This is a genomic window from Micromonospora sp. B006, assembly GCF_003408515.1.
GTDB classification, from domain to species: Bacteria; Actinomycetota; Actinomycetes; order Mycobacteriales; family Micromonosporaceae; genus Micromonospora; species Micromonospora echinospora_A.
Genome location: NZ_CP030865.1, coordinates 1,637,937 through 1,864,216 on the forward strand (window position 1 = coordinate 1,637,937; position 226,280 = coordinate 1,864,216).

General features: G+C 73.3%; 210 protein-coding genes, 5 tRNA genes, 5 pseudogenes and 2 riboswitches (1 of these 222 only partly in view). Of the genes and pseudogenes, 113 read left to right on the forward strand and 107 right to left on the reverse strand.

The window, feature by feature from the left end; translation table 11 throughout:
* Window positions 1-669 carry the 5' portion of a metal-dependent transcriptional regulator gene (locus MicB006_RS07900; RefSeq protein ID WP_116504919.1) on the reverse strand. Its footprint begins 18 nt before the window's first position, so only the first 669 of its 687 coding nucleotides appear in the window; it begins with the start codon at window positions 667-669; the stop codon falls past the left edge of the window.
* 98 nt (window positions 670-767) lie between these two features.
* On the opposite strand from MicB006_RS07900, the gene MicB006_RS07905 reads away from it, so the two are divergent.
* Genes MicB006_RS07905 through MicB006_RS07915 form a run of 3 tightly spaced genes read left to right on the forward strand, consistent with a single transcriptional unit; the run spans window position 768 to window position 5,435 of the window.
* Window positions 768-1,625, forward strand: coding sequence for a sulfurtransferase (locus MicB006_RS07905; protein ID WP_116504920.1), 858 nt, complete (start codon window positions 768-770; stop codon window positions 1,623-1,625).
* Window positions 1,626-1,672: 47 nt separating this feature from the next.
* Window positions 1,673-2,854 (forward strand): acetoin utilization protein AcuC, encoded by a 1,182-nt coding sequence (locus tag MicB006_RS07910; protein WP_116504922.1) that lies wholly within the window; start codon window positions 1,673-1,675, stop codon window positions 2,852-2,854.
* A gap of 25 nt (window positions 2,855-2,879) precedes the next feature.
* Window positions 2,880-5,435, forward strand: coding sequence for a bifunctional GNAT family N-acetyltransferase/acetate--CoA ligase family protein (locus MicB006_RS07915; RefSeq protein WP_116504924.1), 2,556 nt, complete (start codon window positions 2,880-2,882; stop codon window positions 5,433-5,435).
* Between the two features lie 81 nt (window positions 5,436-5,516).
* Here the strand turns inward: MicB006_RS07915 and MicB006_RS07920 are convergent, their stop codons facing one another.
* From MicB006_RS07920 to sigB, 4 genes are all read right to left on the reverse strand, one after another.
* Window positions 5,517-5,924: a VOC family protein gene (locus MicB006_RS07920; RefSeq protein WP_116504926.1), complete on the reverse strand. Its 408-nt coding sequence runs from the start codon at window positions 5,922-5,924 to the stop codon at window positions 5,517-5,519.
* Entirely contained in the window at window positions 5,921-6,412 is a 492-nt protein-coding gene (locus MicB006_RS07925; protein WP_116504928.1) for an SRPBCC family protein, read from the reverse strand. Before MicB006_RS07925 ends, MicB006_RS07920 begins: the two co-directional genes overlap by 4 nt.
* Window positions 6,409-6,744, reverse strand: coding sequence for a metalloregulator ArsR/SmtB family transcription factor (locus MicB006_RS07930; protein WP_030502962.1), 336 nt, complete (start codon window positions 6,742-6,744; stop codon window positions 6,409-6,411). Before MicB006_RS07930 ends, MicB006_RS07925 begins: the two co-directional genes overlap by 4 nt.
* Before the next feature lie 110 nt (window positions 6,745-6,854).
* Entirely contained in the window at window positions 6,855-7,841 is a 987-nt protein-coding gene (sigB, locus tag MicB006_RS07935) for an RNA polymerase sigma factor SigB (protein WP_116504930.1), read from the reverse strand.
* Between the two features lie 221 nt (window positions 7,842-8,062).
* On the opposite strand from sigB, the gene MicB006_RS07940 reads away from it, so the two are divergent.
* Complete coding sequence (locus tag MicB006_RS07940) at window positions 8,063-8,851, forward strand: sporulation protein (RefSeq protein WP_116511248.1); 789 nt, start codon at window positions 8,063-8,065, stop codon at window positions 8,849-8,851.
* A gap of 6 nt (window positions 8,852-8,857) precedes the next feature.
* Here MicB006_RS07940 and dtd read toward each other — a convergent pair whose 3' ends face one another.
* Both dtd and MicB006_RS07950 read right to left on the reverse strand, forming a co-directional pair.
* Window positions 8,858-9,280, reverse strand: a complete 423-nt coding sequence (gene dtd, locus MicB006_RS07945) for a D-aminoacyl-tRNA deacylase (protein ID WP_069089362.1) — start codon at window positions 9,278-9,280, stop codon at window positions 8,858-8,860.
* On the reverse strand, window positions 9,280-10,764 hold the full coding sequence (locus tag MicB006_RS07950) for a methyltransferase (RefSeq protein WP_192900202.1): 1,485 nt from the start codon (window positions 10,762-10,764) through the stop codon (window positions 9,280-9,282). Before MicB006_RS07950 ends, dtd begins: the two co-directional genes overlap by 1 nt.
* A gap of 181 nt (window positions 10,765-10,945) precedes the next feature.
* Here MicB006_RS07950 and MicB006_RS07955 point away from each other — a divergent pair, with 181 nt between their 5' ends.
* The 3 genes from MicB006_RS07955 to MicB006_RS07965 all read left to right on the forward strand — a co-directional run bounded on the left by MicB006_RS07955 (window position 10,946) and on the right by MicB006_RS07965 (window position 14,173).
* Window positions 10,946-12,166 carry a S8 family peptidase gene (locus MicB006_RS07955; protein ID WP_116504932.1) on the forward strand — a complete coding sequence of 407 codons (1,221 nt, stop codon included), beginning with the start codon at window positions 10,946-10,948 and terminating at the stop codon, window positions 12,164-12,166.
* Between the two features lie 118 nt (window positions 12,167-12,284).
* Entirely contained in the window at window positions 12,285-12,869 is a 585-nt protein-coding gene (locus MicB006_RS07960) for an HhH-GPD-type base excision DNA repair protein (RefSeq protein WP_116504934.1), read from the forward strand.
* A gap of 71 nt (window positions 12,870-12,940) precedes the next feature.
* Entirely contained in the window at window positions 12,941-14,173 is a 1,233-nt protein-coding gene (locus tag MicB006_RS07965) for a low temperature requirement protein A (RefSeq protein WP_116504935.1), read from the forward strand.
* A gap of 4 nt (window positions 14,174-14,177) precedes the next feature.
* Here MicB006_RS07965 and MicB006_RS07970 read toward each other — a convergent pair whose 3' ends face one another.
* Window positions 14,178-14,489: a hypothetical protein gene (locus MicB006_RS07970; protein ID WP_030502972.1), complete on the reverse strand. Its 312-nt coding sequence runs from the start codon at window positions 14,487-14,489 to the stop codon at window positions 14,178-14,180.
* Window positions 14,479-14,790, reverse strand: coding sequence for a hypothetical protein (locus MicB006_RS07975; protein WP_225980676.1), 312 nt, complete (start codon window positions 14,788-14,790; stop codon window positions 14,479-14,481). The genes MicB006_RS07970 and MicB006_RS07975 overlap by 11 nt, the downstream gene beginning before the upstream one ends.
* Before the next feature lie 106 nt (window positions 14,791-14,896).
* Here MicB006_RS07975 and MicB006_RS07980 point away from each other — a divergent pair, with 106 nt between their 5' ends.
* Window positions 14,897-15,253 carry a DUF3099 domain-containing protein gene (locus tag MicB006_RS07980; RefSeq protein ID WP_116504939.1) on the forward strand — a complete coding sequence of 119 codons (357 nt, stop codon included), beginning with the start codon at window positions 14,897-14,899 and terminating at the stop codon, window positions 15,251-15,253.
* 41 nt (window positions 15,254-15,294) lie between these two features.
* Here MicB006_RS07980 and MicB006_RS07985 read toward each other — a convergent pair whose 3' ends face one another.
* Window positions 15,295-16,191 (reverse strand): carbohydrate kinase family protein, encoded by an 897-nt coding sequence (locus MicB006_RS07985; protein WP_073830187.1) that lies wholly within the window; start codon window positions 16,189-16,191, stop codon window positions 15,295-15,297.
* A complete protein-coding gene (locus tag MicB006_RS07990; protein WP_116504941.1) occupies window positions 16,188-17,114 on the reverse strand; it encodes a pseudouridine-5'-phosphate glycosidase in 927 nt (308 codons plus the stop codon). Before MicB006_RS07990 ends, MicB006_RS07985 begins: the two co-directional genes overlap by 4 nt.
* Before the next feature lie 88 nt (window positions 17,115-17,202).
* On the opposite strand from MicB006_RS07990, the gene MicB006_RS07995 reads away from it, so the two are divergent.
* The 3 genes from MicB006_RS07995 (at window position 17,203) to MicB006_RS08005 (ending at window position 20,025) form a co-directional block, all read left to right on the forward strand.
* On the forward strand, window positions 17,203-17,421 hold the full coding sequence (locus MicB006_RS07995; protein WP_007456912.1) for a DUF3039 domain-containing protein: 219 nt from the start codon (window positions 17,203-17,205) through the stop codon (window positions 17,419-17,421).
* A 40-nt stretch (window positions 17,422-17,461) separates the two neighbouring features.
* Window positions 17,462-18,112: a trimeric intracellular cation channel family protein gene (locus tag MicB006_RS08000; protein WP_073830185.1), complete on the forward strand. Its 651-nt coding sequence runs from the start codon at window positions 17,462-17,464 to the stop codon at window positions 18,110-18,112.
* Window positions 18,113-18,291: 179 nt separating this feature from the next.
* Complete coding sequence (locus MicB006_RS08005; RefSeq protein WP_116511251.1) at window positions 18,292-20,025, forward strand: DEAD/DEAH box helicase; 1,734 nt, start codon at window positions 18,292-18,294, stop codon at window positions 20,023-20,025.
* A gap of 175 nt (window positions 20,026-20,200) precedes the next feature.
* On the opposite strand, the gene MicB006_RS08010 is transcribed toward MicB006_RS08005, so the two are convergent.
* On the reverse strand, window positions 20,201-20,434 hold the full coding sequence (locus MicB006_RS08010; protein WP_013284786.1) for a hypothetical protein: 234 nt from the start codon (window positions 20,432-20,434) through the stop codon (window positions 20,201-20,203).
* Between the two features lie 245 nt (window positions 20,435-20,679).
* Complete coding sequence (locus MicB006_RS08015) at window positions 20,680-22,269, reverse strand: RNA polymerase sigma factor (RefSeq protein WP_073830483.1); 1,590 nt, start codon at window positions 22,267-22,269, stop codon at window positions 20,680-20,682.
* Window positions 22,270-22,554: 285 nt separating this feature from the next.
* Between MicB006_RS08015 and MicB006_RS08020 the strand changes: the two genes are divergently transcribed.
* Window positions 22,555-23,376 carry an inositol monophosphatase family protein gene (locus tag MicB006_RS08020; RefSeq protein ID WP_116504943.1) on the forward strand — a complete coding sequence of 274 codons (822 nt, stop codon included), beginning with the start codon at window positions 22,555-22,557 and terminating at the stop codon, window positions 23,374-23,376.
* A gap of 71 nt (window positions 23,377-23,447) precedes the next feature.
* Here the strand turns inward: MicB006_RS08020 and MicB006_RS08025 are convergent, their stop codons facing one another.
* A complete protein-coding gene (locus MicB006_RS08025) occupies window positions 23,448-23,963 on the reverse strand; it encodes a LytR C-terminal domain-containing protein (RefSeq protein ID WP_192900273.1) in 516 nt (171 codons plus the stop codon).
* A gap of 440 nt (window positions 23,964-24,403) precedes the next feature.
* Here MicB006_RS08025 and MicB006_RS08030 point away from each other — a divergent pair, with 440 nt between their 5' ends.
* Window positions 24,404-24,700: a DUF4193 domain-containing protein gene (locus MicB006_RS08030; protein ID WP_013284790.1), complete on the forward strand. Its 297-nt coding sequence runs from the start codon at window positions 24,404-24,406 to the stop codon at window positions 24,698-24,700.
* A 135-nt stretch (window positions 24,701-24,835) separates the two neighbouring features.
* On the forward strand, window positions 24,836-25,705 hold the full coding sequence (locus tag MicB006_RS08035) for a hypothetical protein (protein WP_116504945.1): 870 nt from the start codon (window positions 24,836-24,838) through the stop codon (window positions 25,703-25,705).
* 54 nt (window positions 25,706-25,759) lie between these two features.
* Here MicB006_RS08035 and MicB006_RS08040 read toward each other — a convergent pair whose 3' ends face one another.
* Window positions 25,760-26,251: a DUF3093 domain-containing protein gene (locus MicB006_RS08040; protein WP_116504947.1), complete on the reverse strand. Its 492-nt coding sequence runs from the start codon at window positions 26,249-26,251 to the stop codon at window positions 25,760-25,762.
* 85 nt (window positions 26,252-26,336) lie between these two features.
* Between MicB006_RS08040 and dut the strand changes: the two genes are divergently transcribed.
* From dut to MicB006_RS08060, 4 genes are all read left to right on the forward strand, one after another.
* Window positions 26,337-26,834, forward strand: a complete 498-nt coding sequence (dut, locus tag MicB006_RS08045) for a dUTP diphosphatase (RefSeq protein ID WP_184689430.1) — start codon at window positions 26,337-26,339, stop codon at window positions 26,832-26,834.
* 25 nt (window positions 26,835-26,859) lie between these two features.
* The gene (locus MicB006_RS08050) at window positions 26,860-27,483 is read left to right on the forward strand and encodes a DUF3710 domain-containing protein (protein WP_116504949.1); all 624 of its coding nucleotides are present in this window, start codon (window positions 26,860-26,862) and stop codon (window positions 27,481-27,483) included.
* Window positions 27,484-27,656: 173 nt separating this feature from the next.
* Window positions 27,657-28,037: an OB-fold nucleic acid binding domain-containing protein gene (locus MicB006_RS08055; protein ID WP_030502986.1), complete on the forward strand. Its 381-nt coding sequence runs from the start codon at window positions 27,657-27,659 to the stop codon at window positions 28,035-28,037.
* Window positions 28,034-28,714 (forward strand): DUF3159 domain-containing protein, encoded by a 681-nt coding sequence (locus MicB006_RS08060; RefSeq protein ID WP_073830177.1) that lies wholly within the window; start codon window positions 28,034-28,036, stop codon window positions 28,712-28,714. The genes MicB006_RS08055 and MicB006_RS08060 overlap by 4 nt, the downstream gene beginning before the upstream one ends.
* Before the next feature lie 7 nt (window positions 28,715-28,721).
* Here MicB006_RS08060 and MicB006_RS08065 read toward each other — a convergent pair whose 3' ends face one another.
* Together MicB006_RS08065 and MicB006_RS08070 are read right to left on the reverse strand one after the other, a co-directional pair.
* Window positions 28,722-29,411, reverse strand: a complete 690-nt coding sequence (locus MicB006_RS08065) for a TrkA family potassium uptake protein (RefSeq protein ID WP_073830176.1) — start codon at window positions 29,409-29,411, stop codon at window positions 28,722-28,724.
* 3 nt (window positions 29,412-29,414) lie between these two features.
* Window positions 29,415-30,080, reverse strand: coding sequence for a TrkA family potassium uptake protein (locus tag MicB006_RS08070; RefSeq protein ID WP_073830175.1), 666 nt, complete (start codon window positions 30,078-30,080; stop codon window positions 29,415-29,417).
* A gap of 158 nt (window positions 30,081-30,238) precedes the next feature.
* On the opposite strand from MicB006_RS08070, the gene MicB006_RS08075 reads away from it, so the two are divergent.
* The 4 genes from MicB006_RS08075 (at window position 30,239) to dxs (ending at window position 36,839) form a co-directional block, all read left to right on the forward strand.
* Window positions 30,239-32,290: an APC family permease gene (locus MicB006_RS08075; protein WP_073830174.1), complete on the forward strand. Its 2,052-nt coding sequence runs from the start codon at window positions 30,239-30,241 to the stop codon at window positions 32,288-32,290.
* A 44-nt stretch (window positions 32,291-32,334) separates the two neighbouring features.
* On the forward strand, window positions 32,335-33,567 hold the full coding sequence (locus MicB006_RS08080) for a class I SAM-dependent RNA methyltransferase (protein ID WP_116504950.1): 1,233 nt from the start codon (window positions 32,335-32,337) through the stop codon (window positions 33,565-33,567).
* Window positions 33,568-33,643: 76 nt separating this feature from the next.
* Window positions 33,644-34,837, forward strand: a complete 1,194-nt coding sequence (locus tag MicB006_RS08085; RefSeq protein WP_116504952.1) for an anhydro-N-acetylmuramic acid kinase — start codon at window positions 33,644-33,646, stop codon at window positions 34,835-34,837.
* 58 nt (window positions 34,838-34,895) lie between these two features.
* Entirely contained in the window at window positions 34,896-36,839 is a 1,944-nt protein-coding gene (gene dxs, locus MicB006_RS08090; protein ID WP_116504954.1) for a 1-deoxy-D-xylulose-5-phosphate synthase, read from the forward strand.
* A 407-nt stretch (window positions 36,840-37,246) separates the two neighbouring features.
* Here dxs and MicB006_RS08095 read toward each other — a convergent pair whose 3' ends face one another.
* The gene (locus tag MicB006_RS08095) at window positions 37,247-38,437 is read right to left on the reverse strand and encodes a hypothetical protein (protein ID WP_116504966.1); all 1,191 of its coding nucleotides are present in this window, start codon (window positions 38,435-38,437) and stop codon (window positions 37,247-37,249) included.
* 156 nt (window positions 38,438-38,593) lie between these two features.
* On the opposite strand from MicB006_RS08095, the pseudogene MicB006_RS08100 reads away from it, so the two are divergent.
* Window positions 38,594-40,519, forward strand: a pseudogene (locus MicB006_RS08100) (hypothetical protein); the annotation flags it as partial.
* Complete coding sequence (locus MicB006_RS08105) at window positions 40,480-42,255, forward strand: hypothetical protein (protein ID WP_116511253.1); 1,776 nt, start codon at window positions 40,480-40,482, stop codon at window positions 42,253-42,255. The pseudogene MicB006_RS08100 and the gene MicB006_RS08105, both read left to right, overlap by 40 nt.
* A 13-nt stretch (window positions 42,256-42,268) precedes the next feature.
* On the opposite strand, the gene MicB006_RS08110 is transcribed toward MicB006_RS08105, so the two are convergent.
* The gene (locus MicB006_RS08110; protein WP_192900274.1) at window positions 42,269-44,137 is read right to left on the reverse strand and encodes a hypothetical protein; all 1,869 of its coding nucleotides are present in this window, start codon (window positions 44,135-44,137) and stop codon (window positions 42,269-42,271) included.
* 93 nt (window positions 44,138-44,230) lie between these two features.
* Between MicB006_RS08110 and MicB006_RS08115 the strand changes: the two genes are divergently transcribed.
* Both MicB006_RS08115 and MicB006_RS08120 read left to right on the forward strand, forming a co-directional pair.
* Complete coding sequence (locus MicB006_RS08115) at window positions 44,231-45,466, forward strand: PQQ-binding-like beta-propeller repeat protein (protein WP_116511255.1); 1,236 nt, start codon at window positions 44,231-44,233, stop codon at window positions 45,464-45,466.
* The gene (locus MicB006_RS08120; protein WP_116504971.1) at window positions 45,463-46,755 is read left to right on the forward strand and encodes a PQQ-binding-like beta-propeller repeat protein; all 1,293 of its coding nucleotides are present in this window, start codon (window positions 45,463-45,465) and stop codon (window positions 46,753-46,755) included. Before MicB006_RS08115 ends, MicB006_RS08120 begins: the two co-directional genes overlap by 4 nt.
* Here the strand turns inward: MicB006_RS08120 and MicB006_RS08125 are convergent, their stop codons facing one another.
* Window positions 46,756-48,021 carry a peptidase C39 family protein gene (locus MicB006_RS08125; RefSeq protein ID WP_225980677.1) on the reverse strand — a complete coding sequence of 422 codons (1,266 nt, stop codon included), beginning with the start codon at window positions 48,019-48,021 and terminating at the stop codon, window positions 46,756-46,758.
* Between the two features lie 254 nt (window positions 48,022-48,275).
* Between MicB006_RS08125 and MicB006_RS08130 the strand changes: the two genes are divergently transcribed.
* The 4 genes from MicB006_RS08130 to MicB006_RS08145 all read left to right on the forward strand — a co-directional run bounded on the left by MicB006_RS08130 (window position 48,276) and on the right by MicB006_RS08145 (window position 53,485).
* Window positions 48,276-48,941, forward strand: a complete 666-nt coding sequence (locus MicB006_RS08130; RefSeq protein ID WP_116504974.1) for a response regulator transcription factor — start codon at window positions 48,276-48,278, stop codon at window positions 48,939-48,941.
* Window positions 48,942-48,943: 2 nt separating this feature from the next.
* The gene (locus tag MicB006_RS08135) at window positions 48,944-50,101 is read left to right on the forward strand and encodes a cell wall metabolism sensor histidine kinase WalK (protein WP_192900203.1); all 1,158 of its coding nucleotides are present in this window, start codon (window positions 48,944-48,946) and stop codon (window positions 50,099-50,101) included.
* 204 nt (window positions 50,102-50,305) lie between these two features.
* Window positions 50,306-52,852, forward strand: coding sequence for a malectin domain-containing carbohydrate-binding protein (locus MicB006_RS08140; protein ID WP_116504976.1), 2,547 nt, complete (start codon window positions 50,306-50,308; stop codon window positions 52,850-52,852).
* 246 nt (window positions 52,853-53,098) lie between these two features.
* Window positions 53,099-53,485, forward strand: a complete 387-nt coding sequence (locus MicB006_RS08145) for a VOC family protein (protein ID WP_116504978.1) — start codon at window positions 53,099-53,101, stop codon at window positions 53,483-53,485.
* 56 nt (window positions 53,486-53,541) lie between these two features.
* Here MicB006_RS08145 and MicB006_RS08150 read toward each other — a convergent pair whose 3' ends face one another.
* The 4 genes from MicB006_RS08150 to MicB006_RS08165 form a co-directional block, all read right to left on the reverse strand.
* The gene (locus tag MicB006_RS08150; RefSeq protein ID WP_116504980.1) at window positions 53,542-54,324 is read right to left on the reverse strand and encodes a hypothetical protein; all 783 of its coding nucleotides are present in this window, start codon (window positions 54,322-54,324) and stop codon (window positions 53,542-53,544) included.
* 184 nt (window positions 54,325-54,508) lie between these two features.
* Complete coding sequence (locus MicB006_RS08155; protein ID WP_116504982.1) at window positions 54,509-56,575, reverse strand: 3-hydroxyacyl-CoA dehydrogenase NAD-binding domain-containing protein; 2,067 nt, start codon at window positions 56,573-56,575, stop codon at window positions 54,509-54,511.
* Window positions 56,572-57,765 (reverse strand): thiolase family protein, encoded by a 1,194-nt coding sequence (locus MicB006_RS08160; RefSeq protein ID WP_116504984.1) that lies wholly within the window; start codon window positions 57,763-57,765, stop codon window positions 56,572-56,574. The genes MicB006_RS08155 and MicB006_RS08160 overlap by 4 nt, the downstream gene beginning before the upstream one ends.
* Before the next feature lie 101 nt (window positions 57,766-57,866).
* Window positions 57,867-59,189, reverse strand: coding sequence for a ribonuclease D (locus MicB006_RS08165; RefSeq protein ID WP_116504986.1), 1,323 nt, complete (start codon window positions 59,187-59,189; stop codon window positions 57,867-57,869).
* 530 nt (window positions 59,190-59,719) lie between these two features.
* Between MicB006_RS08165 and MicB006_RS08170 the strand changes: the two genes are divergently transcribed.
* Window positions 59,720-61,030, forward strand: coding sequence for a S1C family serine protease (locus tag MicB006_RS08170; RefSeq protein WP_225980793.1), 1,311 nt, complete (start codon window positions 59,720-59,722; stop codon window positions 61,028-61,030).
* A gap of 92 nt (window positions 61,031-61,122) precedes the next feature.
* Window positions 61,123-61,926 carry a hypothetical protein gene (locus MicB006_RS08175; protein ID WP_116504990.1) on the forward strand — a complete coding sequence of 268 codons (804 nt, stop codon included), beginning with the start codon at window positions 61,123-61,125 and terminating at the stop codon, window positions 61,924-61,926.
* 160 nt (window positions 61,927-62,086) lie between these two features.
* On the opposite strand, the gene MicB006_RS08180 is transcribed toward MicB006_RS08175, so the two are convergent.
* A complete protein-coding gene (locus MicB006_RS08180) occupies window positions 62,087-62,656 on the reverse strand; it encodes a DUF3000 domain-containing protein (protein ID WP_116504992.1) in 570 nt (189 codons plus the stop codon).
* A 173-nt stretch (window positions 62,657-62,829) separates the two neighbouring features.
* Between MicB006_RS08180 and hemE the strand changes: the two genes are divergently transcribed.
* The 3 genes from hemE to hemQ are packed head-to-tail and all read left to right on the forward strand — an operon-like array spanning window position 62,830 to window position 66,038.
* A complete protein-coding gene (hemE, locus tag MicB006_RS08185) occupies window positions 62,830-63,921 on the forward strand; it encodes a uroporphyrinogen decarboxylase (protein ID WP_192900204.1) in 1,092 nt (363 codons plus the stop codon).
* A gap of 9 nt (window positions 63,922-63,930) precedes the next feature.
* Window positions 63,931-65,340 (forward strand): protoporphyrinogen oxidase, encoded by a 1,410-nt coding sequence (gene hemG / locus MicB006_RS08190; protein WP_116504996.1) that lies wholly within the window; start codon window positions 63,931-63,933, stop codon window positions 65,338-65,340.
* Complete coding sequence (gene hemQ, locus MicB006_RS08195) at window positions 65,337-66,038, forward strand: hydrogen peroxide-dependent heme synthase (RefSeq protein ID WP_116504998.1); 702 nt, start codon at window positions 65,337-65,339, stop codon at window positions 66,036-66,038. Before hemG ends, hemQ begins: the two co-directional genes overlap by 4 nt.
* A gap of 96 nt (window positions 66,039-66,134) precedes the next feature.
* Here hemQ and MicB006_RS08200 read toward each other — a convergent pair whose 3' ends face one another.
* The 4 genes from MicB006_RS08200 to MicB006_RS08215 form a co-directional block, all read right to left on the reverse strand.
* Window positions 66,135-67,250 (reverse strand): lytic polysaccharide monooxygenase, encoded by a 1,116-nt coding sequence (locus MicB006_RS08200; protein WP_116505000.1) that lies wholly within the window; start codon window positions 67,248-67,250, stop codon window positions 66,135-66,137.
* A gap of 106 nt (window positions 67,251-67,356) precedes the next feature.
* Complete coding sequence (locus tag MicB006_RS08205) at window positions 67,357-67,800, reverse strand: GNAT family N-acetyltransferase (protein WP_116505002.1); 444 nt, start codon at window positions 67,798-67,800, stop codon at window positions 67,357-67,359.
* Window positions 67,801-67,906: 106 nt separating this feature from the next.
* Window positions 67,907-68,584, reverse strand: a complete 678-nt coding sequence (locus tag MicB006_RS08210; RefSeq protein WP_116505004.1) for a hypothetical protein — start codon at window positions 68,582-68,584, stop codon at window positions 67,907-67,909.
* A gap of 54 nt (window positions 68,585-68,638) precedes the next feature.
* Window positions 68,639-68,899 carry a Prokaryotic metallothionein gene (locus MicB006_RS08215; RefSeq protein WP_116505006.1) on the reverse strand — a complete coding sequence of 87 codons (261 nt, stop codon included), beginning with the start codon at window positions 68,897-68,899 and terminating at the stop codon, window positions 68,639-68,641.
* 155 nt (window positions 68,900-69,054) lie between these two features.
* Here MicB006_RS08215 and MicB006_RS08220 point away from each other — a divergent pair, with 155 nt between their 5' ends.
* The gene (locus MicB006_RS08220; protein ID WP_030503018.1) at window positions 69,055-69,330 is read left to right on the forward strand and encodes an isoamylase early set domain-containing protein; all 276 of its coding nucleotides are present in this window, start codon (window positions 69,055-69,057) and stop codon (window positions 69,328-69,330) included.
* Between the two features lie 8 nt (window positions 69,331-69,338).
* Here MicB006_RS08220 and msrB read toward each other — a convergent pair whose 3' ends face one another.
* On the reverse strand, window positions 69,339-69,749 hold the full coding sequence (gene msrB, locus MicB006_RS08225; RefSeq protein ID WP_030503019.1) for a peptide-methionine (R)-S-oxide reductase MsrB: 411 nt from the start codon (window positions 69,747-69,749) through the stop codon (window positions 69,339-69,341).
* A gap of 47 nt (window positions 69,750-69,796) precedes the next feature.
* Between msrB and ligD the strand changes: the two genes are divergently transcribed.
* Window positions 69,797-70,822 carry a non-homologous end-joining DNA ligase gene (ligD, locus tag MicB006_RS08230; RefSeq protein WP_116505008.1) on the forward strand — a complete coding sequence of 342 codons (1,026 nt, stop codon included), beginning with the start codon at window positions 69,797-69,799 and terminating at the stop codon, window positions 70,820-70,822.
* 12 nt (window positions 70,823-70,834) lie between these two features.
* On the opposite strand, the gene MicB006_RS08235 is transcribed toward ligD, so the two are convergent.
* From MicB006_RS08235 to MicB006_RS08245, 3 genes are read right to left on the reverse strand one after another with little or no spacing between them, the layout of a single operon-like run.
* Window positions 70,835-71,086: a hypothetical protein gene (locus MicB006_RS08235; RefSeq protein WP_104114386.1), complete on the reverse strand. Its 252-nt coding sequence runs from the start codon at window positions 71,084-71,086 to the stop codon at window positions 70,835-70,837.
* Window positions 71,074-71,337, reverse strand: a complete 264-nt coding sequence (locus tag MicB006_RS08240) for a DivIVA domain-containing protein (RefSeq protein ID WP_116505009.1) — start codon at window positions 71,335-71,337, stop codon at window positions 71,074-71,076. Before MicB006_RS08240 ends, MicB006_RS08235 begins: the two co-directional genes overlap by 13 nt.
* Window positions 71,334-71,588 carry a hypothetical protein gene (locus tag MicB006_RS08245; RefSeq protein ID WP_116505011.1) on the reverse strand — a complete coding sequence of 85 codons (255 nt, stop codon included), beginning with the start codon at window positions 71,586-71,588 and terminating at the stop codon, window positions 71,334-71,336. Before MicB006_RS08245 ends, MicB006_RS08240 begins: the two co-directional genes overlap by 4 nt.
* A gap of 203 nt (window positions 71,589-71,791) precedes the next feature.
* On the opposite strand from MicB006_RS08245, the gene MicB006_RS08250 reads away from it, so the two are divergent.
* On the forward strand, window positions 71,792-72,673 hold the full coding sequence (locus MicB006_RS08250; RefSeq protein WP_116505013.1) for a helix-turn-helix transcriptional regulator: 882 nt from the start codon (window positions 71,792-71,794) through the stop codon (window positions 72,671-72,673).
* Window positions 72,663-72,860 carry a DUF397 domain-containing protein gene (locus tag MicB006_RS08255; protein ID WP_116505015.1) on the forward strand — a complete coding sequence of 66 codons (198 nt, stop codon included), beginning with the start codon at window positions 72,663-72,665 and terminating at the stop codon, window positions 72,858-72,860. Before MicB006_RS08250 ends, MicB006_RS08255 begins: the two co-directional genes overlap by 11 nt.
* Window positions 72,861-73,077: 217 nt before the next feature.
* On the opposite strand, the gene MicB006_RS08260 is transcribed toward MicB006_RS08255, so the two are convergent.
* The gene (locus tag MicB006_RS08260) at window positions 73,078-74,838 is read right to left on the reverse strand and encodes an AIPR family protein (protein ID WP_161565913.1); all 1,761 of its coding nucleotides are present in this window, start codon (window positions 74,836-74,838) and stop codon (window positions 73,078-73,080) included.
* Window positions 74,839-75,259: 421 nt separating this feature from the next.
* Between MicB006_RS08260 and MicB006_RS08265 the strand changes: the two genes are divergently transcribed.
* The 4 genes from MicB006_RS08265 to MicB006_RS08280 are packed head-to-tail and all read left to right on the forward strand — an operon-like array spanning window position 75,260 to window position 82,878.
* The gene (locus MicB006_RS08265) at window positions 75,260-78,445 is read left to right on the forward strand and encodes an FtsX-like permease family protein (RefSeq protein ID WP_116505019.1); all 3,186 of its coding nucleotides are present in this window, start codon (window positions 75,260-75,262) and stop codon (window positions 78,443-78,445) included.
* Window positions 78,442-81,171 carry an FtsX-like permease family protein gene (locus MicB006_RS08270; protein ID WP_116505021.1) on the forward strand — a complete coding sequence of 910 codons (2,730 nt, stop codon included), beginning with the start codon at window positions 78,442-78,444 and terminating at the stop codon, window positions 81,169-81,171. The genes MicB006_RS08265 and MicB006_RS08270 overlap by 4 nt, the downstream gene beginning before the upstream one ends.
* A gap of 1 nt (window position 81,172) precedes the next feature.
* Window positions 81,173-82,162: an ABC transporter ATP-binding protein gene (locus tag MicB006_RS08275; protein ID WP_073830145.1), complete on the forward strand. Its 990-nt coding sequence runs from the start codon at window positions 81,173-81,175 to the stop codon at window positions 82,160-82,162.
* Window positions 82,162-82,878 (forward strand): ABC transporter ATP-binding protein, encoded by a 717-nt coding sequence (locus MicB006_RS08280; RefSeq protein ID WP_116505023.1) that lies wholly within the window; start codon window positions 82,162-82,164, stop codon window positions 82,876-82,878. Before MicB006_RS08275 ends, MicB006_RS08280 begins: the two co-directional genes overlap by 1 nt.
* A gap of 76 nt (window positions 82,879-82,954) precedes the next feature.
* Here the strand turns inward: MicB006_RS08280 and MicB006_RS08285 are convergent, their stop codons facing one another.
* Both MicB006_RS08285 and MicB006_RS08290 read right to left on the reverse strand, forming a co-directional pair.
* Window positions 82,955-83,407, reverse strand: a complete 453-nt coding sequence (locus MicB006_RS08285; RefSeq protein ID WP_116505025.1) for a GNAT family N-acetyltransferase — start codon at window positions 83,405-83,407, stop codon at window positions 82,955-82,957.
* Between the two features lie 78 nt (window positions 83,408-83,485).
* Complete coding sequence (locus MicB006_RS08290) at window positions 83,486-84,634, reverse strand: helix-turn-helix domain-containing protein (protein WP_116505027.1); 1,149 nt, start codon at window positions 84,632-84,634, stop codon at window positions 83,486-83,488.
* A gap of 163 nt (window positions 84,635-84,797) precedes the next feature.
* On the opposite strand from MicB006_RS08290, the gene MicB006_RS08295 reads away from it, so the two are divergent.
* Entirely contained in the window at window positions 84,798-86,072 is a 1,275-nt protein-coding gene (locus MicB006_RS08295; protein WP_116505029.1) for a YncE family protein, read from the forward strand.
* Window positions 86,073-86,123: 51 nt separating this feature from the next.
* Here MicB006_RS08295 and MicB006_RS08300 read toward each other — a convergent pair whose 3' ends face one another.
* Together MicB006_RS08300 and MicB006_RS08305 are read right to left on the reverse strand one after the other, a co-directional pair.
* Window positions 86,124-87,713 (reverse strand): alpha/beta hydrolase, encoded by a 1,590-nt coding sequence (locus MicB006_RS08300; RefSeq protein ID WP_116511258.1) that lies wholly within the window; start codon window positions 87,711-87,713, stop codon window positions 86,124-86,126.
* A gap of 34 nt (window positions 87,714-87,747) precedes the next feature.
* The gene (locus MicB006_RS08305; RefSeq protein ID WP_116505031.1) at window positions 87,748-88,860 is read right to left on the reverse strand and encodes an ATP-dependent DNA ligase; all 1,113 of its coding nucleotides are present in this window, start codon (window positions 88,858-88,860) and stop codon (window positions 87,748-87,750) included.
* 136 nt (window positions 88,861-88,996) lie between these two features.
* Between MicB006_RS08305 and MicB006_RS08310 the strand changes: the two genes are divergently transcribed.
* Both MicB006_RS08310 and MicB006_RS08315 read left to right on the forward strand, forming a co-directional pair.
* Window positions 88,997-89,209, forward strand: coding sequence for a hypothetical protein (locus MicB006_RS08310; protein WP_116505033.1), 213 nt, complete (start codon window positions 88,997-88,999; stop codon window positions 89,207-89,209).
* Window positions 89,210-89,579: 370 nt separating this feature from the next.
* On the forward strand, window positions 89,580-90,002 hold the full coding sequence (locus tag MicB006_RS08315; protein ID WP_116505035.1) for an SRPBCC family protein: 423 nt from the start codon (window positions 89,580-89,582) through the stop codon (window positions 90,000-90,002).
* A gap of 19 nt (window positions 90,003-90,021) precedes the next feature.
* Here MicB006_RS08315 and MicB006_RS08320 read toward each other — a convergent pair whose 3' ends face one another.
* Window positions 90,022-90,528 (reverse strand): GNAT family N-acetyltransferase, encoded by a 507-nt coding sequence (locus MicB006_RS08320; protein ID WP_116505037.1) that lies wholly within the window; start codon window positions 90,526-90,528, stop codon window positions 90,022-90,024.
* A gap of 51 nt (window positions 90,529-90,579) precedes the next feature.
* Between MicB006_RS08320 and MicB006_RS08325 the strand changes: the two genes are divergently transcribed.
* A complete protein-coding gene (locus MicB006_RS08325) occupies window positions 90,580-91,101 on the forward strand; it encodes a DUF1990 family protein (RefSeq protein ID WP_116511259.1) in 522 nt (173 codons plus the stop codon).
* Between the two features lie 4 nt (window positions 91,102-91,105).
* On the opposite strand, the gene MicB006_RS08330 is transcribed toward MicB006_RS08325, so the two are convergent.
* From MicB006_RS08330 to MicB006_RS08375, 10 genes are all read right to left on the reverse strand, one after another.
* Entirely contained in the window at window positions 91,106-92,020 is a 915-nt protein-coding gene (locus tag MicB006_RS08330) for a DNA-3-methyladenine glycosylase (RefSeq protein ID WP_116505038.1), read from the reverse strand.
* Between the two features lie 147 nt (window positions 92,021-92,167).
* The gene (locus MicB006_RS08335) at window positions 92,168-92,827 is read right to left on the reverse strand and encodes a hypothetical protein (RefSeq protein WP_104114373.1); all 660 of its coding nucleotides are present in this window, start codon (window positions 92,825-92,827) and stop codon (window positions 92,168-92,170) included.
* 205 nt (window positions 92,828-93,032) lie between these two features.
* On the reverse strand, window positions 93,033-93,815 hold the full coding sequence (locus MicB006_RS08340) for an anti-sigma factor (RefSeq protein ID WP_073830135.1): 783 nt from the start codon (window positions 93,813-93,815) through the stop codon (window positions 93,033-93,035).
* The gene (locus tag MicB006_RS08345) at window positions 93,812-94,510 is read right to left on the reverse strand and encodes a sigma-70 family RNA polymerase sigma factor (protein WP_073830134.1); all 699 of its coding nucleotides are present in this window, start codon (window positions 94,508-94,510) and stop codon (window positions 93,812-93,814) included. The genes MicB006_RS08340 and MicB006_RS08345 overlap by 4 nt, the downstream gene beginning before the upstream one ends.
* 82 nt (window positions 94,511-94,592) lie before the next feature.
* On the reverse strand, window positions 94,593-95,450 hold the full coding sequence (locus tag MicB006_RS08350) for a spermidine synthase (protein WP_116505040.1): 858 nt from the start codon (window positions 95,448-95,450) through the stop codon (window positions 94,593-94,595).
* Window positions 95,450-96,421, reverse strand: a complete 972-nt coding sequence (locus tag MicB006_RS08355; protein ID WP_116511261.1) for a hypothetical protein — start codon at window positions 96,419-96,421, stop codon at window positions 95,450-95,452. The genes MicB006_RS08350 and MicB006_RS08355 overlap by 1 nt, the downstream gene beginning before the upstream one ends.
* A gap of 25 nt (window positions 96,422-96,446) precedes the next feature.
* Window positions 96,447-98,921, reverse strand: a complete 2,475-nt coding sequence (locus tag MicB006_RS08360) for an AAA family ATPase (RefSeq protein ID WP_116505042.1) — start codon at window positions 98,919-98,921, stop codon at window positions 96,447-96,449.
* Window positions 98,921-100,069, reverse strand: a complete 1,149-nt coding sequence (locus MicB006_RS08365; RefSeq protein ID WP_116505044.1) for an exonuclease SbcCD subunit D — start codon at window positions 100,067-100,069, stop codon at window positions 98,921-98,923. Before MicB006_RS08365 ends, MicB006_RS08360 begins: the two co-directional genes overlap by 1 nt.
* 11 nt (window positions 100,070-100,080) lie before the next feature.
* On the reverse strand, window positions 100,081-101,829 hold the full coding sequence (locus MicB006_RS08370; protein ID WP_116505046.1) for an ATP-binding protein: 1,749 nt from the start codon (window positions 101,827-101,829) through the stop codon (window positions 100,081-100,083).
* 483 nt (window positions 101,830-102,312) lie between these two features.
* A complete protein-coding gene (locus MicB006_RS08375) occupies window positions 102,313-103,098 on the reverse strand; it encodes a pyrimidine reductase family protein (protein ID WP_116505048.1) in 786 nt (261 codons plus the stop codon).
* Window positions 103,099-103,248: 150 nt separating this feature from the next.
* Between MicB006_RS08375 and MicB006_RS08380 the strand changes: the two genes are divergently transcribed.
* From MicB006_RS08380 to MicB006_RS08405, 6 genes are all read left to right on the forward strand, one after another.
* Complete coding sequence (locus tag MicB006_RS08380; RefSeq protein WP_192900206.1) at window positions 103,249-103,794, forward strand: plasmid pRiA4b ORF-3 family protein; 546 nt, start codon at window positions 103,249-103,251, stop codon at window positions 103,792-103,794.
* Between the two features lie 274 nt (window positions 103,795-104,068).
* Window positions 104,069-105,388, forward strand: coding sequence for an ABC transporter substrate-binding protein (locus tag MicB006_RS08385; protein ID WP_116505052.1), 1,320 nt, complete (start codon window positions 104,069-104,071; stop codon window positions 105,386-105,388).
* Between the two features lie 119 nt (window positions 105,389-105,507).
* Window positions 105,508-106,488, forward strand: coding sequence for a carbohydrate ABC transporter permease (locus MicB006_RS08390; protein ID WP_043325606.1), 981 nt, complete (start codon window positions 105,508-105,510; stop codon window positions 106,486-106,488).
* A 105-nt stretch (window positions 106,489-106,593) separates the two neighbouring features.
* Window positions 106,594-107,394 (forward strand): carbohydrate ABC transporter permease, encoded by an 801-nt coding sequence (locus MicB006_RS08395; protein ID WP_198937639.1) that lies wholly within the window; start codon window positions 106,594-106,596, stop codon window positions 107,392-107,394.
* Window positions 107,391-108,824, forward strand: a complete 1,434-nt coding sequence (locus MicB006_RS08400; RefSeq protein ID WP_073830125.1) for a GH1 family beta-glucosidase — start codon at window positions 107,391-107,393, stop codon at window positions 108,822-108,824. The genes MicB006_RS08395 and MicB006_RS08400 overlap by 4 nt, the downstream gene beginning before the upstream one ends.
* 84 nt (window positions 108,825-108,908) lie before the next feature.
* A complete protein-coding gene (locus tag MicB006_RS08405; RefSeq protein WP_116505054.1) occupies window positions 108,909-109,955 on the forward strand; it encodes a LacI family DNA-binding transcriptional regulator in 1,047 nt (348 codons plus the stop codon).
* A gap of 19 nt (window positions 109,956-109,974) precedes the next feature.
* On the opposite strand, the gene MicB006_RS08410 is transcribed toward MicB006_RS08405, so the two are convergent.
* Window positions 109,975-111,186, reverse strand: coding sequence for an acyl-CoA dehydrogenase family protein (locus tag MicB006_RS08410; protein ID WP_116505056.1), 1,212 nt, complete (start codon window positions 111,184-111,186; stop codon window positions 109,975-109,977).
* Window positions 111,187-112,257 (reverse strand): phosphotransferase family protein, encoded by a 1,071-nt coding sequence (locus tag MicB006_RS08415; RefSeq protein WP_116505058.1) that lies wholly within the window; start codon window positions 112,255-112,257, stop codon window positions 111,187-111,189. It abuts the gene before it with no gap.
* Window positions 112,258-112,407: 150 nt separating this feature from the next.
* Between MicB006_RS08415 and MicB006_RS08420 the strand changes: the two genes are divergently transcribed.
* Together MicB006_RS08420 and MicB006_RS08425 are read left to right on the forward strand one after the other, a co-directional pair.
* A complete protein-coding gene (locus MicB006_RS08420; RefSeq protein WP_116505060.1) occupies window positions 112,408-113,112 on the forward strand; it encodes an amino acid-binding protein in 705 nt (234 codons plus the stop codon).
* An 80-nt stretch (window positions 113,113-113,192) separates the two neighbouring features.
* Window positions 113,193-114,320: a GNAT family N-acetyltransferase gene (locus MicB006_RS08425; protein ID WP_225980678.1), complete on the forward strand. Its 1,128-nt coding sequence runs from the start codon at window positions 113,193-113,195 to the stop codon at window positions 114,318-114,320.
* A 176-nt stretch (window positions 114,321-114,496) separates the two neighbouring features.
* Here the strand turns inward: MicB006_RS08425 and MicB006_RS08430 are convergent, their stop codons facing one another.
* A complete protein-coding gene (locus MicB006_RS08430; RefSeq protein WP_116505061.1) occupies window positions 114,497-116,062 on the reverse strand; it encodes an aldehyde dehydrogenase family protein in 1,566 nt (521 codons plus the stop codon).
* A gap of 428 nt (window positions 116,063-116,490) precedes the next feature.
* Here MicB006_RS08430 and MicB006_RS08435 point away from each other — a divergent pair, with 428 nt between their 5' ends.
* The 3 genes from MicB006_RS08435 (at window position 116,491) to MicB006_RS08445 (ending at window position 122,673) form a co-directional block, all read left to right on the forward strand.
* Window positions 116,491-119,376: a glycoside hydrolase family 9 protein gene (locus MicB006_RS08435; protein ID WP_116505063.1), complete on the forward strand. Its 2,886-nt coding sequence runs from the start codon at window positions 116,491-116,493 to the stop codon at window positions 119,374-119,376.
* A 208-nt stretch (window positions 119,377-119,584) separates the two neighbouring features.
* Complete coding sequence (locus MicB006_RS08440; RefSeq protein ID WP_116505064.1) at window positions 119,585-122,026, forward strand: non-reducing end alpha-L-arabinofuranosidase family hydrolase; 2,442 nt, start codon at window positions 119,585-119,587, stop codon at window positions 122,024-122,026.
* Window positions 122,027-122,142: 116 nt separating this feature from the next.
* Complete coding sequence (locus MicB006_RS08445) at window positions 122,143-122,673, forward strand: DUF488 family protein (RefSeq protein WP_116505066.1); 531 nt, start codon at window positions 122,143-122,145, stop codon at window positions 122,671-122,673.
* A 1-nt stretch (window position 122,674) separates the two neighbouring features.
* On the opposite strand, the gene MicB006_RS08450 is transcribed toward MicB006_RS08445, so the two are convergent.
* The 3 genes from MicB006_RS08450 to bioB are packed head-to-tail and all read right to left on the reverse strand — an operon-like array spanning window position 122,675 to window position 124,409.
* On the reverse strand, window positions 122,675-123,181 hold the full coding sequence (locus MicB006_RS08450; protein ID WP_116505068.1) for a GNAT family N-acetyltransferase: 507 nt from the start codon (window positions 123,179-123,181) through the stop codon (window positions 122,675-122,677).
* A 3-nt stretch (window positions 123,182-123,184) separates the two neighbouring features.
* The gene (locus tag MicB006_RS08455; RefSeq protein ID WP_116505070.1) at window positions 123,185-123,406 is read right to left on the reverse strand and encodes a hypothetical protein; all 222 of its coding nucleotides are present in this window, start codon (window positions 123,404-123,406) and stop codon (window positions 123,185-123,187) included.
* Between the two features lie 7 nt (window positions 123,407-123,413).
* Window positions 123,414-124,409 carry a biotin synthase BioB gene (gene bioB / locus MicB006_RS08460; RefSeq protein ID WP_073830114.1) on the reverse strand — a complete coding sequence of 332 codons (996 nt, stop codon included), beginning with the start codon at window positions 124,407-124,409 and terminating at the stop codon, window positions 123,414-123,416.
* Between the two features lie 156 nt (window positions 124,410-124,565).
* Here bioB and MicB006_RS08465 point away from each other — a divergent pair, with 156 nt between their 5' ends.
* Both MicB006_RS08465 and bioD read left to right on the forward strand, forming a co-directional pair.
* Window positions 124,566-125,711 carry an 8-amino-7-oxononanoate synthase gene (locus MicB006_RS08465; RefSeq protein ID WP_116505072.1) on the forward strand — a complete coding sequence of 382 codons (1,146 nt, stop codon included), beginning with the start codon at window positions 124,566-124,568 and terminating at the stop codon, window positions 125,709-125,711.
* Window positions 125,708-126,430, forward strand: a complete 723-nt coding sequence (gene bioD / locus MicB006_RS08470; protein ID WP_073830112.1) for a dethiobiotin synthase — start codon at window positions 125,708-125,710, stop codon at window positions 126,428-126,430. The genes MicB006_RS08465 and bioD overlap by 4 nt, the downstream gene beginning before the upstream one ends.
* Before the next feature lie 61 nt (window positions 126,431-126,491).
* Here bioD and MicB006_RS08475 read toward each other — a convergent pair whose 3' ends face one another.
* Complete coding sequence (locus tag MicB006_RS08475) at window positions 126,492-127,655, reverse strand: cytochrome P450 (RefSeq protein ID WP_116505074.1); 1,164 nt, start codon at window positions 127,653-127,655, stop codon at window positions 126,492-126,494.
* A 9-nt stretch (window positions 127,656-127,664) separates the two neighbouring features.
* Window positions 127,665-128,333, reverse strand: coding sequence for a methyltransferase (locus MicB006_RS08480; RefSeq protein ID WP_116505076.1), 669 nt, complete (start codon window positions 128,331-128,333; stop codon window positions 127,665-127,667).
* 190 nt (window positions 128,334-128,523) lie between these two features.
* On the opposite strand from MicB006_RS08480, the gene MicB006_RS08485 reads away from it, so the two are divergent.
* Window positions 128,524-129,351 (forward strand): hypothetical protein, encoded by an 828-nt coding sequence (locus MicB006_RS08485; protein WP_116505078.1) that lies wholly within the window; start codon window positions 128,524-128,526, stop codon window positions 129,349-129,351.
* A gap of 15 nt (window positions 129,352-129,366) precedes the next feature.
* Here MicB006_RS08485 and MicB006_RS08490 read toward each other — a convergent pair whose 3' ends face one another.
* The gene (locus MicB006_RS08490) at window positions 129,367-129,969 is read right to left on the reverse strand and encodes a TetR/AcrR family transcriptional regulator (protein WP_073830474.1); all 603 of its coding nucleotides are present in this window, start codon (window positions 129,967-129,969) and stop codon (window positions 129,367-129,369) included.
* Window positions 129,970-130,244: 275 nt separating this feature from the next.
* Between MicB006_RS08490 and MicB006_RS08495 the strand changes: the two genes are divergently transcribed.
* From MicB006_RS08495 to MicB006_RS08525, 6 genes are all read left to right on the forward strand, one after another.
* A tRNA-Gly gene (locus tag MicB006_RS08495) sits at window positions 130,245-130,317 on the forward strand.
* A 34-nt stretch (window positions 130,318-130,351) separates the two neighbouring features.
* Window positions 130,352-130,422, forward strand: a tRNA-Cys gene (locus MicB006_RS08500).
* A gap of 12 nt (window positions 130,423-130,434) precedes the next feature.
* Window positions 130,435-130,509 (forward strand) — tRNA-Val (locus tag MicB006_RS08505).
* 113 nt (window positions 130,510-130,622) lie between these two features.
* Window positions 130,623-131,441 carry an isocitrate lyase/phosphoenolpyruvate mutase family protein gene (locus MicB006_RS08510; RefSeq protein WP_116511262.1) on the forward strand — a complete coding sequence of 273 codons (819 nt, stop codon included), beginning with the start codon at window positions 130,623-130,625 and terminating at the stop codon, window positions 131,439-131,441.
* A gap of 126 nt (window positions 131,442-131,567) precedes the next feature.
* Complete coding sequence (locus tag MicB006_RS32260) at window positions 131,568-133,094, forward strand: helix-turn-helix transcriptional regulator (RefSeq protein ID WP_225980679.1); 1,527 nt, start codon at window positions 131,568-131,570, stop codon at window positions 133,092-133,094.
* Between the two features lie 94 nt (window positions 133,095-133,188).
* A complete protein-coding gene (locus MicB006_RS08525) occupies window positions 133,189-133,857 on the forward strand; it encodes a hypothetical protein (protein ID WP_116505080.1) in 669 nt (222 codons plus the stop codon).
* Window positions 133,858-133,933: 76 nt separating this feature from the next.
* Here MicB006_RS08525 and MicB006_RS08530 read toward each other — a convergent pair whose 3' ends face one another.
* Window positions 133,934-134,179, reverse strand: coding sequence for a DUF6458 family protein (locus MicB006_RS08530; RefSeq protein WP_116505082.1), 246 nt, complete (start codon window positions 134,177-134,179; stop codon window positions 133,934-133,936).
* A gap of 160 nt (window positions 134,180-134,339) precedes the next feature.
* Here MicB006_RS08530 and MicB006_RS08535 point away from each other — a divergent pair.
* The 3 genes from MicB006_RS08535 to MicB006_RS08545 all read left to right on the forward strand — a co-directional run bounded on the left by MicB006_RS08535 (window position 134,340) and on the right by MicB006_RS08545 (window position 136,295).
* A tRNA-Gly gene (locus MicB006_RS08535) sits at window positions 134,340-134,412 on the forward strand.
* A gap of 11 nt (window positions 134,413-134,423) precedes the next feature.
* A tRNA-Val gene (locus MicB006_RS08540) sits at window positions 134,424-134,495 on the forward strand.
* 204 nt (window positions 134,496-134,699) lie between these two features.
* Window positions 134,700-136,295, forward strand: a complete 1,596-nt coding sequence (locus MicB006_RS08545; RefSeq protein ID WP_161565914.1) for a PKD domain-containing protein — start codon at window positions 134,700-134,702, stop codon at window positions 136,293-136,295.
* A 65-nt stretch (window positions 136,296-136,360) separates the two neighbouring features.
* On the opposite strand, the gene MicB006_RS08550 is transcribed toward MicB006_RS08545, so the two are convergent.
* From MicB006_RS08550 to MicB006_RS08560, 3 genes and pseudogenes are all read right to left on the reverse strand, one after another.
* A complete protein-coding gene (locus MicB006_RS08550) occupies window positions 136,361-136,939 on the reverse strand; it encodes a hypothetical protein (RefSeq protein WP_116504246.1) in 579 nt (192 codons plus the stop codon).
* A 1,043-nt stretch (window positions 136,940-137,982) separates the two neighbouring features.
* Window positions 137,983-138,666: a response regulator transcription factor gene (locus tag MicB006_RS08555; protein WP_116505086.1), complete on the reverse strand. Its 684-nt coding sequence runs from the start codon at window positions 138,664-138,666 to the stop codon at window positions 137,983-137,985.
* A 21-nt stretch (window positions 138,667-138,687) separates the two neighbouring features.
* A pseudogene (locus MicB006_RS08560) lies at window positions 138,688-139,967 on the reverse strand (sensor histidine kinase).
* Window positions 139,968-140,179: 212 nt separating this feature from the next.
* On the opposite strand from MicB006_RS08560, the gene phoU reads away from it, so the two are divergent.
* The gene (phoU, locus tag MicB006_RS08565; protein ID WP_073829070.1) at window positions 140,180-140,824 is read left to right on the forward strand and encodes a phosphate signaling complex protein PhoU; all 645 of its coding nucleotides are present in this window, start codon (window positions 140,180-140,182) and stop codon (window positions 140,822-140,824) included.
* Window positions 140,825-140,923: 99 nt separating this feature from the next.
* On the opposite strand, the gene MicB006_RS08570 is transcribed toward phoU, so the two are convergent.
* Window positions 140,924-141,691, reverse strand: coding sequence for a phosphoglyceromutase (locus MicB006_RS08570; RefSeq protein ID WP_116505088.1), 768 nt, complete (start codon window positions 141,689-141,691; stop codon window positions 140,924-140,926).
* 150 nt (window positions 141,692-141,841) lie between these two features.
* Here MicB006_RS08570 and MicB006_RS08575 point away from each other — a divergent pair, with 150 nt between their 5' ends.
* Window positions 141,842-143,167 (forward strand): MFS transporter, encoded by a 1,326-nt coding sequence (locus MicB006_RS08575; protein WP_116505090.1) that lies wholly within the window; start codon window positions 141,842-141,844, stop codon window positions 143,165-143,167.
* A gap of 80 nt (window positions 143,168-143,247) precedes the next feature.
* Window positions 143,248-144,498, forward strand: coding sequence for an MFS transporter (locus MicB006_RS08580; RefSeq protein ID WP_116505092.1), 1,251 nt, complete (start codon window positions 143,248-143,250; stop codon window positions 144,496-144,498).
* A gap of 374 nt (window positions 144,499-144,872) precedes the next feature.
* Here the strand turns inward: MicB006_RS08580 and MicB006_RS32725 are convergent.
* The 3 genes and pseudogenes from MicB006_RS32725 to mshA all read right to left on the reverse strand — a co-directional run.
* A pseudogene (locus MicB006_RS32725) lies at window positions 144,873-145,316 on the reverse strand (hypothetical protein); the annotation flags it as partial.
* Window positions 145,317-146,122: 806 nt separating this feature from the next.
* Window positions 146,123-146,656, reverse strand: a complete 534-nt coding sequence (locus MicB006_RS08590; RefSeq protein WP_116505096.1) for a YbjN domain-containing protein — start codon at window positions 146,654-146,656, stop codon at window positions 146,123-146,125.
* A 45-nt stretch (window positions 146,657-146,701) separates the two neighbouring features.
* Entirely contained in the window at window positions 146,702-148,063 is a 1,362-nt protein-coding gene (gene mshA / locus MicB006_RS08595) for a D-inositol-3-phosphate glycosyltransferase (RefSeq protein WP_116505098.1), read from the reverse strand.
* A gap of 171 nt (window positions 148,064-148,234) precedes the next feature.
* Here mshA and MicB006_RS08600 point away from each other — a divergent pair, with 171 nt between their 5' ends.
* Together MicB006_RS08600 and MicB006_RS08605 are read left to right on the forward strand one after the other, a co-directional pair.
* Entirely contained in the window at window positions 148,235-148,999 is a 765-nt protein-coding gene (locus tag MicB006_RS08600) for an SDR family NAD(P)-dependent oxidoreductase (RefSeq protein ID WP_116511267.1), read from the forward strand.
* 115 nt (window positions 149,000-149,114) lie between these two features.
* Window positions 149,115-149,897: a class I SAM-dependent methyltransferase gene (locus tag MicB006_RS08605; protein ID WP_116505099.1), complete on the forward strand. Its 783-nt coding sequence runs from the start codon at window positions 149,115-149,117 to the stop codon at window positions 149,895-149,897.
* Between the two features lie 352 nt (window positions 149,898-150,249).
* Here the strand turns inward: MicB006_RS08605 and MicB006_RS08610 are convergent, their stop codons facing one another.
* Entirely contained in the window at window positions 150,250-151,341 is a 1,092-nt protein-coding gene (locus MicB006_RS08610) for a UDP-N-acetylmuramate dehydrogenase (RefSeq protein ID WP_073829079.1), read from the reverse strand.
* 70 nt (window positions 151,342-151,411) lie between these two features.
* Here MicB006_RS08610 and MicB006_RS08615 point away from each other — a divergent pair, with 70 nt between their 5' ends.
* The 7 genes from MicB006_RS08615 to MicB006_RS08645 all read left to right on the forward strand — a co-directional run bounded on the left by MicB006_RS08615 (window position 151,412) and on the right by MicB006_RS08645 (window position 158,982).
* Window positions 151,412-152,167, forward strand: coding sequence for a maleylpyruvate isomerase family mycothiol-dependent enzyme (locus MicB006_RS08615; RefSeq protein WP_073829080.1), 756 nt, complete (start codon window positions 151,412-151,414; stop codon window positions 152,165-152,167).
* Between the two features lie 193 nt (window positions 152,168-152,360).
* Window positions 152,361-153,671, forward strand: coding sequence for an ABC transporter substrate-binding protein (locus MicB006_RS08620; RefSeq protein ID WP_116505101.1), 1,311 nt, complete (start codon window positions 152,361-152,363; stop codon window positions 153,669-153,671).
* Window positions 153,672-153,739: 68 nt separating this feature from the next.
* Window positions 153,740-154,729, forward strand: a complete 990-nt coding sequence (locus MicB006_RS08625) for a carbohydrate ABC transporter permease (RefSeq protein WP_116505102.1) — start codon at window positions 153,740-153,742, stop codon at window positions 154,727-154,729.
* The gene (locus MicB006_RS08630) at window positions 154,726-155,559 is read left to right on the forward strand and encodes a carbohydrate ABC transporter permease (protein WP_116505104.1); all 834 of its coding nucleotides are present in this window, start codon (window positions 154,726-154,728) and stop codon (window positions 155,557-155,559) included. The genes MicB006_RS08625 and MicB006_RS08630 overlap by 4 nt, the downstream gene beginning before the upstream one ends.
* Window positions 155,556-156,923 (forward strand): GH1 family beta-glucosidase, encoded by a 1,368-nt coding sequence (locus tag MicB006_RS08635; protein WP_116505106.1) that lies wholly within the window; start codon window positions 155,556-155,558, stop codon window positions 156,921-156,923. The genes MicB006_RS08630 and MicB006_RS08635 overlap by 4 nt, the downstream gene beginning before the upstream one ends.
* Before the next feature lie 19 nt (window positions 156,924-156,942).
* Window positions 156,943-157,950: a LacI family DNA-binding transcriptional regulator gene (locus MicB006_RS08640; RefSeq protein WP_116505108.1), complete on the forward strand. Its 1,008-nt coding sequence runs from the start codon at window positions 156,943-156,945 to the stop codon at window positions 157,948-157,950.
* Between the two features lie 126 nt (window positions 157,951-158,076).
* The gene (locus tag MicB006_RS08645) at window positions 158,077-158,982 is read left to right on the forward strand and encodes a GNAT family N-acetyltransferase (protein ID WP_116505110.1); all 906 of its coding nucleotides are present in this window, start codon (window positions 158,077-158,079) and stop codon (window positions 158,980-158,982) included.
* Here the strand turns inward: MicB006_RS08645 and MicB006_RS08650 are convergent.
* Window positions 158,975-159,493 (reverse strand): O-acetyl-ADP-ribose deacetylase, encoded by a 519-nt coding sequence (locus MicB006_RS08650; protein WP_116505112.1) that lies wholly within the window; start codon window positions 159,491-159,493, stop codon window positions 158,975-158,977. The two genes, MicB006_RS08645 and MicB006_RS08650, sit on opposite strands and share 8 nt — an antisense overlap.
* Window position 159,494: 1 nt before the next feature.
* The gene (locus MicB006_RS08655) at window positions 159,495-160,286 is read right to left on the reverse strand and encodes an EI24 domain-containing protein (protein WP_116505114.1); all 792 of its coding nucleotides are present in this window, start codon (window positions 160,284-160,286) and stop codon (window positions 159,495-159,497) included.
* Between the two features lie 40 nt (window positions 160,287-160,326).
* On the opposite strand from MicB006_RS08655, the gene MicB006_RS08660 reads away from it, so the two are divergent.
* Entirely contained in the window at window positions 160,327-161,322 is a 996-nt protein-coding gene (locus MicB006_RS08660; protein WP_116505116.1) for a YafY family protein, read from the forward strand.
* Here the strand turns inward: MicB006_RS08660 and MicB006_RS08665 are convergent.
* Window positions 161,313-162,227 (reverse strand): SDR family oxidoreductase, encoded by a 915-nt coding sequence (locus MicB006_RS08665; protein WP_116505118.1) that lies wholly within the window; start codon window positions 162,225-162,227, stop codon window positions 161,313-161,315. The genes MicB006_RS08660 and MicB006_RS08665 overlap by 10 nt on opposite strands.
* Window positions 162,228-162,304: 77 nt before the next feature.
* Between MicB006_RS08665 and MicB006_RS08670 the strand changes: the two genes are divergently transcribed.
* Window positions 162,305-162,976: a DNA polymerase beta superfamily protein gene (locus MicB006_RS08670; protein ID WP_116505120.1), complete on the forward strand. Its 672-nt coding sequence runs from the start codon at window positions 162,305-162,307 to the stop codon at window positions 162,974-162,976.
* 9 nt (window positions 162,977-162,985) lie between these two features.
* Here MicB006_RS08670 and MicB006_RS08675 read toward each other — a convergent pair whose 3' ends face one another.
* From MicB006_RS08675 to MicB006_RS08695, 5 genes are all read right to left on the reverse strand, one after another.
* The gene (locus tag MicB006_RS08675; protein ID WP_073829092.1) at window positions 162,986-163,723 is read right to left on the reverse strand and encodes an alanyl-tRNA editing protein; all 738 of its coding nucleotides are present in this window, start codon (window positions 163,721-163,723) and stop codon (window positions 162,986-162,988) included.
* 11 nt (window positions 163,724-163,734) lie between these two features.
* Window positions 163,735-164,622 carry an alpha/beta fold hydrolase gene (locus MicB006_RS08680; protein WP_073829093.1) on the reverse strand — a complete coding sequence of 296 codons (888 nt, stop codon included), beginning with the start codon at window positions 164,620-164,622 and terminating at the stop codon, window positions 163,735-163,737.
* Complete coding sequence (locus MicB006_RS08685) at window positions 164,619-164,933, reverse strand: DUF2516 family protein (protein WP_030504568.1); 315 nt, start codon at window positions 164,931-164,933, stop codon at window positions 164,619-164,621. The genes MicB006_RS08680 and MicB006_RS08685 overlap by 4 nt, the downstream gene beginning before the upstream one ends.
* A 72-nt stretch (window positions 164,934-165,005) precedes the next feature.
* A complete protein-coding gene (locus MicB006_RS08690; protein WP_116505122.1) occupies window positions 165,006-165,788 on the reverse strand; it encodes a hypothetical protein in 783 nt (260 codons plus the stop codon).
* Window positions 165,785-166,402: a helix-turn-helix domain-containing protein gene (locus MicB006_RS08695; RefSeq protein WP_116505123.1), complete on the reverse strand. Its 618-nt coding sequence runs from the start codon at window positions 166,400-166,402 to the stop codon at window positions 165,785-165,787. The genes MicB006_RS08690 and MicB006_RS08695 overlap by 4 nt, the downstream gene beginning before the upstream one ends.
* A 112-nt stretch (window positions 166,403-166,514) precedes the next feature.
* Here MicB006_RS08695 and MicB006_RS08700 point away from each other — a divergent pair, with 112 nt between their 5' ends.
* Complete coding sequence (locus MicB006_RS08700) at window positions 166,515-167,312, forward strand: alpha/beta fold hydrolase (protein WP_192900207.1); 798 nt, start codon at window positions 166,515-166,517, stop codon at window positions 167,310-167,312.
* A gap of 232 nt (window positions 167,313-167,544) precedes the next feature.
* On the opposite strand, the gene MicB006_RS08705 is transcribed toward MicB006_RS08700, so the two are convergent.
* The 4 genes from MicB006_RS08705 to MicB006_RS08720 all read right to left on the reverse strand — a co-directional run bounded on the left by MicB006_RS08705 (window position 167,545) and on the right by MicB006_RS08720 (window position 171,064).
* A complete protein-coding gene (locus MicB006_RS08705; RefSeq protein WP_116505128.1) occupies window positions 167,545-168,504 on the reverse strand; it encodes an asparaginase in 960 nt (319 codons plus the stop codon).
* A gap of 94 nt (window positions 168,505-168,598) precedes the next feature.
* Entirely contained in the window at window positions 168,599-169,438 is an 840-nt protein-coding gene (locus MicB006_RS08710) for a 3-keto-5-aminohexanoate cleavage protein (protein ID WP_116505130.1), read from the reverse strand.
* Between the two features lie 112 nt (window positions 169,439-169,550).
* Entirely contained in the window at window positions 169,551-170,660 is a 1,110-nt protein-coding gene (locus tag MicB006_RS08715) for a folate-binding protein YgfZ (protein WP_073829099.1), read from the reverse strand.
* Window positions 170,657-171,064, reverse strand: a complete 408-nt coding sequence (locus tag MicB006_RS08720; RefSeq protein WP_073829100.1) for a Fur family transcriptional regulator — start codon at window positions 171,062-171,064, stop codon at window positions 170,657-170,659. Before MicB006_RS08720 ends, MicB006_RS08715 begins: the two co-directional genes overlap by 4 nt.
* A gap of 91 nt (window positions 171,065-171,155) precedes the next feature.
* Here MicB006_RS08720 and MicB006_RS08725 point away from each other — a divergent pair, with 91 nt between their 5' ends.
* Window positions 171,156-172,007, forward strand: a complete 852-nt coding sequence (locus MicB006_RS08725; RefSeq protein ID WP_116505132.1) for an aminotransferase class IV — start codon at window positions 171,156-171,158, stop codon at window positions 172,005-172,007.
* A 74-nt stretch (window positions 172,008-172,081) separates the two neighbouring features.
* Here the strand turns inward: MicB006_RS08725 and MicB006_RS08730 are convergent, their stop codons facing one another.
* Window positions 172,082-172,669, reverse strand: a complete 588-nt coding sequence (locus tag MicB006_RS08730; RefSeq protein WP_116505133.1) for an FABP family protein — start codon at window positions 172,667-172,669, stop codon at window positions 172,082-172,084.
* A gap of 4 nt (window positions 172,670-172,673) precedes the next feature.
* On the reverse strand, window positions 172,674-172,778 hold the full coding sequence (gene mtfM / locus MicB006_RS32660) for a small membrane protein MtfM (protein WP_030504452.1): 105 nt from the start codon (window positions 172,776-172,778) through the stop codon (window positions 172,674-172,676).
* Window positions 172,779-172,790: 12 nt separating this feature from the next.
* Here mtfM and MicB006_RS08735 point away from each other — a divergent pair, with 12 nt between their 5' ends.
* The 3 genes from MicB006_RS08735 (at window position 172,791) to MicB006_RS08745 (ending at window position 175,699) form a co-directional block, all read left to right on the forward strand.
* A complete protein-coding gene (locus MicB006_RS08735) occupies window positions 172,791-173,165 on the forward strand; it encodes a DsrE family protein (RefSeq protein WP_116505135.1) in 375 nt (124 codons plus the stop codon).
* A 111-nt stretch (window positions 173,166-173,276) separates the two neighbouring features.
* Window positions 173,277-173,627, forward strand: a complete 351-nt coding sequence (locus MicB006_RS08740; protein WP_116511268.1) for an SCP2 sterol-binding domain-containing protein — start codon at window positions 173,277-173,279, stop codon at window positions 173,625-173,627.
* Complete coding sequence (locus tag MicB006_RS08745; RefSeq protein ID WP_116505137.1) at window positions 173,624-175,699, forward strand: glycogen debranching N-terminal domain-containing protein; 2,076 nt, start codon at window positions 173,624-173,626, stop codon at window positions 175,697-175,699. Before MicB006_RS08740 ends, MicB006_RS08745 begins: the two co-directional genes overlap by 4 nt.
* 1 nt (window position 175,700) lies before the next feature.
* On the opposite strand, the gene MicB006_RS08750 is transcribed toward MicB006_RS08745, so the two are convergent.
* From MicB006_RS08750 to MicB006_RS08775, 7 genes are all read right to left on the reverse strand, one after another.
* Window positions 175,701-176,549, reverse strand: a complete 849-nt coding sequence (locus tag MicB006_RS08750) for a hypothetical protein (RefSeq protein ID WP_116505139.1) — start codon at window positions 176,547-176,549, stop codon at window positions 175,701-175,703.
* Window positions 176,550-176,604: 55 nt separating this feature from the next.
* Window positions 176,605-177,657: a hypothetical protein gene (locus MicB006_RS08755; protein WP_116505141.1), complete on the reverse strand. Its 1,053-nt coding sequence runs from the start codon at window positions 177,655-177,657 to the stop codon at window positions 176,605-176,607.
* Between the two features lie 129 nt (window positions 177,658-177,786).
* Window positions 177,787-178,125 (reverse strand): DUF1416 domain-containing protein, encoded by a 339-nt coding sequence (locus MicB006_RS08760; protein WP_116505143.1) that lies wholly within the window; start codon window positions 178,123-178,125, stop codon window positions 177,787-177,789.
* Window positions 178,125-178,973: a sulfurtransferase gene (locus MicB006_RS08765; RefSeq protein WP_073829109.1), complete on the reverse strand. Its 849-nt coding sequence runs from the start codon at window positions 178,971-178,973 to the stop codon at window positions 178,125-178,127. The genes MicB006_RS08760 and MicB006_RS08765 overlap by 1 nt, the downstream gene beginning before the upstream one ends.
* A gap of 203 nt (window positions 178,974-179,176) precedes the next feature.
* Window positions 179,177-179,254: an Ms5788A family Cys-rich leader peptide gene (locus MicB006_RS32730; RefSeq protein ID WP_310503780.1), complete on the reverse strand. Its 78-nt coding sequence runs from the start codon at window positions 179,252-179,254 to the stop codon at window positions 179,177-179,179.
* Window positions 179,255-179,359: 105 nt separating this feature from the next.
* Window positions 179,360-180,142 carry a DUF2993 domain-containing protein gene (locus MicB006_RS08770; RefSeq protein ID WP_073829110.1) on the reverse strand — a complete coding sequence of 261 codons (783 nt, stop codon included), beginning with the start codon at window positions 180,140-180,142 and terminating at the stop codon, window positions 179,360-179,362.
* 79 nt (window positions 180,143-180,221) lie between these two features.
* Window positions 180,222-181,271 carry a hypothetical protein gene (locus MicB006_RS08775; protein ID WP_116505145.1) on the reverse strand — a complete coding sequence of 350 codons (1,050 nt, stop codon included), beginning with the start codon at window positions 181,269-181,271 and terminating at the stop codon, window positions 180,222-180,224.
* A 246-nt stretch (window positions 181,272-181,517) separates the two neighbouring features.
* Between MicB006_RS08775 and MicB006_RS08780 the strand changes: the two genes are divergently transcribed.
* From MicB006_RS08780 to pstB, 7 genes are all read left to right on the forward strand, one after another.
* Window positions 181,518-182,237, forward strand: a complete 720-nt coding sequence (locus MicB006_RS08780) for a response regulator transcription factor (RefSeq protein ID WP_176722767.1) — start codon at window positions 181,518-181,520, stop codon at window positions 182,235-182,237.
* Between the two features lie 151 nt (window positions 182,238-182,388).
* Window positions 182,389-183,243 (forward strand): polysaccharide deacetylase family protein, encoded by an 855-nt coding sequence (locus MicB006_RS08785; protein WP_116511270.1) that lies wholly within the window; start codon window positions 182,389-182,391, stop codon window positions 183,241-183,243.
* 67 nt (window positions 183,244-183,310) lie between these two features.
* On the forward strand, window positions 183,311-184,279 hold the full coding sequence (gene mshD / locus MicB006_RS08790) for a mycothiol synthase (protein WP_225980683.1): 969 nt from the start codon (window positions 183,311-183,313) through the stop codon (window positions 184,277-184,279).
* 233 nt (window positions 184,280-184,512) lie between these two features.
* On the forward strand, window positions 184,513-185,610 hold the full coding sequence (gene pstS, locus MicB006_RS08795; RefSeq protein ID WP_116505147.1) for a phosphate ABC transporter substrate-binding protein PstS: 1,098 nt from the start codon (window positions 184,513-184,515) through the stop codon (window positions 185,608-185,610).
* A gap of 42 nt (window positions 185,611-185,652) precedes the next feature.
* Window positions 185,653-186,738 (forward strand): phosphate ABC transporter permease subunit PstC, encoded by a 1,086-nt coding sequence (pstC, locus tag MicB006_RS08800; RefSeq protein WP_116505149.1) that lies wholly within the window; start codon window positions 185,653-185,655, stop codon window positions 186,736-186,738.
* Window positions 186,735-187,823, forward strand: coding sequence for a phosphate ABC transporter permease PstA (gene pstA, locus MicB006_RS08805; RefSeq protein ID WP_116505151.1), 1,089 nt, complete (start codon window positions 186,735-186,737; stop codon window positions 187,821-187,823). The genes pstC and pstA overlap by 4 nt, the downstream gene beginning before the upstream one ends.
* Before the next feature lie 20 nt (window positions 187,824-187,843).
* Window positions 187,844-188,620, forward strand: coding sequence for a phosphate ABC transporter ATP-binding protein PstB (pstB, locus tag MicB006_RS08810; RefSeq protein ID WP_013288829.1), 777 nt, complete (start codon window positions 187,844-187,846; stop codon window positions 188,618-188,620).
* 71 nt (window positions 188,621-188,691) lie between these two features.
* On the opposite strand, the gene MicB006_RS08815 is transcribed toward pstB, so the two are convergent.
* Window positions 188,692-189,507, reverse strand: coding sequence for an NUDIX domain-containing protein (locus tag MicB006_RS08815; protein WP_116505153.1), 816 nt, complete (start codon window positions 189,505-189,507; stop codon window positions 188,692-188,694).
* Between the two features lie 135 nt (window positions 189,508-189,642).
* Between MicB006_RS08815 and MicB006_RS08820 the strand changes: the two genes are divergently transcribed.
* Both MicB006_RS08820 and MicB006_RS08825 read left to right on the forward strand, forming a co-directional pair.
* Complete coding sequence (locus MicB006_RS08820) at window positions 189,643-190,230, forward strand: DinB family protein (RefSeq protein WP_073829116.1); 588 nt, start codon at window positions 189,643-189,645, stop codon at window positions 190,228-190,230.
* Window positions 190,231-190,290: 60 nt separating this feature from the next.
* Window positions 190,291-191,259 carry a Gfo/Idh/MocA family protein gene (locus tag MicB006_RS08825; protein ID WP_116505155.1) on the forward strand — a complete coding sequence of 323 codons (969 nt, stop codon included), beginning with the start codon at window positions 190,291-190,293 and terminating at the stop codon, window positions 191,257-191,259.
* 43 nt (window positions 191,260-191,302) lie between these two features.
* Here the strand turns inward: MicB006_RS08825 and MicB006_RS08830 are convergent, their stop codons facing one another.
* From MicB006_RS08830 to MicB006_RS08840, 3 genes are all read right to left on the reverse strand, one after another.
* Window positions 191,303-192,307 carry an inorganic phosphate transporter gene (locus tag MicB006_RS08830; protein WP_073829118.1) on the reverse strand — a complete coding sequence of 335 codons (1,005 nt, stop codon included), beginning with the start codon at window positions 192,305-192,307 and terminating at the stop codon, window positions 191,303-191,305.
* Window positions 192,308-192,311: 4 nt separating this feature from the next.
* On the reverse strand, window positions 192,312-192,938 hold the full coding sequence (locus MicB006_RS08835; RefSeq protein ID WP_030504473.1) for a DUF47 domain-containing protein: 627 nt from the start codon (window positions 192,936-192,938) through the stop codon (window positions 192,312-192,314).
* Between the two features lie 149 nt (window positions 192,939-193,087).
* Window positions 193,088-194,038, reverse strand: coding sequence for a PPK2 family polyphosphate kinase (locus tag MicB006_RS08840; protein WP_116505156.1), 951 nt, complete (start codon window positions 194,036-194,038; stop codon window positions 193,088-193,090).
* Window positions 194,039-194,196: 158 nt separating this feature from the next.
* Between MicB006_RS08840 and sigJ the strand changes: the two genes are divergently transcribed.
* Complete coding sequence (sigJ, locus tag MicB006_RS08845) at window positions 194,197-195,150, forward strand: RNA polymerase sigma factor SigJ (RefSeq protein WP_116505158.1); 954 nt, start codon at window positions 194,197-194,199, stop codon at window positions 195,148-195,150.
* A 6-nt stretch (window positions 195,151-195,156) separates the two neighbouring features.
* Here sigJ and MicB006_RS08850 read toward each other — a convergent pair whose 3' ends face one another.
* Window positions 195,157-195,663 carry a DUF402 domain-containing protein gene (locus tag MicB006_RS08850; protein WP_073829121.1) on the reverse strand — a complete coding sequence of 169 codons (507 nt, stop codon included), beginning with the start codon at window positions 195,661-195,663 and terminating at the stop codon, window positions 195,157-195,159.
* Window positions 195,664-195,787: 124 nt separating this feature from the next.
* Between MicB006_RS08850 and MicB006_RS32735 the strand changes: the two are divergent.
* Both MicB006_RS32735 and MicB006_RS32740 read left to right on the forward strand, forming a co-directional pair.
* Window positions 195,788-197,134, forward strand: a pseudogene (locus MicB006_RS32735) (ATP-dependent DNA helicase); the annotation flags it as partial.
* 111 nt (window positions 197,135-197,245) lie between these two features.
* Window positions 197,246-197,932, forward strand: a pseudogene (locus MicB006_RS32740) (ATP-dependent DNA helicase); the annotation flags it as partial.
* A 51-nt stretch (window positions 197,933-197,983) separates the two neighbouring features.
* Here the strand turns inward: MicB006_RS32740 and MicB006_RS08860 are convergent.
* Window positions 197,984-199,282 (reverse strand): AI-2E family transporter, encoded by a 1,299-nt coding sequence (locus MicB006_RS08860; protein ID WP_073829350.1) that lies wholly within the window; start codon window positions 199,280-199,282, stop codon window positions 197,984-197,986.
* Between the two features lie 153 nt (window positions 199,283-199,435).
* Here MicB006_RS08860 and MicB006_RS08865 point away from each other — a divergent pair, with 153 nt between their 5' ends.
* The 3 genes from MicB006_RS08865 (at window position 199,436) to MicB006_RS31965 (ending at window position 201,349) form a co-directional block, all read left to right on the forward strand.
* Window positions 199,436-199,783, forward strand: coding sequence for a co-chaperone GroES (locus tag MicB006_RS08865; RefSeq protein WP_073829123.1), 348 nt, complete (start codon window positions 199,436-199,438; stop codon window positions 199,781-199,783).
* Between the two features lie 254 nt (window positions 199,784-200,037).
* Complete coding sequence (locus MicB006_RS08870; protein WP_116505163.1) at window positions 200,038-201,093, forward strand: IS110 family transposase; 1,056 nt, start codon at window positions 200,038-200,040, stop codon at window positions 201,091-201,093.
* 88 nt (window positions 201,094-201,181) lie between these two features.
* Window positions 201,182-201,349, forward strand: coding sequence for a hypothetical protein (locus tag MicB006_RS31965; protein WP_167796936.1), 168 nt, complete (start codon window positions 201,182-201,184; stop codon window positions 201,347-201,349).
* Window positions 201,350-201,352: 3 nt separating this feature from the next.
* Here MicB006_RS31965 and MicB006_RS08875 read toward each other — a convergent pair whose 3' ends face one another.
* On the reverse strand, window positions 201,353-202,894 hold the full coding sequence (locus tag MicB006_RS08875) for a PrsW family intramembrane metalloprotease (protein ID WP_192900208.1): 1,542 nt from the start codon (window positions 202,892-202,894) through the stop codon (window positions 201,353-201,355).
* Between the two features lie 23 nt (window positions 202,895-202,917).
* A riboswitch (SAM riboswitch) is annotated at window positions 202,918-203,040 on the forward strand.
* Window positions 203,041-203,087: 47 nt separating this feature from the next.
* Here MicB006_RS08875 and MicB006_RS08880 point away from each other — a divergent pair.
* Entirely contained in the window at window positions 203,088-204,350 is a 1,263-nt protein-coding gene (locus tag MicB006_RS08880; RefSeq protein WP_116505165.1) for an aminotransferase class V-fold PLP-dependent enzyme, read from the forward strand.
* Between the two features lie 402 nt (window positions 204,351-204,752).
* Here MicB006_RS08880 and MicB006_RS08885 read toward each other — a convergent pair whose 3' ends face one another.
* Window positions 204,753-206,012 carry an aromatic acid exporter family protein gene (locus MicB006_RS08885; RefSeq protein ID WP_116505167.1) on the reverse strand — a complete coding sequence of 420 codons (1,260 nt, stop codon included), beginning with the start codon at window positions 206,010-206,012 and terminating at the stop codon, window positions 204,753-204,755.
* A 69-nt stretch (window positions 206,013-206,081) separates the two neighbouring features.
* Here MicB006_RS08885 and MicB006_RS08890 point away from each other — a divergent pair, with 69 nt between their 5' ends.
* On the forward strand, window positions 206,082-206,717 hold the full coding sequence (locus tag MicB006_RS08890; protein ID WP_116505169.1) for a metal-dependent phosphohydrolase: 636 nt from the start codon (window positions 206,082-206,084) through the stop codon (window positions 206,715-206,717).
* Here MicB006_RS08890 and MicB006_RS08895 read toward each other — a convergent pair.
* The gene (locus MicB006_RS08895) at window positions 206,643-206,975 is read right to left on the reverse strand and encodes a DUF4031 domain-containing protein (RefSeq protein WP_116505171.1); all 333 of its coding nucleotides are present in this window, start codon (window positions 206,973-206,975) and stop codon (window positions 206,643-206,645) included. The two genes, MicB006_RS08890 and MicB006_RS08895, sit on opposite strands and share 75 nt — an antisense overlap.
* Before the next feature lie 33 nt (window positions 206,976-207,008).
* On the opposite strand from MicB006_RS08895, the gene MicB006_RS08900 reads away from it, so the two are divergent.
* On the forward strand, window positions 207,009-208,409 hold the full coding sequence (locus MicB006_RS08900) for an FAD-binding oxidoreductase (protein WP_116505173.1): 1,401 nt from the start codon (window positions 207,009-207,011) through the stop codon (window positions 208,407-208,409).
* Window position 208,410: 1 nt separating this feature from the next.
* Here MicB006_RS08900 and MicB006_RS08905 read toward each other — a convergent pair whose 3' ends face one another.
* Complete coding sequence (locus MicB006_RS08905) at window positions 208,411-208,920, reverse strand: hypothetical protein (RefSeq protein WP_116505175.1); 510 nt, start codon at window positions 208,918-208,920, stop codon at window positions 208,411-208,413.
* A gap of 66 nt (window positions 208,921-208,986) precedes the next feature.
* Window positions 208,987-210,804 carry a glycerol-3-phosphate dehydrogenase/oxidase gene (locus MicB006_RS08910; RefSeq protein WP_073829130.1) on the reverse strand — a complete coding sequence of 606 codons (1,818 nt, stop codon included), beginning with the start codon at window positions 210,802-210,804 and terminating at the stop codon, window positions 208,987-208,989.
* Between the two features lie 68 nt (window positions 210,805-210,872).
* Here MicB006_RS08910 and MicB006_RS08915 point away from each other — a divergent pair, with 68 nt between their 5' ends.
* From MicB006_RS08915 to MicB006_RS08925, 3 genes are all read left to right on the forward strand, one after another.
* The gene (locus MicB006_RS08915) at window positions 210,873-213,287 is read left to right on the forward strand and encodes a S8 family serine peptidase (RefSeq protein ID WP_116505177.1); all 2,415 of its coding nucleotides are present in this window, start codon (window positions 210,873-210,875) and stop codon (window positions 213,285-213,287) included.
* A 43-nt stretch (window positions 213,288-213,330) separates the two neighbouring features.
* The gene (locus MicB006_RS08920) at window positions 213,331-214,257 is read left to right on the forward strand and encodes a GNAT family N-acetyltransferase (RefSeq protein WP_116505179.1); all 927 of its coding nucleotides are present in this window, start codon (window positions 213,331-213,333) and stop codon (window positions 214,255-214,257) included.
* Between the two features lie 70 nt (window positions 214,258-214,327).
* Window positions 214,328-214,549, forward strand: coding sequence for a hypothetical protein (locus tag MicB006_RS08925; RefSeq protein WP_116505181.1), 222 nt, complete (start codon window positions 214,328-214,330; stop codon window positions 214,547-214,549).
* A gap of 67 nt (window positions 214,550-214,616) precedes the next feature.
* On the opposite strand, the gene groL is transcribed toward MicB006_RS08925, so the two are convergent.
* The 3 genes from groL to MicB006_RS08940 form a co-directional block, all read right to left on the reverse strand.
* Window positions 214,617-216,239 carry a chaperonin GroEL gene (groL, locus tag MicB006_RS08930; protein WP_116505183.1) on the reverse strand — a complete coding sequence of 541 codons (1,623 nt, stop codon included), beginning with the start codon at window positions 216,237-216,239 and terminating at the stop codon, window positions 214,617-214,619.
* A 275-nt stretch (window positions 216,240-216,514) separates the two neighbouring features.
* On the reverse strand, window positions 216,515-218,002 hold the full coding sequence (locus tag MicB006_RS08935) for a hypothetical protein (protein WP_116505185.1): 1,488 nt from the start codon (window positions 218,000-218,002) through the stop codon (window positions 216,515-216,517).
* A gap of 114 nt (window positions 218,003-218,116) precedes the next feature.
* Window positions 218,117-218,320, reverse strand: a complete 204-nt coding sequence (locus tag MicB006_RS08940; RefSeq protein WP_067305333.1) for a cold-shock protein — start codon at window positions 218,318-218,320, stop codon at window positions 218,117-218,119.
* Between the two features lie 223 nt (window positions 218,321-218,543).
* Between MicB006_RS08940 and MicB006_RS08945 the strand changes: the two genes are divergently transcribed.
* On the forward strand, window positions 218,544-219,059 hold the full coding sequence (locus tag MicB006_RS08945; RefSeq protein ID WP_073829135.1) for a GNAT family N-acetyltransferase: 516 nt from the start codon (window positions 218,544-218,546) through the stop codon (window positions 219,057-219,059).
* Between the two features lie 72 nt (window positions 219,060-219,131).
* On the opposite strand, the gene paaN is transcribed toward MicB006_RS08945, so the two are convergent.
* The 4 genes from paaN to MicB006_RS08965 all read right to left on the reverse strand — a co-directional run bounded on the left by paaN (window position 219,132) and on the right by MicB006_RS08965 (window position 224,656).
* Window positions 219,132-220,805, reverse strand: a complete 1,674-nt coding sequence (gene paaN / locus MicB006_RS08950; RefSeq protein ID WP_192900209.1) for a phenylacetic acid degradation protein PaaN — start codon at window positions 220,803-220,805, stop codon at window positions 219,132-219,134.
* A gap of 52 nt (window positions 220,806-220,857) precedes the next feature.
* Entirely contained in the window at window positions 220,858-221,877 is a 1,020-nt protein-coding gene (locus tag MicB006_RS08955) for a GNAT family N-acetyltransferase (RefSeq protein WP_116505189.1), read from the reverse strand.
* 297 nt (window positions 221,878-222,174) lie between these two features.
* Window positions 222,175-223,464 carry a threonine synthase gene (gene thrC / locus MicB006_RS08960; protein ID WP_116505191.1) on the reverse strand — a complete coding sequence of 430 codons (1,290 nt, stop codon included), beginning with the start codon at window positions 223,462-223,464 and terminating at the stop codon, window positions 222,175-222,177.
* A 12-nt stretch (window positions 223,465-223,476) separates the two neighbouring features.
* Window positions 223,477-223,609: riboswitch (SAM riboswitch) on the reverse strand.
* 72 nt (window positions 223,610-223,681) lie between these two features.
* Window positions 223,682-224,656 (reverse strand): DMT family transporter, encoded by a 975-nt coding sequence (locus MicB006_RS08965; protein ID WP_116505194.1) that lies wholly within the window; start codon window positions 224,654-224,656, stop codon window positions 223,682-223,684.
* Between the two features lie 89 nt (window positions 224,657-224,745).
* Here MicB006_RS08965 and MicB006_RS08970 point away from each other — a divergent pair, with 89 nt between their 5' ends.
* Window positions 224,746-225,054 carry a helix-turn-helix transcriptional regulator gene (locus MicB006_RS08970; RefSeq protein WP_116505195.1) on the forward strand — a complete coding sequence of 103 codons (309 nt, stop codon included), beginning with the start codon at window positions 224,746-224,748 and terminating at the stop codon, window positions 225,052-225,054.
* 42 nt (window positions 225,055-225,096) lie between these two features.
* Window positions 225,097-225,738 carry a DUF4232 domain-containing protein gene (locus tag MicB006_RS08975; protein ID WP_116505197.1) on the forward strand — a complete coding sequence of 214 codons (642 nt, stop codon included), beginning with the start codon at window positions 225,097-225,099 and terminating at the stop codon, window positions 225,736-225,738.
* A gap of 55 nt (window positions 225,739-225,793) precedes the next feature.
* Here MicB006_RS08975 and MicB006_RS08980 read toward each other — a convergent pair whose 3' ends face one another.
* Window positions 225,794-226,243, reverse strand: coding sequence for a DoxX family protein (locus tag MicB006_RS08980; RefSeq protein WP_073829140.1), 450 nt, complete (start codon window positions 226,241-226,243; stop codon window positions 225,794-225,796).
* Between the last annotated feature and the right edge of the window lie 37 nt (window positions 226,244-226,280).

Below are 226,280 nucleotides of genomic sequence, written 5' to 3' on the forward strand. Positions count from 1 at the left end.
CACCCGGGACGCCACCTCGCGGGGCAGGCGTACCCGGTCGCCGGAGCGGTCGATGGAGACGCCGTCGCGTTCCTGCGCCACAGTCACCGTCGCGCCCGGGTCGACACCGGCGGCGTGCAACTGCCGGAGCACGTCCGAGTCGGTCTGCACGCTCTCGCAGATGCGGCGCACCACGACCTGGCCGGACAGGCCGGGGAAGGCCAGGTTGCGCTCGCTCTCGCCGGCCTCGACCGGCGGATGGCCGGGGTCGCCTAGCTCCTCCAGGCCCGGGATCGGGTTGCCGTACGGCGAGCGGGTGGGGCGGTTGAGCAGGTCGAAGACCCGCTTCTCCACCGCGTCGCTCATCACGTGCTCCCACCGGCAGGCCTCTTCGTGGGCCTCCTCGTAGGGCATCCCGATCACGTTCACCAGCAGCAGCTCGGCGAGCCGGTGCTTGCGCATCACCGACACGGCGGTGGTGCGGCCGGCCGCCGTGAGGCTCAGGTGCCGGTCGCCCTCGACCGTGAGCAGGCCGTCCCGCTCCATCCGCGCGACGGTCTGGCTGACGGTCGGGCCGCTCTGCTTGAGCCGCTCGGCGATGCGGGCACGCAGCGGCGGCACACCCTCCTCCTCGAGTTCGAGGATGGTGCGCAGGTACATCTCGGTCGTGTCAACAAGGTCGTGCTTCACGTCAGCGGCCTCCCGGGCTCCGATGGTACCCGTTACCACCGACCATCGACGGCAGGCGAAGCCGGAGGTCGCGGCCCGGATGGTGTTGACTGGACCGCATGTCCGCCTCCGCAGACCTGCTGGTCGAGCCCGACCGGCTCGCCGCCGAACTCGATCATGCCGATCCGCCGACCCTGCTCGACGTCCGCTGGCGGCTGACCGGCCCGCCCGGCCGCGCGGACTACGCGGCCGGCCACCTGCCCGGAGCGGTCTTCGTCGACCTGGACACCGAGCTGTGCGGGCGCCCCGGCGCCGCCGGCCGGCACCCGCTGCCGGACCCGGCGGCGTTGCAGGCCGCGCTGCGGGCGGCGGGCGTCCGCGCCGGTCACCCCGTTGTGGTGTACGACGGCGGCGACGGCATGTCCGCCGCCCGGGCCTGGTGGACGCTGCGCTGGGCGGGCCACCGGCAGGTGCGGGTGCTGCACGGCGGCTACCCGGCCTGGACGGCCGCCGGCCTGCCGGTCGACATCGGCGTACCCGCCCCGGCGCCGGGCGACGTGACGGTGGCGCCGGGCGCGCTGCCGGTGCTGGACGCCGCGCGGGCCGCCCGGCTCGCCGCCGCCGAGCCCGGGGTGCTGCTCGACGTACGGGCGACGCCGCGCTACCTCGGCGAGCACGAGCCGGTCGACCCGGTCGCCGGGCACGTGCCGGGCGCCGTGAACCTGCCCGCGCCGGAGTACGTCACGCAGGGGCGGTTCCCGGACGCGGACGCGCTGCGGGAACGGTTCGCCGCCGCCGGGGTGGACGCGGGCGCGCCGGTCGGGGCGTACTGCGGCTCCGGGGTGACCGCCGCGCAGGCGGTGCTGGCGCTGCACCTGGCCGGCCGTGCGGACGCCGCGCTGTACGTCGGCTCGTGGAGCGAGTGGGTGGCCGACCCGGACCGTCCGGTCGCCACCGGCGGCACGTCCGGCCGGTGAGCGTACGTCAGGTGGGCGCACCCCGGCCCACGTGCGACGATGGCCGCATGGCCGACGACACGGTGGTGGTGTGGGACGAGGCACTCCTCACCTACGACATGGGCGACCATCCGCTCGACCCGGTCCGGGTCGAGCTGACCATGGCGCTCGCCCGCGAGCTGGGCGTGCTGGACCGGCCCGGTGTGCGGCTGGTCAAGCCCGAGCCGGCCGACGACGCGTTGCTCACCCGCGTACACGATCCGGCCTATCTGGACGCGGTGCGGGCCGCGCCGCGCGACCCGCTGTTCGCCGGGTTCGGCCTGGGCACGTCGGACAATCCGGTCTTCGACGGCATGCACGAGGCGAGCGCGCTGATCGCCGGCGCCACTGTGACCGCCGCCGAGGCGGTCTGGCGCGGCGAGGCCCGCCGCGCGGTGAACGTGGCCGGCGGGCTGCACCACGCCATGCCCGCCCGCGCCGCCGGCTTCTGCGTCTACAACGACCCGGCGGTGGCCATCGCCCGCCTGCTCGACCTCGGCGCGCAGCGGATCGCGTACGTGGACGTGGACGTGCACCACGGCGACGGCGTGCAGGAGATCTTCTACCGCGACCCGCGGGTGCTCACCATCAGCCTGCACGAGACGCCGCTCGCGCTGTTCCCCGGCACCGGCTTCCCGGACGAGACCGGCGGGCCGGGCGCGGAGGGCACCGCGGTCAACGTGCCGCTGCCGCCCGGGGTCGGCGACGCCGGCTGGCAGCGCGCGTTCCACGCGGTCGTGCCGTCGGTGCTGCGCGCGTACCGGCCGCAGGTGCTCGTCACCCAGTGCGGTGCCGACGGGCACCGCAAGGATCCGCTGGCCGACCTGCACCTGTCGGTGGACGGGCAACGGGCCACGTACCGCACGCTGCGGGCGCTCGCCGACGAACTGTGCGACGGGCGCTGGATCGCCACCGGCGGCGGCGGGTACGCGCTCGTCGAGGTGGTGCCCCGGGCCTGGACGCACCTGCTCGCGACCGCCACCGGTGAGCCGATCGACCCCGCCACGCTCACCCCGCCGGGCTGGCGGGACCTGGCCGCGCGGCGGCGACCCGGGCACGAGGTGCCGCTGCGGATGACCGACGACGTCGACCCGTCGTACCTGCCGTGGCAGCCCAGCGGCGAGCCGAACGCGGTGGACCGGGCCGTCGCGGCCACCCGCAAGGCGGTCTTCCCGCTGCTCGGGCTCGACCCGCACGACCCACGCGACTGAGCCGGCGGCAGGGGAGGACCGACCGGTGACCACCGTCGAACAACCGGTGGACGTGCTGCTCAGCGACGGCACGACCGTCCAGCTGCGACAGATCCGTCCCGAGGACGCGCCCGAGATCGTGGCCATGCACGGCCGCTTCTCCGAGCGCACCCGCTACCTGCGCTACTTCTCGCCGTACCCGCGTATTCCGGAACGCGACCTGAAGCGCTTCGTCAACGTCGACCACCGCGACCGCGAGGCGTTCGTGGTGCTCGCCGGTGAGCGGATCGTCGCCGTCGGCCGGTACGAGCGCCTCGGCCCCGCCTCGCCGGAGGCCGAGGTGGCGTTCGTGGTCGAGGACGCCTACCAGGGCCGGGGCATCGGCTCGGTGCTGCTGGAGCACCTGGCCGACGCGGCCGGGCGCAACGGCATCGTGCACTTCGTCGCGGAGGTGCTGCCCGCGAACGGCACCATGCTGCGGGTCTTCGCCGACTTCGGCTACCAGGTCCAGCGCCAGTACGCCGACGGCGTGGTGCACCTGACCTTCCCGATCGCGCCGACCGAGGCGACCCTCGAGGTGCAGCGCGGCCGGGAGCACCGCACCGAGGCCCGCTCGATCGCCCGGCTGCTCGCGCCGCGCGGCATCGCCGTCTACGGCGCCAGCACCACCGGCCAGGGCGTCGGCGCGGCGCTGCTCGGGCACCTGCGCGACGGCGGGTTCACCGGCGCGATCGTGCCGGTGCACCCGAGCGCGGCGACGGTGGCGGGGCTGCCCGCGTACCCGTCGGCGGCCGACGCCGGCCAGGACGTCGACCTGGCCGTGGTGGCGGTCCCGCCGGACGCGGTGACCGACGTGGTCCGCGACGCCGCACGCGCGGGCGCGCACGGGCTGGTGGTGATCTCGGCCGGGTTCGCCGAGTCCGGGCCGGCCGGCGCGGCGGCGCAGCGCGCGCTGGTCCGCGCCGCGCACCTGGCCGGCATGCGGGTGGTCGGACCGAACTGCCTCGGCGTCGCCAACACCGACCCGGCGGTACGCCTCAACGCCACGCTCGCTCCGGTGCTGCCCGCGGCGGGGCGGGTCGGCGTGTTCAGCCAGTCCGGCGCGTTCGGGGTGGCGCTGCTCGCCGAGGCGTCCCGCCGTGGGCTCGGCCTGTCCAGCTTCGTGTCGGCCGGCAACCGGGCCGACGTGTCCGGCAACGACCTGCTCCAGTACTGGCAGGACGACCCGGCCACCGACGTCATCACGCTCTACCTGGAGACGTTCGGCAACCCGCGCAAGTTCGCCCGGCTGGCCCGGCGCATCGGCCGCAGCAAACCGGTGGTGGCGCTCGCCTCGCTGGCCCGGCCGCCGGGCGTGGGGGAGGCGCCCGCGCTGGACGCGGCGGCGGTGAGCGCGTTGTTCGCCCAGTCCGGCGTGATCCGTGTGGACACCGTGTCCGAGCTGCTCGACGTCGGTGTGCTGCTGGCCCACCAGCCGTTGCCGGCCGGGCGGCGGGTCGCGGTGGTGGGCAACTCCTCGGCGCTGACCGGGCTGGCCGCGACCGCCTGCGCGGCGCAGGGACTGACAGTTGCCGACGGGTACCCGCAGGACGTCGGGCCGAGCGCCGGTGCAGCCGCGTACGCCGCCGCGCTCGGAGACGCCGTGGCCGACGAGCGGGTGGACGCCGTGGTGGCGGTGTTCGCGCCGCCGCTGCCGGGGCAGCTCGCCGACCCGGTGGCCGACTTCGCGGCGGCGCTGCCCGACGCGCGGTTCACCGGCAAGCCGGTGGTGGCGACGTTCCTCGCCGGACTGGTGCCGGCCGGGGTGCCCGCGTACCCGAGCGTCGAGGAGGCGGTGCGCGCGCTGGGCCGGGTCACCGCGTACGCGGACTGGCTGCGGCGGCCACCGGGCGTGCTGCCGGAACTGGCCGACGTGGACCGGGCGGCCGGGCACGCCGCGCTGCGCCCCGACGGGGCCGACGCGGCGGCGCTGCTGCGGGCGTACGGGATCGACGTGGTGGAGTCGGTCCCGGCGACGACGACGGAGGAGGCGCTGGCCGCCGCCGAGCGGCTCGGCTGGCCGGTGGCGCTCAAGGCCGCCGAGCCCGGATTGCGGCACCGCCTCGACCTGGGCGCGGTACGCCTCGACCTGGCCGACGCCGCCGCGCTGCGCCGCGCGTACGCCGAGATGGCGCCGGTGTTCGGCGCGGAAGTGCTGGTCCAGCCGATGGTCGCGCCCGGCGTGGCGTGCGTGGTGGAGCTGGTGGAGGATCCGGCGTTCGGGCCGGTGGTCGGGTTCGGGCTCGGCGGCGTGGCCACCGAGCTGCTCGGCGACCGGGCCTGGCGGGCGGTGCCGCTGACCGACCGGGACGCCGCCGAGCTGGTCGACGAGCCCCGGGCCGCGCCGCTGCTGCACGGGCACCGGGGCGCCGCACCGGTGGACCGGGCGGCCCTGGTCGACCTGCTGGTGCGGGTCGGGCGGCTCGCCGACGAGCAGCCGCGGGTGCGGTCGCTCACGCTCAACCCGGTGCTGGCCCGGCCGGACGGCATCTCGGTGCTGCACGCCACTGTGCGCACCGGCGCGGAGGTCGCCCGCCCGGACACCGGCCCCCGCCGCTTGTAAGGAAGGGCCCCTTCTTAACGCCTCAGGTAGAGAAAGGGCCCCTTCTTAACAGCGCCCAGCCGGCCGCGCGCGCCGCAGCGCTCAGCCGCGGGCGGAGATCTGCTGCACCGCCCACTCGTTGCCGTCCGGGTCGCGGAGGAAGACGAAGCCGACGTTGTCCAGCGGATGCGGCACCGGACGCGGGTTCTCGCCGAGCACCTGGATCTCGCTCACGTCGACGCCCCGCTCGACCAGCTCGGCGTGCGCCCGTTCCAGGTCGGCCACGACGAGTTGCAGGCCCTTGAGTGAGCCCGGCGGCATCTCCGGTACGACGCCCCGGCCGAGCACTATCGAGCAGCCGGAGCCCGGGGGTGTGAGTTGGACGATCCGCCCCGCGCCGCCCAGATCCGTGTCGTGGTCGACGGCGAAGCCGAGCCGTTCGGCGTAGAACTCCTTGGCCCGGTCCACGTCGGAGACCGGTACGACCACCACTTCCAGCGTCCAGTTCACGATGTCGCTCCTGTCTTCGCAACGGTGTGCAGCACGGCGGTGAGCCGGTCGAACGCCTCGCTCACGCCGCGGGTCATCGGGTAGCGCAGGACCGTGTCGCGGCCCTGCGTGGTGGCGTACCGCAGGTGGGTGACGACTGTGGTCCGGCTCGCCGAGCCGGTGAAGTCGTGGCGCACGAGCGTCTCGCCCGGGTAGGACTGGTCGTCGAAGAGTTCGGTGCAGACCAGGCGCGCCGGCACGTCGATCTCCCGGTACGTGCCGCCCTGAGCCATCAGGTCGCCGTCCGGTCCGCGGGAGACGAACTGCCAGCGCCCGCCTACCCGCAGGTCCACCTCGCACTCGACGAGGTGCCAGCCGCGCGCGCCCCACCAGCGCATCAGCAGCTCGGGGCGGGTGAAGGCGGCGAACACGAGGTGCCGGGGTGCGGCGAAGTCGCGGCTGAGCCGGATCTCCCGGTCGCCGTGCAGGGTCACGGCCAGGCCGTTCACCGCTGCTCCTCGGCGGTCAGTTCGGCGAGCACCTCGTCCAGGCGCGCGTAGCTCTCGGCCCAGTAGTCCCGGTAGTCCGCCAGCCACGCGACGGCCTCCCGCAGCGGCCGGGCGTCGAGCCGGCAGGGGCGGCGCTGCGCGTCCCGGCCCCGGGTGACCAGGCCGGCGCGTTCGAGCACCTTGAGGTGCTTGGAGACGGCCGGCTGGCTCATCGCGAACGGCTCGGCCAGCTCGGTGACTGTGGCCTCGCCGGCGGCCAGCCGGGCGAGGATGGCCCGCCGGGTGGGGTCGGCGAGCGCGGCGAAGGTGGCGTCGAGCAGATCGGGGGGCACGTTCATAACCTCCTGGTTGTGTAACCAGTCGGTTCTATACGCTGGGAGCGCCCCGGGTCAAGCGCGACAGGCCCCGGCGAACCGCCGGGGCCTGTCGAGGCAGGGGTGGATCAGCAGGCGTACGCCTCCAGCCGGTTCGCCCGCTCCGGGTCGCGCAGCTTCAGCAGCGTCACCTTCTCGATCTGCCGGATCCGCTCCCGGGACAGCCCGAACTCGCGGCCCACCTCGTCCAGCGTGCGCTGCCGGCCGTCGTCCAGGCCGAAGCGCAGCCGGATCACCGCCTGCTCCCGCTGGGACAGCGTGGCCAGCACGATCCGGACCTCGTTGCGCAGCTCGCCGTTGGTGGCGGCGTCACCGGGCTCGGTACGCGGGTCGACGGCGGCGACGAAGTCGCCGAGCGCGCTCTCGCCGTCCTCGCCGACGGCCTGGTCCAGGCTGACCGGCTCCCGGTCGTAGGAGATCAGCTCGATCACCTGGAACTCGGGGATCTCCAGCGCCTTGGCCACCTCGCTCACTGTGGGCTCGCGACCCAGCGACACCGACAGCTCGCGGCGCACCCGGACCATCCGGTTGACCTGCTCGACCATGTGCACCGGGATGCGGATGGTGCGGGCCTGGTCGGCCATGGCGCGGGTGATGGCCTGGCGGATCCACCAGGTGGCGTAGGTGGAGAACTTGTAGCCCTTGGTGTAGTCGAACTTCTCGACGGCGCGGATGAGGCCGAGGTTGCCTTCCTGGATGAGGTCGAGGAAGGCCATGCCGCGTCCGGTGTAGCGCTTGGCGATGCTCACCACCAGCCGCAGGTTCGCCTCCAGCAGGTGGTCCTTGGCGGCGCGGCCCTCGGCCGCGATCAGCGCCAGGTCCGCGCGCAGCTCGGCGGAGACGGGGGTGCAGGTGGACAGCTTCTCCTCGGCGAAGAGGCCGGCCTCGATCCGCTTGCTCAGCTCGACCTCCTGCGCCGCGGTGAGCAGCTTGGTGCGGCCGATGCCGTTCAGGTACGCCCGGACCAGGTCGGTGGAGACGCCGCGCTCGTCGGTGGCGTCGAGGTCCGTGAGGGTGACGTCCATGTCCTGGTGCTCGATCATCTGCTGGGTCATCTCTGTTCTCCCCGTGTCCGACGTGCCTACCGGTCCCGTGCCGCCCAGGCGGTGCTGGCCGATGACAAACAGCTTGGCGGTCGGGGCGTGAGACGGGAGTGAGGCGATCGGGGAACCGACAGGAATCCGGTGTGGAATGCGGCCTCCGCTTGCCCGGCGCGGTTACCGTGCCAGCGACCGGCCGTCGGGGCCGGACCCGGAACTGACGATCGGAGAACGTGGTGGTCTTCAAGCGGCTCATGCAGGCGATGGGTGTGGGCGGACCGTCGGTGGAGACGGTGCTGGCCAACCCGAACTGTCGCCCGGGCGGCGTCCTGGAGGGCCGGATCCAGGTGGTCGGCGGCGACCACCCGGTGGACGTCAGCTACGTCGCGCTCGGTCTGGTCACCCGGGTCGAGGTGGAGAGCTCCGACTCCGAGTACGACGTCAACCAGGAGTTCGGCCGGGCCCAGATGACCGGCCCGTTCCGGCTGGAGCCGGGGCAGCGTCACGACGTGCCGTTCCGCTACCAGGTGCCCTGGGAGACGCCGCTCACCGACCTGTACGGCCAGCACCTGCACGGCATGACCATGGGCCTGCGTACCGAGCTGGAGGTGGCCCGGGCGGTGGACAAGGGCGACATGGACGCCGTGTCGGTGCACCCGCTGCCCGCCCACGAGCGGCTGCTGGAGGCGCTGCTGCGGCTGGGCTTCCGCTTCGCGCGCGCTGACGTCGAGCGCGGGCACATCTACGGCGTACGCCAGCAGCTGCCCTTCTACCAGGAGATCGAGTTCTACCCGGCGCCGCAGTACGCGGGCGCGATGAACCAGCTGGAGGTCACCTTCGTCACCGACCCGCAGCAGGTGCACGTGGTGCTGGAGCTGGACAAGCGGGGCGGCCTGTTCACCGAGGGCCGCGACGCGTTCGGCCGGTTCACCGTGGACCACGCCACGGCGGACCGTACCGACTGGGCCGCCCATCTCGACGGCTGGCTGCGGCAGTCGCTGTCCCGCCGCGGGCTGTTCTCCTAGTCCGCCTCAGAGGTCGAGCACGAGGGTCCGGGGACCGACGTTGACGCTCTCCACGAGCATGTGGGCGCGGAAGCGGCCGGTCTCCACCTTCGCGCCCCGGGCGCGCAACTGCTCGACCACGGCGTCCACCAGAGGTTCGGCCACCTCGGCGGGCGCCGCGGCGGTCCAGCTCGGCCGCCGGCCCTTGCGCGCGTCGCCGTAGAGCGTGAACTGGCTGACCACCAGCAGCGGCGCGCCGACGTCGGCGGCGCTGCGCTCGTCGTCGAGGATGCGCAGCTCGTGCAGCTTGCGGGCCATGGTGGCGGCCACCTGCGGGGTGTCGGTGTGGGTGACGCCGAGCAGCACCAGCAGGCCGTCGGTGATCTCACCGGTCACCTCGTCGTCGACTGTCACCCGGGCCCGGCCGACCGTCTGCACCACCGCCCGCATCAGCCGGTCACCGGCTCGACGATGCCGCGCTCGACCAGGTGCGCCACGATCGGCCCGGCCGCCTCGGCCAGTTCGTCCGGCGTCACGTCGTGCGCGGCGGCCAGCAGGGCGAGCTGGTCGCGCAGCGGCAGCCGGCCGTCGGCGCCGCCGACCAGGGCGAGTACCAGCGGGTCGATCTCCTCCGACCAGCGCAGCCCGCGCGGCATGGCCAGGACCTGCCGGTCCACCGCCCAGCCGTCGTCGCCCATGGTGGCCTCCTGCCGTAGCTGGAGCCCTTCGGCGGCGCGGTAGCGGGCGGCGAGCAGGCCCTCGGTGTCCCGGGCGCGCAGCCAGTCCTGGCGGGTGAACCACTCGCCGATCCGGTCGCCGAGCGGCGGCTCGACCCGCTGGCGCAGGTCCTCCACCCGGACGATCGGCTGCTCGTGGCCGGAGCGGCGCAGCGAGACGATGCCGAAGCCGATCGCCTCGACCTTGTGCGCGTCGAACCAGTCCAGCCAGGACGCCATCCGCTGCGGGTCGGCGCTCTCGCCGACGTCGGTCAGCCAGAGGTTCACGTACGCCATCGGGTCGGCCACCTCACGCTGGATGACCCACGCGTCCAGGCCGGTGCCGGCGAACCAGCCGGTGACCCGCTCGGCCCAGTCCTCGCCGGTGACGTGCACCCAGTTCGCCAGGTACTGCATGGTGCCGCCCTCGGTGAGCAGGTCCGGCGCGGCGGCGGCCAGCTCCGCGCCGATCGCGTCGCCGACCCGCCCGGAGTCGCGGTAGACGTGCGTGGTGGTGCCCGGCCCGACCACGAACGGCGGGTTGCTGACCACCAGGTCGAAGCGGCGTCCGGCCACCGGGGCGACCATGTCGCCGCGCAGCAGCTCCCAGTCCTGCCCGTTGAGGGCGGCGGTGGTGGCGGCGAAGCGCAGCGCCCGCTCGGAGACGTCGGTGGCGGTGACCCGGCGGGCGTGGGTGCCCAGGTGCAGCGCCTGCACGCCGGAGCCGGTGCCGAGGTCGAGCGCGGTGTCCACGGTCGGGCGTACCGCCGCCGAGATCAGCGTCTGGGTGGCGCCGCCGATGCCCAGCACGTGCTCGGCGTGCAGCGGCCGGCCGGGCCGGGCGCTGGCGGGCACGTCGGCGAGCACCCACCAGTCGTCGCCGTACGGTTCCAGGTCGACCCCGGCGCGCAGCCCGTCGCCGTGCCGCTCGACGATGCCCCCGGCGAGCGCCTCGTCCACCGTCAGCGGGGCCAGCGCGGCGGCCACCGCCGCCTCCGGCTCGGTCTGGTCGCAGATGAAGACGCGGATCAGCGTGGCCAGCCGGTCCCGGTCCTCGGTGGCGCGCAGCGCGGCCCGGTGGTCGTTGCGGGCCACCGCGCCGGTGGCCCGCGGGCCCAGCCGGTCGGCGATGCCGTTGGCGGTGAAGCGGGCAAGCGTGAGCGCGGTGCGCAGCGCGTCGACCCCGGCGGGGGAGAGCAGCATGTCGTGACGGTTCACGTGCTCATCCTGCCTCGGGCGTCGTCCGCCGTGACGCGCACCCGCCGATCCATAACGTGGACCGCATCTATCGGCAGCTATCTCTTTTATGTGTGTCGATCTATGGCTAGCATTCCTGCCAACATCCGTCGATGGGGTGATCCGGGCACAAACCGGGCCGCCCCGGTAGGGAGTCCAGACGATGCCCGACGTGTCCCTTCCCCGGCGGCGCGCGCTGCGTGCGCTCGCCGTCACGGCCGCCGCCGCGGCCTTCGCCGCCGCCGCCTCCACGCCCGCTCTCGCCGCGCCCACCGGGGAGGTCCGGTACGCCGGTGCCGCCGACGCCGTCAGCGGCAGCTACGTGGTCGTGCTCAAGGGCGACGCGGTCGGCACCGCGAACACCCTCGCCGCCCGTACCGCCGTGCCGGACCGGGCTGCCGGCCTGGCCAAGCGTTACGGCGGCAACGTCGGCACGGTGTGGAGCTCCGCTCTCACCGGGTACAGCGCGAAGATGACCCCCGCCCAGGCGCGCCGGCTCGCGGCCGACCCGGCCGTCGCGTACGTCGAGCAGGACCGCGTCATGACCACCCAGGGCACCCAGACCGGGGCCACCTGGGGCCTGGACCGGATCGACCAGCGCAACCTGCCGCTGAACAGCACCTTCACCTACCCGAACACCGCCAGCAACGTGCGCGCCTACATCATCGACACGGGCATCCGCACCACGCACAGCGACTTCGGCGGCCGGGCCACCTGGGGCACCAACACGGTCGACACCAACAACACCGACTGCAACGGCCACGGCACCCACGTCGCCGGCACGGTCGGCGGCACCAAGTACGGCGTGGCCAAGAGCGTGCGCCTGGTGGCCGTCAAGGTGCTCAACTGCTCCGGTAGCGGCACCACCGCCGGTGTGATCAGCGGCGTCAACTGGGTCACCTCGAACGCGGTGAAGCCGGCCGTGGCCAACATGAGCCTCGGCGGTGGCGCCAGCACCACGCTGGACAACGCGGTGGCCAACTCGATCAACTCCGGCATCACGTACGCGCTCGCGGCCGGCAACTCCAGCGCCAACGCGTGCAACTCGTCGCCGGCCCGGGTCGCCGCGGCGATCACGGTGGGCGCCACCACCAGCACCGACGCCCGTGCCTCCTACTCCAACTACGGCTCCTGCGTGGACATCTTCGCCCCGGGCTCGTCGATCACCTCGGCGTGGCGGACCAGCGACACCGCCACCAACTCGATCAGCGGCACCTCGATGGCGTCCCCGCACGTGGCCGGCGCGGCGGCGCTCGTGCTGTCCGCGAACACCTCCTACACCCCGGCTCAGGTGGCCAGCTACCTGACCAGCAACGCCACCACCGGCAAGGTGACCAGCCCGGGCTCGGGCTCGCCGAACCGGCTGCTCTTCGTCGTCAACTGACGACACGGGTGACCTGACCGAACAGTGGGCCGCGGCCCGGTGGACCTCCCAGGGGTCCGCCGGGCCGCGGCACGTCGTCGGGGAGTCGGCACCCCCGACCGCCGGGCGGGACGGCACTATGGTCCTCATGACGCTCTCCCTGCCCATCGACCCGCAGGCCAACGAGCTGCTGGCGCGCAGCCCGCTGGCCCTGCTCCTCGGCATGGTGCTCGACCAGCAGGTGCCGATGGAGAAGGCGTTCTCCTCCCCGTACGTGCTGGCGCAGCGGCTCGGTCACGAGCCGGACGCCGCCGAACTGGCCGGGTACGACCCGGAGGCGCTCGTGGAGCTCTTCGCCCGGCCGCCGGCGCTGCACCGCTTCCCGAAGGCGATGGCGGCCCGCGTGCAGGAGGTGTGCCGGACGCTCGTCGAGCGGTACGACGGCGACCCGGCCCGGCTCTGGTCGGACGTGGCCGACGGGCGGGAGCTGTTGCGCCGGGTCGGCGAGCTGCCCGGGTTCGGCCGGCAGAAGGCGCAGATCTTCGTCGCGCTGCTCGGGAAGCGGTTCGGGATCACGCCGGACGGCTGGCGCGAGGCGGCCGGCGACTACGGCGACGCGGACGCCCACCGGTCGGTAGCGGACGTGACCGATCCGGAGTCGCTGCGCCGGGTACGCGAGTTCAAGCAGCGGATGAAGGCGGAGGCGAAGGCCGCGAAGGGCTGATCCGCGGCCCGCCGCCGCAACCGGCCCGCCGCCCCTGTCGTTTGTTGCCAGGACGGGGGACGGGGGCGACGATGGCCGAGCAGCGGGGTGGGGCGCTGCTGCGTACCGCGTCCAGCCCTGGCCGGGCCACCTTCCTGGAGCTCTTCTTCGACCTGGTCTTCGTGTTCGCGCTGACCCGGGTCTCGCAGCGCCTGATCGACGGCATCAACGGCTCGGCCGGTGCGGTGGCCGCCGACGTGGGCAAGACCCTGCTGCTGTTCATGGTGCTGTGGCAGGTCTGGACGATCACCACCTGGGTCACCAGCCGCTACGAGCCGGAGCGCGTCGTCATCCAGGCGGTGGTGGTCGGCACCATGTTCGGCAGCCTGGTGCTGGGCGTGACGCTGCCCCGCGCGCTGGAGGAGCGGGCGTTGCCGTTCGCGCTGGCGTACGTGGTGGTGATGGTCGGCCGGCCGCTGGTGATCGCGGCGGCGTTGCGCGGGCACCCGCGCCGCCTGGTCCCGGTGCGGCTGGCCGCCTGGGCGGCGGCCAGCGCCCCGCTGTGGCTCGCCGGCGCGCTGATGCCCGGCCCGCGCCTGGCGCTCTGGGTGGTCGCGCTGGCGGTGGACCACCTCGGCACGCTCCTGGGCTGGCCGCTGCCGGGGCTCGGGGCGTCGCGCCTCCGGCAGTGGCGCGTGACCGGGGAGCACCTCGCCGAGCGCTACCAGCAGATCTTCCTCATCGCGCTTGGCGAGTCGATCCTGGTCATCGGCGTGACCTACAGCGGGAAGGAGTTCTCCGGCGAGGCGGCCGCGGCGTTCGCGATCTCGTTCCTGATCACCGCGTTGCTCTGGCGCATCTACTTCCACCGGGCCGGTCACCTGCTGGCCGAGGCGTTGCGGACGGCCGGCACGCCGGGACGGCTGGCCGAGTCCGCGGCGCAGACCCATCTGTTCATGGTGCTCGGCGTGCTCAGCGCGGCGGCCGGTTACGAGCTGGTCATCGCGCACCCGTTCGACCCGTCCCGGCCGAACTGGCTGGTCTTCGTGGTGGGCGGCCCGGCGCTCTTCCTGGCCGCCCGCTCCCGGTTCGAGTACGAGATCTTCGGCCGGGTGTCCCGCTCCCGGCTGGCCGGGCTGCTGGCCCTGGTGCTGCTCCTGCCCGCGTTCGCGACCATGCCGGCGATGCTGGCGCTCGGCGCGGTGGCCGTCGTGCTGGCGCTCGTCGCGTTCGCCGACGCCCGCCGGGCCTGGCACCGCCCACCGGAGCACTCCGCCTCGCCGCTCGGCCGGGAGACGCTCGGCGAGGCCGGCCCTGAGGCGTGAGCCGTCAGGCGGCGGTCGGGCGGGACAGCGACGCCAGCGCGCGGCGCACGTCGGCCAGTGAGACGGTGGCCGAGTCGTCCAGGTCGGCCAGGCCGGCCTCGATCCACTGCCGCATCAGCGTGGTCACTCCGATGCCGCGCGCGTCGGCGGCGGCGCGGACCCGCTCGTACGTCTCCAGCGGCAGCCGGACCGACCGGCTCACCATCGGCACGTCGGTGTCGGGGGTGGGCAGTTGCGCCGGTGACGTGTCGTCGATCAGGTCGGCGAACGTGTCGCCCCCGGCGTGGAACCGCTTGGTCGCCTCGTCACGGTGCATGGTGACCGCCTCCTCGTCGGTGTGAGTTCCGCACCGCCTCGTCGTAGCGCTTGGCCTCGACGTCGCTCAGTTCGCGGGCGGAGAGGATGTCCCAGTCGTTGTCGGTGCCCTCGGCCTCGGCCAGCAGCACGGCGAGCCGCCGGCCCCGATGGTCGGTCGCGTAGACCACCATCACGTCGTCACCGAGGTGCCGGATGACCCGGTGCCTGCTGTGCAGGGCCTCCCAGACTTCCCCGGGTGTGACGTCGTAGACCCGCAGGTTCGCCAGCGCCTCGTCGGTGAAGCTGAACCGGTTGGCCACCGCCGAAGCGTACCACGAACGTAACACGCGACCGGTCGTCACGAATTTCGCCGATCATCCGTCCGGAGTGACAGGATGAGGCGTATCCCCTCGTAGGAGGTCCGTGGTGAAGCGTCAGGCGTACCAGCCGATCCTGATCACCGACGCCCCGCGCAGCCAGGACGACCAGCTCAACAGCCGGCAGAAGCGTTACGTGCTGATGATGGCCATCCGGGTCGCGTGCCTGGTGGCGGGCGCGATCCTGGTCGGCGCGAAGGCACCGCTGCTCTGGCTCTGGCTGCCGTTGTGCGCGCTCGGCATGGTGCTCGTGCCCTGGCTCGCCGTGCTGCTCGCCAACGACCGGCCGCCCAAGGAGGAGCACCGGCTGGCGAACCGGTTCCAGAACCGCCGCCGCGAGGAGCCCGCGCCCACTGCGCTGACCACGCAGGAGAACCCGCACAAGATCATCGACGCCGAGCCCTGACCGGCCCGGGCGGATCACCGCCCGGACCGGCCACCCTCGGATCAGGGGGTGGGGCGGGCGCCCACTGTCGTCACTGCCAGCGCGCCCAGGTCGCCGGCGCGGGCCAGCGCGGCGCGCGGATCGGCGCCGGCCAGCCAGGCGGTGAGCAACCCGGCCGCGAACGCGTCCCCGGCACCGGTCACGTCCACCACGTCCACCCCCGGCGCCGGAGCGAACTCCACCACGCCGCCGCGCTCCACCCAGACCGCGCCGGCCGCGCCCTGCTTGACCACCACCCGGTGCGCCACCGCCGTGAGCGCCCGGGCCTGCGCCGCCGGGTCCAGCCCGCCGGCCAGCACCGTCGCCTCGTCCGTGTTGACGAGCAGCAGGTCGACATCGCGTACCCAGGTCAGGAACGCCCCGCCGACGCGCCGCAGCGGCGCCGCGGACGCCGCGTCGACGCTGACGGTCAGCCCGCGCGCGCGGGCCGTGGCCAGCGCGCGCAGGCCGGCGCCGCGCGACCCCACGTCCAACAGGGTGTACGCGGACAGGTGCAGATGCCCGGCGTCGGGCGCCGCGGCCAGCGCCGCGTCCACGTGCGCGGCGGTCAGCCGCAGGTTCGCGCCCCGCTGGCTGACCATGGTCCGCTCCCCGTCGTGGGTGAGCACGATGACGGTGCCGGTCGGATAGCCCTCGTGCCGCTCCACCGCGCAGTCCACACCGATGCGGGTCAGCTCGTCCACCCGCTCCCGGCCGGTCTCGTCGTCGCCGACGGCGGCGACCAGCGTCACCGCCGCGCCCTGCCCGGCGAGCCAGGCCGCGGTGTTGGCCGCCTGCCCGCCGCCGCTGAACCGGATCCCGGCCGCGGTGTCCGAGCCGGTGGCGAGCGGCCCGGACAGGACCGCGAGCACGTCGGTGATGACGTCGCCGACGACGAATATCCGCGGCGTGGTGCTCATGCGGTGCGACGGGTCGCCGCGGCGACCGCGATCCGGGCCGCGAGGTCGGCGTTGCGCAGGATGATCCGGACGTTCACGGTCAGGCTGGCGCCCTCGGTGGCGGCGTGGAAGTGCGACAGCAGGAACGGGGTGACCGCCTTGCCGGTGATCCCTTCCCGGGCCAGCGCGGCCAGCCCCTCGGCGAGCGTGCGGTCGTGCAGCGCCGGGTCGAGCTGCTCGTCGGCGGGCAGCGGGTTGGCCACCACCAGGCCGCCGTGGTGCACACCGTGCGCCGCGCGGGCGGCCAGCACGTCCGCCACCTGCTCCGGCGACTCGACCGACCAGTCCAGGTCGAAGCCGGCGTCGGTGAGGTAGAAGCCGGGGAACCGGCGGGTGCGGTAGCCGACCACACCCACCCCGAGCGTCTCCAGCCGTTCCAGCGTGGCGCCCACGTCGAGGATCGACTTCACCCCGGCGCAGACCACCGCGATCGGGGTCCGGGCCAGCGTGACCAGGTCGGCCGACTCGTCGAACGTCTGCGCCGCCTCCCGGTGCACGCCGCCGAGCCCACCGGTGGCGAACACGCCGATCCCGGCCGCCGTCGCTACCGCGCTGGTGGCCGCGACGGTGGTGGCGCCGTCCGCGCCGGTCGCCGCCGCCGGGGCCAGGTCGCGGACCGAGAGCTTGCTCACGCCGTCGACTGTGGCGAGGCGGGTGAGCTGGGCGTCGTCCAGCCCGACCCGCAGCTCGCCGGCGACCATGCCGATGGTGGCCGGCACCGCCCCCGCGTCCCGTACCGCCTGCTCGATCTCGCGCGCCACGCGCAGATTGTCCGGCCGGGGCAGCCCGTGCGAGACGATCGTGCTCTCCAACGCCACGACCGGGCGGCCGTCGCGCAGGGCGTCGGCCACCTCACTACCGAGACTGATGTGAAAGTTGGTCACGTCGGCTACCGTACGGGCCGCTCCCGCCCGGGGCCCAGGTGGACCAGGACGGACCGACCTGCAAAACTGGAACGCCGGAGGTGGAGTCGTGAGCACAGAGGTTCTCGAGCGTCCCGAGCTGAAGGACGCGGACACTGGTCCGGAGATGTTCCACTACGTCCGCAAGGAGAAGATCGCCGAGAGTGCCGTCATGGGCACCTTCGTGGTCGCGCTCTGCGGCGAGACGTTCCCGGTCACCAAGGCGGCCAAGCCGGGCTCCCCGGTCTGCCCGAAGTGCAAGGAGATCTACGACTCGTACCGCGAGTGATGCCGGGCGGCGTCGCGGCCCGCGCACGTAACCTGCGGCGGTGACCACCTCCACCGCCCTGCTCCTCGCCGACCTCACCGGCGTGGCGGTCTTCGCCGCCTCCGGCGCCTCCGCGGCGGTGGCGAAACGGCTCGACCTGTTCGGGGTCGTCTTCGTCGGCGTGGTCGCCGCGCTCGGCGGCGGCATCTTCCGCGACCTGGCGATCGACGAGGTTCCCCCGCTGGCGTTCGCCGACTGGCGGTACGCCGCCACCGCCTCCCTCACCGCCGCCGCCGTGTTCTGGCTGCACCCGCAGCTCGCCCGGCTGCGCACCACGGTGCTGGTGCTCGACGCCGCCGGCCTCGGCCTGTTCACGGTCATCGGCACGCTCAAGGCCCTCGACGCCGCCGTGCCGCCGGTCGGCGCCTGCATGATCGGCATGCTCACCGCGATCGGTGGCGGGCTGGGCCGCGACCTGCTCACCGGCGAGATCCCGGTGGTGCTGCGCCGGGAGATCTACGCCCTCGCCGCGCTCGCCGGAGCGGTAACGGTGGCGCTGCTGTCGGCGTGCGGACAGGCGACCGCCGTGCCGCTCACCGCCGCCGTCCTGCTGGTGTTCGGGCTGCGCCTGATCGCGCTGCGCCGGCGCTGGTCCGCGCCGGTGGCGACGCTGCGCCCGCCGCGCACCGGCACCGGGGGACCACTGTCCTGACCCGCCGTGCGCCGGGGTGGGCGGATGTGACAGGCGTGGCGTCGAGTGGGGCGTACGGCCCGCGCTGGTTATGCTGAGTCCGCCTTCGCGGCACAGGATGCGCGAGGGCGTTTTCATGGGCGGCGGCTCCCGTGGCCCCGGTCGGGCCCGCCGCCGTCCGCGGCGGAGAGGAGCTACGCGTGCCACCGCGGATGCCGACGCTCGACACGTTCCCGCCCCTGCGTGCCTGGCAACGCAAGGCGCTCGTGGAGTACCTGCGCCGCCGGACCGAGGACTTCACAGCGGTCGCCACGCCCGGCGCCGGCAAGACCACGTTCGCGCTCCGGATCGCCGCCGAACTGCTCGCCGACGGCACGGTCGAGGCGGTCACAGTGGTCGCGCCGACCGAGCACCTGAAGACCCAGTGGGCGCAGGCCGCCGCCCGGGTCGGCATCCAGCTCGACGCCGCGTTCCGCAACGCCGACCTGCACTCCGCCGCCGACTTCCACGGCGCGGTCGTCACGTACGCCCAGGTGGGCATGGCGCCGCAGGTGCACCGCCGGCGCACCATGACCCGCCGCACGCTGGTCATCCTCGACGAGATCCACCACGCCGGCGACTCGCGGACCTGGGGCGACGGCGTCAAGGCGGCGTTCGAGCCCGCGGTACGCCGCCTGATGCTCACCGGTACGCCGTTCCGCTCCGACGACAACCCGATCCCGTTCGTCAGCTACGAGCGCGGCGGGGACGGGCTGCTGCGTTCCCGCGCCGACTCGGTCTACGGCTACTCCGACGCGCTGCGCGAGGGCGTGGTCCGGCCGGTGCTGTTCCTGGCCTACTCGGGGGAGACCCGGTGGCGCACCAACGCCGGCGAGGAACTGGCGGCCCGGCTCGGCGAGCCGATGACGCAGGACCTGATCGCACAGGCGTGGCGTACCGCGCTGGACCCGGCCGGCGACTGGATGCCGCAGGTGCTGCGCGCCGCCGACGCCCGGCTCAGCGTGCTGCGCGCCAACGGCATGCCGGACGCGGGCGGCCTGGTCATCGCCAGCGACCAGCAGGTGGCCCGCGCGTACGCGAAGCTGCTGGAGCGGGTGACCGGTGAGAAGGCCGCCGTGGTGCTCTCCGACGACCAGGGCGCGTCCGCGCGGATCGCGACGTTCGCCGCCTCCCAGCAACGGTGGCTGGTCGCGGTGCGGATGGTGTCCGAGGGCGTCGACATCCCCCGGCTGGCAGTCGGCGTGTACGCGACCAGCGCCAGCACCCCGCTGTACTTCGCGCAGGCGATCGGCCGGTTCGTCCGGGCCCGCCGCTCCGGCGAGACCGCGTCGGTGTTCCTGCCCAGCGTGCCGCATCTGCTCGGGCTGGCGAGTGAGATGGAGGCCGAGCGGGACCACGTGCTCGGCAAGCCGAAGGATCGTGAGGGCTTCGACGACGACCTGTTGGAGCGCGCCCAGCGCGACGACGGCGCCAGCGGCGAGCTGGAGAAGCGCTTCGCCGCGCTCTCCGCCACCGCCGAGCTGGACCAGGTCATCTTCGACGGCGCGTCGTTCGGCACCGCCGCCCAGGCCGGTACGCCCGAAGAGGAGGAATACCTCGGCCTGCCCGGTCTGCTCACCGCAGACCAGGTCTCGCTGCTGCTGACCAAGCGGCAGGCCGAGCAGCTCGCCGCGCAGAAGCGCCGGGCCGCCCAGCGGACCGCTGAGCCGGCCGCTGCGGCCCCGGCGGCGGCGCCCCCACCGATGAGTGCCGCCCAGCGCCGCGTGGCGCTACGGCGGCAGCTGAACGCTCTGGTGGCCGCCCGGCACCACCGCACCGGCCAGCCGCACGGCAAGATCCACGCCGAGCTGCGCCGGATGTGCGGCGGCCCGCCCAGCGCGCAGGCGACGATCGAGCAGCTCGAGGAGCGCATCGCCACCGTGCAGACCCTGTAAGGAAGGGCCCCCTCTTAACGCCTGCGGTAGTGCAGGGGCCCCTTCTTAACACCACGCACCACGCACCACGGGGCACGCCCACGGGGCACGCGGGACGAGCACAAAAACCGGCCGGAGGCGACCCGTGTGGGTGCCTCCGGCCGGTTATGTCGTGATGTGGATTTCCTGTCGGACCTCAGTTCGCCATCAGATCGGCGCCACGCCAGCTGAACTCCGGGTCCGACGCGTAGCGCACGGTGATCTTCACGAGATCCTCCGCGTACTTGTTCGCGTGGTGCCCACAGAACACCAGCTCACTCCCACCCGCCAGAGTGATCCGGAGCTTGCCGGCAGCATTGCAGCGGTCGCACCGTTCATCGGCGGCCGGGGGGCTCACCGTCTCGGGCGGCGGCGTGAGGGTCGGGGTCATCGCCTTCCTCCTCTGGTCGTCACCGATGAACACTCTCTTCGGTTGCTCACCTATCGTGCAACACCCATCTCGGGCCCTGCCTTCCCTGTGTGCCCGCGGGGGACCGAGGTCACACATGGCGTGGGAGACAGTGTGCCGTGCACCAAGGGTGCCACGTCAACGATCACAAACAGGCAACCGATCGATCACTGATGAGTGTTCTACGGCTGGTGATCAAACCGGCACGAATTGTTGACGTCCGGTGGTCAGTCCAGGTAGTCGCGGAGCACCTGGGAACGCGAGGGGTGCCGCAACTTGGACATGGTCTTCGATTCGATCTGCCGGATGCGTTCCCGGGTCACGCCGTACACCTGGCCGATCTCGTCCAGGGTGCGCGGCTGACCGTCGGTGAGGCCGAAGCGCAGGCGCACCACGCCCGCCTCACGCTCGGACAGCGTCTGGAGGACCTGCTGGAGCTGGTCCTGGAGCAGCGAGAACGACACCGCGTCGACAGCGACGACCGCCTCGGAGTCCTCGATGAAGTCGCCGAGCTGGCTGTCGCCCTCGTCGCCGATGGTCTGGTCCAGCGAGATGGGCTCCCGGGCGTACTGCTGGATCTCCAGCACCTTCTCCGGTGTGATGTCCATCTCCTTGGCCAGCTCCTCCGGGGTGGGCTCGCGGCCCAGGTCCTGGAGCAGCTCGCGCTGGATCCGGCCGAGCTTGTTGATCACCTCGACCATGTGCACCGGGATGCGGATGGTGCGGGCCTGGTCGGCCATGGCGCGGGTGATGGCCTGGCGGATCCACCAGGTGGCGTAGGTGGAGAACTTGTAGCCCTTGGTGTAGTCGAACTTCTCGACGGCGCGGATGAGGCCGAGGTTGCCTTCCTGGATGAGGTCGAGGAAGGCCATGCCGCGTCCGGTGTAGCGCTTGGCCAGCGAGACCACCAGCCGCAGGTTGGCCTCCAGCAGGTGGTTCTTGGCCCGCTCGCCGTCCCGGGAGATCCACATCAGGTCGCGCTGCAGGTCGCGGACCAGCTTCTCCTCGCCCTCGTCGGCGGCGCGCAGCCGCTCGGCGGCGTAGAGGCCGGCCTCGATCCGCTTGGCCAGCTCGACCTCCTGCTCGGCGTTGAGCAGCGGAACCTTGCCGATCTGCTTGAGGTACGCCCGCACGGAGTCGGCGGAGGCGGTCAACTCGGCGTCCCGGCGCGCCTGCTTGAGCGCCTCGGACTCCTCGTCGTCCCACTCGAAGTCGTTGTCGGTGGCGGAGCTGGCCGCGTCGGCCTCGGCGGCCCGGGTCAGCTCGGCCGGCTCCTCGACCACCACGTCCTCGATCTCGGCGGCCAGCTGCTCCGGGTCGATCTCGCCCTCGGGGCCGTCGGCCTTCCCCGGCTTCGCCGCGGCGGTCTTGGCGGCCACCGTGGCCTTGGTGGCGCGGGTCGCCTTGGTGGCCTTCGCCGGGGCGGCGGCCTTTGCGACGTCGGCCGTGGTGGCCTTGCGCGCGGTCGCCTTCCGGGGGGCCGGGGCGGGCGACTCCTCGGCGGCCGGCGCCTGCTTCGGGGCGGGCGCGGCGGCCTTCTTGGTGGTCTTGGCCGTGGTCGCGCGGGAGGCCGGGGTGGCGGACCGGGCGGCGGCGACGCGGCGGCGGGTGCTCGCCGAGCCGTCCACCACCACCGTCACGCCCGCCTCGGAGAGCGCGCGGAGGATCTTCTTGGCCTGGGCCGGGGTCACCTCAGCGGACTCGACGGTGCGCGCGAGCTGGGCCGACGTGAGCTGACCACCGGCGCTCTGCGCGTGGGCGATCAGGGTGTCGGTGAGCGAGCGAACGTCGGCGCCGGTCTGGCGGGGATCTGTCACGAAGACCTTCCGGAGGCGAAAGAGCGAGCACGGCCGGGTCGTCCGGCGCAGCATGGGACGGCCGTGCCGGGCGAGTCGTTGAGGACCCCCGTGTCCCGGGCCGTCCGGTCGCTGGCGGTCCGTGGCGCGTGGGCAGGGTGAATTGTAACGCCGTCTGCCGCGATCATCCCGCGCCGCACGGCGGACCGGCGTCGGGGACCGCCGAATCGGCGCAGATGTGGACTTTGTAAGGATGATACCCGCGCACGAGTGGGCCGGTCCCGATCGTGCGGGAAGGGGACGAACATGATCACCGCGACGCCTACGGCGCGGGAGTTGCTCACGATCGCGGTCGATGTGGCCCGGGAGGCCGCCGCCACCGCGTACCGGATGCGGGTCGAGGGTGTCTCGGTGGCCGCGACCAAGAGCACGGTGACCGACGTGGTCACCGCCGCCGACCGGGCGGTGGAACGGCAGGTCCTGGCCGCGCTGCGGCAGCGGCGGCCGGACGACGCGGTGCTGGGTGAGGAGTACGGCGCGGGGGAGACCGGCCCCGCCGACGCCGACGGGGTGCGCTGGATCCTCGACCCGATCGACGGCACCGTCAACTACCTGTACGGGCTGCCCTACTGCGCGGTCTCGCTGGCCGCCGAGGTGGCCGGCGAGGTGGTCGCCGGGGTGGTCCGCAACATCGTCACCGGCGAGGAGTGGACCGCGACGCTCGGCGGCGGCGCCTGGCGCGACGGGCAGCGGCTGAGCGGCTCGGCCGCGACCGATCTCGGCCAGGCGCTCGTGGCCACCGGCTTCGGCTACGACGCCGCCCGCCGGGCCCACCAGGCGCGGGTGGTGGCCGAGCTGATCCCGCACATCCGGGACATCCGCCGGATGGGCGCCGCCGCGCTCGACCTCTGCCTGGCCGCCGAGGGGCGGGTGGACGCGTACTACGAGAAGGGGCTGGCCGCCTGGGACCTGGCCGCCGGCGGGCTGGTCGCCCGGGAGGCCGGGCTGCTGGTGACCGGCCTGTCCGGCCGCCCGGCCGGACCGGACCTGGTGCTCGCCGCGCCGCCCGCGCTGCACGGGCCGCTGCACGCCCGGCTCGTCGACCTGGACGCCTCCGGCGGGCCGTGACCGGTGCCGCAGACGCGACAGGGCGGCCTCCCCGGGGGAAGACCGCCCCGCGTGGCCGGACCGCCCGTCGCCTACTTCTCGATCGGCTTCGGGCAGGTCTCGGGCGGCGCCTGCGGCGCGCCCAGGTCGCCGAGCGACTGGTTGACCTCGGTGGTGGTGGCGAGCTGCTGGAACTGGTTGCCCAGGACCACGTCGACCACGTCGTCCTTGCGGTTCGCGTCGAACTTCTGGTTGGCCTCGTTGAGGAAGTACGCGCGCAGCAGGTGCGCCGAGCCCACGGCGTTGGGCCCGAACCGCAGCTCGGCCACGCCCTCGAACGCCTTCTTCTCGTTGCCGACCTTCTTGACCTGGAACTTGCGGTTGCGGAAGTCGTCCGCGACGCTGCCGGCCCGGCCGGCCTCGTCGGTGGCGTTGTAGACGTTGATCTTGACGTCCTTCTGTTCCCGCAGCCGCAGGTCGACCAGGGGCCAGCCGTCCGGGCAGTCGGCCGCCGTACCGGCTGTGCCCTGACTGTCCTTCAGCACGGCGATGACCACGAAGACCAGGGCGACGAGCGCCAGCAGTCCGACGACAACGAGTGCCCGCACTCGCGCAAAACTCATCCTGGGCGCTCCCCGGACAGTGATTGGGTGGTGGCGGGCGACGCGGTCGGGCCGCGACCGGTCGGCCGTCGAGTACGCCGCTGAGGTTAACGGTTGTCCGGCTCAGGCGTGGAAACAGTCCGACATACCGGCGCGCCACGCGGTGAACCGGTAGGACTACCCCTATCTTCGTGTCGCCTGAGTCACATTGGGAACAACTTCGGGCGCAGAGGCGTACATCTCCACCGCGAGGGCGGTATACATGCCTCGCCCACAGGGGGGGTAAGGTTCCGCGCTCACCGGGGGTGTTTGCGCTCCGGTGAGCCCGGCCCACCGCTCGTCGGGTCGGGTGCCCGACAGAGATGGTGGCCGGTCAGGGGAACCGAAACGGCGTCGTCCGGCGTTACAACCGGCAGCGACAATATCGATATTGGAGAGTGAAACCGATGGCCACCGACTACGACGCCCCGCGTCGCGACGAGGTCGACCTCGGCGAGGACAGCCTGGAAGAGCTCAAGGCCCGGCGGGTCGACTCACAGTCGGGCGCCGTGGACGTCGACGAGGCCGAGGTGGCCGAGAGCTTCGAGCTGCCCGGCGCCGATCTGGCCGACGAGGAGCTCACGGTCAAGGTCCTCCCGATGCAGCAGGACGAGTTCCGGTGCGCCCGCTGCTTCCTGGTCCACCACCGCAGCCAGCTGGCGGTCGAGCGCAACGGCGACCTGATCTGCCGCGAGTGCGTCTGATCCCGACCGGGGACACCAGCGGCGGCCTCCTCGACGGGGCCGCCGCTGTTCGAGCCGCCGCCGTGCGCCGGTGGCCGGTTGCTGCTTGACTCGTTACGGGCGGCGCCACGCCGCGCGGAGCAGGAGGGCGGACGGGTGAGCGAGCGCAGTGAGGGGACCGGCGCCGACCGGACCCCGGCTCCAGCGGCGAGACCGGCATCGACCGGCCCGGATGCGACACCCGAGCCGGCCGGCTCCGGCCCGGCGTCCGGTGAGCTCGGCGCGGACGCCGGGGAACTCGGCGCGACAGTCGCCGCCCTGACCGCCGACGACATCGCTCCGGCCCGCCGGCGGCAACTGCTGACCCGGCTGGTCGGGCAGGCTCGCGCCCGCGGGGTCACCGATCTGTTCAAGCCGCGGGCGGCGGTGCGCTGGATGACCGACACGGTCGCCGAGATCGCCCCGCACGTGCCGATCCGCGACCTCGCCACGCTGCGGCGGCACTTCCCCGGCCTGGACGACGACGCGCTCGCCGACCGGCTGGTCCGCAACGCGTCCCGGGCCACCGCCGGGGTCGGCGCGGCCGGCGGTGGCGTGGCCGCGGTCGAGTGGGCGGTGACGCCCACGCTGCTCTCCGCCCCCATCCTGCTGGCCGCCGAGACGGTCGCCGTGGTGGCGATCGAGCTGAAACTCATCGGCGAGCTGCACGAGGTCCACCGGGTGCCGCTGCCCGCCGGCGGCACCGGCCGCGCGGTGTCGCTCGTGCAGTCCTGGGCCACCCAGCGCGGGGTCAACCCGATGATGCCGGGCGTCGGGGTGAGCGCGGTGCTCGGCACCGCCGCCCGCCGCGAGCTGCGGGACAGCCTGATGCGCCGCTTCGGGCGCAACCTCACCACGCTCGGGCCGTTCCTGACCGGCGCCGCCGTGGCCGGCTACCTCAACCGCCGGGCCACCCGCGCGCTCGGCGAGCAACTACGCAAGGACCTGCGGCGTACCGCCCGTGCGCTGCCCGACAAGCCGTCCTGACCGGCGTCGGGACGGCTCCCGCGGCCGAAGCGGATGCCGTCCGGGGGCCGACGGTCAGGCCGCGTCGCGGGCGGCCAGGACGGCGGCCGCCAGCTGCCCTGGGCGCCGGGTGCTGACCACCCAGAACGGGGTCGGGTCGTCCGGGTCGTCCAGCACCACCTGCACGGCGCCGCCGATCCACGGGCGCTGCACCACGAAGGCCAGCGGATCGGAGCCGACGCCGAGCACCTCGCGCCGGCCGGCCGCGTCCAGCGGCACCACGTCCGCGATGTACCGCACCGGGAGGTGGGCGTCGTCCACCAGCAGCTCGCCGTCGCGCACCTCGACCCGGATCCGGCCCAGCCACCACAGGGCGGCCACCGCGGCGGGGATCAGCAGCACGAACGGCAGCCAGGCGCGGACACCGGTCGCGCCCATCCAGAGCTCGACGGCGAGCAGCGCGGCCGCGGCCAGCCCGAGCGGCCAGGCCCACCAGGGCAGCCCGAGGCGCTCCGCGTACGGCGCGGCGCTGGCCGGCGGCGCGGCCGGAGATGACGACTGACGCACACTGACGAGGGTACGGCGCGTCGCGGGCCGGGCAACCGGCAGGATGACAGGGCACCCCCGCAGGACCGGACGGAAGAGGATGACCGTGACAGACGTCGTACCCGTGCCCGTGCGGCTGCTCGACCCGGAGCTGCCGCTGCCGGCGTACGCCCATCCCGGCGACGCCGGCGCGGACCTGGTGGCCGCCGCGGACGTCGAGTTGCCGCCCGGCGGCCGGGCCCTGGTGCCCACCGGCGTGTCGGTGGCGCTGCCCGACGGGTACGTCGGGCTGGTCCACCCCCGATCAGGTCTGGCGGCGAGGCTCGGCGTGACGGTGCTCAACGCGCCCGGTACGGTCGACGCCGGCTACCGGGGTGAGATCCTGGTCAACCTGATCAACCATGATCGGGACACGCCAGCCAAGATCAGCCGGGGCGACCGCATCGCGCAACTGGTGGTCCAGCGGGTCGCCCGGGCCGAGTTCCGGCCGGTGGCCGAGCTGCCCGCGTCCCGGCGTGGCGCGGGCGGGCACGGGTCCACAGGCGGGCACGCCGGTCTGGTCCCGGCGCCGTCCGGCGGGCAGAGCGAAGAGGTGGCAGGGTGAGTGCGAACAGCGGAGGGTGGGCGCAGTGATCTTCTCCCGGAAGCGGGCCGACGAGGCGCGTGACAATGGGGTCCTCGACGCCGAGGAGACCTCGTCGGCGCCGGATCGCGGGCCGTACGACGTCAGCGAGGCCCCCGAAGCGCCCCGGCTCGACCTGGGCAGCCTCCAGATCCCGGCGGTGCCGGACGTGGAGGTGCGCGTCCAGGCCGACCCGCAGGGCGTGATCCAGCAGGTGGTGCTGGTGCACGGGCAGAACGCGCTGCAGCTCGGCGTCTTCGCCGCCCCCCGCTCCGAGGGCATCTGGGACGAGGTGCGCGAGGAGATCCGCCAGTCGCTCACCGCCGACGGCGCCACCGTCCAGGAGGCCGACGGGGAGCGTGGTCCCGAGCTGCGCGCCCGGGTGCGTACCCCGGACGGCCCGACGGACCTGCGCTTCGTCGGCATCGACGGCCCGCGCTGGATGGTGCGCGGCGTCTTCCAGGGTGTCGCGGCCATCGACGCGGCCGCTGCCGGGCCGCTGACGGCCTGCCTGGACGGCCTGGTTGTCGACCGCGGGCAGGAGGCCAAGCCGGTGCGCGAGCCGCTGCCGCTGCGGCTGCCCCGCGAGGTCGCCGAGCAGCAGGCCGACGCCGGCCAGCAGGAGGTCTGAATCCACACGTGCCCGGGCCCGGCGTCGTACCGGCGCCGGGCCCGCGGCGTGCCGCGTCCCGGGCGGCGGTACGCGCGCGACGGCGCTCCCGCCGGCGGGCCGCATCGGCGTACGCTGGCGGGACGGTTCCGCCACCCGCGGGGCCCCGCTGTGGAGAGGGTGACGCGGAGGTCATGACGACCGACGAGAGCCGGGGGTCGCTGCGGCGGCTCCTGCACCGGCTCACCGCCAGCGAGGCCGAGATCGAGGCGCAGGAGCTGCGCCGGGAGAGCGCCGAGTCCGGCGGCACGCCGGCCCACCAGTGCAACAGGGGCCAGGTGGTGTCGGTGGCCGGGCGGCTGCGCACCGTGGTCTACACGCCGCGCACGAACCTGCCCACGCTGGAGGCGGACCTCTACGACGGCACCGACGTCGTCACCCTGGTCTGGCTGGGTCGCCGGCACATCGCCGGGATCGAGCCGGGCCGGCACCTGACCGCGCGCGGCCGGGTGGCGGTACGTGACGACCGCAAGGTGATCTACAACCCGTACTACGAGCTGGAGTCGCCGAAGTGACGACCGGACAGCAGCACACCCCGTCGGGTCTCGGCCCGCAGGACGAGGAGCGGCTGCCCAGCCTCGCCGAGCAGATGGCCGACCAACTCGGCGGATGGCGCGGGCTGGTCGAGTCGAGCATCCCGGTGGTGGTCTTCGTGGTCGCCAACGTGATCGGCGAGCTGCGCCCCGCCGTGTACGCCTCGGTGGCGGTGGCGCTGCTGATCGCCGGGCTGCGGCTGGCCCAGCGCAAGCCGGTGCGGCACGCGATGAACGGGCTGTTCGGCGTCGGCATCGGCGCGCTGCTGGCCCTGCGTACCGGCGACGAGCGCGACTTCTACCTGCCCGGCATCCTCTACGGCATCGGCTACGGCCTGGCGCTGCTGCTCTCCGCCGCGATCCGTCAGCCGCTGGTCGGCTGGATCTGGTCGGTGCTGGTCGCCAAGGGGCGCTCCGAGTGGCGCGACGACCCCAAGCTGGTGCGCACCTTCACCCAGCTCACCGTGCTGTGGGGCGTGGTGTGGCTGGCCAAGGTGGGCGTACAGGCCGGGCTCTACCTGGCCCATCAGGACACCGCGCTGGGCGTGGCCCGGCTCGCGCTGGGCTACCCGCCGTACGCGTTGCTGTTGCTGATCACCGTCTGGGTGGTGCGCCGGGTCACCCGGGAGACCGCACCCACCCCGCTGCCCGGCTCCTGAGGCGGCCTCAGGCGCGGTCCCGGTGGCGGTCGGCGCTGGGCGGGCCGAGGATCACCGTGCGCACGTCGTCCTCCACCGCGGCGGTGCAGACGAAGACCAGTTCGTCGCCGGCCTCGATCGGGTCGTCCGGGGTGGGCACCAGCACCCGCTTGCCGCGCACGATCGCCACCAGCGCCGCGTCCCGGGGGATCGGCACCGCGTGGATCGCCTGCCCCACGTAGGGCGCGGTCGGCGGCAGGGTGATCTCGACCAGGTTCGCCTCGCCCTGCCGGAACGTCATCAGCCGGACCAGGTCGCCGACGGTGACCGCCTCCTCGACGAGCGCCGCCATCACGCGCGGCTTGCTGACCGCCACGTCGACGCCCCACTGGTCGGTGAACAGCCACTCGTTCTCCGCCCGGTTCACCCGGGCCACCACGCGCGGCACCGCGAACTCGGTCTTGGCCAGCAGCGACACCACGAGGTTGACCTTGTCGTCGCCGGTGGCCGCCACCACCACGTCGCACCCGGCCACGTTGGCCTCCTCCAGGCTGGCCAGCTCGCACGCGTCGGCGAGCACCCAGTCCGCGGCGGGCACCCGGTCGGGCCGCAGCATCCTGGGCTGCCGCTCGATCAGCATCACCTGGTGGCCGTTGTCGATCAGCTCCTGGGCGATCGAGCGGCCCACGTTGCCGGCGCCGGCGATGGCGATCCGCATGGCTCAGTGCCCCCCTTCCGGCGGCGCCGCCGCCACCGACGTGACCGAGCCGTTGATGTCGTCGGTCACCAGCATGAAGACCTGGTCGCCCTCCTGCACCACGGTGGAGGCGGTGGGCAGGGTGCCGATGCCGAACCGGTTCAGGTAGGCCACCCGGGCGCCGGCGGTCTGCTCCAGCTGCCGTAGCGGCCGCCCGATCCAGTCCTTGTGCACCGGCACCTCGATGATCGACACGGTGCTGGTCGGGTCGCGGAAGATCTCCACGTTGCCCTCGGGGACCAGGTGGCGCAGCATGCGGTCGGCCGTCCAGCGGACGGTCGCCACGGTGGGGATGCCGAGCCGCTCGTAGACCTGCGCCCGGCGCTGGTCGTAGATGCGGGCCGCGACCCGGGACACGCCGAACGTCTCCCGCGCCAGCCGGGCCGAGATGATGTTGGAGTTGTCGCCGCTGGAGACCGCCGCGAACGCGTCGGCCCGCTCGATGCCGGCCTGGCGCAGCACCTCGCCGTCGAAGCCCGCGCCGGTCACCGTGATGCCGGCGAAGTCCGGCCCGAGCCGGCGGAACGCGTCCGCGTCCTGGTCGATCACCGCCACCGAGTGGCCGCGCGACTCCAGGCTGTGGGCCAGGGTCGACCCGACCCGGCCGCAGCCCATGATCACCACATGCACGGTGCCCGCTCCTCCCACGGCGCCGCCCGCCGACCCGTCGCCTGCGAGCCTGCCACGTCCCCCTGCCGGACGGGGGACCGAACCGTACCGCGCGGGCGCGCACGCCGGAGATCGACCACCCCCGCGCCCGGCACCCGGTGGTCGTACGCTTGGCGGTTGTGGCCCGACCCACCTCGCTGCTGAAGCGACTCCTCCTCGGTCGACCGTTCCGGTCCGACCGCCTGCAGCACACGCTGCTGCCGAAGCGCATCGCGCTACCGGTCTTCGCCTCCGACGCGCTCTCCAGCGTGGCGTACGCGCCGGACGAGATCCTCCTGACGCTGTCCATCGCCGGCGCCTCGGCGTTCTTCTTCTCGCCGTGGGTCGCGCTCGCGGTGGTCGTCGTCATGCTCACCGTCGTCGCGAGCTACCGCCAGAACGTGCACGCCTACCCCTCCGGCGGCGGCGACTACGAGGTGGCCACCGTCAACCTGGGCCCCCGCGCCGGTCTCGCGGTGGCCAGCGCGCTGCTCGTCGACTACGTGCTCACCGTCGCCGTCTCGGTCTCCTCCGGGGTGGCGAACCTCGGCTCGGTGGTGCCGTTCGTGGCCACCCACAAGGTGCTCATCGCGGTCAGCGCGGTGGTGCTGCTCACCGCGATCAACCTGCGCGGCCTGCGCGAGTCCGGCACCGCCTTCGCCATCCCCACCTACGGCTTCGTGATCGTCATCGGCGGCATGCTGCTGACCGGCCTGGTCCGCGTCTTCGTGCTCGGCGACGACCTGCGCGCGCCGAGCGCCGGCCTGGAGATCCAGGCCGAGCACAGCGTCACCGGGTTCGCGCTGGTGTTCCTGCTGCTGCGGACGTTCTCCTCGGGCTGCGCGGCGCTCACCGGCGTGGAGGCGATCTCCAACGGCGTACCGGCGTTCAAGTCCCCCAAGTCGAAGAACGCGGCGACCACGCTGCTGCTGCTCGGCGGCATCGCGGTGACCATGCTGGTCGGCATCATCTGGCTGTCCCGGCTCACCGGCCTGCAGTTCGTCGAGGACCCGCGTACGCAGATCGTCTCCGGCCCGGTCGACTACGTGCAGAAGACGGTGACCGTGCAGCTCGGGGAGACGGTGTTCGGCGGCGGCTCGGTGCTGCTCTACGTGGTCGCCGGGATGACCGCGCTGATCCTCTTCCTGGCCGCCAACACCGCGTTCAACGGCTTCCCGGTGCTCGGCTCGATCCTGGCGCAGGACCGCTACCTGCCGCGCCAGCTGCACACCCGCGGCGACCGGCTGGCGTTCTCCAACGGCATCCTCTTCCTCGCCGTCTTCGCGGTGGTGCTGATCATCGGCTTCCAGGCCGAGGTGACCAAGCTCATCCAGCTCTACATCGTCGGGGTGTTCGTCTCGTTCACGCTCTCCCAGGCCGGCATGATCCGGCACTGGAACCGGCACCTGCGCAACGAGCGGGACCCGGAGGCGCGCCGCCGGATGCTCCGCTCCCGGGCGATCAACACGTTCGGCATGGCGATGACCGCCGTGGTGCTGGTCATCGTGCTGGCCACCAAGTTCCTGCTGGGCGCCTGGATCGCGATCGTCGCGATGGCGATGATGTACGTGGTGATGCTCGGCATCCGCCGGCACTACGACCGGATCGCCGAGGAGCTGGAGCCGACCGAGCAGCGGGGCGTCCTGCCCGCCCGCAACCACGCCATCGTGCTGGTCAGCAAGCTGCACAAGCCGACGCTTCGGGCCGTGGCGTACGCGCGGGCGACCCGGCCGGACACGCTCACCGCGGTCACCGTGAACGTGGACGAGCAGGACACCCGGGACCTGCAGGCCGACTGGGAGCGACGCGAGCTGCCCGTGCCGCTCACCGTGATCGACTCCCCGTACCGGGAGATCACCCGCCCGATCCTCGACTTCGTCGCGTCGGTGCGCCGCGAGTCGCCGCGCGACGTGGTCACCGTCTTCATTCCCGAGTACGTGGTGGGGCGCTGGTGGGAGAACCTGCTGCACAACCAGAGCGCGCTGCGGCTCAAGGGGCGGCTGCTGTTCGAGCCGGGCGTGATGGTGACGAGCGTGCCGTGGCAGCTCGCCTCCACCGCCAGCAAGAACCTGGACCGGCTGGACGCCACGCTCAGCCGTACCCCGGCGCGCGGTCCCCGGGTGGCGCCGCAGAGCACGCTGCCGCCGCCGGTGGCGTCCACCCCGTCCACCGAGCGAGAGGAGCAGCAGTGAGCGGCGACGAACGTCCCGGCCCTGCGTCGTCCGGTTCTGTGCCGGTGGCGGACCGGCCCGGGCTGGAGGAGGCCGAGCGGGTCGAGCTGACGGTCGACGCGGTCGCGCCCGGCGGGCACTGCGTGGCCCGGGTCGGCGGGCAGGTGGTCTTCGTCCGGCACGCGCTGCCCGGCGAGCGGGTGATCGCCGAGGTGACCGAGCTGCACCGGGGCTTCGCCCGCGCCGACGCGGTGGAGATCCTCGACGCCTCACCGGACCGGGTGACGCCGCCGTGCCCGTACGCCCGGCCCGGCGCGTGCGGCGGCTGCGACCTCCAGCACGTCACCCCGGCCGCCCAGCTCGACTGGAAGCTTGCCGTGGTGCGCGAGCAGCTCACCCGGCTGGGCGGCCTCACCACGGAGCAGATCGACGCGCTCGGCGTACGCGTCGAGGCGCTGCCCGGCGGGCCGCTGGGCTGGCGTTCCCGGGTCCGGTACGCGGTCGACGCGGCAGGCCGGGCCGGGCTGCTCAAGCACCGCTCGCACGAGGTGGTGCCGATCGACAGGTGTCTGATCGCGCACCCGGCGATCCAGGAGCTGCCGGTGCTTGCGCCGACCGGCGCCCGCTGGCCGGACGCCGACGCGGTGGAGACGGTCGCCAGCACCGGCGGGGACGTCGCCGTGGTCGCGTACACCGAGGGGGTTGCGACGGCGGTGAGCGGGCCGCAGCGGGTCCGGGAGACGGCGGCCGGGCGGTCCTTCACGCTGCCCGCCTCCGGGTTCTGGCAGGTGCACCCGGCGGCGGCGGACGCGCTGACCGGCGCGGTGCTCGACCTGCTCGACCCGCGGCCCGGCGAGACGGCCTGGGACCTGTACGGCGGAGCCGGCCTGTTCGCCGCCGCGCTCGCCGGCCGGGTCGGCGGCGCCCGGGTGACGCTCGTCGAGTCGGCGCCGGACGGGGTGGCCGCGGCCCGGGAGAACCTGGCCGACCTGCGCGGCGTCGAGGTGGTCGCCGCGCGGGTGGAGAGCGCGCTGGCCCGGCGGCGGATTACCGGCCCGGTCGACCTGGTGGTGCTCGACCCGCCGCGCTCCGGCGCGGGCGCGCCGGTGGTCCGCGACGTGGTGGCCGCCGGGCCGCGCGCGGTGGCGTACGTGGCGTGTGACCCGGCCGCCTTCGCCCGGGACGTGCGCACGTTCGCCGAGGCGGGGTGGCGGCTGGCCGAGCTGCGTGGGTACGACCTGTTCCCGATGACCCAGCACGTGGAGCTGGTCGGCCTGTTCCTGCCCCCGCGCCGTTGAGCCCGTCCCCGGCCCCGCGCGTTCGCGTTAACAAGGGGCCCTTTCACTACCGGATCCGTTAAGAAGGGGCCCTTCCTTGCGCATCGTCGGGCTGATGTCGGGCACGTCCTACGACGGCGTGGACGTGGTGGCGGCCGAGTTCACCGCCGACGGCGACACGCTGCGGCTGCGGCCGCTCGGGCACCGCGAACTCGCGTACCCGGACGACCTGCGGGCCGAGATCGGCGCGCTGCTGCCCCCGGCGGCCACCACCATCGAGGCGGTCTGCCGCCTGGACAACCGGCTCGGCGAGGTGTTCGCCGAGGCGGCGGCGGCCGGCGTCGAGCTGGCCGGAGGCAGCGCCGACGCGGTCGTGTCGCCCGGGCAGACGGTCTTCCACTGGGTCGAGGCGGGCCGGGTGCGCGGCACGCTCCAGCTCGGCGCGCCGGCCCGGGTGGCCGCCCGGGTGGGCGTACCCGTGCTGCACGACCTGCGCTCGGCGGACGTGGCGGCCGGCGGCCAGGGCGCGCCGCTGGTCCCGGCGTTCGACGCGCTGCTGCTCGACCCGGCCTCGTCCCCGCGCGCAGCGCGTGGCCCGGCCGGCACTGGCGCGCGGGCCGCTCTGAATTTGGGCGGGATCGCGAACCTCACGGTGGTCGCGCCCGGCGCGCCCGTCCTCGGGTACGACGTGGGCCCGGCCAACGCGCTGCTGGACGCCGCCGCCCGGCGCTTCCTGGACCGGCCCTGCGACGTCGACGGGGCGCGGGCCGCGGCGGGCCGGGTGCACGAGGCGCTGCTGGCCCGGCTGCTCGCCGAGCCGTACTACGCGGCGCCGCCGCCCAAGTCGACCGGCAAGGAACTGTTCCACGGCGGCTACCTGGACGCGGCGCTGGACGCGCTCGGCGAGCCGGTGGCCGCCGACGACGTGCTGGCCACGCTCACCGAGCTGACCGCCCGCACCGTCGCCGACGCCTGCGACCGGCACCGGGTCACCGAGGTGGTGGCCGCCGGCGGGGGAGTGCGAAATCCCACACTGCGGGCGCGGCTGGCCGCGCTGGGCGAGGGGCGCTGGCGGCTGCGCACCACCGACGAGCTGGGCGTGCCCGCCCAGGCCAAGGAGGCGTACGCGTTCGCGCTGCTGGGCTGGCTGTCCTGGCACGGCCTGCCGGGCGCGGTCCCGTCGGTGACCGGGGCGTCCCGGGCCGCCGTGCTGGGCTCCTGGACCCCGGCCGGCCCGTCCGCCGCCGCGCCGCGCCCACCCGCGCCCCGCAGGCTGGTGGTGGACGCCTGACCTGGATCGATGCACGGCCAGGCTGCGGACTGTCGCACGGCCGATAGACTCTCCGGTCATGAGTGTTGAAGAGGGCACGGCCAACCACGGTCGGCTGCTGGGCACCGTCCACGGCCCGCAGGACGTCAAGCGGATGACCGCCGAGCAGCTGGACATCCTCGCCGCCGAGATCCGTGACTTCCTGATCGCCAAGGTCTCCCGCACCGGCGGCCACGTCGGCCCCAACCTGGGCGTGGTCGAGCTGACCCTCGCCATGCACCGGGTCTTCGACTCCCCCCGCGACCGGCTCCTCTTCGACACCGGCCACCAGGCGTACGTACACAAGATCCTCACCGGCCGGCAGGAGGGCTTCGACAAGCTCCGCCAGCGCGGTGGCCTCTCCGGCTACCCCAGCCAGGCGGAGAGCGAGCACGACCTGATCGAGAACTCGCACGCCTCCACCGCCCTGTCGTACGCCGACGGCCTCGCCAAGGCGTACGCGCTGCGCGGCGAGAAGCGCTCGGTGGTGGCGGTGGTCGGCGACGGCGCGCTCACCGGCGGCATGTGCTGGGAGGCGCTGAACAACATCGCGACCGCCGGCAACCCGCTGGTGATCGTGGTCAACGACAACGGCCGGTCCTACTCGCCGACCATCGGCGGCCTCGCCGACCACCTGTCGTCGCTGCGGCTCAACCCCGGCTACGAGAAGGTGCTCGACACCGTCAAGGACGCGCTCGGCAACACCCCGTTCGTCGGCAAGCCGATGTACGAGGTGCTGCACGCGGTCAAGAAGGGCATCAAGGACGCGGTCGCCCCGCAGGCCATGTTCGAGGACCTCGGCATCAAGTATGTCGGCCCGGTCGACGGCCACGACGTCCCGGCGGTCGAGGCGGCGCTGCGCGCGGCCAAGAACTTCGGCGGCCCGGTGATCGTGCACGCGGTCACCCGCAAGGGCTACGGCTACCGTCCGGCCGAGGACGACGAGGCGGACTGCCTGCACGGCCCCGGCGCGTTCGACGCCGAGACCGGCAAGCTGCTCGCCGTGCCGTCGGTGAAGTGGACGAACGTCTTCGCCGACGAGCTGGTCGCGATCGCCGACGAGCGCCCCGACGTGGTCGGCATCACCGCCGCCATGGCCGAGCCCACCGGCATCGCCACGCTGGCCCGCAAGTACCCGGAGCGGGTGTACGACGTGGGCATCGCCGAGCAGCACGCGGCCACCTCGGCCGCCGGCCTGGCCATGGGCGGGCTGCACCCGGTGGTGGCGGTCTACGCCACGTTCCTCAACCGCGCGTTCGACCAGGTCCTGCTGGACGTGGCGATGCACAAGCTGCCCGTCACGTTCGTGCTGGACCGCGCCGGCATCACCGGCCCCGACGGGCCGAGCCACTACGGCATCTGGGACATGTCCGTCTTCGGCGTCGTGCCCGGCCTGCGGATCGCCGCGCCCCGCGACTCGGCCACGCTGCGCGAGGAACTGCGCGAGGCGGTCGCCGTGGACGACGGCCCGACCATCCTGCGCTTCCCGACCGGCACCGTCGCCGCCGACCTGCCGGCCGTACGCCGGGTCGGCCCGGTCGACGTGCTGGCCGAGTCGGCGCGTACCGACGTGCTGCTGGTCGCGGTCGGCTCGTTCGCCGGCCTCGGCGTCGAGGTCGCCGCCCGGGTCGCCGAGCAGGGGTACGGCGTCACCGTGGTCGACCCGCGCTGGGTCCGCCCGGTGCCGGCCGAACTGGTCGAGCTGGCCGCCGGGCACCGGCTCGTGGTCACCGTGGAGGACGGCGTGCGCATCGGCGGCGTCGGCTCCGCGCTGGCGCAGGCGATGCGTGACGCGGACGTCCGGGTGCCGGTCAAGGACATGGGCGTACCGGCCGACTGGCACCCGCACGGCAGCCGCGCGCAGATCCTGGCCGATCTGCGGCTGACCGCGCAGGACGTGGCGCGCGACGTCACCGGCTGGATCTCCGGCCTGGACGCCGCCCCGGTGGACCCCGCCACAAACGGAGCCCGAGCCCAGAGCTGACCCGACCTCACCCGCCGCGCCCGCGCGGTTAGCACGTTGATCTTGCACTTGCGGCCCTCCCGATGTCGGCTTCGCCCGATAAGGGAGGGCCGCAACCGCAAGATCGCCGCATGCCTACGCCGATTCCGTCGATCTTGCACTTCCGGCCCCCGGATTGCCGGTTTTGCCCTGCTCGGCGGGGTCCCAACCGCAAGATCGCCGAGTCGAGGCCCGCCCTGCGCCGCCTCGTCATGTTGACCAAGGAGTTTGCGGGCGTGAAGGGCTGCCCGGGGGACACAAACTCCTTGATCACCGCGAGGGTGGGGTGATCATGAGGTTGGCGGGGGTGGGTGTCCGGTTTGTCGCCGTCAAGTTCATGATCGACGGGGACAAGGGCGGGCGAGGGGCGGGCGGGAAGGGAAGCCGGGTTATGGGGTGGGGAGGGAGCGGTACCAGGTTTTTTCGGTGTCGGCCAGGCTGAACGTCTGCCTCTGGTCGGTGTGCTCCACGACCACCAGGCCGGGACGGTCCACCAGGCGAGTGGTGCCCGGCGGGGCGGAGAACGAGACGTCGCGCGTACGCCAGCTCAGCACCGCCAGCGGGCGGCCGGGCATCGGCAGGTGGTACGCCTGCAGCGTGGTGGACCGGTCGGCGGGGGACACCACCGGCGTGCCGCCGTCCGCGGGCCGGTAGACCACCGCGGTCATCGTGCCGCTCGCACTGTCCCAGCTCAGCTGCTCCAGCTCGCCCGGCTCCCCGTCGCCGAGCGCGACCGAACCGAGCGAACGGGTCGCGATCTTCGCCATCGGCCAGGACTCCGGCGCGGAGCTGGGCGCCTCCCGGTCGCCGATGCGGCGCGGCACACTGCCGAACGGGCCCCGCTCACCCGCCAGCACGCAGGTGTCCAGCCCGGTCAGCGCGCGCTTCCCGGCGCCCGTCTCGTCGCGTACCAGGGGGTAGCGGGGCGTTTCGGTGGCCGTACCCAGGTCGAGGACGCGGTCCGTGGCCCTGCCGCGCGGCAGCGACGCCGTCGGCCGCAGCGCCGCGGTCAGCTCGACGGCCTGGCAGGCCGGTACGGGGATCGGCTCGGTGACGCCGTCGGTGCTGGCGACGGCCTCGCCGTCGGGGCCGAGCAGGCGCTCGACGCGGGCCGAGGTGAGATAGCGGCGGCCGTCCGGGTCGCGCACCGGCAGCACGTCGGAGTAGACCAGGTAGCCGGGATCGGTGTACTCGGTCGCCTGGACGACCCGCCAGCGCTGCCCGTCCCGGTCGAGTTGCAGCAGCCAGGAGGCGGCGTCACCGGGAACGTCGGCGGCGACCAGCGCCAGCGCGGAGCCGGCTACCTGACCGGAGAAGAGGATGCCGGAGGTGGGCACGTGCGCCCGATCGTCCACCGGGGAGCGCCACTCGCGTACCGCTGTGGTGATCGCGGCGGTCGCCGCGGCGTCCCCGGCCAGGCTGCCGCGCGGCGGCCACACCGCGAGGGAGCCGTCCAGGCTGTCGTAGCCGACCCGCAGATCCGCCGGCTTCCGGTCCGAGATCGGTCCGCAACCCGCCGTGACCAGCAGCAGAGCTGCCAGCGCGGTGCCCGTCGTAGCGCCTCGGCGGGCTGAAAGCACCCTGATCCCCTCGCCGGTCGTCGGTCGGAAGCCCACATGGTACGAGACGGCCCGTCGCCCGGCCGCGCCCGGCTCACCCTTTCGGCCAGGTGACCACTGCGGAACGTGACGGGCGATTCGGGTATCAATATCCGGCTCCGGTAGACTCCGCCGATTGTGACGCCTGCCGAGACCCGCGGCGCCTCGACGCCGGACGCCGCCGCCCCGACGGGCCACCGCTCCGTCACCCTGGACCCACCGCCGGTCACCGTCGCCGAGCCGGAGCCGGCGACCACGACACCTCCGGCAGCGCCGGCCGAGCCCGAGGCGCCGGCCACGCCGGGCGCGCGGCACGTGCGCCGGTGGCGGTGGACCCGCCGCCGGATCGACCTCACGGTGTACGGCGGATTCCTGCTCGCCGCGATCTGGGTGACCAGCGGCATCTGGGCCGACCCGGCCGGACGGGTGGCCGCGCTCTACAGCAGCGACCCGGCGCAGGTGCAGTTCTTCCTGGCCCACTCGGTACGGGTGGTGCTGCACGGCGAGTTCCCGTTCTTCACCGAGCAGTTCAACTACCCCGACGGCGTCAACCTGGTGGCGAACACCGCCATCCTGGCGCTCGGCATCCCGATGGTCCCGGTGACCCTCCTGTTCGGACCGGCGGTCTCCTTCGTCACGCTCGTCACGCTCGGCCTGGCCGGCACCGCCGCCGCCTGGTACCGGGTGCTCTCCCGGCACCTGATCCGGCACCGTCCGGCCGCCGCCGTGGCGGCCTGGTTCTGCGGGTTCTCGCCGGCCATGCTGTCGCACGCCAACTGGCACCCGAACATCATCAGCCAGTTCCTGCTGCCGTTCATCGTGTGGCGGGTGCTGGTGCTGACCCGCTCGACCCGGCCGGTGCGCGACGGCGTGCTGCTGGCGCTGCTGGTCACCGCGCAGGCGTTCATCAACGAGGAGATCCTGCTCTTCACCGCGCTGGCGCTGGGCGTGTTCCTGATCGCCGTGGTGGTGCAGCAGCGCGAGCGGTGGACCGTCGCGTGGCGACCGCTCGGCGCGGGGCTGGCGGTCTGCGCGGCGCTGGCCGGGGCGCTGCTGGCGTACCCGCTGTATGTGCAGTTCGCCGGCCCGATGGCGTACCACGGGCTCAGCGACGCGGTACGCGACTACGGCAACGACGTCGCCGCGTACTTCGCCCCCGGCTCGCCCACGTTCGGCGGCAACGAGCGCGCCAACGTCAACCTCGCCCCGAACTACTCCGAGGAGAACGCGTTCTTCGGCTGGAGCCTGTCGCTGCTCGCCGTGGGCATCGTGATCTGGCTGCGGCGCGACGTGATCGTCCGGGCGCTCGCCGCGACCGGGCTGTTCTTCGCCGTGCTCTCCCTCGGCGAGCGGATCTCCTGGTGGGACCGGGAACTCGTCACCGGGCCGTGGGAGTTCCTGGTGCGGCTGCCGCTGCTGGACGCCGTGGTGCCCACCCGCTTCGGCCTGATCACCAGCGTGACGGTGGCGATCCTGCTCGCGTACGCGGTGCGGCGCGCCTGGGCGCTGCGGGGCGTGGACCGGCGGACCGCCCGCAAGCTCACCGCCGCCGGTCTGGTCTTCGCGCTGCTGCCGATCGCGCCGATGCCGTTGCGGGTCACCACCCGGGAGCCGGTGCCGGAGTTCATCACCGCCGACCGGTGGCGGCAGTACGTCGGGCCGGACCAGACGCTCGTGTCCGTGCCGGTGCCGGCGATGGGCAACACCGACCCGATGCGCTGGGCGGCGAGCACGAACCTCGACTTCAAGATTCCCGGTGGCTACTTCCTCGCTCCGCGCAACGGCGTCACCGGTGACCCGGGACGCTTCGGCGGGCGGCCCAGCGGCATCGGCGACATGCTGCGGGAGGTGTCGTCCACCGGCCGTACGCCGAAGCTGGACGACCGGCAGCGCCGCCGCTACCTGGACGAGTTGCGGCACTGGAACGCGGCGGTGGTGGTGCTGCCGCTGGCCGAGCAGAACGCCGAGCCGCTGCGCCGCACGGTGGAGCAACTGGTCGGGCCCGGACGGCAGGAGCTGGACGTGTGGCTGTGGGACGTGCGGAAACTGACCAGCCGGCCCGCCTGACCCTCCCGGAGCGGCCCGCGCCCCGCCGTCGCCCCCGCCCGGTCGACGCGCTGGTGGTGGCCGGCTACCTCGCTCTCGCGGTGCTGCTCACCAGCGACCAGTGGCGCCGCCCGGAACGGCTGTTCCACCAGGCCGGCGACCAGATCCTGTTCGAGTGGATGCTGGCCCGGGCCGCCCGCGCGGTGACCGGCGGCGAGAACCCGCTCCACAGCGCCGCGCTGAACGCCCCGGACGGGGTGAACCTGATGGCGAACACGTCGGTGCTCGGGCTGGGCGTGCCGCTCACCCCGGTCACCGTCGCGTTCGGCTCCCAGGCGGCGTTCCTCGTGGCCGTGACGATCAGCCTCGCCGCCACCGCCACCGCCTGGTACGCGCTGCTCGCCCGCCGGCTGGTCCGCTCCCGGGCCGGCGCCGCGGTGGGCGGCCTGGTCTGCGGCTTCGCCCCGGGCATGGTGGCGCAGGCCGGCGCCCACCTGCACATGGCCGCCCAGTTCCTGGTGCCGGTGATCCTCGCGCTGGTGTTCCGGCCGGCCACCGACCGGGTACGCCGCGACGGCGTGCTGCTCGGGCTGGCCGTCGCGTACCAGGTGTTCCTCGGCGAGGAGGTGCTCGTCTTCCTGGCGCTGGCCGCCGGGGTGCTGGCCGGGGCGTACGCGCTCGCCGACCGGGCCGCCGCGCGTCGGCTGGCGCCGGTGGTGGCCCGCCGGCTGGGCGTCGGCGCGCTGGTGGCGGGCGTGCTGCTGGCGTACCCGCTGTGGTTCCAGTTCGCCGGGCCGGGCCACTACCGGGGGATGCCGTTCCACACCGAGGGCTACCGGCTGGACCTGGTCTCGTTCGTCGCCTCCGCGCGGCAGACAGTCGCCGGGGACGCCCGCCGCGCCGGGCTGCTGTCGCCGAACCCGACCGAGCAGAACTCGTTCTTCGGCCCGTTCCTGCCGCTGCTGGCGCTGCTCGTGGTGGTGCGGCTGTGGCGGCGGCCGCTGGTGCGCGCGCTCGCCGCGTGCGGCCTGCTGTTCGCGGCGCTGTCGCTCGGCGCCTCGGTGGTGGTGAACCGCGACAACACCGGGCTGCCCGGCCCGTACCGCCTGCTCGCCGGGGCGCCGCTGCTGGACCTGGTGGTGCCGGCGCGCTTCGCGCTGGTCTGCGTACCGGTGCTCGGGGTGCTGCTGGCGCTGGCAGTCGACCGGGTCCGGCGCGGCGCCGTGCGCACCTGGGCGCCGTGGGCCGGCGCGGTCGCCGCCGCGCTGCTGCCGTTGGCGCCGACCCCGATCCGCACGGTGCCGGTCGCGCCGGTCCCGGCCGTCGTGTCCGGCGGCGGCTGGCAGGCGTACGTGCCGGAGGGCCGGACGCTGGTGCCGGTGCCGCCGGTGACCGGGGCGGCGGTCAGCCCGGCCATGTTCTGGTCGGCGCGCACCGCGCTGGCGTTCGACGCGCCCGGCGGCTACTTCATCGGCCCGCGCTCGGCGGACGACCCGGCCGCCCGCTGGGGCGCGCCGGACCGGCCCACGTCGCTGCTGCTGCGCCGGGCCGCGGAGACCGGCCAGGCGCCGCCGGTCGGCGACGCGGAACGCCGGCAGGCGGTCGCCGATCTGCGGCACTGGCGGGCGGCGGCGCTGGTGCAGGCCGACTCGACGCCGGCCGACCCGGTACGCGCCACGCTGGACGCGCTGGTCGGCCCCGGCCGGGACGTGCCCGGCGGACATCTGTGGGACGTCCGGGCGCTCGCCGGCTGAGCGGGACGCCGCCTCAGACCCGGTCGCGCACGTCCCAGAGCCACACGTCGTCCACCCGCTGCGGCGGGCCGAGCAGCTCGGCCATCAGGTCGCGCAGCACCGCCTCGCGCGGCCCGGACCCGAGCACCACCACCGACGCCCGCCAGAAGCGCAGGTCGTCCACGGCCTGGCGGCGGTTCTCCTCGGTGATCTCCGGCACCACGTTCTTGTCCATCGTGGAGTAGATGAGCGTGCTGGTGGGGCGGTTCGGCGCGCCGAAGACGCCCTCGCCGCGCTCGTTCGGGCCGATGAAGTAGCCACCCGGGATCGGGAACTCGTGCCCGGTCAGCGCGCTCCAGCGCAGCGTGTGCAGCCCGTGCACGTTGCTCGGGATCGGCACCGGCACCAGCGTGCGGCCCTCCGGCACGTACGGCCGCCAGCCGCCGGCGGTGATGAAACGCGGCGGCGGGTCGATGTCCTGCGCCGGCAGCGGACGCGGGATCAGCGGCACCAGGGCGGCCACGATCGCGGCGTACCCGGCCAGCCGCAGCACCCGGCGGCGCGTGTCGCGCGTGGCAGTCCCGTCGCCGCCGTCGTCCGTGCTGTCGTCGGGGGCGGCGCGGGGGGCGGGCACCGGCGGACGGCCGGCGCCGGCCAGCGTGTCCCACGCCAGGGCGAGCAGTACTCCCACGGCGGCCACCACGATCAGGCTCAACCGGGTCGGCATCATCATCTCGACCAGCGGCAGGTCGTCCGGGATGTACGCCCACGGACCGTCGATGTCGGTCTCCGCGCCGTTGAACCGCACCACCGGGCCGATCGAGGCGATCGTGAAGACGACGACCAGCACGGCCAGGATCCGGGCCGCCACCGACCGGCGGACCAGCAGCACCAGCGCGCCCAGCGCCACCAGCACCAGCGGCCAGCCGAACCAGGTGTTCTGCTCGGTCAGCCCGATGGTCTTCTCCACCGCCTCGTCACCGGCGATCGTGTCCCGCGCGAACGTGACGAAGGCCACCAGGTCCTCGCCCCAGTTGTGGAAGACGCCACCCTGCAAACCGCGGTAGGACTGCGGCCCGTTGAACTGGAACCAGATCGGGTACGCGGTCAGCAGCAGCGCCAGCCCGCCACCGAGCCCGAGCGCGGCCAGGAACGGCCCGGCCCGCTCACGGGCCGCCCGGGGCCGCTGCACCGCGTACGCCACCACGACGACCAGGCAGGCCAGCGCGGTGAGCAGCAGCATCTCCTCGTTGATGAAGACCTGGTACGCCACCAGCAGCCCGAGCGCCAGCCCGTTGCGCCGCCACCGCCCCGGCTCGCCCAGCCGCAGCACCCGCGCCACGATCAGCGGCAGCAGGAAGTTCGACACGAAGTTGGGCTGTCCGTTGGCGTGATGGACGATGCCCGGGGCGAAACCGAGGAACGCGCCACCGGCGAACGCGGCGGCCCGCGACCGGACCAGGTGCCGCGACAGCACCCAGTACGACGTGGCGGCGGTCGCGGACAGCGCCGCGCCCAGGTAGAGCGCGTACATCACCTGCGGGCCGAGCAGCAGCGTCAGCGGCGCCAGCGGCAGCGTCACCCCGAGCAGCGAGGTGTTCGCCATCATGTTCACCCCGTCCGGCGCGTTCTGCCGGGTGGTGAACAGCGGGTTCTCCAGGTGCTGCACCGAGTACGCGCCGTGCGCGAACAGCCACTCGAACCAACTGTGGTCGGTGGGCAGGTGCGAGGAGACCCGGTGCTCCACGTCGCCCCAGTAGTTGAGGCAGACGAGAACGCCGAGCAGCACATAGGCTCCGATGGCCAGCAGATCGGCGCGGGCCGGCCGGCGACGGGCACGGCGCGGCGGATCGGCCACGACGGCGTCCGCCTCGACGGACGAGGGGTTCAACGAGGGGTCCACCACGGGCACGGCCACGACGCGCCATCGTACAGGCGGATTGTGGCAATGCCGGTCACGGCCGGACGGCGGCCCGGCGCGCGGGAGAGGATGGTCGTGACCGTCATCGATCTGGGGGAGTTGCGCCACGACGCTCCGCCCCCGGCGACCCCTCGCCCGCCGCGCAGCGCGGGCCGGCCGGCCCGCACCCTGGCGCTCCTGCTGCTGGCGCTGCTCACGCTCACCGCCGCCGCGCCGCCGCGGGGCCCGGCCGAGTGGACGCTGCCCGGCGGCCTGGGCTCGGCCGTGTTCGTCTCCGGCGACGTGGTGTACGTGGTGCGGCCGAACCGCGGTGACGGGCGGGAGATCGTCGCCTACCGCGAAGGACGGGAACTGTGGCGCAGTCCGCTGCCCGGCATCGGCACCGCCGTGTCGGTGTGGGAGCAGGACGGCCGGGTGATGGTGGCCGGCCCGGCCGGCAACGACGAGGACTGGGAGACGGTGACGTACGACGCGGCCACCGGAGCGGACGTCTGGCGCCGGCGCGGCGTCGCGTTCGCGATCGGCCGGGTGCTGCTGTCGCAGTCCGCCGCGTCCGACCCCAGCCCGTCGATCACCCGGGTCGACCCGGCCGACGGAAGTACGATGTGGACGCTGCCCTCCACGGGCATGCTGGGGTTCGATTACGGCTCCGGGACGGAACGCATGGTGTTGTCCCCGGTGACCGGGCAGACGGTGGTCGTGGACGCGCGCACCGGCGCGCGGGTCGCGGCCCGGGACCTGCACCCGGTGCGACCGCCCGCCCCGCGCCACGTGATGACAGTGGCCGGGCTGCTGCTGGAGATCCGCGACGCCGGCGGGATCATCGAGGCGTACGACCTGGACACGCTGCGACCGCGCTGGACCGCTGAACAGGAGCTCGTCGACTACGTCGACAGCTGCGGCGCCCTGCTCTGCGTCGCCCGGCCGGGCGACGGGATGACAGCGCTCGACCCGGCGACCGGCGCCGTGCGCTGGAGCGTGGACCGGTGGGCGGGCGTCGTGGCGGCGCGCGACGACCGGCTGCTCGTCGGCGACACCGCCCCCGGCGGTCTGGCGGTGCTCGGCCAGACCGACGGGCACCTGATCGCCGAGCTGGGCGGCTGGATCCTGGCCCCGCAGCACGAGTCCGGCGGCCCGCTGCTGGCCACCCGGCCGCTGGGCGGCGGCCGGCAACTCCTGGCCGAGATGGACCTGTCCGGCGATCCGCCCCCGATCAGGGGAGTGATCACCGGCACCGACTGCACGACCGGCGCGACGCTGCTGGTCTGCCGCAGACCCGGCGGAGACCTCCTGGTGCGGCGGCTGCCGTGAGCCCCGTGATCGAACTGGGGGAGATGCGGCACGGCGAGTCCGCCGACGAGCCGGCCCCCGCGCCGCCCCGCCGGCCGCCCGGCCCGACGGCCCGGGTGGCGCTGCTCGGCGTACTCGTGCTGCTCGTGGTGACGGCCGCCGCCGGGCCGCCGCGCCGGCCCGTGCCGATCCGGATTCCCGCCCCGCAGGGCGCGGCGTTCGTGGTCCAGCCGGACCGGGTGGTGGTGGCCGACGGCCCGGGCGCGACCGGCCGCGGCGGGCGGGTGGTCGCCGCGTACCGGCTGCCCGGCGGGGAACCGGCGTGGCGGTTCGCGCTGACCGACGGCGACCACGTGCTCGGCCTCACCACCGTGGCCGGGGGACTGCTGGTGACGAGCAGCCCGGCCGGGGACGGCGACTCGGTGTCGGCGATGCTCGACCCGGCGACCGGCACGCTGCGCTGGCGGCATCCCGGCTACCCGGTCCCGACCGCCTCCGGCGGGCTGCTGCTGGAGAACCCCCGCCCGCCCGGCGCGGGCACCGTGCGGGCCGTGGACCCGGCCTCCGGCGCGGTGCGATGGACGCTGCCCGTACCGGGCCAGGAGGTGGGGTACCGTCGCGACGACCACGGCGTGACGCAGCTCGTGCTGGTCACCCCGCAGGGCCGGGTGACCGTGTACGACGCGGCCTCCGGCGTGGTCGCGCACACCGGCCGGGTGGCGCCCGCGGCCGGCCGCGCCGCCTACCGATACGCCCAGGTGGTGGCCGATCTCCTGCTGGTCGAGGACGCCCGGGGCTCGGTCACCGGGTACGGGCTGGACCGGCTCGAGGAACGGTGGAGTCTGCCGGTCGGCTCCCGCGCCGGGCTCTGGTTCGCCGACTGCGCCGGGATGGTGTGCCTGCGCAACCAGGTGGGCGGCGCGCAGGCCCTCGACCCGGCCACCGGCCGCCCGGCCTGGACCGACGAGCGGTGGCTCGGGATGGGACCGGTCGGCAACCGGCTGATCGCCGCCGAGCGCGGGGTCGGGGAGGAACTGGAACTGTCGGCGCTGGACCCGCCGAGCGGCCGGGTGCTGGCCCGGCTGGGCCGCTGGCGCGTCTCCGGCAACGACCTCCCGTCCGGGCCGCTGCTCGGGCTGCGCACGCTCACCGAGGGCCGGACGCTCGTCGGCGCGCTGGACGTGGCGGCCGGGCAGGTGCGGATCCGGGGGATCCTGCCCGGCGCCTGGTCCGAGTGCGCGGACACGGGTACGCAGCTGGTGTGCCTGCGTCCGACCGGTGGCATGGCGATCTGGCCAGTCGGCCGCTGATCACCAGTTGGCCTGCGCCGGTGGCGGCGGCAGTGGCGTCGACTCGGGGCGAAGCACGTACGCGATGCCGCCGCTGCCCGCCTGCCAGGCGTGCTCGAACGGCGCGCGCGGCACGGTGCGGCGGACCCGCTCGTCGTCCGGCGCGTACGGATCGTTGAGCACCGGGTCGTCGTCGGCGGTGAAGCCGGCCAGCACGACGAGGTGCCCCCGGGTGTCGTAGTCCAGCCCCGGCACCTGCCCGGCGGTGAACGCGGCCGAGACGATCAGCGGGATGCCGGCGGCCACGAACAGTTCCGCCTCGGCCAGCGAGCGCAGCCGGGTGACGAACGCGTCCACCCCGTGCGTCGCCGCGTACGCGGTGTTGAACGGCCAGTTGCCCGCCCCCGCGTACGCGTGGTCGTAGCAGTGCCGGGCGGCGTGCACCACGCGCGGGCGCGGGCCGGGCGGCGTCACCCAGGCGTACCGGTCCGGGGTGGGCCCCGCGCCCCAGAAGTCGAGCACCATCGACACACAGGTGGGACTGCACCAGGAGTCACCGCCACCGCCCCAGCGCGTCTCCCCGGTGGCGTGCAGCCGCTGCGCGTACCGCGGCACGTCCAGCACCCGCCCTCGCGCCCCGCCCGGCAGGGCTGAACCCACGTCGGCGTAGGGCGGGTCGGTGGAGGCGACCACGCCGACCGTGCGCAGCACCGGACCGTCCGCCACGTCGAGGCGGCGCAGCAGCGTCACCCGCACCTGCCAGCCGGTCACCGTCGCGCCGGTCACCCGCAGCGTGTCGGCGGCCACCCGCGCCCGGTCGTCCTCCTGCCCGGGTACGGACGCCCGGTGCACCGTGCTGTCGTCGGCAGCCCAGATGCCCAGCTCGTACCAGCCGGTGGAAGCCGCCTCGCCGGCCCAGCCGCGCAGCTGCACACGCAGCCAGCAGCCGGGCGGGGTGCGCGCGGTCCAGGAGGGCACCAGCTCGGCGGCGGCGAAGCCGAGCGGCGTCACCGGGGACGTCCAGCTCCCGGCGGCGTACTCGGCGGTGGTCCCGGAGTGCGGGTCGGTGTGGGTCAGGCTGCCGGGCGTGCCGTCGAGCGCCAGCCCGTCCGGCCCGGCGGTGAGCCCGTCGGCGCGGCCCACGTCCCGGTCCGCCGGGAAGCGGAAACGGCGGTACGCGATGTCGCGGCCGGGCATCAGGATGCCGCCCGGCGTGGACCGGGTCCGGGGACCGTGCGGTTGTCGATCATTGCCGCCGAGCATCGCGTACCCGAAGGTTTTGTGCAATGGCGGCGGGTGCCGGCGGACCCGGGCGCCGCGCCGGCTGGTTGCCGCCGACGGCGGCCGCGGCGGGGGGTGCGGTCGACCCGACGGCCCGCCTGACGGCTCTCGCTGTCACCGAAGGTAACTGTGACGCAACCTCGCCGGGTCCACAGACGGCGGGTGGGGCAGCCGGCCGGCGCCGCCGGACCGGCTCCTCCGGCGACACCCCTTGGCCGGCGGCACTAGGTTGTCAGAGGTCACGAGGCGGGAGGGCCGGGATGCGGGTACTGGTGGTCGAGGACGAGCGCAACCTCGCCGACGCGATCGCGCGCGGGCTGCGCAAGCGCGGGATGGCGGTGGACGTCGCCTACGACGGCGACGCAGGCCACGAGGCGGCGTTCGTCACCCGGTACGACGTGGTGATCCTGGACCGGGACCTGCCGGGCGTGCACGGCGACCGGATCTGCGCCGACCTGGCCGCCGACGGCACGCTGACGCGGGTGCTGATGCTCACCGCGAGCGGCACCGTCGCCGACCGCGTGGAGGGGCTGCAGCTCGGCGCCGACGACTACCTGGCGAAGCCGTTCGCGTTCGACGAGCTGGTGGCGCGGGTGCAGGCGCTGGGCCGCCGGGCCACCCCGGCGGCGCCTCCGGTGCTGGAGGTGGCCGACCTGGTGCTCGACCCGGCCCGGCGGGTGGTCAGCCGTGGTGGCGTGCCGCTCGACCTCACCAACAAGGAGTTCGGCGTGCTCGCCGAACTGCTCAAGGCACGCGGCGCGGTGGTGTCCAGCGAGGAGCTGCTGGAACGGGTCTGGGACGCCAACACCGACCCGTTCACGACCATCGTCCGGGTCACCGTGATGACGCTGCGCAAGAAGCTGGGCGATCCGCCGCTCATCGACACGGTGGTCGGGGCGGGCTACCGGATCGGCCGCACGCAGTGAACGTGGGCACCCGGCGGGTGCGGCCGACGCTGCGGCTGCGGCTGACCCTGCTCAACGGCGTCCTGCTGGTCGGAGCCGGGGCGATCCTGGTGCTGCTGGCCTGGCTGCTGGTCCGCGACGCGCTGCGCCCCACCGACGAGCTGCTGCCCGGCACCACAGTGGTGCTCACCGACGGCCGCACCCTCGACGCCGGGCAGTGGCAGCGGCAACTGGTCGACGCGGCGTCACAGGAACTGCTGGTCAAGGGACTGCTCGCGCTCGTGGCGATCAGCGTCGTCGGGGTGGCCGGGGCGTACCTGGTGGCCGGCCGGGCGCTGCGCCCGCTGCACCAGGTGACCGCCACCGCGCGCCGGCTCGGCGAGGCCACGCTCGACGAGCGGATCGGCTGGTCCGGCGCCGACGACGAGGTGGCCGAGCTGGCCGAGACGTTCGACGCGATGCTGGACCGGATCAGCGGCGCGTTCGAGGCGCAGAAACGGTTCGTCGCGAACGCCTCGCACGAGCTGCGCACGCCGCTCGCGGTGATGCGTACCGAAATCGACGTGACGCTGAGCGACGACGACGCCGACCTCGCCGAGTACCGCCGCATGGCCGGGGTGGTACGGGACGCCTCGGAGCGGGCCAACGGCCTGGTCGACGCGCTGCTGGTGCTGGCCCGCAGCGAGGCCCAGACCGGCCGGCGGCTGGCCCGGCGCGCGGAGTCGGACCTCGCCGTCGGCACCGCCAACGCGCTCTCCGCGGTGTCCCGGGAGGTCGAGCGGATCGGCCTGAAGGTGCACACGTCGCTGCGTCCGGCGCCGGTGGTCGGTGACCCGGGGCTGCTCGACCGGCTGGCCGGCAACCTGGTGGAGAACGCGGTCCGCTACAACCACCTGCACGGGCGGATCTGGGTGCGCACCGGCACCGACGGGCAGCGGTCCTGGCTGGTGGTGGGGAACACCGGCTTCGAGGTCGCCCCGGCCGACGTACCCGGGTTGTTCGAGCCGTTCCGGCGCGGCGGCCAGGAACGCACCGGTGCGCGCGGCTCCGGGCTCGGCCTGTCGATCGTGCGGGCCGTCTGCGACGCGCACGGCGGCACGGTGAAGGCGGTCGCCCAGCCCGGCGGCGGCCTGGAGGTGACCGTCACGCTTCCGTCGGCCGACCCGCCCGTGGCCACCTGACCGCCCATCCCGACCTGCCCGGCCGGTGAGACGACCTCATCTTTTCGTGCGGACGGCCTCGGCTGTCCTGGCCGGACCCGGCGGTGGTCGGTCCCGACGGCCCGGTGACCGGGCAGAATGCGCCGCTCGCGCTGGACCCGGGGCGGTGATCAACGGAGAGTAAGCGCAGCGACGCCTCACCCTGCTCACCCACCGGAGCTGCCCGTGACCCACCTCTCGGCCCCGCGCCGCCGCCGTCTTCTCGCGGTCCTCACCGCCGGCGCCCTCACTGTCGTCGGCCTCTCTCCGGCCACGCCCGCGGCCGCCGCCGTGCCCGGCCACGACAAAGTGGTCCACACCGTCCCGTCGACGGCCTCGCCCGACGTCCAGGACGGCTCGGTCGACGCGATCCACGACGCCGGCACGAAGATCATCGCGGGCGGCTCCTTCACCCGCGTGCAGAACCGCAACTCCGACGTCGACATCGCCCGCGACTACCTGCTCGCGTTCGACAAGGCCACCGGCGCGGTGGACACCGCGTTCGCGCCCACGCTCGACAACGAGGTGACAGCGGTCACGGCCGGTCCCACGGCGAACACGGTCTTCGTCGCCGGCAAGTTCAACACCGTCAACGGCGTGACCCGGCGCAAGGTGGCCCTGCTCGACGTCAACACCGGGGCGGTCGTCACCAGCTTCGCGCCGCCCGCGTTCAACGGGCTCATCAAGGACATCGCGCTGGTCGGCAACCGGCTGCTGGTCGGCGGCATCTTCACCACGGCCGGCAACCCCAACCCCCGCGGCGGGCTGGCCTCGCTCAACGCCACCACCGGCGCGGTGGACAGCTACCTCACCACCACGCTGACCGAGAACCACAACTGGGACGGCGTCAGCGGCGCCAAGGCCGGCGTCGGCGCGGAGAAGCTCGCCGTCTCCCCGGACGGCACGCAGCTCGTCGTCATCGGCAACTTCAAGAAGGCCGACGGGGTGCTGCACGACCAGATCGTCAAGATCGACCTGGGTGCCACCGCCGCTACCGTCGCGGACTGGAACACGGCCCGCTACACGCCGCGCTGCAAGTGGCAGTCGTTCGACTCGTACGTCCGTGACGTCGCGTTCTCCCCGGACAACAGCTACTTCGTCGTGGTGACCACCGGCGCCCCGTACAGCGGAACGCTCTGCGACACCGCGGCCCGCTGGGAGGCCGGCGCGACCGGCGCCAACCTCCAGCCGACCTGGGTCGACTACAGCGGCGGCGACACGTTCCTGTCCGTCGGCATCAGCGAGGAGGCGGTGTACGTCGGCGGTCACCTCCGCTGGCTCAACAACACCACCGGCACCGACAACGCCCGGGCCGGCGCGGTCGGCCGGGCCAGCATCGCCGCGCTCGACCCGGTCAACGGCCTGCCGCTGTCCTGGAACCCCGGCCGCCACCCGCGCGGCATCGGCGCCTCCGAGATGCTCGTCACGCCGACCGGGCTCTGGATCGGCGGCGACACGCTGTGGATCGGCAACTTCCAGTACCGCCGGGAGCGGATCGCGTTCTTCCCGCTGGCCGGCGGGAAGGCGGTGCACCCCACCACCGCGGCCACCCTGCCCGGCAACGTCTACCAGGCGGGCCTGCCGCAGCCGACGAACGTGCTGTACCGGGTGAACGCGGGCGGCTCGGCCGTCGCCTCCACCGACGGCGGGCCGGACTGGGCGGCCGACTCCAACTCGAGCCCCAGCCCGTACCGCAACACCGGCAGCAGCGTCTCCAGCTACACCACCGCCGCGAGCCTGGACTCGACGGTGCCGGTCGGCACCCCGGTCCAGCTCTACAACGACGAGCGGTACGACCCGTCCGGCGGCGCGGAGATGACCTGGCAGTTCCCGGTGCCCAACGGCACCGAGGTGCACGTGCGGCTGTACATGGCCAACCGGTACGCGGGCACCGCCAACGCCGGCACCCGGGTCTTCGACGTGGCGCTGGAGGGCGCTGTCGTCCTCGACGACCTCGACCTGTCCGCCGCCGCCGGGCACAACGTGGGCACCATGCGGGAGCTCACGGTGGTCAGCGACGGCTCGATCGACCTGGAGTTCCGCCACGTGCGGGAGAACCCGCTGGTCAACGCGGTCGAAATCGTCAAGACCGGGCCCCCGCCCGCTCCGGTCAGCTCGCCGGTGCAGGTGCGTTCGTACGACGGGCAGAACGCGGTCGGCGCACCCGACCCGGTGACCGACCCGAACGGCACCGTCTGGGCGGGCGCGCGCAGCGCGTTCTGGGTCGGCGGGACGGTGTTCTACGGCGCCGACGGCGCGCTGTGGCGGCGCACGTTCAACGGCACCACGTTCGGCGCGCCGGAACTGGTGGACCCGTACCACGACCCGTACTGGGACAACGTGATCACCAACTCCGGTCCGACCGGGCAGACGTACGTCGGCGCGACCACCGGCTTCTACGCCGAGATCCCGAACGTGACCGGCATGTTCTTCTCCGGCGGGCGGCTCTACTACACGCTCAACGGGCAGAACGGCCTGTTCTGGCGCTGGTTCACCCCGGACAGCGGCGTGGTCGGCGCCGACCGGTTCACGGTGGCCGGGGCGAGCGGGTTCGCCGACGCGAGCGCGGTCTTCGTCTCCGGCAGCACGCTCTACAAGGTGAACCGCAACACCGGTGACCTGGCCGCCACCGACTGGGTGAACGGCGTGCCGGCCGCGACGTTCACCGTGCGCAGCGGCCCGGCGGTCGACGGCGTCGACTGGCGCGCGAGGGCCGTGTTCGTCGGCCCGTAAGGAAGGGCTCCTTCTTAACGCCTCAGGTAGAGGAAGGGCCCCTTGTTAACACCTCGCTGTTAAGAAGGGGCCCTTCCTTGCATGAGCGGGGTTGTGCGCTCCGGAGGGCGGTGGAATGATCAACCGGTCAGCTCGATGAGGTGGAAGGGGGTGTGGTCGATGTCTTTCGTGAACCGTCCCGCGCCCCGCGTTCCCCGCTGACGTTCTGACTCCGCCGGGGCGCGTTCCCCACAGGAGGAAGCACCGATGAGTGCACAGTTCCATTGCGTGACAGTCGAGTCCGACGACCCGTACACCCTCGCCGGATGGTGGGCCCGCGTGCTCGACCGGCAGCTTGCCGACGACGACCACCCGGACGACCCGGAGGCGGTCCTCGCCGCGCCCGCCGGCGACGGCCCCGACCTGCTGTTCGTCCGGGTGGGCGAGCGGCACGGCAAGGGCGCGTTCCACATCGACCTGCACGCGGCCGAGGGCACCCGGGACGAGGAGGTGGCGCGGCTGCGTGACCTCGGCGCCACGCTGGTGGCCGACCGGCGCCGGCCGGACGGGAGCGGCTGGGTGGTGCTGGCCGACCCCGAGGGCAACGAGTTCTGCGTCTGCCGGAGCTTCGCCGAACGGGCCGCGTCCGCCTGATCCGGAAACGACACCGGGCCCCCGCCGCGACGGCGGGGGCCCGGTGCGTAGCGGTGTCAGCCCTGCTTCTCGATCTCGCCCCGCATCGAGACGAACTCCTTCTGGAGCTCGGCCGCGGACTTGAAGTAGACGACCACCATCCCGAGGCTGCCCCGGTCGGCCCAGATGCAGACGGCCACCTGCTCACCCGAGGCCTTGCCGTCGGAGCACTTGGCGTCGCCGCCCAGCGGACCGGGGTCGACCGTCTTGAAGTCCTTGGTGGCCAGGTCCGGGGTGACCGCAGCGGTGGCGTCGTCCAGTTCCTTCTTCGGGTCGGCCATGACGCCGGACACGGCGACGATCATGACCAGGTCCTTCTTCTCCGGGTCGCCGTAGAAGGCGCCGGCGGTGCTCGTCGCCTCCGGCACGTCCTTGCTGAGCGAGACCTTCATCTGCGTCGCGGCGCTCTGCAGCTGCGGGTCGGTGACCTTTGCCCGGCCGCCGAGCGTCTGCGGCTCGACCACCCTGGTCTTGGTGGCGGTGACCACCTCGCCGACGGTGTCCTTGGTGGCGATCCAGGTGACGATGCCGCCACCGACGCAGAGCACCAGGACCACCGCGAGGACGATCAGCAGGATCTTGCCGACGCCGGACTTCTTCGGCGGGACCGGCGCGCCGAGCTGGCTGCCGTACTGCGGCTGCTGCGGGGTCTGCGGGTAGTCAGCGCCGTACTGCGGCTGCTGCGGAGCCTGCGGGTAGCCACCGCCGTACTGCGGCTGCTGGGGCGGCTGGAAGTCGCCGGGCTGGTGCTGAGGCGGCGGGTAGTGGCCGGGGTAGGGATTGGACGGCGGCTGGGACATGTGGGCAGCTCCTGTGAGAAAACTGAAGGCGTGATCGTAGCCAGGAGCACCGACATGCCGCTGTCCGGCGAAGGGCGGGGTGGCGAAACCGCGACCGACCCGTGACCTGCCCCGCGAACGCCGATCGCGGTGGCCGGACCGTCCGTCTCGGACAGCCCGACCACCGCGATCGGTGCGGAATCGGTCAGCGCAGGCTGGCCACGCCGCGCGGCAGGAACCGCTTGCCGGTCACCCGCTCGGAGGTGCCGGTCCGGTCCAGGTACGGCGTCACGCCGCCCAGGTGGAACGGCCAGCCGGCGCCGAGGATCATGCACAGGTCGATGTCCTGCGCCTCGGCGACGACGCCCTCGTCGAGCATGAGGCGGATCTCCTGCGCCAGCGCGTCCAGCGCGTTCTGCCGGACCTGCTCGCCGGTGAGCGGCTCGTCGCCGACCACCAGCAGCTTCGCCACCTCGTCGTTGATCTGGTCGTCGACCACGATCGGCTGGCCCGAGTCGGCGATCCGCTTGAGGTTCTCGCTGACCCCGAACCGGTCCGGGAACGCCTCGTGCAGGGTGCCGCCGACGTGGTACGCCACGGCCGGCCCGACGAGCTGCAGCAGCGCCAGCGGACGCATCGGCAGGCCCAGCGGGTCCAGCGCGCTGTTCGCCACGTCCAGCGGGGTGCCCTGGTCGACTGCCGCGAACACGGTGCCGAGGAAGCGGGTCAGCAGCCGGTTCACCACGAACGCCGGGGCGTCCTTCACCAGTACCGACGACTTCTTGAGCTGCTTGCCGACAGCGAACGCGGTGGCCAGCGTGGCGTCGTCGGTCCGCTCGCCGCGGACGATCTCCAGCAGCGGCAGCACCGCGACCGGGTTGAAGAAGTGGAAGCCGACCACCCGCTCCGGGTGCTCCAGGTCGGCGGCCATCTCGGTGATGGACAGCGAGCTGGTGTTGGTGGCGAGCACCGCCTCCGGCTTGACGATCTTCTCCAGCTCGGCCCAGACCTGCTTCTTGACGCCCAGGTCCTCGAACACGGCCTCGATGACGAAGTCGGCGTCGGCGAACACGGACTTGTCGACCGAGCCGCTGACCAGGCCGTACAGCTTGGCCGCGGTGCCCTTGTCCATCCGGCCCTTGCTGACGGCCTTCTCGATCTGGGTGTGCACGTAGCCGACACCCTTGTCCACCCGGGACTGGTCCAGGTCGGTCATGACGACCGGCACCTGCAGCCGCCGGGCGAACAGCAGCGCGAGCTGGCTGGCCATCAGACCGGCGCCGACGATGCCCACCTTGGTGACCGGGCGGGCCAGGCCCTTGTCCGGCGCGCCGGCCGGGCGCTTGGCCCGCCGCTGCACCAGGTCGAAGGCGTACAGGCCGCTGCGCAGCTCCTCGGAGAAGACCAGGTCCGCGAGGGCCTCGTCCTCCGCCGCGGTGCCGGTGGCGAAGTCGGCGTCCTTCGCCGTCTCCAGCAGATCCAGCGCCTTGTACGCGGACGGAACCGCGCCGTGCAGCCGCTGGTCCAGGGTCTGCCGGGCGAAGTAGAGCACGCCCGCCCACATGTCCTTGTCGACCTCGGGACGGGTGACCGTGACCTCGCCCCGGACCACGCCGGCGGCCCACTCCAGCGACCGCTCCAGGAAGTCGGCCGGCTCCAGCAGCACGTCCGCGATGCCCATCTCGGCAGCCTGCTTCGGCTTGAGCATCTTGTTCTGCATCAGCGGGTTCTGGATGATCACCTGGGTGGCGGCCGGGATGCCGATCAGGTTCGGCAGCAGCTGCGTACCGCCCCAGCCGGGGATCAGGCCGAGCGAGACCTCGGGCAGCGCCAGGGCCGCCGCGCCCGCCGACAGCGTCCGGTAGTGGCAGTGCAGCGCCAGCTCCAGGCCGCCGCCCATCGCCGCGCCGTTGACGAACGCGAACGTGGGGACGGCGCTGTCCTTGAGCCGGGCGAAGACCCGGTGGCCGAGGCGGCCGATCTCCAGCGCCTGCTCCCGGTTCTCCAGCGCGGGCAGGCTGGTGATGTCCGCGCCCACGCAGAAGATGTACGGCTTGCCGGTGACCGCGATGAACGCCGGCTCCGCCGCCAGCGCGGCGGTGATCGCCTCGTCCAGGCTGGTCAGACCGCCCGGGCCGAAGCTGTTCGGCTTGGTGTGGTCGAAGCCGTTGTCGAGCGTGATGAGGGCGGCGGGCCGGTCCAGCCCGGGTACCGCCACCTGGCGCAGCAGCGCCTTGGTGACGACCTCGTTCGGTGCGGCGAGCGCGCTCACTTGTTGCCCTCCCAGTGCGGGTTCTCCCAGATCACGGTGCCGCCCATGCCGATGCCGATGCACATGGCGGTGAGGCCGTAGCGGACCTCGGGGTGCTCGGCGAACTGGCGGGCGAGCTGGGTCATCAGCCGGACGCCGGAGGACGCGAGCGGGTGGCCGATGGCGATCGCGCCGCCCCACTGGTTGACCCGCGGGTCGTCGTCGGCGATGCCGAAGTGGTCCAGGAAGGCGAGCACCTGCACCGCGAACGCCTCGTTCAGCTCGAACAGGCCGATGTCGTCGATGCTCAGGCCGGCGATGCGCAGCGCCTTCTCGGTCGACGGGATCGGGCCGACGCCCATCACCTCGGGCTCGACGCCGACGAAGCCGAACGACACCAGGCGCATGCCGACCGGCAGGCCCAGCTCACGGGCGGTCTCCTCGGCCACCAGCAGCGCGGCGGTGGCGCCGTCGTTCAGGCCGGCCGCGTTACCGGCGGTGACCTTGCCGTGCGGCCGGAACGGGGTCTTCAGGCTCGCCAGCTTCTCCATGGAGGTGTCGCGGGGCGCCTCGTCCACGGTGGCCAGGCCCCAGCCCGTCTCCGGGTCGCGGGTCGCCACCGGCACCAGGTCACCCTGGAGCTTGCCGTTGGCGTACGCCTTGGCGGTCTTCTGCTGCGACGCCAGCGCAAACGCGTCGGTGCGCTCCTTGGTGATGTGCGGGACGCGGTCGTGCAGGTTCTCCGCGGTGGAGCCCATCACCAGGGCGGACGGGTCGACGAGCTTCTCCGCGACGATGCGCGGGTTGGGGTCGACGCCCTCGCCCATCGGGTGGCGGCCCATGTGCTCGACGCCGCCGGCGATTGCCACGTCGTACGCGCCCATGGCGATGCCGCTGGCCACCGTGGTGACGGCGGTCATCGCGCCGGCGCACATCCGGTCGATGGCGAAGCCGGGCACGGTCTTGGGCAGGCCGGCCAGCAGGGCGGCGGTACGGCCGATGGTCAGGCCCTGGTCACCGATCTGGGTGGTGGCGGCGATCGCCACCTCCTCCACCTTCTCCGGCGGCAGTTGCGGGTTGCGGCGCATCAGCTCGCGGATGCAGCGGATCACCAGATCGTCGGCGCGGGTGTTGGCGTACATCCCACCCGCCTTGCCGAACGGGGTACGGACGCCGTCGACGAAGACGACATCCCGGACTTCACGGGGCACTTGGAGCCTCCCTCGGCACGGGCATTTCCCCGGATGCTACTCGCCAGTAACCAAACGTGGCACCACCCCTCGCGTGGCCCACCTCACACCTGCCACCGACGTTACTGCTGGGGGGTCCGCAGCGCCTCGGTAAGAGCGGGCAGCAGCAGCCCGATCTGCCACTCACGCGCGCCGAAGGCACGCAGCGCCTCCGCCACGGTGTCGTCGGTGATCTCCGCAGGTGGCTGCCACGCCAGCCGGCGGATCGAGTCCGGCGCGATCAGGTTCTCCGCCGGCAGCCGGTGCGCCCCGGCGGTACCGACCACCACCTCCCGGGACCGGGTCAGCCGACCCGCCGCCACCGGGTCGCGCTCGGCCCAGCGGTGCGGCGGCGGTGGCCCCTCCACCGTCGGGCTCACCGGCAGCGCGTCGTCCGGCAACTGGCGCGCGTCGTCGAGCGCCGCCAGCCACGTACGCGCCAGCCGCCGCACCGAGCGCCCACCGAAACCGGGGAGCGTGAGCAGCGTCTTCTCGTCCTTCGGGTCCAGCTCGGCGGCGGCCACGATGGCCGAGTCGGGCAGCACCCGGCCCGGCGCGGCGTCCCGGCGGGCGGCGATCTGGTCGCGCGCGTACCAGAGGGAACGCACCCGGGCCTGGGCGCGGGCGCCGCGTACCCGGTGGATGCCGGAGGTGCGCCGCCACGGCTCGGCGCGCACCCGCGGCGGGCGGGCGCCGTTGCGCACGAGCGCGTCGAACTCCTCCGCGGCCCAGCCGGACTTGCCCTGCCGCTCCAGCTCCTCGTCCAGCGCGTCGCGCAGGTCCACCAGCATTTCGACGTCCAAGGCCGCGTACGTCAGCCAGGACTCCGGCAGCGGCCGGCTCGACCAGTCCGCGGCGGAGTGGTGCTTCTCCAGGCTGAACCCGAGCAGCTGTTCGGTCAGCGCAGCCAGGCCGACCCGCTCGAATCCCGCCAGCCGGGCGGCCAGTTCGGTGTCGAACAGCCGGCGCGGGCGCAGGCCCAGCTCGGCCAGGCAGGCAAGGTCCTGGCTGGCCGCGTGCAGCACCCACTCGGTCTCGGCGATCGCCGCGTCGAGGGTGGACAGGTCGGGCAGCGGCAGCGGGTCGATGAGCGCGGTGCCGGCGCCGCCGCGGCGCAGCTGCACCAGGTAGGCGCGCTGGCTGTAGCGGTAGCCGGAGGCGCGTTCGGCGTCCAGGGCCACCGGGCCGGTGCCGCCCGCGAAACGGGCCACGACCTCGTCCAACTCGGCTGGTGTGGCCACCGGGGCGGGCGTGCCCTCGCGCGGCGCGGTCAGCGGGACGGCCGCGCCCGGCTCGGTCTCGGTCCCCGCGCCCGCCGGCTCCGGCAGGGCCGACGTCGGATCGGCGGAGACCTCTCCGGCACGGCTTTCGGCGGTCCGACGGCGCAGGGGTGGTTCGTCGGTCACCTGACAACCCTAGTAGGCCGGACGATCCGGTGTGCGCAGCCGGTCCGGCGCGTGTCGGCGCGGTGGCCGCGAGGTGTCCGGAACGAACCGGGTTGCGGGGCCGTGAGAGGGTCGGACAGCGGGGGAGACAAAGCCCGTTTCCGCCGGTACGGTCCATCGAGCCGCGAGCGGCGCACAGGGCCGACGACAGCGGTTGGGGGCGTCGGCGAAGCCGACGGGGAGGACGGTCGAGCATGACAGGCGGGTACGGAACCGGCGACGGCGTGCCGGGGCAGGGCGGTGACCCGACGGCCGATCGGCCGGGGCCGCTGCCACCGCGCTTCGACCCGCCCGGCGGTTCGGCTCCACTGTCCGGGTCGACCACGTCCGGGTCGGCAGCGGGCGGTAGCGGCGCGTCGTGGAGCGGCACCGGCGCCGCCGGCCACGCGGCGCCGGGCACGGGCTACCCGGCCACGTCGCCAGCCGCGAGCTACCCGGGACCGTCCGGGGCGAGCTACCCGGCGTCCTCGGGCACGAGCTACCCGGGGTCGTTGGGCACGAGCTATCCCGCCTCGCCGGGCACGAGTTACCCCGCCCCGTCCTCGGGCGCGGGTCATCCGGCGCGTGCGGCCGCGCAGCCGTCCGCCGGTTACCCGGGCCGCGCCGACGGGGCCGGGGCGTCGCCGTCGGCCGCCTACTCCGCGTCGTCGGGTGTCGCGACCCCGCCCGCGCCGTCCCAGCCGTCGTTCGGCGCGGTCCCCACCCAGCCGGGCCCGTCGTCGTTCGGCTCCGCGCCGGCCCAGCCGGGTCAGTCGTCCTTCGGCACGGCACCGGCCCAGTCCGCTGCCCCGGCCTACCCGGGCCAGGCTCCCGCCGGGTCACAGTCGTTCCCGGGCCAGCCGCCCTCGCCGTACGCGGACCGGCACTCCGGCGGCGGCTCGCCGTACCCGGGCCGGCCGGTCTCCGCGCCCGCCTATCCGGGCCAGCCGGTGTCCGCGCCGTCGTACCCCGGCCAGCCGCCGGCGTACCCGGGTCAGCAGGTCTCCGGCTTCGGCGCGCCGCTCGGTCCGCCGGAGCGCGCGGCCCGGCGCAGCCGGCTCGCGGTGGTGGCGCTGACGCTGGCCGCCGTGCTGGCGGTGGTCAGCGGCGTGCAGGCGTACCAGATCTACCGGCTCGACGACCGGCTTGCCGCCGCCGACAAGCGGATGGCCGAGGGGCAGGGTGCGGACGCCAGCCGGCTCGACGGCCTGGAGCAGCGCGCCGGCAGCCTGGAGAAGCAGGCCGGCGCCGCCTTCAACCCGGAGGCGGTGGCCAGCGCGGTGCTGCCGAGCGTGTTCCGGGTGCGGGCCGGGCAGTTCACCGGTACGGCGTTCGCCGTCGGCAAGGCCCCGTCCGGCGGCGGCACCACGCTGCTGACGAACTTCCACGTGGTCGAGTCGGTCTTCACCGCCGGTGAACGCAAGGTCTTCCTGGAGCGCAAGGACCAGCGGTTCGAGGCGACGATCATCGCCACCGACAAGGACAAGGATCTGGCGCAGCTGCGGACCACCGCCAAGTTCGCCGGTCTGGTCGCGGCCAGCGACCCGGTGCGGTCCGGCCAGCAGATCATCGTGGTCGGCGCGCCGCTCGGGTTGCAGGACAGCGTCACCACGGGCGTGGTCAGCGCGTTCCGCGAGGACGAGCGCGGCGGCGGCCCGGTGATCCAGTTCGACGCGCCCATCAACCCCGGCAACTCCGGCGGCCCGGTGATCAACGGGTCCAAGGAGGTCGTCGGCATCGCCACGGCCAAGGCCCGTAACGCCGAGGGCATCGGGCTGGCGGTGCCGATCAAGACCGCCTGCGACCGGTTCCGCCTCTGCTGACCGGTCGCCCACGCCGGTGTGGGCGACCGCGTCGCATCGACCCCGGCCCATCGGGCCACCCCGCGGGGGACCAGCTCATCTGGAGGAACGACATGTCCTACCCACCGGCCGGAGGCGACAACCCGCCCCCGGCGCCGGGGGGCACGGTCTACGGCAACGTGTACGGCAGCCGGCCCGCGCCCCAGCAGTACGACCCGAACCAGCCCGCGCCGACCCTGCACCAGCCCGCCGCGCCCGACGGTGCTCCCGGGTACGCCGGTTACCCGCCCGCCGCGCCGGGACAGCCGGGCTACGCGCCGGGCGCCGCTCCGGTGCCCCCGCCGATGTCGGCGCCGCCGGTCTCCGTACCGCCGGTCTCCGGCCCCGGCTACCCGCAGCCGCTGTCGGCCCCGCCGTCCTCGGTCCCGCCGATGTCCGGCCCCGGCTACGGGCCGCCGCCGATGTCCGGACCGCCCGGCGGCTACGGACCGGTCGGCGGCGCGCCCGCCGGCGGCGGCCGTAAGTGGGCCCCGCTGGTCCTCGGCCTCGTCGCCGCGTTGCTGTTCGTCTTCGGCGGCGTGATGACCTTCCTGTACGTCTCCACGAACGGCGAGCTGGACAAGTCCCAGCGGCTGGTCAGCCAGCGCGAGGGCACCATCTCGGCCAACCAGCAGGAGATCGAGAAGCTCAAGGGTGAGCTGAAGACGGTGCAGGAGCGGCTGTCGGACACCCAGCAGGACCTGACCGGCACCAAGAACGACCGGGACGAGCAGGCCCGGCAGAAGAAGGTCATCGCGAACTGCCTGGACAAGCTGACCACCGCCATCGCCGCGGCGTCGCGCGGCGACCGGGCCGCCTTCGAGGCGGCGAACAAGGGCCTGGACAAGGTCTGCGACGAGGCCGAGAACTACCTCTGACCGGCGTCCGCCGTGAGGCCGCCCCGCACGCGCGGGGCGGCCTTCGCGCGTCAACACAGGGGTACGCCGAGCGCGAACCGCCCCGGCCCGCCGCAACGGTCGTCGCGCGGGCGGCGACCCGTGGGCCGGTACGCGGCCCTCGCGAGCCGACGGGCGACGGTCAGGCGGCGCCGGCGGAGCGGCGGGGCAGCGCGGTGACGCCGGGCGGCGGCAGGCCGGCCGTCGAGGCCAGCAGCGTGCACCAGCCGAGCAGGTGCGGGCCCAGGTCGGCGCGCAGCGGCGTCCAGGAGGCGCGGATCTCGATGTCGCCGGCGGCGGGCGGCCCGGCCAGCGCACCGAACCGGGTGGAGAGCGTCTGCGTGACGGTGCCGCCGATCGCCCGGTGCCCGGCGCCCTGCGCGTCCAGCGCGTCGGTCAGCCAGGTCCAGCCGACGCCGGGCAGCAGCGGGTCGCTGGCCAGGTCGACCTCAAGCTCGGCGGTGACGTACGTGACCAGCCGCAACGTGCCCTGCCACGCCTCGTGCCCGGCCGGGTCGTGCAGCAGGATCAGCCGGCCGGTGGCCACCTCGTCGTCGTCGCGCATCACGGCGGCGGAGAGCGCGAACGCGAACGGGGCCAGCCGCTGGGGCGCGCCGACCTCCTCCAGGATGATCTCCGGGCGGGGTGTCACCGACCGCAGCCCCGCGACCGCGCGAGCGAACGTTTCCGGGAGCGCGATCGGGGGGGCCATGCGGGCAGCCTATGCCGCGCCCACCGTACGGCGCGCGACGGCGCGCCGGGTGATCGACGGTTAAGAAGGGGCCCTTCCTCTACCGGAGGCGTTAAGAGGGGGCCCTTCCTTCTACGTCACAAATGCGGACGGTGAGCGCGGGCGCGTGCCGGGGGCGTGGCACGATTGCCGCGATGACCACCGACACCACGGGCACTGCCGCCCGAGACGGAGAACCCCGCCGCGGCGGGCCGGCCGACTCGCCCTTCGTGCGCGCCTGCCGGCGCGAGCCGGGCCCGCACACCCCGGTCTGGTTCATGCGCCAGGCCGGCCGGTCGCTGCCGGAGTACCGCGAGATCCGGGCGAACGTGCCGATGCTGGAGTCCTGCCGCCGGCCGGACCTGGTCACCGAGATCACTCTCCAGCCGGTGCGCCGGCACGGCGTGGACGCGGCGATCCTGTTCAGCGACATCGTGGTGCCGGTCGCCGCGGCCGGTATCGACCTGGACATCGTGCCCGGCACCGGCCCGGTGGTGGCCGAGCCGATCCGTACCGCCGCCGACGTCGAGCGGATCAACCCGATCGGCCGCGACGAGGTGTCGTACGTGGACGAGGCGGTCCGCCAGCTCGTCGTCGAGCTGGGCGACACCCCGCTGATCGGCTTCGCCGGGGCCCCGTTCACGCTCGCCAGCTACCTTGTCGAGGGCGGGCCGTCGCGTACCCACGCCAAGACCAAGGCGCTGATGTACGGCGACCCGGACCTGTGGCACGCGCTGTGCTCCCGGCTGGCCGAGGTGACGCTGGCGTTCCTCCAGGTGCAGATCGAGGCCGGGGTGTCCGCGGTGCAGCTGTTCGACTCGTGGGCGGGCGCGCTCTCCGAGGCCGACTACCGCCGCTTCGTGCTGCCGCACTCGACGTACGTGCTCGGCGGGCTCGCTGATTCCGGCGTGCCGCGGATCCACTTCGGGGTGGGCACCGGCGAGCTGCTCGGCGCGATGGGCGAGGCCGGCGCCGACGTGGTGGGCGTGGACTGGCGTACGCCGCTGGACGTCGCCACCGGCCGGATCGGGCCGGACAAGGCGGTGCAGGGCAACCTGGACCCGGCGGTGCTGCTCGCCCCCTGGCCGGTGGTGGAGACCGAGGTGCGGCGCATCGTCGAGCAGGGCCGGGCCGCTCCCGGCCACGTGTTCAACCTCGGGCACGGCGTGCTGCCGGAGACCGACCCCGAGGTGCTGACCCGGGTGGTCGCGCTGGTGCACGAGCTGACCGCGCGACCGGAGCGCTAGGAGGCGACAGTGGTGCGACCGTGGCGGGTGGCGATCGTCGGTGGCGGGATCACCGGGCTGGCCGCCGCCGTCCGGTTGCGCGACAGCGCTCCCGAGGGCACCGAGGTCACCGTGTACGAGCAGTCCGGCCGCCTCGGCGGCAAGCTGTTCACCGGTGAGCTGGCTGGCGGGCCGGTCGAGTTCGGCGCGGAGTCGTTCCTGATGCGCGACCCGGCCGGTGGCGAGTCGGCGGCGGTGACGCTGGCCCGGCGCCTCGGCCTGGCCGAGGAGATCGTGCACCCGACCGTCGGGCAGGCGGCCCTGCTCGTCGACGGCACGTTGCGCCCGGTGCCGGGCGGCACGCTCGTCGGCGTACCCGGGGATCTGGAGAAGGTGGCGGCGGTGGCGCCGCCGGCCGCGGACGCCGACCGCGACGCGGGCGGGCCGCTGCTGGCAGACGGTGAGGACACCTCGGTCGGTGAGCTCGTCCGCAAGCGTCTCGGTGACGCGGTGGTGGAGCGCCTCGTGGACCCGATGCTCGGCGGCGTGTACGCCGGGCGGGCCGACGACCTGTCGCTGGTGACCACGATGCCGGCCCTGGCTCGCGCGGCATGCGTCGAGCACACGCTGGTCGGTGCGGTACGCGCCGCGCAGGCCGCCGCGCCGCGCGCGCCCGGCGCACCCGTCTTCGGCACCCTCGCCGGTGGGCTCAGCACGCTGGTCGAGGCGGCGGCGACGGCGAGCGGGGCGACGATCCGCCGGGGCGCCGCGGTACGCGAGCTGCGCCGCACCCCGGCCGGCTGGCGGCTCACCGTCGGGCCGACCCGCGACGCCGAGCACGTCGAGGTCGACGCGGTGGTACTCGCGGTGCCGGCCCGCCCGGCCGCCCGGCTGCTCGCCGCCGCCGCGCCCGAGGCGGCCGACACGGTCGGCGCGCTCGACTACGCCAGCGTCGCCCTGATCACCCTCGCGCTGCCCGGCCCGGCCCTGCCGGAGCTGTCCGGTTTCCTGGTGCCGGCCGGCGAAGGGCTGACGATCAAGGCGTCCACGTTCTTCACCACCAAGTGGGGGCACCTGCGGCGGCCGGACGGGCTGGCGCTGGTGCGCGCCTCGGTGGGCCGGTACGGCGACGAGACGTCGCTGCAGCTCACCGACGACGACCTGGCCGACACCGTGCACCGGGAGCTGTCGGCGGTGCTCGGCGCGCCGCTGCCGGCTCCGGTGGCCCGGCACGTGCAGCGGTGGGGCGGCGCGCTGCCGCAGTACACGCCCGGGCACACCGCCCGGGTGGCGGCGGTCCGGGCGGCGCTGCGCGCCGCCCACCCGACGCTTGCAGTGGCCGGGGCCGGTTACGACGGCGTCGGCATCCCGGTGTGCGTCCGCTCCGGCGAGACGGCGGCCGAAGAGATCATCACGGCACTGGAAGGATCGGCAGCATGACCGAGCAGACCAACGCGGCGCGGCTGCGGGAGCTCAACGAGACCATCCGCTACACCATGTGGTCGGTGTACCGGGCCACCAGCCCGCTGCCGTCGCTGCGGGAGAACGTCGTCGACGAGGTCGAGTCGCTCTTCACCGAGCTGGCCGGCAAGGACGTCACGATCCGGGGCACGTACGACGTGGCCGGGCTGCGCGCCGACGCCGACCTGATGATCTGGTGGCACTCGTCGTCCAGCGACGCGCTCCAGGACGCGTACCTGCGGTTCCGCCGCACCACGCTGGGCCGGGCGCTCACCCCGGTCTGGTCGCAGATGGCGCTGCACCGCCCGGCCGAGTTCAACAAGAGCCACATCCCGGCGTTCCTGAACGACGAACAGCCGCGCGCCTACCTGTGCGTCTACCCGTTCGTGCGCTCGTACGAGTGGTACCTGCTGCCCGACGCCGAGCGGCGCGAGCTGCTGGCCGAGCACGGCAAGATGGCCCGGGGCTACCCGGACGTGCGGGCCAACACGGTGGCGTCGTTCGCGCTCGGCGACTACGAGTGGATGCTCGCGTTCGAGGCCGACGAGCTGCACCGGATCGTGGACCTGATGCGTGACCTGCGCGCCTCCGGCGCCCGGCGGCACGTGCGGGAGGAGATCCCGTTCTACACCGGCCGCCGCCGCTCGGTGGCCGACATCGTCAACTGCCTGGTGTGAAAGGAAGGGCCCCTTCTTAACGCCTGCGGTAGAGGAAGGGGCCCCGCTTAACACCCCAGCGGGTGTCGAGCAGGGCCCCGACCGAAGGGACAGCCGTCAGGCGGTCGTCGTACAGGACAGGGTGCCGGGCACCGGGTTCGTCGCGCCGGCCGAGCCGGTGAAGCCGAACGAGGTGCTCGCACCCGCCGCGAGCGTGCCGTTGTAGGCGGCGTTGCGTGCCGTGACGAGCGTTCCGCTGCTGGTCACCGTGGCGTTCCACGCCGAGGTGACCTGCTGGCCGTTCTGGTAGTTCCAGCTCACCGACCAGCCGCGGATCGGTGAACCGCCGTTCGTCACCTTCACCTCGGCCTGGAAGCCGCCGCCCCACGAACCGGTGATCGAGTACGTCGCGGTGCAGCCGCCGGCCGGGTTCGGCGTGGTCGGGGGCGGGCTGGTGGGCGGCGTGCTCGTGGGCGGCGTGCTGGTGGGCGGGGTGCTCGTCGGCGGGGTGCTGGTGGGCGGCGGGGTGGTCGGGCCGGACCCGCCGAAGTCCACGTCACTGCACAGGTAGTAGGACTGGTCCAGGTGGCTGGCCTGCCAGATGGTGTAGACGATGTGCCGGCCGGTGCGGCCCGGCGCGTTCGCCGGGATCTGGATGGACACGCCGTCCACCTCACGCGTCCACTGGCTCGCCGGGGTGTTGCCGATCTGGCCGACCAGTTCCAGGTCGCTCCAGCGCAGCGGCGAGGTGAGCGCGTTGAAACCCTGCTTGGTCGCGTACACCCGGATGTAGTCGGCGCCGTGGCTGGCCTGGTCGAAGAACTTGACCCGGAAGTTGTTGGTGACCGGCACGGTCTTCCAGGCGCCGACGGTGTCGAGCGCGTTGTAGCGGCCGCTCTGGGTGCGGCCGCCGCTGCACAGCTGCCCGTCCGGGATGGCGCCCTGGTGGTTGCCGGCCACGCCCTCGCGGAACAGGCCGTTCCAGTTCCACATGGCGTTCGGGTCGGCCTGCCACGCCTGCCAGCACATCGGGTCCTGGGTGGCCATGGCCGGGTTCTGGAAGTCACCGCCCCAGCGCTGCCAGCAGCTGTAGGCGCGCGAGGCCGGGTCGACAACCGACCCGTGCGCCGAGGCCGGACCGGAGAACGCGGTGGTGAGCAGCGCCGCGACGACCGCGCAGACGGCGAGGATCGCCGCCGCGAGCGGTAACGGGCGGCGGTACGGAGTGGACATGGAAAGCCTCCGGGATGGGTGTCGGTGCACGACGCCCGGACTGTCGGGAGTTGCCCTCTCCCGCGTGGCGGCTCCGCCCGCACGTTGCCACAAAAAGTGACAAACGTCAATGAGTCGGGTTGCGGCGCATCGGCGTGTGCGGGATGCCGTCCTCGACGTAACCGGGGCCGTCGACCGCGAAACCGAGGCCCGCGTAGAAGCCCACGAGGTGCGTCTGCGCGTCGAGCACGCACGGCCGGTCACCCACCACGGCCAGGGCCTCGGTCATCAGCGCGCCGGCCAGGCCCGCGCCGCGGGCCGCCGGCGCCACCACCACCCGCCCGATCCGTGCCACGCCGCCGGGGTCGGCCAGGATCCGCAGGTACGCCACGACGGCGCCGTCGCTGGTCAGCCACAGGTGGCGGGTGCCGGGCTCGACGTCCCGGCCGTCCAGTTCCGGGTACGGGCAGGACTGCTCGACCACGAACACGTCGATGCGCAGCCGGAGCAGGTCGTGGAAGGTGCGGGCATCCAGGTCGGCGAAGCCGGCCAGGTGGGACTCGACGGGCATCGGCCCAGGTTAGGCGGCGCGTCTCCGGCCGGTCGTGCGCACCCCGGGCGCGCGCCGGGCCGACGTGGTTCGGCGTGCCGGCTCCGCGCGCCCGGGCCGGCGCGGCTCAGCCCTCCGAGGCGCGCAGCCCGGTTGCGGTGGCGGTGAGGGCGCGATCGAACCAGGTGCCGGTGTCGGCCGCCGAGCGGGTCCACACCGCGACGCACTGGGTGACCCGGCCCCGGTGCAGGCAGCCGTACCGGTGCGGGAAGCGCGTCCCGTCGGACAGGGTCATGGTGGCCGACACCACCCGGCCCGGCATGCCCACCCCGGCGGGCAGGTCCTCGGCGGTGTGACCGGCGGTCACCTGTCCGTCCTCCTCGTCGCGCTCGCACGCCTCCAGCACGCCGAAGATCTGCCGTACGGCGTCTGCCGCGGTCGGCTCGTCCGGGTAGACCACCGTCTCCTGGGCGACCTCGACGAACTCGCCGGCCGGGGTTCCCTCCGGCGTGCCGAAGACCCGGGTCGAGACGACGAGCCGCCGGTCGAGCAGGGGCAGCGGGCGACCGCAGGCGACGCCGTCGGAGTCGAGCTGCTCGCTGGCGTACTCGGGATCCTCGGCCAGGCCGGCCAGGTTGCCGGTCGCGGCGTACCGGTCGCGCAGCGCCTCGGCGGCCCCGCCGTCGGTGGGTGAGGGCGCGGCGAGGGCCGGCGCGGGGCCGGTGGCAGCGCCGGGCTCGGTGGCGGAACCGCAGCCGGCGAGGCCGGCGACCAGCGCCGCCGTGATGATCAACCGTCGGGACACCGGAGGGATGCTAGACGGAGATCGACGCCTGTTGCGCCCCGGGGAGCGCTCGCGTCAGGCGGGGCGGGCGCCGACCGCGTCGCGTACCTCGGCGCCCTGCTCGCCCTCGACGGCGCGGGCGCAGTGGGCGCAGCAGAAGAAGCGGCCGGAGACCTCGACGCCGTGCCCGACGATCTTGATCTGGCAGTGCTCGCAGATCGGCGCCATCTTGTGCACCGCGCACTCGAAGCAGTCGAACGTGTGCCGTGCCCCGTCGACGGTGCGCACCTCGAACGCCATCCAGTAGTCGTTACCGCAAACCTCGCAGGTTGCCATGCGAAACCCCCCGAAAACGGACCTGTCATCCGAGAGTCGCGCAGACGACACCATCGGGCAACCGGAACGGGCGAACCTGATCCGGCCCTACGGCGAGTCGCTCCCGGCGTGTCGCGCGTTGACTGATGTGACCGCCGAAAATCCCCGGAGGATTCGTGATCAAGCGCAACAAGCTCTTCGGCAACCAGACCCGGGTGACGTTCTCGCTGCCCCGGGACACCCCGGCCGGCACGGTCAGCGTGGTCGGCTGCTTCAACGGTTGGGAGCCCGGCCGGCACGAGCTGGTGCCGCGCCGCGACGGCACTCGTACCGTGACGGTCCGCTTGAAGCCGGGGGAGTACCGCTTCCGCTACCTGGCCACCGGCGGCGTGTGGCTGGACGACGAGGCCGCCGACCGGGTGGATGAGGCCGGCGGCCTGCTGCGGCTGTGACGCCGCCGTCAGCCGGCGCTGGGCTCCAGCCGCACCGAGATCGAGTTGACGCAGTGCCGGGTGTCCTTCGGAGTGAAACCTTCACCCTCGAAGACGTGCCCGAGGTGGCTGTCGCAGCGCGCGCAGCGGATCTCGATACGGCGCATCCCGAGCGTGTTGTCCGGGATCTCCTTGACCGCGCCCGGGATGGCGTCGTCGAAGCTCGGCCACCCGCAGTGCGAGTCGAACTTGTCCTCGCTGCGGAACAGTTCCAGCCCGCAGGCCCGGCAGTGGTAGACGCCGGGGGTCTTGGTGTCGACGTACTCACCGGTCCAGGGCGCCTCGGTGCCGGCCTCGCGGAGCACCCGGAACTCCTCGGGGCTCAGCCGCACGCGCCATTCGTCCTCGGTACGGGGCAGTTCGTTGTCGGAAAGACTCACCCCTTCACGGTACGTCGGCTGTCGGTGGCATCGCATATGGTCGCGTGATGGCGGGCAAGGGCACGGTCGAGGAGATCGAGGTAGCCGGGCACACGGTGCGGCTGAGCAGCCCCGACCGGGTGATCTTTCCCCAGCGGGGCTTCACCAAGGCCGACGTCTTCCGCTACTACCTGGCCGTCGGCGACGGGATCATGCGCGCCCTGCGGGACCGGCCGACCACGCTCCAGCGCTTCCCCGACGGCATCGAGGGGGAGATGTTCTTCCAGAAGCGGGTGCCGCAGCGGGGCGTACCCCCGTGGGTCCGCACCGCGCGGATCGCCTTCCCCAGCGGCCGTCCGGCCGACGAACTGTGCCCCGCCGACCTGGCGCACGTGGCCTGGGCGGCGCAGATGGGCACCGTCGTGTTCCACCCGTGGCCGGTGCGCGCCGCCGACACCGACCGCCCCGACGAGCTGCGCGTCGACCTCGACCCGCAGCCGGGCACCGACTTTGCCGACGCGGTGACCGCCGCCGGTGAGCTGCGCGGCCTGCTGGACGAGCTGGGCGTGCCCGGCTGGCCGAAGACCTCCGGTGGCCGGGGCGTGCACGTCTACCTGCGCATCCAGCCGCGCTGGACGTTCGTGGAGGTACGCCGCGCCACCATCGCGCTGGCCCGCGAGCTGGAACGACGCCGCCCCGAGCTGGTCACCACCGCCTGGTGGAAGGAGGAACGGGGCGAACGGGTCTTCGTCGACTTCAACCAGACGGCGCGGGACCGCACCATCGCCTGTGCGTACTCGCTGCGCGCCAACGCCCGCGCCACCGTCTCCACCCCCGTCGACTGGGACGAACTACCCCAGGTCGACCCGGACGACTTCCACCTGGGCACGGTGCCGGCCCGGTTCGCCGAGCGCGGCGACCCGCACGCCGGCATCGACGACACCCCGTGGGACATCACGCCGCTGCTGGAGTGGGCCGAGCGGGATGCCGCAGATGGGTTGGGCGACATGCCGTACCCGCCGGAGTACCCGAAGATGCCCGGTGAGCCGAAGCGGGTCCAGCCGTCGAAGGACCGCGACCGCCCTCGCCCCTGACGCTCGCCGCGCTCACGCCGCGCACGGGCCGTCATGGTCGTTGAGGTGGCCGCACCGGCCGGCGCCGTCGAGCCGGGCGTCGCACCAGACCCGGGTACGCACGAACTGGCTGTCCTCCTCGCTCAGCGTGGTCTCGCCGAAGTCGATGACGGTGACGTGGCCGAGCGAGTCGCGCAACGTCACCGCGAGGGCAGCCGCCTCGTCGGCGCTGGTCAGCGTGGTGGGCAGGTGGATGATCCAGCGCTGTGCCGTCATCGGGGCCATCCGCCCGGCGGGGCGTCCGGGTCGCGGAGACGGCAGGCGCGATGCTGGGACTGCCACTGCCGCAGCGCCTGGCGGACGCGCTCGGCCTCGGTCCGCGTAGTGACCAGCTCACGGCTCAGGCGTTCGAGTTCGTCGGCCACCCGGTCGAGGTGGTCGCGCACCTGGGTGGGGTCGAGGCCGCGCCAGCGCCGGTCAAAGAAGGCGGCGCGGACGTGGTGCGGGAGCAGGCGTTCCCCGGTCACGTAGATCACCGCGCGGGCGCCGTCTGCTCGGCGACGAGCGCGCGGATCTGCCGGTCGGTGAGCCCGCGCTGGTCGAGCACCCGCCGGCCCCAGCGGTGCAATCGGCACGGGTGGGGCGCCCGGTCGTTGCGACAGCGCGGTCCCTCGGGCCACTGCTCGGGGGCGTGCACGGTGATCGCCCGGACCGCGAAGGCGACATCCTCGGCGGTGACGTAGGGCGGAAGCGGAATGTCGCCGAGGATACGATCGATCGAGTCCATGGCTCTCCTTTGTGGATCGACGCCGGGTGCGGGGACGGATGCCGGGATGAGGTTTCGGGGAAAGGCATCCGTCCCCGCGAAACCCGCCGCGTCCCCGGCGGGCACCACAATGGTCAATTCACCTCTGGCCCGGGGCAATCTTTCGCGGCAGAATGCAGACCAAGGGATGAGGTGCCTTACGCGACAACACCAAAGGAGATGACGTGGACGACTCGGGAAGCACCGTCCCGCGTAGGCAGCTCGGCAGATATCTGAGAGAACTTCGCGAAGGCGCGCACGTCACGGTGACCGCGGCGGCCAAGGAACTGGAATGGTCGGCGCCCCGGATCTGGCGTTACGAAACGGGCCAGGTGCCGATGCACCCGAACGACGTGGAGGCCATGTGCCGCGTTTACGGCGCGTCGCGAGAAACCATCGAAACCATGCGCGCTCTGGCCCGGGAAACCAAGGCGCACGGTTGGTGGCACAGCTACGGGGAGGCAATCAAGGATTGGTTCAAGCTGTACGTGGGCCTGGAAGCCGCAGCGACGAAGATTCGCCACTACGAAACGAATCTCGTGCCGGGCCTGCTGCAAACGGTCGAGTACATGACCGAGGTCATCGCCACCGACAACCCGCAGTTGAGTGAGCACGAGCGGCAGGCCAAGGCTCAGGTTCGACTGCGGCGACAGCGCTTGCTGGCGCGTGCGGTGCCTCGGGCTCCCTATCTTGATGTGATCCTCAACGAGGCGGTGCTCCGTCGACCGCTGCACGACCGGGCGGCGATGGGTAGGCAACTCGATGCCCTGCTGGTGGCGAGCCGGCAGTACAACGTCCGGATTCGGGTGCTCCCACTGAGCGCTGGGCTCTACCGCTGGGCCGCAGCGGGAACCTTCACGATGCTCGACTTCCCGACCGAAGTGCGTGAGCCGGAGCCGACCACCATCTACATGGACGGCCCTTGCGGTGCCGCCTACCTTGACAAGGCCCACGAGATCCAGACCTACGAGGATGCCTGGCGCTCGATCGGCGAGCGGGCGCTCGATGCGGACGGGTCCCGTGAGCTGATGACGACGATCGCTAAGGAGATGACCGATGGGACGTGACGGGGTATGGCGCAAGTCGTCCCGATCCGGCGGTGAGGGCAACTGCGTCGAAGTTGCCGGTTTCGCCGACGCGGTTGGCGTGCGGGACACCAAGGATCGGCAGGGGCCGGCGCTGAGCTTCGACCCGACGGCCTGGACCCGGTTCGTCAAGGCGGTTCGCATGGGCTGGCTGGCCGACCACGGCTGAGCTGCAGCAGCGGGTGGTGCCGGAGTGCCGGCACCACCCGCTGTTCGTGTGGGTCGGGCAAGGTAGCGAGCCCGCGAAACTTAGCCAGGCGGCCCCCGAGGTTGCGGGTGGGCGTAACTCTAGTGCGGTTGGCCGCAGGAGCGTTTTGAATTACTTTTCATCTCGAGCAAGTTCGAGGCTGCGGGTTTAGGGGGTGCTGATCGACTCACTCGTGATTTTACGAGCCGCCTCGGTCTCTCCTGGCCTTTTCTCTTTGCAGCCGCATCCGCAGCGCCTTGTAGTACGTGTCGTACGGTGTGCTGAGAATCTTCTTGTGTAGATCCTGAGATATTAGCGCATCGCCTGATTCGTCGGTGATGGAGCCCAATCCCGTCTCGGACAGTACTTCGTATGCCATCAGATATGCTTCGACAAAGTCTGTAGGTCGATGCTCTGCGCAGTCGCGCGCTTGTCGCAAAAAGTCAAGAATTCGGCCGGCCTCGTTGATTGGATCGCTTTGCCTGTCTGCTAGGTTCATCGAGTTTACGACGCCGGCCGCAAGGAGCGTAATGTATGCGCTGTATTCGGGTTTTCTGAAGCGCTGGAAGTACCTATTCTCCGACTCGGGATAGACCCTTGCGCCCTCTTCTCGTCCTCGCTGACCAACTCCGCTCAGCACGAATAGTGCTGAGAAGATTTCTTGTGACATCTCCTCGTGCTCGTATACGACATCTAGTACCGCTGTGAGGAGACTGCTGTAGTTGTTGTCAAAAATGTTGGTCGGCCGCGTGCTGAAAACACCCTTATATAGCGCTTTGGTCTCCTCGTAAGTCACCTGAGTGCTGCTGATGGTTGCAATTAAATCATTCACGCCGTGCGCGGCGTCCGGTTGAACCGATACGCCCATGCGAGCGGCGGCCCTCTGGACCAGTTGAGGTCGCAAGTACTTTGCGAGATCTAGGTCAATCTGCCGTACCCGGTTCTGATAATTCGCAGAGCGTGCGACCTCCCATAGATCGTCCGACTCTACTACCTTTACGGGTACGAGCACCTCAGTGCCGACAACTTCTCGCCTGGTAACTAGGCACATCGTTGTTTGGCAGCCATTCACGATTGATGCATTCTCTAGCCTTAAGGCGCCTGCCTTTGTCTTGCGGACCCGGCTTGCTCGAATCGTTATGCCATTATTTCTTTCCAGCATTCGCTCCGGCTGCTCTTCTACCGTCTTTACGATCCGCCGATTGACTGACTCGCGTTCCTGATTTCGTCCTAGGCCCAAAAATGTTCGGATGTTCTCGAAAAAGAGTCCGTCTCCATGCGTATCGTAGAGACGGACCAGTTCCGCTCCGGCGACGATTCCCAGTCGCACTGTTCGGTACTCAAGCCATTCGGATGCTGCCTGAATCTCAAATTCGGCAGGCACCTCGAACGCCTTGCGATAGGTGGACTTTAGGGTGCGAAGAATTTCGGTTCCGTCAACGAAGGTGATTCTTCCTTCGTCTGTCAGCCTGTCAAAGAATGGCCGAGAGCTCCGGTGTGAATCCTTGTATAGCCGCATCAAGTTATCGAGCTTGGAGGCTGTGACTATCAGGTACTTGGGGAGGGTTGCGTCGATTGAACCCGGAACGTCGAAAAGCGTGTACTGCCGCGGTTTTTGCTTCGCCGTGAATTCTGCCTCATAGCTTTCAAACTGGCTAATTACGGCGTCTATCTCTTCAGTTCTGCGCATTCGGAACTTTGACTGGACTAGAAGCTGTTGACCGATCTCGTTGGCAGCAGTCAGGATATCAACGCCTTTGTCGTGACTCAAGCGCGAGTTCAACTCGAAACCGTCGAAGCCGTTCGTGGCCGGGTTCCATGGCAGGACGGCTAGCGCGAAACTGACGAAACGCAAGCCCTTGCCGTGGGAGGTTTCGTCAATGAGTTGCTCGTCAAGATGGGTGGAAAAGGCGTCGTAGTCCGCCAGCCAACCGGGGAGGGCCTGGTCCTGCCTGCTCATCATGATCCTCCGTCAGGAGATCGACTGTTCTAGCGATGGGTTTGCAGGCCCAGCAGCTTAGCTGCGTTTTTTGTCCTCGACTGTCTGGAGCAGTTGAGGGCCTTGTCGTGTTGTCCGGTCTGCCGGCGAAGGTCCCCTTTTCGTGCGGGAGGGTGCGAACGGGGTGGTCAGGGCCGGCGGTCGCCGCCGCAGCGACCGAAGGCTTGCCTTGCCCACAAGCAGCCACCAAGGTTGCCGACGACCGGGAGGTTCCGGTGGGCTTCGCTGAGCTGCACGGTCACGTGACATGCGTCTACCGGGGTCCCTCCGGTCCCGGGGTTGGAAGGGGACCGATAACGATCATGTAACGGGCGCGAACCTTTTCGTGGGCGTCACTGCTCTCTCTCGGCATCGGCCCGCCGGGGCCAGGAGAGGACGTCGGATGAAGCTGGTGTGGAGGCGGGCGGTAGAGGCCCGTGGGCTGCTGCTCGCCGCCGCTGTCGCGGCACTCGTCGCGGTCGCGTTGGTCACCGGGCTCTCCGACTACAACCGCCGGGCGGTGGACGCGGGCGCCCGGGCGGTGCTCGACGCCGCCCCGGCGGAGGAGCGCAGCCTGCTGATCAGCGGCTCCGGTGGCGCCGACGCCGCCGCGTACGCCGAGCGGGACCGGGCGGTACGGGCACAGTTCGCGAACGGGCTGGGCGGGGCGCCGGTCACGGTGGCCGGGATCCGGTCCGGCACCGGGCGGGAGCTGACCGGTGACGTGGGCGCCGCCCGCACCGACGACGACCCGATGTTCGCCAACCTGGCCACGCTCGACGACCTGCCGGCGCACGCCGAGCTGACCGCCGGGGCGTGGCCGGTGCCCGGCAGCAACCCGCTGCAGGTGACGTTGCCGGAGACGGTGGCCGCGCAACTGAGCCTGGAGGTCGGCGAGCGGGTGCCGCTGTACGACCGGGGCGCGGAGCGGGCCAGCACGGTGGTGATCGCCGGCACGTGGCGGCCCCGGGACGTGACCGAGGCGTACTGGCGGCTCGCCCCGGGGGTGGGGGAGAGCCAGGGCGACGCGGAGGTCAGCTCGTACGGGCCGTTCGCGCTCGACCCGGCCGACTTCGCCCGTACCTTCCCCGGCTCCAACTCGGCGGCCTGGCTGGTGGACCCCGACCTGGTGGCCGTCGAGCCGGCCCGGTTGCCGGCCGTCACCACAGCGCTGAACGAGATCACCGAGAAGCTGCCCGAGGCCACCGGCCTGGGCTCCTCGACGCAGCAGGTCAGCCACCTGGACCGGCTGGTGGACCGGCTGGGCCGGGCCGACCTGGTGGGCCGCTCCGCGCTGCTCACCCCGCTGCTGCTGATCGTCGTGCTCGGCGGGTACGCGCTGGTGCTGGTGGCCGCGCTGCTCAACGAGGACCGGCGGGCGCAGACCGCGCTGCTGCGGGCCCGGGGCGCCGCACGCCGGCAGATCGCCGGATTCGCCGTACGCGAGGCCACGCTCGTGGTGGCGCCGGCGCTGCTGCTGGCTCCGGCGCTGACCGGGCAGGCGGTCCGGTATCTCGGCGCGGACCTGCGGCTGGCCGACGGTGACCTGGCCCGGGTCTGGGTGGTCGCGGTGGGCGCGGCGGTCGGCTGCCTGCTCGCCATGGTGCTGCCGGCGTTGCGCCGGGCCGGCACCTACGTCGCCGACATGGCGGCCCGGTCCCGCCCGTCCCGCAGCGCTGCCGTGCAGCGCGCCAGCGTGGACGTGGTGCTGGTGGCGCTCGCCGTGCTCGCCTGGACCCAGTTGCGGCAGTACTCCTCGCCGCTGGCCGGCGCGAACGGCAGCCTCGGCATCGACCCGCTGCTGGCCGCCGCGCCCACGATCGGCGTGCTGGCCGGCGCGGTGATCGCGCTGCGGCTGCTGCCGCCGACCACCCGGATCGCGGAACGCTTCGTCGACCGCCGGCCGTGGAACGCCACCATGTTCGGCATGTGGCAGGCGGGGCGTCGCCCGCACGCCGGCCCGGTGCTGCTGCTCGCGCTCGCCGTCGGCGGCAGCACGCTCGCGTGGTCGCTCGTCGCCTCCTGGGAACGCTCGCAGCGCGACCAGTCGCAGCACACGGTCGGCACGGACCTGCGGCTGACCGAACGGGACGGCACTGCCCCGGCCGACCGGGCCGCCCAGCTGGCCGCCGTGCCCGGGGTCGACCGGGTGCTGCCCGCCTGGCGCGACGACGTGCGCCTGGGCCGCGAGGCCCGGCCGGCGACGGTGGTGGCCCTGGACGCCGCCGCCGCGAAGGGGATGATCCGGCTCGACGACGCCGACGGCGGGGCGTCCACCGCGGCCCTGCTGGACCGGCTCGCGGACGGCCGGGCCGAACCGGTCGGCGGTGTCCTGCCGGCCGGGGCGAAGACGTTCTCCGGCACCGTCCGCACTCCAGTGGAGAGCATGTACGACCGGCCGCGCGTCGCGGTGACCGCGCTGTTCGCCACCGACGCCGGGGCCACCTGGCGGGTCCGGCTGGCCGAGGCCGGCGGCGAGGGGCGGCCGGTGCGTTTCTCCGTGCCGCTGCCCGACACCGGCGGCGCTCCGCTGCGTCTGACCGGTTTCGAGGCCGACGGCGGCGACGCCACCGGCAGCTCGTACCGGCTGCTGCTCAGCGACATGCGGCTCACCGACGGCGGCGGCGCGGCGCTGCCGTTGCCGGTGGAGGGGGCCTGGCGGGTGATCGACCCGGGCAGCGGGCCACGCCGGGACGCCCGGGCCACCCCCACCGAGGTGGACGCGACGCAGGGCTTCGACGTGCCCGCAGGGCTGTTGCAGTTCGCCCGGGTGCCCTCGTCCCGGTTCGCCGTGGTGCCCATGGCCGAGGACCCGCCGGTGCCGGTGCTGATCACACCGGGGGTCGCCGCCGCGCTGAGCGTGAAGACGGGTGACACCGTCAAGCTGTCGGTCTCCGAGGTGACGGTGGAGGCCACAGTGGTCGGCCAGGTCGCCGCGATCCCCGGCACCGGTGGCGACGGCGTGCTGCTGGACCTGCCCACCGCCGGCACCCAGTTGCTGGAGCGCAGCGGAGGCGTACGGCCGGTGGCCGAGTGGTGGCTGCGTACCACGCCGGGCGGGCATGCCGCCGCGACCGAGGCCCTCGCCACTGTCGGCGGCACGGTGCTGCTGGACCGGCAGCGCGTGGCGGAGGAAGCCGCGGGGGACCCGTACTGGCAGGGCGCCCGCACCGGGCTGCTCGCCGCCGCGCTCGGGTCGGTGCTGCTGGCGCTGGTCGGCCTGGCGGTCGACGTGTGGGCCACGACCCGGCGGAGGCTCACCGAACTGGCCGTGTTCAACACGCTCGGCGCGAACACCCGGCTGCTGGCCCGCGCCTACCTCGCCGAGCAGGGCTTCCTGGCCGCGATCGGAGTCGGCGTCGGGCTGCTTGTCGGCGCCCTCGTCGCGGCCACCATGGTGCCGCTGGTGATCCTCACCCCGGCCGCCGGACGGCCGGTGCCCGAGGCGGTCTTCACAGTGCCCTGGGTGCCGATCGGGGCGACCGCCGCCGGGCTGCTGCTCGCCGCGCTCGCCTTCGCCGCCGTCATCACCACCGGCATCCGCCAGCGGGTCGCCGCCGCGCAGCTCCGGATCGGAGGAGAACGATGAGCCTTCCTGGTGCCGCGCGCCGGGTCCGCGCATACGGAGGGCAGTTCCTGCTGCTCGCCGTCCTGACCCTGGTGACCGCGCTGTTGATCACCGGGGTGCCCCGGGTCGCCGACCGGCTGACCGGGCAGGGGCTCACCGAGTACGTCGCCGGTCAGCCGGTGGCCCGCCGGGACCTCACGTACAGCACCGCGCCGGACGTCGTGCCCGCCTCGGAGCAGCCCGTCGTCGCCAGCCGGGGAGCCCTGCTCGCGGCGGTCGAGGAGAAGATGCCCGCCGAGGTGCGCGACACGATCGGCGAGCGCTGGTTCGCGGCGCAGACCGTACCCGGGCGGTTGCGCGGTCCGACCCTGAGCGACGACAAAGGGCTGATCGACCTGCACCTGCGCGCCGGCACCGGCATCCGGGAGGCGGCCACCCTGGTCGACGGGCGGTGGCCGGAACGCGGTGTCACCCCGGCCGGCGCGATCGAGGAGACGCTCGCCGAGACGATCGCCACCAGGCTGGGCGTCGCGGCCGGCGACAGGTTCCGCCTCTCGCTGCTGGACGGCGACAACAACGTGCTCAACTCCCGCCCGGTCGACCTCGTCGGCGTGTGGCGGCCGAACGACCCGGCCGGCGGTGTCTGGGACACGCTGCCGTCGATGCTGAAGCTCAGCCCGCCCGAAGGCGACGGCGACCCGTTCGTGGCCGTTGCGTACACCGCCGACGCGGGCCTGAACTCGATCACCGCCCGGAAGTGGCCGGTGACCTTCGGCTGGCGGTACCGGATCGCCCCGGACCGGCTCGAACCGGGCCGCCTCGACGCGTTGATCGCCGGTGTCGACGGGCTGGAGCGAGCCCTGCCCACTGAAGTCAAGATGACCCTCAGCCAGGGCGCGGACATCCCGCTGCGGCGCTTCGCCGACTCGCTGGCCGCCGCGCGTACCCTGCTCGCGGTCATCGCCGCCGGGCTGCTCGCCACGCTGGCCGGGCTGACGCTGCTGGCCGCCCGGCTGGCCGCGCGCCGCCGCCGCGCCGAGTTCCACCTGATCCGGGCGCGCGGCGGCTCGACCGGTGACGTGCTGCGGCGCGGTCTGGCCGAGTCGGTGCTGGTGCTGCCGGCCGCGGCCGGGATCGGCTGGCTGCTCGGCGGGCTGCTGCCCGGCACCGGGTCGCCGTGGCTCTGGGTGCTGATCGCCGGGCTGCTGGCCACGCTGTTGCCGCCACTCGCCGCGCTCGCGGTCGGCCGCCGCGCCGGTGGCCGCTCCGACCTCGGCGGCCGGTCGCCCGCCGTCCGGCTCACCGTCGAGGTGGCGGTGCTCGGGCTCGCCGTGCTCGGCGCGTTCCTGCTGCGCCGCCGCGGGCTCACCGCCGGTTCGGTGGATCCGCTGCTGGTGTCCGTGCCGGTGCTGCTGGCGATCGCGGCGGCGCTGGTGGCGCTGCGCGCGTACCCCTGGCCGTTGCGGCTGCTCAGCCGCGTCGCGGCCCGGGCGCGCGGCAGCGTCGCGTTCCTCGGCGCCGCCCGCGCGGGCCGGGCCGCGAGCACCGGGCCGCTGGTCGTGGTGGTGCTGGCCGTGGCCACCGCCGCGTTCTGCGGCGTGGTGGCGACCGGCATCGAGACCGGCCGGGACACCGCCGCCGCCCAGGCCGTGCCGGGTGACCTGCTGGTACGCGGGGAGCGCTTCACGCCGGACACCGCGGAGAAACTGGCTGAGCTGCCCGGGGTACGCGCTGTCGCGCCGCTGCTCACGGTGCCGGCCGAGCGCCCGTACGCCGACCGTGCCGGCCGCCCCGCGCCGATCACCGAGCTGCGCGTGGTGCTCGTGGACGGGCAGCAGTTCGCCGAGGTGGCGCGCCGGGCCGGTGTACCGGTGAGCGTGCCCGACCCGGTACGGGCCCGCGCCGACGGGAGCACGCCGCTGCCGGCGCTGGTGTCCCCGGCGGTCGCCGACGAGCTGGCCGACGCCGGGCTCGCCGACGCCCAGGGTGACCGGCCCGCCTGGCTGGACGTGCAGGGCAACCGGCTGCCGGTGCGGACCGCCGCCACCGTCGACGAGTTCGCCCTGGTCGACAAGGGCGTACGCCGGTTCGTGGTGCTGCCGTGGCCGGCGTTGCCGGCCGACGCGCCGCACCAGCTCGCGCCCACCGGGTTCGTGCTGGCCGGCGCGGGCGTGGACGCCGCCGAGGTGGACCGGGTCGCGCGTGAGGGGCAGAACCGCTACCTGCGCATCGGCGGGGTCGAGGCCGGGGACAAGGCCCGCGCCCCGGAGGTCACCACCCGCTCCGCTGTCCGCGCCGACCTGGGCGGCACCGGCGTGAACGGCCTGCTGGTGTTCGGCTTCGCGCTCGGCGCCGGGGGCGGCGCGGTGCTGGGGCTGCTCGGGCTCGCGCTCGCGGTGCTCGCCGGGGCCCGTTCGCGCGGGCAGGTGCTGTCCCGGCTGCGCACCATGGGCCTGTCCCGCCGGCAGTGGCGCGGCATGCTGATGGTCGAGCTGACCCCGCTGGTGCTGGTGTCGGTGCTCACCGGGGCGGTCGTCGGCGCGTTGCTGCCGCTGCTGCTCACGCCGGTGCTCGGGTTGCCCGCGTTCACCGGCGGCGTGGACGTACGCCCGCGTTTCGAACCCGGCCTGGTCGCCGGGGTGTCGGTCCTGGCCATGGTGGCCCTGGGCTTCGCGATCGCCGTGGAGGCCGTGAACAACCGCCGGATGCGCCTCGGTGAGGTGCTGCGGCTCGGAGAGGAGAGCTGAGATGACCGCGACCGCCGAGGCGTCCGTGCCGGATCTGGCGTCCCTGCAACAGCGCGCGGCCGAACGGGCCGCGCAACGGGCCGGAGGACGCGACCGGTTGCGCGGGCACATCGTCTGCGACGGCCTGGTGCGCATCTTCAAGACCGAGGGCGTCGAGGTCGTCGCCCTGCAGGGCCTCGACCTGGTCATCGACCGGGGTGAGCTGGTCGCGATCGTCGGCGCCTCCGGCTCCGGCAAGTCGACGCTGCTGAACATCCTGTCCGGCCTGGACACGCCGACCGCCGGCATCGCCCGGGTCGCCGACTACGACCTGCTGTCGCTGTCGAACAAGCGACGGCTGGCCTACCGGCGGGAGGTGGTCGGGTTCATCTGGCAGCAGACCGGCCGCAACCTGCTGCCGTACCTGACCGCGCTGGAGAACGTGGAGCTGCCGATGAAGCTGGCCGGGCGGGCCGGCGGGCGGCGCAAGCGGCGGGAGCGGGCCCGCGAGCTGCTGGACATGGTCGGCGTCGGCTACTGCGCGGACCGCCGGCCGGGCCAGATGAGCGGCGGCGAGCAGCAGCGCTGCGCGGTCGCCGTGGCGGTCGCGAACGACCCGGAGATCCTCTTCGCCGACGAGCCGACGGGTGAGCTGGACGAGGCCACCGGCGCCGAGGTGTTCGCCGCGCTGCGCACCATCAACGCCGAGCTGGGGGTCACCATCGTGGTGGTCACCCACGACCACGCCGTGGCCGGCCAGGTCCGCCGTACCGTCGCGATCCGCGACGGCCGGACCGCCTCCGAGGTACGCCGGACCGCGCGCGTCACCGCCGACGGCGGCACCGAGATGGTCAGCGAGGAGTACGCGGTGCTGGACCGCACCGGCCGGATGCAACTGCCGGCGCAGTTCGTGGAGGCGTTGTCGCTGCGTGACCGGGTCCGGCTCAACCTGGAACCCGACCACGTCGAGGTGCGCCCCGGCGACCGGACGCACGCCGAGGAGAGTGAGTGATGACCGACCAGACAGTGGTGCTGCCGGCGACGGCAGTGGAGGACGTGGTCCAGGTCGAGGGGGTGAGCCGCACCTTCGGCAAGGGCGAGCACGCCGTGCACGCCGTACAGGACGTCTCCTTCACCGCCCGGCGCGGCGAGCTGGTCGCGGTGCGGGGCCGCTCCGGCGCCGGCAAGACCACGCTGCTGAACCTGGTCGGCGGCCTGGACCGGCCGGACTCCGGCCTTATCCGGGTGGCCGGGCACGAGGTCACCGCGGCGGGCGAGCGGGAGCTGCTGGCGTTGCGCCGGGGCACGATCGGGTTCGTGTTCCAGACGTTCGGCCTGGTGCCGATCCTGTCCGCGGCGGAGAACGTGGGGGTGCCGTTGCGGCTGGCCAAGGTGCCGGCGGCCGAGCGGGAGCAGCGGGTGGCGGTGCTGCTGGAGCTGGTCGGGCTGGGCGGGCACGCGGCGCAGCGCCCGTACGAGCTGTCCGGCGGGCAGCAGCAGCGGGTGGCGGTGGCCCGGGCGCTGGCGAACGAGCCGGACCTGCTGATCGCCGACGAGCCGACCGGTCAGCTCGACTCCGAGACCGGGCGGTTGATCATGGACCTGCTCCGGGCCGTGGTGCATGCCCGGGGGATGACCGCCCTGGTGGCCACGCACGATCCGGCGCTGATCGAGATGGCCGACCGGACGCTGACGCTGCGCGACGGCCGGCTGGCGCCGGAGGACTGACCCGGGTGACCGGGCCGCGCGCCTTCGGGTGGCGGCCCGGTACCTGATCACGTCCCGGTGCCGGGTCGCAGGCCGGTCAGAGCGCCAGCTTCATGCCCTCGTGGCTGGCCACGAAGCCGAGGTCGCGGTAGAACCGGTGCGCGTCGGCGCGCTGCTTGTCGGTGGTGAGCTGCACCAGCGCACAGCCACGCTCCCGGGCCCGGTCGATCGCCCAGCGCATCATCGTCCCGCCCAGCCCACGGCCGCGCCGGTCGGAGCGGACCCGCACGGACTCGATCAGGCATCGCTCGGCGCCGTGCCGCCCCAGCCCGGGGATGTACGTGAGCTGGAAGCAGCCGACCAGCTCCCCGTCGTCGTCGGCGACGATCAGCTCGTTGCGCGGATCGGCGTCGAGGTCGGCGAACGCCCGCTCGTACGCCTCGTCCACCTCGGGCAGGTCACGGGTACGCCCCAGCACGTCGTCGGCGAGCAGCGCGAGCACGGCGGGCAGGTCGGCGCGGACCGCCTCCCGGAAGATCACCTCGGTCACCGGGCCAGCCTGGCACAGCCCCTCGTGCCGGTGTCGGCCGGGCTTCCGGCTGGTCCGGTGCCGAGGAGGTGCGCGGCGTCAGCCGCCGTCCAGCCAGCTGCGCAGCGCCCACCACCAGTGCACGGTCTCCGGCACCGTGCACCGCGCGCCCTCCTCGACCGGCGGCCCGCCGGTCAGCTCCCGCAGCCGCCGCAGCCGGTAGCGCACCGTGTTCGGGTGCACGTGCAGCGCGGCGGCGGTCTGGTCCAGCCGCTGGCCGTGGTGCAGCCAGGCGAGCGCGGTGCCGGCGAGCTCCCGGTGGAAGCCGTCGGCCGGGTCGAGCGCGCCGAGCAGGGCGGCCCGCAGCAGCTCGGCCAGGACCGGCTGGGCGGCCAGCGCGGTCTCCCCGGCCAGGTCGGTGACCTGCCGCAGGCCGCCCAGCCGCCGGTGGGCCGCGGTGGCCAGGGCCGCCAGGCAGAGCGCGTACATGGCCGGGGCCCGCTCCAGCGGCTGCGCGGGCGCGACAAGCGTCAGCAGGTCTGCCGGCGCGGCGTCGGGCAGGCGCGGGAGCAGCCCGGCGAGCCGGTCGTCGACGGTGCCCAGCAGGCCGCCGTGCCGGGTGAGCTGCCGGTGCAGGGCGTGCGCCCGGACCGGGTCGGGCGGCGCGGCGACCAGGCAGTGGTAGCGCCCGTCCGGCCGCAGCCCGAACCGGGTCAGCTCGGCCGGGAGCGTACCGGCGGGTCCGTCGCGCAGCAGCCGCCGCAGCAGGTGCACTCGGGCCGCCGCGCCCGTGCGGAGCAGGTCCCGTTCGGCCGCCCGGTGCCCGTCGACCACCGCCCGCTCCACCGCCGCGGCGTACCGGCCGATGGTGAGCAGCCCTTCCAGCAGCACCTCGTCGGCGATGCCGGCGGCCCGGCCGTGCCGCACCACGAGTTCCACCGCCCGGTCCCGTCCGGCCTGCACCCCGCGCAGCAGCCCGGCCACCGTGACGCCCTGCGCGGCCCGGTCCGCGCCCAGCCGGCGTGCCTCGGCGAAGTCCCGCCCGGCCGGATCCTCGTGGCGTTCCAGCGCCCCGAGGCCGCTGGTCAGCAGCAGGACGACCTGGCGGCGTACCTCGTCGGCGGGCAGCCGGGCCACCTCGGGGGAGTCCGCACGGGCGGCCCGCGCCACCTCGTCGACCGCGGCCGGATCGGCGGACAGGTCGCGCAGCAACGCGCCGAAGGTGGGGACGTTCCCGGTCCGGGTCACGCCGCCTCCCGTTGTCGTCGCGGCACAACCGGGCCGCGCGGGCGTTGACGTCCGGTCCCTAGCCGAGGCGGCCGGATGGTTGCTCTCCTGGTTGTTACCGCAAGGTAACACCGTTCGCGCCACTGAGAAACGTCGATGTCGTACCGGCTGCCAGGAGGCGTCCATGACCCCCGTGCCACTCCGCCCGCCCCGATCCCGCCGCCGAGCCGCCCTCGCCGTGCTGGCTGCGCTCGCCCTCGTCGCCCCGGCCCCGCTGATGACGGCGCCCGCGCCGGCCGCCGCCGCTGTCGCGCTCCAGGAGGTGATGTTCGTCGGCAACAACTGGGACGGCACCGCCGACGTCATCCGGTCCCGTGGCGACTACGCCAAGCTCGGCCGGATCAACGTGATCCCGGACCGCGCCGCGCGGCTGCGCGAGATCTACCTCAACCCGATCAAGCTGGCGTACTTCCTCGGCATCCGGCAGGGCCCGGGGGAGGGCCACGACCAGTTCGTCGACGACATGTACACCACCCCCGACGGCAGCGCGGTAGTGGTGTCCCGGCCCAGCTTCGCCGACGTCGTCTCGATCGACCTCGCCACCGGCGCGCTGCGCTGGCGGTTCCCGGTCTCCGGCTACCGCTCCGACCACATGGCCGTGTCGCCCGACGGCACCCGGGTCGCGGTCTCCGCCTCCACCTCCAACACCGTGCACGTGCTGGACATCCGCACCGGAGCGCAGCTCGGCTCGTTCGGCACCGGCGACAAGCCGCACGAGAACATCTACACCGACGGCGGCACCCGCCTGTGGAACATGTCCATCGGCGAGGTCAACACCGACCTGGACGCGCCCTGGCTCGACTGGACCAAGGGCGACCGGCGCATCACCGTCGCCGACACCACCACCTACCAGGTGGTCAAGGTGATCGACATGCGGGACCGCCTCGACGCCGCCGGCCGGCGCGACCTCTCCGACGCGGTCCGCCCGGCCGTGTTCACCCCCGACGGCAGCCGGCTCTACTTCCAGGTGTCCTTCTTCAACGGCGTGATCGAGTACGACGTGGCCACCGACCGGGTCACCCGCGTCGCCACGCTGCCGAAGAACCCGGCCACCAGCGAGGACCGCACCACCTGGGTCAACGACTCCCGGCACCACGGCCTGTCGATGAGCCCCGACGGCACCCGGATCTGCGTCGCCGGGACCATGGACGACTACGCCACCGTGCTCGACCGGGCCACGTTGCGCGAGGGGCCGCTCGTGCCCGCGAGCAAGCCGTACTGGGCCACCGTCAGCGGGGACGGCCGGGACTGCGTGATCTCCGAATCCGGCGCGGACCAGGTCACCGCGATCAACTTCGCGACCGGGCAGAAGGTCGCGAGCGTCCCGGTCGGCGACCACCCCCAGCGCGTCCGCGTCGGGCACGTGCCGGAGGGCTGGACGCCCCCGTCCGCCGGCTGACCGCCGACGTTCGACCGGCCGGCGTCCGGCTCCCGGCCGCCGGCCGGACCGTCACCGGGCAGGGCAGCGCAGCCCTTCGCGGGGGACGGTGAGCGAGATCAGGTACGCGTCGACCGCCGACGTCACGCACGACGTCTGCGGGTAGGCGGTGTGCCCCTCGCCCTCCCAGGTGAGCACCCGCCCCACGCCCAGCATCGAGGCCAGGGCGGGCGTCTGCTCGTACGGCGTCGCCGGGTCACCCGTGGTGCCGACCACCAGGATCGGCGGCGCGCCGTTCGCCCGACCGGTCGGATAGGGGTCGCGCTCGCCGGGCCACTCCACGCAGCCGAGCATCCCGACCGCCAGGGCGGGACCGAACAGCGGGTACTTCTGCCGCCACTGCGACTGCAACGAGCGGACCTGCTCGCGGGTCGGCTTCTCGGTCTCGTCGGCGCAGTTGACCGCCAGGTTGGCGTCGAACAGGTTGGAGTAGTGCCCGTCGGGCTCGCGGCCCGCGTACGAGTCGGCCAGCTTGAACACGGCGTCCGGGTCGCCGCCCTGCAGCTCGTCGATCGCCCGGGCCAGCTCCTGCCAGCCCTGCTCGGTGTAGAGCGAGGAGATCACCGCGTAGAAGACCCAGCCGGAGGTCGCCTCCCGGCCGTCCTGCCCGCGTACCGGGGAGGTCTTCGCCTTGGCGATCGCGTCGGTGACCGCGCCCCGGGCGTCCGGGGCGATCGGGCAGCGGCCGGCGTTCGCCGCGCACCAGCGGGAGAAGTTGTCGAACGCCCGCTCGAAGCCCTTCGCCTGGCTCTCCGACCCGGCGATCAGCTTCTGCTGCGGGTCCACCGCGCCGTCGAGCACCAGCGCGCGCACACGCTGCGGATAGAGCTGGGCGTAGGTGGCGCCGAGCAGCGTGCCGTAGGAGTAGCCGAGGTACGTCAGCTTGTCGTCGCCGACCGCCGCGCGGACCGCGTCCATGTCGCGGGCCGCCTGCTCGGTGCCGTAGAGCGGGAGCTGGTCGCCGTACTTCGCGCCGCACCGCTCGCCGATGCGCCGGTTGAGGCCGACGAAGCCGTCGAACGACGACTGGCTCTCCGGGTCGGGGTCGTAGCCGAAGCTGGCGTCCAGGTCGGAGTCGGAGATGCACTTGACCGGGCTGGACCGGGCCACCCCTCGCGGGTCGAAGCCGACGATGTCGAACCGGTCGGTGACCGCCGTCGGCAGGCCGCCGAACGCCGGCCCGAAGGACAGGTAGACGGCGGTGTCCACGCCCGAGGCGCCCGGCCCGCCGGGGTTGACCACCAGCGAACCGATCCGGTCGCGCTGCTTGGTCGAACGGGCCCGGATCAGCGCGATCTCGAACGTCTCGCCCGCGCGCGGCCCGGCGGTCGCGCCGGTGGTTGCCCCGGTGCCCCAGTTGCGCGGCACGGCGATGCGGGCGCAGTCGTAGCGCATGTCCGCAGCGCCCCGGCCGACCAGCTCGTTCGGCACCTCCGGGCAGGCCCGCCACTCCGGGGCGGTACCCGGCGGGGCGGCCTCGCCCTCGCTCTCGGCGCGCGGGGCGAACGCCGGCAGCGTGCAGCCGGCGGTGAGCACCACCGCCGCGACGAACGCGGCCAGGGCGGGCCGGAACCGGCGGGTCCGGTCGGGGAAGCGGGTCACGTCGGCGCCTTCCATGATCGTGTCGACCGTCAGGCTACGCCCGGCCGCGGGTGTCACCGACCGTCGCCGCCGGATCGCCGCGCAGCACCTCGTCGACGTCGTAGCGGATCGGGCGGTCGAGCTGGCTGTAGTCGCACGAGCGGGGATCACGGTCGGGCCGCCAGCGCAGGAACCGGGCGGTGTGCCGCAGCCGGTCGCCCTCCATCGCGTCGTACGCCACCTCGACCACCAGCTCCGGGCGCAGCGGCTCCCACTCCAGATTCTTGCCGCCGGTCCACCGGCTCACCCCGCCCGGGATGCGCTGGCCCCGCTCGTGGTCGCCGTGCACCCACGGGTGCTCGCCGCCCACCTCGCGGTAGGGCTCCAGCTCGTCCAGCAGCTCCTTGCGGCGGGCCATGGTGAACGAGGAGCTGACGCCGATGTGGTGCAGCACGCCCTGGTCGTCGTAGAGGCCCAGCAGCAGCGAGCCCACCACCGGGCCGGACTTGTGCCAGCGGAAGCCGGCCACCACCGCGTCCATCGTGCGCGCGTGCTTGACCTTGAACATGAGCCGCTTGCCCGGCTCGTACGGCAGGTCGGCCGGCTTGACGATCAGCCCGTCCAGGCCGGCGCCCTCGAACACCTCGAACCAGCGGCGGGCCGTCTCCGGGTCGGTGGTCACCTGGGTCACGTGCACCGGCGGGCGCACCCCGGACAGCGCCTGCTCCAACCGCTCGCGGCGGCGGGGGTAGGGCTGCTCGGTGAGCAGCTCGTCGTCGATCGCCAGCAGATCGAACGCGACGAAGTCGGCCGGAGTGGTCTCGGCCAGCAGCTTCACCCGGGAGGCGGCCGGATGGATCCGTTGGGCCAGCAGCTCGAAGTCGAGCCGCGGCTGCCCGCCCGGCCCGTCCCGGCGGATCACGATCAGCTCGCCGTCGACCGCGCACCGGGGCGGGAGCTGCCGGCGTGCCTGCTCCACCACCTCGGGGAAGTAGCGCGTCATCGACTTGCCGCCCCGGCTGGCCAGCTCGACCTCGTCACCGTCGCGGAACACGATGCAGCGGAAGCCGTCCCACTTCGGCTCGTAGGTCAGACCGGGATCGGTGGGCAGCTCGGCCACGCTCTTGGCCAGCATCGGCTCGACCGGAGGGTTGATCGGCAGGTCCACGGCGACCAGTCAACCAGACGCCACCGACAGTGGTGAGGCAGATCACCGGCGGGAGCCGGGTGCCGTGTCCCGGCCCGGACGTGTTCGTCACCGTCGCCCGGATGGTGGAACCGCAGGTCAGAGCTACCGTCGCGGCGTGCCGGAGTGGAGCTGCGGATGCTGCGGGCGCTGGCGGGTCAGCGTCGAGCTGATCCGTGGCCGCTACCGCTACCGGCTGGCGCACCGCTACCCGCCCGAGCACGGCGGCGGCGCGAACGTGGTCGGCGAGGTGGGCTCGGTCACCGAGCTGGAGCGGCTGCTGAAGCGGTACGCCCCGGTCACCCTGGCCGACCTCCACGAGGCCGCCTGACCCCGCGCCGCCTGCCCCTCGCGTCGCCTGCCCCTCGCATCAGCGGACCTGGTCGGCTGCGGCCGGGCGCCGGGCGGTGGAACACCCGGCCCAGGCATCTCAGCAGCCCTGCGAACCGGCGATCTTGGAGTTGTGGCACCTCGCGAAGTTCGCCAAAGGGGACATCCTGGGCGCCACAACTCCAAGATCGCCGGGCGAGGGCGGGCGAGGGCGGGCGAGGGCGGGCGAGGGCGGGCGAGGGCGGGCGCGGGCGGGCGCGGGCGGGCGCGGGTGGGCGAGGGTGCGAGGGGCGAAGGGCGGGCGTGCGGGGCGGCGAACGAGCGGGGTGCGGGCGTAGCCTGAGCTGACGCGTCCACGGGGAGGAACGCCGATGCGGTTCGTGGAGTCCGTCGAGATCGCCGCCGACGTCGACCGGGTCTGGGCGGTGCAGACCGACGTGGAGCGCTGGCCGGAGTGGACACCCTCGGTCACCGCCGCACGCCGGCTGGAACCCGGTCCGCTGGCGCTCGGTTCGACCGCCCGGCTGGAGCAGCCGCGCCTGCGTCCGTCGGTGTGGCGGGTCACCGAGATCGAGCCGCCGTACTCCTTCGTCTGGGAGTCCACGGGCCCGGGCGTGCGCAGCCGGGGTGAGCACCGCCTCGTCGCGCTCGGCGACGGCCGCACCCGGGCGGAACTGGCCCTGGTGCAGACCGGTCCGCTGGCCGGCCTGATCGGGTTGCTCGCCGGGTCGATGATGCGCCGCTACCTGCGGCAGGAGGCGGACGGGCTCAGGCGCCGCTGCGAGACCCGCTGACCGGTGTCCGTGCGGCAGCTCAGGCGCCGTCGGGACAGGCAGGGGCCGGCGCCGGGGCGTCGAGCGTCTTCTCCAGCACCGCGAGGCGGTTGCCGTTCTCGTCCGGCCGGTGCGCCACCACCCGGTAGCCGCGCCGCGCGTACAGGGCCAGGTTCGCCGCGCTGTCCGCGCCGGTGAACAGCGCGAACCGGGTCACCCGGCCCGCGCAGGCGTGCTCGACCGCGTCCAGCAGCAGCCCGCCGACGCCCCGGCCCTGCTGGTCCGGCGCGACCGAGAGGCGACCCACGTGGGCGGTGTCGCCGTCGACGCGGGCGCGTACCGAGCCGACCAGGCGGGGGCCGCTGCGCGCGGCGAGCACCACGTCCGGGCCGGCCAGCGCCGCCCGGACCTCGTCCAGCGTCTCGGTCAGCGGGGGCAGGAAGACGTCCCGGTAGCGCTGCGCCTCCACCAGGTACGCGGCGCGCTGCACGGTGAGGATCTCACCGGCGTCGGCGACGTTCGCGGGGGCGATGGTCACGTCGGTCACCGGCTCAGCTCACCACAGGCCGGGGCGGCCGTACCCTGGCGGGTGTTCCCCGTGAGCGAGGAGGTGGCCGCCGTGCCCGAGCTGACGTACCCCGAGGTGGGCGCGACCCGCGACGGCGGCCTGCCGGCCGGCTACCACCACCTGCGCCACCGGGTCCGGCTGCCGGACGGCGGCTTCCCGGTCGCGGCGGACGCGCTGCTGGGCTGGCGGCTGCACCGCGCCGCCGGTGTGGTGATGCGCGCGGACGCGCCGCGCGCGGCTCCCGGGGTACGTGTCACGCCGGGACTGGGCGTCGGCCCGGTGCGGCTGTGGGGTCCGACCGAGGTGGTCTGGACGGTGGACGAGCCGGACCGGGCCGGCTTCGGCTACGGCACGCTGCCCGGGCATCCGGAGGTCGGCGAGGAGGCGTTCCTGGTCACCCGGGGCGCCGACGGCGTCTGGTTCGAGGTGACCGCGTTCAGCCGCCCCGCCCACTGGTACGTGCGGGCCGGCGGGCCGGTCGTGCTCGGCTTCCAACGGGCGTACGCCTGGTGGCTGGGCCGGACGCTGCGGCGGCTGTGCCGGCGGCGCTGAGCGGTCAGTAGCGGGCGAAGGAGCGGATCGGGGCGCGCGGGCCGTACTTCGGCGCCTGCACACCTGCCGCCTCCAGCAGCACGCACACCCGGCCCCGGTGCCCCCGGAACGGCTCCAGCAGCGCCAGCATCCGGGCGTCGTCGCCGCGCGGCTCCCCGGCCAGCGCCCAGGCCACCGTGTTCGGCACGTGGTAGTCGCCGACGCTGACCGCGTCCGGGTCGCCGTACGCGATCCGCACCACCTCGGCGGCGGTCCACGGCCCGATCCCGGGGATCGCGGTGAGCCGCCGGGTGGCCTCCGCCGAGTCGGCGCAGCGTTCCAGCCGGTCCGCGACGGCCGCCGCGCGGCGCAGCGTGTCGGCGCGTCGCTGCTCCACCCCGAACGGGTGGAACACCCAGTACGGCGTGGCCGCCACCGCGGCCGGCTCCGGCGGCAGCAGCAGCGGTTGCAGTGGTCCGGGGGCGGGCTCCCGGAAGTGCCGCACCGTCGCGGCGTACGCCCGGTACGCCTCCTTGCCGGTGACCTTCTGCTCGAAGACGGCCCGCAGCAGCCGGGGGAAGACCTGCCCGGTGGCGGGCATCCGCAGCCCGTGGTGGGTGTGCGCGAGGCGGGCCACCAGCGGATGCGCGGCGGCGAGCGCGGCGAACCCGGTCAGGTCGTCGCACAGCCCGGCGATCCGGTCGGCCCGCTCGACCACCCAGTCGGCGCCCGGCCCGTACCCCTCGGCGGTCAGCTCGCCGGTTTCCGGGCGCAGCGCCAGCGTGGCCGGGCCGTCCGGGGTGCGGGTTGCCCACCAGAACGTGCCGGCGGCGATCCGCGCGCACGGGTCGTACGGGCTGAACGTGAGCGCCCGCACCGACGCGGCCAGCCGGTAGCCGGCCGGGGGGCGCAGCGTGCGGCGTGCGGCGGGCGAGGTCATCCGGTCACTCTGCCACGCGGTCCGGCGGTGACGGCGGACACGCCGTGCCGGGAGGCGGGGCGATGCCGGTGCGCCCCGCCTCCCGGGTCCACGACGGCGACCGGCCGCGCCCTCCCCGGCGGCGACCGGTCACCGTGACCTGGTACGTCAGTACGAGTAGTCCGACCCGCCGCCGGAGCTGTTCGAGCTGCCCGCCGCGGGCGGCGCGACCGCCTTGGGCGTGCCGGTCGGCAGGCAGGTCAGGTTCTTCTTGCCGTTCGGGTCGACCACGAACCAGGTGCCGCCGACGCCCTGGCCCTTCCACTGGCCCGGCTTCTTGTCGCCGATGTAGCGGTAGACGGGCCAGCCGCCGATGGTGAGCTGCCGGGTGCCGTCCTGGCGGGTGATGGTGCCGACGTTGTCGTCGGAGACGCCACGCAGCTTCGGGTTGCCGTCGGTGAGCGACGGCGGCCAGACCTCGGCGCACTTGTCCACGCAGTTGGACTGCGGCGGGTCGTCGGAGTCCTTGTCGAACCGGTACAGCACCCAGCCGTCCTGGTCGGTGACGACGCGGCCCATCCGGGGCAGCTTCTTGCCGACCAGCTCGTCGGTGATCTTCACGTTGGCCGGGGGCGCCTTGTCCGCTACCGGCTCCTCCTCGGGAGCCGCCGACGCCTCCGGCTCGGCCGCCGCGGTGGGTTCGGCCGCGGCGACGGCGACCGGCTCGGCCGCGCTCGAGTTCGCCCCGTTGTAGCCTGCGGGGGCGCAGGCCGTAAGTGCGACCATCGCGCTCGCGACGATGACGGTCGTCCGCTTGTGGTGTGCCACGTGCCCTCCTCGTTCTTGGCAGTTCGCCGAGTAGTACGGGCGCGGCACTGTCAAGGTTGAAGTCGAAACGGTGGCACATTTCACAGTGGACTGATTGAACCGATAGCCGTTCTGGCGCGTGCGTCAGCACGAGGGGGTCCGCCGGCCGGGGCACGACACGACGGCGCCGGGCGGTCCAGCCGCCCGGCGCCGTCGTCGTACCGGATCAGATGTCGTCCACCGTCACCAGCGGACTCGCCACCCCGTTCGCGTCGACCGACTGCACCTGAAGCTTGTCGATGTCGCGCACCGGGGCGGAGGTGGACGCGGTCAGCTCCAGCGGAAGCTGGTTCTGGTTCGTGCCGTACCCGCCGGCCGGCACCGACCAGGTGGAGATGACCTCGCTGGTGGCGTTCTTGCGCACCACCACCAGCCGGCAGACACGCGGCCCGGGCAGGCGGCTCAGCTGCACCGAGACCTGCGTGCCGTACTCCTTGCGCGCCAGCCACATGGTGGTCTGCACGCCGGTGCCCGCGTCGGTGGCGTTGTGCTGGTCGCCCTCGATCGGCTTCTCCCCGCCGACGCCCGGATCGTTCGGGTTGCCCGGCTCGCCGCTCGGCGCCGCGGTCGGCGCCGTCTGCGTCGGCCCGGCCTGCGGCGTCGGCGCCGGCTCGTCGCCGAGCATCCCGGCGGCGACCCCGCTCAGGCCGCCGAACACCACCACTGCCGCCGCTGTCGCCAACAACTGCCGCACCCGGGTACGACGGCGGTCCCGCCGCACCGCCACCAGCGTCCGGTCCAGCAGCGCCGGATCGGTGTGCGTCTGCTCCAGCGCGGCCATCGCCTCGCCGTCTATGCCGGAGAGCAGCCCCACCACCGGGACCATCGTCTCCAGTTCCGCAGCGCAGGCCCAGCAGGTGGCCAGGTGCTCCTCGAACCGCTCCGCGTCCTGCGCGTCCAGCACGCCGAGCGCGTACGCGGCGACGTCCATGTGATCGGCCCGGCTCATTCGGTCACCCCCCTCTCCTGCAGAGCCGTGCGCAGCGCGCGCAGCGCGTAGTAGACCCGCGACTTGGCGGTGCCGAGCGGAAGCCCCAGCTCCTCGGCGGCCTCCGGCACGGTGCGTCCCCGGAAGTACGTCGCCACCAGGATCTCCCGGTGCGACTGACTCAGCGTACGCAGCGCGTCCGCCACCGTCATCGTGCGCAGCACCCGGTCGGTGCTGTCCGACTCGGCGAACGCGGTCAGATCCCGGTCGTACGTCTCCGGCGGGCGGGCCTGCTCGCTGCGGTGCTCGTCGATGGCGATCCGCCGGGCCACCGTGACCAGCCAGGGACGCAACGAGCCCTGGCCCTGCACGCCGAGCCGGTGCGCGTTGCGCCAGGCCCGCAGCAGCGTCTCCTGCACGATGTCCTCGGCCCGCTGCCGGTCCCCGCCGGTCAGCCGCATCACGAACATCAGCAGCGGGCCGGCGTGCTCCGCGTACAGCAGACGGATCAGCTGGTCGGAGTGGCTGGCCTCGGCGGAGGTCGCCTGGTGGCGTCCGGGAGCGGGTCGCGGCGGCACCGGGTCATTCTGGCGATCGGCGGGCCGGGCGTCGACCCCCCGGCGTGAACGCGAGGCGCGCGAGTGTGGTTGTGCCCGGGCGAACATCCACTCGGGCCGCGCCACTTCGCCGTGCCAGCCGGCCGCCACCGCATGCATGCAGACCTCCGCTGTCCAATGACATCAGCCGGCCCCCCACGGGCATGGCCGCCCGGTGATACGCAGCCACCAGCCGATCGGATCAACGTTTGACGGAAAAAATTCCTGGCGGCGGGGGAGTGGAGTCGACGGCGTCCGCGTCGTGGACCACCGCCGCTCCGCCGGTGAAGCGGTCCAGCTCCGCGTCGGCCAGCACCCGCCCGGGGAACCAGTCGCCGGCCGCCCGCCGGGCCAGCTCCGGCACCGGCGGCTCCACCCGGGACGCCACCAGCACCAGGTTGCCGTACCGGCGGCCGCGCAGCACCGCCGCGTCGCCGACCAGGCAGGCCCGGGGCAGCACGGTACGCACGGTCGCGACCTGTGCCTTCGCGTGCCGCAGCGGCGGGCCGTCGGCCACGTTCGCCAGGTAGCTGCCGCCGGGCGCCAGCACCCGGGCCACCTCGGCGGCGTACTCCACCGAGGTCAGATGCGCCGGGGTACGGGCGCCGGCGAACACGTCCGCCACGATCACGTCGTACGCGCCGTCGCGGCTCGACGTCAGCGTGGCCCGCGCGTCGGCCACCCGTACCTTCAGCCTCGGATCGGACGGCCAGGGCAGCTCGCGGCGGACCAGCTCCACCAGCGCGCCGTCCACCTCGGACACCCGCTGCGTCGAACCCGGGCGGGTGGCCTGCACGTACCGGGGCAGGGTGAGCGCGCCGCCGCCCAGGTGCAGCACCCGCAGCGGCGCCCCGGCCGGCGCCACCAGGTCCAGCGCGGCGGCGAGCCGCCGGACGTACTCGAACTCCAGGTGAGCCGGGTCGGTCAGATCCACATGCGACTGCGGCGCGCCGTCCAGCAGCAGCGTCCACGAGCCCGGGCGGTCGACGTCCGGCACCAGCTCGGCCCGCCCGGTGTCGACGTCGGCCACCACCCGGTCGGAGTCGCGTCGCCGGCCCATCAGCGCCGCATCCCGCGCGCCGCCGTGGTGAGCACCCGGTGCAGCAGCCGCGCGTCGCCGAGCATCCCGCGCAGCCGCCGTTCCAGCCCGGCGATCGGCACCAGGTTCTGCGGGGCACGCGGATCCTTGTACGGGGTGGAGGCGAACCGGGGCAGCGTCACCAGCGACAGGTCGGCCAGCGCGACCGCCTCCGGCACTGTCAGGTCGGCCGAGCACTCCACCCGCACGATCCCGGCCCACGGCGCGCCGGCGCGCACCGGCAGCCGCAGATACCAGGACCAGCCGCCCCACGCCGTGCCCAGCCGGAACACCGGGCAGCGCTCACCCGGCGCCAGCCCGGTCACCACAGCTGTCAGCCGCGCGTCGAGGTACTGGCTGTGCTGCGTCTTGATGTACCCGAGCGTGCGCGGTAGGTTCCGCCGGCTGCGCAGCGGACCGTCCACCACCAGCAGGTCGCCGTCGGTGCGTACCGCGTCGGAGACGGCCACCTCCAGCGCGGTCAGCGGCGCCTGCACCGCGGCGGGCAGCTTGCTCAGCTCGCCGGTGCCGCTGACCCGGTGCACCGGGTAGCGGACCGTACCGGCGACCACGTCCTGCGCCGACGGGCTCGCGGTGAACAACCCCCGGCCGACCCGGGCGCCGGCCAGCTCGGCGGCGCCCCGGTCCAGGTCGCAGCGGACCACCCCGGCCGCGTACGAGGCGGCGATGCCGGGGAACGAGCCGCCGTCCTCCTCGGCCGTCCAGACGCTGGCGTCGATCCGGCGTACCCCGTCGACAAGCAGCACCACGTCCGGCGACCGCACCCCGGCGCGGGGGCCGATCGCCCGCCAGTCGGTGGCCGGCAGCTCGACGTCGGCGTCCACCTGGGCGCTGCTCGGCGCAGCCGGACCGGCCCCACCGGCCGCCTCGAACGACGCGCCGTACGCCGGATCCCACGCGTCGACGAAGAACGCCGGCGACGGCCCGGTCACGCGGCGCTCCACCGGACCGTGCCGGTCACAGGCCGGTCCGTTCCACGCGGGCCGTCCGCGCGTCCTTGCGCACCTCGAACCGGACCGGGATCCGCTCGGCCAGCGCCGGCACGTGGGTGACCACGCCGACCATCCGGTCGCCCCGGGCGGCCAGGTTCTCCAGCGTGGCCGCGACCGTGTCCAGCGTCGCCGCGTCCAGCGTGCCGAACCCCTCGTCCAGGACGATCGACTCCAGGCTGGCGGCGGTGGTGGACATGCCGGCGAGCTGCTCGGACAGCGCCAGCGCCAGCGCCAGCGACGCCTGGAACGTCTCCCCGCCGGACAGTGTGCGCACCCCGCGCCGCAGCCCGGCGTCGTGGTGGTCGACCACGAAGAACTCGCCCTTGTCGTGCACCAGGTCGTACTGCCCGCCGGACAGCTCCCGCAGGATCCGCGACGCGCCGTCGACGAGCAGGTCCAGCGCCTCGGTGAGCAGCCAGCGCTCGAAGTTGTTGGCCCGCAGGTGCGAGGCGAGCGCCCGCGCCACCCGCGCCTCGTGCTCGTGCCCGGCCCGCTGCTCCCGCAGGCCGGCGGCCTGCTCGCGGCGTTCGTCCAGGCGGCGCAACTCCGCCTCGGCCCGCTCCACCGCCACCGCCGCGTCGCGCGACGCGTCCTGCGGCGCGTCCAGCCCGGCCGCGGTGAACAGCGCGGCGATCCGGCCGGCGACCTCGGCCGCGGCCCGCTGCGCCGCGTCCACCGAGCCGGCAAGCCCGTCGCGGTCCGCGCGCCGCGCCCGCGCCTGCTCGTCCGCCCAGCCGGCCAGCGTCGCCCACGCCGCCGCCACGTCGTCCCGGTCGGCGGCCGGCGGCCCGAACCGGGCCAGCCCGTCGCGTACCGCGTCGAAGTCACGCCAGGCCCGGCGCAGCCGATCCTGCGCGGTGTCGAGCGCGCCCCGCGCCCGCCGGGCCGCCTCCCGGCCGGCCCGCACCGCGCCCGCCGCCTCCTCCAAGGCGGCGCGCAGCCGGGCGTGCTCGGCCAGCGACTCCCGCAGCCGCTCCGGCGCGGGCGCGTCCGCGAGCTGCCCGTCCAGCTCCGCCAGGCGCGCGCCGAGCTGATCGTGCTGGGTGCGGGCGCGCAGCAGCACCCGGTCCAGCTCGCGCGCGGCGGCGTCGCGTTCCTGCACCAGCCGCTTGGCCGCCTCGCTCGCCGCCCGCGCCGACTTGCCCGCCTCGATCGCCCGGCTCACCGCCGAGCCCTTCGGCACCGCCGGCACGGCGGTGACCGTCTGCTCGCACACCGGGCAGGGCGCGCCGTCGACCAGGTGCGCCCGCAGCGCCACCGCCTGGTCGGCGGCCTTCGCCTCCTCGTGCGCGCGGAACGCCGCCTCCAGCTGCGCCTCGGCCCGCTGCGCGTCCGCGCCCGCCGCCGCCAGCGCCGCCACCGCGGCGTCGTGCTCGGTGCGCGCCACGTCCACCGCCGCGCGGACCGTCGCCGCCTCCGCGGTCAGCCGGTCCCGGTCCGCGTACGCCTTCAGGTGCAGCCGCAGCGCGCTCTCGTCACCGGCGGCGGCCAGCTCCCCGCGCAGCTTCTCCTCGCGCTCCTCGGCCAGCCCGACCGCTGCAGCCGCCTCGTCGGCGGCCACCCGGGCCTGCGCCACCGCCCGCGCCAGCTCGGCGGTGCCGTCCGGCGGCCGGACCCCGGCCAGCACACCCAGCTCGGCGTCGAGGGCGGCCAGCGCCGCGGCCCGCTCACCCGCCGTCGCCCGGGCCTGCTCCCATTCGGGTACGGCGGCAGCGACCGCAGCGGCCAGTTCCCGCATCGCGTCCACGCGCTCCCGGGCGGCGGCCAGGCTCTCGTCGTCCACGTCGGCGAGCCCGCCGAGCATCTTGTCGACGGTCTCCAGCTTCGCCTCGGCCTGCCCGGCCCGCTCGACCGCCTTCTTCTGCACCGACTCGTAGACGCCCAGCCCGAGCAGGTTCACCAGGATCTGCTGCCGGGTGGCCGGCTTCGCGTGCAGGAAGTCGGCGAACTGCCCCTGCGGCAGCACCACGCAGGAGGTGAACTGCTCGTACGGCAACCCGACCGCGTCGAGCACCGCCTGCTCCATCTCGGCCGGGGTGCCGGCCACCACCTCGCCCAGATCCTCCGGGCTGAGCCCGGTGTCGAGCTTGGTGACGTCGAACCCCGGCGGCATGAGCTGGAGACCGGCGTTCGCCGTCTTCACGGTGCCCCGCCCGTCCCGGCGCACCACCCGGGTCGCCACGTAGCGGTCCCCGGCGGACTCGAAGACCAGCCGGACCCGCGCCTCGGTCGCCGACGGCGCCAGCGCGTTCGCCAGCCCGCGCGTGCCGCCCCAGCGCGGCACCGTGCCGTAGAGGGCGAAGCAGATCGCGTCGAGCACCGTCGACTTGCCCGAACCGGTCGGCCCGACCAGCGCGAAGAAGTCGGCGTCGGTGAAGTCGACTGTCGTCTCGTCGCGGAACACCGTGAACCCGGCCATGTCCAGTCGCATCGGCCGCATCAGTGCTCCACCTCCTCCAGCAGCTCGTCGAAGAGCTCCCGGACACCCTCGTCGGCGTGCCCGCGGCTGTCCAGGTAGTCGCCGAACAACTCGCCCGGCGACCGCCCGGCCCGCTGGGCGGTGCGTGTCCCGCTGCCCGGCGCGGGCACCATCTCCGGGTCGATCCGGATCTCCAGCGCCCGGGGCAGCATCTCCTGCACCTCCTCGCGCAGCCCGGCCCGGGGCTGCTCCCGGACGTAGACGCGCAGCCACCCCTCCGGCGGCTCGATCTCGGCGAGCTGCGCGAGCGTGCCGCGTACCGTGCGCAGCGGCACCGCGTCCGGCACCGGCACCTCCCGGATGCGGGCGGCGGTGGTCGCTGTCACCTCCACGATCGTCACCGAGCTGACGTTCTCCTGCTCACCGAAGTCGACAGCCAGCGGGCTGCCGCTGTAGCGGATCGGGCAGGGGCCGATGACCCGCTGCGAGCGGTGCAGGTGACCCAGCGCCACGTAGTGCGCGTTGCCGGGGAAGACGGTGGCCGGGACCGCGTACCCGAGCACCGTGTGCGCGTCCCGCTCGCCGCCGCCGGTGCTCGCGCCGACCACAGTGAGGTGCGCGGTCACCAGGTGCACCCGGTCCGGCTCGGCGAACCCCTCGGCGAGCCGGTCCAGCACCCGGCCCAGGTGGTCGGCGTACGTCTGGTTGGCCTCGGCCGGGGTGAGCGTGTACATCTCCACCGCGCGCACCGCGTACCGCTGGGACAGGAACGGCAGCGCGGCCAGCCGCCAGCGCTCCCCGCCGGCGGTGACCCCGTCGATGACGTGCTCGTCGGGGTTCTCCCGGACGCTGCCGCGCAGCGTGATCCCGGCGGCCTCGGCCCACGGGCGCAGCGCGTCCAGCGCCGCGCCGTTGTCGTGGTTGCCGCCGATCGCCACCACGTCGGCCCCGGTCCGCCGCAGCGCGGTGAGCGCCCGGGTGACCAGGCGCGTCGCCTCCGGGGTGGGCGCGGCGGTGTCGTACAGGTCACCGGCCACGATGACCAGGTCGGGGCGTTCGCGCTGGGCGATCTCGATCACCTGGGCGAGGACCTGCTTGTGCTCCTCGGCCCGGGACTGCCCCTTGAGGACCTTGCCGACGTGCCAGTCGGAGGTGTGCAGGATCTTCATCTGGGTGCCGCCTAGAACGGGATGTCGTCGTCGGAGGAGCCGGAGCCGACCACCGCGAACGGATCGGCGGCCTGGGTGATCGACCGTAGCGTCTCCGAGGGCGCGCGGCCCGCCTCCGAGACCCGGGTGGCCCACGCCGGGAACGGGAACTCCAGGCAGAGCGGCACCGGGATGTCCGGCTGGTTGACGAACATCGTGCCCGGCTTGGCCAGCAGCGCCCGCTGCCGCTGGGCGGGCGGCAGGAAGCCGTACTCCGGGCGGGACGCCTCGGCCGGGTCGAGCCGGCCCACCACCCGGATCGCCGAGTTGGTGACGATCCGCCGCTCCACCTCGCTGGCGGTCTGCTGCGCACCGACCAGGATCACGCCCAGCGAACGGCCCCGCTCGGCGATGTCGAGCAGCACCTCCTTGATCGGGGACGAGCCCTCCCGCGGCGCGTACTTGTTCAGCTCGTCCAGCACGACGAACAGCAGCGGCTTGGCGGTGCCCGCCTTCTCCTTGCGCTCGAACTCGCTCTTGAGCGTCACGCCGACCACGAACCGCTGCGCGCGATCCGGCAGGTTGTGCAGGTCGACCACGGTCACCTGGGCGCTCTCCGCCGTGTTGATCGAGTGCGGACGGCGGGACGCCAGATCACCCCGGATCAGCCGGCCCAGGTCCTTCTTGCTGCCGATGAGCCGGCGGGCGAACGCGTTCACGGTGCCCAGCCCGACCGCGCTGCCGGCCCACTCGCCGCGCGTCTCGTCGTCGTTGAGCTGCTCGACCACGTGGTCGACCAGATCCGCGTACGAGCCGAGCCGCACCCCGTCGATGCTCACCCCGCCGTCGGCGGGCTGGGCGTAGCGGGCCAGGTGCGCGGCGACTGAGTGGACCACCATCGTGTACTGCTGGCGCTCGTCGTCGGCGTCGGCGAACACGTACGGCAGGAGCCGGTCGGCGCAGAACTCGGACAGCGTCCAGTAGAAGCTGTCGACGCCGGTGAGCCGGCTGCTCACATCGGGCGTGCCGGAGGAGTCGCCGACCCGCGGCGGGGCGTACACCCGCACGTCCGGGAACGCGCCGGCATCAAGGCCCAGCTTCGCGTACGCCGCCCGCGTCGGGTCGTCGAGCCGGCTGTTCGGGTGGTCGAGGAAGAGCAGGTCCTCGCCCTTCACGTTGAAGATCAGCGCCTTGGCGTTCACCGCGTCGCCGCCCAGCACGCCGGAGCGGAACACCGAGTAGAGCAGGAACGTGGCGAAGCTCGTCTTGGTGGCGACGCCGGAGATGCCGGAGATCGACACGTGCGCGCCCCTGGTGCCGTCGAGGAAGTCGGCGTTGAGGTAGACCGGCACGCCGTCGCGGCCCATCCCCATCGGGATCCGCCGCTCCATCCGGTCGAAGTGCAGCGCCCGCGCCCGCGCGTCCCCCTCGGCCCGGTGCACCACCGCGCCCGGCGTGGGCGGCACGTAGAACTCCGGGTCGACGCGGGTGGTGGTGACCTCGGCGGCCTCCTGCACCTGCGCCGGCAGCGTGCCGTCGGCGATGGCGAAGACGTCGGAGTCGAACTGCGCCCCCTCGTGCCGGGCGCGCACCTGGGTCACCACCCCGGCGATCGTCACCGGCTCACGGTCGGGCAGCTCCCGGCGGGTCACCACCACGTCGTCCAGCTGCAGGTAGCTGCCCGGCGCGACAGCCGTCCAGAAGGTGAGCGGGGTGGCGTCGGCGGTGCCGAGCACCCGGCCGACACCCTCGCCGGGCCCGTCGAGCTGGTCGTCGGTCATCGGCGATCTCCGGTCGGCTGGTCGTACCGTTGGCGGTGCACGTCGTGCATCCTGCCCGAGGGATGCGACAGGTTGCCACGCGACGCGGCGGACGCCACGCCGGCCGTGCGCCGAACGGTAGCCGCCCGGATCCGCCCGGCCACGGTCCGTACGTTTCCGCCCGCCCCGGCGCTGTCTTCGGCCCCCGGCCCGGCCGGCCCGGTGGAACGTCATGGGTGTCTCCGCGCGCTTTTGACACCCATGACGTTCCACTCGCCCCGCGCACCCCGGTTGCTTGGCGAGTTTCGGTCAGGTGTGAGCGACAAGTCGCCATAGTTCGCCGCTCGGCGCGAGAGCCGCCCCAAATGTCGAGACCCACGTCCCGCTGTCCGGGAAGCTCGGAGATCTTGGTACGAGAGCGCCCTCATAGGGGCCGTTCGGTACCAAGATCTCGGGAGCCGGGAGCCGGGAGCCGGGAGCCGGGAGCCGGGAGCCGGGTGCGGCTCAGGCGGCGGGGGCGGATCCGGCGGGTGTGTGGTCGGCGGGGTCGCGGGCGTACCGCAGCATGAGCACCCCGTCTGCGGCGGCCAGCACGTGGCGCAGCGGCAGGTGGCGGGGTGGGCTGGCGTCCCCGGCGGTGATCCGGCCCGGACCGGCGCCGGCGAGCAGGGGCGCCACGGTCAGGCACAGCTCGTCGACGAGGTCGGCGGCGGTGAGCGCGCCGAACAGGTGCGGGCCGCCCTCGCAGAGCACCTGGTCCAGGCCGTGGCGGCGCAACTCGGCCAGGCTGGCAGCGAGGTCGACCCGGCCGGTGCCGCAGCGGACCAGGTCGGCGACGTCGGTGAGGCCGGGCGGCGGTACGGCGTCGGCGTGCGTGAGCACCACCGGCCGGACCGGGGCGTCGGCGAACGCGGCCTGGGCCGGGTCGAGGTCGAGCGAGCCGGAGACGACCACGAGCGTCGGGAACTCGGCCAGCCCTCGTTCGCGGCGCCAGGCCCGGCGTTCCGGGCTCAGCCGGAGAGCCCGGTAGCCCTCGTGGCGCAGCGTGCCGGCGGCCACCACGAGAGCGTCGCAGAGCATCCGCAGCAGCCCGAAGACCCGCTTGTCGGGCTCGCCGGAGAGCCCGGCGGAGTAGCCGTCCAGAGTGACCGCGCCGTCGGCGCTGGAGACGAAGTTGACCCGCAGGTGCGGGTGGGTCGCCCGGCCGTAGAGCGCGGTGAGTTCCGGATCGGTCAGCGCGCCGGTGACGGGTGCGGGCCAGATCCGTTCGATCGGGGTTCCGACGCTCATTCGCCGGCCGGACCGGTGACCGGAGGGGTGGGTTCGGGGGTACGGTGCTGGCAGTCGCACCACTTCCGGCCAGGACAGTCGTCGTGCCGCCGTTCCCGGCAGGCTCGGCAGATCATGCAGGCAGCCTATGCCGAGGAAGGATGGGACGTCGTGTCGCGTCAGATTCTCCAGCTCATGGTGTCGCTGGCCGGGGTCCGGCCGCGGGTGTGGCGGCGGATTCTGGTGCCTGGCGGCTACACGCTGGACCGGCTGCACCGGGTGATCCAGCACGCGATGGGCTGGCGCGACTGCCACCTGCACTCGTTCGACGTGGACGGCCGGCAGTACGGCGAACCCGATCCGGACGGCGAGTTGGTGCTGCGCGACGAGCTGGACGTGCGGCTGGACGCGGTCGTGGGCAAGGGCGACCGGTTCCGCTACACCTACGACTTCGGTGACTGGTGGGAGCACGACCTGGTGGTGGAGGACTGCTGTGCCGCCGACCCGGACGAGCGTTACCCGGTCTGCCTGGACGGTGAGCGGGCCTGCCCGCCGGAGGACGTGGGTGGTCCCGCCGGGTACGCGGTCCTGCTGGCCGCGCTCGCCGATCCGGCGCACCCGGAGCACCTGACGATGCGCGAGTGGGCCGGGCCGGCATTCGATCCGGCCGCGTTCGACAGCGACCGCGCCACCGTCCTGCTGCGCCGCTGCTGCTGACCGCGCCTCCCGCGCCGCTGATCGCGCCTCCCGCGCCGCTGATCGCGCCGCCCGCGCGCCGCTGAGCGCGGGTTCCGAGGAGGGTCACCCGGCGGCGCGGTAACGAAATGGGAACGCTCCCAACGGTCTATTGACACCCCTGTCACCTCCCGGCAACCTCATGGGAGCGCTCCCGAGAGTGGTGCGGATCTCCCTCCTGCCCGCTCCGGCCCGCGCGAAACGCACCCCCCACCACACAGCAGATATCGCCTCACCACCGAAAGAGGGGTCTCGGATGAGCGTCCCAATCCGCCGTCGGCGGTTCGCGGCCATCGCGCTCGCGTCCGTCGTCGTGCTCGGCACCACCGCCGCCTGCGGCGACGACTCGGACAGCAGCGACAGCGGCAGCGGCAGCGGCCCGATCACGCTGGTCGTCGACGTCTTCGGCGACCAGGGCTTCGGCTACGAAGAGCTGTACAAGCAGTACGAAGCGGAGCACACGAACGTCAAGATCCAGGAGCGGGGCAAGGGTCTCGGCCTCGGTGACTACAACACCCGCCTGACGCAGCAGATCACCGCCGGCTCGGGCGCCGGTGACGTGGTGGCCCTGGAAGAGGGCACGATCGTCCAGTTCTACGCCCAGGCCGACAAGTTCGTGAACCTCGCCGACCACGGCGCGAACGACCTCAAGGGCAACTTCCTGCCGTGGAAGTGGGAGCAGGGCACCACCCCCGACGGCAAGGTGCTGGGCCTCGGCACCGACGTCGGCTCGATGGCGCTGTGCTACCGCAGCGACCTGTTCAAGGCCGCCGGGCTGCCCACCGACCGCGAGCAGGTCGGCGCGCTCTGGCCGACCTGGGACGAGTTCATCGCCACCGGCCAGAAGTTCGCCGCCGCCGACAAGAAGCACAAGTTCGTCGACTCGGCGACCAACTTCTACAACGTGGTGCTGATGCAGGTCGCGGGCCAGGGCAGCGGCTACACGTACTACGACAAGAGCAACAAGATGGTCATCGACCAGAACGCGGACGTGAAGACGGCGTACGACCTCACCACCAAGATGATCGCCGCCGGGCTGTCCAACAACCTCCAGTCGTTCTCCAACGAGTGGAACGCCGGCTTCAAGAACGGCACCTTCGCCACCATCGCCTGCCCCGCCTGGATGACCGGTGTCATCAAGGGCCAGGCCGGTGACGCGGCGGCCGGCAAGTGGGACATCGCCAAGGCGCCGGGCGCCGGTGGCAACTGGGGCGGTTCCTTCCTGGGCGTGCCGAAGTCGAGCAAGCACCAGAAGGAGGCCGCGGAGCTGGCCAAGTTCCTGACCAGCGCCAAGGGTCAGATCGGCGCGTACAAGGCGGTCGGCAACCTGCCGTCGAACCCGCAGGCGCTCACCGACCCGGCCGTCGCCGACTCGACCAACGACTACTTCAGCAAGGCCCCGGTCGGCAAGATCTTCGCCGCCGGCGCCACCGAGCTGAAGCCGGTCTACCTCGGCCCGAAGAACAACGCGGTCCGCACCGCCGTGGAGAACACGCTGCGCGCCGTGGAGCAGGGCAAGTCGGCCGGCGACCAGTGGCAGGCGGCCCTGAAGAACGGTGCGGCCGCCGGTAAGTGACCGGTTGAGCCGCCCGCGGGTGGCGTCGGCAGCCCACGCTGCCGGCGCCACCCGCGGTGCCCGCAGAGTCCGGCGTCGCCCGTGTGGCGGGTGACGCCGGCCGAGGAGAAGGACTCCCCATGAGCCTCGACCTGCACGCCGCGGCGCCGCCCGAGCCCGGCGCGCCGCGCTCCGCACGGCACACACGCCGCCGCGCCGCTTCGATGACCCGGCTGGACCTGAAGTACTCGCCGTACCTGTACGTCCTGCCGTTCTTCGTGATCTTCGCCGTGTTCGGCGTGTACCCGATCGCGTACACGGTCTGGATCGCGTTGACCGACCGGTCGCCGCTGAACCCGACGATCTCCTTCGTCGGGATGGACAACTTCGTCGAACTGATCACCGAGGACCCGCAGTTCTGGAACGCGGTGGTCAACACGTTCGGCATGTTCGCGCTCTCCACAGTGCCCCAGTTGCTGCTGGCGCTGATGCTCGCCAACGCGCTGAACCGGAAGCTGCGCGCGCAGACGTTCTTCCGGATGGCCATCGCGATGCCGATCATCACCTCGACCGCTGTGGTCGCGCTGATCTTCTCGATGCTCTACGCCAAGGACTTCGGCCTGGTCAACTGGCTGCTCGACAGCATCGGCCTGGACCCGATCGACTGGCGGGCGAACCGCTTCGCCTCATGGTTCGCCATCTCCACCATGGTCGACTGGCGGTGGGTCGGCTACAACGCGCTGATCTACCTCGCCGCCATGCAGTCGATCAGCAAGGACATGTACGAGGCCGCGGCGCTGGACGGCGCCTCCCGGCGGCGCCAGTTCTGGTCCATCACGGTCCCGCAGCTGCGCCCCACGATCATCTTCACGCTGATCATCTCCACCATCGGCGGCCTTCAGCTGTTCACCGAGCCTCTGCTGTTCACCAGCGGCTCGGGCGGTCTCTCCGGTGGTTCGGAGGGGCAGTTCCAGACCATCACGATGTACCTGCTCGACGTGATGAACCAGCGCTTCCGGTGGGGGTACGCCGGAGCGGTCGCGCTCGTGCTCTTCGTGCTCATCGCGTTGATGTCGGCGATCAACTACCTGCTCGCCCGCCGCATCAGCTCCGACAAGTGAGGTGACGAGATGACGACCACCGCGGTCCGCCCGCCCACCCGGCACAGCGCGCCGGTGAAGACCACCCACCGGGCCGAGCGGCTCTGGAAGGCCAGCCCGCTCACCATGATCGGCCTGATCTTCGGCGTGCTGCTCTCCCTGTTCCCGTTCTACTGGATGATCGTGATCGCCAGCCGGACGAACGACGCGGCCAACTCCTGGCCGCCGCCGTTCCTGCCCGGCGGCAAGCTCGGCGAGAACATCGAGCGGGTGCTCGCCAACAGCGACGCCAACATCCTCAAGGGCCTGATGAACTCGTTCCTGGTCTCCGGGACGATCACCGTCGCGACGGTGTTCTTCGGCTCGCTGGCCGGCTTCGCGTTCGCGAAACTGCGCTTCCGGGGCAAGAACGCGCTGCTGCTGATCATCCTCACCTCGATGATGGTGCCGATCCAGCTCGGCGTGCTGCCGCTGTACATCCTGATGGCCAAGCTCGACTGGCTGAACACCATGCCGTCGGTGACCGTTCCGTTCCTGATCGGCGGCTTCGGGATCTTCATGATGCGCCAGTACGCCGAACAGGCGGTACCGAACGAGTTGATCGAGGCTGCTCGGGTGGACGGCTGTTCCACCTGGCGGGTGTACTGGCACGTGGTGGCGCCCGCACTGCGTCCGGCCGCCGCGGTGCTGGGTCTGCTGACCTTCATGGAGCAGTGGAACCAGTTCTTCTGGCCGTTCGTGGTGCTGGCCGACCCGTCCAACCCGACCGTCCAGATCTCGCTGCGCAGCCTCAACACCGCCTACTTCGCCGACAACTCGCAGATCTTCGCCGGTACGTTGATCGCGACCCTGCCCCTGTTCGTCGTGTTCGTTCTGTTCGGCCGCCAGATCATCGGCGGCATCATGGAAGGCGCCGTCAAGTCGTGAGCAACCCAGCAAGCCCGCCCGCCGTCGGTCTCCTCGACGCCGGTCCGGCCCTCACCTTCCCGCCCGACTTCCTCTGGGGCGCGGCCACCGCCGCGTACCAGATCGAGGGCGCGGCGGCGGAGGGTGGCCGTACGCCGTCGATCTGGGACACCTTCAGCCACACCGAGGGGCGGACGGTGGCCGGGCACACCGGCGACGTGGCGTGCGACCACTACCACCGGATGCCGGACGACGTGCGGCTGATGGCCGACCTGGGCCTGCGGTCGTACCGCTTCTCGGTGAGCTGGCCGCGGGTGCAGCCGGGCGGCACGGGCGGCGTCAACCAGGAGGGCATGGACTTCTACCGCCGCCTGATCGACGAACTGCTCGGCCACGGCATCGAGCCCTGGCTGACGCTCTACCACTGGGACATGCCGCAGCCGCTGGAGGACGCGGGCGGCTGGCCGGCCCGGGACACCGCCGGTCGGTTCGCCGAGTACGCGCACCTGGTCGCCGAGGCCCTCGGCGACCGGGTGAAGTACTTCACCACGCTGAACGAGCCGTGGTGCTCGGCGTTCCTCGGCTACGGCTCCGGCGTGCACGCGCCGGGCCGCTCCGACGGCGCGGACGCGCTGCGGGCCGGGCACCACCTGATGCTCGGTCACGGTCTGGCCGTGCAGGCGGTCCGCGCGGTCCGTCCGGACGCGCAGCTCGGCATCACCGTCAACCTGTACCCGGTCACCCCGGCGACCGGCTCGGAGGCGGACGCCGACGCGGCCCGCCGGATCGACGCGCTGGCCAACCGGTTCTTCCTCGACCCGGTGCTGCGTGGCGCGTACCCCGCGGACCTCGTCGCCGACGTGCGCGGGCTCACCGACATGGGGCACGTGCGCGACGGTGACCTGGCGACCATCGCCACGCCGCTGGACATGGTCGGGATCAACTACTACAGCCGGCACGTGGTTGCCGCGCCGGTCGAGGGCGCGGAGCCGGAGCCCTACTGGCGGGCGCCGTCCTGCTGGCCGGCCAGCGAGGACGTCCGGTTCGTCACCCGGGGTGTCCCGGTGACGGACATGAACTGGGAGATCGACGCTCCGGGGCTGGTGGAGACGCTGGAGCGGGTCCACCGGGAGTACACGGACCTGCCGCTCTACGTCACCGAGAACGGCTCGGCGTTCGTCGACGAGCTGGTCGACGGCCGGGTGGACGACCCGGACCGGCTGGCCTACTTCGCCGCGCACCTGCGCGCGGCGCACGCCGCGATCGAGGCCGGCGTGCCGCTCAAGGGCTACTTCGCCTGGTCGCTGATGGACAACTTCGAGTGGGCCTGGGGCTACACGAAGCGGTTCGGCATGGTCTATGTCGACTACGACAGCCAGGCCCGGATCGCGAAGTCCAGCGCCAGGTGGTACGCCGACGTGATCCGACGCAACGGACTGCCCGCACAATAAGCTGGGCCAGCCAGTAACGGGCGGCCCGGCGCCGACGCCTCAATCGGTGCCGGGTCCGCCCGACCGTCGGAGGAGCAACAGACGATGACAACGCAGCGCACCCGCTCGCTCGGGCGTCCGACCCTCGACGCGGTCGCGGCTCGCGCCGGCGTCGGGCGCGGCACGGTCTCCCGCGTGGTCAACGGCTCGCCGCAGGTCAGCCCGGAGGCCCGGGCCGCCGTCCAGCAGGCCATCGCCGAGCTGGGGTACGTGCCGAACCGCGCCGCCCGTGCGCTGGTCACCCAGCGGACCGACTCGGTGGCCCTGGTCGTCTCCGAGTCGGGGGAGCGGGTCTTCACCGAGCCGTTCTTCGCGGCGATCGTGCGGGGCGTCAGCTCCGGGCTGGTGGAGACGCCGATGCAGCTCTGGCTGGCCATGGTGCAGTCGCCGATCGAGCGGGAACGGGTCGAGCACCACCTGACCAACCAGCACGTCGACGGCGTGCTCCTGCTCTCGCTGCACGACGCCGACCCGCTGCCCACGCTGCTGGAGGAGCGCGGCCTGCCGACGGTGCTCGGCGGCCGGCCGGCGCGGATGCTGCACCCGAACGCCCAGCCGGCGTGGTTCGTCGACATGGACAACGTCGGCGGCGCGCGGCAGGCGGTGGAGCACCTGTTCCGCAAGGGGCGACGGCGGGTCGCCACCATCGCCGGCCCGCAGGACATGGGCGCCGGCCTGGCCCGGCTCTCCGGCTACCAGGAGGCCGTCCGGGCCTCTGGCGGCCGGGTCGACCCGGGCCTGATCGCGTACGGGGACTTCAGCGAGGGCAGCGGCACCGCGGCGATGCGCCGGCTGCTGGACGTCTGCCCGGAACTGGACGCCGTGTTCGTCGCCTCCGACCTGATGGCGTTCGGCGCGTTGCGCGCGCTGCGCGAGGCCGGCCGCCGGGTGCCCGAGGACGTCGCGGTGATCGGCTTCGACGACGCCCCGATCGCGCGTCAGGCCGAGCCGCCGCTGACCACCGTGTTCCAGCCGGTCGAGGAGATGGGCCGGCAGATGGCCCGGCTGCTGGTCTCCCGCATCCGCGGCGAGGAGGTCCCCTCGCCGCACGTGCTGCTGGACACCGAGCTCATCCACCGCGCCTCCGCCTGACCCGCCCGCAGGGAGCCGGTCAGGACCAGCGGCGCAGTTCCCGGCGGGCCAGCGAGGCGCGGTGCACCTCGTCCGGGCCGTCGGCCAGGCGCAGCGTGCGGGCCGCCGCCCACAGTTCGGCCAGCGGGGTGTCCTGGCTGACACCGGCCCCGCCGTGCGCCTGGATCGCCTTGTCGATCACCCACTCGGCCATCAGCGGCGTGGCGATCTTGATGGCCTGGATCTCGGTGTGCGCGCCCTTGTTGCCGACGGTGTCCATCAGCCACGCGGTCTTGAGCACCAGCAGGCGGGCCTGCTCGATGCGGACCCGCGACTCGGCGATCCACTCCCGCACCACGCCCTGCTCGGCGAGCGGGCGGCCGAACGCCACCCGGTCGAGCACGCGCCGGCAGAGCAGCTCCAGGGCCCGCTCGGCCATGCCGATCAGGCGCATGCAGTGGTGGATGCGGCCGGGGCCGAGCCGGGCCTGGGCGATGGCGAACCCGGTGCCCTCCTCGCCGACCAGGTTCTCCGCCGGCACCCGCACGTCGGTGAAGTCGATCTCGGCGTGCCCGCCGTGCGGGGCGTCGCTGTAGCCGAAGACGCGCATCCCGCGTCGTACCGTCACGCCGGGGGTGTCCCGGGGCACCAGGATCATGCTCTGCTGGCGGAGCCGGTCGGCGTCCGGGTCGGTCTTGCCCATCACGATGAAGATCTCGCAGCGCGGGTCCATCGCCCCGGACGACCACCACTTGCGGCCGTTGATCACGTAGTGGTCGCCGTCGCGGGTGATCCGGGTGCCGATGTTCGTCGCGTCGGAGGAGGCCACCTCCGGCTCGGTCATGCAGAACGCGGACCGGATCTCCCCGGCCAGCAGCGGCATGAGCCACTGCTTGCGCTGCGCCTCGGAGCCGAACTCGGCCAGCAGCTCCATGTTGCCGGTGTCCGGCGCGGCGCAGTTGAGCGCCTCCGGTGCCAGGTGCGGACTGCGGCCGGTCAGCTCGGCCAGCGGCGCGTACTGCAGGTTGGTCAGGCCGGCGCCGTAGCGGGCGTCGGGCAGGAACAGGTTCCACAGCCCGCGCTCGCGCGCCTGCGCCTTCAGCTCCGCCATCACCGGCGGGCGGGCCCACGGGTCGCCGGCCGCGAGCACCTGCTCGTGGTGCACCGGCTCGGCCGGGTACACGCACTCGGTGAGGAACGCCTCCAGCCGCTGCCGCAGCTCGACCGTCCGGTCGTCGTACGCGAACTCCATCTAGTTCTCCCTCACCGCGCGCAGCCCGTGCGCCACGAGTGGCGCCACCATGTCACCGATCCGGTCGAAACCCTCGCCCAGCGTCTGCCCGAGCGTGTGCCGGTAGTGGATGCCCTCGCAGATCACCGCCAGCTTGAAACAGCCGAGCGCCACGTGCCAGTGCAGCGGCCCGACGTCGACGCCGGCGCGCCCGGCGTACCGCTCGATCAGCTCGGCGCCGGTGGGGAAACCGGCGCGCGGGCCGATGCCGTCGGCCACCGGGTTGCCCTCGCCGTGGTCGCTGTCGCCCAGCACGTCCCAGTACGTCAGCAGCAGCCCGAGGTCGGCCAGCGGGTCGCCGAGCGTGGCCATCTCCCAGTCGAGCACCGCCCGCACCGCCACCGGGTCGACGGTGGCGAGCAGGTTGTCCAGCCGGTAGTCGCCGTGCACGATGCGGCCCGCGTTCGCGCCCTCGGGCACGCTCGCGGCCAGCGCGTCGCGCAGCTCGTCGATGCCGGGCAGCGGCCGGCTGCGGGAGCGGTCGAGCTGGCCGGCCCGGCGGCGTACCTGCCGGCCCAGGTAGCCCTCGGGGCGGCCGAAGTCGGCCAGGCCCACCTCGGCCGGCTCGACCCGGTGCAGCGTGGCGAGCGTGTCCATCATCGCCATCGCGAGGTCGCGCCGCTGCGCCGGCGTCAGCGCGTCGGTCTGCTCCCGCCGCCGGTAGACCTCGCCGTCGACCTTCGCCATCAGGTAGAACGGCGCGCCGATGACGCTCTCGTCGGCGCAGAGCAGCAGCGCCTCCGGCACCGGTACGCCGGTCGGCGCGAGCGCCGAGATCACCCGGTGCTCCCGGGCCATGTCGTGCGCGGTGGCCAGCACGTGCCCGAGCGGTGGCCGGCGCAGCACCACCTCGCGGTCGCCGGCGCGCAGCAGGTAGGTCAGGTTGGACTTGCCGCCGGCGATCAGCCGCGCCGACAGCGGGCCGGTCAGATCCGGCCGGTGCGCGGCCAGGTAGGCGGTGAGCCGGTCGAGGTCGAGCCCGCGGGGTGCCGAGCCGGCCGAGAACCGGGCGACGGCGGCCGGATCGGTCATCCGAATAGTTGATGGCAGCTCAGCTTTGTTGTCAAGGTCAGGCTTTCCCGGCGGGACATGCCGCTGCAACAGGGGCGAAATGGTCAACCGGCAGGCTGGGCCCCAGCCTGCCGGCCGCCCGGCCGGCGCGCCGAGCGGAGGGGAACAGACATGCTGCTGAGAGTTCGGGTGACCCTGCCGGACCGACCGGGCACGCTCGGCCAGGTGGCCCGGACACTCGGCGTCTCCGGCGCCGACATCGTGCAGGTGGTGGTCCTGGAGCGGCTCGGCGGCCGGGCGGTGGACGACTTCACAGTGGTGTGGCCGGGCGCGGCGCGGGTGGAGCGGATGCTCGCCGGGCTGGCTGCGATCCCCGGCGTGCGGGTGGACGGCGTGTGGCGGGCGATTGGCGCGCCCACCACCACCGGGCAGGACGCGGAACTGCTCGCGCAGGTGGCCGCCAACCCGGCCGACGGGGTGGCCACGCTCGTCGACGCGGCCCCCGGGCTGCTTGCCGCCGACTGGGCGGTGGCCGCCGTCGTACCCCTGGACTGGGCCTCGCGCAGCGGCGAGGCGGGCGTCGCCGCGATCGGCCACGCGAGCTGGCGGGCGCCGACGCCGCCCCGGCTGCCCGAGGTGACCCCGCTGCGGGCGCGGTCCATCACCAGCCCGGAGGGGCACCACTACGCGGTCGCGCCGTTCGGCCGGGCCGGCCTGGTGCTGGTGGTCGCCCGCGACCACAGCGAGCCACTGGCCGCGGCCGGGTTCCACTCCACCGAGGTGGACCGGCTCGCCCAGATCGTCCGCGCCAGCGCGGTGATCCTCGGCGACCGGCTGGACCTGGTCGGCGCGCCACCCGTGACCACCGTCACCTGACCGGACGGGCCGCGTCACCGCGGGGCAACGGGCCCGCAACAGGGGCACGGCATGGTCGGTGTCGAGGAAGGGAGACAACCATGGCGCTGTGGCGGATCCGAGCCACCGTGGACGACCGGCCGGGTTACCTGTCGGTGCTCACGGCGAGCCTCGCGTTGCGCGGGGTCAACATCCTCAGCGTGCAGGTGCACACCACCGAGGCCGGCGCGGTCGACGACTTCCTGGTCGACGCCCCCGAGCACGTCACCGAGGCGGAGCTGCGGGCCGCCGTGGAACGCGGCCGGGGCCGGGACTGCTGGGTCGCGCGCAGCGAGGCGCGCGGGCTGGCCGACGAGCCGACCCGGGTGGTCGGGCTCGCCGGGCGGCTGGTCCGTGACCCGGAGGCGACCGGCGCGGCGCTGCGCGCGCTGCTCGGCGCCGACATCGTGACCTGGCGTCCGACGCCCGCCGCCGCGCCGGGCGGGGTGGGCGGCACGACCATGGCGCTCGCGGACCCGGCCGGCGGCGCGTACGAGCTGCGCCGCCGGGAGCCGAGCTTCACCCCGGCCGAGTACGCCCGGGCGCAGGCCCTGGTCGAGCTGGCGGCGATGCTGGCCCGCCGGGACACCGACCGGGTCACGCTGGTGCTGCCTGACGGCGGGGAGGTGTCGGTGCGGGCGGCGACGGCCGAGGACGTCCCCGGCGTACGCGAGCTGCACGCGGCCTGCTCGCCGCGCAGCCGGCAGCGGCGTTACCTGAGCGGGGCGGCCGACCCGGCGCCGGCGCGGCTGCGCCGGCTGCTGGAGCCGGCCCGGGGCGTGACCCTGCTCGCCACGGCGGGCTCCGGCGGGGCGGCGGAGCCGGTCGTGGCGATGGCGAACCTGCTCGGTGAGGGCGACGAGGCCGAGGCGGCGCTGCTGGTCCGCGACGACTGGCAGCGCCGGGGCCTGGGCTCGGCGCTGCTGCGCCGCCTGCTCGGCCACGCCGACCGGGCCGGGTACGCCGCGGTGCTGCTGCACGTGCAGGCCGAGAACACCCCGATGCTGCGGACGCTGCGCCGCCTGGACCGGCCGGTGGCGATGGAACGCGACGGCGCGGTGCTGACCGTGACGCTTCCGCTGGTTCCCGCGCCGCCGACGGGCGAGCCGGCGTCCGGCGGTGACGCGGTGACCGGCGGACCGGCGGTGGCCGGTCGCGGCGCGGTCGTGCCGGCGCGACGGCCAGGATGAGCTGACGGCCGTCCGGCCGGACCACGGAGGTGAGCCGCAACGGCGCGGCACGCCCGAGGGGTCCGACCGGAGGGCCGCAACCGGCGCGTTCGCGCGCCACCCGGACCGACCTCCGATGCGGGGGACGGTGACGCGGCGGGGCCCCCGATGCGGGGGCCCCGTCCGTGTTCGCGGGATCAGGTGGCGGGGTAGCTGCTGTAGTCGGGGAAGTTGCCGTAGAGCCGGCCGTCGCCGCCCACCGTCACCGCCTGCACCAGCAGGTCGCCGCCGACGAACGCGCCCTTCCAGGAGGCGCCCCGGCCGCCGAACGGCTCGTCCCGGTCGCCCCGGGAGCGCGGCTTGTTGATGCCCACCTTGAACGCCTGCAGGTCCACCGCCAGCTTGCCGGCGAGCTCCTCATCGTCGCAGGCCAGCGACGCGACGAGCGCGCCGTTGGAGGCGTTCATCGCCGCCAGCAGCTCGTCGGTGGTGTCCACCACGACGATGGTGTCGACCGGGCCGAACGGCTCGGCGTGCATCAGGCGGGACCGGCCGGGCGGGGCCAGCAGCACTGCGGGCGCCACGTACGCGGACGTGTCCTGCCCGTCGAGGAACGGCGCGCCGTCGAGCTTGCCCCGGTGCAGCGGCACGGCGCCGCCGCGTACCGCCTCCTCGACCTTGCGGCGCAGCTCCTCGGCCTTGGCGGCGCTGATCAGCGGCCCGAAGTCCAGCTCCGGCAGCGGGTCGCCGGCCGACCAGTCGTCGCCGACCGCGAGCGGGTGGCCGAACCGGATCGAGCGGACCACCGGCAGGTACATGTCGAGGAACTCGTCGACCAGGTCGCGCTGGACCACGAACCGGGGGTACGCGGTGCAGCGCTGCTTGCCGTACTCGAAGCCCTTGCGCAGATGCGCGGCGAGCGAGTCCCACTGGGAGAAGTTCCAGATGCCCCAGGCGTTGAGGCCCTCCTGCTCGATGAAGTGCCGCTTGTCGCAGTCGAGCAGCGCGGCGGCGACCTTGCCGCCGTTGGAGCGGCCGCCGACGAACGCCACCGCGCCGATCTCCGGCGCGCGGACGAGCACCTCGGACAGTTCCTCGCCGCTGCCGGACAGCAGGGTGGCGGGCAGTCCGGCGCGGCGCATCAGCGCGTGGGCGACGGTGAGGCAGACCGCGCCGCCCTGCGACGGCGTCTTGGCGATCACCGCGTTGCCGGCCAGCAACTGCACCAGCTCGGCGTGCACCAGCACGCTCATCGGGTAGTTCCAGGAGGCGATGTTGCTGACCGGGCCGGGCAGCGGCTCCCGGCCGTCGGCGAGCATCCGCTCGATTTCGCCCACGTACCAGCGCACGCCGTCCAGCGCACGGTCCACGTCGGCGCAGGCCAGCCGCCACGGCTTGCCGATCTCCCAGACCAGCAGGAGGGCGAGCAGGTCGCGGTGCTCGGTGAGCGCGTCGGGCGCGTCGGTGACCCGGGCGACGCGCTCGGGCAGCGGGGTCCGCGCCCACTCCCGGTGCGCCGCCGCGGCGTGGGCGACAGCGCCGCGCGCCGCCTCGGCGTCGAGCCGGGCCAGGTTGATGAGGACCGTGTTGTCGACAGGGGTACGGACCGGAGCCGGTGTGCCGAGCGCGCGCCACTGCCCTTGGACGAGATTGTGGAGCGTGGGTATGCCCTCGGGTGTGGTGTCGAATGCCTCGGGCGTGGCGGCCACCGCCCGGGCGAGCGTGTCGGACCAGGAGGTGCCCTCGGCGAGTCGTAGAGCCATCGCGATCTCCTCAGGGTTGTCCGGGGAGCGGCGGCGTCGATGGCACCGCAGGTGAGGCGTACTGTCGCGCGGTGCCGAGCGGGCGGGCAACCGTACGCTCGTATGCCAGGACGGCGGCGGCCCGGACGGGGCCGTCGGCGGCGCGTTAGTCGCAGTCGCGATGCCGCTGAGCTGGGAACGAGCCGCCTCGATATCGAGGTGCGTCGATGATGTGATCCAGCTCCCGTTGGTTACCCACCAGTACGTCCGGCGAGGTCCACCGGCGACGGCCTTCCCAACGTGTTGCGTGCCCATTACATTGTCGCTTATCCATGGGAGCGCTCCCGAGGCTCCCGCGGTCACCCCACCACCACTGCCTCGCGGCAGCCGGAGCCCGAAGCGCCGTCCCCGCTCCGGCTGCCGCGCGGCGCCAGCCACAGGAGCTCGCCATGCCCCGTCCGATACCGCCGCCCGGAGGCCGGTCGCGGCTGCGCCGGCTGCTCGCCGCCGGCGCCGCGCTGGCCGTCGGCCTGGCCACGGCCGTCGCCGCCGCGCCGCCCGCGTCGGCCATGGAGGTACCCGCCGCCGCGCAGGCCGCGGCCACGTTCAACTACGCCGAGGCGTTGCAGAAGTCGCTGTTCTTCTACGAGGCGCAGCAGTCCGGCCGCAAGCCCTCGTGGAACCGCGTCTCCTGGCGCGGCGACTCGGCGCTCACCGACGGCGCCGACGTCGGCGTCGACCTCACCGGCGGCTGGTACGACGCCGGTGACCACGTGAAGTTCGGCTTCCCGATGGCGTTCAGCGCCACCATGCTGGCCTGGGGCGCGGTCGAGTACCGCGACGGCTACGTCGCCTCCGGGCAGCTCACCCACCTGCTGAACAACCTGCGCTTCGTCAACGACTACTTCGTCAAGGCGCACCCCGCGCCGAACGTCCTCTACGGACAGGTCGGCAAGGGCGACGACGACCACAAGTGGTGGGGCCCGGCCGAGGTGATGCCGATGGCGCGGCCCGCGTACAAGATCGACGCGAGCTGCGGCGGCGCGGACCTGGCGGGGGAGACGGCGGCCGCGATGGCCGCCTCGTCCATGGTGTTCCGGCCCACCGACGCGACCTACGCGGACAAGCTGCTCGGCCACGCCAAGCAGCTCTACACGTTCGCCGACACCGTGCGGAAGAACTACCACGAGTGCATCACCGACGCGACGAGCTTCTACAAGTCGTGGAGCGGCTACCAGGACGAGCTGGTCTGGGGCGCGATCTGGCTGTACCGGGCCACCGGTGACGCGACCTACCTCGCAAAGGCGGAGAGCGAGTACGACAAGCTCGGCACCGAGCCGCAGTCCACCACCCGCTCCTACAAGTGGACGATCGCCTGGGACAACAAGCAGTTCGGCGCGTACGTGCTGCTGGCCAACCTGACCGGCAAGCAGAAGTACGCCGACGACGCCAACCGGTGGCTGGACTACTGGACGGTGGGCGTCAACGGGCAGCGCGTGCCGTACTCGCCCGGCGGAATGGCGGTGCTCGACTCGTGGGGCGCGCTGCGGTACGCCTCCAACACCGCGTTCGCCGCGCTGGTCTACAGCGACAAGACCACCGACACCACGCGCAAGGCGCGCTACCACGACTTCGCCGTCCGGCAGATCAACTACGCGCTCGGCGACAACCCGCGCAACTCCAGCTACCAGATCGGCTTCGGCGCCAACTCGCCGCGCAACCCGCACCACCGCACCGCGCACGGCTCCTGGTGGGACAGCCAGACCGTGCCCACCGAGACCCGGCACGTGCTCTACGGCGCGCTCGTCGGCGGCCCGTCGGCGGCCAACGACGCGTACACCGACAGCCGGTCGGACTACGTGATGAACGAGGTGGCAACCGACTACAACGCCGGCTTCACCTCCGCGCTGGCCCGCCTCGCCAACGAGTACGGCGGCAGCCCGCGCGCCGGCTTCCCGTCCGCCGAGACGCCCGACTTGGACGAGATGACTGTGGAGACCACAGTGATGCAGGCCGAGCCGCGCGCCACCGGGCTCAAGGCGATCATCTACAACAAGTCGGCGTTCCCGGCCCGGGCGCTGACCACCGGTAAGTTCCGGTACTTCTTCCGGCCCGACGGCACCGGAGCGGTGACCGTGACCCCCGGCTACACGCAGGGCTGCCCGTCGCCGTCGACCGCGAAGCAGTTCTCCGGCGACATCTGGTACGTCGAGGTCGACTGCACCGGCTACACCATCGCGCCCGCCGGGCAGTCGCAGCACCGGATGGAGGTCCAGTTCAAGATCGGGGTGCCGGAGGGCGGCACCTGGGACCCGACGAACGACCCGTCGTACCAGGCCACGGCCGGGCCCAACCCCAAGGTGCCGCTCTACTCCGGCGGCGTGCGGGTCTGGGGCGAGGAGCCCGGACCGGTCACCCCGGACACCACCGCGCCCACAGTGCCCGGCACCCCTGTCGCGTCCGCCGTCACGTCGAGCGGGCTCACGCTGACCTGGGCCGCGTCCACCGACACCGGTGGCAGCGGCCTGGCCGGCTACGAGATCACCCAGGCGCAGACCGGCAGCGACGCGCTGGTGCTGCGCACCGCCACCACCAACACGCTCGCGGTGACCGGGCTGCTGCCCGAGCGGACGTACCAGTTCACCGTGCGGGCGCTCGACGGCGCCGGCAACCGCTCGGCGTCGTCCGCGGCGGTCAGCGTCACCACGCCGGCCGGCCCGGCGCCGGACACCACAGCGCCGACCGCGCCCGGCACCCCCACCGCCTCCGCGATCGGCCCGACCGGACTGACGCTGACCTGGGGTCCGTCCACCGACGCGGTGGGCGTCACCGGCTACCGCGTCTACCGGGGCGGGAACGTCCTGGTCGGCTCGGCCACCGGCACCACGCTGGCGGTGACCGGGCTGACCGCCTCCACCACGTACACCTTCACTGTGGTGGCGGTGGACGCGGCCGGAAACGTCTCTCCCGCCTCGTCCGGCGTCACGGTGACCACCACCGCGCCGCCTGCCGGCGGGAGCTGCGCGGTGACCTGGACGGCGAACTCCTGGGACACCGGGTTCACCGCGAACATCACCGTCGCCAACACCGGCACCACGGCGATCAACGGCTGGACGCTGGCGTTCACGTTCGGCAACGCCGGGCAGAAGGTCGGGCAGGCCTGGTCGGCGAACGTGACCCAGACGGGCACGGCGGTGACCGCGTCGAACCTGTCCTACAACGGCACGCTGGCGCCGGGGGCGTCGACGAGCTTCGGCTTCAACGGCACCCACACCGGCTCGAACCCGAGGCCGGCGAGCTTCACGCTCAACGGGACCGCCTGCACGGTCTCCTGACCGTCGACGCGGCGTGGCCGGCATCGCACCCCGGGTGACCAGCCACGCCGCGCCGGGCCGCGCGCGGCAAAAACGTTCCGAAACTTTTCCGAAACACCATTGTCCCCGTCGATGCGTGGTGGAAGCATCGACAAAGCTAGATACCCCAACCGAAACGTCCAGTCGTCCCGCCCCGACGGCCTGGGTGTTGGCCAGTAAGGAGGCCAAGATGGCAATGAGCCCATCCGCTCATCGCGGCGGGAGTCGGCGACGGCGATCGCCCGCCGTCCGAGCGCTGCTCGCCGGCGCGGTCAGCGTCGTGACGGTGGCCGCCGTCGCGGTGATGATGCCGTCGGCGAACGCCGCCGCGAGCACGCTGGGCGCGGCCGCCGCGCAGTCGGGCCGGTACTTCGGCACCGCCATCGCGGCGGGCCGGCTCGGCGACTCGACGTACAGCACGATCGCCGGGCGTGAGTTCAACATGATCACGGCCGAGAACGAGATGAAGCCGGACGCGACACAGCCCCAGCGGGGCCAGTTCAACTTCAACTCGGGCGACCAGATCTACAACTGGGCGACCCAGCGGGGCCTGAAGGTCCGGGGGCACACGCTGGCGTGGCACGCGCAGCAGCCGGGCTGGATGCAGAGCCTCAGCGGCAGCAACCTGCGTCAGGCGATGATCGACCACATCAACGGTGTGATGGCCCACTACCGGGGCAAGCTGGCCGCGTGGGACGTGGTGAACGAGGCGTTCAACGAGGACGGCAGCCGCCGTAGCTCCAACCTGCAGGGCACCGGTAACGACTGGATCGAGGTGGCGTTCCGCACCGCGCGGGCGGCCGACCCGTCGACGAAGCTGTGCTACAACGACTACAACATCGAGAACTGGTCGTACGGCAAGACGCAGGGTGTCTACAACATGATCCGGGACTTCAAGTCCCGGGGTGTGCCGATCGACTGCGTCGGGTTGCAGACCCACTTCACCGGTGGCAGCTCGCTGCCGAGCAACTTCCAGACCACGCTGTCCAGCTTCGCCGCGCTCGGTGTGGACGTGGCGCTGACCGAGGTCGACGTCACGAACTCCTCGACCAGCCAGTACGCCGGGCTGACCCAGGCGTGCATCAACGTGCCGCGCTGCATCGGCATCACGGTCTGGGGCGTGCGCGACAGCGACTCGTGGCGCTCAGGCGAGAGCCCGCTGCTGTTCGACGGCAGCGGCAACAAGAAGGCCGCGTACAACTCGGTCCTCAACGTGCTCAACGCGGCCGCCCCGACCTCGGGGCCGACCACGACCCCGACCACGGGACCGCCGCCGAGCGGCGGCGCCGGCCGGCTCGTCGGCGTGCAGTCGGGCCGGTGCATCGACGTGCCGAACGCCACCCAGACGAACGGCACCCGGGTGCAGCTCTACGACTGCAACGGTCAGTCGAACCAGCAGTGGACGTACACCTCCAGCAAGCAGCTGATGGTCTACGGCAGCAAGTGCCTCGACGCGAACGGCGCAGCCACCGCCAACGGCACCGGAATCATCATCTGGGACTGCAACGGCCAGTCCAACCAGCAGTGGAACATCAACTCCAACGGCACCATCAGCGGCGTGCAGTCCGGCCGCTGCCTGGACGTCTGGGGCACCGGCAACGGCCAGCAGATCCAGTTGTACGACTGCCACGGACAGACCAACCAGCAGTGGCGGACCGACTTCGGTGGTGGCACCACGCCGCCCCCGACCACGCCGCCGCCGACCACGACGCCCCCGCCGGGCGGCTGCTCGCTCCCGTCGACCTACCGGTGGTCGTCCACCGGCTCGCTGGCCAACCCGCAGAACGGCTGGGTCTCGCTCAAGGACTTCACCAACGTGGTCTACAACGGCAAGCACCTGGTCTACGGGTCGTACGTCAACAGCAGCGGCCAGTACAGCTCGATGAACTTCAGCACGTTCACGAACTGGTCCGACATGGCCTCGGCCGGTCAGAACGGAATGAGCCAGGGCACCGTGGCGCCCACGCTGCTGTACTTCGCGCCGAAGAACATCTGGGTGCTGGCGTACCAGTGGGGGCCGACCTCGTTCAGCTACAAGACGTCGAGCGACCCGACCAACGCCAACGGCTGGTCCTCGGCGCAGACGCTGTCCACCGCCACCCTGCCCGACGCCCCGTACGGCGTCATCGACCAGACCCTGATCGGTGACGACCAGAACATGTACCTGTTCTTCGCCGGGGACAACGGCAAGATCTACCGGTCGAGCATGCCGCTCGGGAACTTCCCGGGCAGCTTCGGCTCGAACTACACGACGATCATGACCGACTCGACGAACAACCTGTTCGAGGGCGTCGAGGTCTACAAGGTGGCGGGCCAGAACCAGTACCTCATGATCGTCGAGGCGATCGGAAGCCAGGGACGCTACTTCCGGTCGTTCACGTCCAACAGCCTCAGCGGCTCGTGGACCCCGCAGGCCGCGACGGAGAGCAACCCCTTCGCGGGCAAGGCCAACAGCGGCGCGACGTGGACCAACGACATCAGCCACGGTGACCTGGTCCGTACCAACCCCGACCAGACCAAGACCGTCGACGCCTGCAACCTGCAGCTCCTGTACCAGGGCAAGAACCCCAGTGCGGGAGGCGACTACAACCTGCTGCCGTGGCGGCCGGGTGTGCTGACCCTCCAGCGCTGACCGTCACACAGTCACCGGAAGACGTGCCCGGCACCCACGTGGTGCCGGGCACGCCCTTTCCGGTGGGGCGGCCCGGCCGGCGCGCGGGCGGCGGCGAGCCGGGGCAAGCTGGGACGGTGGAGCGCGAGCTGCTGACCGTCGGACACGGGGCCGCCCGCCGCGACCAGTTCGGAGACCTGCTGGCCGGCGCGGCTGTCGCCCTGGTCGTCGACGTGCGCCGCTACCCGGCCAGCCGGACCAACCCCGACGTCCGCCGCGAGGCCATGGAACGCTGGCTGCCCGAACGGGGCATCGGCTACCGCTGGGAGCCGCGCCTCGGCGGCCGCCGGCACGTCCCCGCCGGCGAGCCGGAACCGGACACCTGGTGGACGGTCGCGGCCTTCCGGGCGTACGCCGCGTACACCCGCACGCCCGACTTCGACGCGGCGGTGGACGAGGCGCTGGCCGACGCCGCGCTGCGGAGAACCGCTGTGATGTGCAGCGAGAGCGTCTGGTGGCGCTGCCACCGGCGGCTGATCGCCGACGTCGCCGTGCTCGGCCGCGGCGTGCCGGTGTCGCACCTCATGCCGGACGGCCGGCTCAGCCCGCACCGGCCCGCCGAGGGCGCCCGCCGCCTGCCCGACGGGCACCTGCTCTGGGCCGGCTGACTCAGCCCGCCAGATCCTCGGCGAGCAGATCCATCAGCAGCGCGTCGTGCCAGCGCCCGTCCGCCCCGCGCTCGTAGCGGCGCATGATGCCCACCGGGCGGAAACCCACCTTCGCGTACGCCCGGATCGCCGCCGTGTTCGCCGCCGCCGGGTCGATGGTGAACCGGTGGTGGCCGTACTCGTCGATCAGGTGCCGGACCAGCGTGCGGACCGCGTCGCCGCCCAGCCCGGTGCCGCGTACCGCCGGGTCGAGGAAGACGTCCAGGCTGGCGTGCCGGTAGTCCGGGTCGGTCTCGGCGTACCACTGGATCGCGCCGACCAGCCGGCCGTCGTGCTCGACCGCGTAGACGGTCAGCTCGTCGTCGGCCAGGTCGGCGCGCACCGATGCGGCCAGGTCGTCGCCGCCGCGCCACCAGCGGCGCACCTCGGGGGTGGCCCGGATCGCGGCCAGCGCGGGCACGTCGGCGTCGGTCACCGGCCGCAGCGTCACCGCCCGCCCCCGCAGCACGCCTCAGCCCCGCCGCTCGCCGTGCTCGACGCAGACCGCCGACCAGCCGGCCGGTACGACCTGCACCTTCATCCGCCGCCGGCAGGACGCGCACCAGCGCGGCGGTTCCCACGCCCGGGCCGCCTCGCACGCCGGATGCGGCCCGGCCGCCACCGACTCGCCGCACCTGTCGCACCAGCGCGCGACCGCCTCGGGGACGGCCGGGGCGGGGGAAAGATCGGTCACCGCTGCCTCACAGGGTCGCCGAGAGCGCCTTCACCGGCATCTTCAGGTCTTCCAGCAGCTTCAGGTCGGCCGTCGCCGGGCGACCCAGCGTGGTCAGGTAGTTGCCGACGATCACCGCGTTGATGCCGCCGAGCAGACCGTCGCGGGTGCCCAGGTCACCGAGGGTCAGCTCGCGGCCGCCCGCGTACCGCAGGATGGTGCGCGGCATGGCCAGCCGGAACGCGGCGATCGCGCGCAGCGCGTCCTTGCCCTCCACCACCGGGCGGTCACCGAGCGGGGTGCCCGGCCGCGGGTTGAGGAAGTTCAGCGGCACCTCGTGCGGATCCAGCTCGGCGAGCTGCGCGGCGAACTCGGCGCGCTGCTCCACCGTCTCGCCGAGCCCGAGGATGCCGCCGCAGCAGACCTCCATGCCGGACTCGCGGACCATCCGCAGCGTCTCCCAGCGCTCCTCCCACGAGTGGGTGGTGACCACGTTCGGGAAGTAGGAGCGGCAGGTCTCCAGGTTGTGGTTGTAGCGGTGCACGCCCATCTCGACCAGTTCGTCGACCTGCTCCTTGGTGAGCATGCCGAGCGACGCGGCGACCTGGATGTCGACGGCGGCCCGGATGGCCGCGACACCCTCGCGCATCTGCTTCATCAGCCGGGCGTCCGGGCCGCGCACGGCGGCCACGATGCAGAACTCGGTCGCCCCGGTCGCGGCGGTCTGCTTCGCGGCCTCGACCAGCGCCGGGATGTCCAGCCAGACCGACCGGACCGGCGAGGTGAACAGGCCGGACTGCGAGCAGAAGTGGCAGTCCTCCGGGCATCCGCCGGTCTTCAGCGAGACGATGCCCTCGACCTCGACCTCCGGACCGCACCAGCGCATCCGGACCTCGTGAGCGAGCTGGAGCGCGGCGGGCAGGTGTTCGTCGGGCAGGTTCAGCACCGCGAGGACACCGGCCTCGTCGAGGCCGACGCCGTTGCCCAGCACCCGGTCCCGGGCCTGGTCGAGGATCTCTGGCATGGCTCGTAACCTAACAGGCCACCGAGGGCCCGGGAAACCGCCGCCAGCAGCCCCGGCGAGCCGGGACCGCGCCACGCCGGGGCCCTCGGGACGGGTGGTAACTTCGCCCCGCGGAAGCGCCCGGCGGGGCGGGGGTCGGCGGGAGGGGACGGCACAGTGGCGGACTGGCTGGCGGCCCTGGACCGCCGCGCCGAGCTGCGGGCCCGGGCGGGGCTGACCCGCACGCTGCGTCCCCGGGCCGCCGACGACCCGGTGATCGACCTGGCCGGCAACGACTACCTCGGCCTGGCCAACCACCCGGAGGTCACCGCCGCCGCCGCGACGGCCCTGTCCGCGTACGGGCTGGGCGCCACCGGGTCACGCCTGGTGCGCGGCTCCACCGAGGCCCACCACGCGCTGGAGGACGACCTGGCCGACTGGCTCGGCGTCGACCGGGCGCTCGTCTTCTCCTCCGGCTACCTGGCCAACCTCGCCGCCGTCCGGGGACTGACGCAGCCGCGTACGCTGCTCGTCTCCGACGCCCACAACCACGCCTCGCTGATCGACGGCTGCCGGATCTCCGGCGCCGAGACGCTCGTGACGCCGCACGCCGACGTCGCAGCGGTGGCGGCGGCGCTCGCCGCCGCGCCGGGCCGCCCGGCCGTGGTGGTGACCGAGTCGGTCTTCTCCGTCGACGGCGACCTGGCCCCGCTCGCGGAGCTGCACGCGGTGGCCCGCCGTCACGGCGCGCTGCTGCTCGTCGACGACGCGCACGCGCTCGGCGTCACCGGCCCGGCCGGGGCCGGCGGGGTGGCCGCCGCCGGGCTGGCCGGCGCGCCGGACGTGGTGGTCACCGCGACGCTGTCCAAGGCGCTCGGCGGCGCCGGTGGCGTGGTCGCCGGGCCGGCGGAGTTCGTCCGCCACCTGGTGGAGACCGGCCGCACGTTCATCTTCGACACCGCGCCGCCGCCCGCCGTGGTGGCCGGGGTACGCGCCGCGGTGCGCCTGGCCCGCGACGGCGACGCGCTGCGCGCCGAGCTGGCCGACCGGGTCGCGACGGCGGTGCGCCGGCTGGGCGGTGCGGGACTGCCCGTCTCCGCCCCGGACGGCGCCGTGATCTCGGTGACCGCGCCCGGCCCGGAGGCGGCGACCGCCTGGGCCGCCGCCTGCCGGGAACGGGGCGTGGCGGTCGGCTGCTTCCGTCCGCCGTCCACGCCGGACAGCCGTTCCCGGCTGCGCCTCACGGTCAGCGCCGGGGTGCGGCGGGCCGACTTCGAACGGGCCCTGGACGTGATCGTGGAGTGCGCGCGGGAGGTCTCATGAGTGACGGCTGGACCGGGCCGGTGCTGGTGACCGGCACGGACACCGAGATCGGCAAGACCGTGGTGACCGCCGCCGTCGCCGCCGCCGCGCAGGCCGCCGGACTGCGGGTCGCGGTGGTCAAGCCCGGCCAGACCGGTACGGCCACCGGTGAGCCCGGCGACGTCGACTCGGTGACCCGGCTGGCCGCCCCGCTGACCGGCCGGACGCTCGCCAGCTACCCCGATCCGCTCGCGCCGCTCGCCGCGGCCCGGGTGGCCGACCTGCCGCCGCTGGAGCTGTACAACGCCGTCGACGCGATCCGCGAGGAGGCCGACAAGCACGACCTGGTGCTGATCGAGGGCGCGGGCGGTCTGCTCGTACCGATGGGGTTGCGCCCGTCCGGCGAGCCGTGGACGGTGGCCGACCTCGCGGTGTCGCTCGGCGCGCCCGCGGTGGTGGTGGCACGGGCCGGGCTCGGCACGCTCAACCACACCGCGTTGACGCTGGAGGCGCTGGAACGGCGGGCCGTGCCGGCCGGCGTGGTGATCGGCGCCTGGCCGGCCGAGCCGGAGCTGGTGCACTGGCTCAACCTGTCCGAGCTGGTGCCGAACCTGCTCGGCGCGGTGCCGGCCGGCGCGGGCGGGATGGACCCGGGCGTGTTCCGCCGGTCCGCGCCGGGCTGGCTCACCCCCGCCCTGTACGGCGTGCTCGACGACTGGCGCGCCTGGGCCGAGGAGTAAGGAAGGGCCCCTTATTAACGCCTCCGGTAGAGGAAGGGCCCCCTGTTAACACCCGCAGGGCTCAGGCGCGACGGACCACGAACGCGTCCGGCATCCGGAACGTCAGGTTGTCCGGGCACCAGGGCGGACGGACCACAGTCACGCCGTCCAGCAGCGCGGTCGCCTCGGCGACCACCACCGCCGCCTCCATCCGGGCCAGCTGCGCGCCGACGCAGCGGTGCGGCCCGGCGCCGAACGCCAGGTGCCGCCGCGAGCCGGGCTGCCCCGGGCGGAACTCGCCCGGCGCGCCGACCACGGCCGGGTCACGCCCGGCACGGGCCAGCCACGCCACCACGCTGGTGCCCGCCGCCACCGGCAGCTCGCCGAGCATCGTGTCCGCGGCTGCCACCCGCCGCCAGGTGACGATCGGCGGTTCCAGCCGCAGCCCTTCCTCGACCACGTCGTCCACCGCCACCGTGCCGGCGCGCAGCCCGGCCCGTACCGCCGGCTCCCCGGCCAGCCGGTGCAACAGCAGGGTGAGGAACTGCGAGGTGGTCTCCTGACCGGCGACCAGCAGGAAGAACAGCGCGCCGACGACCACGTCGGGGGAGTGCCCGGCGTCGCGCAGCCGCGCGGCGAGCCCGCCCCCGGTCGCGGCGAACTCGCGCAGCACGGTGTGGAACCGGCCCACCTCGGCGGCGAGCGCGAGCTGCCGGGAGGAGTCCAGCGGCGCCCAGAACAGCTCCAGCGCGGCCCGGGCGAAGTCCTTCACCGCGCCGACCGGCGCGTCCGGCAGCTCGACCAGCCGGGCCAGCACCAGCAGCGGCAGGTCGGCGGCGAGGCCGGCGTACAGGTCGACCGGGCGGCCCGCGTCCAGCTCCGCCGCCAGAGCGGCCACCCGCTCCCGGACCAGCCCGGTCAGCCACTGGCGCTGCGCGGCCACCCGGTGCGGGTGCAGCGCGTCGGCGACGATGCCGCGGATCTCCGGGTGGCTGGCGCCGCCGTTGTTCGCCAGCGTCGGCGGCAGCCGGAACCGGTGCCCGGCGAGCACGCGCAGCGCCGCCACCGGGACCGGGGTCACCGCGTCGAGCGCGTTGTCCGGTCGGAACGTCACCGGATCGGTGAGCACCTGGCGGACGAGCGCGTGCCGGGTCACCACCAGGTGCGGCACGCCGACGTGGTCGACAACCGTGGCCGCGTCCGGCCACCGCCCGTCGACGGACTCCCCCCAGCCCCGGAACAGCACGCGGTAACGCTAGCGGCGGGCGCCGGGCGGGTTCGGGTCCAGCTCCCACACGGTGGTGTGCTTCACCCGTACGCTCTCCAGCGCCTCGGACACCGGCACGTCGTACGCGGCCAGCTCGTGGAAACGCTCGCGGGGCAGGAACGCCCGGCCCGGGTCGCCCACCAGCACCCGGGCGCCGGAACGGGCGGCCCGGAGCAGGAAGCGCAGCATCCGGCGGGCCATCGCCTCGCTGTAGAAGACGTCCCCGGCCAGCACCACCTCGGCGTCGCCCGCGTCGGAGTCGAGGATGTCGCCGAGTTCGGCGTCGACGCGTACCCCGTTGGCCCCGGCATTGAGCGCGACGGCCGCGACCGCCCGCTCGTCCACCTCGACGGCCCGGACGGTGGCCGCGCCGGCGCGGGCGGCGGCGATGGCGACCAGGCCGGAGCCGGAGGCCAGGTCGAGCACGCGGCGGCCGGCAACCACCTCGGGGTGGTCGGTGACGTAGCGGGCCAGGCCCTGCCCGCCGGCCCAGGCGAACGCCCAGAACGGCGGCGGCTGGGCGCTGCGGAACTCGCCCTCGGTCAGCTCCCACAGGCCGATCGGCTCGTCGGCCTGGTGCAGCAGCACCTCGGGGACGAACGCGACAGGGGCGAGGCGGGCGTGCAGCCGGACGAACGCGGCGGACAGCTCGGACACCGGAGAATTGTGTCCCACCCGGGGTCCCGGCCCGCATCCCGGGCGTGTCGCGGAGAGGCCGTGACCGGTTCACCACGCTCGGTGAAATGGCCCCCGTGTTGTGGCGTTGGATGCGAACACGCCCGTCTACCGGCGTGCCCGGCGCGCTCCTAGCGTTGCCTGTGGACACGACCGAGGGTGAGGAGGCGTGGTGAGCGGGTGGCGGCACGCGCTACGGATCGGACTGGTGCTGACCTTCGTGGCCGGGACCGGGTACGGGGGAGCCCTGCCCGCGCGGGCGGCGGCGGCCTTCTCCACCGAGTTGAGCGGTCTGCCGGACGAGTTCACCGCCGGGAACCGGGTGGAGACGTTATCCGCCGTGGTCTCCCGCTCCGACGGGGGCGGCTGTGTCAAGGTGCGCTGGTCGATGCTGGTGCGGGTGCAGGGCCTGCGCCTGGACCAGCTGAAGGTCGACCGGGTGGAGGACAGCGGGTCGTTCCCGCTGGAGATCCGCACCGAGGGAGACACCGCCCGGCTGACCGACCGGCAACTCGACCCGGGTGTGCTCTGCCCGGGCCGTACGGTGACGGCCCGCTACCGGGTGGCGTTCGCCGAGGACGTGGCGCGCGGGCGGGTGAGCTTCGCCGCCGAGGCGTACGACCCGCAGTTGCGGCTGCTGGCCCGGCGGACCGCCACCCGGCAGGTGGTGGGTGAGGCGGCCGAGCCGACGCCGAAGCCCTCACCGACCAGCGCGGAGCCCACGGAGGCGCCGTCGGAGGAGCCCGCCGACGTTCCGGTGACCGACGAGCCGACCGACGCGGCAGTGGTGGAGCCGCCGCCCGGTGGTGTTGCCGGTCGCCCGGTCGCGGACAGCGGTGGCTTCGGCCTCGTGCAGGCAGCGTTCCTGCTGGGTGGTCTGCTGTTGTTCCTCGGCGCCGGGTTGCTGCTGCGGATGCGCCGCCTGCTGCGCCCCGCCGCCGCCACCGAGCCGGAGACCCTGCCACCGCCCTTCGAACGCCCACGCCCGACCTGGCCGTGACCGGCCGGCGCGCGGTCAGTCGAGCTGGCTGGGTTCCAGGCCCAGTTCGCGGGCGGCGACGAGGCGGATCCACTCCGCGATCTGGCGGCGCGTGATCACCCGCTCGTGCACCGCGAGCTGGACCGCGAGGCCGTCCATCACCGCGCTGATCCGCCAGGCCGCGCCGGCCGGGTCGGGGCAGTCGAACGTGCCCTCGGTGACCCCGTCCGTGATCACCGCGGCCAGGTCCTGCCGCCATCGCAGGTCCAGCCGCCGGGAGAGCTTCTCCAGTTCCGGGGTGCGCAGCGACTCCGCCCAGCCGTCGATCCACATGGACCAGGAGGTGGCGCGCCCGGTCGGCGCGTACAGGCGCAGCATGCGGCGCAGTTTCGCCAGCGGCGGCGCGGAGGAGCGGAGCACCGCGTCGAGCCGGGTCAGGTCCTGGTCGACGGCGTACGCGAACGCCTGGGCGAGCAGCCGGTCCTTGGTGGCGAAGTGGTAGAACACGAGCGCCTGGCTGACCCCGGCGGCTTCCGCCACGTCGGCGGTGCGGGTGTTGGCGAGCCCTCGTTCCGCGATCACCTCGCAGGCCGTACGCAGCAGCGCGTCCAGGCGGATCTCGGCGGCTCGTCTCGTCACGGCGTTACGGTAACCCATCCGGATGACCACGGGGAGTTACCGAGGCGGCTGGTCGGCGGCCGGGCAGTCGGATGCCGGACACTCGACTCGCCAGTCTGCTTCCGCAGGTGGGAGCGCTTGCCAATGCTCTCGGGAGCCAACCACCCAGGCTCCTAGGAAGCTCAGGGCGAAGGTCGCCCGCCACCATCGGACGCGCCGGAAGCGGGACCCGATTTGGCAACCGTTCCCGGGCTCGGCTAAAGTTCTCATCCGTCACCGGATAACACCGGGGGCGTGCGGACGTAGCGCAGCTGGTAGCGCATCACCTTGCCAAGGTGAGGGTCGCGGGTTCGAATCCCGTCGTCCGCTCGGAGATGCCGCCACGCAGTTCGGGGGCAACCTCGGTGGAGTGGCCGAGAGGCGAGGCAACGGCCTGCAAAGCCGTGTACACGGGTTCAAATCCCGTCTCCACCTCGCAGTAGACGAGGGCGATTGGCGCAGTGGGAGCGCGCTTCCTTGACACGGAAGAGGTCACTGGTTCAAACCCAGTATCGCCCACCAGCGGAAAGGCCGTGTCGATCAATTCGACACGGCCTTTCTCGTCGTCATCGATCAGTCCAGTGCCACGCCGCTGGCCATTGCCGCGCCCGCGCCGCCGCACCCAGACTGGCCCGGTGGACGATCAACAGACCCGAGCCCAGCGGTTCCGCGCCCTGCACCGGCCCGGTGAGCCACTGATCCTGGCCAACGCGTGGGACGCGGTGAGCGCCCGGCTCGTCGCCGCGGCCGGCGCCCGCGCGATCGCGACCACAAGCGCCGGCGTCGCCTGGAGCCGCGGCGCCCCCGACGGCGACCTGCTCGCCCGGGAGACCGCCGTCGACGTCATCCGCCGCGTCGCCGACGCGGTCCGCCTTCCGGTCACCGCCGACATCGAATCCGGGTACGGCGACAACCCCGAGCAGGTCGCCGAGACCGTCACCGCCGTCCTCGCCGCCGGAGCCGTCGGCGTCAACGTGGAGGACGCCCGGCACGACGGCGGCGGTCCGCTGCGCCCGGTCGACGAGCAGGTCGCCCGGCTCGCCGCGGCCCGGGCCGCCGCCGACCGCGCCGGCATCCCGCTGTACGTCAACGCCCGCGTCGACACGTACCTGCGCGGCGCCGGAGGCGTACCGGAGACGGTCGCGCGCGCCGAGGCGTACCTGGCCGCCGGCGCGGACGGGATCTTCGTCATCGGGACGGTGGAGCCGGAGACGGTGGCCGCGCTGGTGGCGGCGATCCCGGCCCCGCTGAACGTGCTGGCCGGGCCGGGCGCGCCGCCGGTGGCCGAGCTGGCCCGGCTCGGGGTGGCCCGGGTGAGCCTCGGCCCGGCGCTGGCCGAGGCGGCGTACGCGGTGGTCCGGCGCGCGGCGGCGGAGGTGTTCGGCGCCGGGACGTACGAGGCGCTCGCGGGCGGCCTCGACTTCGGCGAGCTGAACGAGCTGATGCGGGACTGACCAGGCCACGGGATCGACCTCGGGACGGGGGACCGGGTTGAATGTGCCGATGGCCGTTCTCCCGCGTCCGAGCCGGCGGGCGGCGACCGGCTGTCCTCGGCGCCCGCTCCGACGGGATCCCCACGAATGACGGCAGTCGCCCGCCCGGTGCCCGCGCTGCGGAGCCTGCCCGTGCTCACCGCTGCCACGGCGACCCTCGGCGTCGCGGCGCTCGCCGCCCTGGGCGCGGCCGGGCACGGCGGTTTCGCCAGCGACCCGGTCGGCGCCGTGGCCCTCGCGACGGCCGCCGTGGTCACCGCGCTCGCCGCGCTCCGGCTCAGCCGGTCGGGTCACCGCGCCGCCGGCCGGCTGGCGGCCGGGCTCGCCGCGTCGCTGCTGGCGTATCTGGCGCTCGCCGTCGTCGCGGTGGCCGCCGTCACGGCCGGGCATCCGTGGGCCGGGCCGGCCGTCGCGGCGTGGAACTCGGCGTGGATCCCGCCGCTGGCGCTGCTGCAGCTGACCGCCTCGGCCGCCGTCCGCACCGGCGACGCCGTCCCGTGGACGCATCGCCTCGTGGGACTCACCCTGGGCGCCGCCACGATCGTCAACGCGCTGCTGACCACGGCGACCGAGCCGTTCGCGGGGATTCCGACGATCGCCGCGGAGTCCTGGCGTACCGCGCTCGCGCCGGCCGGCGCCGCCGTCACGCTGCTGGCAGCGGTGGCGCTGTTCCTGCTGCCGGTGACGCTCTGGCGGGCCGCTCTCGGGTCGCACCACGCCGTCCGGGCGCGCCTCGGCGTGGCCGCCGCGGCCACCACCGCCGCGCCGCTGACAGTCGTCTTCTGCCTGCTGCTCGCCGTCGCCCGTGCGCCCGGCGACGTCGAGCCGTCGCTGGGCTCGGTCGCCTTCCTGGTGGCGCTCTCCGGCGCCGCCGTGTTCGCCGCCGCCTGCGCGGTCACCGCCGCCCGCGGCGCCACCGAGCCGCGCCGGGTCGGCACCGTGGTGCGCGGCGTCGGCCTGGCCGCCGCGGCCCTGCTGGTGGTCGGCGTCGGCACGCTCGTGGCCGCTCCCGGCCCGTCCCTCGGCCCGACCTCGGTCGCCCTGGTCGTGTCGGCGCTGACGGTTGCCGTCGGCGGCGGGGCGTGGGCCGGCACCGGCCGGCTGTCGACGCTGCTCACCGCCGCGCCGCCAGCGTCGGCCACAGCGCCGGTGACGCCGCGAGGCGGCGCAGAGGGTACGAACGGAGGCGGCGCGGCGGGGACGACGAACGTCATCGAGCCGGCGGCCCCGGCCGGGCCGGCAATGGATGAGGCGGGCCTGGCCGGGCCGGCAGTGGACGCGGCGGTGGATGCCGCGACCTCGGGTCGAGCCCCGGCGGACGACCGGGCACCGGCATCGGGGGGTTCGCCGGGCGCGTCCGACGCGGGGGTGGAGGCCGGTGCGGGCCCGGCGTCGGTGGGCGGGCTGACGGCGCGTGAACGCGAGGTGCTCGCCGCGCTCGCCGAAGGCGCCAGCAACGCGGGGATCGCCGCGCAGCTGGTGGTCTCCGAGCGGACCGTCGACGCCCATCTGCGCGCGATCTTCGTCAAGCTCGACCTGACGCCCGGCGGCGCCACGAACCGGCGGGTGCGGGCGGCGCGGATCTGGCTGGAGCACGCCCGACAGCCGCGCTGAGCAGGGACTTTCCGAAGATAGGTGCTGAGGCCGATGCCCGCGCCGGCGGTTCTCGGCACGGTGGGGCGACACCCGATCGACGGAGGCTCTCACCGTGCCCGTACCGAAGTTGCGCCGTGCCGCGCTCGTCGCCCTTTTCGTCCTGCTCCTGGCGTCTCTGGCCGGGCGGACCGTGTTCATGTTGTGGGAGCCGCCGTTCGACGGCGCGATCCACTACGACGACGTACGCGAGCTGGGGTCCGCGTACTGGCCCATGAACCTCTACCTGGGCGGGCCCGCGTACGCCGTCTCCTGGATCGCCGCGGCGGTGTTCATCGTCGGGCTGGCCCGGGGCCGCGCGGGCGTGCTGAACCTGGTGGGGGCCTTCCTGGCCGGCCTCGGCGGCGTGGTGTTCGCGCTGGCGATCACCGCGGAGGTGCTGCCGTTCGCCTACGCCGCCGACCCGGCGGTGGTGCCGGAGCAGGAGGGACGGGCGCTGTTCGACGTGTTCAACGACCAACTGGACGGGCTGCTCCCGGCCATCCTCGGCAGCCAGGTGGCGATCGTCCTCGGCATGGTCCTGGCGCTCGTCGGGATCCTGATCGGCCGGACCATGCCGCGTCCGCTGGTCGTCGCCGCGCTCGTCTACGTGGTGGCGTTCGTGCTGGTGCCGCAGGACGCCGCTCGCGCGGTGGTCGTCGCGAGCTACCTGGCGCAGGTGGCGCTGGTGGCCGCGATCGGCTGGTACGGGCTGCGCGCCACCACCGACGGCGAGCGGGCATAGCAGACCGGACCGGCCGGAGTTTCGATCCGGCCGGCCCGGTCCCGGGACCGATCAGCTCCGTCGGCCCCGCTCGCGATCACATCGGCGGTGCGACGTCCCGGCGCTCCTCGACCCGGCGGTACTCCACCGGCTCCTCGGCGGTGGTGGCGACCACCGGACGGCGCCGGCCCCAGACCAGCGTGGTCATGATCAGGCCGAGGACGCCGGCCGCCATGAGGATCCAGCCGACGACGTCGAGGTCGACCCCGCCGACGCTGGCGTTGAGCGCGAACGTGAGGATCGCGCCGACCGCGATCAGGAAAATGCTCGTACCGATACCCACGACAGCCTCCTTCGGGGGGATGGTTGTGCTGTCACCGGCCTCAATACCCCGGCGGCGAGCGGCGCAACCACCTGCCGCCCCCGCCGCGGCGGGGGCCTGGCGCGCGGCGATCTTGGCATCGGGTAGAGTCTGCTGCGTCGCCGGTGCGAACCGGCGGCACGCGGACGTAGCGCAGCTGGTAGCGCATCACCTTGCCAAGGTGAGGGTCGCGGGTTCGAATCCCGTCGTCCGCTCGCGATTGCCCGGGCGATTGGCGCAGTGGGAGCGCGCTTCCTTGACACGGAAGAGGTCACTGGTTCAAACCCAGTATCGCCCACCGAGAGTCACCACGCCGCCGGTCGACAGGCGGTCGTCTCCCACCGGACAGCCGGCACCGGCTACATCGGTCTCCCAGGTCCACCGTGCGGATTATTCTGCCGCTGCCACCGCGCGTGTCACTGTGATGCCCGATGCGCAGGGAGGCGGTCACATGGCAATGATCGAGCGGGGACGGTGGCGGCGGACGGCCGCACGATTAGGGGTGGCGACTGTCGTCGCGGCGGCGGGAGTGACGGTCTTCGCCGCGCCCGCGCAGGCCACCGCGACGCGGACGGTGGCGTTCTACAGCATGGACGAGCAGGCGTCGTCGACGGTGCTGACCGACTACAGCGGCAACGGCCGCCACGGCACGATCGGCGGCGAGGTGGTCACCGGCGCGCTCTACGCCGGGGCGACCGGCCACCGCTTCGCCACCCACCTGCCCACCGACAAGGAGTACGTCCCGGGCCACGTCGACCTGGTGCCGCACACCACCGACTTCAACCCGGACGCCGGGGACTTCTCGGTGACCATCCGTTACCGGACCACGTACTCCTTCGGGAACATCCTCCAGAAGGGACAGGGCAACACGGCCGGCGGCTACTGGAAGTTCGAGGCGCCGAACGGCAAGCCGAAGTGCCTGTTCCGGGGCGCGGACGGCGCCTCCCGTACCGGCTACACCGACGTGCCGATCTCCGACGGCCAGTGGCACACGATCACCTGCAACCGCACCTCCGCGTACGTGGAGATGTACGTCGACGGCGTGCGGACCAGCCGCCTCAACGGGCCGACCGGCACCATCGCCAACACCTGGCCACTGTCCGTCGGCGGCAAGAGCCAGTGCGACGGTACGAAGGTCACCTGCGACTACTTCGCCGGCGACATCGACTACGTGAAGATCCTGAAGGGCTCGGGCGGCCCGGCGAACCAGGCGCCGGTGGCCGCGCTGACGCCCACCTGCTCCGGGCTGGTGTGCACGTTCACCGGCGCGGGCTCGACCGACGCCGACGGCGCGATCCAGGACCACAACTGGAACTTCGGCGACGGGGACACCACCGGCACGGCCTCCGTACCGACCACGTCCCACACGTACGCGGCGGCCGGCACCTACCCGGTCACGCTCACCGTCACCGACGACCGGGGCGCCACCGGCACCGCGACTGTCGAGGTGACTGTCGCGCCCGTACCGGAGCGGATCTCGTTCGTCGGCCAGGCCACCGCGAACGCCAACTGGACGAGCCACACGGTGACCGTCCCGGCGGGCGTGCAGGCCGGTGACATGCTGCTGCTCCTGCTCAGCCAGAACACGCACACCGGCACCGGGGAGCCGACCGGCGTGACCGGCTGGAGCCGACTCGACCGCCTCGACGGCGGCTTCGCCACCACCTCCGCCTGGTGGAAGACGGCCGGCGCCGGTGACGCGGGCCAGGCCGTCCGGGTGACACTGGACAGTCAGGCGAAGGGCAACCTGGTGCTGGCCGCGTACCGGGGGGTGGCGCCCGGCGCGCCGGTCTTCATCCGGGCCACCGACCCGGCGAGCACCGCCACCCGCATCACGCCGTACGCGCCGGTGACCACCGCGCAGAGCTGGGCCGTGTCGTACTGGCTGCACGGCGACAGCACCTCCACCGCGCTCACCCCGCCGGCGGGCGTGGCGGTGCGCAGCAACACCTCGCAGACCGGCGGCGGCCGGGTGACCGGCCTGCTCGCCGACTCGGCGAGCAGCGTGCCGACCGGCAGCTACGGCGGGCTCACCGCCACCGGCGCCGCGGCCAGCACGACCACCACCACGTGGACGTTCGTCCTGCCCCCGGCCTGACCCATCGGGTACGCGGAAAGGCCGGCACCCCGTCTCGGGGGTGCCGGCCTTTCACGCTTGTGTGCTTACTTGTTCCAGTGTTCGGCGACGAGGTCGGCGGCCTGCTGCTCCCACTGGGCGTAGTGGTCCGGGTAGGCGGAGACCTGGACGGTCTGGGCGGCCTTGGTCAGCGGCATGTCCTGCCAGCCGTCGACCTGCTTGAGACCCTTCAGGAACGCGGTGGTGGAGTATTCGGGGTCGGTGATCTGCTCGACCGTGCCCCAGCCGGAGGAGGGGCGCTGCTGGAACAGGCCCTGCGAGTCGTGGTCGTTGCGGTCACCGAGGTGGCCGAGGTTCTCCAGCTTCGACTCCTGCAGCGCGGTGGCGATGGACACGACGGCGGCGCGTTCGTCCATGCCGGCCTTCTTCGTGGCCGCGATGATCGCCTTGACGTTCTTGGTCTGCTCGTCGTTGAGGTCGATGCGGGACTGGTTGCCCTGCACGCCGTGCGGGATCAGCTTGTCACCCTGCACGCTCACGCTCACCGGCTTGACGCTGGCGGTCGTGGTGTCGGCCGCGTGGGCGGCGACCGGGCCGGCGAACACGCCACCGGTGAAGGCCAGACCAGCAATACCCAGGATGCTCTTCCGCAGAATCGTGTTCATCAGGGGGCTCCATTCGGGGGATCGACGCCCACACCGACAGGGGGGTTCGGCGCGGGTGCGAGCACCACGTCAGGCGCTCAAAAGAAGTCTTGGGGGATCTCGGCTGCTCGCGGGGCGGGGGCCTCTACGCGGCGCCGGAAGGATGTCCAACGACCCGCAGCCCGGCATCATTCCCGGGGCGCCTCACGCCACCGGCAAGCGGCGCGGGTTCACGTCGAGGGGGCGGCGCGGGTTGACGTCGTCGGAACCATGCTCAACGACCGACCGGGCGAGATGATTCCCGCGGCTCACGCCGCCGGAACCGGACCCAACGACCGGCAACCGGGGGCTGTTCCCATACCCGGCGCCGCCGCCCTGGGGGCGCGGCCTTGCTCGGTCGGTCACCTGGTTACAACGCCACCGGCCCGCCCACGATTCCGCCACCACAGTGCCGCCCACCACCCTCGAACCCGACACCCACCCCACAACCCCACACGCCCGACCCCCACTGAACCCAGCCCGGCACCCTCGCTGCGCGCCGGTGATCAAGGAGTTTGCGGCCCTTTCCGGCACCCACGAGACCACTAACTCCTTGATCACCGCGATCTTGGAGTTGTGGCACCTCACGAAGGGCGTCAACCCGGGCATCCTGGGCGCCACAACTCCAAGATCGAACAAGCCTCCCCCAGGCACCCGCCACCGGGTTGATCATGAGGCTGGCGGTGACAAACCGGACAACAAGTGCCGCTAAGTTCATGATCGACGCGACCGGGCAGGCGTGCGCTGGACGGGAGCGAAGCGGCCGCCGACGGGACCACGCGATCTTGCAGTTTGAGCCCTTCTTGCGCCCCATTTGCGCGGTTTACGGGGCACCAAAGTGCAAGATCGCGCGCTCAGGGGAGCCCTGGGCGGGTTGGGGCGCCCAGGAACTTCCCTCGAAGGCGGCTCGGGTCGGCGATCTTGGAGTTGTGGCACCTCGCGAAGGGTGTCAACCCGGGCATCCTGGGCGCCACAACTCCAAGATCGGCGGGGCGTGGACGGGGCGGACGGGCGGGCCGGGGGGATCAGGGCTCGAACTTGTAGCCCAGGCCGCGGACCGTGACGATGTAGCGCGGCGCGGACGGCTCCGGCTCGATCTTGGAGCGCAGCCGCTTCACGTGCACGTCCAGCGTCTTCGTGTCACCCACGTAGTCGGCGCCCCAGACACGGTCGATCAACTGCCCGCGGGTGAGCACCCGGCCAGCATTGCGCAGCAGCAGCTCCAGCAGCTCGAACTCCTTCAGCGGGAGCTGCACACCGGCGCCGCCGACGGTCACCACGTGCCGTTCGATGTCCATCCGGACCGGGCCGGCGGCGAGCGTCGGCGCGCCCGTCTCGTTCGACTCGGCGCTCTGCCGGCGCAGCACCGCCCGGATGCGGGCGACCAGTTCACGTGGCGAGTACGGCTTCGTCACGTAGTCGTCGGCGCCGATCTCCAGGCCGACCACCTTGTCGATCTCGCTGTCCCGCGCGGTGACCATGATGATCGGCACGTGCGAGCGCTGGCGCAGCTGCCGGCACACCTCGGTGCCCGACATCTCCGGCAGCATCAGGTCGAGCAGCACGATGTCGGCGCCGGTCCGGTCGAACTCGGTGAGGGCGTCGATGCCCGTCGCGGCGACGGAGACCTCGAAACCCTCCTTGCGGAGCATGTAGGACAGGGCGTCGGAGAACGACTCCTCGTCCTCGACCACCAGTACGCGGCTCAACGGGTGTTTCCTTTCCTGTGGTCAGACCTGCCGGAGCTCGGCCGGCCGGCCTCGATCCCAGCGGAGGCGAGTGTCGTCTCCAGGTCGTCCGGAGTGCGGGCGGGCAACCGGAGGGTGAACGTCGACCCCCCACCAAGGGTGCTCGACACTTCCACCCGGCCGCCATGGTTGCTGGCGATGTGCTTGACGATGGCCAGTCCCAGACCGGTGCCGCCGGTCGCGCGGGAGCGGGCCTGGTCGGCGCGGTAGAAGCGCTCGAAGACCCGGTCGACCTCGTTCGGGGCGATGCCGATGCCCTGGTCGGCCACGGCGATCTCGACGTGCTCGTCGGTGCCGGTCACAGTGACCCGGACCGTGGTGTCCTCGGCGGAGTAGGTGATCGCGTTCTCCACCAGGTTCGCCACCGCGGTGGCGAGTTGGCTGTCGCTGCCGTACACGGTCAGGCCCCGCTGCCCGCCGACGGCGATCTCCACCCGGCGGGCGGCGGCCGCGGTGCGGGTCCGGTCGACGACCTCGGCGAGCACCCAGTCCACCGAGACCGGCTCGGGGGCGGGTTGCGGCTCGGCGCCCTGGAGCCGGGTGAGTTCCAGCAGCTCCTGCACGAGCCGGCCGAGCCTCGTCGACTCGTGCTGGATCCGCTCGGCGAACCGCCGTGCGGCGACCATGTCCTCGGACAGGTCGGGCGCGCCGTCGGCGGCCGGCTCGGTGGCGTCGACAAGCGCCTCGGCGAGCAGTTGCAGCGCGCCGATGGGTGTCTTCAACTCGTGGCTGACGTTCGCCACGAAGTCCCGCCGTACCCGCGCGAGACGGTGCGACTCGGTGACGTCGACCGCCTCGATCGAGACGTAGCCGGAGCCCAGTCCCATCGCCCGCAGGTGCACGCCGAGCGGGTTGTCGCCACCGCCGTCGCGGCCCCGGGGCAGGTCCAGCTCGATCTCGCGCCGCACGCCCGTGCGGCGGACCTGCCCGGCGAGGGTACGGATCAACGGGTGCGCCGCGATCGATCCGGGTGTCACCCCGGTACGGAGCAGACCCATCGCCCGGGCGGCCGGGTTCACGAGCACCGGCACGTCGTCCGGGCCGAGCACCACCACGCCGGCGCGCAGCGAGTCGATCGTCTTGCGGCCGAGCCCGGATAGGCCCCCCTGCTGGTCGTCCGGAATCGTCGGCCTCCCTGCGTCACGACGGGTGGTCCCGCCGCCCCGCGACGCCCGCCGGCGCCGCCATTGTTCAACCGGTCCGGACAGCGTCGCTCCGGCGACCAGCCCGGTCACCAGCGCCACGGCCACCGCGATGGCCACCGCCCATTCCACCCGGCGATCGTATGGTCATTGTTAACCCGGGGAACGGGCACAAAGGGACGAACCACTCTCGCTTTCGGCAAAGTTCACCTGCGGGCCCCACGTCGTTCACCCACGTTCATCCTGGTGCCGACCGTTCGGCCTAGCGTGGGGCGCGCACCTGCTCCCGCCGTACCCCTCGGGGTCACGGCCACCGACCTCAGGAAGTGACGATGCGCGACGAGTTCCGGGCCGACCTGCAGATTGTCAGCCAGTTGCTGGTGGACATGGCCGAGGCGGTACGCGCGGCCATGCGGCAGGCCACGAAGGGTCTGCTCACCGCCGACCGGACGGCCGCCGAGACGGTGATCGCGCGGGACGCCGAGATCGACGAGCTGTACCGGCACGTGGAGGAGCGGGTCTGCGACCTGCTGGCTCGGCAGGCGCCGGTCGCCTCCGACCTGCGCGCCATGATCACCGCCCTGCACGTGGCCGCCGACCTGGAGCGGATGGGCGACCTCGCCGACCACGTGGCCAAGACGGCGCTGCGGCGGCACCCCTCCCCGGCCGTCCCGGCGGAGCTGCGGCCGGTCTTCACCGACATGGCCGGGATCGCCGACCGGATGGCCGAGAAGATCGGGTCCGTGCTGGCCAAGCCGGACGCCGACGTGGCCGCCGAACTGGACGGCGACGACGACGCGATGGACGACCTGCACAGGAGCCTGTTCGGCGTGCTGCTCGGCGATGACTGGCCGTACGGGGTGGAGACGGCTATCGACGCGACGCTGCTGGGGCGCTTCTACGAGCGCTTCGCCGACCACGCGGTGAACGCGGGCGAGCACGTGGTCTACCTGATCACCGGTTCCACGTCCGCCTGACCCGCCCCTCGTGTAAGGAAGGGCCCCTTGTTAACACCGAGCGTTAACAGGGGGCCCTTCCTCTACCGCAGGCGTTAATAAGGGGCCCTTCCTTACACCTCAGCGGCCCTGGTTGGCGACCGCGGCGGCGGCGTCCTTGGCCGCCGCCGGGTCCAGGTACGTCCCGCCGAGCACCTGCGGGCGCAGGTCGGCGTCCAGGTCGTAGCGCAGCGGGATGCCGGTGGGGATGTTCAGCTTGGCGATCGCCTCGTCGGAGATCTGGTCGAGGTGCTTGACCAGGGCACGCAGCGAGTTGCCGTGCGCCGCCACCAGCACCGTCCGGCCGGCCAGGATGTCCGGCACGATCGAGTCGTACCAGTAGGGCAGCATCCGTTCGACGACGTCCTTCAGGCACTCGGTGCGCGGCATCAGCTCGGTCGGCAGCAGCGCGTACCGGGGGTCGCCGACCTGCGACCACTCGTCCGCGTCGTCGATCGGCGGCGGCGGCGTGTCGTACGACCGGCGCCAGAGCATGAACTGCTCCTCGCCGTACTCGTCAAGGGTCTGCTTCTTGTCCTTGCCCTGCAGGGCGCCGTAGTGGCGCTCGTTGAGCCGCCACGACCGGCGCACCGCGATCCAGTGCCGGTCGGCGGCGTTCAGCGCCAGCTCGGCGGTGCGGATCGCCCGGCGCATCAGGCTCGTGTGCACCACGTCCGGCAGCAGGTCGTGCTCGCGCAGCAGCTCGCCGCCGCGCCGCGCCTCGGCCTCTCCCTTGGTGGTCAGGTCGACGTCGACCCAGCCGGTGAAGAGGTTCTTGGCGTTCCAGTCGCTCTCGCCGTGCCGCAGCAGGACCAGCGTCCCGACGGTGGGCCCCTCGCTCGCAGTCATGCCGATCATCCTGCCGTACCGGCGCGACGGACACGCGCCGACCGGTCGTGACGACCACCACGTGGAAAACCTGATGACCACGCCTTTGGCCCGGCACTAGGTTGTAAGGCGTTCTAAACAGGTCGGTCATTACCACACGGGGGCGTCGGGATGCGGACGGTACGAGGCTGGTTCCAGGACACGGCCGGTGGCCTGCCGCGGACGTTCTGGTACCTCTGGGCCGGCACGCTGATCAACCGGCTCGGCTCGTTCGTCCTGATCTTCCTGGCCATCTACCTGACGCAGGAACGCGGCTTCTCCGCCTCCCAGGCCGGTCTGGTGATCGGCCTCTGGGGCGCCGGCGGCGCGGTCGGCACCACCATCGGCGGCACCCTGACCGACCGCTGGGGGCGGCGGCCCACGCTGCTCACCGCGCACGTCGGCGCGGCCGGCATGATGATCGCGCTGGGCCTCGCCCGTCCGCTCTGGGCGGTCGCGGTGGGCGCGCTGCTGCTCGGCGCGTTCGCCGAGGCGGCCCGCCCGGCCTTCGGCGCGATGATGGTCGACGTGGTGCCGGACAAGGACCGGCTGCGCGCCTTCTCGCTCAACTACTGGGCCATCAACCTCGGCTTCGCCTGCGCCGCCGTGCTCGCCGGCTTCGCCGCCCAGGGCAGCTACCTGCTGCTGTTCCTGGTGAACGCGACCACCACGCTGGTGACCGCGCTGATCATCTTCGCCAAGGTCGGCGAGACCCGCGGCCCGGTCACAGTGCTCCCGGCCAAGGGCATGCCGGCGCCGGCCGGCGCGCTGCGCACCATCCTCGCCGACCGGGTGTTCCTCGGCTTCGTCGCGCTCAACCTGCTCGCCGCGCTGGTGTTCCTCCAGCACATCTCGATGCTGCCGATCGCGATGGGCGACTCCGGGCTCAGCCCGGCCACCTACGGCTCGGTGATCGCACTGAACGGCGTGCTCATCGTGTTCGGCCAGCTCTTCGTACCCCGGCTCATCAAGGGCCGCAGCCGCTCGCACGTGCTGGCGCTCGCGTCGCTGGTGATGGGCGCAGGCTTCGGGCTCACCGCGCTCGCCGACACGGTCTGGCTCTACGGCCTGACCGTGCTGATCTGGACCCTCGGCGAGATGCTCAACTCCCCGTCCAACGCCACCCTGATCGCGGAGCTGTCGCCGGCCGCGCTGCGCGGCCGCTACCAGGGCGTCTTCTCGCTGTCCTGGCAGCTCGCCGGTGCCGCCGCGCCGATCCTCGGCGGCCTGGTCCGCGAGCACGCCGGCAACAGCACGCTCTGGCTGGGCTGCGCGGGCATCGGCGTCGTGGCGGCGGTCGCCCACCTCATCTCCGGCCCGGCCCGGGAGCGCCGCGCGGTCGAGCTGCGCGCCGTGGGCACGCCCGTCACGCCGGTCACCGTCACCACCACCCCGGCGCCCGAGGCGGCCGAGGCCGCGGCCACCGCACCCGCCGACCCGGTCCGCGCCGGTTCCTGAGTACGCCCCGACGCGACCGCCCCGAGGCGGGTGGATACCGTACGGGACGGAATCGGTAAGGAAACCTTCCTGGAGGACGGGTGCGCAGCCTGCGGCGCTGGTGGAACGACACAGCCGGCGGACTGCCGGCCACGTTCTGGTACCTCTGGTCCGGCCTGCTGATCAACCGGGCCGGCGCGTTCGCGCTGCTGTTCCTGTCGCTGTACCTGACCGCCGCGCGGGGCGCCCCGCCGTCGCTGGCCGGGCTCGTGGTCGGCGCGTACGGGATCGGTGGCGCGGCCGGCACGCTGCTCGGCGGCGTACTGGCCGACAGGTGGGGCCGGCGGGCCACGCTGCTCGCCGCCCACCTGGCCGCCGCCGGGCTGATGGTGGCGCTGGCGTTCAGCACGCACCTGGCGATGATCGCCGCGCTGGCCACGCTGGTCGGGGTCGCGCACTCGATGCCCAGCCCGGCGTTCGTGGCGGCCATCGTAGACGTGGTGCCCGAGGCGCGCCGCTCCCGCGCGTTCAACCTCCAGTTCTGGGCGTTCAACCTCGGCATGGCGGTGGCCTCGCTGCTGGCCGGCGTACTCGCCGAGGCCAGTTTCACGGCGCTGTTCCTGGCCGACGCCGGAGCCACGCTGGCGGCGGCAGTGGTGATCGCGCTGAAGGTGCCGGAGACACTCACCCGGCGTCCGGCGCTCACGCCCCGGGCGGTGGTGGGACGCCGTCCCGGTCTGCACACCGCGCTCACCGACCGCACGTTCCTGGCGTTCGTCGGGCTGACGTTCCTGCTGGCCGTGCTGACCATGCAGACCTCCACGATCATGCCGCTGGCGATGCGCGCGGACGGCCTGCGCCCGTCGGCGTACGGGCTGGTGGTGGCGCTCGGCGGGGCGCTCATCGTGGCCGGGCAACTGTTCGTGCCCCGGCTCATCGAGCCGTACCGCAAGTCGACGGTGCTGGCCGTCTCCACCGCGTTGATGGCGCTCGGGTTCGGCACGCTCACGGTCGCCGACGGGCTGCCGCTCTACCTCGGCGCGGCGGTGGTCTGGACGGCCGGGCAGATGCTCGCCGCGCCGCCGAACGCGCAGATCAACGCCGACCTCGCCCCGCCCGAACTGCGGGCCCGCTACCAGTCGGTGTTCTACCTGACGTTCCCGGCCGCGTCGTTCGTGGCGCCCGCGCTCGGCGGGCTCAGCCTGGAGCACCTGGGTGAGCGGCACTGGCTGGTGGTCGGCGCGCTCGGGCTGCTGGCTGCGGCCGGGCACCTGCTCGCCGGGCCGCGCCGGGAGCGCCGGGTCGCAGCGCTGCGGGCGGCGGCCGCGGAACCCGTGAGGTCTGCCCGCTGAGCGCTGACAACGGCAGAGCGCCCACCCCGACCCCCGTCGAGATGGGCGCTCGTACCGTACGCCCGGCGGCGGCGGGCGACACTCACCCCCGTAAGCGTCGCCCGCTCGCGCCGCCGGTTCCACGGGCGGCACCGTCCCCCAACGGCGTGATCCACCCGATCTTCGCGTCTCACTTGCGCGGATCTGATCGATCCACCGCTCCCCCGAACGGAAACAAGCGTGACGCGGTGCAATAAAGTTAGTTCGCCCGGATTCCGGATTCAACCCAGATCGCTGTCTTGCCCGTCACAGCGTCCGTGTCGGGAATCCGGCTGCCCGTGCTGTGGTCCCTGGGATGGCAAACATCGGGTTCCCGGGGTCCATTCCCGTAAACCTCAGCCATCCTCGCGATTCGGGTTCTCGGTCCGGAAGAAGTTGCTCTGCCGCCCGTCCCGCATCTGCTCCTGGTAGATCAGGTTCAGCCGCCGCAGGTCGAACGTCCGGAACCAGTCGTCCCAGGTGATCTCCCGGATCCGGCTGCTCTCCCGGTACCCCGGCATGTTGAACGTGAGCACCCCGGGCCGGTCGCCGCGCTCTGTGCCGGCGATGGTGGCCGGCTTCGCGCCCCGCGCCCGCGCCCACCGCTGGATCACCTCGTGGTTACGGGTGACCAGACTGCGGCCCGGACGCTCCGGCCGGTCCGCGAGCGACGTGATGAGCTGCGAGGACCCGATCGACCGGCTGGACGCCGGACCGCGGGTCGGCGCGCTCCGCGCCCGAGCCGACGTCGCCTTGCGGGTCGTGGCCGCCTTGGCCGGGGCCGCCTTCGCCCGAGCCGGTGCGGCCTTGGCCCGAGCCGGTGCGGCCTTGGCCCGAGCCGGTGCGGCCTTGGCCCGTGACGGGGCCGCCTTCGCCCGTGACGGGGCCGCCTTCGCCCGTGACGGGGCGGCCTTCGCGCGGGCCGTCGTGGCCCGGGACGAGGTCGCCTTCGCGCGGGACGGGGCCGCCTTCGCGCGCGCCGTCGTCGTGGTGCGGGACGACGCCGCGGTGGCGCGGGCCGGAGTGGCCTTCGCCCGCGACGGAGCCGCCTTCGCGCGGGAAGACGCTGCCGTCGCTGCCTTAGCGCGCGTCGCGGTCGCCCGTGACGAGGTGGCCTTGGCGCGGGCGGGTGCCGCCTTGCGCGTACCCGTCGCCTTGGCCCTGGCCCCGGTGGCCCGCGCGGCCGGCGCGGACTTGGCCGGCGACGTCGCGCGGCGGGCGGTGGTCTTCCTCGCGGCGGTGCTCTTGCGGGTGGCGGAGGCCCGGCCGGCCGGGCCGGAGCTGCGCCGCGCGGCGCCACCGCCCCCCTCGGAGCGCATGCTGCGCGCCAGGGTCTTCACCAGTTCCGGCTTCCGCAGCGCGGAGATCCCGGAAACTCCGCGCCGCCGGAGCTGGCTGCGGATGTCGTCGACCTTCATCCGGGAGATCTCGGACTCCGACACCCTCGGGGTGTTCGGCGTCTGGTTGCCGGTTTGCCGCTTGGTACGGGTCGCAGTCGTGCCGCGACCTGAGCTGTTGCGCTGAGCCATGGGACACGCTCCTCGACAGTCCGTCCTCGGCCCGCGGTGGGTCCCAATGCTCCGCACCGCGCGGGGCGGCATACCCGTCAGGAGGGCTCCGAACCTCCGGCGGGCGATCCGGCCGTGGCGGACGGCTCGAAGAGGTGCGCGAACGCGGCCAGGTTGGCTGTCGACTCGCCGCGCTTCACCCGCCACTCCCACTCCCGGCGGATGGCGGCGCCGAAGCCGATCTCCAGCATGCTGTCGAACGACTCGTCGGCGTACGTCAGCACGGAGCCGAGCAGGCGGTCCAGCTCGTCGGCGTCGACCCCGGCCAGGTTGACCCGCCCGGTCAGGTAGACGTCACCGACCGCGTCGATGGAGAACGAGACGCCGTACATCCGGGCGTTGCGTTGCAGCAGCCAGGCCCACAGCTCCTCGCGGCGCTCGTCGGGCTGGCGCATCACGAACGCCTCGACCCGCAGCGCGTGCTCGCCCACGATCAGGTTGCAGATCGTCTTGAGCTTGTGCGTGCCGGGCAGGGTCACCGCGTACGACGCCTCACCTGTCGACTCCCACTCCAGCTCGCGCTCGGCGCAGACGGACTCGATCAGCGCGGCGACCTCACTCCTGCGGCTCATCGCACCCACTCTACGACCGGTCGGCCGGGGTCGCCGGACGGGTGATCACCAGGAGCACAGCAGGGCCGGGTCGCCGAGCCGCCGCGCCAGCCGGGTCCGGTGCTCGGTGATCGCCTCCCCGTAGACGGCGAGCAGGCCGGAGGCGGTGCGGTGCCAGGAGAACTCCCGGGCGTGCCGCTCGGCCCCGCGGCCCAGCGCGGCACGGCGTTCCCGGTCGGGCAGCAGGCGCGCCAGTGCCCGGGCCCAGTCCGCCGGGTCGTGGCCGTCGATGAGCACCCCGCTGACGCCGTCGCGTACCGCGGTGACCAGGCCGCCCACGGCGGCGGCCAGCACCGGTGTGCCGCACGCCTGGGCCTCCAGCGCGACCAGGCCGAACGACTCGTTGTGCGACGGCACCGCGACCAGGTCGGCGGCGCGGTAGAGGGCGGGCAGGTCCGCGCCGGTCTGCGGCGGCAGGAAACGCACCCGGTCGGCCACGTCGAGCGCGTGCGCCAGCTCGATCAGCGCGGTCGGCCGGTCCAGGCCGCTGCCGCTGGGCCCGCCGCAGATCACCACTGTCAGCTCGTCGGCCAGCGCCGGATCCCGCTCGCGCAGCGCGGCGACGGCGCGGACCAGCACGTCCGGCGCCTTGAGCGGCTGGATCCGGCCGACGAACGCGACCACGTACCCGTCGGCCGGCAGGCCGAGGCGGCGACGGGCGGCCCGGGTCGCGGCGTCCCGGTCGCCGGATGCGGGCCGGAACCGGTCCAGGTCGACGCCGGGCTCCACCACCGCCACCCGGTCCGGCTCGGCCGCGTACCGGTCGAGCAGGTCACGCGCCTCCACCCGGGTGTTCGCGACCAGCCGGTCGGCCTCGGTGACCACCTGCTCCTCGCCGATCACCCGGGCCTTCGGCTCGGGACGGTCCCCGGCGGCGAGCCGGGCGTTCTTCACCTTGGCGAGCGTGTGCGCGGTGTGCACCAGCGGTACGCCCCAGCGCTCCTTGGCCAGCCAGCCGACCTGACCGGAGAGCCAGTAGTGCGAGTGGATCAGGTCGTAGTGGCCCGGCGGGCGGGCCGCCTCGGCGCGCAGCACGCCGGCGGTGAAGGCGCAGAGCTGACCCGGCAGCTCCTCCTTGGTCAGCCCCTCCAGCGGCCCGGCGGTGACGTGCCGGACCGACACACCGGGCGCCACCTCGACCACCGGGGGCAGGTCACCGGCGGTGGCCCGGGTGAAGATCTCCACCTCGACGTCGGCCTCGGCCAGCCGCCGGGCCACCTCCAGGATGTAGACGTTCATGCCGCCCGCGTCACCGGTGCCGGGCTGGTGCAGCGGCGACGTGTGCACCGAGAGCGTGGCGATCCGGCGGGGCCGCGGCCACGGCAGGGCACCTCGCTGACGACCGACACCGGTGTGCATATCCGCCACGTCCGCTCCCTCTGTCACGGTTGATGCCGTCCCGCACGACCGGCGCTTCTCGGTCAACCCGTGTGCCGGATCTCATCTTCCCCATCGGGGTACGGAAATGCCCTTCGCCGGGTCCCCGGCGTGACGGACCTCATCACCGCGCGGGCCCCGGCGGCGGGAGACAATGGCCGGATGACTTCCGTCGCCATCGTCACCGGGGCGTCCAGCGGGATCGGCGCGGCCACCGCCCGCCGGCTGGCCGCCGAGGGTTTCCACGTGCTGGCCGCCGCCCGGCGTACCGACCGGCTGGCCGCGCTGGTCGCCGAGATCGAGGCGGCCGGTGGCACGGCGACAGCGGTGGCGTGCGACGTGACCTCGGACGAGTCGGTCGCCGGCCTGGCCGCCGCCGCCGAGGCCGCGCCCGGGCCGGTCACGCTGCTGGTGAACAACGCCGGCGGCGCCCGCGGCCTGGACCCGGTCGAGACGGCCGACGTGGGCGACTGGCAATGGATGTACGACGTCAACGTGCTCGGCACGCTGCGCGTCACCAAGGCGCTGCTCCCGGCGCTGGAACGCTCCGGGGCCGGCACCGTCGTGATCGTCAGCTCCACCGCCGGGCACGTCGTCTACGAGGGCGGCGGCGGTTACACGGCCGCCAAGCACGCGCAGACCGCGATCGCCGGGACGCTCCGGCTGGAGCTGTGCGGACGCCCGGTCCGGGTGATCGAGATCGACCCCGGCATGGTGAAGACCGAGGAGTTCGGCCTGGTCCGTTTCGGTGGTGACGCCGACCGGGCCGAGGCGGTCTACGCCGGAGTCGCCGAACCGCTGGTGGCCGACGACGTCGCCGACTGCATCGCCTGGTGCGCGACCCGCCCGCACCACGTCAACATCGACCAGCTCGTGGTGCGCCCGCTGGCCCAGGCCGCGCAGCACAAGGTGCACCGGACGTCGTGAAGCGCGAGGAGTGAGCCGGTCTTGCGAGCCCCGCAGTCGCGAACCCTAGAGATGCGTGAAGCGCGAGGAGTGAGCCGGTGTTGCGAGCCCTGCAGTCGCTGACCCGGAGGCACTGATGGAGCGTCCGCTCGGCGTGGCCACCCGGGGCACGACGAACCCCAACCGGCTCCGGCGGGTGGACAACTGGATCGTCGAGACCTGCGGCGACGCGCTGCGCGCCGCCGCCGACCCGCTCGTGGTCGACCTGGGCTACGGCGCCACCCCGGTCACCCCGGTCGAGCTGCGCGCCCGGCTGGCGTCCGGGGTCCGCGCCGACGTGCGGGTGGTCGGCCTGGAGATCGATCCGGTACGCGTGGCCGCCGCCTTGCCCGCCGCCGACCCGCCCGGCCTGACGTTCGCCCGCGGCGGCTTCGAGCTGGCCGGGCTGCGTCCCGCGCTCGTGCGGGCGTTCAACGTGCTCCGCCAGTACGACGAGAGCGAGGTGGCCGACGCCTGGCACACCGTCACCGGCCGGCTCGCGCCGGGCGGGCTGCTCGTCGAGGGCACCTGCGACGAGCTGGGGCGGCTCGGCTCCTGGGTGCTGCTGGACGGCACCGGCCCGCGCACGCTCACACTGTCGGCGAAGCTGACCACGCTGGAGAGCCCGGCGACGCTCGCCGAACGGCTGCCGAAGGCGCTGATCCACCGCAACGTCCCAGGTGAACGCATCCACGACCTGATCGAGGCGCTGGAGCAGGCGTGGCGCTCGGCCGCCGGCTACGCCCCGTTCGGCCCTCGCCAGCGCTGGCTGCGCACGGTCGAGGCGGTGAAGGAGTCAGGCTGGCCCGTCCAGGACAGCCCTCGCACGTGGCGCCACGGCTACCTCACTCTCCCCTGGCCCGCCGTATCCCCCCGCTAACCCGCCACACCCGCACCCCTAGCGCCCCGGCGCCCGCCGCCCGCCGATCTTGGAGTTGTGGCGCCTCGGATGTCCGGTTGGCGCAGTTCGCGAGGTGCCACAACTCCAAGATCAAGGAATGCCCGCCCTTCCCCGGGAGCCCTCGACGGGCCCCGCCGAGCCCAGCGCCACAGATCTTGCACTTCCTGCCCGGGCAGAACGGACTAAACCACCCTCACCGAGGGCCGGAAGTGCAAGATCGCCGAGTCTGCGCTGATCTTGCACTTGCCGCCCCGGCAAAGCGGGCAAAACGCCCACACGAAGGGCCGGAAGTGCAAGATCGGCGAGGCGGGGCGGGGGCGCGAGGGCGGGGTTAGATGGTGCAGTTGATTAGGACTGGTTCGGGGTGGAGGGTTACGCCGAAGCGGGACTCGACGCCGTCGCGGATCTCGCGGGCCAGCGCCACCAGCGCGGCCGTGCTGGCGGCGCCGGAGTGGTTGGTGAGCGCCAGCGTGTGCTTGCTGGAGATGGCGACGCCTTCCGGCCCGGCGTACCCCTTGCCGAACCCGGCCTTGTCGATCAGCCACGCGGCGCTGACCTTCACCATGCCGTCGACGCCCGGCCAGTGCGGCGGCTCACCCAGGTCGGTGGCGCGTTCCCGTACCTGCTCGAACACCTCGCCCGGCAGCACCGGGTTGGTGAAGAACGAGCCCACCGACCAGGTGTCCGGGTCGGCCGGGTCGAGCACCATGCCCTTGCCGGCGCGCAGCCGGCGCACTGTGGAACGGGCTTCGGCCAGCGGCACCCGATCGCCGACCTCGACGCCGAGCGCCCGGGCCAGTTCGGCGTAGCGGACCGGCCCGGAGCGCGGGGACCGGGTGAGCCGGAAATCGACCGAGAGCACCACCCAGCGATCGCTGTACTTGAAGATGCTGCCCCGGTAGACGAAACCGCAGTCGGCCGCCGCGATCCGCACCACCCGGCGCTCCGTCCGGTCGTACGCCTCGACGGCGACGATCGTCTCGGCCACCTCCTGGCCGTACGCGCCGACGTTCTGGATCGGTGTCGCTCCGGCCGAGCCGGGGATGCCGGAGAGGCACTCCAGCCCGGACCAGCCGCGCTCGACGGTGGCGGCGACGAAGTCGTCCCACGGCTCGCCGGCCTGCACACGTACCGTGACGGTGTCGCCGTCCTCGGCGACGGCCTGGAACCCCCGGGAGCGGACGAGCACGACGGCGCCCGGGAAGCCCTGATCGCCGATCACGACGTTGCTGCCGCCCGCCAGGACCAGTACGGCCTGCTCGCGAGCCTCCGCTTCCTGCACTTTTCGCACGATCTGGGCGGCGTCCTCGGCGATCTCCAGCCGCCCGGCGGGTCCGCCGAGCCGGAGCGTGGTGTAGTGCGCCAGGGTGGCCGGATCGGTCGGTTCACCGGCAGTAGCCGGTTCGGCGTAGACGTCTGACACGCCTTTCACCCTAGGCTGAGGGGTAGCCGGCGCACCCACTGGTGGCCCGGTCACCCCCGGGAGGATGGCGATGAGCAGACTGCACCACACGAAGGACTTCTGGATCGGCGCGCTGCGTACGGAGGGTCCCGCCTTCGCCGCGGCGGTTTCGGAGGCGCCGCCCGAGACACCCGTGCTGTCCTGTCCCGGCTGGACGGTGACCGATCTCGCCCATCACCTGGCCCGCGTGTACGTCTGGGCGGGCACCGTGCTGACCGCCGGCGGCACCACCCGCCCGGAGCGGCACGACCCGGAGCCGCCGGCGGACCTGACCCCGGCCCAGTGGTACGTGCGGGAGTACGAGCGGATCAGCGCGCTCCTGGAGGCGACGGATCCGGAGACGCCGGCCTGGAACTTCGCGCCCCAGCCGAAGAAGGCGGCGTTCTGGCCGCGCCGGTTGGCGCACGAGACCGCTGTGCACCGCTGGGACGCCCAGCTCGCCATCGGCGCGGGTGATCCGATCGAGGCCAAGCTCGCGGCCGACGGGGTGAGCGAGGTGCTGGACACCTGGCTCCCGGCGGGCCGGCGGGTGCGGCCGGGGCAGTGGCACGGCGTGGTGCAGCTGAGCGCGACGGACGCCGCGCAGGAGTGGTACCTGCGGCTGCGCGGCGAGGGGGTCGCGCTGCTGGACACCGCGACGATCCTCGACCACGACGACCACCGGGCCCGGGCGCAGATGGCCGGCACGGCGAGTGATCTGCTGCTGGCCCTGATGGGCCGGATCAGCTTCGACGCGCTGGACGTGGCGGGCGACCGCGGCCTGCTGGACGGCCTGCGGGTCGGCTGAGGCCGGCGCCGAGCCGGGCGGCGATTACGGGCGGAGAGGGGCGGTAACCGTCCCTCTCCGCCTTTTTCGGTTGCTCTGAGAGCGCTCTCTTGACAAGGTCCGGGACCCTCCACCACGCTGTCGTGAGAGCGCTCTCTTAGTTCCGGAACCGCCTTCCACCACCCGATTCGACGACCCGAGAGGTCAGGACAGCATGCTCACCTTCACGCGCCGTCGCCTGGCGGCGGTGGCCCTGGTCGCCGCCACCGCGCTGCTCGGCACCACCGCCTGCGGAGGCGGCGACGACGAGGCCGCCGCCGACGGGCCGATCACGCTCACCGTCGACGTCTTCGGCCAGTTCGGCTACGCGGATCTCTACCAGGAGTACATGGCCAGCCACCCCGGCGTGAAGATCGTCGAGCGCGGCACCGGCGGCAACCTCGACGAGTACTCCCCGAAGCTCACCCAGTGGCTCGCCGCGGGCAAGGGCGCCGGCGACGTGGTCGCCATCGAGGAGGGCCTGCTCGTCGAGTACAAGGCCAACCCGCAGAACTTCGTCAACCTGCTCGACCACGGCGCGGCCGACCTGAAGGGCAACTTCCTCGACTGGAAGTGGAACCAGGGCCTCACCGCCGACGGCAAGCAGCTCATCGGCCTCGGCACTGACGTCGGCGGCATGGCCATGTGCTACCGCACCGACCTGTTCGCCAAGGCCGGCCTGCCCACCGACCGGGAGGCGGTGTCCAAGCTCTGGCCCACCTGGCAGGACTACATCAAGGTCGGCGAGCAGTTCACCGCGAAGAAGACGGGCGCCTCGTTCCTGGACGCCGCGACGAACACGTTCAACACGATCCTGCTCCAGACCGCCGGCAACTCCAACGGCTACAGCTACTACGACACCGACAACAAGCTGGTCGTGGGCAGCAACCCGGCGGTGAAGCAGGCGTATGACACCACTATGGACATCATCGACTCGGGGCTGTCCGGCAAGTACGGCTCGTGGTCCGAGGAGTGGGTGTCGGCGTTCAAGCAGTCGAAGTTCGCCACCATCGCCTGCCCGGCCTGGATGACCGGCGTGATCGAGGGCAATGCCGGCGTGGGCGCCAAGGGCAAGTGGGACATCGCCCAGGTCCCCGGCAACGGCGGCAACTGGGGCGGCTCGTTCCTGGCGGTGCCGAAGCAGAGCAAGCACCAGGCTGAGGCGATCGAGCTGGCCAAGTTCCTGACCAGCGCCAAGGGCCAGATCGGCGCGTTCAAGGCGAAGGGCCCCCTGCCCTCTTCGCCGCAGGCGCTGGAGGACCCGGCGATCGTCGACTCGAAGAACGCCTACTTCTCCGAGGCCCCGGTCGGGAAGATCTTCGCCGAGGGCGCCAAGAGCCTGAAGCCGGTCTACATGGGTCCGAAGAACCAGGCCGTACGGACCGAGGTCGAGAACGCCGTCCGCAGCGTGGAGCTGGGTAAGCGCTCGCCGGAACAGGGCTGGACCGACGCGGTCGCCAACGCCGAGAAGGCCGCCGCCAAGTAACCCGAGCAGCGCGTGCGGGCGGTCCCGGGAACGGGTGCCGCCCGCACGGCGGAAAGGAGTCCCGGGTCATGGCCGTCCAGCTCGACGCCCGCCCGCCGGTCGCACCGGCACCCCGCCCCACCCGTCCCGGCCTGGGCAACCGGCTCAGCCGGTTCGACACCAAGTACTCGCCGTACCTCTTCATCGCCCCGTTCTTCCTGCTCTTCGGCGTCTTCGGGGCGTACCCGCTGGCGTACACGTTCTGGGTCTCGCTGCACGACTGGGACCTGCTCGGCGCCGAGCACCCGTTCATCGGCTTCGACAACTACACCCAGTTGCTCGCCGACTCGGACTTCTGGCACTCGGTGGTCAACACGCTGGGCATCTTCGTGATCTCCACTGTTCCCCAGCTGCTCGCCGCGCTCTGGCTGGCCAACCTGCTCAACCGGCAGCTCCGCGCCCGTACCACCTGGCGGATGGCGGTGCTGATCCCGAACGTCACCTCGACCGCCGCCGTGGCGATCGTGTTCGCGGTCCTGTTCGGCCGCGAGTTCGGCATGATCAACTGGCTGCTCGACCACGTCGGCATCAGCGCGATCGACTGGAAGGCGAACCGGTTCGCCGCCTGGGTCGCCATCTCCACCATGGTCGACTGGCGCTGGACCGGCTACAACGCGCTGATCTTCCTGGCCGCCATGCAGGCCATCCCCCGCGACCTGTACGAGTCGGCGTCGATCGACGGCGCCGGCCGGGCCCGGCAGTTCTGGTCCATCACGGTGCCGCTGCTCAAGCCGACGATCATCTTCGCGGTCATCATCTCCACCATCGGCGGTCTCCAGCTCTTCACCGAGCCCCGGATGTTCAACTCCGGCACCAACGCGATCCGCGGCGGCCCGCTGCGCGAGTCGCAGACCGTGACCATGTACATGTTCGAGAACGCCTTCGCGCCGCACTACAACTTCGGCTACGGCTCCGCGGTGGCCTGGCTGCTGTTCGCGCTCATCGCGGTGGTGGCGGCGATAAACGTCCTGCTCCTGCGCCGGCTCGGCGGCGGCTCTCGCAAGGAGGTCTCCCGATGACCCGCCTCTGGTCGGCAAGCCGGCTCACCTACCTGGCGCTGACCCTCTCGGCCATCCTGTCGATCTTCCCGATCTACTGGATGTTCGTGGTGGCCAGCCGGACCAGCGACACGATGGGCCAGGTGCCACCGCCGCTCACCCCCGGCGGCAACCTCGGCGCCAACATCGCCAGGCTGTTCGACAACACCGACGCGTACTTCCTGACCGGCCTGATCAACTCCGCGATCGTGGCCACCACCGTCACGATCTCGGTGGTGTTCTTCTCCACGGTGGCCGGGTTCGCGTTCGCCAAGCTGCGCTTCCGCGGGCGCAACGCGCTGCTGCTGGTCATCGTCGCCACCATGATGGTCCCCACCCAGCTCGGCGTGATCCCGCTCTACCTGCTCATGACGAAGCTGAACTGGAACGACCGGCTGCCCGCCGTGATCGTGCCGGCGCTGGTCACCGGCTTCGGCGTGTTCATGATGCGCCAGTACGCGGGCCAGGCGGTCAGCACCGAACTGATCGAGGCGGCCCGGATGGACGGCTGCAACACCGCCCGGATCTACTGGAACGTGGTGCTGCCCGCGCTGCGTCCGGCCGCCGCCGTGCTCGGCCTGCTCACGTTCATGACCACCTGGAACGACTTCCTGTGGCCGTACGCGGTGCTGAACGATCCGGAGAACCCGACTGTGCAGCTGTCGCTGCGGGCCCTCTCCGACGGGTACTACCAGGACATGTCGCAGGTGTTCACCGGCACGGCCATCGCCACGCTGCCGCTGCTGCTGGTGTTCATCGTCTTCGGCCGCCAGATCATCGGCGGCATCATGGAAGGTGCGGTCAAGGCATGAGCAACGTCCGATTCCCGGAGGGCTTCGTCTGGGGCGGGGCCACCGCCGCGTACCAGATCGAGGGCGCCGCCCGCGACTACGGTCGCGGTCCGTCGATCTGGGACACCTTCAGCCGTACGCCGGGCGCGGTGTTCCAGGGCCACACCGGCGACGTGGCCTGCGACCACTACCACCGGTACGCCGAGGACGTCGCGCTGATGGCCGAGCTGGGGCTGCGGGCGTACCGGTTCTCGGTGTCCTGGCCCCGCGTCCGGCCGGACGGCACCGGCCCGGTCGAACCGCGCGGCCTGGACTTCTACGACCGGCTGACCGACGCGCTGCTGGCCGCCGGCCTCGACCCGATCGTCACGCTCTACCACTGGGACCTGCCGCAGGCGCTGGAGGACCGCGGCGGCTGGACCGTCCGGGAGACCGCCGAGCACTTCGCCCAGTACGCGCTCGCCGTGCACGGCCGCCTCGGCGACCGGGTCCGCACCTGGACCACGCTCAACGAGCCGTGGTGCTCGGCCTACCTCGGGTACGGCTCCGGCGTGCACGCGCCGGGGCGCCGCGACGCCGGTGACGCGTTCCGGGCCGTACACCATCTGCTGCTCGGCCACGGCCTGGCGGCGCGGGCGCTGCGCTCGGCCGGCGTGGAGACGCTGGGAATCACGCTCAACCTGGCCGACGTGCAGCCGGCGGACGCCGCGAGCGCCGCTGACGCCGAGGCGGTCAAGCTCGTCGACGGCCTGCACAACCGGATCTTCCTGGACCCGCTCACCGGCGCCGGCTACCCGGCGGACGTGCTGGCCCACGTCAGCCGGATCGTCACGCCGGACTTCGTGCGGGACGGGGACGAGAAGCTGATCGCCGCGCCGCTGGACCTGCTCGGCCTGAACTACTACGCGCCCACGTACGTGGCCGGACGGCCCGACGGCGCCGGAGGCGACGCGTACCCGGGCACCGCCGGTGCGGTCGAGTTCCTGCCGCCGGCCGGGCCGCTGACCGACATGGGCTGGTCGATCGAGCCGGCCGGGCTCACCCGGCTGCTGGAGCGGGTGGCCGCCGACTACCCCGGGCTGCCGTTGGTGATCACCGAGAACGGCGGGGCGTTTCCGGACACCGACGTCGACGAGCAGGGCGGGGTGGCCGACGCCGACCGGGTCGCCTACCTCGACGGGCACCTGCGCGCGGCGCACGAAGCCATCGCCCGCGGCGTGGACCTGCGTGGTTATCTCGTATGGTCGGTGCTGGACAACTTCGAATGGGCCGAGGGTTACCGGAAGCGGTTCGGGATCGTCCACGTCGACTACCTGACCCAGCGGCGCACACCCAAGCGCAGTGCCCGCTGGTACCAGGAGGTGATCGCCCGGAACGGGCTGTGACGAGGTGGTGGTTACGGGGATGACGACGGCACAGCGACCGACCCTGGAGGCGGTGGCCCGGCTGGCCGGCGTGTCCCGGGCCACCGTCTCCCGGGTCGTGAACGGCTCGACCACTGTGGCCGAGCCGATCCGGCAGGCGGTACGACGGGCGGTCGAGGAACTCGGGTACGTCCCGAACCTCGCCGCCCGCAGCCTGGTCACCCAGCGGACCGACTCGGTCGCGCTGGTGCTGCCCGAGGCGGCCACCCGGGTCTTCTCCGACGACCAGGTGTTCCCGGGCATCATCCGGGGCGCGGCGCAGGAGCTGGAGGCGGCGGACAAGCAGCTCGTGCTGATGCTCGCCGGCTCACCGGCCGGGCACGAACGGGTCGAGCGGTACACCACCGGCCGGCACGTCGACGGGGTGCTGTTCGCCTCGCTGCACGGCGAGGACCCGCTGCCCGGCCGGCTGGCCCGCCTCGGCATCCCGGTGGTGTGCAGCGGACGCCCGCTCGACGGCGCCGACGTGCCGTACGTGGACGTCGACCACGAAGGCGGCGTGAGCACGGCGGTCCAGCACCTGATCACGAGCGGACGACGGCGGATCGCCACCATCGCCGGCCCGCAGGACATGGTCGCCGGGATCGAGCGGCTGATCGGTTACCGCAGCGCGATCAGCGAGGCCGGGCTGCCGGAACTGGTCGCGTACGGCGACTTCACCCGGGAGTCCGGCACCGCCGCGATGCGCGAGCTGCTCGCCGCCGACCCGGAACTGGACGCCGTGTTCGCCGCCTCCGACCTGATGGCGCACGCCGCCCTGCGGACGCTGCGGGAGGCCGGGCGGCGGGTGCCCGAGGACGTGGCGGTGATCGGGTTCGACGACATCGAGACGGCCGCGTACACCGAGCCGCCGCTGACCACTGTGCGGCAGCCGATAGTGGAGCTGGGCCGGTCGATGACCCGGCAACTGCTGCGCATCGCGGCGGGCGAGACGGTCGAGCAGACGCTGGTGCTCCCCACGGAGCTGGTGCTGCGCGAGTCCGCGTAAGGAAGGGCCCCCTCTTAACGCCTCAGGTAGAGGAGGGGGCCCTTCTTAACAGCCCGCCCGATGCAGCCCGCCGCACACGCGTTAACCGGTCGCGGCGCGGGCGGCGGCAGGGCTAGGGTCCGCCGGATGAGTGCAGCCGAGATCCGTCCCGCCCGCCTCGACGACGCGCCCGCCGTGGTGGCGTTGCGCGCGCTCGTCTATCCGTACCTGGTGCGCGGCGTCGAGTCGACCCGCCGCATGATCACCGAACCGCCGCCCGGTGAGGGCTGGGCCGGCTGGGTCGCCGAGGCGGACGGGCAGATCGTCGGCTGGGTGTCGGCGTACCGCAACACGCAGACCTCGACACCGGGCGTGGGCGAGATCGCCCTGCTGCACGTGCATCCGGAGCACCGCCGCCAGGGTGCCGGCACCGCGCTGTTCGACACCGCGCTCGGTCACCTGCGGACCCTCGGGACCACCCGGGTGCTCACCCACGCGCGGACCGAGTCGCTGCCGTTCGCGCAGCGGCACGGCTTCACGGCCAGCCGGGAGTTGCGCTACTCGGCGCTCGACCTGACCACCGCCCCGCCGATGCCGCAGGCGCCGCCGGGCGTACGGCTGGTGTCCGCCGCCGGGCTCGACCCGCGCCTGGTGCACCGGGTCGACGCCGAGTCGTCCCGGGACGAGCCGGGGGACGTGCCGACGGACTCGCTCGGCTTCGACCTGTGGCGGCACGAGTGCTGGGACAACCCGGGGCTGGACCGGGAGGCGAGCACGCTCGCCGAGGTGGACGGCGAACTGGTCGCGTTGAGCCTGGTCAAGCGCGACGGCGACCGGATGTGGTCGGACTTCACCGGCACGCTGTCCGCGTACCGGGGACGCGGGCTGGCCCGGCTGGCCAAGCACGCCGCGCTGCACGCCGCCGCGGCACGCGGGGTACGCACCGCGTACACGTCGAACGACGAGGCGAACGCGCCGATGCTGGCAGTCAACGAGCGGCTCGGCTACCGGCCGGTGGACAGCCAGTGGTCGTGCCGGCGCAAGCTCAACTGAGCCCGGCGGCCACCCGCACCGCCGCCGCGTACGTGTCGGCGCCGAACAGCACCAGCCGGGCCTCGGTGACGTGCGCCGGGGTGGCCGCGTGCAGCACGGTGAGCGCCTGCGCCACCGCGTCCTCGACCGGCCAGCCGTAGATCCCGGCGGAGATCAGCGGGAACGCGATCCGGGTCGCGCCCAGCCCGTCGGCGATCCGCAGGCTGTTGGCGTAGCAGTCGCGCAGCAGCGCCGCGCGGTCCTCGCCGGGCGAGAAGACCGGCCCGACCGTGTGCACCACCCAGCGCGCGGGCAGGTTGCCGGCGGTGGTGGCGACCGCCTGGCCGGTGGGCAGTCCCCGGCCGTAGCGGGAGGCGCGCAGCGCCTCGCACTCGGCCAGGATCGCCGGTCCGCCGCGCCGGTGGATCGCGCCGTCCACGCCCCCGCCGCCGAGCAGCGACGAGTTGGCGGCGTTGACTATCGCGTCGACCTGCTGGGCGGTGATGTCCCCCTCGATCAGGACGGTGTCCATCTCAGCTCTCCTCGATGGGCTGGCCCAGCGAACGGCGGGCCAGCAGCGCGGCGCCGGCGACGGCGGCCGGCATGACCAGCACCGCGCCGAGCGGGATCAGGAAGCACAGGAAGACCGCCACCCCGAAGCCGAGCGCCGTCGGCCGGTCGGCCCGCAGCCGCACCCGCCGGTCCGGCAGCCGCATCCCGCGCCGGTAGAACGGCGCGCCGACCAGCTCCAGCGCCAGGAACCAGCCACCCACCAGGGCGCCGACCACCGGGACCACCGTCTGACCCACCACCGGGATGAAACCGGCCGCGAACAGGGGTACGCCGATCAGCGCGGACAGCGCGACCAGGCGCAGCGAGTCGGCGAGGCTGCGCCGCAGCGAGGACCAGAACGGCACGTCCACCGCCCCGGGGGTGCCGCCGAGCCGGTCCTCGACCCGCTCCGAGATCGCCTCGTAGAACGGGTCGCCGATGACGAGCGTGACGGCGGTGAACGTGAGCACTCCGACCAGCCCGGCGACCCCGACCACCGCCAGTCCGGCGGCGACCCGCAGCAGCCCGCGCCAGGGCGACGACCAGTCGTCGGCGAACGGAGTGAGCCAGCCCGCCAGGTCGTCCACGAAGTAGAGCAGCGTGGCGAACAGCGCCACGTAGAGCGCGCCGGTGATCAGCGCCGGGATCACGCCGAGCAGCATCAGCTTCGGGCTGCGGACGTACATGCCGAAGCCGCGCAGCAGCAGCCCGGCGCCGCCGAGGAAGCGGGTGGCCGCGCCGGTGACGGGCGCGACGGTACGGGAGGCGTTCACGACGGCACAGCCTAATCTCCCGGTGCACCACAATGGGCCTGTGCGTGCGTCCCGGCTGATCTCGCTTGTGCTGCTGCTCCAGTCCCGGGAGACGATGACCGCCGCCGAGCTGGCCCGCGAGCTGGAGGTGTCCGAGCGCACCGTCTACCGCGACGTGCTGGCGCTGTCCGCCGCCGGTGTCCCGGTGTACGCGGACCGGGGCCGGGCCGGCGGCTACCGGCTGCTGGGCGGCTACCGGACCCGGTTGACCGGGTTGAGCCGGGACGAGGCCGAGGCGCTGTTCCTGGCCGGGCTGCCCGGACCGGCCGGGGACATGGGACTCGCCGACTCGGTGGCCGCCGCCGAGCTGAAGGTGCTGGCCGCGTTGCCGCCGAGCCTGCGGGACGCGCCCGCGCGTACCGGGCAGCGGTTCCACCTGGACGTGCCCGGCTGGTTCCGGGAGACCCCGGCGCCGCCGACGCTCGCCGAGCTGGCCCGGGCGGTCTGGCGGGACCGGATGGTCGAGCTGCGCTACCGGCGCGGGGACCGGGAGGTCACCCGCACGCTGGCGCCGTACGGGCTGGTGCTGAAGAACGGGGTCTGGTACCTGGTCGGCCGGGTCGGTGACGCCTGGCGGACGTACCGGGTTGACCGGGTGGTCGCGGTCGAGGTGAGCGCCGACGGCTTCGACCGGGACGAGGACTTCGACCTCGGGGCGTACTGGCGGGAGCAGGCCGGCGCGTTCCTGCGTGAGCTGCTGCGGGAGCGGGTCACAGTGCGGCTCGGCCCGGCCGGGCTACGGGCGCTGCGGCACCTGGTGGACGCGCCGTTCGTCTACACCGAGGCCGTCGACGCGGCCGGGCCGCCGGACGAGCAGGGGCGGCTGGTGCTGCGACTGCCTGTCGAGTCGGTGGACGTGGCGTACAGCCAGTTGCTGGCGCTGGGCCCGGAGGCGGAGGTGCTGGCGCCGCCGCAGCTGCGGGCACGCTTCGCCGAGGCGGCCCGCCGCGCGGCGGCGCTCTACACCGAACCGTCGAAGGACGCCGGTCAGCGGTAGCCTGCGTCGTCGGCCGGTTTGCCCGGCTTGACCACCTCCTCGTAGTAGCGGGCCCAGTGCGGGCGGGTGCCGTCGACGTCGGTGAAGCCGTACACCTGGGCCAGGCCGCCGCTGTCGAGGGACTGACCGTTCCAGCGGGCCCGGTCCGGGTCGGCGGCCAGGGCGGCCACCGCGCGCCCGACGAACGCCGGCGTCTCCGACATGACGAAGTGCGGCTCGGTCTTCGCGCCGTCGCGCCAGGTGGCCTCGGTGACGCCGTAGTGTTCGAGCATCGCCTCCGAGCGCAGCCAGCCCGGCGTGAGCGCGACGGCGGTGCAGCCGTGCGGGGCCAACTCGTGCGCCTGGCTGAAGCCGAGCCGGTTCACCGACACCTTCGCCAGGTCGTAGAAGACCGACAGGCGGTACTCCCGGTCGTTGTGCTCCTTGGTGCCGTCGCCGACCTCGACGACCAGCCCGCCCGGGTTGCGGATCAGCAGCGGCAGCGCGAAGTGGCTGGTGATGATGTGCGTGTCGACAGCCAGGCGCAGCGTGCGGAACCCGGCGTCGAGCGGCTGCTCCCAGACCGGCTTCTCCCAGGTGATCAGCGGGTCCGCGCCCCAGACGTCGTTCACGAGCACGTCGAGGCGGCCCTGCTCGGCGTCGATCCGCTCGACCAGGGCGCGTACCTGCTCGGGGTCGAGGTGGTCGACCGCGACGGCGATCCCGGTGCCCCCGGCGGCGGTGACCAGCTCGGCGGTCTCCTCGATGGTTTCCGGCCGGTCCATCTCGGAGCGGCGCTCCCGGGTGGTGCGGCCGGTGGCGTAGACGGTGGCCCCGGCGGCGCCGAGCTGCACGGCGATCTGGCGGCCGGCGCCCCGGGTCGCGCCCGCGACGAGCGCGACAGTTCCGGTCAGTGGTGAGTTCATGGGATCACCGTGCACCAGATACCTGACAGCGGAAGTCCGGTTTTCCCGGGAGATCCGGATGGGCGATCATCACCGGTATGCACCTGCTGCTGTCCGGGATCGTCGGCTCGGTCGCGTACGGGCTGGCCGGTCCCGGCTCGGACACCGACCGGCTCGGCGTGTTCGCCGCGCCCACAGTCGCGTTCCACGGCCTGCGCCCGCCCCGCGAGTCGGTCGTGACCACCGAGCCGGACGTCACGCTGCACGAGGCCCGCAAGTACGCGCTGCTGGCGCTGAGCGGCAACCCGACAGCCACCGAGCTGATGTGGCTGCCCGACGACTGCTACGAGACCCGTACCGCATTCGGCGAGGAGCTGATCGCCATCCGGTCGGCGTTCCTGAGCGCGCCCCGGGTCCGCGACGCCTACCTCGGGTACGCCGGGCAGCAGTTCCGCAAACTCGCCGGCCGGCCCGCCGACGCCGGTGGGCGGCGGCGCTCGGCGAAGCACGCCCGGCACCTGGCCCGGCTGCTGCACCAGGGCCGGGTGCTGTACGCGACAGGCGTGCTGGAGATCCGCCTCGCCGACCCGGAGTGGTTCCGCGCGTTCGGCGAACGGGTCGCCGGAGGCGCGCTGGACGAGGCGCAGGCCCTGGTGGCGGACGCCGAGGCCGAGTTCGACCGGATCCGCTCGCCGCTGGAGGAGCGGCCGGACGAGACGACAGTGGAACGCTGGCTGCTCGCCGTCCGGGCCGCTCACCTGCCGCGGTGACCGGACGGGTCAGTCCGCCAGGCGCACGCGTACCCGGCGGTTGGCCCGCCCCTTGCTCTCCACCTTGACCACCTGGACCTTGCCGATCTGGGCGGTGGAGGCGACGTGCGTGCCGCCGTCGGCCTGCACGTCCAGCCCGACGATGTCGACGATCCGCACCTCCTGCTCCTCCGGCGGGATCAGGTTCGACTGGGTACGGATGATGTCCGGCAGCGCGAGCGCCTCGGCGCGCGGCAGCACCCGCACCGCCACCGACCGGTCGGCGGCCACCTCGGCGTTCACCAGCTCCTCGATGCGGGCCTTGAAGTCCGGCGGCACCTCGGGCAGGTTGAAGTCCATCCGGGCCTCGCCCGGTTCCATGTTGCCGCCGGTCACGAGCGCGCCGAAGTCACGGAACACCACGCCGCAGAGCACGTGCAGCCCGGAGTGGGTACGCATGAGCATGCTCCGGCGGGCGTCCTCCACCGCGCCGACCACCTCGGTGCCGACCGGCGGCACCGGGTCACCCTCGGCCGGGATCAGCCACAGGTCGTCGCCCTTGCGGGTGCCGACGATGCGGGTCTGTACGCCCTGCCAGAGCAGCACCCCGTGATCCGGCGGCTGCCCGCCGCCACCCGGGTAGAACGCGGACCGGTCCAGCACGATGCCCTGCTCGGGGTCGGCCGCCAGCACCCGGCACGTCCACTCGCGCAGGGTCGGGTCGGCGAGGTCGAGCCGGTGCGTACGGCCGTGGTGTGTGACGCCCATGGACGGCGACGTTACCCGTTCAGGAACTCCGAGACGCGCCCCCGCAGGTCGGCGCGTTCGGTCCAGAGCACGCCGGGCCGGTCGTACACGTGCAGTGTGGCGTTTGGGAGCGCGGCGGCCAGCCGTTCGGCGACGGCGACCGGGTGCAGGTCGTCGTCGGCGGCGGCGATGACCAGCGCCGGCGCGGTGACCGCGGCGAGCGACCCGGCGTCGTCGAGCGGGGCCTGCCCGGGCAGGTCGGCCAGCCCCGGCGCGAGGCCGTCGCGCAGCAACTGGTCGAGCCGCTGCCGCAGGTAGGCCCAGCCGGCCGGGGTGTTGCGCACCGACGGCGGCAGTTCCAGCGACACCACGTCGGCCAGCGCCGAGGCGTCGCCCTCGGCCACCGCGTCGAGCAGGCCGGTGAGCCGGGCCCGCGCCACCTCGCCGCGCGGCGTGTCCAGCACGGCGGGCAGGAAGAAGACGAGCCGCTCGAAGCGTTCCGGGCTCTCCGCGAGCAGCCGGCAGAGCGCGCCCGCGCCGAGGCTGGCGCCGAACGCCCTGGTCGCGCCGCCCAGGTCCGCGATCGCGCGCAGGTCACGGGCGAGGTCCAGGTAGCTCCACGGGCCGGGCGGGGAGTCGGAGCGGCCGTGCCCACGGAACTGGAAGAAGATGCGCCGGCCGGCGACGCCGCTGCCGAACGGACGGGTGGTGGCGATGCCGTTGCCCAGCCCGTGCGCGAACACGGTGACCGGCTCACCGGTGCCGGTGACCAGGCGCTCCAGGCTCACGCCGTGCGGCGTCGCGACCAGTTCCGTCTCCGGCTCCGGCAGCGCGGGACGCCCGGTCCGGGGCGCGCCGGGACCCGGCCCCCAGGTGCGGGGACCGCCGTCCGGCGGCGGAGGCCAGCGGAAACCTCTCACCAGGACCCTCGGCCGTCGTGCAGGTCCCGCAGGCCGGGCCGCACGTCGAGCAGGTAGATGAGACCGGCCGCGATGCCGATCAGTCCGAAGAGGCTGATCGGGCCGAAGCCGAGCAGGGTCAACAGCAGGCAGACCGCCAGGATGGCGACCCAGCCGCCCTTGGGCAGCGTGCCGATCGCGGCGAAACCGTCGCCGCGCTGGGTGACCGCGTGCACCAGCGCCACTCCCTGTACGACCAGGGCGAAGACGAGCAGGATCAGCTGGATCACGTCTTGGACTGCGAACGCGAAGATCGGCGCGGCGATGGCCATGGGGGCAAGCTTATGCCGAGACCCCGGAAACGTCCGACAAGACGTTGTCCGGGGTCCCGGTGGAGCATCAGGTCACTCGGCGGCCGGGCGGGTCCGCTTCGTGGCCTTCGGCAGCTTCGCCGACGGGGTGGCCGGCTTGGCGGCCCTGGTGGCGGTCGTCTTGGCGACGGCCTTGGTCGCGGTCGCCTTGGTGGCGCGGGTGCGCTTCACCGCGGCCGGCTTGGCGGCCACCGCCTCGGCCACCTCGGCCGGGCTGGGCACGTCAGTCGTCACGGCGGCGGCCTTCGGGGCGGCGTCGGTCTTCGGGGTTTCGTCGGCCTTCGGGGCCACGTCGATGCCGGTGGCCTCGGTGGCCGCGATGTCGGCGTTCACCGTGTCGGCGGCCTCCAGCACACCGGCGCCGACGACGCGCTCACCGCGGGCGACCAGCTCGGCGTACGCGGCCAGGGCGCGCTCCTGCGCGGCGTGCGCACCGGCCACCACGACGGCGGCGTTGCGGGTGGCGGCCTCGCGGAGCTTGTCCAGGTTGGCGGCGTCCCGGAGCTTCTCCAGGTTGGCGGCCTCGCGCAGCTTCTCCAGGTTGGCCGCCTCGCGGAGCTGGTCGAGGTCGGTGGCGACGGCCCGCTCGCGCAGCCCGGTGGCGGTCTGGTTGGCGGTCTTCAGCGTCTCGGTGGCCTTCTGGCGCAGCTCGAAACCGGTGACGACGGCCTTGCCGCCGAGGTCGGCGACGACCCGGGTGCCGAGGCCGCTGACCACCGTCGGCAGCTTGCGCAGCTGCTCCAGGGCCAGCTCACCGGCGCCGGCGGCGGCGTAGAGGGGTGCGGGGATGCGGTTGGTCTTCGGCTGGGTGGTCATGACTGCTCCTCCTCGGCCGCACCGGCGGCCTTCCGGGCCGCCCGGCGGGCGGTCGTGTGCTCAGGGGCGGCGGTGGTCGGCGCGGGCGCGGCGCCCGCTTCGGTGACGGCTACCGATTCGAGGACCGCCTCGGTCGGTGTGCCCTCCGGCGTGACGGGACCGGTGGCGGCAGCGGCGACGGTCGCCGGAGCCTCGGGCGCTGTGGCCGCCTCCGTCGGAGCGGCCGTCTCGGCCGTTTCCGTCGTCGCGGCTGCCTCGGTCGCCTCGGCCAGGCGCGCGTTCTCGCGCCGGAACGTCTCGTAGATCTGGGTGAGCGACTGCTTCTGGGCCATGGTCAGCTCGGGGTCGACGGCGATCGCCGCGAGCACGCCCTGGCCCTCCTTGTCGTCCAGCAGCCCGGCCCGCAGGTACATCGCCGGGGTGGAGACGCGCAGCGCGCTGGCGAGCTGCTGGAGCACCTCGGCGCTCGGCTTGCGCAGCCCTCGCTCGATCTGGCTCAGGTAGGGATTGCTGACACCCGCCTGCTCGGCGAGCTGGCGCAGTGAGATCTTCGCGTTGCGCCGCAGGTCGCGAATGAACCCGCCGACATCGGGAAGGTCCTTGCTGGTGGCCATGACTCAACGCTAGCTCGGGCTGCTAACTCCTGCAAGCAAAACGCTAACCAGAGTTAGCAGGGTCACCAATGGCGGTTGCGGAGCCCATGTCCGGTCCGTACCGTTCTTCCCCGTGACCAAGATCGAGATCAACGGCGCGCGGCTCGCGTACGACGAGAGCGGCACCGGCACCGCCGTGGTGCTGCTGCACGCCGGCATCGCCGACCGGCGGATGTGGCGCGGGCAGATCCCGGCGCTCGCGCAGCGACACCGGGTGATCGCGCTGGACCTGCGCGGCTACGGCGAGTCGGAACTGCCACCCACGCCGTTCACCCACCACGACGACGTGATCGGGCTGCTCGACGCGCTGGGCATCGAGCAGGCCGCGCTCGTCGGCTGCTCCTTCGGCGGCCGCGTCGCGGTGGACGCCGCGCTCGCCCACCCGGAGCGGATCTCGGCACTGGCGCTCTTCGGCGCGCCGGTCTCCGGCAACGAGTGGTCCGAGGAGACCGAGCAGCTCTGGGAGGAGCTGGTCGGCGACGTGGACCCGGAGGACTTCGCCGCCACCGCCGCCGGGGAGGTGCGGTTCTGGGTGGTCGGCCCGACCCGCCGCCCGGAGGACGTCGACCCGGAGCTGATCCGGTTCGCCGAAGAGATGGACCGCCGGGCGCTCGCCGCCGAGCAGGCGCTGAGCGCGATCGACGTCGGCGAGCTGGACCCGCCGGCGATCGACCGGCTGGGCGAGCTGCGCGTACCGGTGCTGGTCGGCACCGGCGCCGACGACCTGGCCGACATCCGCCGCCTGGCCGACCGCATCGCCGACGAGGCCCCGCACGGTGTACGCCTCCCCGACGTCCCAGACGCGGCGCATCTGCTCCCCCTGGAGCGCCCCACCGAGGTCAACCCCACCCTCCTGTCCTTCCTCCCCTGACCGTCCCGCGCCCCAGCCCTCGCCGATCTTGCACTTGCTGCCCCGATAAACAGGGTGTTTCGGGCACACCTGGGGCCGAACGTGCAAGATCGCCGAGCCGGGACGGGCGGGGCGGGGCCGGCGTGAGGTCCCAGCGATCTTGCACTTGCTGCCCTGACAAAAGGGCATTACCGGCACGGCCGGGGCCGAAAGTGCAAGATCGGCGAGGCGAGGAAGCGTGGGGGCGGGGGCGTTACCAGAGGGGGCGGGTTGCGCCTACGGGGAGGCCGCCGCCCAGGACCGGGGTTTCGGCGTACTCGGTGAGGATCGGCGCGCGGGCGTCCAGGCGGGACAGCGCCGAGGCGAGGACGGGCATGCGGGCCCTGGCCCCGCCGTCGTCGATCTTCAGGGCGACCGCGCCGACCCCCGGGACCGCCGCCGCGATCACGCCCTCCGCGCCGATCTTGGCGAGCAGGCCGGGTACGCCGCGCATCAGCCGCGTGTCCTCGGCCTGGGTGCCGCCGACCAGCTCCGGGTACGTCCGCATCGCGTCCGCCACGGTCCGCTCGACGGTGCCCGGCTCGGCGTCGACCAGCCGCAGGAACGCGCGCGCCAGCCCGGTGAGCGAGACGGCCAGCACCGGCGCGCCACAGCCGTCCACCCCGACCGCCGCCGCCCGTTCCCCGGTGAACTCCTCGATCGTGGCGCTCAGTCGCTGCTGGAGCGGATGCTCGGGCCGCCAGTAGCCGTCCAGCGGCCAGCCGGCGGCCAGGCAGGTGCGCAGCATGCCGGCGTGCTTGCCGGAGCAGTTCATCAGCACCCGGGCCGGACCTCCGCCGGCCCGCAGCACCGCCTCCCGGGCGGCCTCGCCGACCGGCAGGTCCGGCGGGCAGTGCAGCGCGTCCCCGGTCAGCCCGGCGTCGCGCAGCAGCGCGGTGACCCGCTCGATGTGGAACTCCTCACCGGCGTGACTGGCCGCGACCAGCGCCACGTCGGCGGGGTCGGTGAGCGGCAGACCGGCCCGGAGCATCCCGATCGCCTGCATCGGCTTGTTGGACGAGCGGGGGAAGATCGGCGAGGTCACGTCACCGGCCCCGGCGACAGGCGCACCGGCGGCGTCGAGCACCACCACGGAACCCCGGTGGACGCCTTCCACGAAGCCGGACCGGACCACCTCGGCGAGCGGCACGCCGCCCTCGTACGTCTTTCCCACGTTATGGACCGTACCGATGGGGTGGACCCGGTCGGCGGCGGGGTGACCTGCGACGTCGTCCGGGGCCGTACATGGCCGCCGGCCCGTGCGCCGCTTACCCAGCGGCCGGAAGACCGAGCAGCGTACGGGCCTCGGCGGTGCTCAGCGGGGGCCGCTGGGCGAGCTGGGCGAAGCCGACCGCCCGCGCGACGAGTTGCATGTTGGACTCCACCGGGCGCCCCTTGGCGTACGTGACAGTGTCCTCCATGCCGACACGCAGGTGACCGCCGGTCGACAGCGCGGCCATCATCACCGCGATCGTGCTGCGCCCGATGCCGGTGGCCGAGAACGTGGTGCCCTCGGGCAGGTCGCGCAGCATCTGCTGGGCCGCCACCAGGGTCGCCGTGGTGCCCGGCATGCCGCCCGGCACACCCATCACGAAGTCGACGTGCACGTGCCCGCCGTGCGGCAGGCCGTACTTGCCGAGCAGCCGCTGCAACGCGGTGAGGTGGCCCAGGTCGAAGATCTCGTACTCGGGGACGACGCCCCGCTCCTGCATCCGGGTGTGCAGGTCGACGATGAACTCCCACCGGTTGAGGAACACGTCGTCGCCGAAGTTGACGGTGCCCATGGTGCAGGAGGCCATGTCCGGCCCGGCGTCGAGCACCGCGAGCCGGGCGGACTCCGGGTCGGTCACCGCGCCGCCGGAGGAGAGCTGCACGATCAGGTCGGTGTTCTCCCGCAGCGCCGCCACGGTGTCCCGCAGCCGCCCCTGGTCGAGCGTGGGCCGCGCGTCGTCGTCGCGGATGTGGACGTGGATCACGGCGGCGCCGAGCGCCTCGCACTCCTTGGCGGTCAGCAGCAGCTCGTCGAGCGTGACCGGCAGCGCCGGCACCTCCGCCTTCGCCGACTCCGCGCCGGTGGGGGCAACCGTGATCAACGTCCCTGTCGTCATGCCCCGGATCCTAGACCGGCGCCCGACACCGGGTCGACCGGAGGATTTCCGGCGTGGGCGGCGTTAAGAAGGGACCCTTCCTCTACCGGAGGCGTTAATAGGGGGCCCTTCCTTACACGTCGACGGCGGCGGCAGTCTCACCGACGAGCAGGCGGGCGTCGTCGGGCGTGTTGCGCTTCAGCACCGCCAGCGCGACCTGGCCCAGCTCGTAGTGCTGCACGGCGGTGCCCACGAAGCCGACGGTACGGCCGTCGAGCGTCACGGGCGTACCGGCGGCCGGCGGCTGATCGCTCATCACGCCGTCCAGGTGCAGCAGGACGAGCCGGCGCGGCGGCTTGCCCAGATTGTGCACCCGGGCCACCGTCTCCTGCCCCCGGTAGCAGCCCTTGTCCAGGTGCACGGCTGGGGCGATCAGGTCCACCTCGGCGGGGATCGTGCGGTGGTCGGTGTCCACCCCGGCCCGCACCTGCTTGGCGGCCACCCGGGTCGCCTCGTACGCCCACAGCCCGGCCACCGGCACCCCGGCGCCGCGCAGTTCGGCGACCACTCCGTCCATGGCCGCGCGGGGCACGAGCAGGTCGACGCCGAGCGCCACCCGGCGGGCCCAGCCGCCGATCGGCAGCGGCTTGACGTCGTACACCACGGAGGGCCGCGCGGGCAGCTCGCCGGAACGGAACTTCGGACCCGGCACCGCGGCCACGTCGGGGGCGGCCAGCCCGGTCACGCCGAGCGTGTCGAGCGCGCCGGGCGCGTCCGGTCCGACCAGCGACAGCAGCGCGTACTCGGCGGTGGCGTCGCGCGGGTCGACCTTGCTGAAGAACCGCATCTTCTCCAGGTACGACAGCAGGCCGCCGGTCATCCCCGGCTCGGTGTCCAGCCAGGTGGTCTCGCCGTCGTCGGCGACCATCGCGTGCTGTTCGACGTGCCCGTGCGGCGAGAGCACCAGCAGCTCGGTGCCCTGCCACGGCGCCAGCGCGGCCAGATGCTGGCTGGTCAGCGTGTGCAGCCAGCTGATCCGCTCCTCGCCCGGCACGGCGACCACGCCCCGGTGCGAGCGGTCGACCAGCCCCACTCCGGTGGCCAGGAGCCGCTGCTCGCGCATCGGGTCGCCGTAGTGCGCGGCCACCGGGCCGACACCGGCCGCGCGGTGGGCCGGTTCGGGCTGGTCGCGGGTCTGGTCGTCGATGGCGTCGGTGGTCACCGCTCCGGCGATGTCGATCATGTGCGTTCCCCGTCCTGTGCGCAGCGGCCGCAGACTCCGAAGAGCGCGACGTGCCCGATGTCGACCTGGAACCCGCGCTGGTCGGCCAGCTGGTCGGCGAGCGGGCGGAGCATCTCGGGTGAGATCTCGTCGATCGCTCCGCACTCCCGGCACACCAGGTGCACGTGCTGGTGCTCGCCGGCCGCGTGGTAGGTCGGCGAACCGTGCGACAGGTGCGTGTGCGTGACCAGACCGAGCCGTTCCAGCAGCTCCAGGGTGCGGTAGATGGTGGTGATGTTGACGCCGGCCGCTACCTCACGGACCGCCGTGTGCACCTGCTCCGGGGTGGCGTGCCCGAGGTCGAGGACGGCCTGGAGCACCAGCTGCCGCTGGGCCGTCAGCCGCAGCCCGCGCGCGCGGAGCATTTCCGCGAGGGAGGATTCGGACACCCTTCGATCATAGTTCGGCCGCCGCGCCGGTCCGTCCGCCGCCGGGGTACGCCACTACGCTGCGGCCGTGGAGGCGACGCGGGTGGCGGTGCTCGGCCGAGGGCTCGTACCGGCCGGTGAGCCGGTGCTGCGCGGCGACGACCGGGGTGTGCTGCGCGGCGACGGCCTGTTCGAGACGCTGCACCTGCGCGACGGGGGCCCCTGGCTGCTGGCGCCGCACCTGGCCCGGCTGCGGGCCGGCGCGGCGGCGATCGACCTGCCGCTGCCACCGGACGGCGCGCTGGTCGAGCTACTGGACGAGGTCCGCGCCGGCTGGCCGCCGGAGACGGAGGGCGCGCTGCGGCTGGTCTGCACCCGGGGGCCGGAGGGCGGCGGGCCGGCCACGGTGTACGCCACGCTGGGCGAGGTGCCCGCCGTGGTCCGGCTGGCCCGGCGGACCGGGGTGACGGTGGCCACGCTGCCGCTCGGGGTGGCCGCCCGGTCCCGCCCCGAGCTGGGGTGGCTGCCGAGCGGTGTGAAGTCCACCTCGTACGCGCTGAGCACCGCGGCCCGGCGGTGGGCGCAGCGTTCCGGGGTGGACGACGTGCTCTGGGTCTCGACGGACGGCTACGTACTGGAGGGGCCCACCGCCAACGTGGTGTGGCTGCGCGGCGGGACGCTCTGCACGGTGCCGGCGGCGGAGACCGGCATCCTGCCCGGCGTAACCGCCCGCCACCTGCTGGAACGCGCCGCCGAGCTGGGCCTGACCCCGGCCGAGCACCTACCCACAGTGCCCGACCTGCACGAGGCCGAGGCGATCTGGCTGACCAGCTCCCTACGCGGCCCGGTCGAGATCACGACATTGGACGGCACTCCCCGCCCGAGTTCCCCCCTGACCCCCCGCATCCAGGCCCTCCTGAACTTCCCCCCACCCCGTTGATCATGAAGTTGGCGGGTACAAATCGAGCAACCGTCGCCGCCAACTTCATGATCGTCGGAATGAAACGAGACAGGTCAGCCGGCTACCCGGGTCAGGCGGGCGGACAGGTGCGGGCTCAGCGGCTGGCCCACGGCGGCCATCTCCTGCGCGTACAGCAGGGCACCCTCGACGATGCCGAAGAGCCGGGCACCGGCGGTGACCTCCTTCGCCGTGGCGGTACGCACCACCGCGTCGGTGACGAACTCGATCTGGGTGCCCTTGCGCTTGCCGATGTGCAGCTCCATCACGCCGGTCGGCGTGGTCATCAGCGCCTCCAGCTCGTCGGTGACCTGTTCACCGTCGAGCACCGGACGCCACCAGCCCACCTCGCGGCCGGCCGGACGGACCGGGCGGCTCTCCTCGTCCAGGAGCCAGGCCCGCGACTCGTAGAACAGGAACGGCCGGCCGTCGTGGCTGATCCGGATCTCCTGCGCGTAGTCGAAGTCCTCGATCGTCGGGAACCCACCCCGGCCCCGGCCGCGCCACACCCCGATGTACGGCAGCAGGCCGTCCAGGCTCGGGTGCAGCTTCGGGCCGACGCGCAGGTCGTGGCTCTCCTCGTACGGGTACGGGTCGACCGGCGGCGCGTTCAACCACGGCGGCTGAAGCGGATTCTCACTCACAGATTCACCACTTACCTCTAGCTATGCGGACCGCGAGATAGACCAGGCCACCGGCGAGCGCGCCCAGGCCCGCGACCAGCAGGCTGACGAACCCGATCTCGGTAACCATCCGGACCATCCTATGCTGGGCAGCATGGCGCGCTCTCTTGTCGTCAAGGCCACCGCCGGCGCGGACTCACCGGAACGCTGCGCCCAGGCGTTCACAGTCGCCGCCACCGCCGCCGCGGCAGGGGTGGACGTCTCGCTCTGGCTCACCGGCGAATCGACCTGGTTCGCGCTCCCCGGGCGGGCCGAGTCGTTCGAGCTGCCGCACTCCGCGCCGCTGGGCGAACTGCTGCACGTCGTCCTGACCACCGGCCGGGTGACCGCCTGCACCCAGTGCGCGGCCCGGCGGGACATCGGCACGGACGACGTCATCCCCGGCGTACGCATCGCGGGCGCCGCCGTGTTCGTCGAGGAAGCGATGGCGGAGGGCGCACAGGCGTTGGTCTACTGACAACCGGTCCAGGTTGTCCATTCTGCCCAGTGCGCCGATCCTGACCCGGCTTGTCCGGATGCTGCCTACCATGCGAATGTGAGTCAGGCGATCCAGGAATTCTTCGCGTCGATGCCGGCGCGTGCCGCAGCCGTCCTGAACAGCCCGGTCGGAGGGACGCTTCAGATCGACCTGGCCGACGGCAACCGTACCGAGCACTGGTACGTGACGCTGGCCCCCGGATCGGCGCAGGTGAGCCGGGAGGAGCAACGGCAGGCGGACGGCGTGCTGACGCTGTCCACCGAGCTGTTCGAGAAGCTCGTCACCGGGCGGGCCGCCGGCATGGCCGCGGTGCTGCGCAACGAGGCCACATTCAGCGGTCACGTCGTGCTGTTCCTGGCGTTCCGCCGATTCCTGCCGCAACGGCCCGACGTGCGGGATCCCCGGGACGTCGCCCGCGAGCACGTCCGGCGGCTGGTGTGAAGGACCGGGTCAGCATCCTCGACGGCAACACGTTCCTGGTCAGCGACGATCGCGGCAACATCGAGCCGTCGTACGACTTCCCCACCGGGCTGTTCGCCTTCGACACCCGGTTCCTCTCCACCTGGTTCCTCACCATCGACGGGCAACGCCTGCACGCGCTCTCCATCGACGACTCGCTGTCGTACAAGACCCGGTTCTTCCTGGTCCCCGGCGAGCCGACGCACTACCTGGACGCCAACGTGTCGGTGATCCGCAGCCGCGCGATCGGGGCCAGCCTCGACGAGGAACTGACAGTGCTCAATCACTCCGAACAGGAGCAGGAGTTCCACCTCCGGCTGGACATCGGCTCCGACTTCGCCGACCTCCTGGAGATCAAGAACCGGCGTGACAAGAAGGGACGCACCACGCCGACGGTGGAGCGGAACGGCCTGCGGCTGACCTACCACCGGGAGGCGTTCCGCCGCGAGACGCTGGTGACCAGCAGCGCGCCGGTCGAGGCCGACGCGGACGGGATGACCTTCCGGGTCCGGATCGGCCCGCACGGCGAATGGACCACCCGGCTGCACGTCAGCACCATCATCTACGGCGCGCGTGGTGAGGACATCCGGGCCGTCCTGCCGCTGGGCGGCCAGCGCACCGCGGCCGAGATCGAGGCCGAGCAGAGCGCCCTGATCAGCCGCGCGCCGAAGCTGGGCTGCGACTGCGAGCCGCTGGCCGGGGCGTACCGGCGAAGCCTCAACGACCTGGCCGCGCTCCGGTACGAGTCGATCACGCTCGGGGTCCGGCTGCTCGCCGCCGGCCTGCCCTGGTTCATGACGCTGTTCGGCCGGGACAGCATCTTCACCTCGCTCCAGGTGCTGCCGTTCCTGCCCGACCTGGTCAAACCGACGATCGTCATGCTGGCCGGTCTGCAGGGCAGCCGGGTCGACGACTTCCGCGACGAGGAGCCGGGCAAGATCCTGCACGAGCTGCGCTACGGCGAGAGCGCCGGGTTCGAGGAGCAGCCGCACTCGCCGTACTACGGCGCGGCCGACACCACGGCGCTGTTCGTGATCCTGCTCGACGAGTACGAGCGGTGGACCGGCGACGCCGATCTGGTACGCAACCTGGAGTACGAGACCCGGGCGGCGCTGACCTGGCTCGACACGTACGGGGACCTGCTCGGCACCGGCTACGTCTGGTACATGTCCCGCAACCCGGAGACCGGGCTGCCGAACCAGTGCTGGAAGGACTCGCCGGAAGCCATCTCCTACGCCGACGGGCGGATGCCGGAGTTCCCCCGGGCCACCTGCGAGCTGCAGGGGTACACGTACGACGCGAAGATGCGCGCCGCCCGCATGGCCCGCACCCACTGGCAGGACCCGGCGTACGCCGACCGGCTGGAGCAGGAGGCCGCGGCGCTGAAGGAACGGTTCAACCGCGACTTCTGGATCGCGGACCGGGAGTACTACGCGCTGGCGCTCGACCCGCGGGGCCAGCAGGTGGACGCGCTCTCCTCGAACATCGGCCACCTGCTGTGGAGCGGCATCGTGGACGAGGCACGGGCCCCGGCGGTCGTCGCGCACCTGCTCGGGCCGCGTCTGTTCTCCGGCTGGGGGGTACGCACGCTCGCCGACGACCAGGGCCGGTACAACCCGGTCGGCTACCACGTCGGCACGGTGTGGCCGTTCGACAACTCGATCATCGCCTGGGGCCTGTGGCGGTACGGCTTCCGCCGGGAGGCCGGCCTGCTCTGCGACGCGCTGCTCGACGCGTCCCGCTACTTCGACGGCCGACTGCCCGAGGTGTTCGCCGGCTACGAACGTGGCCTCACCGACTACCCGGTGGAGTACCCCACGGCGTGCAGCCCGCAGGCGTGGTCCGCCGGCACTCCGCTGCTGCTGCTACGGGTGATGCTCGGGCTGGAGCCGCAGGGCGAGCACCTGATCATCGACCCGGCCGTACCGCCGGGCATGGGCCGGGTGGAGCTGCTCGACATCCCGGGCCGCTGGGGCCGGGTGGACGCGCTGGGCCGCAGCCGGGAGCCGCACGAGGAGCCGGCGCCGCCGCCGCTCGCGTTGCCCGGCGAGTGAGTCAGGCCGGGCAGGGCGTGGTCATCGCCACGCGCACCCGCTCGTCGACCCGCTCAGCCAGCACGGCCGGCTCGCCCGGGCGCGCGTACCGGTCGGCGGAGTCCACCACCGGCGCGGCGCCACCGCCGAACGCGGCGGCGAGCGGCTGATCCGCCGGCGCGGCGGCCTCGCCCCGGGCGGTGCGGGCGGCGCCCCCACCGGGGCACGGCGCGGCCAGGACCTGGACCGCGCCGGTCGCGCCGCCCCACCGGCCCAGCGCCGACGCCAGCGCGCCGGCTTCGGTCGCGGCGTCGGCGGTCGGCGCGCGGTAGCCGGAACCAAGCGGCCGGCAGCCGGTCGCGGCGGTCAGCAGCACCCGGCCCGGGCCGTCGGCGCGGCCCTCGACCGCGACGAAGTCGCCGGCGTCGGCGCGCAGCAGCGGCTCGCCGTCGAACGTCGACACGCCCGCCCGCCACGCCTGCGGCAGCCGGTCGGCGATGCGCTGCAGCACCGCGCGCGCGTTGTCGCCGCCGATCGCCACCTCGACGCCGCGCTCAAGCGTCGCGCCGGAGTCCATCGGCGTGATCCGGCAGCCGCGTTCCAGCCGGTCCGGCACGAGCGCCGGTACGCCGTCGGACCCGACCGCGCCGGTCAGCTCGCCGATCGCCCGGTCCACCACCGGACCGGCCTGGTCCAGTGAGCGCTGCTCCTTGACCGTCGGCGGGTCGGTGCGCACCGACCACCAGGTCAGCCCGGCCAGCAGCACGGCCCACGCCACAGTGGCGACCGTCAGCCAGCGCAGCCGACGCCGGCCGTTGCCCGGCTGCTCTCCAGGGTTGGGCGGGGCGTAGCCCGTCTCGACGGCAGTCACCCGGCCATGGTGTCACGTGCCGGCGAGGCGCCCGGCCGCGCCTCGGCACTCCCGGTCAGGCCGGGACGGACCGGCGGGACAGCAGCCACAGCAGGTAGAAGGGGCGCTGCCGCAGCTCGCCACGGCGGTCGGCGTACTGGTCGGCGGCGAGCACCGCGGAGAAGAACCCGCCCGCGCCCAGCATGCCGAGCACCGGCGCCAGGTGGGTGCCCTCGACCGCCACCAGCGTCGCGGCGACAGTCGCCACCGCGGCGCCCGCGGCCTGCACGGCCGAGCGCCGGGCTACCCGGGCGACCTCGGAGCGAGCCGCCCGTACCCCCTCCTGGATCTCCGCGTCGAGCTTCGCGAGCTGCACCAGCGCCTTGTCCGGATCCGTGTCGACGTCCAGCATCCGGCCCCGCAGGTACGCCTGGGTCGCGGCGAGCGCGTCGCTCTCCTGGGTCAGGATGGCGCAGTAGTCCCGCAGCGAGGTGCCCTCCAGCATCGGCAGGTCGAGCTGGAGCAGTGGGGTCACCAGCCGCGCCTTCACCGGATCCCCGCTCGGCACGTCGACGACGCGGTGCCCCTTGACGATCAGGTCGAGCGTGCGGTCCGGGTTGTCGCCCAGCTCGATCTGACCCACGCTGTTGAACAGCGAGGAGGTGGACTGCGCGTCCGGCGCGCGTGACTCCAGGTGGCGGCGGCGGAAGGTCTGCGGGAAGTAGACGAGCTGCCCCTGCTCCAGCAGCGGCGCGCAGTCCCGCAGGTACGCGCCGAGGCGGTGCAGGTCGTCGCACTCGGCGAAGAGCTGGTCGATCTGGATGTCCTTGTACCGGCAGTCCGGGCCGCAGCGCTCCGGGTCCTTGCCGCACCACTTGCAGGTTTCCCGGTTGACCAGATAGCGGTGCTTGCCGCCGGGCTGGGAGAGGACCAGCTTGCCGGTGACGAGCGTGGCCCGCTTGGTGAGGAACGACAGGTCCGTGTCGAGGCTGGCGACCGAGACGTCGAACGGGCGCGCGCGGCCGGACCCGTCGGCGCGTTGGAACTCGCGGGCGATCTCCTCACCCCGGTTGCCGTCGATGAAGTCGATCAGATAGCGAATCGCGTGGGCAGCGGCGTCGTCGGGCACCTCATCCCCCTCCGGCGCGTCCGGGGCGCGCCGCCGTCCAGCCTGCCAGCCACGGCCGGGACGTACCCTCGCCGGAACGGCTCGTGGCCCGCCACCCCTGTGGGTGGCGGGCCACGATCAGAGCGTGGGTCAGGCGGCGACCGAGACGGTCACCTCGTTGATCCCGCGAGCCGCGTCCACGGCGGTGTCGCCGTTGCCGTGGCGGGACAGCGCCCGCAGCGTCCACGAGCCCGGCGCGGCGAAGAACCGGAACTGCCCGGCCGGCGACGTCACCACCTCGGCGGTGAACTCACCCGTGGAGTCGAGCAGCCGCACGTACGCGCCCGGCACGACCTCGCCGGACTCGGACAGCACACGGCCGGTGATGACGGTTTCCTTCTCCAGGTCCAGGCTCGCCGGGAGGGGGGCGGCCTGGTCCGGCGCGGCGCAGCCGGCGGCAGCCGTCGAGGCGGCGGAGGCGGCGGTCATCAGGCCTCCCCGGGCTCGTCGCCGAGCGCCACCGGCACGCCGACGAGCGAGCCGTACTCGGTCCAGGAACCGTCGTAGTTCTTCACGTTGCGGTGCCCGAGCAGCTCCTGGAGCACGAACCAGCTGTGCGAGGAGCGCTCGCCGATCCGGCAGTACGCGATGGTCTCCTTGCTGTCGTCCAGCCCGGCGTCGGCGTAGATCTTGCGCAGCTCGTCGTCGGACTTGAACGTGCCGTCCTCGTTCGCCGCCTTGGACCACGGGACGCTGATCGCGGTCGGGATGTGACCGGCCCGCTGCGCCTGCTCCTGCGGCAGGTGGGCGGGGGCGAGCAGACGGCCCGCGAACTCGTCGGGGCTGCGCACGTCGACCAGGTTCTTGGTGCCGATCGCGGCGACCACCTCGTCGCGGAACGCGCGGATCGAGGTGTCCGGCTCCTGCGCGACGTACTGCGTCTTCGGCCGCTCCACCACGTCGGTGACGAGCGGACGCGCGTCCAGCTCCCACTTCTTGCGGCCGCCGTCGAGCAGCTTGACGTCGCCGTGGCCGTAGAGCTTGAAGTACCAGTACGCGTACGCGGCGAACCAGTTGTTGTTGCCGCCGTACAGGATCACGGTGTCGTCGTTGGCGATGCCCCGGTCGGACAGCAGCGCCTCGAACTGGGACTTGTTGACGAAGTCCCGGCGGATCTGGTCCTGGAGGTCGGTGCGCCAGTCGAGCTTGACGGCGCCGGCGATGTGCCCGGTTTCGTAGGCCGAGGTGTCCTCGTCGACCTCGACGAAGACGACGCCCGGGGCGTCGAGGTTCTTCTCGGCCCACTCGGCCGAAACGAGTGCGGTGTCGCGACTCATCAGATCACTCCCTGGTGAGGATGGTTGGTGAGCCTGCGCGCGGAAATCGATGTCGATTGTTGTCGCACCACGCGCGGGACCCAGAGCTAGGAACGGATCACGGGTACGTGCGACGGCGCCGCTGCCGGGCGTTGAGGGGGAACCGGGAGAGGTTCGTGGACCCTGGGTGGCCGCCGTTCAGGCGGCCGGAGACAGCCCCGCCGTCAGATGACGGGGCGACACAGGCAGGTGGCCACGCGGCACAGGTCGACCGCGCGCCGTTTGGTGAGGTGGGTCCCCATGGGCAGGGAGATTACCAGCCCACGCCCACAGTGCCACCAGGCCGACCAGCATCCGGGACAACCGTCCGGCTGGTCAGCCGGCGGAGTTGACGGCAGGCCGGCTGGTCAGCCGGCGGAGTTGATGGGCACGTTCGCCGCGTCCGCCGTGACCACCAGGCCCTCCGGCTTCGGCTCCACCTTGCGCAGGTTGAGCTGGAACGGCAGCTCCGGCAGCGGCACGTCGATCGAGATGCCCTGCGCGTACCGGGTCAGCGCGGCCCGGGCCAGTGGCACGTTCGGCAGGCCGTCGGCGGTGAGGTCGTTGAAGCGCAGCGCGACCTTGCCACCGGCCACCGTGACGTCGGCGGTGCCGTTGACGGTGAGCTTGACGCCGAGGATGTCCACCGGAGCCGTCACGGCGAGCTTGCCGTTCCGCTCGCCGAGCGTCAGCCCGGGGCGGTCCAGCAGCTTGGCCAGGCTCTCGTAGGTGACGGTGCCCCGCCCGTCCACGCTCTCGGCCACCACGTCGCCCCGGCCGGAGCGCAGCGTGTCCAGCGACGCGGTCACGTTGCGCGCGTCCACGTCCAGCTTCGGCACCTCCACCGCGTCACCCTGGACGGCGCCACGCACGTCGGTGAGCTGGATGGTGATGCGCTGGTACCGGCCGTCGAGCACCTGGGTGAGGAACGGGAAGCCACCCACTTCGACCTGCGGCGCGGCGGACTGCGCGTCCTGCTTGGCGATCTCCTGCCGCACCTGGTCGGCGATCGCCCGCTCGGCGACGCCCGCGGCGACCCGGTCGGCGACGACGAGCAGCCCGGCCAGCACCAGCAGCAGGACGACGAAGCCGATCAGCACCTTCCGGCCGCGTCGCCGCGGTCGGCCCTCTGCCGGATACGCCTCTGCCACGCCGCCTCCCGTCCTCGCCGCCGTCACCGCGTCTCGCGGCGCAACCGTACTTACCCGAGGCGAATCTTCCCCAATCGCGTCAGAGGAACAGTACGCACATCGCGTACGCGGCCGGCGCGGCCAGCGCGAACCCGCCCAGCGGCCCCTGCATGTGCCGGGCCACCCACATCGTCGGCGGCTCACCGGCCATCAGGCGGCCCGCCTCGGCGTACCCGACGGCGAGGTCGGCCAGGACGGCGGTGGCCGCGCTGACCACGCCGACAAGTGCGGCGCTGGTCGGCGTGAAACCCACCAGGTAGCTGCCGAGCACGGCGCTGGTGAGGGTGCCGAGCATCGCGCCCGCGACCACGCCGGCCGCGCCGCGCGGCACCTGCGGGGCGAGCCGCGGCCACGGCGCGACCGCGTCGGTGAGCCGCGCCACCAGCAGCCCCACCCCGGCGGCGGTGAGGCAGACCGTGATCGCCTGGGTGCCCTTGGGAATCCGGCTGAGCACGATGAGCGTGCCGAAGGCGACCACGCCCACCACGATGAGCAGGGTGCCGCCGAGCGAGTCGGTCACCCGGACCCGGTCCACCCGCCGGACGAGCTGCCCCAGCACGGCGAGCAGGAGCCCGGCGGCCGCGGCGTAGCCGAGCGGGGCCAGGCCGGCGATGTCCGACTGCACGGCCGCCACGTCGGCGATCACGGCCGTGCCGGCGCTGACCAGCGCGACGACCAGCAGCGCGGGCGGGCGCATGGCCATCGTCCAGGCGAGCACGAAGAGCAACTGGACGCCGAAGATGATGGCCGCGAACGGCAGCCGGTGCCCGGGGCCGGAGGTCTGTGCGCCGAGCACCAGGCCGACGCCGAGCAGCGCGGCGAAGCCGGCGACGGTGAGCGCCAGCGGCCGGCGGACCGGGACCGGTGGCAGCTCCTCCTCGGGCGCCTCGTCGGACTCGTCGTCGGGCCGCCGGCCGGGACCGCCCTTGCGCAGCCGGCGCGGCCCCTTCCGCTCCTGCGGCTCCCCCTCCTCGTCGGCAGGACCGGTACGCGGGGCGGGAGGGTAGCCACGGGCGGGCCCGGACGGCCCGGGAGGCGGACCGTCGGGCCACGGGTCACGACCGGTGTCGCGCGAGGTGGAGGGAAACACGCCCCGATCGTGCCAGACCCGGGCGGCTCGGCGGAGGTCCCGGTTTCGGCGACGTTAAAACCTGCGCCGCGATCATGGGCAGAAAGGGCAAACGGGAAAGCGCTCCGGAGGTGACGGCCGGTCCATCAGTTACGCTCAGGCCGTTACCCGCCCGTCAGCGACGCCGGGACCCACGCAAGTTCACAGCGCCGCCCTCACCCGGGCGTGTTGCTGGTCGCGCGCGGCCGAAGGGCCGCCGGGACGGAGGTGATCGTGGAGCTCCTGCTGCTCGTGACCGCACGGGCCGGTGAGCCGTCGGCGGTGTTGCCTGCACTCGACCTGCTGCCGCACTCGGTCCGCACCGCACCCCGCGACGTCCGCACGCTGGTGTCCGGCCCCACGCCGGACGCCGTACTGGTGGACGCCCGCTCCGAACTGAGCGAGGCACGCGCCACGTGCCGGATGCTGCACGCCACCGGGCTCGGCGTGCCGCTGGTCGCGGTGGTCACCGAGGCGGGCCTGATCGCGCTCAACGCGGACTGGGGCGTCGACGACGTGATCCTGGCCGGCGCCGGGCCGGCCGAGGTGGAGGCCCGGCTGCGGCTCGCGGTCGGCCGGCTGAGCAACGCCACTGCCGGCGCCGGCGGCTCGATCCGGGCCGGTGAGCTGAACATCGACCCGGACACCTACGCCGCGAAGCTCAAGGGCCGCCCGCTCGACCTCACGTACAAGGAGTTCGAGCTGTTGAAGTTCCTGGCCCAGCATCCGGGGCGGGTGTTCACCCGGGACCAGTTGCTGCGCGAGGTCTGGGGCTACGACTACTTCGGCGGCACCCGTACGGTCGACGTGCACGTGCGGCGCCTGCGCGCCAAGCTCGGCTCGGAGTACGAGTCGATGATCGGCACTGTGCGCCAGGTGGGCTACAAGTTCGTCGTCCCGCCGTCGCGCTCGCTGCCGGAGTCGGAGCCCGCCCCGCTGCCGGTCTGATCGTTCACGCCCCACTCCGGTAGGGGGCATTTCCGCAGAATGCCCTTTTTGCCCAATCAGTCAGCCATATCCTGGCTGCCGGATTTACCGGGCAAAAGGGGGCGGCGGTGCGTGCGGTGAACACGGGGGCGACGAACGGCCGGTGCCGCTGATGCGGGGCCCGACGCTGCGTGCCGCCGGGCTCGTAGTCGTGGTGCTGGCGGGACTGCTCGGCTCGGCGTTCGCGCTCGGCCGCAGCCTGGTGCCGGCACACCCACCGTCGAACGCCGGGGCCACCACGGCGCTGAACGGACCGCACTACGCCGACCAGCCGCCCAGCACGGACTTCCCCGGCGGCCGGGCCACCGCCGGGCCGAGCCCCGACGCCGCGCCGGACGCCGCCCCCGTCGAGCCGGGCGGCGACGGCCCGTACGGCACCCTGGTCGCCACCGGCTCGTCCCGGGTCGCGCTGACCTTCGACGACTGCCCCGACCCGCGCTGGACTCCGCAGGTACTCGCATTGCTGGCCCAGTACGGCGTGAAGGCGACGTTCTGCGTCGTCGGCGAGAACGCCGAGGCCCACCCGGATCTGATCCGGTCGATAGTGGCCGAGGGCCACACGCTGTGCAACCACTCCTGGGAGCACGACGTCGACCTGGGCAAGCGGTCCGCGGCGACGATCCGGGCCGACATCCTACGCACCAACGACGCGATCCTGGCCGCCGCGCCGGGCGCGCGGATCGCGTACTACCGCCAGCCGGGCGGCGCCTGGACGCGCCCGGTGATCTCGGCCTGCGCCGACCTGGGCCTCACCCCGCTGCACTGGAGCGTGGACCCGTCGGACTGGAGGGCGCCGGGCGCGCTCGCCATCGAGACGAGGATCCGCACGCAGATGGGGCCGGGGGCGATCGTGCTCATGCACGACGCGGGCGGGGACCGCTCCGGCACGGTCGCGGCGTTGCAGCAACTCCTGCCCGAGATGCTGGTCCGGTTCGAGCTGGAGTCACTGCCCGTCGGCCCGCAGTGACCAGCGCCACCGAGCGCCGCCCTCGTCCGGCGCGAACCGCCGCCGGACGGCCGCTACCGTGACTCAGATGAGCCCCGAGCCGACGAGTGGTCCCGCAACCGACCGGACCGCCTGGGCGGACCGGCTGACGCCGGACGGGATCGACCGGACGGACCGGCTGACGCCGGCCGAGGTCGCGGAGGTGCTGGCGCTGGCCCGCGCCGCCGGGGACGCCGACGGCGCCGACCCGCTCGACGAGCACGTGCTGCTGCGGCTGCGCGACCCCGAAGCGCCCGCGGTGCACCTCACCGCCCGCACCACCGACGGCACCCTCACCGGGTACGCGCACCTCGACGTCACCGCCCCCGCCGAGGGCGTCGGCGCGGAACTGGTCGTGCATCCCGCGTACCGGCGGCGGGGAGCCGGCCGGGCGCTGGCCCGGGGAGTGGTGGACGCCGCTCCCGGGCCGCTGCGCGCCTGGGCGCACGGCGACCACCCGTCGGCCGCCGCGCTCGCTGTCGACCTGGGCTTCACCCGGGCGCGCGTGCTCTGGCAGATGCGCCGCCCGCTGACCGCCGAGTTGCCGGCGCCGGTCGTGCCCGACGGCGTGACGCTGCGCGCGTTCCGTCCGGGCGAGGACGACGAGGCGTGGCTCGCGGTGAACAACGCGGCCTTCGCCCAACATCCCGAGCAGGGCAAATGGACGCTCGACGACCTGCGCGTACGCATCGCCGAGCCGTGGTTCGACAGTGCCGGCTTCCTGCTCGCCGTCGACTCCACGACCGGGCGGCTGCTCGGCTTCCACTGGACCAAGGTGCACGAGCAGCAGGGATCGGCCCGGATCGGCGAGGTCTACGTGCTCGGCGTGGACCCGTCCGCGCACCGGGGCGGCCTGGGCCGGGTGCTCACCGCGGCCGGCCTGACCCACCTGCGCGACGAACGCGGGCTGGACCGGGTGATGCTCTACGTGGACGAGAGCAACACCGCCGCTGTCGCGCTCTACGAGCGGCTCGGCTTCGCCCTGTGGTCCGCGCACGTCAACTACCAGCTCGGCTGAGCGTTCCCCGGCCTCGGAAAGTCGCCATAAAGGCGATACCAGGCTGCTAGTTCACGAAAAGGACAACCCTTCCTCAGCGTGCGGCCATCTCGTCGGCTGAACGTGTTCACCGCGCGTTCACTTACGCCCGGCGAACCGTCCACCTGGCCCTCCTACCTTTCGTGTCAGCCGGTCAGCGCCGGCCCCCGGCACTCCGGGCGACCTGACCAAAGACGTGAAGGGAAACCCCTGAAGTGAAGCTCCAGCGGCACGGCGCCATCGCCTGTCTCGCTCTTACCGCGGTTCTCGGTCTCAGCGCCTGCGGCTCGGACAACAACGAGCCCGCCGGCGCCTCCGGTTCCACCGCCGCGGTGGACTGCGCGACGGGCACGCTGAACGCGCAGGGCTCCTCGGCCCAGAAGAACGCCATGGCCGAGTGGATCAAGGCGTACCAGCAGAAGTGCGCCGGCACCACGATCAACTACGAGCCCAGCGGCTCGGGCGCCGGCATCCAGGCCTTCATCGCCGGCACCGCTGACTTCGCCGGGTCGGACTCCCCCCTCAAGCCCGAGGAGCAGCCGCAGGCCGACGCCAAGTGCGTCGGCGGCCAGGCGCTCAACCTGCCGATGGTGATCGGCCCGGTCGCCGTGGTCTACAACGTCAGCGGCGCGGACAACCTCCAGTTCAGCCCGGCCACCCTGGCGAAGATCTTCGCCGGCAAGGTGACCAAGTGGGACGACGCGGCGATCAAGGCCGACAACCCGGACGCCAAGCTGCCGTCGACCGCGATCCAGGCGGTGCACCGCTCCGACGAGTCGGGCACCACCGACAACTTCACCAAGTACCTCTCCAAGACCGCCGAGGCGGACTGGACGCTCGGCAACTCCAAGGCGTGGAAGGCCCCGGGCGGCGTCGGCGCGGCCAAGTCCGACGGTGTGGCCAGCAAGCTCAAGAGCACCGACGGCACCATCAGCTACGTCGAGTGGTCGTACGCCGAGAACTCCGACCTGAAGATGGCGAAGATCAAGAACGGTAACGGCGAGTTCGTCGAGCTGACCGGTGACTCGGCCGGCAAGACCATCGCCGGCGCCAAGTTCGAGGGTCAGGGCAACGACCTGAAGATGTCGATCGACTACAACACCAAGGAGGCCGGGGCGTACCCGATCGTCCTGGCGACCTACGAGATCGTCTGCAGCAAGGGCCTCGCCGCCGACAAGCTGCCGCTGGTGAAGGGCCTGCTCGGCCACGCCGCCAGCGCCGAGGGGCAGAAGGAGCTGGTCGAGCTCGGCTACGCCCCGCTGCCCGAGACCGTCCGCACCAAGGTCGAGGCCGCGGTCAAGAGCCTCTCCTGACGCTCCCGACCGACACCTCCTCAACGCGAAGCGAGCGAGCAGATGGGTGACACCCCTCAGCGCTCGGCCCACGCCGGCACCGGCGGGACTCCCGTGGCCACGAGCCACGAGGGACCCGCCGGTGCCTCGGCGCGTGTGGCCGAGCGCCCCGGTAACCCGGGCCGCCCCGACGGTGGCCTCGGCGGCGGCGGCGCCCTCCCCCGGGCCCGCGCCTTCGGCGCGGAACGGGCGTTCCGCGGCCTGACCCTGGCCGCCGGCACCACGGTCCTGGTGGTCATCGCGGCGATTGCGATCTTCCTGGTCGCCAAGGCCGTCCCGGCGTTGCGGGCGAACACCGAGTCGTTCTGGACGTTCGAGGGCTGGTTCCCGAACGACAACCCGCCGCAGTTCGGCATCGGCGCGCTCGCCTTCGGCACCGTCCTGAGCTCGCTGCTGGCGCTGCTCATGGCGGTGCCGGTCGCGCTGGGCATCGCCCTGTACCTGTCGCACTACGCGCCCCGGCGGCTCGGCAACGCCTTGGGCTTCCTGATCGACCTGCTCGCAGCCGTGCCGAGCGTCGTGTTCGGCCTCTGGGGCCGGGACTACTTCGCCCAGCCGGTCGCCGACCTGTCCGCGTGGCTGAACAGGTACTTCGGCTGGATCCCGATCTTCGGCGACGGCCCGTACGGCAACTCGATCCTGCTCGGCTCCGTGGTGCTGGCCATCATGGTGCTGCCGATCATCACCTCGCTGTCCCGCGAGGTGTTCCGGCAGACACCGACCGCGAACGAGGAAGCAGCGCTCGCGCTCGGCGCCACCCGCTGGGAGATGATCCGCACCGCCGTCCTGCCGTACGGGCGGCCCGGCGTCGTCGCCGCGGTGATGCTCGGCCTGGGCCGGGCGCTCGGCGAGACCATCGCGCTGGCGCTCACGCTCGGGTCCACGTACGCCATCTCGTTCAACATCCTGGAGAGCGGCGGCAACTCGATCGCCGCGAACATCGCCAACCGGTTCGCCGAGGCGAACGACACCGGCCGGGGCGCGCTCATCGCCTCCGGCCTGGTGCTGTTCGCGATCACGTTGATCGTCAACATCACCGCCCGGGCGATCATCCACCGGCGGCGCGAGTTCACGGAGTCGGCCGCATGACCACCACCCTCACCCCCCGCCGCCCGCGCCCGCCGGCCCAGCCGGCCACGCTGCGGGCGAGGCGGCTTCCCGCGTACGCCGCTCCGGTGATCGCCGTCGCGGCGCTGCTGGTCGCGGCGGGCATCGTGTACGGCGCCGGCATCGGCGGCCCGGTCCTGGTCGTGGTGGTCGGCGCGCAGCTCTACCTGGCCGGTCTCTTCGCCGCGGCGAACGCGGTGGAGGGCCGCCGGTCGGCCCGCAACCGGACCTGGAGCGCGCTGATCCACTCCGCGTTCGTGCTCGCCGTGCTGCCGCTGGCCTCGGTGGTCTGGACGCTCGTGAGCAAGGGCTCCGAGCGGCTGGACGCGAACTTCTTCGGCACCTCGATGAACAACATCGGGTCGCGCGACGCCAACGGCGGCGCGTACCACGCGATCGTCGGCACGTTGCAGCAGGTCGGCATCGCCACAGTGATCACGGTGCCGCTCGGCGTGCTCTGCGCGATCTACATCGTCGAGTACGGCCGGGGCCGGTTCGCGTTCACCATCCGCTTCTTCGTGGACGTGATGACCGGCATCCCGTCGATCGTCACCGGCCTGTTCGTGCTGGCGTTCTGGGTGCTGATCGTCTCGCCGTGGTTCAACGACGGGCGGCCGGGCTTCTCCGGCTTCGCCGCCGCGCTGGCGCTGAGCGTGCTGATGCTGCCCACAGTGGTCCGCTCCACCGAGGAGATGCTCCGCCTGGTGCCCGCGCCGCTGCGCGAGGGCGCGTACGCCCTGGGCGTGCCGAAGTGGAAGACGATCCTGCGGGTCGTGCTGCCGACGGCGCTGCCCGGCATCGTCACCGGCATCATGCTCGCCATCGCGCGGGCCGCCGGTGAGACCGCGCCGGTGCTGCTGGTCGCCGGCGGCGGCGCGGCGATCAACTTCAACCCGTTCGAGAACAACCAGTCGTCGCTGGCCCTCTTCGTCTACCAGCAGGCCGGTGAGGCGTCGAGGTACTCGCCGGCACGGGCGTGGACCGCGGCGCTGACCCTGGTCGCCCTCGTCCTCGTCCTCACCGTGGCGGCGAAGCTGCTGTCCCGCCGCAACCGGCTCGGCCGATGAACCCCGGAGGTACCGCCACCATGGCCAAGCGCATCGAAGCCACGAACGTGACCGCCTACTACGGCGGGTTCAAGGCGATCGAGAACATCAACCTGACCGTCGAGCCGAAGACTGTCACCGCCCTGATCGGGCCGTCCGGCTGCGGCAAGTCCACCTTCCTGCGGTCGATCAACCGGATGCACGAGGTGCTGCCCGGCGCCCGGGTCGAGGGCAGCCTCACCATCGACGACCAGGACATCTACGACCGCGACGTGGACGTCACGGCGGTCCGCCGGATGATCGGCATGGTCTTCCAGCGGCCGAACCCGTTCCCCACCATGAGCATCTTCGAGAACGTGGTGGCGGGCCTGCGGCTCAACGGCGTACGGCGCAAGTCGATCCTGGAGGAGGCGGCCGAGCGGGCGCTCCGCTCGGCGAACCTGTGGGACGAGGTGAAGGACCGCCTCGCCAAGCCGGGCGCGGGCCTGTCCGGCGGTCAGCAGCAGCGGCTCTGCATCGCCCGTACCATCGCGGTCGAGCCGCAGGTGGTGTTGATGGACGAGCCCTGCTCGGCGCTGGACCCGATCTCCACGCTGGCCATCGAGGACCTGATGTTCCAGCTCAAGGACAAGTTCACGATCATCATCGTCACGCACAACATGCAGCAGGCCGCGCGGGTGTCGGACCGGACCGCCTTCTTCTCGATCGAGAAGACCGGTGACCCGGGCCGCCTGATCGAGTACGACAACACGCAGAAGATCTTCAGCAACCCGAGCCAGAAGAAGACCGAGGACTACATCACCGGCCGCTTCGGCTGAGCTGTAAGGAGGGGCCCCCTGTTAACGCCTCCGGTAGAGGAAGGGGCCCCTCTTAACACCGCAGGCGCAGGTCAGCTCAGGCGGAAGCGGGGCTCGGCGCCGTCCAGCCCCTCGATGTACGGCAGGATCGGCGTACCCGGATCGCGCTCCGCCGCATCCCGCGCCACTCCCGCGAGGTCGCCCGCGGCGGCGACCTCGGCGAGCGTGACCATGGTCGGCGGCAGCATGGTCAGCTCGCGGGCCAGCGCGTCCGCCGGGCGCAACCACAGCGTGTGGTCGGCCTCGCCGGACACGTCGCGGGTCCGCTGCCCCTCGGGCAGCAGGGCGACGAAGAAGTACGTGTCGAAGCGGCGCAGCTCGAACTCCGGCGTGATCCACCGGCTCCAGGGCAGCAGCAGGTCGGACCGGAGTGTCAGGCCCTTCCCGGCCAGCAGGTCAGCGAAGCCGGCCCGCCGGCCCACCAGGTCCTGCCGGGCCGCCTCCCAGTCGTCGCCGCTCACGTCGCCGACCACCGTGTCCGGGTCCGGCCCGGCGAGCAGCACGCCCGCCTCCTCGAAGACCTCGCGGGCGGCGGCGCACACCACCGCCTGCGCGGCCGCCGGATCGAGTCCGAGCCGTTCCCCCCACGCCGCCGGGTCCGGGCCGGCCCAGCCCAGGTGCGCCTCCGAGTCGGAGCGGTCCACCCCGCCGCCGGGGAAGGCGTACATGCCGCCGAACGTCATCGCCGCGACCCGGCGGATCATGTAGACCTCGAATCCGTCGCCGGCCGGGCGGAGCAGAAGCACTGTGGCGGCGACCCGGGGCACGGCCGGTACGGCGCCCTCGGCCTGGAATCGGCGGGCGTGCTCCACCAGGGCGGGGGGTGCGGCGAAGCCGTCGATCGTCATGCGCCCGAGCCTAGTTCCCGCCCGGGCGGACCAGCGGGGACGGTGCTGCCCCGCCGGAAGCGGCGGCACGCGCGATCCGGTCACGTCGCCACGGGGGGCTGCGTCCGTCGGCCGCGCCTGGCAGGGTCGTGACCCGTGATCGACGATTTCGCGAAGGAATACCTGCACGACGATCTGCGGCAGATCCGCGAGGCGATGCTGTGGAAGCTCGACGGACTGTCCGAGTACGACGTACGCCGCCCCCTGACCGCGTCCGGCACCAACCTGCTCGGCCTGGTCAAGCACCTGTCGTTCTGGGAGGCCCGGTACCTCGGTGAGGTGTTCGGCAGGCCGTTCCCGGAGCCGCTGCCCCGGTGGGACGACCCGGATCCGGACGGCGCCGACATGTGGGCGACCGAGCACGAGAGCCGCGAGGAGGTGATCGGCCGCTACCGGCGGGCGTGGGAGCACGCGGACGCGACCATCGACGCCCTCGCGATCGACGCGCCCGGCCACGTGCCGTGGTGGCCCCGCCCCGACGTCAAGCTGTTCAACGTCATGGTCCACGTGCTGACCGAGACCAACCGGCACGCCGGGCACGCCGACATCCTGCGGGAGCAGCTCGACGGCTCGACCGGGGCCTGGGCCGCGTATGCGCACCTGGAGCCCGACCGGCCGACGCTGACGACGCGGCGGGCGATGATCGAACTGGCCGCCCGGGCCGCCGCCGACACCCCCCGCTGAGCCGTCCCGACCGGTGGATCACCCTCCCGGCCCCGGAACGGTCCGGGATAGCGTGCCGGCATGACGCGTTGGGGAATCCTGGCCACCGGACACATCGCCGCCTGTTTCGCCGCCGATCTGCGGCTGGTGCCGGACGCCGAACTGGTGGCGGTCGGATCGCGTACCCGGGAGAGCGCCGAACTGTTCGCGCGCCGGCACGACGTGCCGCGGGCGTACGCCTCATGGGCGGAACTCGCCGCGGACCCGGACGTGGACGCGATCTACGTGGCCACACCGCACGCGGCGCACCACGAGGCGGCGCTGGCGTGCCTGGCCGGCGGCAAGGCCGTGCTGGTGGAGAAGCCCTGCACGCTGGACCTGCCGACCACCGCCGAACTGGTGGAGACGGCCCGCGCCCGGGGTCTGTTCCTCATGGAGGCCATGTGGATGCGAACCAACCCGCTGATCCTGCGGGTGCTGGAGCTGATCCGGGACGGCGCGATCGGCGAGGTCACGCACGTACGGGCCGACTTCGGCGTGGCCGGACCGTTCCCGCCGGAGCACCGGATGCGGGCCCGCACGCTCGGCGGCGGCGCGCTACTCGACCTCGGCGTCTATCCGCTGAGCCTGGCCCACCTGGTGCTCGGCGTGCCGCAGCACGTGCAGGCGTGGGCGAAGCTGACCCCGGAGGCGGTGGACGAGAACACCGGCATGGTGCTCGGCTGGGACTCCGGCGCGGTGGCGACGCTGAGCTGCGGCATGGTCGGCGCGACAGCGATCACCGCGTCGATCACCGGCACGACGGGCCGGATCGACCTGCCCGAGCTGTTCTTCCGGCCCGCGCACGCGGTGCTGCACCGGGCCGGCGCCGAGCCGGAGACGATCCCGGCGGACCTGACCGGTGGCGGCTACCAGTACGAGGCGATCGAGGTGCAGCGCTGCCTGGCGGCCGGGCTGACCGAGAGCCCGCTGGTGCCGCACGCCGCCACGCTCGAGGTGATGGGCCTGATCGACGACGTCAAGGCCCGGATCGGGGTCTCCTACGCCTGAGGGGTCCCCCGCCACGGCGGGGAACCCCTCGACGTCAGCCCACTCAGAACAGGGGGCGGACCAGCAGGTACGCGAGGCAGGCGATCGCGGCGGCGGCCGGGAACGTGATGATCCAGGCGATCACGATGTTGCCGGCCACGTTCCAGCGCACCGCGGAGAGCCGTTTCGTCGAGCCCACACCCATGATCGCCGAGGTGATCGTGTGGGTGGTGGAGATCGGCGCCTTGAGCACCAGCGCGTTGAAGTAGAGCACCGCACTGGCCACGGTCTCGGCCGCGAAGCCCTCCGCCGGGCCGAGGTCGATGATCTTCCGGCCGAGCGTCCGGATGATCCGCCAGCCACCCGCGTACGTGCCGGCGGCCAGCATCGCGGCGGAGGTCCAGAAGACCCAGCCCGGGATGTGGGTCTTGCTCTCCTGGAAGCCGCCGGTGTAGAGCGCCAGCACGATGATGCCCATGGTCTTGGCGGCGTCCTGCATGCCGTGGCCGACCGACATGGCGGCGGCGGACGCGGTCTGCGCCCAGCGGAAGCCGCGGCTGAGCTTGCCGGGCTGCCCCTTCCGGAAAAGCCACATGATCGCCAGCATCACCAGGAAGCCGAGCACCAGGCCGACCACCGGCGAGAGCACCATCGGGATGAGGACCTTCTCGATGATGGTGCCCCACTGGACGATGCCGTCGGCGGCGAACAGGGTCGCGCCGACCAGGCCGCCGAAGAGGGCGTGCGACGAGGAGGACGGCAGGCCGAAGTACCAGGTGATCAGGTTCCAGATGATCGCGCCCAGCACGCCGGCGAAGACCACCCCCAGGCTCTCCACCCCGGTCGGCAATGTCACCAGGCCGTCGCCGACCGTCTTGGCCACGCCGGCGCCGAAGTGCGCGCCGATGAAGTTGCCGACTGCCGCCAGCGCCAAGGCGATCCGGGGGGTCAGCGCCCGGGTCGAGATGCTGGTGGCGATCGCGTTTGCCGCGTCGTGGAAGCCGTTCGTGTAGTCGAACGCCATGGCGACCGCGATCACCGCCAGCACGGCGATGAGTTCGGGACTCACTGGATCAGGACTCCTTGACCGCGATGGTCTCGACGGTGTTGGCCACGTGCTCGAAGGCGTCGCAGGCGGCCTCCAGCTCGTCGGCCACCTCCTTCATCTTCAGCACCGTGAGCGCGTCGTACTCACCGGAGAAGAGGCGTACCAGCAGCATCCGGTACGCCTGGTCGCCGTCGTTCTCGAGCCGGTTGCACTCGATCCAGTAGTCCTCGAGGTCCTTCATCGACTTCAGCCGGGGCATCGCCTCGGCGGTGAGCTTGGCCTGCAGGTCGAGCACGTTCACCAGCTCGTGCAGCTCGCGCGGAAGCGACGGGAGCTTGGTCAGGCCGTACAGGTAGAGCAGGTTGCCGACCGCCTCCAGGTGGTCCATCACGTCGTCGAGCAGCGAGCCGAGCCGGTAGATGTCCTCCCGGTCGAACGGCGTGATGAAGGTGGAGTTGATCTTCTTGTACAGCTCGTGCGTGATCTGGTCGCTGTCGTGCTCGATGTCGGTCAGCCGCTCGCTGATCGACTGCACGTCGGCGCCGGGCAGACCCAGCTCGTTGAGCAGGTCGGTCCCCTTCACCAGGTTCTGCGCGGCCCTGGTGAAGAGCTCGTAGAAGGCGCCCTCGGTGGGACGGAAGGAAAACTTCACAGCACGGACCTCGTCGTGTCGGTGGAAGGGTGGCCGTCGCCGCCCGGGCGTCTGCATTGCGCATGCTAGGGATCGCGTCCAGGCGGCTTTCGATCGGCCCACCCCTGGTCAAGCCCGATTCACCGGTCGTTCACCTTCCGTTCACCTGATCACCCGCTGAGCTGACTCCGTAACCGGTCACGCTCCCGATCAACGTCGAAATCGGCAGCCGGATACCCCAGATGCAACCCCTCGAACGTCTCGCGCAGCAGGTGGGCCACCGCCCAGTCCCGGTACCACTTGCGGTCCGCCGGGACCACGAACCAGGGCGCGTCGTCGCTGCCGCAACGCTCGATCGCCTCGGCGTACGCCGCCTGATAGTCGTCCCATCGTGCCCGGGTGTCCAGGTCACTGGGGTTGTACTTCCAGAACTTCGTCGGGTCGGTCAGCCGCTCCATCAGCCGCTCGCCCTGCTCGGCGTACGAGATGTGCAGCATGACTTTGATCACCGTCACCGCCTGCTCGGCCAGTTCCCGCTCGAAGTCGTTGATGATCGCGTACCGGGACCGCCAGGTCGCCTCGTCGACCAGCCCCTCGACCCGGGCGATCAGCACGTCCTCGTAGTGCGAGCGGTTGAACACGCCCACGTACCCGGGCGGCGGGAGCGCCCGCCGTACCCGCCACAGGAAGTCGTGCCGCAACTCCTCCTCGGTCGGCGGCCCGAACGAGCGGATGTGCAGCCCCAGCGGGTTCATCGCGCCGGCCACCCGCTTCACGGCGCCGTCCTTGCCGCCGCAGTCCATCGCCTGGAGCACCAGCAGCACCCGGCGCGGCCGGCCCGCACCCAGCCCTCCGCCCGCCTGGGCCGGCGCGCTCGTGGCGCTGCCCGGACCGGCGGCGCCCTGCGCCGAGGCGTACAGCATCTCCTGCTGCCGCCCCAGTTCCGCGCCGACCATCTCGACCTGGGCCCGCGCCCACTCCTTGCGCGCGGGTCCGCGCCCGGCCGCCGCCGGCAGCCCGGGCGTCGACCGGGGGTCGATGGCCGCCAGGTCCACCGGCCCCGGCCCCACCCGCAGCAGTTCCCGCATCGGCCCGCCCTCGGGCCACACCACCTCACTCATCCCCCGATCCTCACCCCCGGAGCCCTTTCCCGCCCGCCCCATCCCGCCGATCTTGCAGTTGCGGCCCCTTGCGCGTCCGGAAAGCGGCGTTTGCCGGGGCAGCAACTGCAAGATCGGCGAGGGTAGGCGGCGGGGCGCCGGGGCGGGAGAATGGGGGGGTGGATGAACTTACGGGGGAGTTCGAAGCGGAACGGGGGCATCTGCTGGCTGTCGCGCGGCGGATGCTCGGCAGCCGCAGCGAGGCCGAGGACGCGGTGCAGGAGACCTGGCTGCGCTTCTCCGGCGCGCTGAGCGACCCCGAGCAGCGCGCCCGCGTACGCGATCTGCGCGGCTGGCTCGTCACCACCTGCTCACGGATCTGCCTGGACGTGCTCCGCTCCGCCCGGGTGCGCCGGGAGGCGTACCCGGGTCAGTGGCTCCCCGAGCCGGTGGTGACCACCGTGCCGGCGGCGGACGGGTTCGCGCCCGACCCGGCCGAACGGGCGGTACGGGCCGACCAGCTCGGCACCGCGCTGCTGGTGGTGCTGGAACGGCTGACGCCGGAGCAGCGGGTGGCGTTCGTGCTGCACGACGTGTTCGCGGTGCCGTTCGCCGACGTGGCGGACGTCCTCGCGGTCACGCCGGAGGCGGCGCGTCAGCTCGCGTCGCGGGCCCGGCGGGCGGTACACGCGCCGGATGCCCCCCGGCACAGCGCGGACCTCGCCGAGCAGCGGCGGGTGCTCGACGCGTTCGCCGCGGCGGTGGAGTCCGGTGAGCTGGAGCAGCTGGTCCGCGTACTCGCCCCGGACGTGGTGTCGATCGGCGACGCGGGCGGTCACTTCCCGGCCGGGCGGCGGCCGGTGGTCGGCGTCGAGTCGGTCGGCCGCCTGCTGCTCGGCCTCTACGGCCAGGCCCAGCGGCGCGGCGGCCTGCGCGGACGGCCGGTGCTGGTGGACGGGACGCTGGGATGGCAGTCGGAGTTCTTCCACCGCGACGGGCGACCCGTCCGGATGGTCACCTCGTTCGCCGTCCACGAGGGGCGGATCACCGGCGTGTTCAACCAGCTCAACCCGGCCAAGGTCGGCGAGCTGCCGCCGCTGGGCCCGGAGGCCCTCTGGCCGCCGCGCTGGTGAGCCGGCTCAGACCACCAGCGCCAGCCACTTCCGGTACGACGTGGCGAACGGCTCGGTGCCGTCGCCGAGCGCGCCGAGCAGCCAGCGGGCAGCCGCCTCGGCCTCGGTGACCACGTCGTCCGGGTAGCCAAAGCGGGAGCGGTGCTCGGCGAACTCGTCCTCGTCGCGCAGCTCGACCAGGGCGGTCTCGCGGCGGCGCACCACGTCCAGGTCGAGGTCGATCAGGTGGACGGTCTCCGCACCCTCCCAGCGGGCCGGGGTGGCGATGTCGCAGTAGACCTCGCTGGTGCGCGGCGGCGGGTTGAACATGCCGGTCCACCAGGCGTGGTGGGGCACCAGCAGGACGAACGGGATCTGCTCGACCGAGGGGCGGCCGTGGTAGACGGATTCGGTGCCGGCGGGCACGCCGAGCCAGACGCCGAGATCGTCCTCGGCGAGCCGACGGGCCGGGTAGTCGCGGTGGGCGCTGCCGTCGTACTTGCGGTAGATCACGCGGACCACGTCGCTCGGCATGCCTGGCACCCTAACCGATTCCGGCCACGCCACGCGATCGGGAGGTAACCGGACGCGACCCGCCGGTCCGCCACGCCGCCGGAGCGACCGGACCCCCGTCGGTGCCGGCGGGTACGGTCGCACGGTGACCCCGTCCCGCACCGCCACCGGCCCGGCCGTCCCGAAGAAGCGCCGCGGTGGCCGCGCCGGTGCGGGAGAGTTGCTGACCGCCGCTGTGGGCGCGGTTCCGGGCGGCGCGGCCCGGCCGGGTCAGCAGCAGATGGCCGAGGCGATCGAGCGCAGCATCGCCTCCGGCGAGCACCTGCTGGTGCAGGCCGGCACCGGCACCGGCAAGTCCCTGGCGTACCTGGCCCCGGCGTTGACGGTGGACGGCCCGGTGGTGGTCTCCACCGCCACGCTGGCGTTGCAGTCCCAGCTCGTCGAGCACGACCTGCCGAGGCTGGCCGACGCGGTCGAGCCGGTGCTGGGCCGTCGCCCCACCTTCGCCGTGCTGAAGGGGCGCCACCACTACCTGTGCCTGGCCCGGCTGGACAGCTCGGTCGAGGACGAGCCGGACGACGCGCTGTTCGACGCGCCGCGGTCCGGCAACGGCGGCACCAAGTGGCTCGGCGAGGCGGGCCGCCTGGGCAAGCAGGTGCAGCGGCTGCGCGACTGGGCCGAGGAGACGGCCACCGGCGACCGCGACGAGCTGGACCCGGGCGTGGACGACCAGGTGTGGCGCAGCGTCTCCATGCCGGCCCGGGAGTGCGTGGGAGCCAGCCGCTGCCCGTTCGGGCCGGAGTGCTTCGCCGAGGCGTCCCGGGCCCGCGCCCGCGAGGCCGACATCGTGGTGACCAACCACAGCCTGCTCGCCGTCGACATGCTCGCCGGCCGGCACATCGTGCCGCCGCACAAGCTGCTCGTGGTGGACGAGGCGCACGAGCTGGCCGACCGGGTCTCCTCGGCGGCCCAGGCCGAGCTGGTGCCGGAGCTGATCGACAGGTCGACCCGCCGGGCCCGGCCGCTGCTGCGCCCGGATCTGGCCGAGCGGCTCACCGAGGCCGGGGACGCGCTCGCCGTGGGGCTGGCCGAGGCGCCCGCCGGGCGGCTCACCGCCGGCCTGCCGCCCGCGCTGCGGGAGGCGTGCACGCTGCTGGACTCGGCCACCCGGGCCGCGCTGGAGGCGATCGGCGACGTGAAGTCCGACGACCCCGACCCGGTACGCAAGCAGCAGGCCAAGGCCGTGCTGGACGAGCTGTCCACCACCGCCCAGCGGCTGCTGGAGGAGGCCGACCACGATGTCGCCTGGGTCGAGAAGCCGGACAACGGCAGCCGCCGGGCGCTGGTGGTCGCGCCGCTGTCGGTGGCGGGCACGCTCGCCACCCACCTGTACGACGAGCGCACAGTGGTCGCCACCTCGGCGACGCTGGCGCTGGGCGGTCGCTTCGACACGGTGGCCCGGGCGCTGGGGCTGGACGCGCCGCCGCCCGCCCCGCCGTCCCCGGCCGCCGCCGCGATCGCCACCGCCGCCGCCGCGGGCCGCCCCCCGGTCACGCCGCCGGTGGCCGCCACCGAGGGCAGCCGCGCGGCGATCGGCACCGTGCCGGCCACCGAAGGGCCGGGCTGGAGCTCGCTCGACGTCGGCTCGCCGTTCGACTACGCCCGGCAGGGCATCCTGTACGTGGCAGCGCACCTGCCGCGCCCCAGCGTCTCCGGGCTGCCCGGCCCGGCCGGTGAGGAGCTGCTGGCGCTGGTCGGGGCGCTCGGTGGTCGTACCCTCGGGCTCTTCTCGTCGCGGCGGGCCGCGCAGCAGGCGGCGGAGCTGCTCCGCGCGCGGACCGACCTGCCCGTGCTGCTCCAGGGCGAGGAGGCGCTGCCGCTGCTGGTCCGCCGGTTCCGCCAGGAGCGGGAGAGCTGCCTGTTCGGGGTGATGTCGCTCTGGCAGGGCGTGGACGTGCCGGGTGACGCCTGCCAGCTCGTGGTGATCGACAGGTTGCCGTTCCCTCGGCCGGACGAGCCGCTCGCCGCGGCGCGCGCGGCGGCGGTGGACGCCGGTGGCGGCTCCGGTTTCGCGGCGGTGAGCGTGCCGATCGCGGCGGTCCGGCTGGCCCAGGGCGTCGGCCGGCTGATCCGGGCCACCGGCGACCGGGGTGTGGTGGCGGTGCTCGACTCGCGGCTGGAGACGGCGCGCGGGTACGGCCCGTTCCTGCGCCGCTCGCTGCCGCCGTTCTGGTACACCACCCGGCCCGAGGTGGCTCGGGGCGCGCTGGAACGGCTCGCCAAGAGCTGACGCCCGCGCCTCCCCGGACGGGGCGACGCGGGCGTCAAGGGGTCTTACCGGTCAGGGCGCCTGGGAGGCGACCACCACCGCGTCCGGCGGGGTGTCCGGCACGGTACGCGCGGCGAGCCGCCGGACCGCGGTGTTGAGCACGGCGATCAGCGGCACCGCGACGAGCGCGCCGGCGATGCCGGCGAGCACCACGCCGGCGGCGATGCCGATGATCACGGCGAGCGGGTGGATGGCCACCGCCCGGCCCATGATCAGCGGCTGGAGCACGTGGCCCTCGACCTGCTGCACACCGACCACCGCGCCGAGGATGATCAGCGCGGTCACCGGGCCGCTGTCGACGAGCGCCACCAACACGGCCACCACGCCGGACAGGAACGCGCCGACGATCGGGATGAACGCGCCCAGGAAGACCAGCGCGGCCAGCGGGAACGCGAACGGGATGTCGAAGAGCACCAGGAAGATGCCGATGCCGACCGCGTCGATGAAGGCGACCAGGACGGTGGCCCGCACGTAGGCGCCGAGCGTCGCCCACGACGCGCGCCCGGCGTCGTCGACCTTCCACCGCGCCGCGACCGGCAGCAGCCGGACCAGGAACCGCCAGATGTTGTTGCCGTCGCGCAGGAAGAAGAACGTGGCGAAGAGCACGAGCACGGCGCCGGTGAGCACCTCGGCCAGCGTGGCGGCGGTGCTGAGCGCGCCGCTGGTGAACCGCTCGGTGTTGCCGTTGATCCAGTTCTGCGCCTCGTCGATGTAGCGGTCGAGCTGGCTGTCGGACAGGTGCAGCGGCCCGGTCTTGAACCAGTCCTGGATCTGCCGGACGCCCTCGGAGGACTTCTCGCTCAGCTTCGGCACGCCCTTGATGAACTCGTTCACCACGAGCGTGAGCGTGCCGACCACCGCGGCCAGCCCGCCGACGAGCACCACGGCGGTCGCGAGCGAGCGGGGCAGCCGGGCCCGGAGCAGCCAGCCGACCGCCGGGGCGAGCAGCGCGGAGAGCAGCAGCGCGACGGTCAGCGGGATGATCACGATGCTGATCGTCCCGACGATCTTGAGCAGGGCCCAGGTGACGATGCCGATCACGATCAGCCGCCAGCACCACGCGGCGGCGATGCGCAGCGCGTGCGGCACCTCGGTGTCGTCCCGGCTGACGGTCGAGGAGTGCATCGCGGCCGGCGGCTCGACGCCCACCACCGTCGCCTCCGGCGCCGCTGACGGTCCCGGTGCGGCGGGCGAGGCCACGCCCGCCTCCCCCGGCGCCGCTTCCGGGTCGGTCCGACGGGTCCGGGCGGTCTCCCGGCCCGACTCGTACGCGCGGCGGAGCCGTCCGCGCATCCGCTCGAAGCGGCTCAAGCGCACCTCCGGCAAGTTGGCCCCACCACGTCGCAGGGGGCACAGGATACGTCTGCTCGCCCCACCCTAGGGCGACTCGGCCACACATTGCCCGCCCGGCGCTCCCGCCAACCACGGCGGGATCGACAGTCGGGCACGCGGTAGCGTCTTCGCGTGACCGCCGACCAGAGTCTCGACGCCGGGCTGCCGATCCGCCTGCTGCACGACCGCGTGCTGGTACGCACCGAGGGCGCCGAGGGCGAACGCCGTTCCACCGCCGGCATCGTGATCCCCGCGACCGCCGCCGTGGGCAAGCGGCTGGCCTGGGCCACAGCGGTCGGCGTCGGGCCGCACGTCCGCTCGATCGTGGCCGGCGACCGGGTGCTCTTCGACCCGGACGACCGCTCCGAGGTCGAGCTGCACGGGCGGGCGTACGTGCTCCTGCGCGAGCGGGACGTGCACGCCGTGGCGGCCGAGCGGGTGGAGACCACCGCCGCCGGTTCCACAGGTCTCTACCTCTAGCCCGGCTCTCTACCTCTGACAGTGATGATGTGGGAGCGGGTCACCCGGCCGGTCTGACTCACCCTCTGACTGACCTTGGGTGTCTTCTAGGGGATTCGTCGGCTTGTCCGGGTGACCCGTTCCTGCACTCACCTGCTGGGCGTTCGTGACCTGATAGGAGCCTGTGCAAGAGGTCCCGTCACTGTCCTGTCCGCCCGTCCCGGCGGTGCGTGCCGACCCTGTTCGGTGCAAGCGAAAGGGACGACGGTTTCAGCATGGCAGCCAAGAAGCGTCAGGTCACAGGCGGCGTCGACACTCACGGCAAAACTCATCACGCCGCCGCCATCGATGGTGCCGGCCGGGTACTGGGCGACCAGGAATTTCCCGCTTCGGCGTCGGGCTACCGGCAACTCCTGGCCTGGCTACGCCGGTTCGGTCAGGTGATCAAGGTCGGGGTGGAGGGCACCGGCACCTACGGCGCGGGCTTGGCCCGCCATCTCACCGCGCAGAGCGTCACGGTGGTCGAGGTCGACCGCCCGGACCGGCGCGCCCGCCGCGCCAAGGGCAAGTCCGATCCTCTCGACGCGCTTGCCGCGGCCAGGGCGGCCCTGTCCGGACAGGCCAGCGGCACCCCGAAGACCCGCACTGGCCCGGTCGAGGCCATCCGCGCTCTGCGGGTGGCCCGCCGCGGCGCGATGAAGGCCCGCACCGCCGCGCTCAACCAGCTCCACGGTCTGCTCGCCTCCGCGCCGGAGTCTCTGCGCCACGACCTCAGCCACCCGCAAGCACCACTGGTCGACCGGTGCGCCGCGCTAATCGTCGACGAGACCCGACTCACCGATCCCGTCGAGGCCACCAAAGCCGCCCTGGCCGCCATCGCCGCCCGGATCCAGGCCCTGACCGCCGAGATCACCCACGCCGACCGGCGACTACGACCCGCCGTCGCCCGCACCGCCCCACACCTGAACGCCGTCCACGGCGTCGGCACCGACGTCGCCGGTCAACTCCTGACCACCGCCGGCGACAACCCCGACCGGCTGCGCTCCGAAGCCGCCCTGGCCCACCTCTGCGGCGCCGCACCCATCCCCGCCAGCTCAGGACGCACCGACCGACACCGCCTCAACCGAGGCGGCGACAGAGCCGCCAACTCAGCCCTGCACACCATCGCCCTGGTCCGCATGCGCCACGACCCCCGCACCCGCGCCTACGTCGACAAACGCACCAAACAAGGACTCAACAAGAAAGAAATCATGCGCTGCCTCAAGCGCTACATCGTCCGCGAGATCCACACCGCCCTCCTCGCCGACTTCACCACCCTCAACACCGCTTGACTTCTATAGGAGCATCCCGGCACCGGCGCCGTTTGCGGCGCTGCCCGGCGGGAAGCCCAGGCACCTGAGCGCCCTGGGGAGGGACACCATGCCGGTAGTGATCAAGAAGATCCTCGCCTGGGGATTCCTCGCGTTCCTGATCTACTTCATGGCGTTCCGTCCGGACGGGGCCGCGCAGGTGTTCAAGGGGATCGGGGCAGCGCTCATGGCCATCGCCCAGGGGCTCGGCGACTTCCTGACCGGCCTGATGAGCTGACGTTCAGCGCCCCGGGTGCCAGGGCGCGCCGGGGTCGTGCCAGCCACCCGGACCGTGCCAGCCGCCCTGGCCGTGACCGCTCGGGCCATGACTACCCGGACCGTAGCCGCCCGGGCCGTAGCCACCCGGCGGGAACGCGGGCGGCGCGGTGAGCACCACCGGGATCGGCACCACCGGGTCGTCCGGCGCCTCCACCGGGCGCTGCGAGCCGTCCGGGAACCGCAGGTGGTAGCGCTGACCGTCCCAGAGGCCGACCGGCGCCTGCGGGTCACGACCGACGAAGAACGACCGGTACGCGGAGATCGCCTCCAGCAGCTCCCGTTCCTCCCTCGCTGTCCGTTCCTGCTCGGCGGGCTTGCGGTCCAGTCCCCGGCGCATCCCGTCGCGCAGCAGCGCGAGCCGGGTCGCGGCGAACTGGTAACCACGCATCGCCTTCACGCCGCCGTCACCGGCGACCCGCCGCGCCCAGGTACGCGCCGCGTGCCGCCGGCCCAGGCTGCCCAGCGCGGCCACCTCCGGCGGGGTGAGCCAGCCCGCCCGGACGTAGTCGGGCAGCGTGCGCTCGGTGAGCCGGCCCTCCCAGGCGCGCAGCCAGATCGCCAGCCCCACCATGGCGAAGAAGATCGGCACCATCACCCCGATGTACCCGTAGAGCACGATCACCGTCTGCCCGGTGGCCTGGGCCAGCGAGGGCAGCAGGTTCCAGGTGCCGTGCAGGATCATCGCCAGCAGCAGGCCGGCGAGCGGGGCGAGGATCCGCACCCGCCGGTCGGCGGTACGCGCCGCGACGCCCAGCCCGACGCCGGTCATCGAGGTGAACAGCGGGTGGGCGAAGCCGAACAGCAGGATCCGGACGATGAAGATCGCGATCACCTGCTGCGCGCCGGTGGCCGGGCCGTACTGCTCCACGCCGGTGCGGTAGCCGTACCCGCCCAGGTAGAGGATGTTCTCGACCATGGCGAAGCCGACCGCGGAGAGCCCGCAGTAGACCAGGCCGTCGGTGATCCCGGAGAACTCCCGGCGCCGGAAGATCAGCACCAGGAGCGGGCCGGCCGCCTTTGTCAGCTCCTCGATGAACGGGGCGACGAGCACCGCTGTGAGCGCGGCCGGCAGCCCCCAGTCGTCGAACAGCCGCGCGCCGGTCTCGTTCACCAGCAGTGAGATCGCGGTGGAGACGAAGGCGCCCCACGCGAAGCAGAAGATCAGATACTTCAGCGGCTCCGGCTCGTAGCGGTCGAGCCACAGGAAGCAGGAGACCAGGACCGGCACCGGCAGGATCGCCGCGATCAACCCCACCAGCAGCGCCTCGGCGCCGAGGCTCTCGCCCAGCGTGAAGACCATGAACAACGCGCCGGCCGCGATCAGCAGCACCACGCCGGCCAGTGCGAGGAAGCGCCGCCAGCCGAGCCGGCGCAGCGGCATCCGGGGCGTCGGCGCCCCCGGCGGCGGGGCGGCGGGCGCGGGCGGCGGCGGCAGGGCTCCGCCGGGCGGGGTGTCGGCCATGCGGTCAGCGTAGTCACCCGCGACCCACTGGTCCGGGTTCATCGCTGCGGCTATGCTCCCGGACAGGTCACGAGCGCCAGCGTCAAGCCCCGGCTTGCTGGCCGGCAACCCTCGTCGAGGTTCGCGGTGGGGTGCCCCGGGTGATGACCGGGCCCAGCGCCGCTCCGCGTGCTGGGCAAGCGCGGACCCCGTCCCGGCACCACCCGGGGTCCACCTGTGACCCGGAGGATCCGGCATGACCCTCACTCTCGTACCCCCGTCACCAGTGCTGCCCGCGCCGGTCCGGCCCGACCCGCTCGGCGTGCTCGGCGTACCGGGGGAGATCAACCTGGACCACGCCGCCAGCGCGCCGTGCGCGCGGGCCGCGGCCGACGCGGTGGCCGGGCTTCTTCCCTGGTACGCGAGCGTGCATCGCGGCGCGGGCGCGCTGTCCCGGCGCTGCACGCTCGCCTACGAGCGGGCCCGGCAGACCGTCGGGGACTTCCTCGGCGCCCGCCCCGACGACCACGTGATCTTCACGCGGAACACCACAGACGCGCTGAACCTGCTGGCCCGGGCGCTGCCGCCGGGCACCACAGTGATCACGTTCGGCGGCGAGCACCACGCCAACCTGCTGCCCTGGCCGCGCGGCTCGGTACGCCTGCCGGTGCCGGACAGCCCGGCCGGCGCGGTCCGGTCCCTCGCGGCGGCGCTGGGCGAGCTGGCCCGCGACGCCCGGCCCGGCCTGCCGGTGCTGGTCGCGGTCACCGGCGCCGGCAACGTGACGGGCGAGTGCTGGCCGGTCGCCGAGCTGGCCCGCATCGCCCACCGGCACGGCGCCCGCGTCCTGGTCGACGCCGCGCAACTCGCCCCGCATGCCCCGGTCGACCTGGCCGCACTGAACGTGGACTACGTGGCGTTGTCCGGCCACAAGCTGTACGCCCCGTTCGGCGCGGGCGTGCTCGCCGGACGGGCGGACTGGCTGGACGCGGCCCCGCCGTACCTGGCCGGAGGCGGCGCCACCAGCCACGTCGGCGCCGCCACCCACGAGGTGCGGTGGACCGTCGGCCCGGCCCGGCACGAGGCCGGCACCCCGAACCTGCTCGGCGCGGTGGCGCTGGCGGCGGTGTGCGCCGCGCTCGGCGAGGCCGACCGGCAGGCGCTGCACGTACGGGAGCAGGCGCTGCTGACCCGGCTGCGCCGCGGCCTGGCCACCCTGCCCGACGTGGTCGAGTTGCGCACGTTCGGCCCGGACGCGCCCCGGGTGGGCATCGTCAGCTTCGTGGTCGCCGGCCGGGACTCGGGCGAGGTGGCCGCGCACCTGGCGAGCCGGCACCGGATCGGGGTACGGGACGGCTTGTTCTGCGCCCACCCGTTGACCCGTCGCCTGCTGGCCGAAGCCGCCGCCCGTACCGGCCGGACCGACCTGCCGCCGACCGCCCTGCGCGCCAGCCTGGGCCTGGGTACGACAGAGGCGCAGGTGGACGCCCTCCTGACCGCCCTGTCCCACCTCCCCTGACCCGGCCCCACCGGCCCCACCTGTTCCGCGTCCCAGGACAGCCAGAGATCTTGGTACGAGGGCGCCCCGATGAGGGCGCTCCCGTACCAAGATCTCCACCCACACCCAGCCGACCCAGCCCCACCCCTCTCCCGACGCGGCGATCATGAAGTTGGCGGCCCCGGAAAGCGTTTTCCCGCCAGCAAACTTCATGATCAACCGGGCGACCGCGCCAGCTCGGCCCGGCCCGCCCGCCCCACCGCGCGACTGAGCCACGCCTGGCCCTGCCCGCCGTCAGGGCGCTCACCACCCCGCGCCCGGGGGCGGTGATCAAGGAGTTTGGGTCATGGTTGATCTCCGCTGGGGACGTTAACTCCTTGATCAACGCAGCAGGCCGCGGCACGGGCCGGTGGGGGCGGGGGGTCAGCCGATGGGAGGGGCTGTGGGTGGGTGGGCGGCGGGGTTGCGGTCGGTGGGTCCGCCGGTGCGGTGCTCCTTCTCGCCGAACGCCTGCCGGACCAGCCGGTTCGCCTCCTCCTGCTCGATCCCGGAGGCCACCAGCAGGTCACTCGCCGTGGTCCGCACCTGGGCGATCACCACGCTGCCGGAGAAGCCCACCCCCTCGGCGTACGCCCGGCCGGCCTCGCTCACCGCGCGCAGCGACCGTTCCCGGGCCTCCTCCGGCTCCTGTCCGGCGGCGAACTCCTGCCGGAGCAGGCGTACCGACTCGGCCAGGTGGCCGACCGCGTCCGGCATCGGCTCGGGGATGGGCTCCTCGTCCTCGATCATGGTGACGGAGCGGCGGATCAGCGTGCCGCTGTTGCGCATGGCCCGGTCGATCGGGTCGGCCGCCTCGGCGTAGTGGGTCAGCTCGCCGCGCCGGTGCCAGCGGGCCGGGGAGAGCGTGCTCGTCTCCTTGGCGCCCTCGATCGCCTCGGAGAGCGCGGCCAGTTCCTCCTTGTTCTCGCGCAGCCGCAGCAGCGCCTGCTGGGCCGCTTCCCGGTCCCGGCCGCGCAGCGCGTCGGCGGTGGCGTCGAGCTGGTCGGAGAGCAGGTCCAGCGCCGGCCGGGCAGCCCGGTTGATCACCCGTAGCGGGTTGAGCGGCAGCAGGATGGCGGTGACGAGCAGCGCGATGCCGCCGCCGAGGAGCGCGTCGACGAAGCGGGGGAACTCCAGGTTCTCGGTGGACGGGCTGAGCGTCACGATCAGCACCGCGGTGGCCGCCGCCTGGATGACGATGGCGACGCTCGCCCCGGCGAAGATGCTCAGCAGGATCGCCGAGGTCACCACGAGCGCGAGCTGCCACGCGCCGGTGCCGACGAAGTAGATGAGCGCGTCGCCGACGAGCACGCCGACGGCCACGCCGGCGATCAGCTCGACGGTGCGGCGGAACCGTTGCCCGACCGAGGCGGCGAGCGTGCCCACCGCGGAGATCGGGGCGAAGACCGGCTGCGGGTTCTTCAGCAGCCGGTGCGAGATCAGGTACGCCAGGCCGGCGGCGAGCCCGGCCTGCACCGCCAGGCCGAACGCGGTACGGACCCGGTGCATCCGGTCGTGCAGGGTCGCCTTGCTCCGGTGCCGCAACTCCTCCATCGCGGAGGCGATCCGCTGCCCGTCACGGTCGGCCTGCCCGTCACGCAGCTTTCCACGACGCAAGAACTGCAGACGTCCGTCCCGGCCCATGGCCGGTACTACCCGTACCGCCCCGGCTGAATCCCTCCGCCCTGGCCGGAGTGGGGCAGACTGCACCCGGTGGACGACCTGACGGCACGGTGGCGGGAGACGGCGCGGGCGGCGGGCGCGACGGATCCGGCGGCTGTCGACCGGGCCGGCGCCCGGCTGCTGGCGGGCTGGCGGGAGCCGCACCGGCGCTACCACGACGAGGCGCACCTGCGGGCGGTGCTCGACGTGGTCGACGCGTACGCCGGGCTGGCCCGCCACCCCGACGTGGTCCGGCTGGCGGCGTGGTGCCACGACGCGGTCTACGACCCGCGCGCGGCGGGTGACGCCAACGAGCGGGCCAGCGCCGACCTCGGCGGCGAGCTGCTGGCCGCCGCCGGGTTCCCGGCCGCGACGGTGACCGGGGTACGCCGCCTGGTGCTGCTCACCGCCGGTCACGCGGTCGGGCCGGACGACCCGGACGGCGCGCTGCTCTGCGACGCCGACCTGGCGGTGCTGGCGGCCCCGGCGGAGCGCTACGACAGGTACGCCGCCGCGATCCGCGCCGAGTACGCGCACGTGCCCGACCCGGACTTCCGCGCCGGCCGGTCGGCGGTGCTGCGGCACCTGCTCGCCCTGCCGGCGCTGTACCGGCTACCCGAGCCGCACGCCCGCTGGGAGTCCCGGGCCCGGGCCAACCTGTCCCGGGAGCTGGCCGCGCTCGCCTGAGAAGCGGTGCTTCGGGCGGCGCAGACCCGTGTCCCGCAGCAGCCGGACGATCTCCCGCGAGGGCACGACCGTGGCGCCGAGCCACACCGCGGCCCGGAACCGCTCGGCGGGCAGGTCGTAGTGGTCCCGGTCGAAGCCGCGGCGGGGCGCGCCGAGCATCTCCGCGAACACGTGCAGCTCGGCGTACGAGACGTCGCTGATCAGGTGCGACCAGAGCCGGCCGCGCCAGGGCACGGCGGGCGGGTCCAGGTAGAGCACGGCAACAGACGGTACGCCGGTAGCCTTCCCGGCATGGCCGCCCATCCCCTCCTCGACGACCTGCGGGCCGCGCTCGGCGACGCCGCCGTGCTGACCGATCCCGACCTGCTCGCCGGGCACGCCCGCGACGAGGCCGACCTGTGCGACTCGGGTATCCCGCTGGTGGTGGTCCGGCCCCGTGACACGGGGGACGTGGTGGCGGTGGTCCGGGCGGCCGGGCGGCACGGCGTACCCGTGGTGCCGCAGGGGGCGCGGACCGGGCTGGCCGGCGCGGCGAACGCGGTGGACGGCGCGGTGGTGGTGAGCACCGTGGCGATGGACCGGGTCCGGGAGATCGACCCGGTCGGCCGGATCGCCGTGGTGCAGCCCGGTGTGGTCAACGCGGCGCTCGCCCGCGCGGTGCGGGAGCAGGGCCTGTGGTACCCGCCGGACCCCGGCTCGTGGGAGTCGTCCACCGTCGGCGGCAACGTGGCCACGAACGCCGGTGGCATGTGCTGCGTGAAGTACGGCGTGACCGGCGAGTATGTGCTGGGCCTGGAGGTGGTGCTCGCCTCCGGCGAGGTGCTGCGCACCGGGCGGCGTACCGCGAAGGGGGTCGCCGGGTACGACCTGACCCGGCTCTTCGTCGGCTCGGAGGGCACGCTCGGCGTGATCACCGAGGTGACCGTGGCGTTGCGGCCGGCCCCGGAGGAGTCACTGACCCTGGTCGCGGTCTTCCCCACGGTGGCGACCGCCGGTGGCGCGGTCGCCGGGATCGCCGAGCGGGGTCTCACCCCGAGCCTGCTGGAACTGCTGGACCGGACCCATCTGCGTGCGATCGAGGCGTACCGGCCGATGGGTCTGCGCACTGACGCCGAGGCGCTGCTGCTGGCAGCGGTGGACACCGGCGCCCGGGCCGCCGACGACCTGGCCCGGCTCGCGGAGGTGTGCGCCGCGGCGGGCGCCGACGAGGTCTACGCGGCCAGTGACGCGACCGAGGCCGCGGCGCTGCTCCAGGCCCGGCGGCTGGCCCACCCGGCGATGGAGCGGTTCGCGGCGCAGACCTACCCCGGCGGCAACGGCGGTCTGGTCATCGACGACGTGGCGGTGCCGCGCGGCCGGCTGGCGGAACTGCTGGACGGGGTGGCCCGGATCGCCGAGGCGTGCCAGGTGCCGATCGGAGTGGTCGGTCACGCGGGCGATGGCAACATGCACCCGAACATCGTGGTCGACCGGGCCGACCCGGCCGCCCTGGCCCGGGGGCGGCGGGCCTTCGACGAGATCATGGCGCTCGGGCTGGAGTTGGGCGGCACCTGCACCGGGGAACACGGCGTGGGGCTGCTCAAGCGGGACTGGCTGGCCCGCGAGATCGGCCCGGTGGGCGTACGGGTGCACCAGGCGATCAAGGCGGCGCTGGACCCGGCGGGGTTGCTCAACCCCGGCAAGGTGATCTGACTCAGCCCTTGTCCTCGGCCGGCGTGGCCTGGGTGACGAGCAGCAGCACGTCGTAGGCCAGCTTCGGCTTCGGCTCGCCCGGGCAGTCCTGGATGGTGACGGTCAGGCCGGGCGGGACGAGCAGCGTCGACGTCAGCACCCCGATGCAGCCCTGCTTGTAGCTGCGGGCCTCGTCGGTCTCCTTCGCCAGCGCCGGGTCGGCGAGCATCCGCTGGAGCCGCCGGTTCTGCTCCGGGCTCAGCGTGCCGGTGGCGTCCACGCCGTCACCGGCGCAGTCGCGGCACTGCCAGCGGCCGGACGGGTCCACGTCGAGGTTGCGGATCGGGCCCTCGTCGCCGAGCTTCTGCACCAGGGAGACGCGCTTGCCGGCCGGGGTCGGGCTGGCCGTTCCCGCTGCTCCGGGCGTGGTGGCGCCTTCGGCCCGGCCGAAGGCGCATCCGGTCAGAGCGGTCGCCAGCAGGACGGCAGCGGACAGAGCGGAGACGCGCGACGACCATGATGGGCGGACCACGCGGGGAAACCTACACTTCCGTAGGTAGCGCGCACTACCGGCCGAGCGGACCGGGGTGGGGATCCCCTACCTGGGGGAGGCCGGAAGTTCAACGCCCGGGCCGTCGGTCCCTCGGTCTGCTGCGAATCCACGCACATCGGGCGCGCCGAGGCGGGCCGCGTCGGCCGCGATGTCGTCCGTCATGAGCTGCGACTCCCGCTCGGCCAGCACCCGCGCCCGGTAGTGGGCCACCTCCCGGTCCCGGGTCGCCGCGTCCCAGCCGAGCACCGCGCCCATCAGCTCCGCGGCGTGCTCCGCCGACTCCAGGCCGCGGTGGCTGGTCTCGATCGAGATCCGGGTACGCCGGGTGAGCACGTCCTCCAGGTGCAGCGCGCCCTCGGCGCGGGCGGCGTACGTCACCTCGGCGGCAAGGTATTCCGGCGCGCCGGCCAGCGGCGACCCGAGCAGCGGATCGGCGTCGACCAGGGCGAGCAGGTCCAGCGTGAGATTGCCGTAGCGCTCCAGCAGGTGCTCGACCACACCGACCGCGACTCCGTGCCGGCGGGCCAGGTCGGCCCGGTCCCGCCACAGGGCCGCGTACCCGTCGGCGCCCAGCAGCGGCAGGTCGGCGGTGCGCGAGGGGCGGACCTTGCCGAGCCGGTGCATCGCGCGGTCGACCACGTCCGAGGCCATCACCCGGTAGGTGGTGTACTTGCCGCCGGCCACCAGCAGCAGGCCGAGCATCGGCTCCACCACCGCGTGCTCGCGGGAGAGCTTGGAGGTGGAGTCCGCCTCGCCGGCCAGCAGCGGGCGCAGCCCGGCGTAGACGCCCTCGATGTCGGCGGTGGTCAGCGGCCGGTCCAGCACCTCGTTGACCTGCGACAGCAGGTATTCGATGTCGCTCGCGGTCGCGGCCGGGTGGGACCGGTCGAGCTGCCAGTCCGTGTCGGTGGTGCCGATGATCCAGTGCCCACCCCAGGGGATCACGAAGAGCACGCTCGTGGCGGTACGCAGGATCAGGCCGGTCTCGCCGACGATCGCCGACCGGGGCACCACCAGGTGCACCCCCTTGGAGGCCCGGACCCGCAGCTTGGGGCGGAGCCCGACGTCGTTGAGCATCCGCGACATGTCGTCGCTCCACACGCCGGTGGCGGCGATCACGGTGCGGGCGCGTACCTCGAACTCGGCGTCCGGCGAGCCGGCCGGCGCCTCCAGGTCGCGTACCCGCACGCCGGTGACCTCGCGGGCCTGACGGGTCAGGCCGACCGCGCGGGCGCTGGTCACCACAGTCGCGCCGAGGCTCGCCGCGGTGCGGGCCAGCGTCACCACGAGTCGGGCGTCGTCGACCTGACCGTCGTAGTAGCGGATCGCGCCGGCCAGCTTGTCCGGGCGCAGGCTCGGGAAGATCCGGCGGGTGCCCTCGCGACTCAGGTGCCGGTGCAGCGGCATCCCCCGCCCGCCGCCGAACACCCCGGCGAACGCGTCGTACGCGGCCACGCCGAGGCCGTAGTAGGAGCGGCGGAAGAACCGCCGCGGCAGGTCCCGCGCGCCGCCCTCGGCCGGGAGCGGCACCAGGATGGGCACGGGGCGGACCAGGTGCGGGGCGAGCCGGGTGGCGAGCAGTCCGCGTTCGGTCAGCGCCTCGTGAACCAGGTGGAACTCCAGCTGCTCCAGGTAGCGCAGGCCGCCGTGGATCAGCTTGCTGGACCGGCTGGAGGTGCCGGCAGCGTAGTCGCGCGCCTCCACCAGGGCGACCTTCAGCCCGCGGGACGCGGCGTCGAGCGCGGCGCCCGCCCCGGTCACCCCGCCACCGATGACCAGGACGTCGAACCGCTCGGCGCGGAGCCGGCGCAGGTCGTCGGCGCGGCGCTCGGCGGAGAGCTGACCGGCCACGGATCGGGACACATTGGGGTCGCGCACCCGTCCACGGTAACCGTCCCGGCCGCGCAACGACATGCGACGCCCGTACGGTGATGACCATGCTGACCGGCCCGCCGTTCGTGCCCGTACCACCGCCGCCGCCGCGCGAGACCGGGCCGTGGCCGGTCGTCGCGGCGGTGCTCACCGGGTTCTGGGTCGTGCTGGTGACCGTTCCGGGTCAGGTCGGCGGCTGGCTCGTCGAGCAGGTCGTGCTGGTCATGGGTCTGGACCGGGCGGTCGTGGTCTGGCCGGTGGTGGCGGTGGCCACCGTGCTGCTGGCCGGCGCGCCGTCGCTGGCGCTGGCGCTGGCCCCCCGCTCCCCCGCGCTGCGGGTGACCGGCCGCGCCTGGACCGCCGCCGTGGTCGCGCTCGGCGCGACGACGCTGCTGCGGACGGTGCCGCCGGTGCACCACGAGGCGTACCTGGCCGCGCTGGCGGTGACCGCCGCGGTGCTCGCGTTCGTCGCCGCCCGGCTCGCCCGCGTGCGCCCGCCCGTCGTCGTGGACGCGGTCCCGGAGGGCCGGTTCGGGACGGTGTCGCTGCTGGCGATCGCGGCCGGGCTGGCGCCGCTGCTGCCCTGGGCGTGGGTGGGCGCGCTGGGCGGAGCGCTGGAGACGGTGCTCGCCGGGCTGGCCGCCGCCGCGCTCGGCGCGCTCGCCGGGGCGCTGCTCGGCACCCGGTTCTGGGTCGCGTTCGGGCCCGGTCCGGCCCGGCTGGTGCTGGTCGGCGGCCTGGTCGCGGGCGTCGCGCTGACGCCGCTCGCGGCCGCCGCCGGGCAGTCCGGCGTACAACTGCCGGCCCTGTTCCTGCTGCCGCCGCTCGGTTTCGTGCTGGCCGCGCTGGAGGCGGCGGCCCGGCACGCGGGCCGGCCGGCCGGGCCGGCGCCGGTGCGCCGGCTGATCGGGCTGGCGCTGCTGGGGCCGCTGGCGTTCACCGACCCGGACGAGATCACTCTTCTGCTCGCCACCACCCGCGACACGCCGTTCTGGGTCGCCGTGGGCACCGGCGTCGCGTTCGCCGTCGCGGTCCTGCTCGCCCTCGGGTACGGCGTGCTGCTCGCCCGGCCCCGCGCCCGCGCGCCCCGGCGCGGCCCGGCCGCGCTCACCGCCGCCGCGCTGCTCGTCGCCGTCGCCGTGGTGTACGTGGTCCCCGGCCAGCCGGGCCTGCACGGCGAGCGGCTGCTCGTGGTGCTGCGCGAGCAGGCCGACCTGACCGGGTTGCCGGCCGGGTCGCCGGGGCGGGCCGGGCGGGACGCCCGGGCGACGGAGGTCTACCGGCGTCTGGTTGCCACCGCCGACCGCACCCAGGGCGACCTGCGCCGCACGCTGGCGGACATGCGACTGAACCCGACGCCGTACTACCTGGTCAACGCGATCGAGACGGACGGCGGGCCGGCGGTGCGCGCCTGGCTGTCCGGCCGGTCCGAGGTGGCCCGGGTGCTGGTCAGCCAGCGGCTGCGTCCGCTGCCCGCGCTCGCCCCGACGGCGGGCGGCGACGCCCCGGCGCCGCGCGGACCGGCCTGGAACATCTCGCTGATCGGGGCGGACCGGGTCTGGTCGGAGCTGGGCGTCACCGGCTCCGGCGTGGTGGTGGGCAGTTCCGACTCCGGAGTGGACGGCCGGCATCCGGCGCTGGCCAGCGGCTTCCGGGGCGGCGACGACTCCTGGTTCGACCCGTGGGAGGACCGCCGCGCCCCGGCCGACCGGGGTGGTCACGGCACCCACACGCTGGGCAGCGCGGTGGGCCGGGACGGCATCGGCGTGGCGCCGGGTGCGAGCTGGGTCGGCTGCGTCAACCTGGACCGCAACCTGGGCAGCCCGGCCCGCTACCTCGACTGTCTCCAGTTCATGCTGGCCCCGTTCCCGCCGGGCGGGAACCCGCTGACCGACGGCCGTCCCTCCCGCGCGCCGGACGTGCTCACCAACTCGTGGGGCTGCCCGCCGCTGGAGGGCTGTGATCCGGGGGCGCTGCGCCCGGCGACCGCCGCGCTGACCGCGGCCGGGATCCTGGTGGTGGCCGCCGCCGGCAACACCGGCCCGTCCTGCGGCTCGATCGTGGACCCGCCCGCGCCGTACCCGGACGTGCTGACCGTCGGGGCGGTGGACCGGCAGCGCCGCGTCACCGACTTCTCCAGCCGTGGCCCGGCGCCGGACGGTGTGGCCAAGCCGGATCTGGTCGCCCCGGGCGCGGCTGTGCTCTCCGCGATGCCCGGCGGCGGGTACGCCACTCTGGACGGCACCTCGATGGCGACGCCGCAGGTGGCGGGCGTGGTGGCGCTGATGTGGTCGGCGAATCCGGCGCTGGTCGGGGACCTGGAACGGACCCGGGCCATCCTGCGCGAGACCGCCGGCCCGGTCACGCAGCCCGCCGGGGCGGAGGCCTGCGGCGGTCCGCGGGACGTCTCCGGCGCCGGTCTGGTCGACGCGTACGCGGCCGTGCGCGCGGCCCGGGCGGCCGCTACCGGTTAACAACCCTGTCCATTGACCTGCCGATGCCCTACTGTCGGCGTCCATGGACGTGGAGATCATCGAGCTGGGCCGGGACCGGCTGCCCGAGATGGTCGAGCTGTGCCGCGAGTCGCTCGACCTGCCGGAGGACGCGCTCGAGGCGTCCGCGGTGGTGGTCACTGTGGCGGAGCGCGCCGAGGCCGGCCGATCCGTGCTGCGACTCGGCGCGGTACGCGACGGCGCGCTGATCGGGGTGCTCGTCGGGTCGCTGTCGGCCGCCGATCCGCGGCACGGCCACGTCGACCTGGTCGCGGTGGCCCCACGGGAGCGCCGCCAAGGCGTGGGTGGGGCGCTGCTGGCCGAGGCGGAGAGCCGGCTCGGCGCACTCGGCGCGGGCGAGGTGCTGCTCGCCGGCAACCCGCCGTACTACGCCTGGCCCGGAATCGACGTGCGCTACACCCCGGCGGTCTGCGCCGCGCAGCGGCTCGGTTACCGGCAGGACCGTACCGCCTGGAACATGACCGCCGAGCTGTCCGAGGGGTCGGCGGCGCTGCGTCCCACCGAGGCCGCCGAGCAGCGGCTGGCCGGGCGGGGCGTGACGGTACGCCGGGCCACCGCGGACGACCTGCCGGCGCTCACCGCGTTCGCCCGGTCCACGTTCGGCGGCGCCTGGGACGGCGAGCTGGCCGGTTCGGTCGGGCGGCCGGACGCAGGCGCGCACCTCGCCGAACGGGACGATGAGATCCTCGGTTTCGCCGCGTACGGGTCGGCCCGGCCGAGCTGGTTCGGTCCGATGGGTACCACGCCGGCGGCGGAGGGCTCCGGGATCGGCGGCGTGCTGTTGCGCCGTTGCCTGCGTGACCAGGCGGCGGCCGGGATCACCGCGGCGCAGATCGGCTGGGTGGGGCCGGTGCCGTTCTACTCGAACGCGGCCGGGGCCCGGATCGAGCGGGTGTTCTTCCTCTATCGGAAAGCCGTCAAAGGGGCATAGACGCCAATAGCGCCATTCAGCCTCCTTCGTCATCGACCGGGCTCTACGGTCGGGGCAGAGGAGGCGGTGCATGACCACGAATGACGAACGGTCCGAGGAACCGGCTGACGAGCTTCCCGGCCAGCTCCCGTTCGACCGGCTCGACATCGGCGACGCCGAGCAGCTCGCCGAGCTGACCGGCGCGGACCGGCCGCCGGTGGAGGAGCCACGGCAGCCGGTGGACGAGCCGCGGCGGCTGCCGCCGTACGACCGGACGCACAAGCGGCGCAACCAGCGCCCGCTGCCCACCTGACACGCACGCGGAAAGGGGCGGACCGCTGACGCGGCCCGCCCCTTCGGCGTACTGGGTGGAGCTGGACTCAGAAGTCCATCTCCCCGCCACCCGGACCAGCCGGGGCGGCCGGGGTCTTCTCCGGCTTGTCCGCCACGACGGCCTCGGTGGTGAGGAACAGCGCGGCGATCGAGGCGGCGTTCTGCAGCGCGGAACGCGTCACCTTGGCCGGGTCGATGATGCCCGCGGCCAGCAGGTCGACGTACTCGCCGGTCGCGGCGTTGAGGCCGTGACCCGGGTCGAGGTTGCGGACCCGCTCGACGACGACGCCACCCTCCATGCCGGCGTTGACGGCGATCTGCCGCAGCGGGGCGTCCAGCGCGATCTTGACGATCTGCGCGCCGGTCGCCTCGTCACCGGCGAGGTCCAGCTTGTCGAAGGCGGTCTTGCCGGCCTGCACCAGCGCGACGCCACCACCCGGGACGATGCCCTCCTCGACGGCGGCCTTCGCGTTGCGGACGGCGTCCTCGATGCGGTGCTTGCGCTCCTTCAGCTCGACCTCGGTGGCCGCGCCGACCTTGATCACCGCAACACCGCCGGCCAGCTTGGCCAGACGCTCCTGCAGCTTCTCCCGGTCGTAGTCGGAGTCGCTCTTGTCGATCTCGGCCCGGATCTGGTTCACCCGGCCCTGGATCTGCTCGGCGTCGCCGGCACCGTCGACGATGGTGGTCTCGTCCTTGGTCACCACGACCTTGCGGGCACGGCCCAGCATCTCGAGGCCGGTGGCGTCCAGCTTCAGGCCGACCTCCTCGCTGATGACCTGGCCACCGGTGAGGATGGCGATGTCGGTCAGCATGGCCTTGCGGCGGTCACCGAAGCCCGGCGCCTTGACGGCGACCGACTTGAAGGTGCCACGGACCTTGTTGACCACCAGGGTGGCCAGGGCCTCGCCCTCCAGGTCCTCGGCGATGATCAGCAGCGGCTTGCCCGACTGCATGACCTTCTCCAGGATCGGGAGCAGGTCCTTCACCGACGAGATCTTGCTGTTGACGATCAGGATGTACGGGTCGTCGAAGACGGCCTCCATACGCTCCGGGTCGGTCATGAAGTAGGCGGAGATGTAGCCCTTGTCGAAGCGCATGCCCTCGGTGAGCTCGAGCTCCAGGCCGAAGGTGTTGCTCTCCTCGACGGTGATGACACCTTCCTTGCCCACCTTGTCCATCGCCTCGGCGATGATCTCGCCGACGCTGGGGTCGCCGGCGGAGATGGAGGCGGTGGAGGCGATCTGCTCCTTGGTCTCCACGTCCTTGGCGAGCTTGAGCAGCTCCTCCGAGACGCTGGCCACGGCCGCCTCGATGCCCCGCTTCAGGGCCATCGGGTTGGCGCCGGCGGCCACGTTGCGCAGGCCCTCACGAACCAGGGCCTGGGCCAGGACGGTCGCCGTCGTCGTGCCGTCACCGGCGACGTCGTCGGTCTTCTTCGCGACCTCCTTGACCAGCTCGGCGCCGATCTTCTCGTACGGGTCCTCGAGCTCGATCTCCTTGGCGATGCTCACACCATCGTTGGTGATGGTGGGGGCACCCCACTTCTTCTCGAGCACGACGTTGCGGCCCTTGGGGCCGAGCGTCACCTTCACGGCGTCGGCGAGCTGGTTCATGCCCCGCTCGAGGCCGCGGCGCGCCTCTTCGTCGAACGCGATCATCTTGGCCATACGGCGTTGTCCTCCTGGACACTCACGGGCCACCCGGGATGCCCGGATGGGCCGTCTGGTGTACGCACCTTGGGGACGTCGCCACCTGGCGACGACGACGTCTCCTCGGTCGGGCCGGACAGCCCGCGACGACCGGCCCCGTACCGCTCCGGCGCCACCTGGGACACCGATGCGGCCGTGGCCCTACCGCCCCGACCTTCTGGCACTCACCGTATGCGAGTGCCAATGACTTGTTTAGCACTCTCCCTAGCCGAGTGCAAGCACGACCGCCCCGCTCAGCCGAGTTCCGCAGCCAGCTGGGCCGCGGTCACCGGGCCTTCCTGGGCCCGCTGCTCGGCGTACGTGACGACCAGCCCGACCTGCTGCGCCAGGTAGGTCGGAGCCGCCACCACGGCGCTGAGAACGGTGATCGTCACCGCGCCGATCGCGGTGCCCACGGCACCCATCGGATCGACCCCGAACAGCTCCACGTTGATCCCGGCCAGCACGACGTCCAGCAGCGTCGCCGCGACCAGCGCCGCCACCACCAGCATGACCCGGCCCAGCACCATGCCGAACCGGCTGTGGAACATCTGCCACGACCGCCCGACCGGATCCCGCCGCTCGAACAGGTAGACCGGACCGAAGAGGGCGAGCGCGAGCGCGGCGTAGAGGCCGGGCAGCAGACAGAAGCAGGCGCCGAGCGTGACCAGCAGCGACACCACGATGGTCCAGCCCCAGAGGCCGAGGGCACGGCTCAGCCCGTACCGGAAGGCGGCACCGAGCCCGGCCGGCTGACCGGCCGCCTGCCGGGCGATCACCCAGGTGCCCGCCGCCCAGCCCATCGCCTGGAGCGCGCCGAAGATCAGCCCGGCGAACAGGATCGCGCCGTAGAAGCCGAGCGTCTTCGCCCAGAAGCCCTCCGGCAGCGCCGGCGCGCCGTTCGACGCGGTCGTCATCTGCCCGTCGGGGCTGATGATCAGCGTGAGGACGCCGATCACCGTCGCCGGGACGACCTGGGTGAGCAGCACGATCGGCAGGAGCTGCCGCCAGCCGCGCCGCAGCGCCCCCCAGCAACGGGCGAACCAGGGACCGATGCCCGCGTGCGGCGGGTTGACGAGCGGGTCCTGCGGGTCGATGCCGGGAAACCAGCCGGCGTACGCCCCGGAGCCGCCGGGCACCGGGTAGGCGGCGCCGGGCATCGGCGAAGCCGAGTATCCGCCCCAGCCCGCCTGCGGAGCACCAGCCGGGTAGCCCGGCGTCGTGGGGTGGCCGGGAGGCGGGGCGGCACCTGGCGCGGTCCAGCCGGACGGGCCGCCCCAGCCCGGGTTCGGTGTGCCATAGCCCGAGGGCGAGGTACCGCCAGTCGTGCCCCACCCCGGCGTCGGCGTGCCGTCCGGCGTGCTCCAGCCCGAAGGCGGGGTGCCGCCCGGTGCGTTCCAGCCCGAGGGCGGGGTGCCGTGCGGCGCGGCCTGGCCCGGCGGGTTCGTGGCGGGCGCGTTCCAGCCGGCCGGGTCGCCCCCACCGGGCGGCGTGGCCGGGTCGGGCGGGTCCGGGTGGGCCGGCTGCGCGCCGTACCCGGGTTGTTGCGGAATGCTCGGGCCGTGGCCGGTCTGATCGGCCCACGGATCGGCGGGCGGCGGGCCGGGAGCGGGCACGGACGGCCCGGCGCTCCCCGACGAGGCCGGATCGGTGGCCGCAGGCGGGGGCGCGGTCGGGTCGGCCGGAGGGCCGGACGGCGTCGGCGGCACCGGTTCGGAACCCGGCGGAGGCAGATCGGACATGGGCCCTCCTCAGCGGCTACGGCTGGAACGGCTCTCGATCTTCCACTGTGCGCGCTCGCGCCACAGCCCTCCGATCGGCGGACCCGGCTGCGGAACCGCCCGGCGGGGCGGAGGTCAGGCGATGACGCGGACCCGCTCGGCCTGCGGGCCCTTCTGCCCCTGCGCGATCTCGAACTCGACCCGCTGGCCGTCGTCCAGTGCCTTGTAGCCGTCCATCTCGATCGCGGAGAAGTGGACGAAGACGTCCTGCCCGCCGTCGACGGCGATGAAGCCGTAGCCCTTTTCGGAGTTGAACCACTTCACGGTGCCCTGTGCCACGGTGCACTTCCTCACTCTGCGCGGCGTTCCAACACCCGGGAACCGGCGGACCGGCACCGGTGGCGCACCGGTTCGGCGATCGGCGACCGTCGCTGAATTCGGTGACCGAAATCGCACGCTACACGAGGCGTGACGACGGCGCACGACCACAAACCGGACATATTCCGGGCGGTCCCCGGCCCCGGTCACACGCCTTCGCCGGCCCGTCCGGTATGCATGCGGCATGACCAGCGCGCCCACCACGACCATCGTTCGCCGGGTCCGGCCGACCGACGCCGCCCGGATGCGGGCGCTGCGGCTGGAGATGCTGGCCGACTCCCCGCTGGCCTTCCTGGAGACGGTCGCCGAGGCCGCCGCCCGGCCGCACGCGGAGTTCGCGGCCCGGATCGCGGCCGTCTCCCGGGGCGACCACACCGCCCAGTTCGTGGCCGATCCGGGCGGTCGGCTGGTCGGCCACGCCGGTGGTACGGCCGCGCCGGACGAGCCGGGCCTGACGCTCGTCTACGCGGTCTACGTGACACCGGCGCGGCGGGGCAGCGGCCTGCTCGCCGCGCTCGTCGACGAGGTGTCGGCCTGGTCGCGCGCCTGCGGGCGCCCCGAGCTGATGATGGAGGTGGTGGTCGGCAACGACCGTGCCTACCGGGCCTACCAGAAGCTGGGCTTCGTGGACACCGGGGTACGGGTGCCGCACCCCCGGATCCCCCGCCTCTACGAACTCCAGATGCGCCGCCCCGCGTGAGGCGCCGACCGGGCGCAGTTGTTAATAAGGGGCCCCTCCTCTACCGGAGGCGTTAAGAAGGGGCCCCTCCTTTCAGGAGTGGCGGCGGCTCTGGACGATGCGGAACCGGTTCGCCACGTACGCGCCGTCGGTGAGCGCCGAGTTGGCCGCCGCGTTCGCGCCGGAGCCGTGGAAGTCGGAGAACGCCGCCGACTGGTTGACGAACACCCCGCCGGTGAGGTTGCAGGACAGGTGCACGCCGGCGTCGATGGCCGCCTTCTCGGCCTCGTCCAGCACCGCCTCGTCGGTGGAGTAGACGCCCGCTGTCAGCGCGCCCTTCTCGCCCACCGTCTCGCGCAGGATGCGCAGGCTGTGCTCGGTCGAGTCGGTCGCGATGGCGAACGAGATCGGCCCGAACCACTCCCGCGAGTAGGTGGCGGTGTCGGCCGCGTCCAGCTTCACCACCGTCGGCGTACGCACCACCGCGCCGGGGAAGGACGGGTGCTCGACGACACGCGACTCCAGCACCGGCTCGCCGACCTTGGTGACCTCGTCCAGCCGCTCCAGCACGCCGTCGTTGACGATCGCGCCGGTCAGCTCGACGCCCCGGGCCGGGTCGGCGGTGAGCTTGGCGACCGCACCCGCGATCCCGGCGGCCACCTCGTCGAAGCTCTTGTGCCCCTGGTCGGTGGAGATGCCGTCGCGCGGGATCAGCAGATTCTGCGAGGTGGTGCACATCTGGCCGCTGTAGAGCGTGAGCGTGAAGCCCAGGTTGCGGCAGAGCCCGGCGAAGTCGTCGGTGGAGTCGATCACCACCGTGTTCAGGCCGGCCTTCTCGGTGTAGACGGCCGCCTGCCGGGCGTTCGCCTCAAGCCAGTCGCCGTACTCGGTGGAGCCGGTGAAGTCGACGATCTTCACGGCCGGGTCCAGGGCCAGCGTGGTGGCGAGCTTCTCGCCGGGCCCCTCGGGCGCCAGCTGCACCAGGTTCGGGTCGAACCCGGCCTCGGCGAGCACCTCGCGGGCGTACTTCACGGTGACCGCCAGCGGCAGCACCGCGCGCGGGTGCGGCTTGACCACCACCGGGTTGCCGGTGGCCAGCGAGGCGAACAGGCCGGGGTACGAGTTCCAGGTGGGGAACGTGTTGCAGCCGATGACCAGCGCGACCCCACGCGGCACCACGTGGAACGTCTTGGTCATCCGCAGCGGGTCGCCCTTGCCGGCGGCCTTCTCCCACCCGGCGGTCCCCGGGTGGCGGGTCATTTCGGCGTACGCGTAGGCGACCGCCTCCAGGGCGCGGTCCAGCGCGTGCGCGCCACCGGCCTGGAACGCCATCACGAACGCCTGGCCGCTGGTGAACTGCACCGCGTTCGCCAGCTCGAAGATGTTCCCGTGCAGCCGGGCGAGGATCTCCAGGCAGACGCCCACCCGGGCCTGCGGGCCGGCGTCGCGCCAGGCGGGCAGCGCGGCGCTCGCGGCGGACACCAGCTGGTCGGCGCTCGCGTGCGGGTAGCGCCCGTCCAGCGCCACGCCGAACGGGCTGGCCTCGGTCGCCACGGTGGTGCCGTCACCGGCCTGGTCCAGCGGGAAGTCGCCGCCCAGGTACGCCTCGAAGGCGGCCTTGCCGTCGGCGGCGGCGGTCTCGCCGTACACCCGGGGGCTGGGTGACTCGGGGTAGGCCGACCAGTACCCGCGCTCCGCGATGGCGGTCAGCGCCCGGTCGAGGGTCTCGCGGTGCCTGTCGTACAGGGGGTGCGGGGTCTCCGTCATGCCCGCCATCATGCAACAGTCAGGCACCAGATCAGTAGGGGCGTGTCACAACTCAGATCGTCAGCTGCCAGTCGACGGAACCGGCGGCGGGGCGGAAGCCGAGCCGCTCGTTGATCGCGATCATGTGGCGGTTCGCCGCCGCGTTCCAGGTGTCGACGGCCCGCAACGCCGGTTCGTGCGCCAGCGCGTACTCCAGGTTGCCGGCCTTGCAGAGCAGGCCGAGCCGGTGGCCGCGGTGGTCGGGGTCGACGAGGGTGATCTCCTGCCAGGCGTGGTCGGTGCTGCCCGCGTCCAGGCCGAGCTGGGTCCAGCCGACCAGCCTGCCGGTCGCCTCGTGCACCACGCCGGTGTTGTACCGGCGTACGCCCCGGGCATCAAGCGCCCGCTCCGCGTCCCGCACCCGCGCCGCGTCCATCTGCTCCGGCTCCCAGTCCAGCTCACCCATCGGCGCGTCGAGCAGCAGCCGGCCCTGGAGGTGGGCGACGTCCGCGACGTACTCCTCGGGGGCGTGGTCGCGCCACCGCACCGGCCGGTAACCGGTGGCCGCGGCGCGGGCCGCGGCCAGCAGCGCGCCCAGCTGGTCGCGGTCGAGCCCGGTCACGTCGAGGCGGCGGCGGACGTCGGCCAGCGCCGGTTTGGCGCCCAGGGCGGCGGCGAACGCGGCGCCAGGGAAGACCCGGTCCTCCTCGCCGGGCAGCGCGGCGGTGGTCGAGCCGACAAGGCGTTTGCCGCCGTGCTCGCGGAGCAGCCGCACGCCGTGCTCGTGCAGCAAGCGGCCGATGCCGCGCCGCCGGTACGCCGGGTCGACGGTCAGTTCGACGGTCGCGTTCTCGGTGTTCTCGATCGTGTGCAGGTGCAGCCGGAGCCAGCCCACCGGCAGGCCGTTCAGGCGGGCGACGAGCCAGCGTCCCTCGATGCCGGGCATCGGGTGCGACAGCAGCGCCTCGAAGCGGCGGCGGCAGGTCGGCGGAAGGTCCGGCTCGTCGACGGCCTGGGCGGCGCAGGCGATCCGGTACGCCGCGTCGAGCGTCTGCCGGTCGGCGGGATCCAGCGGTGTCACGGTCAGCGTCATGTCACCCAGGGTGCGCCGGACACAGCGAAGAGGCCAGCGGTTTCCGCTGGCCTCTTCGGACGTTGGTCGGGAGGGACGTCCGCACAACGCCTCCGGCGTTGGGTCGCAAGAACTTGAAAAGTCTCCGGCGGATGCCCTCCCGCACGAAGCATCTTGCGCCGTCCGGTTCCTGCCGTCAAGTCCTTGACGGTGGTTTTCTGGCACTCACCGCACATCACCGGTTACCCACCGGTCTCCCCCGATCCCCCACTCGGGCGAGCCGCGCATCCCCCACCCGGCCGAGGTGCCGGCTCCGGGTCAGGACAGCAGGTCGGCGTCCCGGGCGGCGGGCAGGGACGGCTTGATGCGGTGGGTGGGCCCGACCTGCGCGGCCACCGCGTCGAGCGTCTTCAGGCCCTCGCCGGTGTTGAACACGACAGTCTCGGCGGCCGGGTCGAGCCGGCCCGACTCGACCAGCTTGCGCAGCACCGCGACCGTCACGCCGCCCGCCGTCTCGGCGAACACCCCGGTGGTACGGGCGAGCAGCCGGATGCCGTCACGGATCTCGTCGTCGTCGGCGTAGTCCATCCAGCCGCCGGTGCGCCGCACCGCCTCCAGCGCGTACAGCCCTGCGGCCGGGTCGCCGATGTTCAGCGACTTGGCGATGCCGGTCGGCTTGACCGGCGTGATCGTGTCGGTGTCGCCGTGCAGCGCGGTGGCGATCGGGTTGCAGCCGGCCGACTGCGCGCCGAACACCTTCCAGCCGCCGGCCGGAGCCTCGACCAGCCCGATCTCGACCAGCTCGGAGAACGCCTTGTCAATCTTGGTGAGCAGCTCGCCGCTGGCCATCGGGATGACCACCTGGGCCGGGATCCGCCAGCCGAGCTGCTCGGCCACCTCGTAGCCGAGCGTCTTGGAGCCCTCCGCGTAGTAGGGCCGGACGTTCACGTTGACGAACGCGGTGTCCTCGAACTCGTCGGTCTCCACCAGCTCGCCGCAGAGCCGGTTCACGTCGTCGTACGAGCCGTCGATGGCGACCAGGTCACCGCCGTAGACAGCGGTGGTGACGACCTTGCCCTGCTCCAGGTCGCCAGGGATGAAGACGATCGACGGCACCCCGGCCCGGGCCGCGTGCGCGGCGACGGAGTTGGCGAGGTTGCCGGTGGACGCGCAGGCGTACCGGGTGAAGCCGAGCTGCCGGGCCGCGGTGAGCGCCACCGAGACGACCCGGTCCTTGAACGAGTGGGTGGGGTTCGCGCTGTCGTCCTTCACCCAGAGCGGGGCGCTGAGCCCCAGCTCGGCGGCGAGGTGCGGGGCGGCGACGAGCGGGGTCAGCCCCGGGTCGAGCGTGACCCGGGTGGCCGGGTCCTGACCGGCCGGCAGCAGGGCCGCGTACCGCCAGATGTTGGCCGGGCCGGCCTCGATCTGCGCACGGGTGACGGTGGCCAGCGCGGCGGTGTCGTAGTCGACCTCCAGCGGCCCGAAACACTCGTAGCAGGCGTGCTGGGCGGCCAGCGGGTAGCGCGCCGAACAGGCACGGCAGACCAGGGCGCGGGCCGGGCTGAGGGTGGTGTCGATGCCGGTTTCGGCGGGAAGCGTCGACGTCATGTCGAGGATTTCCTCTCATCTTTCCCCGCATCGCCGGGTGCGGCGGGGACGGAATTGGCACCTGCCCGCTGTCGCTCGTCGTCGAGCGTGCGGGTGGTTGCCGGGGCGTCGTCGGGCCGTATCCCTCAGCCCCTCTGGATGAGGTATTCAGTTGTGCCGCCGAGTCTATGCGCTGCTCACGGGCGCGCCACCTGGGGATCCCACGCTGTGGGCCGGCTCAACGTCCGACCACCGCGGCCGGTTCCACCACCGCGGGCCGGTCCACCACCGCGAGCGGCTGCGGCGCCGTCGTGGTCACCGCCGCCGAGCGGGTACGGGTGACGAGGTTCGCGGCCACCAGGGCGGCGATGGTCAGCCCGGCGCCCACCAGCTCGACCGGTACCGGCCGGTACCCGCGCAGGATCTGCACCGCGAACGTGACCACCGGCACCAGGTTCATGAACAACGCGGCGTCGGCCGGGCCGAGTCGCCGTACGCCGGTGTTCCAGGCCAGCACCGCGAGGACGGCGGCGATCAGCACCGCGTACGCCAGTTGGGGGGCGACCGCGACGAGGTCGGCGGCGGCCGGCGCGTGCTGGAGCCCGGTGAGGTCGGCGACCGCGCTGGCGGCGAGCATGGCGAGCATGCCCGTGACGGCGGTCATGGTGGTGTAACGCAGCGCGGACCACTCGGGGAACCGGCTCGCGCCGTGCGTGTAGAAGGCCCAGCCGATCACCGCGCCCAGCATGAGCAGCCCGCCGACGCCGAACTGCCCGAGTCCGTCCAGCCGGCCGCGGGTGATCACCAGGCCGACGCCGATCAGGGCGACCAGGGCCAGAGCGAACAGCGCCGGGCGGGGGCGTACGCCGTCGCGCGCCCAGCGGACCAGCTGGGTGATCAGCGGCACCGTGGCGCCGAACAGCGCGATCTGCTGCGGGGTGGCATGGCCGAGGGCCAGGTTCGTCAGCGTGTTGAAGCCGGCGAAGCCGAGGGCGCCGAGCAGCCACACCTCGACGCCGCGCCGCTGGGTGGCAAGCGCGGCCACCCCCTCGCGGGCCAGCAGCAGGGCGACCAGGACGGCGGTGGCGAGGACGTACCGGGCGGTGGTCAGGTTGAGAGCGTCCACCCGGGTCAGCGCGCTCGCGAGCACGGGGAACATCACGCCCCAGCTGAGCACCGCGAAGATCGGGAAAGCGGCGGAACGGAAACGCATCCCAGCTCCTATGTTCGAGTATCGTCGAACCAACGGCACGACTCTAGGAGCTTGTTCGATGGTTGTCGAACATAGGTTATCGTAGTCACATGGAGCTGCACGAACCCGAGCTGCGCGAGGTCCCGGTCACCGCCGTGCTGGCGGCGCTGGCCGACGACGTCCGGCTGCGGATCGTGCGCGCGCTCGCGCCGGGCGGGGAACACGCCTGCGGCTCGTTCGAGTTCGGCGTCTCCAAGGCCACCCGCAGCCACCACCTCAAGGTGCTGCGCGAGGCGGGCCTGACCCGTACCCGCATCGCCGGCACCACCCGGTACGTGCGGCTGCGCCGCGACGAGCTGGACCGCCTCTACCCGGGCCTGCTCGATGCCGTCCTCACCGCGCCCGCCCGGCCGGAATGATCGGCGCCCCCGCCGCTCCCGGCGGGGTGACATGATCGCCTGATGCGGAAGGCGGCGGCCCGGATCGGGCTCCTCACCGGCGCGACGCTGCTCGCCGGCTGCACGCCGGCGCCGGCCCCTGTCGACGGGCTGCCGTCGGCGCCGCCCCGGCCCGGCGCCGAGGCCGCCCCGCCCACCACCGCCGCCTGCTCCCCGGAGGGCATCCGGATCACCGGGCTCGGGGTGAGCGCGGCGATGGGGCTGCGCGCGATGGGCCTGGACCTGGTCAACTGCGGCGATCGCCCGTACGAGCTGCGCGGCTATCCGGCGGTCACGCTCCGGGACGCCGACGGGGACCCGATCCGGGTGCGGATCATCCCGGGCGCCGCGCCGATCACCTCCGGCTTCGACGACCCGCCCACCCGGATCGTGCTGGCGCCGGGCGAACGGGCCGGCGCGGCGCTGATCTGGCGCAACCTCGTCACCGACGCAACAGTGGTGGCCACCGCGGGCACGGAGCTCGACGTCGCCCCGTCGACCGGCCGGCCGGCGTACCCGGTCGCGCTGGACGGGCCGATCGACCTCGGGAACACCGGTCGGCTCGGCGTCAGCGCCTGGAAGCGCCGCGACGGCGCCCCGGCGACGCAGGCGCCCCCGCGGTCCGATCCACCGGCCCCCTCGACCTCGCCGGTCAACCCGCTCTGACACGGATCGCGGTACGGAAGCGCCCTCCCGTACCGCGATCCCGTCGGGCGGCGGATCAGACCGGGACCGAGGCGGGCGACGCGGGGGCGGGCTCGGCCGGGGCGGCGCGGCGACGGGCGAGCAGCGCGTCCAGCGCCCAGTTTCCCGGGCCGAGCACGGCGACCAGCAGGAACGACCAGCAGAAGAGCGCGGCCAGCTCGCCGCCGTTCTCCAACGGCAGCAGGTGTTGCGGCTGGTGCACCACGAAGTACGCGTACGCCATCGAGCCGGAGGCGAGCAGCGCGGCCGGACGGGTGAGCAGGCCGACGAGCACCAGCACGCCGCAGACGAGCTGGATCAGGGCCGCCCACCAGCCGGGCCAGGTGCCGAGCGGGATGGCCTCGCCGGAGCCCCGGTTGCCGCCGAAGACGCCGAATATCGACGCCGCGCCGTGGCATAGGAACAGCACCCCCACAACCACGCGGAAGAGGGACAGGACAGGGCCGCTGAGCTGGGTCGGAATCATGTGTGACCTCCTGGGGCGAGTGCTTGACGGCTCCAGG

What these genes read in the sequence shown, in the direction of transcription:
- MicB006_RS07905 (WP_116504920.1), top strand. Translation starts at nt 768, where the DNA reads ATGTCCGCCTCCGCAGACCTGCTGGTCGAGCCCGACCGGCTCGCCGCC.
- MicB006_RS07910 (WP_116504922.1), top strand. Translation starts at nt 1,673, where the DNA reads ATGGCCGACGACACGGTGGTGGTGTGGGACGAGGCACTCCTCACCTAC.
- sigB (WP_116504930.1), bottom strand. Translation starts at nt 7,841, where the DNA reads ATGACCCAGCAGATGATCGAGCACCAGGACATGGACGTCACCCTCACG.
- dtd (WP_069089362.1), bottom strand. Translation starts at nt 9,280, where the DNA reads ATGCGGGCGGTGGTGCAGACGGTCGGCCGGGCCCGGGTGACAGTCGAC.
- MicB006_RS07955 (WP_116504932.1), top strand. Translation starts at nt 10,946, where the DNA reads ATGCCCGACGTGTCCCTTCCCCGGCGGCGCGCGCTGCGTGCGCTCGCC.
- MicB006_RS07960 (WP_116504934.1), top strand. Translation starts at nt 12,285, where the DNA reads ATGGTCCTCATGACGCTCTCCCTGCCCATCGACCCGCAGGCCAACGAG.
- MicB006_RS07965 (WP_116504935.1), top strand. Translation starts at nt 12,941, where the DNA reads ATGGCCGAGCAGCGGGGTGGGGCGCTGCTGCGTACCGCGTCCAGCCCT.
- MicB006_RS07970 (WP_030502972.1), bottom strand. Translation starts at nt 14,489, where the DNA reads ATGCACCGTGACGAGGCGACCAAGCGGTTCCACGCCGGGGGCGACACG.
- MicB006_RS07985 (WP_073830187.1), bottom strand. Translation starts at nt 16,191, where the DNA reads ATGAGCACCACGCCGCGGATATTCGTCGTCGGCGACGTCATCACCGAC.
- MicB006_RS08010 (WP_013284786.1), bottom strand. Translation starts at nt 20,434, where the DNA reads ATGACCCCGACCCTCACGCCGCCGCCCGAGACGGTGAGCCCCCCGGCC.
- MicB006_RS08020 (WP_116504943.1), top strand. Translation starts at nt 22,555, where the DNA reads ATGATCACCGCGACGCCTACGGCGCGGGAGTTGCTCACGATCGCGGTC.
- MicB006_RS08030 (WP_013284790.1), top strand. Translation starts at nt 24,404, where the DNA reads ATGGCCACCGACTACGACGCCCCGCGTCGCGACGAGGTCGACCTCGGC.
- MicB006_RS08055 (WP_030502986.1), top strand. Translation starts at nt 27,657, where the DNA reads ATGACGACCGACGAGAGCCGGGGGTCGCTGCGGCGGCTCCTGCACCGG.
- MicB006_RS08065 (WP_073830176.1), bottom strand. Translation starts at nt 29,411, where the DNA reads ATGCGGATCGCCATCGCCGGCGCCGGCAACGTGGGCCGCTCGATCGCC.
- dxs (WP_116504954.1), top strand. Translation starts at nt 34,896, where the DNA reads ATGAGTGTTGAAGAGGGCACGGCCAACCACGGTCGGCTGCTGGGCACC.
- MicB006_RS08130 (WP_116504974.1), top strand. Translation starts at nt 48,276, where the DNA reads ATGCGGGTACTGGTGGTCGAGGACGAGCGCAACCTCGCCGACGCGATC.
- MicB006_RS08145 (WP_116504978.1), top strand. Translation starts at nt 53,099, where the DNA reads ATGAGTGCACAGTTCCATTGCGTGACAGTCGAGTCCGACGACCCGTAC.
- MicB006_RS08150 (WP_116504980.1), bottom strand. Translation starts at nt 54,324, where the DNA reads ATGTCCCAGCCGCCGTCCAATCCCTACCCCGGCCACTACCCGCCGCCT.
- MicB006_RS08175 (WP_116504990.1), top strand. Translation starts at nt 61,123, where the DNA reads ATGTCCTACCCACCGGCCGGAGGCGACAACCCGCCCCCGGCGCCGGGG.
- MicB006_RS08180 (WP_116504992.1), bottom strand. Translation starts at nt 62,656, where the DNA reads ATGGCCCCCCCGATCGCGCTCCCGGAAACGTTCGCTCGCGCGGTCGCG.
- hemE (WP_192900204.1), top strand. Translation starts at nt 62,830, where the DNA reads ATGACCACCGACACCACGGGCACTGCCGCCCGAGACGGAGAACCCCGC.
- hemQ (WP_116504998.1), top strand. Translation starts at nt 65,337, where the DNA reads ATGACCGAGCAGACCAACGCGGCGCGGCTGCGGGAGCTCAACGAGACC.
- MicB006_RS08200 (WP_116505000.1), bottom strand. Translation starts at nt 67,250, where the DNA reads ATGTCCACTCCGTACCGCCGCCCGTTACCGCTCGCGGCGGCGATCCTC.
- MicB006_RS08205 (WP_116505002.1), bottom strand. Translation starts at nt 67,800, where the DNA reads ATGCCCGTCGAGTCCCACCTGGCCGGCTTCGCCGACCTGGATGCCCGC.
- MicB006_RS08215 (WP_116505006.1), bottom strand. Translation starts at nt 68,899, where the DNA reads ATGGCAACCTGCGAGGTTTGCGGTAACGACTACTGGATGGCGTTCGAG.
- ligD (WP_116505008.1), top strand. Translation starts at nt 69,797, where the DNA reads ATGGCGGGCAAGGGCACGGTCGAGGAGATCGAGGTAGCCGGGCACACG.
- MicB006_RS08235 (WP_104114386.1), bottom strand. Translation starts at nt 71,086, where the DNA reads ATGGCCCCGATGACGGCACAGCGCTGGATCATCCACCTGCCCACCACG.
- MicB006_RS08245 (WP_116505011.1), bottom strand. Translation starts at nt 71,588, where the DNA reads ATGGACTCGATCGATCGTATCCTCGGCGACATTCCGCTTCCGCCCTAC.
- MicB006_RS08255 (WP_116505015.1), top strand. Translation starts at nt 72,663, where the DNA reads ATGGGACGTGACGGGGTATGGCGCAAGTCGTCCCGATCCGGCGGTGAG.
- MicB006_RS08260 (WP_161565913.1), bottom strand. Translation starts at nt 74,838, where the DNA reads ATGAGCAGGCAGGACCAGGCCCTCCCCGGTTGGCTGGCGGACTACGAC.
- MicB006_RS08265 (WP_116505019.1), top strand. Translation starts at nt 75,260, where the DNA reads ATGAAGCTGGTGTGGAGGCGGGCGGTAGAGGCCCGTGGGCTGCTGCTC.
- MicB006_RS08270 (WP_116505021.1), top strand. Translation starts at nt 78,442, where the DNA reads ATGAGCCTTCCTGGTGCCGCGCGCCGGGTCCGCGCATACGGAGGGCAG.
- MicB006_RS08275 (WP_073830145.1), top strand. Translation starts at nt 81,173, where the DNA reads ATGACCGCGACCGCCGAGGCGTCCGTGCCGGATCTGGCGTCCCTGCAA.
- MicB006_RS08280 (WP_116505023.1), top strand. Translation starts at nt 82,162, where the DNA reads ATGACCGACCAGACAGTGGTGCTGCCGGCGACGGCAGTGGAGGACGTG.
- MicB006_RS08295 (WP_116505029.1), top strand. Translation starts at nt 84,798, where the DNA reads ATGACCCCCGTGCCACTCCGCCCGCCCCGATCCCGCCGCCGAGCCGCC.
- MicB006_RS08315 (WP_116505035.1), top strand. Translation starts at nt 89,580, where the DNA reads ATGCGGTTCGTGGAGTCCGTCGAGATCGCCGCCGACGTCGACCGGGTC.
- MicB006_RS08330 (WP_116505038.1), bottom strand. Translation starts at nt 92,020, where the DNA reads ATGACCTCGCCCGCCGCACGCCGCACGCTGCGCCCCCCGGCCGGCTAC.
- MicB006_RS08340 (WP_073830135.1), bottom strand. Translation starts at nt 93,815, where the DNA reads ATGAGCCGGGCCGATCACATGGACGTCGCCGCGTACGCGCTCGGCGTG.
- MicB006_RS08345 (WP_073830134.1), bottom strand. Translation starts at nt 94,510, where the DNA reads ATGCATGCGGTGGCGGCCGGCTGGCACGGCGAAGTGGCGCGGCCCGAG.
- MicB006_RS08350 (WP_116505040.1), bottom strand. Translation starts at nt 95,450, where the DNA reads ATGGGCCGGCGACGCGACTCCGACCGGGTGGTGGCCGACGTCGACACC.
- MicB006_RS08360 (WP_116505042.1), bottom strand. Translation starts at nt 98,921, where the DNA reads ATGCGGCCGATGCGACTGGACATGGCCGGGTTCACGGTGTTCCGCGAC.
- MicB006_RS08365 (WP_116505044.1), bottom strand. Translation starts at nt 100,069, where the DNA reads ATGAAGATCCTGCACACCTCCGACTGGCACGTCGGCAAGGTCCTCAAG.
- MicB006_RS08370 (WP_116505046.1), bottom strand. Translation starts at nt 101,829, where the DNA reads ATGACCGACGACCAGCTCGACGGGCCCGGCGAGGGTGTCGGCCGGGTG.
- MicB006_RS08375 (WP_116505048.1), bottom strand. Translation starts at nt 103,098, where the DNA reads ATGAGCGTCGGAACCCCGATCGAACGGATCTGGCCCGCACCCGTCACC.
- MicB006_RS08385 (WP_116505052.1), top strand. Translation starts at nt 104,069, where the DNA reads ATGAGCGTCCCAATCCGCCGTCGGCGGTTCGCGGCCATCGCGCTCGCG.
- MicB006_RS08390 (WP_043325606.1), top strand. Translation starts at nt 105,508, where the DNA reads ATGAGCCTCGACCTGCACGCCGCGGCGCCGCCCGAGCCCGGCGCGCCG.
- MicB006_RS08395 (WP_198937639.1), top strand. Translation starts at nt 106,594, where the DNA reads ATGATCGGCCTGATCTTCGGCGTGCTGCTCTCCCTGTTCCCGTTCTAC.
- MicB006_RS08405 (WP_116505054.1), top strand. Translation starts at nt 108,909, where the DNA reads ATGACAACGCAGCGCACCCGCTCGCTCGGGCGTCCGACCCTCGACGCG.
- MicB006_RS08410 (WP_116505056.1), bottom strand. Translation starts at nt 111,186, where the DNA reads ATGGAGTTCGCGTACGACGACCGGACGGTCGAGCTGCGGCAGCGGCTG.
- MicB006_RS08415 (WP_116505058.1), bottom strand. Translation starts at nt 112,257, where the DNA reads ATGACCGATCCGGCCGCCGTCGCCCGGTTCTCGGCCGGCTCGGCACCC.
- MicB006_RS08420 (WP_116505060.1), top strand. Translation starts at nt 112,408, where the DNA reads ATGCTGCTGAGAGTTCGGGTGACCCTGCCGGACCGACCGGGCACGCTC.
- MicB006_RS08425 (WP_225980678.1), top strand. Translation starts at nt 113,193, where the DNA reads ATGGCGCTGTGGCGGATCCGAGCCACCGTGGACGACCGGCCGGGTTAC.
- MicB006_RS08430 (WP_116505061.1), bottom strand. Translation starts at nt 116,062, where the DNA reads ATGGCTCTACGACTCGCCGAGGGCACCTCCTGGTCCGACACGCTCGCC.
- MicB006_RS08435 (WP_116505063.1), top strand. Translation starts at nt 116,491, where the DNA reads ATGCCCCGTCCGATACCGCCGCCCGGAGGCCGGTCGCGGCTGCGCCGG.
- MicB006_RS08440 (WP_116505064.1), top strand. Translation starts at nt 119,585, where the DNA reads ATGGCAATGAGCCCATCCGCTCATCGCGGCGGGAGTCGGCGACGGCGA.
- bioB (WP_073830114.1), bottom strand. Translation starts at nt 124,409, where the DNA reads ATGCCAGAGATCCTCGACCAGGCCCGGGACCGGGTGCTGGGCAACGGC.
- bioD (WP_073830112.1), top strand. Translation starts at nt 125,708, where the DNA reads ATGAGTGACGGCTGGACCGGGCCGGTGCTGGTGACCGGCACGGACACC.
- MicB006_RS32260 (WP_225980679.1), top strand. Translation starts at nt 131,568, where the DNA reads ATGACGGCAGTCGCCCGCCCGGTGCCCGCGCTGCGGAGCCTGCCCGTG.
- MicB006_RS08550 (WP_116504246.1), bottom strand. Translation starts at nt 136,939, where the DNA reads ATGAACACGATTCTGCGGAAGAGCATCCTGGGTATTGCTGGTCTGGCC.
- phoU (WP_073829070.1), top strand. Translation starts at nt 140,180, where the DNA reads ATGCGCGACGAGTTCCGGGCCGACCTGCAGATTGTCAGCCAGTTGCTG.
- MicB006_RS08570 (WP_116505088.1), bottom strand. Translation starts at nt 141,691, where the DNA reads ATGACTGCGAGCGAGGGGCCCACCGTCGGGACGCTGGTCCTGCTGCGG.
- MicB006_RS08575 (WP_116505090.1), top strand. Translation starts at nt 141,842, where the DNA reads ATGCGGACGGTACGAGGCTGGTTCCAGGACACGGCCGGTGGCCTGCCG.
- MicB006_RS08590 (WP_116505096.1), bottom strand. Translation starts at nt 146,656, where the DNA reads ATGAGCCGCAGGAGTGAGGTCGCCGCGCTGATCGAGTCCGTCTGCGCC.
- MicB006_RS08600 (WP_116511267.1), top strand. Translation starts at nt 148,235, where the DNA reads ATGACTTCCGTCGCCATCGTCACCGGGGCGTCCAGCGGGATCGGCGCG.
- MicB006_RS08605 (WP_116505099.1), top strand. Translation starts at nt 149,115, where the DNA reads ATGGAGCGTCCGCTCGGCGTGGCCACCCGGGGCACGACGAACCCCAAC.
- MicB006_RS08615 (WP_073829080.1), top strand. Translation starts at nt 151,412, where the DNA reads ATGAGCAGACTGCACCACACGAAGGACTTCTGGATCGGCGCGCTGCGT.
- MicB006_RS08620 (WP_116505101.1), top strand. Translation starts at nt 152,361, where the DNA reads ATGCTCACCTTCACGCGCCGTCGCCTGGCGGCGGTGGCCCTGGTCGCC.
- MicB006_RS08625 (WP_116505102.1), top strand. Translation starts at nt 153,740, where the DNA reads ATGGCCGTCCAGCTCGACGCCCGCCCGCCGGTCGCACCGGCACCCCGC.
- MicB006_RS08630 (WP_116505104.1), top strand. Translation starts at nt 154,726, where the DNA reads ATGACCCGCCTCTGGTCGGCAAGCCGGCTCACCTACCTGGCGCTGACC.
- MicB006_RS08635 (WP_116505106.1), top strand. Translation starts at nt 155,556, where the DNA reads ATGAGCAACGTCCGATTCCCGGAGGGCTTCGTCTGGGGCGGGGCCACC.
- MicB006_RS08640 (WP_116505108.1), top strand. Translation starts at nt 156,943, where the DNA reads ATGACGACGGCACAGCGACCGACCCTGGAGGCGGTGGCCCGGCTGGCC.
- MicB006_RS08645 (WP_116505110.1), top strand. Translation starts at nt 158,077, where the DNA reads ATGAGTGCAGCCGAGATCCGTCCCGCCCGCCTCGACGACGCGCCCGCC.
- MicB006_RS08650 (WP_116505112.1), bottom strand. Translation starts at nt 159,493, where the DNA reads ATGGACACCGTCCTGATCGAGGGGGACATCACCGCCCAGCAGGTCGAC.
- MicB006_RS08665 (WP_116505118.1), bottom strand. Translation starts at nt 162,227, where the DNA reads ATGAACTCACCACTGACCGGAACTGTCGCGCTCGTCGCGGGCGCGACC.
- MicB006_RS08670 (WP_116505120.1), top strand. Translation starts at nt 162,305, where the DNA reads ATGCACCTGCTGCTGTCCGGGATCGTCGGCTCGGTCGCGTACGGGCTG.
- MicB006_RS08675 (WP_073829092.1), bottom strand. Translation starts at nt 163,723, where the DNA reads ATGGGCGTCACACACCACGGCCGTACGCACCGGCTCGACCTCGCCGAC.
- MicB006_RS08685 (WP_030504568.1), bottom strand. Translation starts at nt 164,933, where the DNA reads ATGGCCATCGCCGCGCCGATCTTCGCGTTCGCAGTCCAAGACGTGATC.
- MicB006_RS08690 (WP_116505122.1), bottom strand. Translation starts at nt 165,788, where the DNA reads ATGACCACCCAGCCGAAGACCAACCGCATCCCCGCACCCCTCTACGCC.
- MicB006_RS08695 (WP_116505123.1), bottom strand. Translation starts at nt 166,402, where the DNA reads ATGGCCACCAGCAAGGACCTTCCCGATGTCGGCGGGTTCATTCGCGAC.
- MicB006_RS08710 (WP_116505130.1), bottom strand. Translation starts at nt 169,438, where the DNA reads ATGACGACAGGGACGTTGATCACGGTTGCCCCCACCGGCGCGGAGTCG.
- MicB006_RS08715 (WP_073829099.1), bottom strand. Translation starts at nt 170,660, where the DNA reads ATGATCGACATCGCCGGAGCGGTGACCACCGACGCCATCGACGACCAG.
- MicB006_RS08720 (WP_073829100.1), bottom strand. Translation starts at nt 171,064, where the DNA reads ATGCTCCGCGCGCGCGGGCTGCGGCTGACGGCCCAGCGGCAGCTGGTG.
- mtfM (WP_030504452.1), bottom strand. Translation starts at nt 172,778, where the DNA reads ATGGTTACCGAGATCGGGTTCGTCAGCCTGCTGGTCGCGGGCCTGGGC.
- MicB006_RS08735 (WP_116505135.1), top strand. Translation starts at nt 172,791, where the DNA reads ATGCTGGGCAGCATGGCGCGCTCTCTTGTCGTCAAGGCCACCGCCGGC.
- MicB006_RS08740 (WP_116511268.1), top strand. Translation starts at nt 173,277, where the DNA reads ATGCCGGCGCGTGCCGCAGCCGTCCTGAACAGCCCGGTCGGAGGGACG.
- MicB006_RS08760 (WP_116505143.1), bottom strand. Translation starts at nt 178,125, where the DNA reads ATGACCGCCGCCTCCGCCGCCTCGACGGCTGCCGCCGGCTGCGCCGCG.
- MicB006_RS08765 (WP_073829109.1), bottom strand. Translation starts at nt 178,973, where the DNA reads ATGAGTCGCGACACCGCACTCGTTTCGGCCGAGTGGGCCGAGAAGAAC.
- MicB006_RS32730 (WP_310503780.1), bottom strand. Translation starts at nt 179,254, where the DNA reads ATGGGGACCCACCTCACCAAACGGCGCGCGGTCGACCTGTGCCGCGTG.
- MicB006_RS08785 (WP_116511270.1), top strand. Translation starts at nt 182,389, where the DNA reads ATGCGGGGCCCGACGCTGCGTGCCGCCGGGCTCGTAGTCGTGGTGCTG.
- mshD (WP_225980683.1), top strand. Translation starts at nt 183,311, where the DNA reads ATGAGCCCCGAGCCGACGAGTGGTCCCGCAACCGACCGGACCGCCTGG.
- pstC (WP_116505149.1), top strand. Translation starts at nt 185,653, where the DNA reads ATGGGTGACACCCCTCAGCGCTCGGCCCACGCCGGCACCGGCGGGACT.
- pstA (WP_116505151.1), top strand. Translation starts at nt 186,735, where the DNA reads ATGACCACCACCCTCACCCCCCGCCGCCCGCGCCCGCCGGCCCAGCCG.
- pstB (WP_013288829.1), top strand. Translation starts at nt 187,844, where the DNA reads ATGGCCAAGCGCATCGAAGCCACGAACGTGACCGCCTACTACGGCGGG.
- MicB006_RS08815 (WP_116505153.1), bottom strand. Translation starts at nt 189,507, where the DNA reads ATGACGATCGACGGCTTCGCCGCACCCCCCGCCCTGGTGGAGCACGCC.
- MicB006_RS08825 (WP_116505155.1), top strand. Translation starts at nt 190,291, where the DNA reads ATGACGCGTTGGGGAATCCTGGCCACCGGACACATCGCCGCCTGTTTC.
- MicB006_RS08840 (WP_116505156.1), bottom strand. Translation starts at nt 194,038, where the DNA reads ATGAGTGAGGTGGTGTGGCCCGAGGGCGGGCCGATGCGGGAACTGCTG.
- MicB006_RS08850 (WP_073829121.1), bottom strand. Translation starts at nt 195,663, where the DNA reads ATGCCGAGCGACGTGGTCCGCGTGATCTACCGCAAGTACGACGGCAGC.
- MicB006_RS08870 (WP_116505163.1), top strand. Translation starts at nt 200,038, where the DNA reads ATGGCAGCCAAGAAGCGTCAGGTCACAGGCGGCGTCGACACTCACGGC.
- MicB006_RS31965 (WP_167796936.1), top strand. Translation starts at nt 201,182, where the DNA reads ATGCCGGTAGTGATCAAGAAGATCCTCGCCTGGGGATTCCTCGCGTTC.
- MicB006_RS08875 (WP_192900208.1), bottom strand. Translation starts at nt 202,894, where the DNA reads ATGAACCCGGACCAGTGGGTCGCGGGTGACTACGCTGACCGCATGGCC.
- MicB006_RS08880 (WP_116505165.1), top strand. Translation starts at nt 203,088, where the DNA reads ATGACCCTCACTCTCGTACCCCCGTCACCAGTGCTGCCCGCGCCGGTC.
- MicB006_RS08885 (WP_116505167.1), bottom strand. Translation starts at nt 206,012, where the DNA reads ATGGGCCGGGACGGACGTCTGCAGTTCTTGCGTCGTGGAAAGCTGCGT.
- MicB006_RS08900 (WP_116505173.1), top strand. Translation starts at nt 207,009, where the DNA reads ATGGCCGCCCATCCCCTCCTCGACGACCTGCGGGCCGCGCTCGGCGAC.
- MicB006_RS08915 (WP_116505177.1), top strand. Translation starts at nt 210,873, where the DNA reads ATGACCATGCTGACCGGCCCGCCGTTCGTGCCCGTACCACCGCCGCCG.
- MicB006_RS08920 (WP_116505179.1), top strand. Translation starts at nt 213,331, where the DNA reads ATGGACGTGGAGATCATCGAGCTGGGCCGGGACCGGCTGCCCGAGATG.
- MicB006_RS08925 (WP_116505181.1), top strand. Translation starts at nt 214,328, where the DNA reads ATGACCACGAATGACGAACGGTCCGAGGAACCGGCTGACGAGCTTCCC.
- groL (WP_116505183.1), bottom strand. Translation starts at nt 216,239, where the DNA reads ATGGCCAAGATGATCGCGTTCGACGAAGAGGCGCGCCGCGGCCTCGAG.
- MicB006_RS08935 (WP_116505185.1), bottom strand. Translation starts at nt 218,002, where the DNA reads ATGTCCGATCTGCCTCCGCCGGGTTCCGAACCGGTGCCGCCGACGCCG.
- MicB006_RS08945 (WP_073829135.1), top strand. Translation starts at nt 218,544, where the DNA reads ATGACCAGCGCGCCCACCACGACCATCGTTCGCCGGGTCCGGCCGACC.
- paaN (WP_192900209.1), bottom strand. Translation starts at nt 220,805, where the DNA reads ATGACGGAGACCCCGCACCCCCTGTACGACAGGCACCGCGAGACCCTC.
- MicB006_RS08955 (WP_116505189.1), bottom strand. Translation starts at nt 221,877, where the DNA reads ATGACGCTGACCGTGACACCGCTGGATCCCGCCGACCGGCAGACGCTC.
- thrC (WP_116505191.1), bottom strand. Translation starts at nt 223,464, where the DNA reads ATGACGTCGACGCTTCCCGCCGAAACCGGCATCGACACCACCCTCAGC.
- MicB006_RS08965 (WP_116505194.1), bottom strand. Translation starts at nt 224,656, where the DNA reads ATGCGTTTCCGTTCCGCCGCTTTCCCGATCTTCGCGGTGCTCAGCTGG.
- MicB006_RS08970 (WP_116505195.1), top strand. Translation starts at nt 224,746, where the DNA reads ATGGAGCTGCACGAACCCGAGCTGCGCGAGGTCCCGGTCACCGCCGTG.
- MicB006_RS08975 (WP_116505197.1), top strand. Translation starts at nt 225,097, where the DNA reads ATGCGGAAGGCGGCGGCCCGGATCGGGCTCCTCACCGGCGCGACGCTG.
- MicB006_RS08980 (WP_073829140.1), bottom strand. Translation starts at nt 226,243, where the DNA reads ATGATTCCGACCCAGCTCAGCGGCCCTGTCCTGTCCCTCTTCCGCGTG.